This window comes from Variovorax sp. ISS6 (genome assembly GCF_056523145.1).
Map to the genome: position 1 here is coordinate 217501 of NZ_JAWRZC010000001.1, position 225371 is coordinate 442871.

Annotated in this window: 196 protein-coding genes (2 of these 196 only partly in view); 97 read left to right on the plus strand and 99 right to left on the minus strand. The window is 70.8% G+C overall.

Annotated elements, in window-relative coordinates:
• Both AC1HIL_RS01025 and AC1HIL_RS01030 read left to right on the plus strand, forming a co-directional pair.
• Nucleotides 1-111, plus strand: the end of a protein-coding gene (locus AC1HIL_RS01025; RefSeq protein ID WP_057597884.1) for an ATP-binding cassette domain-containing protein. The gene continues 1788 nt to the left of window position 1, outside the view; only the last 111 of its 1899 coding nucleotides appear in the window; its start codon lies off the left edge, out of view; the stop codon is at nt 109-111.
• Nucleotides 112-209: 98 nt separating this feature from the next.
• Nucleotides 210-1985, plus strand: coding sequence for a phospholipase D family protein (locus AC1HIL_RS01030; protein WP_261210145.1), 1776 nt, complete (start codon nt 210-212; stop codon nt 1983-1985).
• A gap of 25 nt (nt 1986-2010) precedes the next feature.
• Here the strand turns inward: AC1HIL_RS01030 and AC1HIL_RS01035 are convergent, their stop codons facing one another.
• The 4 genes from AC1HIL_RS01035 to AC1HIL_RS01050 all read right to left on the minus strand — a co-directional run bounded on the left by AC1HIL_RS01035 (nt 2011) and on the right by AC1HIL_RS01050 (nt 6952).
• On the minus strand, nt 2011-2913 hold the full coding sequence (locus AC1HIL_RS01035; RefSeq protein ID WP_479670944.1) for a copper chaperone PCu(A)C domain-containing protein: 903 nt from the start codon (nt 2911-2913) through the stop codon (nt 2011-2013).
• 44 nt (nt 2914-2957) lie between these two features.
• A complete protein-coding gene (locus AC1HIL_RS01040) occupies nt 2958-5255 on the minus strand; it encodes a TonB-dependent receptor (protein WP_479672459.1) in 2298 nt (765 codons plus the stop codon).
• Between the two features lie 117 nt (nt 5256-5372).
• Nucleotides 5373-5744 carry a DUF2946 family protein gene (locus AC1HIL_RS01045; protein ID WP_057597421.1) on the minus strand — a complete coding sequence of 124 codons (372 nt, stop codon included), beginning with the start codon at nt 5742-5744 and terminating at the stop codon, nt 5373-5375.
• Nucleotides 5745-5755: 11 nt separating this feature from the next.
• Nucleotides 5756-6952 (minus strand): TraB/GumN family protein, encoded by a 1197-nt coding sequence (locus AC1HIL_RS01050; protein WP_479672742.1) that lies wholly within the window; start codon nt 6950-6952, stop codon nt 5756-5758.
• A gap of 201 nt (nt 6953-7153) precedes the next feature.
• Here AC1HIL_RS01050 and AC1HIL_RS01055 point away from each other — a divergent pair, with 201 nt between their 5' ends.
• Both AC1HIL_RS01055 and AC1HIL_RS01060 read left to right on the plus strand, forming a co-directional pair.
• Nucleotides 7154-7567: a VOC family protein gene (locus tag AC1HIL_RS01055; RefSeq protein WP_057597423.1), complete on the plus strand. Its 414-nt coding sequence runs from the start codon at nt 7154-7156 to the stop codon at nt 7565-7567.
• Nucleotides 7564-8769 (plus strand): toxin-antitoxin system YwqK family antitoxin, encoded by a 1206-nt coding sequence (locus AC1HIL_RS01060; protein WP_479670946.1) that lies wholly within the window; start codon nt 7564-7566, stop codon nt 8767-8769. Before AC1HIL_RS01055 ends, AC1HIL_RS01060 begins: the two co-directional genes overlap by 4 nt.
• 19 nt (nt 8770-8788) lie before the next feature.
• Here the strand turns inward: AC1HIL_RS01060 and AC1HIL_RS01065 are convergent, their stop codons facing one another.
• The 3 genes from AC1HIL_RS01065 to AC1HIL_RS01075 are packed head-to-tail and all read right to left on the minus strand — an operon-like array spanning nt 8789 to nt 11791.
• Nucleotides 8789-9763: a Bug family tripartite tricarboxylate transporter substrate binding protein gene (locus tag AC1HIL_RS01065; protein ID WP_057597429.1), complete on the minus strand. Its 975-nt coding sequence runs from the start codon at nt 9761-9763 to the stop codon at nt 8789-8791.
• 19 nt (nt 9764-9782) lie between these two features.
• A complete protein-coding gene (locus AC1HIL_RS01070; RefSeq protein WP_057597424.1) occupies nt 9783-10004 on the minus strand; it encodes a hypothetical protein in 222 nt (73 codons plus the stop codon).
• On the minus strand, nt 10001-11791 hold the full coding sequence (locus AC1HIL_RS01075; protein WP_479670947.1) for an FAD-dependent monooxygenase: 1791 nt from the start codon (nt 11789-11791) through the stop codon (nt 10001-10003). Before AC1HIL_RS01075 ends, AC1HIL_RS01070 begins: the two co-directional genes overlap by 4 nt.
• Before the next feature lie 88 nt (nt 11792-11879).
• Between AC1HIL_RS01075 and AC1HIL_RS01080 the strand changes: the two genes are divergently transcribed.
• Nucleotides 11880-12665: a response regulator transcription factor gene (locus AC1HIL_RS01080; RefSeq protein WP_093356030.1), complete on the plus strand. Its 786-nt coding sequence runs from the start codon at nt 11880-11882 to the stop codon at nt 12663-12665.
• A gap of 10 nt (nt 12666-12675) precedes the next feature.
• Here AC1HIL_RS01080 and AC1HIL_RS01085 read toward each other — a convergent pair whose 3' ends face one another.
• Nucleotides 12676-13773: a fumarylacetoacetate hydrolase family protein gene (locus AC1HIL_RS01085; protein WP_296740766.1), complete on the minus strand. Its 1098-nt coding sequence runs from the start codon at nt 13771-13773 to the stop codon at nt 12676-12678.
• A 132-nt stretch (nt 13774-13905) separates the two neighbouring features.
• Here AC1HIL_RS01085 and AC1HIL_RS01090 point away from each other — a divergent pair, with 132 nt between their 5' ends.
• Entirely contained in the window at nt 13906-15087 is a 1182-nt protein-coding gene (locus tag AC1HIL_RS01090) for a DUF3108 domain-containing protein (RefSeq protein ID WP_479670948.1), read from the plus strand.
• Between the two features lie 117 nt (nt 15088-15204).
• Entirely contained in the window at nt 15205-15483 is a 279-nt protein-coding gene (locus tag AC1HIL_RS01095) for a BTH_I0359 family protein (protein WP_057597632.1), read from the plus strand.
• 149 nt (nt 15484-15632) lie between these two features.
• Here AC1HIL_RS01095 and AC1HIL_RS01100 read toward each other — a convergent pair whose 3' ends face one another.
• Nucleotides 15633-16688 carry an AbrB family transcriptional regulator gene (locus AC1HIL_RS01100; RefSeq protein WP_479670949.1) on the minus strand — a complete coding sequence of 352 codons (1056 nt, stop codon included), beginning with the start codon at nt 16686-16688 and terminating at the stop codon, nt 15633-15635.
• A gap of 71 nt (nt 16689-16759) precedes the next feature.
• Between AC1HIL_RS01100 and AC1HIL_RS01105 the strand changes: the two genes are divergently transcribed.
• Nucleotides 16760-17611: a ChaN family lipoprotein gene (locus AC1HIL_RS01105; protein WP_413762205.1), complete on the plus strand. Its 852-nt coding sequence runs from the start codon at nt 16760-16762 to the stop codon at nt 17609-17611.
• A gap of 93 nt (nt 17612-17704) precedes the next feature.
• On the opposite strand, the gene AC1HIL_RS01110 is transcribed toward AC1HIL_RS01105, so the two are convergent.
• The 4 genes from AC1HIL_RS01110 to aptA all read right to left on the minus strand — a co-directional run bounded on the left by AC1HIL_RS01110 (nt 17705) and on the right by aptA (nt 27019).
• A complete protein-coding gene (locus AC1HIL_RS01110) occupies nt 17705-23083 on the minus strand; it encodes a beta strand repeat-containing protein (protein ID WP_479670950.1) in 5379 nt (1792 codons plus the stop codon).
• A 159-nt stretch (nt 23084-23242) separates the two neighbouring features.
• Complete coding sequence (locus AC1HIL_RS01115; RefSeq protein WP_479670951.1) at nt 23243-24826, minus strand: CsgG/HfaB family protein; 1584 nt, start codon at nt 24824-24826, stop codon at nt 23243-23245.
• Between the two features lie 11 nt (nt 24827-24837).
• The gene (locus AC1HIL_RS01120; protein WP_479670952.1) at nt 24838-25425 is read right to left on the minus strand and encodes a hypothetical protein; all 588 of its coding nucleotides are present in this window, start codon (nt 25423-25425) and stop codon (nt 24838-24840) included.
• A gap of 259 nt (nt 25426-25684) precedes the next feature.
• Nucleotides 25685-27019 carry an omega-aminotransferase AptA gene (gene aptA / locus AC1HIL_RS01125; RefSeq protein WP_479670953.1) on the minus strand — a complete coding sequence of 445 codons (1335 nt, stop codon included), beginning with the start codon at nt 27017-27019 and terminating at the stop codon, nt 25685-25687.
• A 132-nt stretch (nt 27020-27151) separates the two neighbouring features.
• Between aptA and purU the strand changes: the two genes are divergently transcribed.
• A complete protein-coding gene (gene purU / locus AC1HIL_RS01130; RefSeq protein WP_479670954.1) occupies nt 27152-28006 on the plus strand; it encodes a formyltetrahydrofolate deformylase in 855 nt (284 codons plus the stop codon).
• A gap of 78 nt (nt 28007-28084) precedes the next feature.
• Here the strand turns inward: purU and AC1HIL_RS01135 are convergent, their stop codons facing one another.
• The 4 genes from AC1HIL_RS01135 to AC1HIL_RS01150 all read right to left on the minus strand — a co-directional run bounded on the left by AC1HIL_RS01135 (nt 28085) and on the right by AC1HIL_RS01150 (nt 34977).
• The gene (locus AC1HIL_RS01135; protein ID WP_057594447.1) at nt 28085-28462 is read right to left on the minus strand and encodes a YXWGXW repeat-containing protein; all 378 of its coding nucleotides are present in this window, start codon (nt 28460-28462) and stop codon (nt 28085-28087) included.
• 143 nt (nt 28463-28605) lie between these two features.
• On the minus strand, nt 28606-29949 hold the full coding sequence (locus AC1HIL_RS01140; RefSeq protein WP_479670955.1) for an SGNH/GDSL hydrolase family protein: 1344 nt from the start codon (nt 29947-29949) through the stop codon (nt 28606-28608).
• A gap of 71 nt (nt 29950-30020) precedes the next feature.
• The gene (locus tag AC1HIL_RS01145; RefSeq protein WP_479670956.1) at nt 30021-33320 is read right to left on the minus strand and encodes a carboxyl transferase domain-containing protein; all 3300 of its coding nucleotides are present in this window, start codon (nt 33318-33320) and stop codon (nt 30021-30023) included.
• A 10-nt stretch (nt 33321-33330) separates the two neighbouring features.
• A complete protein-coding gene (locus AC1HIL_RS01150; RefSeq protein WP_479670957.1) occupies nt 33331-34977 on the minus strand; it encodes an AMP-binding protein in 1647 nt (548 codons plus the stop codon).
• A gap of 178 nt (nt 34978-35155) precedes the next feature.
• Between AC1HIL_RS01150 and AC1HIL_RS01155 the strand changes: the two genes are divergently transcribed.
• Together AC1HIL_RS01155 and AC1HIL_RS01160 are read left to right on the plus strand one after the other, a co-directional pair.
• On the plus strand, nt 35156-35827 hold the full coding sequence (locus tag AC1HIL_RS01155) for a TetR/AcrR family transcriptional regulator (RefSeq protein WP_409976512.1): 672 nt from the start codon (nt 35156-35158) through the stop codon (nt 35825-35827).
• A 23-nt stretch (nt 35828-35850) separates the two neighbouring features.
• Nucleotides 35851-37110 (plus strand): branched-chain amino acid ABC transporter substrate-binding protein, encoded by a 1260-nt coding sequence (locus AC1HIL_RS01160; protein WP_057594443.1) that lies wholly within the window; start codon nt 35851-35853, stop codon nt 37108-37110.
• Between the two features lie 4 nt (nt 37111-37114).
• Here AC1HIL_RS01160 and AC1HIL_RS01165 read toward each other — a convergent pair whose 3' ends face one another.
• Genes AC1HIL_RS01165 through AC1HIL_RS01175 form a run of 3 tightly spaced genes read right to left on the minus strand, consistent with a single transcriptional unit; the run spans nt 37115 to nt 41261 of the window.
• A complete protein-coding gene (locus AC1HIL_RS01165) occupies nt 37115-38842 on the minus strand; it encodes an acetyl/propionyl/methylcrotonyl-CoA carboxylase subunit alpha (RefSeq protein ID WP_479670958.1) in 1728 nt (575 codons plus the stop codon).
• A complete protein-coding gene (locus AC1HIL_RS01170; RefSeq protein ID WP_479672460.1) occupies nt 38839-40443 on the minus strand; it encodes a 5-oxoprolinase subunit B/C family protein in 1605 nt (534 codons plus the stop codon). The genes AC1HIL_RS01165 and AC1HIL_RS01170 overlap by 4 nt, the downstream gene beginning before the upstream one ends.
• Nucleotides 40443-41261, minus strand: coding sequence for a LamB/YcsF family protein (locus tag AC1HIL_RS01175; RefSeq protein WP_479670959.1), 819 nt, complete (start codon nt 41259-41261; stop codon nt 40443-40445). The genes AC1HIL_RS01170 and AC1HIL_RS01175 overlap by 1 nt, the downstream gene beginning before the upstream one ends.
• A gap of 232 nt (nt 41262-41493) precedes the next feature.
• On the opposite strand from AC1HIL_RS01175, the gene AC1HIL_RS01180 reads away from it, so the two are divergent.
• A complete protein-coding gene (locus AC1HIL_RS01180) occupies nt 41494-42186 on the plus strand; it encodes a GntR family transcriptional regulator (RefSeq protein ID WP_057594441.1) in 693 nt (230 codons plus the stop codon).
• Between the two features lie 43 nt (nt 42187-42229).
• Here AC1HIL_RS01180 and AC1HIL_RS01185 read toward each other — a convergent pair whose 3' ends face one another.
• The 5 genes from AC1HIL_RS01185 to AC1HIL_RS01205 all read right to left on the minus strand — a co-directional run bounded on the left by AC1HIL_RS01185 (nt 42230) and on the right by AC1HIL_RS01205 (nt 47329).
• Nucleotides 42230-42427: a hypothetical protein gene (locus AC1HIL_RS01185; RefSeq protein ID WP_057594440.1), complete on the minus strand. Its 198-nt coding sequence runs from the start codon at nt 42425-42427 to the stop codon at nt 42230-42232.
• A 47-nt stretch (nt 42428-42474) separates the two neighbouring features.
• Nucleotides 42475-43992, minus strand: a complete 1518-nt coding sequence (locus AC1HIL_RS01190) for a hypothetical protein (RefSeq protein WP_479670960.1) — start codon at nt 43990-43992, stop codon at nt 42475-42477.
• 498 nt (nt 43993-44490) lie between these two features.
• Nucleotides 44491-45792 carry a TRAP transporter large permease gene (locus tag AC1HIL_RS01195; RefSeq protein ID WP_413762194.1) on the minus strand — a complete coding sequence of 434 codons (1302 nt, stop codon included), beginning with the start codon at nt 45790-45792 and terminating at the stop codon, nt 44491-44493.
• Entirely contained in the window at nt 45785-46291 is a 507-nt protein-coding gene (locus AC1HIL_RS01200) for a TRAP transporter small permease (RefSeq protein ID WP_479670961.1), read from the minus strand. The genes AC1HIL_RS01195 and AC1HIL_RS01200 overlap by 8 nt, the downstream gene beginning before the upstream one ends.
• Before the next feature lie 69 nt (nt 46292-46360).
• On the minus strand, nt 46361-47329 hold the full coding sequence (locus AC1HIL_RS01205) for a TRAP transporter substrate-binding protein (protein ID WP_057594033.1): 969 nt from the start codon (nt 47327-47329) through the stop codon (nt 46361-46363).
• 367 nt (nt 47330-47696) lie between these two features.
• On the opposite strand from AC1HIL_RS01205, the gene AC1HIL_RS01210 reads away from it, so the two are divergent.
• Both AC1HIL_RS01210 and AC1HIL_RS01215 read left to right on the plus strand, forming a co-directional pair.
• Nucleotides 47697-50912: a bifunctional cytochrome P450/NADPH--P450 reductase gene (locus AC1HIL_RS01210; RefSeq protein ID WP_479670962.1), complete on the plus strand. Its 3216-nt coding sequence runs from the start codon at nt 47697-47699 to the stop codon at nt 50910-50912.
• Between the two features lie 150 nt (nt 50913-51062).
• Nucleotides 51063-51827, plus strand: coding sequence for a winged helix-turn-helix domain-containing protein (locus AC1HIL_RS01215; RefSeq protein WP_479670963.1), 765 nt, complete (start codon nt 51063-51065; stop codon nt 51825-51827).
• 18 nt (nt 51828-51845) lie between these two features.
• Here the strand turns inward: AC1HIL_RS01215 and AC1HIL_RS01220 are convergent, their stop codons facing one another.
• The 5 genes from AC1HIL_RS01220 to AC1HIL_RS01240 form a co-directional block, all read right to left on the minus strand.
• Complete coding sequence (locus AC1HIL_RS01220; protein ID WP_057594030.1) at nt 51846-52619, minus strand: esterase/lipase family protein; 774 nt, start codon at nt 52617-52619, stop codon at nt 51846-51848.
• Between the two features lie 96 nt (nt 52620-52715).
• Complete coding sequence (locus AC1HIL_RS01225; RefSeq protein ID WP_057594029.1) at nt 52716-53351, minus strand: TetR/AcrR family transcriptional regulator; 636 nt, start codon at nt 53349-53351, stop codon at nt 52716-52718.
• A gap of 26 nt (nt 53352-53377) precedes the next feature.
• On the minus strand, nt 53378-53866 hold the full coding sequence (locus AC1HIL_RS01230) for a phasin family protein (RefSeq protein WP_479670964.1): 489 nt from the start codon (nt 53864-53866) through the stop codon (nt 53378-53380).
• 74 nt (nt 53867-53940) lie between these two features.
• Complete coding sequence (locus AC1HIL_RS01235; RefSeq protein WP_057594027.1) at nt 53941-54498, minus strand: hypothetical protein; 558 nt, start codon at nt 54496-54498, stop codon at nt 53941-53943.
• Between the two features lie 133 nt (nt 54499-54631).
• Complete coding sequence (locus AC1HIL_RS01240; protein WP_479670965.1) at nt 54632-56308, minus strand: WS/DGAT/MGAT family O-acyltransferase; 1677 nt, start codon at nt 56306-56308, stop codon at nt 54632-54634.
• A 208-nt stretch (nt 56309-56516) separates the two neighbouring features.
• Between AC1HIL_RS01240 and AC1HIL_RS01245 the strand changes: the two genes are divergently transcribed.
• Complete coding sequence (locus tag AC1HIL_RS01245; protein WP_479670966.1) at nt 56517-58574, plus strand: prolyl oligopeptidase family serine peptidase; 2058 nt, start codon at nt 56517-56519, stop codon at nt 58572-58574.
• Nucleotides 58575-58587: 13 nt separating this feature from the next.
• Here the strand turns inward: AC1HIL_RS01245 and AC1HIL_RS01250 are convergent, their stop codons facing one another.
• Nucleotides 58588-58974, minus strand: a complete 387-nt coding sequence (locus tag AC1HIL_RS01250; RefSeq protein WP_479670967.1) for a hypothetical protein — start codon at nt 58972-58974, stop codon at nt 58588-58590.
• A gap of 172 nt (nt 58975-59146) precedes the next feature.
• On the opposite strand from AC1HIL_RS01250, the gene AC1HIL_RS01255 reads away from it, so the two are divergent.
• Genes AC1HIL_RS01255 through rocF form a run of 4 tightly spaced genes read left to right on the plus strand, consistent with a single transcriptional unit; the run spans nt 59147 to nt 63069 of the window.
• The gene (locus tag AC1HIL_RS01255) at nt 59147-59821 is read left to right on the plus strand and encodes a response regulator transcription factor (protein WP_479670968.1); all 675 of its coding nucleotides are present in this window, start codon (nt 59147-59149) and stop codon (nt 59819-59821) included.
• Nucleotides 59818-61200 carry a sensor histidine kinase gene (locus AC1HIL_RS01260; protein ID WP_479670969.1) on the plus strand — a complete coding sequence of 461 codons (1383 nt, stop codon included), beginning with the start codon at nt 59818-59820 and terminating at the stop codon, nt 61198-61200. Before AC1HIL_RS01255 ends, AC1HIL_RS01260 begins: the two co-directional genes overlap by 4 nt.
• Complete coding sequence (locus AC1HIL_RS01265; protein ID WP_479670970.1) at nt 61197-62147, plus strand: sterol desaturase family protein; 951 nt, start codon at nt 61197-61199, stop codon at nt 62145-62147. The genes AC1HIL_RS01260 and AC1HIL_RS01265 overlap by 4 nt, the downstream gene beginning before the upstream one ends.
• Nucleotides 62148-62157: 10 nt before the next feature.
• A complete protein-coding gene (rocF, locus tag AC1HIL_RS01270; RefSeq protein ID WP_057594021.1) occupies nt 62158-63069 on the plus strand; it encodes an arginase in 912 nt (303 codons plus the stop codon).
• On the opposite strand, the gene AC1HIL_RS01275 is transcribed toward rocF, so the two are convergent.
• The 4 genes from AC1HIL_RS01275 to AC1HIL_RS01290 all read right to left on the minus strand — a co-directional run bounded on the left by AC1HIL_RS01275 (nt 63066) and on the right by AC1HIL_RS01290 (nt 66812).
• Complete coding sequence (locus AC1HIL_RS01275) at nt 63066-64073, minus strand: FUSC family protein (protein ID WP_479670971.1); 1008 nt, start codon at nt 64071-64073, stop codon at nt 63066-63068. The genes rocF and AC1HIL_RS01275 overlap by 4 nt on opposite strands.
• A 3-nt stretch (nt 64074-64076) precedes the next feature.
• On the minus strand, nt 64077-64763 hold the full coding sequence (locus tag AC1HIL_RS01280) for a DUF2242 domain-containing protein (RefSeq protein WP_479670972.1): 687 nt from the start codon (nt 64761-64763) through the stop codon (nt 64077-64079).
• Nucleotides 64764-64847: 84 nt separating this feature from the next.
• A complete protein-coding gene (locus AC1HIL_RS01285) occupies nt 64848-65501 on the minus strand; it encodes a nucleoside/nucleotide kinase family protein (protein WP_057594018.1) in 654 nt (217 codons plus the stop codon).
• 36 nt (nt 65502-65537) lie between these two features.
• On the minus strand, nt 65538-66812 hold the full coding sequence (locus AC1HIL_RS01290) for a Glu/Leu/Phe/Val family dehydrogenase (RefSeq protein ID WP_057594017.1): 1275 nt from the start codon (nt 66810-66812) through the stop codon (nt 65538-65540).
• A gap of 290 nt (nt 66813-67102) precedes the next feature.
• On the opposite strand from AC1HIL_RS01290, the gene AC1HIL_RS01295 reads away from it, so the two are divergent.
• Nucleotides 67103-67573, plus strand: a complete 471-nt coding sequence (locus AC1HIL_RS01295; RefSeq protein WP_296730804.1) for a hypothetical protein — start codon at nt 67103-67105, stop codon at nt 67571-67573.
• 28 nt (nt 67574-67601) lie between these two features.
• On the opposite strand, the gene AC1HIL_RS01300 is transcribed toward AC1HIL_RS01295, so the two are convergent.
• On the minus strand, nt 67602-70577 hold the full coding sequence (locus AC1HIL_RS01300; RefSeq protein WP_479670973.1) for an L-glutamate gamma-semialdehyde dehydrogenase: 2976 nt from the start codon (nt 70575-70577) through the stop codon (nt 67602-67604).
• 111 nt (nt 70578-70688) lie between these two features.
• On the opposite strand from AC1HIL_RS01300, the gene AC1HIL_RS01305 reads away from it, so the two are divergent.
• Complete coding sequence (locus AC1HIL_RS01305) at nt 70689-71156, plus strand: Lrp/AsnC ligand binding domain-containing protein (protein ID WP_057594014.1); 468 nt, start codon at nt 70689-70691, stop codon at nt 71154-71156.
• Between the two features lie 10 nt (nt 71157-71166).
• Here AC1HIL_RS01305 and AC1HIL_RS01310 read toward each other — a convergent pair whose 3' ends face one another.
• The gene (locus tag AC1HIL_RS01310) at nt 71167-71868 is read right to left on the minus strand and encodes a YggS family pyridoxal phosphate-dependent enzyme (protein ID WP_479670974.1); all 702 of its coding nucleotides are present in this window, start codon (nt 71866-71868) and stop codon (nt 71167-71169) included.
• 51 nt (nt 71869-71919) lie between these two features.
• Here AC1HIL_RS01310 and AC1HIL_RS01315 point away from each other — a divergent pair, with 51 nt between their 5' ends.
• Together AC1HIL_RS01315 and AC1HIL_RS01320 are read left to right on the plus strand one after the other, a co-directional pair.
• Nucleotides 71920-72963: a type IV pilus twitching motility protein PilT gene (locus AC1HIL_RS01315; RefSeq protein WP_057594012.1), complete on the plus strand. Its 1044-nt coding sequence runs from the start codon at nt 71920-71922 to the stop codon at nt 72961-72963.
• Between the two features lie 26 nt (nt 72964-72989).
• A complete protein-coding gene (locus AC1HIL_RS01320) occupies nt 72990-74126 on the plus strand; it encodes a PilT/PilU family type 4a pilus ATPase (RefSeq protein WP_057594011.1) in 1137 nt (378 codons plus the stop codon).
• Nucleotides 74127-74269: 143 nt separating this feature from the next.
• On the opposite strand, the gene AC1HIL_RS01325 is transcribed toward AC1HIL_RS01320, so the two are convergent.
• Both AC1HIL_RS01325 and AC1HIL_RS01330 read right to left on the minus strand, forming a co-directional pair.
• The gene (locus AC1HIL_RS01325) at nt 74270-75820 is read right to left on the minus strand and encodes an MFS transporter (protein WP_479670975.1); all 1551 of its coding nucleotides are present in this window, start codon (nt 75818-75820) and stop codon (nt 74270-74272) included.
• On the minus strand, nt 75817-76302 hold the full coding sequence (locus AC1HIL_RS01330) for a MerR family transcriptional regulator (RefSeq protein WP_296796227.1): 486 nt from the start codon (nt 76300-76302) through the stop codon (nt 75817-75819). Before AC1HIL_RS01330 ends, AC1HIL_RS01325 begins: the two co-directional genes overlap by 4 nt.
• A 103-nt stretch (nt 76303-76405) precedes the next feature.
• Between AC1HIL_RS01330 and AC1HIL_RS01335 the strand changes: the two genes are divergently transcribed.
• The gene (locus AC1HIL_RS01335; protein ID WP_479670976.1) at nt 76406-77314 is read left to right on the plus strand and encodes an NAD(P)-dependent oxidoreductase; all 909 of its coding nucleotides are present in this window, start codon (nt 76406-76408) and stop codon (nt 77312-77314) included.
• A 72-nt stretch (nt 77315-77386) separates the two neighbouring features.
• On the opposite strand, the gene AC1HIL_RS01340 is transcribed toward AC1HIL_RS01335, so the two are convergent.
• The 4 genes from AC1HIL_RS01340 to AC1HIL_RS01355 form a co-directional block, all read right to left on the minus strand.
• The gene (locus AC1HIL_RS01340; protein WP_057594035.1) at nt 77387-78142 is read right to left on the minus strand and encodes a BON domain-containing protein; all 756 of its coding nucleotides are present in this window, start codon (nt 78140-78142) and stop codon (nt 77387-77389) included.
• 229 nt (nt 78143-78371) lie between these two features.
• Nucleotides 78372-81194 carry a CehA/McbA family metallohydrolase gene (locus AC1HIL_RS01345; RefSeq protein ID WP_479670977.1) on the minus strand — a complete coding sequence of 941 codons (2823 nt, stop codon included), beginning with the start codon at nt 81192-81194 and terminating at the stop codon, nt 78372-78374.
• 180 nt (nt 81195-81374) lie between these two features.
• Nucleotides 81375-82019 (minus strand): SIS domain-containing protein, encoded by a 645-nt coding sequence (locus tag AC1HIL_RS01350; RefSeq protein ID WP_057594006.1) that lies wholly within the window; start codon nt 82017-82019, stop codon nt 81375-81377.
• Nucleotides 82020-82063: 44 nt separating this feature from the next.
• Nucleotides 82064-82447, minus strand: coding sequence for a YraN family protein (locus tag AC1HIL_RS01355; RefSeq protein ID WP_057594005.1), 384 nt, complete (start codon nt 82445-82447; stop codon nt 82064-82066).
• 54 nt (nt 82448-82501) lie between these two features.
• Between AC1HIL_RS01355 and rsmI the strand changes: the two genes are divergently transcribed.
• Nucleotides 82502-83455: a 16S rRNA (cytidine(1402)-2'-O)-methyltransferase gene (rsmI, locus tag AC1HIL_RS01360; RefSeq protein WP_479670978.1), complete on the plus strand. Its 954-nt coding sequence runs from the start codon at nt 82502-82504 to the stop codon at nt 83453-83455.
• On the opposite strand, the gene AC1HIL_RS01365 is transcribed toward rsmI, so the two are convergent.
• Entirely contained in the window at nt 83452-84234 is a 783-nt protein-coding gene (locus AC1HIL_RS01365) for an IclR family transcriptional regulator (protein WP_057594003.1), read from the minus strand. The genes rsmI and AC1HIL_RS01365 overlap by 4 nt on opposite strands.
• A 157-nt stretch (nt 84235-84391) precedes the next feature.
• On the opposite strand from AC1HIL_RS01365, the gene AC1HIL_RS01370 reads away from it, so the two are divergent.
• Genes AC1HIL_RS01370 through AC1HIL_RS01390 form a run of 5 tightly spaced genes read left to right on the plus strand, consistent with a single transcriptional unit; the run spans nt 84392 to nt 89200 of the window.
• Nucleotides 84392-85399 carry a TRAP transporter substrate-binding protein gene (locus AC1HIL_RS01370; protein ID WP_413762177.1) on the plus strand — a complete coding sequence of 336 codons (1008 nt, stop codon included), beginning with the start codon at nt 84392-84394 and terminating at the stop codon, nt 85397-85399.
• Between the two features lie 26 nt (nt 85400-85425).
• A complete protein-coding gene (locus AC1HIL_RS01375) occupies nt 85426-85869 on the plus strand; it encodes a type II 3-dehydroquinate dehydratase (protein ID WP_057594001.1) in 444 nt (147 codons plus the stop codon).
• A 57-nt stretch (nt 85870-85926) separates the two neighbouring features.
• Nucleotides 85927-86481 carry a TRAP transporter small permease gene (locus AC1HIL_RS01380; protein ID WP_261212404.1) on the plus strand — a complete coding sequence of 185 codons (555 nt, stop codon included), beginning with the start codon at nt 85927-85929 and terminating at the stop codon, nt 86479-86481.
• A complete protein-coding gene (locus AC1HIL_RS01385) occupies nt 86478-87758 on the plus strand; it encodes a TRAP transporter large permease (RefSeq protein WP_261212403.1) in 1281 nt (426 codons plus the stop codon). Before AC1HIL_RS01380 ends, AC1HIL_RS01385 begins: the two co-directional genes overlap by 4 nt.
• Nucleotides 87758-89200, plus strand: coding sequence for an ELWxxDGT repeat protein (locus AC1HIL_RS01390; RefSeq protein ID WP_479670979.1), 1443 nt, complete (start codon nt 87758-87760; stop codon nt 89198-89200). The genes AC1HIL_RS01385 and AC1HIL_RS01390 overlap by 1 nt, the downstream gene beginning before the upstream one ends.
• An 85-nt stretch (nt 89201-89285) precedes the next feature.
• Here the strand turns inward: AC1HIL_RS01390 and AC1HIL_RS01395 are convergent, their stop codons facing one another.
• Together AC1HIL_RS01395 and AC1HIL_RS01400 are read right to left on the minus strand one after the other, a co-directional pair.
• Nucleotides 89286-91502: an outer membrane protein assembly factor BamB family protein gene (locus AC1HIL_RS01395; RefSeq protein WP_479670980.1), complete on the minus strand. Its 2217-nt coding sequence runs from the start codon at nt 91500-91502 to the stop codon at nt 89286-89288.
• Nucleotides 91503-91620: 118 nt separating this feature from the next.
• The gene (locus AC1HIL_RS01400; protein WP_261212399.1) at nt 91621-92679 is read right to left on the minus strand and encodes a ThuA domain-containing protein; all 1059 of its coding nucleotides are present in this window, start codon (nt 92677-92679) and stop codon (nt 91621-91623) included.
• 750 nt (nt 92680-93429) lie between these two features.
• Between AC1HIL_RS01400 and AC1HIL_RS01405 the strand changes: the two genes are divergently transcribed.
• Nucleotides 93430-95346: a sialate O-acetylesterase gene (locus tag AC1HIL_RS01405; protein WP_479670981.1), complete on the plus strand. Its 1917-nt coding sequence runs from the start codon at nt 93430-93432 to the stop codon at nt 95344-95346.
• Nucleotides 95347-95421: 75 nt separating this feature from the next.
• Here the strand turns inward: AC1HIL_RS01405 and ssb are convergent, their stop codons facing one another.
• Entirely contained in the window at nt 95422-95955 is a 534-nt protein-coding gene (gene ssb / locus AC1HIL_RS01410; protein ID WP_057594677.1) for a single-stranded DNA-binding protein, read from the minus strand.
• Between the two features lie 138 nt (nt 95956-96093).
• On the opposite strand from ssb, the gene AC1HIL_RS01415 reads away from it, so the two are divergent.
• The 9 genes from AC1HIL_RS01415 to AC1HIL_RS01455 all read left to right on the plus strand — a co-directional run bounded on the left by AC1HIL_RS01415 (nt 96094) and on the right by AC1HIL_RS01455 (nt 106812).
• Nucleotides 96094-97461 carry a chloride channel protein gene (locus tag AC1HIL_RS01415; protein WP_479670982.1) on the plus strand — a complete coding sequence of 456 codons (1368 nt, stop codon included), beginning with the start codon at nt 96094-96096 and terminating at the stop codon, nt 97459-97461.
• Nucleotides 97462-97508: 47 nt separating this feature from the next.
• Nucleotides 97509-100604 (plus strand): excinuclease ABC subunit UvrA, encoded by a 3096-nt coding sequence (gene uvrA, locus AC1HIL_RS01420; protein WP_479670983.1) that lies wholly within the window; start codon nt 97509-97511, stop codon nt 100602-100604.
• Between the two features lie 62 nt (nt 100605-100666).
• Complete coding sequence (locus tag AC1HIL_RS01425; RefSeq protein WP_057594680.1) at nt 100667-101554, plus strand: DMT family transporter; 888 nt, start codon at nt 100667-100669, stop codon at nt 101552-101554.
• A gap of 94 nt (nt 101555-101648) precedes the next feature.
• Entirely contained in the window at nt 101649-101888 is a 240-nt protein-coding gene (atpE, locus tag AC1HIL_RS01430; RefSeq protein ID WP_057594681.1) for a F0F1 ATP synthase subunit C, read from the plus strand.
• A 231-nt stretch (nt 101889-102119) separates the two neighbouring features.
• Entirely contained in the window at nt 102120-103313 is a 1194-nt protein-coding gene (locus tag AC1HIL_RS01435; protein WP_057594682.1) for an ABC transporter substrate-binding protein, read from the plus strand.
• Nucleotides 103314-103479: 166 nt separating this feature from the next.
• On the plus strand, nt 103480-104400 hold the full coding sequence (locus AC1HIL_RS01440) for a branched-chain amino acid ABC transporter permease (RefSeq protein ID WP_057594683.1): 921 nt from the start codon (nt 103480-103482) through the stop codon (nt 104398-104400).
• Entirely contained in the window at nt 104397-105347 is a 951-nt protein-coding gene (locus AC1HIL_RS01445) for a branched-chain amino acid ABC transporter permease (protein WP_261212388.1), read from the plus strand. The genes AC1HIL_RS01440 and AC1HIL_RS01445 overlap by 4 nt, the downstream gene beginning before the upstream one ends.
• Nucleotides 105344-106099: an ABC transporter ATP-binding protein gene (locus AC1HIL_RS01450; RefSeq protein ID WP_057594685.1), complete on the plus strand. Its 756-nt coding sequence runs from the start codon at nt 105344-105346 to the stop codon at nt 106097-106099. The genes AC1HIL_RS01445 and AC1HIL_RS01450 overlap by 4 nt, the downstream gene beginning before the upstream one ends.
• Nucleotides 106096-106812 carry an ABC transporter ATP-binding protein gene (locus AC1HIL_RS01455; RefSeq protein WP_203203123.1) on the plus strand — a complete coding sequence of 239 codons (717 nt, stop codon included), beginning with the start codon at nt 106096-106098 and terminating at the stop codon, nt 106810-106812. The genes AC1HIL_RS01450 and AC1HIL_RS01455 overlap by 4 nt, the downstream gene beginning before the upstream one ends.
• 7 nt (nt 106813-106819) lie before the next feature.
• On the opposite strand, the gene AC1HIL_RS01460 is transcribed toward AC1HIL_RS01455, so the two are convergent.
• Entirely contained in the window at nt 106820-107431 is a 612-nt protein-coding gene (locus tag AC1HIL_RS01460; RefSeq protein ID WP_479670984.1) for a class I SAM-dependent DNA methyltransferase, read from the minus strand.
• Nucleotides 107432-107513: 82 nt separating this feature from the next.
• A complete protein-coding gene (locus tag AC1HIL_RS01465) occupies nt 107514-108731 on the minus strand; it encodes a multidrug effflux MFS transporter (RefSeq protein ID WP_479670985.1) in 1218 nt (405 codons plus the stop codon).
• 75 nt (nt 108732-108806) lie between these two features.
• On the opposite strand from AC1HIL_RS01465, the gene AC1HIL_RS01470 reads away from it, so the two are divergent.
• Nucleotides 108807-109757, plus strand: coding sequence for a cupin domain-containing protein (locus AC1HIL_RS01470; RefSeq protein WP_479670986.1), 951 nt, complete (start codon nt 108807-108809; stop codon nt 109755-109757).
• 6 nt (nt 109758-109763) lie between these two features.
• On the opposite strand, the gene AC1HIL_RS01475 is transcribed toward AC1HIL_RS01470, so the two are convergent.
• From AC1HIL_RS01475 to AC1HIL_RS01530, 12 genes are all read right to left on the minus strand, one after another.
• Complete coding sequence (locus AC1HIL_RS01475) at nt 109764-111221, minus strand: SulP family inorganic anion transporter (RefSeq protein ID WP_479670987.1); 1458 nt, start codon at nt 111219-111221, stop codon at nt 109764-109766.
• 319 nt (nt 111222-111540) lie between these two features.
• Nucleotides 111541-112251, minus strand: a complete 711-nt coding sequence (locus AC1HIL_RS01480; RefSeq protein ID WP_057594690.1) for an SDR family oxidoreductase — start codon at nt 112249-112251, stop codon at nt 111541-111543.
• Between the two features lie 341 nt (nt 112252-112592).
• Complete coding sequence (locus tag AC1HIL_RS01485) at nt 112593-113201, minus strand: glutathione S-transferase (protein WP_479672461.1); 609 nt, start codon at nt 113199-113201, stop codon at nt 112593-112595.
• Between the two features lie 22 nt (nt 113202-113223).
• Nucleotides 113224-114939: an FAD-dependent oxidoreductase gene (locus AC1HIL_RS01490; protein WP_479670988.1), complete on the minus strand. Its 1716-nt coding sequence runs from the start codon at nt 114937-114939 to the stop codon at nt 113224-113226.
• Nucleotides 114939-115685, minus strand: a complete 747-nt coding sequence (locus AC1HIL_RS01495; RefSeq protein ID WP_479670989.1) for an SDR family NAD(P)-dependent oxidoreductase — start codon at nt 115683-115685, stop codon at nt 114939-114941. Before AC1HIL_RS01495 ends, AC1HIL_RS01490 begins: the two co-directional genes overlap by 1 nt.
• A 22-nt stretch (nt 115686-115707) precedes the next feature.
• Complete coding sequence (locus AC1HIL_RS01500; RefSeq protein WP_479670990.1) at nt 115708-116457, minus strand: SDR family NAD(P)-dependent oxidoreductase; 750 nt, start codon at nt 116455-116457, stop codon at nt 115708-115710.
• A gap of 28 nt (nt 116458-116485) precedes the next feature.
• Nucleotides 116486-117205 carry an ABC transporter ATP-binding protein gene (locus AC1HIL_RS01505; RefSeq protein ID WP_057594693.1) on the minus strand — a complete coding sequence of 240 codons (720 nt, stop codon included), beginning with the start codon at nt 117203-117205 and terminating at the stop codon, nt 116486-116488.
• Entirely contained in the window at nt 117198-117974 is a 777-nt protein-coding gene (locus AC1HIL_RS01510) for an ABC transporter ATP-binding protein (protein ID WP_057594694.1), read from the minus strand. The genes AC1HIL_RS01505 and AC1HIL_RS01510 overlap by 8 nt, the downstream gene beginning before the upstream one ends.
• Entirely contained in the window at nt 117971-118936 is a 966-nt protein-coding gene (locus AC1HIL_RS01515; RefSeq protein ID WP_057594711.1) for a branched-chain amino acid ABC transporter permease, read from the minus strand. Before AC1HIL_RS01515 ends, AC1HIL_RS01510 begins: the two co-directional genes overlap by 4 nt.
• A gap of 2 nt (nt 118937-118938) precedes the next feature.
• Nucleotides 118939-119841: a branched-chain amino acid ABC transporter permease gene (locus tag AC1HIL_RS01520; protein WP_057594695.1), complete on the minus strand. Its 903-nt coding sequence runs from the start codon at nt 119839-119841 to the stop codon at nt 118939-118941.
• Between the two features lie 16 nt (nt 119842-119857).
• Nucleotides 119858-121069 carry an ABC transporter substrate-binding protein gene (locus tag AC1HIL_RS01525; protein ID WP_296739608.1) on the minus strand — a complete coding sequence of 404 codons (1212 nt, stop codon included), beginning with the start codon at nt 121067-121069 and terminating at the stop codon, nt 119858-119860.
• A 59-nt stretch (nt 121070-121128) separates the two neighbouring features.
• The gene (locus tag AC1HIL_RS01530) at nt 121129-121908 is read right to left on the minus strand and encodes an SDR family NAD(P)-dependent oxidoreductase (protein ID WP_479670991.1); all 780 of its coding nucleotides are present in this window, start codon (nt 121906-121908) and stop codon (nt 121129-121131) included.
• 148 nt (nt 121909-122056) lie between these two features.
• Between AC1HIL_RS01530 and AC1HIL_RS01535 the strand changes: the two genes are divergently transcribed.
• Nucleotides 122057-122797 (plus strand): GntR family transcriptional regulator, encoded by a 741-nt coding sequence (locus AC1HIL_RS01535; RefSeq protein ID WP_064262323.1) that lies wholly within the window; start codon nt 122057-122059, stop codon nt 122795-122797.
• On the opposite strand, the gene AC1HIL_RS01540 is transcribed toward AC1HIL_RS01535, so the two are convergent.
• From AC1HIL_RS01540 to gtdA, 7 genes are all read right to left on the minus strand, one after another.
• On the minus strand, nt 122775-123668 hold the full coding sequence (locus AC1HIL_RS01540; RefSeq protein WP_479670992.1) for an acyl-CoA thioesterase: 894 nt from the start codon (nt 123666-123668) through the stop codon (nt 122775-122777). The two genes, AC1HIL_RS01535 and AC1HIL_RS01540, sit on opposite strands and share 23 nt — an antisense overlap.
• Before the next feature lie 103 nt (nt 123669-123771).
• A complete protein-coding gene (locus tag AC1HIL_RS01545) occupies nt 123772-125124 on the minus strand; it encodes an FAD-dependent oxidoreductase (protein ID WP_422098321.1) in 1353 nt (450 codons plus the stop codon).
• Nucleotides 125121-126095 carry a Bug family tripartite tricarboxylate transporter substrate binding protein gene (locus tag AC1HIL_RS01550; protein ID WP_479670994.1) on the minus strand — a complete coding sequence of 325 codons (975 nt, stop codon included), beginning with the start codon at nt 126093-126095 and terminating at the stop codon, nt 125121-125123. The genes AC1HIL_RS01545 and AC1HIL_RS01550 overlap by 4 nt, the downstream gene beginning before the upstream one ends.
• Before the next feature lie 69 nt (nt 126096-126164).
• The gene (locus AC1HIL_RS01555) at nt 126165-127151 is read right to left on the minus strand and encodes a Bug family tripartite tricarboxylate transporter substrate binding protein (protein ID WP_057594701.1); all 987 of its coding nucleotides are present in this window, start codon (nt 127149-127151) and stop codon (nt 126165-126167) included.
• A 61-nt stretch (nt 127152-127212) separates the two neighbouring features.
• The gene (locus AC1HIL_RS01560; RefSeq protein WP_479670995.1) at nt 127213-128466 is read right to left on the minus strand and encodes a 3-hydroxybenzoate 6-monooxygenase; all 1254 of its coding nucleotides are present in this window, start codon (nt 128464-128466) and stop codon (nt 127213-127215) included.
• An 11-nt stretch (nt 128467-128477) separates the two neighbouring features.
• A complete protein-coding gene (locus AC1HIL_RS01565; RefSeq protein WP_261212353.1) occupies nt 128478-129182 on the minus strand; it encodes a fumarylacetoacetate hydrolase family protein in 705 nt (234 codons plus the stop codon).
• Between the two features lie 65 nt (nt 129183-129247).
• Nucleotides 129248-130324: a gentisate 1,2-dioxygenase gene (gene gtdA / locus AC1HIL_RS01570; RefSeq protein ID WP_479670996.1), complete on the minus strand. Its 1077-nt coding sequence runs from the start codon at nt 130322-130324 to the stop codon at nt 129248-129250.
• 183 nt (nt 130325-130507) lie between these two features.
• Here gtdA and AC1HIL_RS01575 point away from each other — a divergent pair, with 183 nt between their 5' ends.
• The 8 genes from AC1HIL_RS01575 to AC1HIL_RS01610 all read left to right on the plus strand — a co-directional run bounded on the left by AC1HIL_RS01575 (nt 130508) and on the right by AC1HIL_RS01610 (nt 136695).
• On the plus strand, nt 130508-131422 hold the full coding sequence (locus AC1HIL_RS01575; RefSeq protein ID WP_479670997.1) for a LysR family transcriptional regulator: 915 nt from the start codon (nt 130508-130510) through the stop codon (nt 131420-131422).
• A 136-nt stretch (nt 131423-131558) separates the two neighbouring features.
• Nucleotides 131559-132008, plus strand: a complete 450-nt coding sequence (locus AC1HIL_RS01580) for an acyl-CoA thioesterase (RefSeq protein WP_057594705.1) — start codon at nt 131559-131561, stop codon at nt 132006-132008.
• Nucleotides 132009-132127: 119 nt separating this feature from the next.
• Nucleotides 132128-132640 carry a phasin family protein gene (locus tag AC1HIL_RS01585; RefSeq protein WP_479670998.1) on the plus strand — a complete coding sequence of 171 codons (513 nt, stop codon included), beginning with the start codon at nt 132128-132130 and terminating at the stop codon, nt 132638-132640.
• Between the two features lie 181 nt (nt 132641-132821).
• On the plus strand, nt 132822-133526 hold the full coding sequence (locus AC1HIL_RS01590) for a TetR/AcrR family transcriptional regulator (RefSeq protein WP_057598999.1): 705 nt from the start codon (nt 132822-132824) through the stop codon (nt 133524-133526).
• 3 nt (nt 133527-133529) lie between these two features.
• A complete protein-coding gene (locus tag AC1HIL_RS01595) occupies nt 133530-134375 on the plus strand; it encodes a hypothetical protein (protein ID WP_479670999.1) in 846 nt (281 codons plus the stop codon).
• A 52-nt stretch (nt 134376-134427) separates the two neighbouring features.
• Complete coding sequence (locus tag AC1HIL_RS01600; RefSeq protein ID WP_296739645.1) at nt 134428-135012, plus strand: lipocalin family protein; 585 nt, start codon at nt 134428-134430, stop codon at nt 135010-135012.
• A 50-nt stretch (nt 135013-135062) separates the two neighbouring features.
• Complete coding sequence (locus tag AC1HIL_RS01605; protein ID WP_413762149.1) at nt 135063-135737, plus strand: helix-turn-helix domain-containing protein; 675 nt, start codon at nt 135063-135065, stop codon at nt 135735-135737.
• Between the two features lie 55 nt (nt 135738-135792).
• Nucleotides 135793-136695: a DMT family transporter gene (locus AC1HIL_RS01610; RefSeq protein ID WP_261212343.1), complete on the plus strand. Its 903-nt coding sequence runs from the start codon at nt 135793-135795 to the stop codon at nt 136693-136695.
• 30 nt (nt 136696-136725) lie between these two features.
• Here the strand turns inward: AC1HIL_RS01610 and AC1HIL_RS01615 are convergent, their stop codons facing one another.
• From AC1HIL_RS01615 to AC1HIL_RS01640, 6 genes are all read right to left on the minus strand, one after another.
• Nucleotides 136726-141441, minus strand: coding sequence for an Ig-like domain-containing protein (locus AC1HIL_RS01615; protein WP_479671000.1), 4716 nt, complete (start codon nt 141439-141441; stop codon nt 136726-136728).
• A 175-nt stretch (nt 141442-141616) separates the two neighbouring features.
• A complete protein-coding gene (locus tag AC1HIL_RS01620) occupies nt 141617-142480 on the minus strand; it encodes a class I fructose-bisphosphate aldolase (RefSeq protein WP_057592538.1) in 864 nt (287 codons plus the stop codon).
• 51 nt (nt 142481-142531) lie between these two features.
• On the minus strand, nt 142532-143512 hold the full coding sequence (locus tag AC1HIL_RS01625; protein WP_093354243.1) for an aldo/keto reductase: 981 nt from the start codon (nt 143510-143512) through the stop codon (nt 142532-142534).
• The gene (locus AC1HIL_RS01630; protein WP_208509805.1) at nt 143509-144438 is read right to left on the minus strand and encodes an ABC transporter permease; all 930 of its coding nucleotides are present in this window, start codon (nt 144436-144438) and stop codon (nt 143509-143511) included. The genes AC1HIL_RS01625 and AC1HIL_RS01630 overlap by 4 nt, the downstream gene beginning before the upstream one ends.
• Nucleotides 144439-144545: 107 nt before the next feature.
• A complete protein-coding gene (locus AC1HIL_RS01635) occupies nt 144546-146069 on the minus strand; it encodes a sugar ABC transporter ATP-binding protein (RefSeq protein ID WP_296742324.1) in 1524 nt (507 codons plus the stop codon).
• A complete protein-coding gene (locus tag AC1HIL_RS01640) occupies nt 146066-147118 on the minus strand; it encodes a substrate-binding domain-containing protein (RefSeq protein WP_057592540.1) in 1053 nt (350 codons plus the stop codon). Before AC1HIL_RS01640 ends, AC1HIL_RS01635 begins: the two co-directional genes overlap by 4 nt.
• 177 nt (nt 147119-147295) lie before the next feature.
• Between AC1HIL_RS01640 and AC1HIL_RS01645 the strand changes: the two genes are divergently transcribed.
• From AC1HIL_RS01645 to AC1HIL_RS01660, 4 genes are all read left to right on the plus strand, one after another.
• The gene (locus tag AC1HIL_RS01645) at nt 147296-148822 is read left to right on the plus strand and encodes an FGGY family carbohydrate kinase (protein WP_479671001.1); all 1527 of its coding nucleotides are present in this window, start codon (nt 147296-147298) and stop codon (nt 148820-148822) included.
• Nucleotides 148819-150576, plus strand: coding sequence for a glycerol-3-phosphate dehydrogenase/oxidase (locus tag AC1HIL_RS01650; protein ID WP_261212337.1), 1758 nt, complete (start codon nt 148819-148821; stop codon nt 150574-150576). Before AC1HIL_RS01645 ends, AC1HIL_RS01650 begins: the two co-directional genes overlap by 4 nt.
• Complete coding sequence (locus tag AC1HIL_RS01655) at nt 150573-151328, plus strand: GntR family transcriptional regulator (protein WP_093354236.1); 756 nt, start codon at nt 150573-150575, stop codon at nt 151326-151328. Before AC1HIL_RS01650 ends, AC1HIL_RS01655 begins: the two co-directional genes overlap by 4 nt.
• An 89-nt stretch (nt 151329-151417) precedes the next feature.
• On the plus strand, nt 151418-151675 hold the full coding sequence (locus AC1HIL_RS01660) for an acyl-CoA-binding protein (protein WP_057592544.1): 258 nt from the start codon (nt 151418-151420) through the stop codon (nt 151673-151675).
• A 13-nt stretch (nt 151676-151688) separates the two neighbouring features.
• On the opposite strand, the gene AC1HIL_RS01665 is transcribed toward AC1HIL_RS01660, so the two are convergent.
• Nucleotides 151689-152939, minus strand: coding sequence for a CaiB/BaiF CoA transferase family protein (locus AC1HIL_RS01665; protein WP_413762144.1), 1251 nt, complete (start codon nt 152937-152939; stop codon nt 151689-151691).
• A 322-nt stretch (nt 152940-153261) separates the two neighbouring features.
• On the opposite strand from AC1HIL_RS01665, the gene AC1HIL_RS01670 reads away from it, so the two are divergent.
• The 7 genes from AC1HIL_RS01670 to AC1HIL_RS01700 all read left to right on the plus strand — a co-directional run bounded on the left by AC1HIL_RS01670 (nt 153262) and on the right by AC1HIL_RS01700 (nt 161280).
• Nucleotides 153262-154161, plus strand: coding sequence for an AraC family transcriptional regulator (locus AC1HIL_RS01670; protein ID WP_261212332.1), 900 nt, complete (start codon nt 153262-153264; stop codon nt 154159-154161).
• A 111-nt stretch (nt 154162-154272) separates the two neighbouring features.
• On the plus strand, nt 154273-155196 hold the full coding sequence (locus AC1HIL_RS01675; protein ID WP_479671002.1) for an ABC transporter substrate-binding protein: 924 nt from the start codon (nt 154273-154275) through the stop codon (nt 155194-155196).
• 26 nt (nt 155197-155222) lie between these two features.
• A complete protein-coding gene (locus AC1HIL_RS01680; protein ID WP_479671003.1) occupies nt 155223-156740 on the plus strand; it encodes a sugar ABC transporter ATP-binding protein in 1518 nt (505 codons plus the stop codon).
• Complete coding sequence (locus AC1HIL_RS01685; protein ID WP_479671004.1) at nt 156737-157717, plus strand: ABC transporter permease; 981 nt, start codon at nt 156737-156739, stop codon at nt 157715-157717. The genes AC1HIL_RS01680 and AC1HIL_RS01685 overlap by 4 nt, the downstream gene beginning before the upstream one ends.
• A 154-nt stretch (nt 157718-157871) precedes the next feature.
• A complete protein-coding gene (locus tag AC1HIL_RS01690) occupies nt 157872-159005 on the plus strand; it encodes an alcohol dehydrogenase catalytic domain-containing protein (RefSeq protein ID WP_479671005.1) in 1134 nt (377 codons plus the stop codon).
• Complete coding sequence (locus tag AC1HIL_RS01695; RefSeq protein ID WP_479671006.1) at nt 159002-160528, plus strand: FGGY-family carbohydrate kinase; 1527 nt, start codon at nt 159002-159004, stop codon at nt 160526-160528. Before AC1HIL_RS01690 ends, AC1HIL_RS01695 begins: the two co-directional genes overlap by 4 nt.
• 14 nt (nt 160529-160542) lie before the next feature.
• Nucleotides 160543-161280: an SDR family oxidoreductase gene (locus AC1HIL_RS01700; RefSeq protein ID WP_479672462.1), complete on the plus strand. Its 738-nt coding sequence runs from the start codon at nt 160543-160545 to the stop codon at nt 161278-161280.
• Between the two features lie 12 nt (nt 161281-161292).
• Here AC1HIL_RS01700 and AC1HIL_RS01705 read toward each other — a convergent pair whose 3' ends face one another.
• From AC1HIL_RS01705 to AC1HIL_RS01715, 3 genes are read right to left on the minus strand one after another with little or no spacing between them, the layout of a single operon-like run.
• On the minus strand, nt 161293-161607 hold the full coding sequence (locus AC1HIL_RS01705) for a polyhydroxyalkanoic acid system family protein (protein WP_057592553.1): 315 nt from the start codon (nt 161605-161607) through the stop codon (nt 161293-161295).
• On the minus strand, nt 161600-162730 hold the full coding sequence (locus AC1HIL_RS01710; RefSeq protein WP_479671007.1) for an aminopeptidase: 1131 nt from the start codon (nt 162728-162730) through the stop codon (nt 161600-161602). The genes AC1HIL_RS01705 and AC1HIL_RS01710 overlap by 8 nt, the downstream gene beginning before the upstream one ends.
• A complete protein-coding gene (locus AC1HIL_RS01715; RefSeq protein WP_479671008.1) occupies nt 162727-164811 on the minus strand; it encodes a molybdopterin-containing oxidoreductase family protein in 2085 nt (694 codons plus the stop codon). The genes AC1HIL_RS01710 and AC1HIL_RS01715 overlap by 4 nt, the downstream gene beginning before the upstream one ends.
• Before the next feature lie 81 nt (nt 164812-164892).
• On the opposite strand from AC1HIL_RS01715, the gene AC1HIL_RS01720 reads away from it, so the two are divergent.
• A complete protein-coding gene (locus AC1HIL_RS01720; RefSeq protein WP_261212315.1) occupies nt 164893-166020 on the plus strand; it encodes an ABC transporter substrate-binding protein in 1128 nt (375 codons plus the stop codon).
• A 24-nt stretch (nt 166021-166044) separates the two neighbouring features.
• Here the strand turns inward: AC1HIL_RS01720 and AC1HIL_RS01725 are convergent, their stop codons facing one another.
• From AC1HIL_RS01725 to AC1HIL_RS01740, 4 genes are all read right to left on the minus strand, one after another.
• Nucleotides 166045-167157, minus strand: a complete 1113-nt coding sequence (locus AC1HIL_RS01725; protein ID WP_413762137.1) for a M14 family metallopeptidase — start codon at nt 167155-167157, stop codon at nt 166045-166047.
• On the minus strand, nt 167154-168356 hold the full coding sequence (locus tag AC1HIL_RS01730; RefSeq protein ID WP_479671009.1) for a M20 aminoacylase family protein: 1203 nt from the start codon (nt 168354-168356) through the stop codon (nt 167154-167156). Before AC1HIL_RS01730 ends, AC1HIL_RS01725 begins: the two co-directional genes overlap by 4 nt.
• A gap of 75 nt (nt 168357-168431) precedes the next feature.
• Nucleotides 168432-168935, minus strand: coding sequence for a deaminase (locus AC1HIL_RS01735; RefSeq protein WP_412179375.1), 504 nt, complete (start codon nt 168933-168935; stop codon nt 168432-168434).
• A 30-nt stretch (nt 168936-168965) separates the two neighbouring features.
• Nucleotides 168966-170297, minus strand: coding sequence for a nucleobase:cation symporter-2 family protein (locus AC1HIL_RS01740; RefSeq protein WP_479671010.1), 1332 nt, complete (start codon nt 170295-170297; stop codon nt 168966-168968).
• A 109-nt stretch (nt 170298-170406) separates the two neighbouring features.
• Here AC1HIL_RS01740 and AC1HIL_RS01745 point away from each other — a divergent pair, with 109 nt between their 5' ends.
• Genes AC1HIL_RS01745 through AC1HIL_RS01755 form a run of 3 tightly spaced genes read left to right on the plus strand, consistent with a single transcriptional unit; the run spans nt 170407 to nt 173800 of the window.
• On the plus strand, nt 170407-171321 hold the full coding sequence (locus tag AC1HIL_RS01745) for a LysR family transcriptional regulator (protein ID WP_057592561.1): 915 nt from the start codon (nt 170407-170409) through the stop codon (nt 171319-171321).
• Nucleotides 171322-171356: 35 nt separating this feature from the next.
• On the plus strand, nt 171357-172523 hold the full coding sequence (argE, locus tag AC1HIL_RS01750; RefSeq protein ID WP_261212308.1) for an acetylornithine deacetylase: 1167 nt from the start codon (nt 171357-171359) through the stop codon (nt 172521-172523).
• An 11-nt stretch (nt 172524-172534) separates the two neighbouring features.
• Nucleotides 172535-173800, plus strand: coding sequence for a DUF445 domain-containing protein (locus AC1HIL_RS01755; RefSeq protein WP_479671011.1), 1266 nt, complete (start codon nt 172535-172537; stop codon nt 173798-173800).
• 134 nt (nt 173801-173934) lie between these two features.
• Here AC1HIL_RS01755 and AC1HIL_RS01760 read toward each other — a convergent pair whose 3' ends face one another.
• On the minus strand, nt 173935-174717 hold the full coding sequence (locus tag AC1HIL_RS01760) for a type III pantothenate kinase (protein ID WP_057592596.1): 783 nt from the start codon (nt 174715-174717) through the stop codon (nt 173935-173937).
• A 135-nt stretch (nt 174718-174852) separates the two neighbouring features.
• Here AC1HIL_RS01760 and lysM point away from each other — a divergent pair, with 135 nt between their 5' ends.
• From lysM to AC1HIL_RS01775, 3 genes are all read left to right on the plus strand, one after another.
• Entirely contained in the window at nt 174853-175317 is a 465-nt protein-coding gene (lysM, locus tag AC1HIL_RS01765; RefSeq protein ID WP_057592562.1) for a peptidoglycan-binding protein LysM, read from the plus strand.
• 106 nt (nt 175318-175423) lie between these two features.
• Entirely contained in the window at nt 175424-176053 is a 630-nt protein-coding gene (locus AC1HIL_RS01770; protein WP_261212305.1) for a nucleotidyltransferase domain-containing protein, read from the plus strand.
• The gene (locus AC1HIL_RS01775) at nt 176001-176447 is read left to right on the plus strand and encodes a DNA-binding protein (protein WP_479671012.1); all 447 of its coding nucleotides are present in this window, start codon (nt 176001-176003) and stop codon (nt 176445-176447) included. The genes AC1HIL_RS01770 and AC1HIL_RS01775 overlap by 53 nt, the downstream gene beginning before the upstream one ends.
• Before the next feature lie 4 nt (nt 176448-176451).
• Here AC1HIL_RS01775 and AC1HIL_RS01780 read toward each other — a convergent pair whose 3' ends face one another.
• Complete coding sequence (locus tag AC1HIL_RS01780; RefSeq protein ID WP_479672463.1) at nt 176452-176862, minus strand: rhodanese-like domain-containing protein; 411 nt, start codon at nt 176860-176862, stop codon at nt 176452-176454.
• A gap of 226 nt (nt 176863-177088) precedes the next feature.
• Here AC1HIL_RS01780 and AC1HIL_RS01785 point away from each other — a divergent pair, with 226 nt between their 5' ends.
• The 3 genes from AC1HIL_RS01785 (at nt 177089) to AC1HIL_RS01795 (ending at nt 180902) form a co-directional block, all read left to right on the plus strand.
• Complete coding sequence (locus AC1HIL_RS01785; RefSeq protein WP_479671013.1) at nt 177089-178204, plus strand: TRAP transporter substrate-binding protein; 1116 nt, start codon at nt 177089-177091, stop codon at nt 178202-178204.
• 125 nt (nt 178205-178329) lie between these two features.
• The gene (locus AC1HIL_RS01790) at nt 178330-178959 is read left to right on the plus strand and encodes a TRAP transporter small permease subunit (RefSeq protein WP_479671014.1); all 630 of its coding nucleotides are present in this window, start codon (nt 178330-178332) and stop codon (nt 178957-178959) included.
• The gene (locus AC1HIL_RS01795) at nt 178956-180902 is read left to right on the plus strand and encodes a TRAP transporter large permease (protein ID WP_479671015.1); all 1947 of its coding nucleotides are present in this window, start codon (nt 178956-178958) and stop codon (nt 180900-180902) included. Before AC1HIL_RS01790 ends, AC1HIL_RS01795 begins: the two co-directional genes overlap by 4 nt.
• Before the next feature lie 64 nt (nt 180903-180966).
• Here AC1HIL_RS01795 and AC1HIL_RS01800 read toward each other — a convergent pair whose 3' ends face one another.
• The 6 genes from AC1HIL_RS01800 to AC1HIL_RS01825 form a co-directional block, all read right to left on the minus strand.
• Nucleotides 180967-181935, minus strand: a complete 969-nt coding sequence (locus AC1HIL_RS01800; protein WP_479671016.1) for a Bug family tripartite tricarboxylate transporter substrate binding protein — start codon at nt 181933-181935, stop codon at nt 180967-180969.
• Nucleotides 181936-181985: 50 nt separating this feature from the next.
• Entirely contained in the window at nt 181986-182993 is a 1008-nt protein-coding gene (locus tag AC1HIL_RS01805) for a hydroxymethylglutaryl-CoA lyase (RefSeq protein ID WP_479671017.1), read from the minus strand.
• Complete coding sequence (locus AC1HIL_RS01810) at nt 182990-184195, minus strand: CaiB/BaiF CoA transferase family protein (protein ID WP_479671018.1); 1206 nt, start codon at nt 184193-184195, stop codon at nt 182990-182992. Before AC1HIL_RS01810 ends, AC1HIL_RS01805 begins: the two co-directional genes overlap by 4 nt.
• Nucleotides 184192-185577, minus strand: a complete 1386-nt coding sequence (locus AC1HIL_RS01815; RefSeq protein WP_479671019.1) for an MFS transporter — start codon at nt 185575-185577, stop codon at nt 184192-184194. Before AC1HIL_RS01815 ends, AC1HIL_RS01810 begins: the two co-directional genes overlap by 4 nt.
• A gap of 130 nt (nt 185578-185707) precedes the next feature.
• Entirely contained in the window at nt 185708-186601 is an 894-nt protein-coding gene (locus AC1HIL_RS01820) for a LysR family transcriptional regulator (RefSeq protein ID WP_261212297.1), read from the minus strand.
• 16 nt (nt 186602-186617) lie between these two features.
• Nucleotides 186618-188654 (minus strand): PEP/pyruvate-binding domain-containing protein, encoded by a 2037-nt coding sequence (locus AC1HIL_RS01825; protein WP_479671020.1) that lies wholly within the window; start codon nt 188652-188654, stop codon nt 186618-186620.
• A gap of 153 nt (nt 188655-188807) precedes the next feature.
• On the opposite strand from AC1HIL_RS01825, the gene gorA reads away from it, so the two are divergent.
• Entirely contained in the window at nt 188808-190169 is a 1362-nt protein-coding gene (gene gorA / locus AC1HIL_RS01830) for a glutathione-disulfide reductase (RefSeq protein WP_479671021.1), read from the plus strand.
• A gap of 8 nt (nt 190170-190177) precedes the next feature.
• On the opposite strand, the gene AC1HIL_RS01835 is transcribed toward gorA, so the two are convergent.
• Nucleotides 190178-191080 (minus strand): ketopantoate reductase family protein, encoded by a 903-nt coding sequence (locus AC1HIL_RS01835; protein ID WP_479671022.1) that lies wholly within the window; start codon nt 191078-191080, stop codon nt 190178-190180.
• Nucleotides 191081-191135: 55 nt separating this feature from the next.
• Entirely contained in the window at nt 191136-192050 is a 915-nt protein-coding gene (locus AC1HIL_RS01840) for a LysR substrate-binding domain-containing protein (RefSeq protein WP_479671023.1), read from the minus strand.
• Nucleotides 192051-192235: 185 nt separating this feature from the next.
• Between AC1HIL_RS01840 and AC1HIL_RS01845 the strand changes: the two genes are divergently transcribed.
• The 7 genes from AC1HIL_RS01845 to AC1HIL_RS01875 all read left to right on the plus strand — a co-directional run bounded on the left by AC1HIL_RS01845 (nt 192236) and on the right by AC1HIL_RS01875 (nt 199176).
• Nucleotides 192236-193012, plus strand: a complete 777-nt coding sequence (locus AC1HIL_RS01845; RefSeq protein WP_057592577.1) for an ABC transporter permease — start codon at nt 192236-192238, stop codon at nt 193010-193012.
• On the plus strand, nt 193009-194037 hold the full coding sequence (locus tag AC1HIL_RS01850) for an ABC transporter ATP-binding protein (protein WP_057592578.1): 1029 nt from the start codon (nt 193009-193011) through the stop codon (nt 194035-194037). The genes AC1HIL_RS01845 and AC1HIL_RS01850 overlap by 4 nt, the downstream gene beginning before the upstream one ends.
• Before the next feature lie 28 nt (nt 194038-194065).
• Nucleotides 194066-195142, plus strand: a complete 1077-nt coding sequence (locus tag AC1HIL_RS01855) for an extracellular solute-binding protein (RefSeq protein WP_064262350.1) — start codon at nt 194066-194068, stop codon at nt 195140-195142.
• Nucleotides 195143-195152: 10 nt separating this feature from the next.
• A complete protein-coding gene (locus AC1HIL_RS01860) occupies nt 195153-195974 on the plus strand; it encodes an ABC transporter permease (protein WP_057592579.1) in 822 nt (273 codons plus the stop codon).
• Nucleotides 195925-196473, plus strand: coding sequence for a TIGR00725 family protein (locus tag AC1HIL_RS01865; protein ID WP_479671024.1), 549 nt, complete (start codon nt 195925-195927; stop codon nt 196471-196473). The genes AC1HIL_RS01860 and AC1HIL_RS01865 overlap by 50 nt, the downstream gene beginning before the upstream one ends.
• Nucleotides 196474-196518: 45 nt before the next feature.
• Nucleotides 196519-198036: an AMP nucleosidase gene (locus AC1HIL_RS01870; protein WP_057592580.1), complete on the plus strand. Its 1518-nt coding sequence runs from the start codon at nt 196519-196521 to the stop codon at nt 198034-198036.
• Between the two features lie 147 nt (nt 198037-198183).
• Nucleotides 198184-199176, plus strand: a complete 993-nt coding sequence (locus AC1HIL_RS01875; protein ID WP_479671025.1) for a Bug family tripartite tricarboxylate transporter substrate binding protein — start codon at nt 198184-198186, stop codon at nt 199174-199176.
• Between the two features lie 11 nt (nt 199177-199187).
• Here AC1HIL_RS01875 and AC1HIL_RS01880 read toward each other — a convergent pair whose 3' ends face one another.
• Nucleotides 199188-199889 (minus strand): ArsR/SmtB family transcription factor, encoded by a 702-nt coding sequence (locus AC1HIL_RS01880; RefSeq protein WP_057592581.1) that lies wholly within the window; start codon nt 199887-199889, stop codon nt 199188-199190.
• 82 nt (nt 199890-199971) lie between these two features.
• Between AC1HIL_RS01880 and AC1HIL_RS01885 the strand changes: the two genes are divergently transcribed.
• Nucleotides 199972-201141, plus strand: a complete 1170-nt coding sequence (locus AC1HIL_RS01885) for a cytochrome P450 (RefSeq protein WP_479671026.1) — start codon at nt 199972-199974, stop codon at nt 201139-201141.
• 16 nt (nt 201142-201157) lie between these two features.
• Here the strand turns inward: AC1HIL_RS01885 and AC1HIL_RS01890 are convergent, their stop codons facing one another.
• The gene (locus AC1HIL_RS01890; RefSeq protein WP_479671027.1) at nt 201158-202138 is read right to left on the minus strand and encodes a flavin-nucleotide-binding protein; all 981 of its coding nucleotides are present in this window, start codon (nt 202136-202138) and stop codon (nt 201158-201160) included.
• 11 nt (nt 202139-202149) lie between these two features.
• Nucleotides 202150-202797 carry a glutathione S-transferase family protein gene (locus AC1HIL_RS01895; protein WP_261212282.1) on the minus strand — a complete coding sequence of 216 codons (648 nt, stop codon included), beginning with the start codon at nt 202795-202797 and terminating at the stop codon, nt 202150-202152.
• Nucleotides 202798-202917: 120 nt separating this feature from the next.
• Here AC1HIL_RS01895 and AC1HIL_RS01900 point away from each other — a divergent pair, with 120 nt between their 5' ends.
• Nucleotides 202918-203808 carry a LysR family transcriptional regulator gene (locus tag AC1HIL_RS01900; RefSeq protein WP_422098290.1) on the plus strand — a complete coding sequence of 297 codons (891 nt, stop codon included), beginning with the start codon at nt 202918-202920 and terminating at the stop codon, nt 203806-203808.
• Between the two features lie 9 nt (nt 203809-203817).
• On the opposite strand, the gene AC1HIL_RS01905 is transcribed toward AC1HIL_RS01900, so the two are convergent.
• Together AC1HIL_RS01905 and AC1HIL_RS01910 are read right to left on the minus strand one after the other, a co-directional pair.
• Nucleotides 203818-204492 carry a hypothetical protein gene (locus AC1HIL_RS01905; protein WP_057592586.1) on the minus strand — a complete coding sequence of 225 codons (675 nt, stop codon included), beginning with the start codon at nt 204490-204492 and terminating at the stop codon, nt 203818-203820.
• Nucleotides 204489-205364: a hypothetical protein gene (locus AC1HIL_RS01910; protein ID WP_057592587.1), complete on the minus strand. Its 876-nt coding sequence runs from the start codon at nt 205362-205364 to the stop codon at nt 204489-204491. Before AC1HIL_RS01910 ends, AC1HIL_RS01905 begins: the two co-directional genes overlap by 4 nt.
• Nucleotides 205365-205605: 241 nt before the next feature.
• On the opposite strand from AC1HIL_RS01910, the gene AC1HIL_RS01915 reads away from it, so the two are divergent.
• From AC1HIL_RS01915 to AC1HIL_RS01940, 6 genes are all read left to right on the plus strand, one after another.
• Nucleotides 205606-206580 carry an ATP-binding cassette domain-containing protein gene (locus tag AC1HIL_RS01915; protein WP_057592588.1) on the plus strand — a complete coding sequence of 325 codons (975 nt, stop codon included), beginning with the start codon at nt 205606-205608 and terminating at the stop codon, nt 206578-206580.
• Between the two features lie 55 nt (nt 206581-206635).
• Nucleotides 206636-207478, plus strand: a complete 843-nt coding sequence (locus AC1HIL_RS01920; protein WP_479671028.1) for an ABC transporter permease — start codon at nt 206636-206638, stop codon at nt 207476-207478.
• 1136 nt (nt 207479-208614) lie between these two features.
• Complete coding sequence (locus AC1HIL_RS01925; RefSeq protein ID WP_412179640.1) at nt 208615-209958, plus strand: hypothetical protein; 1344 nt, start codon at nt 208615-208617, stop codon at nt 209956-209958.
• A 144-nt stretch (nt 209959-210102) separates the two neighbouring features.
• Nucleotides 210103-210909, plus strand: coding sequence for an MHYT domain-containing protein (locus tag AC1HIL_RS01930; protein ID WP_057597690.1), 807 nt, complete (start codon nt 210103-210105; stop codon nt 210907-210909).
• Between the two features lie 78 nt (nt 210910-210987).
• Nucleotides 210988-212148 (plus strand): acyl-CoA dehydrogenase family protein, encoded by a 1161-nt coding sequence (locus AC1HIL_RS01935; RefSeq protein WP_296740067.1) that lies wholly within the window; start codon nt 210988-210990, stop codon nt 212146-212148.
• Nucleotides 212149-212301: 153 nt separating this feature from the next.
• Nucleotides 212302-212610: a Dabb family protein gene (locus AC1HIL_RS01940; RefSeq protein WP_261218053.1), complete on the plus strand. Its 309-nt coding sequence runs from the start codon at nt 212302-212304 to the stop codon at nt 212608-212610.
• 3 nt (nt 212611-212613) lie between these two features.
• On the opposite strand, the gene AC1HIL_RS01945 is transcribed toward AC1HIL_RS01940, so the two are convergent.
• Nucleotides 212614-213546: a LysR family transcriptional regulator gene (locus AC1HIL_RS01945; protein WP_479671029.1), complete on the minus strand. Its 933-nt coding sequence runs from the start codon at nt 213544-213546 to the stop codon at nt 212614-212616.
• Nucleotides 213547-213660: 114 nt separating this feature from the next.
• Between AC1HIL_RS01945 and AC1HIL_RS01950 the strand changes: the two genes are divergently transcribed.
• From AC1HIL_RS01950 to AC1HIL_RS01970, 5 genes are all read left to right on the plus strand, one after another.
• Nucleotides 213661-214704, plus strand: a complete 1044-nt coding sequence (locus AC1HIL_RS01950; protein WP_479671030.1) for a Bug family tripartite tricarboxylate transporter substrate binding protein — start codon at nt 213661-213663, stop codon at nt 214702-214704.
• Nucleotides 214705-214768: 64 nt separating this feature from the next.
• Nucleotides 214769-216475, plus strand: a complete 1707-nt coding sequence (locus AC1HIL_RS01955; RefSeq protein ID WP_479671031.1) for a carboxylesterase/lipase family protein — start codon at nt 214769-214771, stop codon at nt 216473-216475.
• Nucleotides 216476-216486: 11 nt separating this feature from the next.
• Nucleotides 216487-217914, plus strand: coding sequence for a dipeptidase (locus tag AC1HIL_RS01960; RefSeq protein WP_479671032.1), 1428 nt, complete (start codon nt 216487-216489; stop codon nt 217912-217914).
• A gap of 139 nt (nt 217915-218053) precedes the next feature.
• Complete coding sequence (locus tag AC1HIL_RS01965; protein WP_057597646.1) at nt 218054-219535, plus strand: SEL1-like repeat protein; 1482 nt, start codon at nt 218054-218056, stop codon at nt 219533-219535.
• 22 nt (nt 219536-219557) lie between these two features.
• Nucleotides 219558-220739 carry a S41 family peptidase gene (locus tag AC1HIL_RS01970; protein WP_479671033.1) on the plus strand — a complete coding sequence of 394 codons (1182 nt, stop codon included), beginning with the start codon at nt 219558-219560 and terminating at the stop codon, nt 220737-220739.
• Here the strand turns inward: AC1HIL_RS01970 and AC1HIL_RS01975 are convergent.
• On the minus strand, nt 220733-222031 hold the full coding sequence (locus AC1HIL_RS01975) for a DEAD/DEAH box helicase (RefSeq protein WP_082321744.1): 1299 nt from the start codon (nt 222029-222031) through the stop codon (nt 220733-220735). The two genes, AC1HIL_RS01970 and AC1HIL_RS01975, sit on opposite strands and share 7 nt — an antisense overlap.
• A gap of 99 nt (nt 222032-222130) precedes the next feature.
• Here AC1HIL_RS01975 and AC1HIL_RS01980 point away from each other — a divergent pair, with 99 nt between their 5' ends.
• From AC1HIL_RS01980 to AC1HIL_RS02000, 5 genes are all read left to right on the plus strand, one after another.
• A complete protein-coding gene (locus tag AC1HIL_RS01980) occupies nt 222131-222517 on the plus strand; it encodes a translation initiation factor Sui1 (RefSeq protein WP_057597644.1) in 387 nt (128 codons plus the stop codon).
• Entirely contained in the window at nt 222517-222753 is a 237-nt protein-coding gene (locus AC1HIL_RS01985) for a DUF3820 family protein (protein ID WP_057597643.1), read from the plus strand. The genes AC1HIL_RS01980 and AC1HIL_RS01985 overlap by 1 nt, the downstream gene beginning before the upstream one ends.
• A gap of 191 nt (nt 222754-222944) precedes the next feature.
• Nucleotides 222945-223385: an RNA recognition motif domain-containing protein gene (locus AC1HIL_RS01990; RefSeq protein WP_261218032.1), complete on the plus strand. Its 441-nt coding sequence runs from the start codon at nt 222945-222947 to the stop codon at nt 223383-223385.
• Nucleotides 223386-223593: 208 nt separating this feature from the next.
• Nucleotides 223594-224082 carry a tripartite tricarboxylate transporter TctB family protein gene (locus AC1HIL_RS01995; protein WP_057597256.1) on the plus strand — a complete coding sequence of 163 codons (489 nt, stop codon included), beginning with the start codon at nt 223594-223596 and terminating at the stop codon, nt 224080-224082.
• Between the two features lie 13 nt (nt 224083-224095).
• Nucleotides 224096-225371: the 5' portion of a tripartite tricarboxylate transporter permease gene (locus tag AC1HIL_RS02000; protein ID WP_057597257.1), read on the plus strand. 236 nt of this gene lie beyond the right edge of the window; only the first 1276 of its 1512 coding nucleotides appear in the window; its start codon is at nt 224096-224098; its stop codon lies beyond the right edge, outside the window.

The following is a 225371-nucleotide window of genomic DNA, read 5'->3' on the forward strand; positions in this document are numbered from 1 at the left end:
TACGCCACCGACGCCTCGCGCGCCACCGAGCTGGCGGCCCGCCATACGCAGATCGACGACGAACTGCTGAGCGCGATGGAACGGCAGGAGGAATTGGGCGCGAGCCGCTGAGTCCGCCTGCCGTCCGACGCCGGACGACCGCGACCTCGGCTATACATGCGGCTCCCACCCAATCCAGACCACAGACAGCGCCCGGGGGAGTCCACCGCATGCCGTTCATTCCAGCGTTCCTCGGCCGATCGATGGCGGCGACCGTGCTGCTCGTCCTCGGCGCCTGCGCCCAACTGCCCCAGGACGTGGACCGCCCGGTGTCCAATGCCCTGGCCTCCCCGGCCGGCACGGCGCTGGCCACGCTGGTCCAGGAACGCCGCCGGGCCGACGCGGCGCGCTACGAATCGGGCTTCCTCCTGCTGGCGGGCCCGCAGGCGGCCTACGGCAGCCGGCTGGCGCTGATCGATGGCGCCCAGAAGACGCTGGACCTCCAGTACTACGCCATCCACGTCGATGCCAGCACGGGCCGCCTGGTGCGCGGCCTGCGCGCCGCGGCCGAGCGCGGCGTGCGGGTGCGCATCCTGCTCGACGACTTCCACAGCACCGGCCGCGACGCGCTGGTGCTGGGCCTGGCCTTCGTGCCGAACATCGAGCTGCGGCTGTTCAACCCGCTCGCGGGCGCGCGCGGCTCGACCTTCAGCCGGCTGCTGAACTCGGCCGGCGACGCCTCGCGCATCCAGCAGCGCATGCACAACAAGCTGTTCCTGGCCGACAACGTGCTGGGCGTGACCGGCGGGCGCAACCTCGGCGACGCCTACTTCGGCAACTCGCTCAACGGCAACTTCATCGACGTCGACGTGCTCGCGGCCGGCCCGATCGTGCAGGACCTCTCGCGCAGCTTCGACAGCTACTGGAACAACGAGCGCGCCTACCCGGCGCAGTCGCTGGTCTCGCGCGAGGAGTTGCAGGCGATCCGCGAGCGCGCGCGCCAGACCGACAAGGAGCTGGCCGAGGAATCGGCCCGCGCGCGCGACCCCGCCACCGCCAACTCCGGCGACCAGCCCAAGCCGCCCGACGGCGAGCCCCGCCCCGACGGCCCGCCCACCGCCGAGCAGCGCGCGCGCGCCTGGGACGAGAAGCCGCTCGACCTGCGCAGCGCGCGTTTCGTCTGGGCGCCGGCCGCGATGCTGGCCGACCAGCCCGGCAAGATCCCGGCCGACGTCCCCGGCGGCCCGGACGGCGCCCGCGCGCCCGGGCTGGTGGTGAGCCAGCCCGAGGACAAGGCCAGGGTCTCGCGCAGCGCGGCCGCGCTCACGGCCGACTCCGACCTCGCGGCCGGCAGCGAGACGGTGGTCGAAGGACTGCTGCAGCTCATCGGCCAGGCCCGCTCCGACCTGCTGATCATCTCGCCCTACTTCGTGCCCGGCGCCGACATGAAGCAGGCCTTCGCCGCCGCCCGCGCGCGCGGCGTGCGCATCCGGGTGCTGACCAATTCGCTGGCCTCGAACGACGCGCCGGTGGCCCACGTGGGCTATGCGCGCCACCGCGAGGAACTGCTCAAGATGGGCATCGGCCTGTACGAACTGCGCAGCGAGCAGGCCGGCCTGGGCAGCGCCTTCGGCGGTTCCACCGGCTCGACCGGCGGCAGCAGCGTGACCGGCGAGTCGCGCGCGATGCTGCATTCGAAGGTGCTGGTGATGGACGGCCGGCTGCTGGTGGTCGGTTCGATGAACCTCGACCTGCGCTCGCAGTTGCAGAACACCGAGATCGCGCTGCTGATCCGCAGCACCGAGCTGTCGCGCCTGGCCGCCGATCAGATCGAGCGCGGGTTGCGCGAGCGCGCGTGGCACGTCGAGCTGGTCGACGGTTCGCTGGTCTGGCATGCGCCCGAGGGCAGCGGCCTGCCCGACAGCCGGACCGAGCCCGATGCCAGCCTGAGCCTGCGCCTGCTGCTCAAGCTCTTCGGGCCGCTGGCGCCGGACCAGTTGCTCTAGTCAGCCCGGCGCCGCGGAAGCGGCCTCAATGCTTGTGCTGATGCGCGGCCCCGCCCGCGTCGGCACCGGCCGGCGCGCCCACGGGCAGCGTGACGTCGAGCGCGGTCTTCACGCCCTTCGCGTCCTCGAACTTCAGGGTCAGCGGCACGTTCGTGCCCTTGGCGACCGCGCCCTTCAGGTCCATCAGCATGACGTGGAAGCCGCCCGGCTTGAGCTCCACCGTCTGGCCGGCCGGCAGGTCGAGGCCGGCGCTCAGTTCGCGCATCTTCATGGTGTCGCCGTCCATCTTCATCTCGTGCACCTCGGCCACGCCGGCCGCGGGCGTGGAGATGCCCACGAGCTTGGTGCCCGTGGGCGAAGTCAGCTTCATGAAGGCGCCGGTGCCGCTCTGGCCCGGCACCGACTGGCGCACCCAGCCGTCGCGCACGTCGACGGTGGCGACACCTTGCGCCACCACGTCCAGCTTGGCGGCCGGGCGCTTGAGGCCCGCGGTGGAATTGCCCGAGGCCGGCACCTCGGCCCAGTCGGCGCTGCCCACGTCGCAGGTCTGCAGCACCTTGAACCACAGCGTGCCCGGCGTGGCCGGCGCCTTGCCGCGCACCACGAACTCGGCCTTCTCGGTGGCGGGCAGCGCGGCCTGCGCGTTCTCGGCGGTCCAGCGCACCTCGCCGCCGGCGCCCTTCTGCACATCGAGCTTCCAGCCCTTGCGCGCCTGCGCCTCGCTCAGCACGAAGCCCGCGGGCAGCTTCACCGCCAGGCCGGTGGTGGACTTGGCGCCTTCGCAGGCATGGCCGACGCGGAAGGCGGCGTCGTAGTCGCTGCCCACGGTGACGCCGCCGGGCGGCAAGGTGACGTGGGCCAGCACGGCGGCGGCGCTGCCGGTCAGCAGGACGGCGGCGACGCTGCGCAGGGTGAGGTGACGGTTCATGAGAGTTACTCCTTGAGGAAAGACGGTGGAAGACAGGGCAGGCGTCAGAGGTCGAACTTGAGTTCGCCCACGTAGGTCCGCTGCGGATAGGGATGGAAGGCCCAGTACTTGTTGTTGTTCAGGTTGTCGATGCCGAAGGATGCGCTCCACTGGCGGTCGATGCGATAGCGCACGCGCAGGTCGGCCACGAAGAACTTCGAGAAGCCCATGTAGGCGAAGCCGTTCGGATCGCTGTTGTCGAGCGTGCCGTACTGCTTGCCGCTGTAGCGCATGCCCAGGGTGTAGCTCCAGTTGGCGTCGGGCCGGTAGGTGGCCAGCAGGGTGGCGCGCACCTTGGGCACGCGCGGCTGCTGCTGGCCGACGCTGGCCGGAAAGCCGCGGTTGGCCGTGATCTTCGAGTTCGCGAGCGTGAGGCTGCCGCCGAGGTCGAGCCCGCGGAGGCCGACGTCGGTGGCGTTCAGCGCCACCTCGAGCCCGCGGGTGCGGATGGCATCGACGTTCTGCACCGTGCTCACGAGGTTGGTCAGCGCCTGGCTGTAGAGCGCGTCCTTCGTGCGCTCGAAGAACAGCGTGGTGCGCAGCACGCCGTCGAGCCCCCAGCCATCGAGGCCGCGTTCGGCGCTGAGCTCGGTGGTCCACGAGCGCTCGGGCCGCAGGTTGGGGTCGGTGTTGACGATGCGGTTGCCGTCGATCGAGCCCTGGTAGAGCTCGCTCACGGTCGGCATGCGCACCGCGCGGCCGGTCGAGGCCTTGAACAGCCAGTCGGACGTGGCCTGCCAGGCAATCGCGGCCTTGGGCGAGTCGTAGCTGTTCTTCCGCGGCGCGAAGTCGAGCAGCCGGGTCGCGTTGCCGAGTTGACCGCCCCAGGCCTCCCAGCGCTCGTGGCGCAGGCCCAGGGTGGTCTTCCAGTCGCGCGCGAAGCGCCAGGTGTCCTGCAGGTAGAGCGACTGCAGCCGGGTGTTGCCGTTGAAGGCCGAGAACGGCGTGACCGGCGGGCCGCCGATCCAGTCGAGGGTGTTGCCGACGCTGGTGCGCAGCTTGGCCGTGTCCTGCTGGAAGCCGAAGTCGACCACGTGCGCGCCCACGCCCTCGGCCGAGCCGGTGGGCCGCCAGGTGCCCGCGGCCTTGAAGGTGCGCCAGCCGCTGCCGCCCATGTCGGTGGTGCGGCCCGGCCCGCCGAGGAAAGCGCCGGGCAGCGGCGTGGTCGGCGTGCGCGAAGTGTCGCTCGCGTAGTCGAACAGGCTGGCCGCCACCTCCCAGTCGAACACGCCGCCGCTGTGGCTCTTGACCGAGAGGCCGTGCATGTAGTGGGTGAGCCGGGTCTCGGTCGGCACCAGCGCGCCGCTGGGCGCGTCGAGGTTGTAGCTGCGCCCGGCGATGTTGACCCGCCCGCCATAGACCGGCTGGCCCAGCGGATCGCGCAGCCAGGTGTCGACGCTGCCGTGCGTGGTGTTGTTCCAGGCGCCCAGCGTGTAGGTGGCGCGCACCGTGGGCGAGAAGTCGTAGGCCAGCTTGAGCTTGGCCTGTTCCTGCGTGGTGTCGTAGATCGTCGCGCCACCGACCAGCCACCAGGGCTGGTTCGAGGGGTTGAGCCCCAGCACCGCGCCGGCGACCGGGGTGCCGGCATTGCCGAGCGTGCCCGCGCTCAGCAGCCGGTTGCCGAACACCAGCGCCTGGCCCTTGCTCTGCGTGCGCGAGGCGCTGAGCCACCACGACCAGTCGCCGCTGCGGCTGCCCAGCGACAGGTCGAGCTGCTGGCCGGCCGGCGAGGAATGGCTGTTGTAGAGATCGAAGTTCGAGACGAAGCCGCTGAGCTTGACATGGGCCTCGAACTTCTCGGGCATGCGCGTCACGTAGTCGACCACCGCGCCCACCGAGTTGCCGGGGTAGGCGGCCGAGAACGGTCCGTACAGCACGTCGACGCGTTCGATCTCCTCGGGCGAGACCATGCCCCAGCGCGGCGCGTAGGTGGCGCCGTTGCCCAGCGGGTTCGACAGCATGATGCCGTCGGCATAGACCATCGAGCGCGCGCTGTTGCCGGTGCCCGAGGCGCGCGTGGCCAGCACCGCGTGGTTGAAGTCGCCGATGTAGCGCTTGCGCACGACCAGGCTCGGCAGGTACTTGAGCGCGTCCTCGCTGTCGGTGGCGTTCACCGTCTCGACGATCTGCGCGTGCGTCGTGCCTTCGATGGTGGTCGGGATCTGCGCCGGCAGCGAGGTCGGCCGGCCGCCGGTGACGGTGATGGCGCCGAGTGCGCGCTCGGCGCCGGCCGTATCAGCCGCCGCCGGCGCGGGTTGCGCCCAGGCGGGCGCGCCGAGCGAGGCGCCCAGCGGGAATGCCATGGCGATCGCCACGGCGCGGGAATGCTTGTTCACAGGGAGGCTGCTCCACGAAACGCTGGCCAGGAAGGACCGGAGACGCCCGTCGAACGGGCGCATCCAGCCATGGACTCGAGGGTTTCAGGAGCGCGAAGGCGGTCCGCGCGCGGGCAGCGGCGCCGCGGTGGCCGCGGCCAGGCGCGCGGCGGGAATCGGCTGGAGCACGCGCCCCAGCGGCAGGGGAAGGTCGAGGGTCGCGACCGGCGGCACCGGCGGCGGCGCGCCGGTCAGCACGCACAGCGGGCAGTCCATGTGCGAGACGCCCATTTCCTGCACGCCGTCCTCGGTGTGGACCACCGCCTTGACGGCACCGGCGCTCGAGCAGACCAGCTCGATCGCCTGCGGATGCACCAGCGGCGAGGCGATCGCCGCGCCCAGCGAGAGCGCGAACCACAGCAGCACCCAGCGGCCGGCGAGGCCGAGGAAGCGGGTGTGGCGGCGCATCAGGTGCATGGCGGGCGCGATTATCGGCGCGTTTTGGACGCGGCGGGCTTGGCCGGTGCCTTCGCGGCCGGCTTGGCCGCCGATTTGGCCGGTGCCTTGGCTGCCGGTTTGGCGCCCTTCGGCGCCGCCTTGCCGCCCTTGGCCGGCGCCGCCGCACGCGCGCCCGCCTTGCCACGAACCGGCGCGGCCTTGGCCGAGCGGCTGCCGCGCGCCGATCGCACGGGCGGTGCCGCCGCCGCTTCGGCCTCGGGCTCCTCGGCCGCGGCGGGCAGCGTGCCGCGCTCGCCCGGCAGCACCTCGGTCACCGTGAAGCCCTGCGCCGCCAGCAGGGTCGGCAGACCCTGCGCGCCGATCATGTGCAGCGCGCCCACGGCCGCGAACACCCGCTGGCCGCCGTCGTGCATGCGCGCGATGCCGGCCGCCAGGATCGGGTTGCGGTCGTCGAGCAGCCGCGTCATCAGCCGCTGTTCGGCCGGCGTGCGCATGCAGTCGCACCACTCGGGATAGCGCGCGAGCCGCGCGAGGTCGCTGCGCCCCCAGGCGTCGGCCAGCTCCTTGAGCTGGGCGCGCAACTGGCCCGATTCGAGTTCGTCGAGCGCCGAGTCGATCTGCGCCGCCTCCTCCTCCTCGGAGCCGCCGGTCAGCATCTCGAGCTGGGCGGCCGGGTTCTCGAGCGCGAACACCGGCTTGTTGGCGTTGCGCGCCCACACGGCCAGCATCTCGTCGATGCCGAAATCGGGATAGAGGCCGTCGGCCCGCCCGGCCAGGCCGGTCAGCGCCGTCACCTGCAGGATCGGCTGCAGCGCCGCGTTGGCGCCCGGCGTCACGCAGGCGATTTCGTTCTGCCGCGCGAGCCGGCGCGCGCGCTCGCCGCTGAGCAGCCGCGCGACCAGCGCCGGGTCGGCCGGCTGGGTCAGCGGCTTCATCGCGGCGGGATCGCGCACGTCGATCTCGAGCGCCAGCGCGTCGCTCTGTCCGAGCGCGCGCTGCACGGTCGGGCCGGGGCGCAGCCAGGGCGCGCGCCCGAGGTGGATGGTGCCGTACAGCCACGAGGTGCGGCCGTCCTTCTCGATGCGCCACAGCAGGCCGCGGTCGGCGCCGCTGCGCTGGTCGCTCGAACTGCGCGAGCGCTCGAGGCTGCCGATGGCCGAGGGCGGGCAGGCTGCCTGCGCCGCCACGCCGGCCAGCGCGCAGCAGGCACCGACCAGGGCCGGCAACGCGCCGCGCGCCCAGGAGAAGGAGAAACGAAAGGAAGAGAGGAAAGATGAGGAGACCAGGCGCATGCGCCGTGCCGACCGATCGGACGGCTTGTCGATTTCGCGCCTCGGTGCAACCAGTGCCCGGAGTATCCGCAAGGCTCGCTCCATGAAGAAAGAAAGTCCGGCATTACAACAGCACCGCTGCCCATAATCCGGAACATGCAGAGCATCTTCCATCTCGCCTTCCACGTGCGCGACCTCGACGTCGCGCGCCGCTTCTATGGCGAGGCCCTCGGCTGCGCCGAAGGCCGCAGCACCGACACCTGGGTCGATTTCGACTTTTTCGGCCACCAGATCTCGCTCCACCTGGGCGAACCCTTCGCCACCACGCGCACCGGCCGGGTCGGCGATGCGATGGTGCCGATGCCGCACTTCGGCATCGTGCTGGCCCTGCCCGACTGGCAGGCGCTGGCCGCGCGGCTCGAGGCCGCCGGCACCGACTTCGTGCTCAAGCCCCAGGTGCGCTTCGAAGGCCAGCCGGGCGAGCAGTGGACCATGTTCTTCTGCGACCCCTTCGGCAACCCGATCGAGGCCAAGGGCTTCCGCTCGCTCGACGCGCTTTACGACAAGTGACCCACGCTCCGGTCCGGCCGGTCGATGTTCCGCGGCTCGCGGCGCGGCTGGCCCTGGCCACATCGCTGGCGCTGCTGTTCGCCGGCGCGACCGCCGCGCGCGCGGCGCAGGACTGCGAGCTCAACGGCCAGCCGGTCAACCCCGCCAACGGCGGCGAGACCGCGCGCAAGACCGGCGTGCTGCGCTGCAAGGACCGCGGCAGCGGCCAGCTGCTGCGCGAGGAGCAGATCCAGAACGGTGTCTTCATGGGCCTGGTGCGCGTCTACGAGAACGGCCGGCTCGCGAAGGAGCACACGCTCAACGCCAAGGGCAACATGCACGGCCTGGCGCGCGAGTTCGCGCCCGGCGGCCAGGTGCTGCGCGAAGCCACCTACGACGACGGCCAGGAACGCGGCCTGGTGCGAAGCTTCCATGCCAGCGGCAAGCTGCGCCGCGCCAGCTTCTATCCCGAGCAGGGCGGCGACCGGGCCTCGGCCGAGTTCACCGAGCGCGGCCAGCTCTCGGCGCTGCGCTGCGGCAACGCGCCGATGCTGGCGCCCGCGGCCGACGACGCGCGGCTGTGCGGCTTCGGCGGCGCGCCCTCGCAGGTCGAGCTGTTCGACGCGCGCGGCATCCTGCGCTCGCGCCAGTCCTACCTGGCCGGCAAGCGCGTGCGCACGCAGGATTTCTACGACAACGGCAAGCCCTCGCAGCTCGACGAGATCAATGGCAACCAGCGCACCGAGCGCCAGTTCTCTTCCGAGGGCGTGAAGCGCCGCGAGACCGTCTCGCTGCTGGGGGCGTCGCGCTCGGCGATCCGCCTGCGCGACCAGGAGTTCTCCGAGCGCGGCACGCTGGTGCGCGACCAGCGCTGGAACAGCGCCGGCGAGCCGATCGGCGACGACAGCTACTACCTCAACGGCCAGCCGCACACCAGGTCGGTCTACAGCGGCACGGGCAATGCGCGCACGGTGCTGGTCACCGAGTTCCACGACAACGGCCAGCGCGCCGCGCTGGGCCGCTACCTCGTGGGCGCGCGCGGCGCGCGGCAGTTGCCGCAGGGCACGCACCAGCGCTTCGACGAGAAGGGCACGCTGGTCGCCGAATCGAGCTTCGACGCGCGCGGCCGCGTCACGCGCGAGCGCGGCTGGGACGAGAACGGCGAACTGGTGCGCGACGACGAGGTGTTCGAGGACGGCTCGCGCAAGGCCTACGCGCGCTGACGGCCTCCCTCGGGGGCGATCAGTCGAGCTTGATGCCTGCCTGCTTGATGATCGGGCCCCAGCGCTTCGACTCGGCGCGCGACAGCGCCGCGAACTGCGCCGGCGTGCCGGGCATGGCTTCCATGCCGAAGTCCTCGAAGCGCTTCTGCACCTGCGGATTGCCGAAGGCGCGGTTGAGGTCGCCGTTGAGCTTGTTCACCACCGGCGCTGGCAGGCCGGCCGGGCCGAGCACGCCCTGGAACGCGAACACCTCGGAGTTCGACACGCCCACCTCGGCCAGCGTCGGCACCTCGGGCAGCAGCTTGCTGCGCGCGCCCGAGCCGATGGCCAGCACGCGCACCTTGTTGCCCTTCATGATCGACAGGCCCGAGGCCAGGTCGAGGAACATGCACGGCACCTGGCCGCCCATCACGTCGGCCATGGCCGGCGCGGCGCCGCGGTAGGGGATGTGGGTGATGAAGGTGCCGGTGCGCACCTTGAACATCTCCATCGCCAGGTGATGCGGCGAGCCGTTGCCCGGCGAGGCGTAGTTGACCTTGCCGGGGTTGGCCTTCACGTAGGCCAGGAACTCCTTGAAGTTCTTGGCCGGGAAGTCCGGATGCACCACCAGCGCCAGCGGGAACTTGCCGATCGCGCCGATGTAGCTGAAGTCCTTCTCGGGGTTGAAGGGCAGCTTGCCGAACAGGTGTTCGTTGAAGGCCAGCACGGCGTTGTCGGCCGACAGCACGGTGTAGCCGTCGGGCTTGCTCTTGGCGACCATGTCGGCGCCGATGTTGGTCGAGGCGCCGGGACGGTTGTCGATCACGATCTGCTGGCCCAGCGTCTGGCGCATGGCCTCGGCCAGCGCGCGCGCGATCACGTCGGTGCCGCCGCCCGCGGGATAGGGCACCACCCAGCGGATCAGTTGCGAGGGATAGTCCTGCGCGCGGGCGAAGGGCGCGGCGGCCACGGCGGCGCCCGAGGCGAGCGTGGCAAGAAGGGTACGGCGGTCCATGAGGGTCATCTCCAGGTTGTCATTCGGTTGCGGACAGCGATGGTACGGGCAGCGCGTGCAGCGCGTCGGCCAGCGCGGCGCGGCAGCGCGCCTCGTCGCCGACCTGCTCGAACAGCAGCAGCGCGAGCCGCGCGAGGAACAGCGATTCGCGCTCGGCGCCGGCCTCGCTGATGGCGTTCGCGCAGTCGGCGTAGAGGCGGTCGCGGGCCTCGGGGGCCAGGGTGGGAAGTGCGGTGGTCATGCGGCGAGGGTCTCCAGTTGCACGGCGGCGGCCGCGCGTTCGAGCGCGCGCGGCAGCACGCCCGCGCCCAGGCGGCGCCAGCGCGCGGCCACGTGGCCGTCGGGGCGCAGCAGGTAGACGGCGCCCTCGCGCGCGCCGAGGGCCTCGAACACCCGCGCGTCGGCATGGGCATCGGCGGGGCCGTCGGCCGCGACGGTGCACAGCGCGAACGGCAGGGCACCGGCGCGCGCCGCGGCGATGTCGCCGGCTGGCAGTTCGAAATCCGCGCCCGCGGGCCGCAGCACGAGCAACGTGAAGCACGCGCCGATCCGGTCGGTGAGATGGCCCTGCGCGAGCTGCTGCTCGGGCATCGCCTCGCCGGGCAGCGGGCCCGCGGGCAGCGCGTCGCCATCTTCGCTCGACAGCGGCGAATCCTCGTAGCGCACCGCCTGCGTCTGGCGCGGATTGATCAGTTGCGCGATGCCGCGGTGCGCGCCCGACAGCGACAGCGCGGCCTCGCGCAGCAGGTCGAAGCCGCGCGAGGGCGGCGACATGAACTCGGTGCTGCGCATCGCGTTCTCGGCATTGACGTGGAAGGCGGCGATGCGCTCGGCCGAGTAGCTGTCGAGCAGCGCGGCCTCCGACAGGCCGCGCGCCACGAAGGCCAGCTTCCAGGCCAGGTTGTCGGCATCGTCGAAGCCCGAGTTGAGGCCGCGCACGCCGAAGATCGGCATCGCATGCGCCGCGTTGCCCGCGAACAGCACGCGGCCGTGGCGGTAGCTCGAGAGCGTCATCGCGCCGGCGCGGTAGACCGAGGTCCAGACCGTCTTCCACGGCAGGCGGCCCTCGCCGATGGCGTCGAGATGGCGCTGCACGAACTCGGCCACGGCCTGCGGCTGCAGCGCCTCCTCCGTGCTCTGGCCGGCGCGCAGCTGGTAGTCGATGCGCCAGATGTCGTCGGGCTGCCGGTGCATCAGCACGGTCGAGCCCGGGTTCCACGGCGGGTCGAACCAGGCGCGGCGCTCGGTCGGGTGGCCGCTCTTGAGTTCGATGTCGATGATCACGTAGCGGCCTTCGTAGCCCGTGCCCTCGAGCGCCAGGCCCAGCGCCTTGCGCACGAAGCTCTGGCCGCCGTCGCAGGCCGCGAGCCACCGGCCGCGCAGCCTGTACTCGCCCTGCGCGTTGCGCGCCTCGAGCAGCACGCCCGCGTCGTCCTGCGAAAGGCCGGTGAGCTCGGTGCCCCAGCGGATGTCGATCAGCCCCGGCGCCGCGGCGTTGCGGCGCTCGATCTCCTCGAGCAGGTAGTGCTCGGCGTAGTACTGCTCGAGGTTGATCATCGGCGGCAGCTTCTGCCGCGCGTCGTGCGGCATCTCGAAGCGGAACACCTCCTCGGTCTTGTAGAAGCTGCGCCCGCCGGTCCACGGCAGGCCCTTGGCCAGGAAGGCCGGCAGCACGCCCAGGCGCGCCATGATCTCCAGGCTGCGGCGCGAGATGCAGGCCGCGCGGCTGCCCACGCAGACCGTGTCGTCGGCCTCGAGGATCACGCTGCGCACGCCGTGGTTGGCGAGCCCCAGGGCGAGCGCCATGCCGACCGGGCCGCCGCCCGCGATCACCACCGGATGGCTGCCGCCCGCCACGGCCTCGAGGCCGTCGGCCGCGAGCGCCGGCAGGCGCACCGGGTAGCGCGTGTAGTCGAAGGCGCCGACCGAGGGCGGCAGGCCGGCCGCTGCCGGCGGCAGCGGTCCGCCGGCGGCATCGCCGGGGCGCGCGGCCGGCGAGGGATTCGAGGGAGCAACGGGGCGGTTCATGCCCGGGATTGTCCCGACGCGCCCGCCGCCGCATTGTCATAACTTCGTACGAAGTGTTTACCCGAATCCCCTGCCCTCTCCCCGCCCCATGAAACGCTGGCGCCTTCCCGCCGCGCCCGAGGCCACGCTGTCGGCCAGCGTGGTCGGCGACGTGCTCGCCGGCGTCGGCACGCCGCACCTCGCGGCCAGCTACCTCGCCGCGATGCAGCGCGTGATGCCCGTCACCTTCTGCACCGTGTTCGCGGTCGGCGCCAGCGGCCGCATCGAGACCGTGTCGGCGGCCAGCAGCTACGGCAGCACGGCCGAGCGCACGGCCGAGCGCTACGTGGCGCAGCGCTTCGACCTGCTCGATCCCAACATGGCCTGGCTGGCCGCGCGCAAGCTGCCGCGGCGCGCGCAGCTGTGGCTGGGCCACCAGCTCGGCGACGAGGTGGCCGATCCGGCCTACCGCGCCGCCTGCTATGGCGACGTCGGCATCCGCGAGCGCGCCTCGGTGCTGTTGCTGCTGCCCACGGGCCAGCGCGTGGCCGTGAGCTTCTACCGCAGCCTGGCGCAGCCCGAGTTCGGCGCCGCCGACTTCGCCGTCATCGAGCGCCACGCCACCCTGCTGGCCGATGCCACCACCGCCCACGGCCGCAGCGCCGTGGCCGCGCGCGAGGCCACGGCACCGGCGCTGGCCTCGCGGCTGCTCACGCTGAGCCTGCGCGAGCGCGAGGTCATCGGCCACCTGATGGCCGGGCGCACCGCGAAGGAGGCGGCGCGCGAGATCGGGGTCGAGCTCACGACCGTGCGCACCCACCAGTACCGGGCGTTCCGGCGGCTGGGGATACGGTCGCAGAAGGAATTGCTGCGCGGCTGGCCCGCGGCGCAGTGAGCGGGCGCGCTCAGTCCTCGGAAGCCTGCGGCTCGGCCGCGTCGTCGGGCACGGCCACCGGCGCGGGCTTCGCGGCCTCGTCCGCCGCCGCCTTCGCGCGCCCGCCCGGCGCCACGATCTCCTGGTCGATCGCGCCGAACATCGAGCGGCCGTCGAGCCCCTTCATCTCGATGCGGATGGTGTCGCCGTAGCGCATGAACTCGGTCGAGGGCGCGCCGTCCTGGATGGTCTCGATGCAGCGCTTCTCGGCGATGCACGAATAGCCGCGCGGCCATTCCATGCGGCCGTTCTTCTCCACGCCCTGGTTGCTCACAGTGCCGCTGCCGACGATGCTGCCGGCGCGCACGTTGCGCGTCTTGGCGACATGCGCGATGAGCTGGCCGAAATGGAAGGTCATCTCGGGGCCGGCCTCGCACAGGCCGACCTTGCGGCCGTTCCAGCTGCTCTGCAGCGCGAGGTGCACGCGGCCGCCGATCCAGGCCTCGCCGAGCTCGTCGAGGGTCACGGCCACGGGGCTGAAGGCGGTGGCGGGCTTGCTCTGGAAGAATCCGAAGCCCTTGGCGAGCTCGGCCGGGATCAGGTTGCGCAGGCTGACGTCGTTGGCCAGCATCACGAGGCGGATGCCGTCGAGCGCCTGCTCGGGCGTGGCGCCCATCTTCACGTCGCCGGTGACGACCGCGATCTCGGCCTCGAAGTCGATGCCCATGGCCTCGCTGGGCACGACCACGTCGTCGGTCGGGCCGATGAAGTCGTCGCTGCCGCCCTGGTACATCAGCGGGTCCTGGTAGAAGCTCTCGGGCACCTCGGCATTGCGCGCCTTGCGCACCAGCTCGACGTGATTGAGGTAGGCCGAGCCGTCGGCCCACTGGTAGGCGCGCGGCAGCGGCGCCATGCACTGGGCGGGATCGAAGGGAAAGGCGTGGCGCGCGCGGCCGGCGTTGAGCGCGGCGTACAGGTCCTGCAACTGCGGCGCCATGAAACCCCAGTCGTCGAGCACCTGCTGCAGGCGGTGGGCGATGCCGGTGGCGTAGTGGGCGAGCGTGAGGTCGCGCGACACGACGACGAGCTGGCCGTCGCGCGAGCCGTCCTTGAGGGTGGCGAGTTTCATGGTGCGGTGCTGGGAAAAAGGCGACGGGGCGCCGCGCCGGGCCGCGCGCCGCTCCCCTAAACTGGTTGGACGGGCGGCAGTGTACCGAGGTGGCCCCGATGAACCTCGGTGGCGGCGCCCACTCCACCTTCCATGCCGACGACCGTCGCTCCCCCACCCTCCTCCCCGGCGCCCTGGCGGCCCTCGTGGCGGGCGCTGGCGCTGCTGACGCTGCTGGTGGCGCTCGCGCACATGGCGCTGCTGGGCCTCGCGCCGGCCGGGCTCGGGGCCGAGCCCGCGTCGCCGATCACCAAGTTCAGCACGCGCACCATCGTGATCGCGCCGCCGGTGGCCGAAACGCCCGCGGCGGCGCCGCCGCCCGCCGCGACGGCCCCGCCCGCGCCGACCCGGCCGCTGCGGCCGCGCGCGGTGCACGCGCCGCGTCCGAAGCCCGATCCGGTCCCTGCGGCGGCCGCGCCCTCGCCCGATCCCGCGCCCGAGGCCAGTGCGCCCAAGGATCCCGAAACACCCGACCTGGTGGCGCAGGCTGCTCCCGATTCAGGAGCAGCACCCGCGCCCGAGCCGCCCGCCAGCGCGGCCGCCACCCCACCCGCCACACCGGGCAGCGCGCCCGCTACCGGCGCCGGCGAAGCGCCCGCCACGATGGCCGGCACCCAGTCGCTGCGCATCCCGGGCTCGGTCACGCTCGATTTCGAGGCCACGGGCCAGATCGGCGCCTCGCCGCAGCGCGGCGTGTTCGGCGAGCTGGTGTGGCTGCAGGACGGCACCCGCTACGACGGCCGGCTGACGCTCAAGGCCGTCTTCTTCACCTTGCTGAACTGGCGCAGCACCGGAGTGATCGGCCCCTCGGGGCTGGAGCCCGAGCGCTATTCCGAGAGCCGCAAGGCCGAAGTGGCCTCGCATTTCGCGCGCGACCGCGGCAAGGTGGTGTTCAGCAACAACGCGCCGCCCGTGCCGCTCCAGCCCGGCGCGCAGGACCGCATGAGCGTCATGATGCAGCTCGGCGGCCTGCTGGCGGCCAGCCCCGAGCGCTACCCGGCCGGCACGCGGATCGCGATCCAGACCGTGGGCGCGCGCGATGCCGACGTCTGGGTGTTCGTGGTCGGCGACGAAGAGAAACTGAACCTGCCGGCCGGCGAGTACCTGGCGCGCAAGCTCACGCGCGATCCACGCAAGCCTTTCGACCGGAAAGTCGAGCTCTGGCTGGCCCCGGCCTATGGCTACCTGCCGGTGCGGATTCGCCAGACCGAGCCGAACGGCGACTTCGCCGACGCCCAATTGCGCAAACCCCTACCCGCCACGCCCCCCGGTTGATGCGAAAAACCAGGCATCCAAACGTTTTAATGGCAACACGACAACCCATCTTGAAACTGGCGCGTTGATTGCTATGTAACCCTCATGAACGCCCTCGACATCCTCACAGGCCCCGCCATGAACATGCTTTACGACTCGGATTCCTTCGTCGTCGTGCACGTGCAGCCGAACGAAGGCGAGGTTCCTGCCGAACCCAACGTGCCGGTGCTCGAGCGCCACGGCTTCGAGATCGTCGACAAGCGTTCCGGCAAGGAGCTCTACCTCGACGGTTCCTGGGCCGAGCTGTTCCGCCAGCAGATCGCGGCCTGGCAGCTCAACACGCCGACCCAGGAAGAGGTCGAGGACACGCTCGAGGGCTATGCCGAACTGGCACAGACGCCGCTGCTGGTGCACTGAGCCGAGCCCCGTGCCAATAACGAAACGCCCCGCGGGGCGCTTTTTCTTTGGGGCGCGACGAACGGCCGCCGCCGGGCCGCCCCAAGGCGGCCGCGCCTCCCCCTCGGGGGGTGGAGTTACAGGAGCGAAGCGAGTGAAAAGCCGGGGGGCTAACGATAGATCCACCGGAACATCGGCCCCACAAGCAGCAAAACGGCCACCAGCCGGCAGACCTGGAACGCCGTCACCACCGGCACCCCGAGCTGCAGCACCTTGGCCGTGATCGACATCTCGGCGATGCCGCCCGGCGAGCTGCCGAGGATCATGGTGGCAGGATGCAGCCCGGTGGCCCAGGCCAGCAGCCAGGCCACGCCGGCGCACACCACGAGCATGGCCAGCGTGCCCACCGTGACCGAGCCCAGCCAGCGCGGCGCGGTGTGCAGGAACTCGCGGCTGAAGCGCACGCCCAGGCTGACGGCGATCACCAGCTGCGCGGCATTCGACATCCATCCCGGCACCGCCGACAGCGACAGCCCGGCGACGGTGAAAGCCATCGCGACCAGCAGCGCGCCCATGAACCACGGGTTGGTGCGGCCCAGCGCGCGCATCGCCAAGCCGCCCGCGCCCGTGGCCACCGCCAGCAGCGCGAGGCCGCCGGGGTTCACCTCGCGCGCGCTCGGCGGGTTGATCTCCAGGCCGTGCAGCCCGCTCCACTGCATCGCGAACGGGATCGTCACCGTCACGATCAGCACGCGCAGGCTGTGGGCCGCGGCGACGAGGTCGGTGCGCGCGCCCTGGGCCTCGGCCAGCAGCGTCATCTCCGAGGCACCGCCGATCGCGCCCGCGAAGTAAGTCGTGGCTCTCATGGAGCGCTCCGGCACCTGGGGCATGCGCGACGCATGCAGGCCGTAGAGCCAGCGCCCGAAGCCCCAGCCCAGCAACAGCGCCCAGGCGATCGCGAGCACGATCGCCCACCAGACGCTGGCCACCAGCGCGACCACGTGCGGCGTGAAGTACAGGCCCAGCGCGGTGCCGATGGTCCACTGCCCGGCATTGCGCAGCGGCACGTGGCTGGCCGTGGGCGCGCCCGCGATCGAGGCCAGCGACACCGCGAGCAGCGGGCCGATCATCCAGGGCAGCGGGGTATGGAGCGCGAGGCAGATCTGGGCCGCCACGAAGGCGAGCAGCAGCGTGGCCAGCACGCGGACCGGGAAGGTAAGGGACACGCGGAACGGACGGACAGGCGGTAGGGGCAAAGGACGGCAGCGCGCGCGGCGCCGTTGCGTAGTATGGCGCGATGTCTTTCGCGCACCGGCCCGTCTCCGCCCTCCTGCTTGCTCTTCTGGGCAGCACCCTCATCGCCGGCTGCGCGGGCTGGCCCGGCGGTGCCGAGGCGCCCGACGCCCCCATCGCCCGCCGCGTCGAGGCCCTGCTGCCCACCGACGCCCTGCTGCTCGGCGAGCAGCACGATGCCCCCGAGCACCATGCGATCGAGCGCGAGACGGTCGAGGCGCTGGCCGCGCGCGGCCGGCTCGCGGCGCTGGCGCTCGAGATGGCCGAGGAAGGCAACGGCACCGCGCACCTGCCGGCCGCGGCCACCGAGGCCCAGGTGCGCACCGCGCTGAGCTGGAACGACAAGGCCTGGCCCTGGGCCGACTACGGTCCGGCCGTGATGGCCGCGGTGCGCGCCGGCGTGCCGGTGCTCGGCGCCAACCTGCCGCGCGCGCGCATGAAGGACGCGATGGCCGACGTCTCGCTCGACGTGCAGCTCAACGGCGAGGCCTACACCGCACAGCAGGACGCCGTGCGCGAGGGCCACTGCAAGCTGCTGCCCGAATCGCAGATCGTGCCCATGACCCGGATCCAGGTCGGCCGCGACCGCGCCATGGCCCAGGCCATCGTCAAGGCGCGCCAGCCGGGCCGCACCGTGCTGCTGATCGCGGGCGCGGGCCATGTCGACCGCCAGCTCGGCGTGGCGCAGCACCTGCCCGACGAGGTCTCGTTCAAGACCGTGCGCCTGCTCGCCGCGCCCGCCGATGCCGCGGCGACGTCGGTCGGCTACGACCGCACCTGGCGCACGGCGCCGCTGCCCGAGAAGGACTACTGCGCGGAGCTCCGCAAGTCGATGGGCCCGGCGAAGAAGTCCTGAGCGGTCCGGACGTGCGAAGGCCGCGGCGGGACGTGCGTCCGGCCGCGGCCTTCGTCTTTCTTCGCGCGACGGGCCCGCGGGCCCGCCCCCGCTTCAGCGCGCCAGGATCGACGAGGTCGCCGAGTTGCCGGTGGCCGAGGCCGTGACCTGGTTGCCCGTGGTGCGCAGCGTGCTGCTGCCCACCGCGCCCGTCGAAGTCACGCCGGCGCCGAAGTTCACGGCGGTCACCGTGGCCGTCACCGCGCCGGTGTTGACCTGGTAGCTGCCCACCGCCGCGCTCGGCGTGCCGGTGTTCAGCGCGGTCTGCGTCACGCGGTTGGTGGCGCTGTTGCCGTAGGCCTGCGCCGCCAGCGAGTTGCCGGTGACGCCGATGCTGCCGTTGAGCGTGCCCGGGCCGGTCGCGTTCAGTGCCACCTGGTAGCTCACGCCGCTGCTCGTCGCGCTGACCGCGCCCGTGTTCACCTGGCTGTTGAGCACACCCGCGCTGGCGCCGACGTTGAGCGCCAGCGGCGAGGCCGTCAGCGTCGCGCTGCCGGTCGAGGCCGCGCCCCCGTAGCCGCTGCCCGCGCTCGAGTCGACCACGTTGGTGGCCGCGTTGCCGCGCGCCAGCGCCGAGGTGGTGTTGCCGTTGAGCGCGATGCTGCCCGCGTTCAGCGGCACCGCGCCCGCGAGCGTGATGCCCGCGGCGGTGGTGGCGCTCGCGCTCACTGTCGCGCTGCTGGTCTGCACGTTCGACACGCCCACGCTCGCGCCCTGGGTGGCATCGCCGGTCACGGTCGCGCTGTTGGCGGCGCGGTTTGCCGAGGCCTCGGCCAGGGTGCTGTTGTTCGACACCGTCGCCGCCCCGCTCGACAGCCCGGCGGTGCCGGCCACCGCGCGGTCGTCGTTGTAGATCGCGGTGCTCGCGGTGCTGGTCACGCTGGTCGCCGCGGTCTGGCGGTTCGACACCAGCTGGTCGCCGGTCGCCACCACGTTGGCCGGTCCGCCGGTCTCGGCAAGCGAGACGCTGCCGGTGGCGGCCGCGGGCTTGATGTTGGCCGCGGACACCTCGAGCGTGTTGGTGGCGTCGTTCATCACGCCCAGCGCGGTGTTGGTGTTGCCCGAGAAGCGCACCGACGAATCCGTGGACGCGACCGGCGCGAACAGTTCGGCGCTCGAGCTGGCCGACACCGACGCCTGCGCGGACTGCGTGGACTGGATCGCGCCGCGCGCATCGACGGCCGCGCCTTCGAGGCTGAGCGAATTGGTCGCGGTGTTGGTGACCGCGCGCGCGCTCTGGCGGTTGTCGGACACGCTGATCGTCGAGGCCTGCACCGTGGCCGTGCCCGTGCTGTCGACGCCGATGCTGCCGGTCGCGACCGCCGACACCGGGCCCACGCCAAGTTGCGCGTTGCCCAGCCCATGGTCGGCCGTGATCGCCACGCCCAGGCCCGGCCCGCCCGCGGCCTGCGCCGTGGCCGGGTCGCCGGTGGCGACGCTGCCGCCCTTGACCGCGATGCTGTTGGTCGCCGAGTTGCCGGTGGCCGCGCTGCCGGTGGCGTTGCCCTCGAGCGTGGCGGCGCTGCGGGTCAGGGCATTGGTGCCGGTCAGCGTGAGCTGCGTGACGTTGGCGGCCGTCGCGGCCACCGCGCCGATGCTGTCCTGCGCGTTCAGCAGGCCGGTCTTCGCGCCCTGCGCCGTGCCGCCGGCCAGCGAGACGGCATTGCCCGCGCGGTTGCCCGCGGCCTCGGCCTGGGTCTGGTTGCCGGTCATCGCGATCGCGCTGTCGGTCACGCCCGCCGCGGCGGGCACGGCGCGATCGGCGTTGTAGATCGCGGTGTCGGCGCGCGCGCTGGCGCCGCCCACGGCCGACTGGCGGTTCATCAGCGCATGGTCGGAGACCACGCCGCCGTCGCCCGGCAGCGCGGCCTGCAGCACGATGGTCGGCAGTGGCGCGCCGGCGGGGGTGGTGTCGGCCGCGATCGCAATGCGGCTGGTGGCGTCGTTGGACACGGCCAGCGCGGTGTTCGCGTTGCCCGCGATGCGCACCGAGGAGTCGCTCACCGAGCCGGGCGCGTAGGCCTGCGCGAAGGAGCGCGCCTCCACCGGCGCGATGCTGGCCTGGCCCGACTGCAGCGCGCTGCGTCCCGAGACGTTCGCGGCCTGCAGCGAGAGGTCGTTGGCCGCGGTGTTGGCCACCGCCTTCGCGCTCTGGTCGTTGTTCGAGACGCTGAGCGTGGTGTCCGCCACCAGCATGCCCGCCGCGGTCGAGATGCCGAAGGCGCCCGCGGCCTTGGAGGAGATCGGCGCCGTGCCGATCGCGAGCTGCGCGTTCGACAGCGAGTGGTCGGCGATCGCGCCGCTCAGGATCGTGGTGTTGGCCGCTCCGGCCACCGGCAGCAGGCTGGCCGCGGCGATGTCGTTGCCCTTGACCGCGATGCTGTTGGCCGCGGCATTGCCGGTGGCCGAGCCGTGCAGCGTGTTGCCGTCGACCGAGAGCTGGGAGTCGGTCACGCCCTTGCCGCCCAGCTGCACCTGCACGCCGCCCTGCAGGGCCAGCGGGGCGCCTTCCTGGCCGATGACCGAGGCGACCTTGGCGCTGCTGAACTGCAGGTTCTGCACCGCGGTGGTGGTGGCGATGCCGAGCGCGTCCACGCTCACGCCGTTGGCCGCGCTGTTGCTCGTGGCCGCGGCGACGGTGGCGTTGTTGTCGGCGTCGATCTTCGAGCCGCCGACCGAGCCCGCGACCTGCGCCACCTGCACCAGCACCTCGGGGCCGCCGCTGCGCGTGGCCAGCACCGAGCCCTGGCCCGACTGGCCGTTCTGCACGCTGAACGAGGCCTCGGTGGTCATCGCGCCGCCGGCGACCGTGGCGCCCGGGATCACGGGGCCCGCGGTGTCGATGCCGGTCGCGCTCACCTGCACGGTGTTGCCGGTGGCCCGGCTGCCGTAGGCCAGCGCCTCGGTCAGGTTGCCGCTGCTCGACACCGATGCATCCGACAAGCCGCCGCTGACGATGGTGCGCACCGCGTTGCCGCCGACCGCGCTGGCCTCGATCTTGGTCGAGGCGCCCGCCACCGACTGCAGGTTGGTCACGTTGGCCACGGCCGCGTAGCCGCCGCCAGCGTCGATGTTGTTGGCGCCGAGCTTGAGCGCGTTGGCGCCGTCGTTGCCGTAGGCGGCCGCCACGAAGACGTTGCGGTCGTTCGCCACGCTGCCCGCGTCGACGCCGTTCGCACCGGCGACCGTGACCGCGAAGGCGTTCACGCCGACCGCGGTGGCGCCGACGGTGGACTGCACCGACTGGCTGCTGAGGATGCCGTAGGAGGCGTTCACGGCCGGCTGCGTCGCCAGCGTGTTGTCGAACGGCAGGTTGTTCGCGACGTTCACGTTGACGACCGAGGCCGGGTCCTTGCCGGCCGTGACCGCGAGGTCGCCGCCCGCGACGCCCAGCGTGTTGGTCACGGAGTTGCCGTAGGCGATGCCGCGCTGCAGGTTGTCGGTCAGCGCGGCCGAGCCGCGCACGAGGTCGGAGCCGACCGCGATGCGCGCTTCGGCGACGTTGAGCAGCGCGCCGGTCGAGGAGCTGCCGTCGTTCATCTGCACGCTGGCGATGCCGGCGCCAGTGCCGACCGCGTTGCCCTTGAGCGAGAGGTCGCTGGTCGCGCCGCTGCCCACCGCCACCGCCTCCTGGCGATTGCCGGTCAGCGAGAGCGCGCTGTCGGTCACGCCGCCGAGCGAGTTCGCGGTGAGCCAGATCTTCGAGCCCTGGTTCAGCGCGGTGGTCGTGCTGTTGTTGTAGTTGCCCTGCAGGTTGGTGAGGGTGGCCGGGCCGCTTGCCGACACGCGCCCGTCGGCGCTGGTGCCGCCGGTGAGCGCGACGTTGTCGCTGCCGCCGCCCAGCGTCATGGTGTTGGCCTCGAGCGCGAGGCGCTGGTCGGCCTGGTTGCCGCGCGCGGTGGCGGCCGCGGTATTGCCCGAGACCGCGACCGTGCTGGCATTGGTCAGGCCGGTCACGCCGTCGCCGGTCTGGGCCGCGATCACCGCGCCGTCCGCTGGCGTGGTGCCGATCCGGGCCGTCACCGCCGATTCCGAGTTGGACTGCTGGTTCGAAATGCCCGCGGTGCCCGCGAACGAGGCCGCGCCCGCGCCGGGCACGATCGCGCTCGAGGCGATGTTGCCGGTCGCCGCCGCGCCGACCGCGTTGTCCTTGAGCGCGAGGCCGCCCTTGTCGAGCGATTGCACCCCGGCGAGCACCTGGCCGCTCACCGTCTGCGCGACCAGCTCGGTGCGCAGGTTGCCCTGGCTGTTGAGCACCGCGAGATCGGCGTCGAGCTTGCTCGTGACGGCCACGCCGCCGTGCACGCTGTTGTTGATGCCCGCGGTGCCCGTGCCCGCGACCGACACGCCGGCGCCGACCACCACGCGGTTGCCGGCCGTGCCGGCGGTGGCCGAGAGCGCCTCGTTACCGGTGGCCGCGCTCGAGATCGCGTTGCCCTGCACCGACAGCGAGCCCTGCAGCGTGTTGACCGCGCCGCCGCCCAGGCCGTTGACCAGGCCCAGCACGGTGGAGCCGCTGTTGTCGGCCACGTGCTTGACCGCGGCGAGGATGCCGTCGCCGTTGACCTGCAGGTTCGACACCACGGCCGCGCCCGCGAAGCTCGGCGCGCCGCCGGCCTGGACCTCGGCCGCGCTGCTGGCGCTGTTGCCCTTGAGCGTGGCCGACAGCGTGTTGCGGTCGAGCGCTGCCGCCGCGGTCACGGTGTTCGCGCCGCTGGAGGTCAGCATCAGGTCGATCATGTTGCCGGCCAGCGTCGCGCCCGAGGGGCCGCCGACGCCGCGCTGCAGCGAGGTCACGACCAGGTTGCCCTGGGCGTCGAACAGCGGGGTGCCACCGGGGAAGGTCAGCGCCGCGCTGCCCGTGATGCCGGTCGCGCCGGCCATCGCGCTGCCGGTCACGAGCGAGCTGCCCTGGTTGATGGTGCTGGAGGCCGAGATCGTGTTGTCGGTGGCGCTCGCGCTGCCGCTCTGGAAGTTGTTGAGCTCGACCGCGAGCTTGCTGCTGGCGACGCCGCTGGTGATCGCGCCGCTGTTGTTCGCCACGCCCAGCGAGGCCGCGTTGTCCACCGGCGTGGCCGGCGGCGTGCTCGACAGCGGCTGGATCGCGTTGGCGAAGGCGTTGCCGGTGGCGCTCGCGCCGATCAGGTTGCCGCTGGTGGCGGCCGCGACCGGGTTGGGATTCGAGGGCGTGCCCGTGACGATGGTGCCGCCGGTGGCGCCGGTGATGCCCGCGCTCACCGCGCCGCTGTTGGTGGGCTGCGAATTGACCATCGGCGTGCCGGCCACCGAGCCGTTGAGGGCCGCATCGACCGAGGTGTCGGCAGCCTGCGCGGCACCGGCGGCGAGCAGGGCCGCCGCGACGGCGGAACCAATGCGGTTGAGGCGGATGGCGGGCTGGCGTGCGCCCCGGCTGCGGATCTTGCGTGCTTTCATGGAGTGACTCCTCGGGTGGGATGGCGATGTGGACGACGGAAAACGGATGAACGAACGGACGGAAAGGAAGAAGAACGAAGGCCAGGAAGAAAACGGCGGGCGCGAGCGCCCCCGCGCGGGCCCGCTGCACGGGACGCGCCGGGACGGTTCGCGGATGGATCAGCTGCCGCGGCCCGGGCCGGCGGCGGGGTCGGGGTTGGCCGCGGCCGTGGCCGCGCGGCTCTCGACGGTTTCGGAGGCCGCGGCGGGCTCGGCCTGCGCGGCCGGCGGTGCGGCGGCGCGGTCGCCGCCGGTGGCGGGTGCCGGCGCGCCGGTCGCGCTGGTCGCCGGTGCGGAGGAAGCGGCCGCCGGCGCCGGCGCCTGCAAACCGCCCACCACCGCGGCGCCCACGCGCAGCTTCGCGACCTCCTGCAGTCCAGGCCCGTCGCGGTGGATCGAGGTATCGGCCGCGTCGGGCCGCCACAGCACCGTGATCGCGCCCGGCGCGATGCCGCGGTTGGCCAGTGCCGAGGTCACGGCGGCGATGCGCTGGTCGGTGAGCTCGTCGCGCTTGCGCGCGTCCCAGTTCTCGGTGTCGCGCGCCACCAGCACGATGTCGGTGGCGCCCTTCTTCGCGGCCGCCGCCACCTGGTCGATCTGCGCCAGCGCGCTGCCGCCGAGCGTGGTGGCGCCGAAGTCGAAGGCCACCTGCAGCGCGGCGCCGGTCAGCCGCGCGCCGCCCGATCCCGCGGCATTGACGGCCACGCCGGGGCTCGCCTGCACCACCGGCGGCGCGGCGCCGGCACCGGTGCTCGCGTCGGCCGGATTCTGCACCTTGCGCAGCTGCTCGGCCGGCACCAGCGGGATCTGCTCGCCGCCACCGGGGCGCAGGGTCATGCAGGGCCGGTGGTCGACCTGCGTGACCGCGGCCATGAGCCGCACCACGCCTTCCTCGAGCGCGGCGCGCACGCCCATCTGCACCGGCTCCTGGCCCTTGGCGCCGATGTCGACGTCGTAGAGCCGGCTGCCGAAGAAGCGGAACACGTTGAGCCCGACCTCGTAGCCGTTGAACTGCTTGGTGAGGCTCACGGTGCGCACCACCATCAGCGAGCGCGTGTCGACGATGCGCAGGTCCACGCCCACCGACTGGGTGAAGGTGCGCGCCTTCACGCCGACCTGGTTCACCGCCACCTCGGCGCCGCCCGAGTTGATGTTGTAGTTGAGCTCGGTGATGCCGCCCACGATGAAGTAATCGGACTTGTTGATCGTGCCGCCGAAGTACGGCATCCACGGCACCACCTGCGCGCCGCCGCCCGGCCCGCCGCCGAGCTGGTGCGTGCGGCCGTCGCCGAGCTGGCGCCGGTCGGCGTAGGCCAGTTCTCGCTCGGCGATCACCGGGTCGAAGCGCTCGGCGATGCGCACCGCGCCGCCGAGCTTGCCGAGGGCCGAATAGACCATCAGCGCGCCGCCCTGCGTGATCGCGTTGCCTTCGTTGATGCTGTACTTGCCGGTGTAGTCCTTCACGTCGCCCACGCCGATCACCACCTCGGGCCGGCGCGTGGCCGCGATGTGGTCGGCGAAGCAGGCCAGCACCGGCTCCATCGGCGTGACGTTGTCGCGCACCGAGGGGCCGAGCACCACCGGCGCCTCGTTGGGCGCGAAGCGCTGCTGCGGCGCCGAGACGCAGCCGGCCAGCACCAGCACGCCGGCGAGAGGGCCCGCGAGAAAGACCGCCCGGCGGGCGTGGGGCGAGATGTGCTGCATGGCGCCCCCGTTCAGTTGAGCACGCCGAAGGCGCAGGCGGCGCTGCCGCTCACGCCCGCCGTCTGCGCACCGGTGTTGCCCTGGGCCGAGTTCAGCGCCTGCCAGGCCGCGCCCTGCACCTGCGTGCTGGTGCCGCCGACGACCGCCGAGCCCACCGTGCCCGCATTGGCCTGGTTGGTGCCCACCACCGCGGCGCCGAGCGTGCCGACCGCGCTGTTGCTGTCGTTGCCCGTGGCGCCCGAGCGCGCACCGGCATTCGCGGGCGAGTTGGCGACCGTGCTGTTGTTGCCGTCGTTGCCGGTCGAGGTCGCCGAGACGTTGCAGTTGTACTGGCGGCCGACCGTGGTGTTGTAGACCGGCGCCGCGTAGTAGCCGCTCTTCTGCTTGCGGATCATGTCCTGCACCGCGGCCTGGTTGACCTTGTCGGTGCTGGTCTGGAACTGCCAGGCGGCGTTCTCGCCGACGTTGTTGGCCTGCGCGCGCGGCGCCGCCACCAGCAGCAGCGCCACCATCAGGCCCACGTGCACCGTGGCGGCCCAGCGCGCACCACGGCGGAGATCGGGACACCGGGACACGGCGGCACGGATTGCACGAGGCATGGCAGCTCTCCTTTCAGGAGGAAGAACACTTAAACGAAAAGTGCTACTTCTTTGTAAAGAGAATGCTATGGATCGGGCCACCAAGCTGGCTATTCCGGAAATCAGTAGTACCTATGAGTACAAACCAGTGGTGAGCACTGGATGGCCGGACAGTGCGGTCGCCCCGATCTTGTGCACCTCGCAGGGTGCCGATCGGGGGGCGCGCCCCCGTGGCGGGGGTGCGTCCGCGGCCCGTTGCGGGCCGCGGGAAAGACCAGGATCAGGCGTGCGCCTTGATCGAATCCGCCAGCGTGTTCACCAGCGTGTCGATGTGCGACTTCTCGACGATGTACGGGGGCGCGATCACCAGCACGTCGCCCGCGGGCCGCACCAGCGAACCCTTGTGGAAGCAGTCGAGGAACACGTCGTAGGCGCGCTTGCCGGGCGCGCCCGCGATCGGCGCCAGCTCGACCGCCGCGGCCAGGCCGAGGCTGCGAATGCCGATCACGTTGGGCAGGCCCTTGAAGGTGCCGTGGAAGGCGTCGCCCAGGAGCTTGCCCATCTCGCCGGCGCGCGGGAACAGGCTTTCCTTCTCGAACAGCTCGAGCGTGGCGATCGCCGCCGCGCAGGCCACCGGGTGGCCCGAGTAGGTGTAGCCGTGGAAGAACTCGACCACGTGCTCGGGCGCGTCGGTCTTCATCATCGCGTCGTAGAGCTTGTCGCGGCAGATCACGCCGCCCAGCGGGATCACGCCGTTGGTCACGCACTTGGCGAAGTTCAGCATGTCGGGCACCACGCCGAAGTAGTCCGACGCGAAGTTGGTGCCCATGCGGCCGAAGCCCGTGATGACCTCGTCGAAGATCAGGAGGATGCCGTGCTTGTCGCAGATCTCGCGCAGGCGCTTGAGGTAGCCCTGCGGCGGCAGGTACCAGCCGGCCGAGCCGGCCACCGGCTCGACGATGATCGCGGCCACGTTGCTCGGGTCGTGCAGCGGCAGGATGCGGGTCTCGAGCTCGACCAGCGGGTCCTCGGCCCACACCGGTTCCTGGTTGTGGATGTAGGCGTTGTTGACCGGGTCGTGGATGAAGCGCATGTGGTCCACGCGCGGCAGGAAGGCCGAGCCGAACACCTTGCGGTTGCCCGGGATGCCGCCCACCGACATGCCGCCGAAGCCCACGCCGTGGTAGCCGCGCTCGCGGCCGATGAAGACGTTGCGGTGGCCCTCGCCGCGTGCGCGGTGGTAGGCCAGCGCCACCTTCATCGAGGTGTCGGCGGCCTCGCTGCCGGAGTTGCAGAACAGCACCTTGTTGAGGTCGCCGGGGGCCAGCGCGGCGATCATCTCGGCCGCGCGGAAGGCCTTGTCGTTGCTGATCTGGAAGGCGGTGGCGTAGTCGAGCGTGTCGAGCTGCTGCTTGATCGCCTCGTTGATCGGCTTGCGGTTGTGGCCCGCGCCCACGCACCACAGCGAGGAGATGCCGTCGATCACCTTGCGGCCGTCGTGGGTGGTGAACTCCATCCCGTCGGCCGCCACGAAGACCCGCGGGTCCTTCCTGAAATGACGGTTCGGGGTGAAGGGCAACCACTGGTTGTCCATGTTGAAGTCCTGGTAGGCCATGCGCGTGCTCCTGTGTGTCTCGTCGGGATGTGGAAGGCCCCGTCGCCGAACGGCAGGCGCCCCGGGAAAAAGGGGCGTGGCGGACGGGGAGAACGGCATTCTGGCACCCCTGCGACAATCACGCCCCTGACCATGACCACCACCCCTGCCTACATCCTCACCCTCTCCTGCCCCGACCGTACGGGCATCGTGCATGCCGTCTCGGGCTTCCTGCTGGAGCGCGGCGGCAATATCGAAGAGGCCGCCCAGTACAACGACCACGACACGGGCCTGTTCTTCATGCGCGTGCGCTTCGCCTGCGCCGAGCTCGGCGAGGCCGCGCTGCGCGAGCAGCTCGCCGCCTTCGCCCAGGGCTTCGGCATGACCCTGCAGCTGCAGGCGGCCGCCCAGCCGATGAAGACGGTGATCCTGGTCAGCAAGGAAGGCCACTGCCTCAACGACCTGCTGTTCCGCTGGAAGAGCGGCCTGCTGGCCATCGACGTGCGCGCGATCGTCTCGAACCACCGCGACTTCTACCAGCTGGCCGCCAGCTACAACGTGCCCTTCCACCACATCCCGGTGACGGCCGCGACCAAGGCGCAGGCCGAGGCGAAGCAGCTCGAGATCATCGAGGCCGAGGGCGCCGAGCTCGTGGTGCTGGCGCGCTACATGCAGATCCTCAGCAACGACCTGTGCCAGAGCCTGGCCGGCCGCGCGATCAACATCCACCACTCGTTCCTGCCGAGCTTCAAGGGCGCCAAGCCCTACTACCAGGCGCACGACCGCGGTGTGAAGCTGATCGGCGCCACCGCCCACTACGTGACGGCCGACCTCGACGAGGGCCCGATCATCGAGCAGGACGTGGCGCGCGCCGACCACACCGACACCGTCGAGGACCTCACGGCCCGCGGCCGCGACACCGAGAGCCAGGTGCTGGCGCGCGCGGTGAAGTGGCACAGCGAGCACCGCGTGCTGCTCAACGGGCATCGCACCGTCGTGTTCCGCTGAGCGGGCGCAGACCCGAAAGCAAAAGCCCCCGGCGCGGCCCATGCAGGCCGCCCCGGGGGCTTTTTCGTGCCGGCCGCGTCAGTTGCGATTCGGATTGTTCGGCCGGCGGTCGTAGCGGTTCGGCACGCCGTCGCCGTCGCGGTCCCAGCGGCCCGAGCTGTAGACCCAGCGGCCGCCGTCCTGGCGCCATTCGGGCGCGCGGTAGGCATAGCCCGGGCGGGCGCGCACCCAGACGCCGCCGATCCACACATGGCGGCCGCCACGCCACTCGTAGTGGCCCGGGGCCCAGACATAGCCGCGGCGCGGCGGCGGCACGCGCTCGTAGCGCGGCGGCGGCGGCGGCACCTGGATGGTCACCACCGGCTGCGCCTGGGCGGCCGTCGGCAGCGTGAGCGCGCCCACCGAGAACAGCGAGGTGGCGGCAACGGAAAAAGCGATGGCTGCGAGTTTCTTCATGGCTAGGCTCCATGAGTTGTTGGAGGAGCCTTCATGCTGCCGGTGCCTTGTGAACCGCCTGTAAGCGCCACGCGAAATCTTGTGTAGAGCTGTGACGCGCCGCCCGGCGCGCCGCCTGCAGGCGGCGGCCGACGCGCGTAGGCCTATTCCCGCAATTCCTGCAGATCGACCGCGCCCGCCATGGCCGTGAAGCCCGCGGCGTTGGGATGCAGGTGGTCGCCGCTGTCGTAGGCCGGCAGCAGCGCCAGCGGCTGCGCGGGATCGCGCAGCGCGGCATCGAAGTCGGCCACCGCGTCCACGTCCTGGCGGCCACGGATCCAGCGATTGACCGCGCCGCGCAGCGCCTCGGTGTGTTCGTTCCAGTACGACGAACCCTTGAACGGCGGGATGGTGCCCAGCAGCACCTTGAGCCCGCGCTCGCGCGCCTGCCGCACGAGCTGCTGCAGCCCGGCCTCGAGCTGCTCGGGCGTGGGGATCTCGCCGGCCGGCACGGCCTGCCCCGGCAGCCCGATGAAGGCGGTGCGGCCGATGTCGTTGGTGCCCATCAGCACGATCACGTGCGTGACGCCGCTCTGGCCCAGCACGTCGTCGCCGAAGCGCGCGAGGCCGCTGCGACCCGCGCCGCCGTAGAGCAGCCGGTTGCCGCCGATGCCGACGTTGAGCACCGCCACCTCGCGCGCCGAACCCGGTCCCTTGCGCAGCAGCGTCGCGAGCTGCTGCGGGTACGAATTGCCGCCGCCCTCGCCGTCGAGCCCGCCCGCGGTGATCGAATCGCCGAAGGCCACCACGGTGCGGATCGCGCGCGGGGCCCAGACGTCCACGCCCGTCACGAAGGCGTTGACCGGCACCCGCTGCACCTCGGGCAGCCGCGCCGCAGCCACCGCGTTGCCGTTCGACATCCAGGTGGCGTTGCTCGGCTGCAGATGCACCGTCGACAGCGGCGTGGAGCGCTCGTAGTAGCTGCTGACCACCAGCGTCTGCCCGGCCTCGACCGCGAAGTCGACGCCGTCGCTCCAGGCCTCGGCGCCGGGCGCGATGACGATGCCCGGCCGGCCGTCGAAGCGCAGCGCGCGCAGCGAGGACGGCGAGATCGCGCCGCCGCCGGTGCCGCGCGCCACGCTCGCGGCCGTCACGCCCAGCGGCGCCGTGCCGAAGCGGTTGGAGAAACGCACGCGCAGCCGCTCGCCGCCCACGCTGGGCTGCAGCTGCTGGCGCAAGGTGAGGCCGGGGAAGGCGCGGTCGTCGGGCGCGACCGGCGGCGGCCTGCCCAGCGGCGAGATCTGGCGGAAGTCCAGCGGCGCCGAGGCCCAGCTGCCGACCCAGTGGTCGGCCGCCACCGGCGAATGCGAGGCCGGCGCGGAGGCGGAAGATGCCGGGGCATCCCCCGACGGCGCCGCGCAGGCGGCGGTGGCGAGCAGCGCCAGGCACAGCGTGCCCGCCGCAAGCCTGGCGCCGATCCCGGCGAATCCATGTGAAACCAGCGTCATGCTCCTCGGGCGAAAGCGCCAGAGTGTACGGAGCCGCCTTGTCACTGCGCGTGACAAGGTCTGCGCGCGGGTTACCAGGTGTCGACGTAGGGCGCGACCGCCTCCTCGCGCCGCCCGGCGGCCGAGGCCAGCCCGCGCACCAGCCAGTCGCGCGTCTGCGCGGGATCGATCACGGCGTCGATCTCCAGCGTCTGCGCCATGTGGATCGCCTCGCCGTTCTCGTACTGCTGCGCCACCAGCTGCTTGAACAGCGCGTCGCGCTCGGCCCCTTCGGCGGCCGCGGCCAGCTCCTTGCGGAAGCCCAGCCGCACCGCGCCCTCGAGCCCCATCGCGCCGAACTCGCCCGTGGGCCAGGCCACGGTGAACACCGGCGCGTCGAAGCCGCCGGCCGTCATCGCCTGCGCGCCCAGGCCGTAGCCCTTGCGCAGCACCACCGCGAAGAAGGGCACGCGCAGGTGCGAGGCCACCATGAACATGCGGCAGACATGGCGCACCTGCGCCTGCGCCTCGATCTCGGGGCCGACCATGAAGCCCGGCGTGTCGCACAGCGAGACGATCGGCAGGCCATGCGCATTGCACAGCTGCATGAAGCGCGCCGACTTGTCGGCCGCCTCCACGTCGATCGCGCCGCCCAGGTGGTGCGGGTTGTTGGCCATCAGCCCGACGGGCCTGCCTTCGATGCGCGCGAGCGCCGTCACGATGCCCGCGCCGAAGCCCGCGCGCAGCTCGAGCAGCGAGCCGGTGTCGGCCACGCCGCGCATCGCGGCGCGCACGTCGTACACGCGCAGCCGGTTCTCGGGCACCACGTGGCGCAAGGCGCGCGGGTCGGCGCACTGCCAGTCGGCGACCGGCCCCTGGAAGTACGACAGGTACTGCTTCGCGGCCGCGACCGCCGCGGCCTCGTCCTCCACAAGGATGTCGATCACGCCGTTGCGCGACTGCACGCTGCTCGGCCCGATCTGCTCGGGCGCGAAGCTGCCGAGGCCGCCGCCCTCGATCATCGCGGGGCCGCTCATGCCGATGTTGCTGCCCTTCGTGGCGATGATCACGTCGGCACAGCCCAGCAGCGCCGCGTTGCCCGCGAAGCAGCGGCCATGCACGATGCCGACCACCGGCACCTTGCCCGAGAGCGCGGCGAACTGGCTGAAGGTGTGGTTGTTGAGGCCCGCCACGATCGGCATGTCGGTATCGCCGGGCCGGCCGCCGCCGCCCTCGGCGAACAGCACCACCGGCAGCCGCAGCTGGTGCGCCACCGCGAGCAGCCGGTCGGTCTTGTGGTGGTTGCGCATGCCCTGCGTGCCGGCCAGCACCGTGTAGTCGTAGGCCAGCACGGCGCAGCGCGACTTCTCGGGGCCGAACTGCCTCGCGTTGATGCTGCCGATGCCGGTCACCATGCCGTCGGCCGGCGTGTTGGCGACCAGATCCTCGAGCGTGCGGCGGCGCGTCTGCGCCGCGATGGCGAGCGCGCCGTACTCGATGAAGTTGCCGGGATCGGACGCGCTGTCGCAGAGGTCGGCGATGTTCTCGCGCGCGGTGCGCCCGCCCTGCGCATGGCGCTTGTCGACGGCGGCCCGGCGGTTCTCGTCGAGCGTGAACGCATGGCGGTCGATGACCTTCTTCAGGTCGGGCCGGATCGCGTCGAGGTCGTGCGCGGCGCGCGCCTCGTTGTGCACGGCCTGCGCGTCGACCGCCTCCAGCCGCAGCAGCGACTGGCCCTCGACCAGGTAGTCGCCGGGCGCGGCCAGCAGCGCCACCACGCGGCCCGCGGTGGGCGCGTGCAGCAGGTGTTCCATCTTCATGGCCTCGAGCACGCCGAGCTGCGCGCCCGCGGGCAGCACGTCGCCGACCGCGACCTCGAACTGCACCAGCTTCGCGGGCATCGGGGCCTTGACCGTGAGGCCGTCGTCCACGTCATCGATCTCGGGAGTTGCGACCTGCGCGACGACCGGCGCGATCTCCTTCGCGCGTTTCTCGAACGCCGTTGCGGCCGCCAGCAGGTCGCCCAGGTGCGCCTCGACGAAGCGCGTGTGCACCGCCTGCGTCGAGAACTCGGGCCGCGCGGCGATCGCGCGCAGCAGCGGCAGGTTGGTGGCGATGCCCTCGATGCGGCACTCGTCGAGCGCGCGCAGCGAGCGGCGCAGTGCATCGGCGAAGCGCGCCGAAGGCGCATGCACGATCAGCTTGGCCAGCAGCGTGTCGTAGTGCGGCGAGGGCGCCAGGCCCGCATAGCCGTGCGTGTCGACGCGCACGCCGGGCCCGGCGGGCAGCTCGAAGCGCGCGAGCGTGCCGCCCGAGGGCCGCGCCTGGCCCTGCGCATCGAGGGTCTCGGCATTGATGCGCCACTGCAGCGCGAAGCCGCGCTGCGCCGCGGTGCGGTCGGCCTCGATGCCGAGCGTGGCCAGCGACTCACCGGCCGCCACCGCGATCTGCAGCTGCACCAGGTCGAGCCCGGTCACGGCCTCGGTCACCGTGTGCTCGACCTGCAGCCGCGGATTGGCCTCGATGAAGACGAAGGGCAGCGTGGCCGAGGCCGCGTCGACCAGGAACTCGAAGGTGCCGAGCCCGCGATAGCCCACGGCCCGGGCCATGCGCAGCGCGGCCTGCGTGAGCTGCGCGCGCAGCGCCTCGGGCAGCGAGGGACTGGGCGCGATCTCCACCAGCTTCTGGAAGCGCCGCTGCAGGGTGCACTCGCGCTCGCCGAGACTGGCCACGGCCTTGCCGTCGCCGAGCACCTGCACCTCGATGTGGCGCGCATCGCGCATCAGCCGCTCGACGTACACGCCCTCGATGCCGAAGGCCGCGCGCGCTTCCGACATGCAGCGCGCATGCGCCTCGGCCAGCTCGCCGGCCTCGAGCACCGCGCGCATGCCGCGCCCGCCGCCGCCGCCGATGGCCTTGACCATCACGCCCGCGCCCTGCGCCTGCTGCTCGGCGAAGAAGGCCTGCGCCTGCGCGAGCGTCACCGCGCCCGCGCTGCCGGGCATCACGGGCACCTCGCAGCGCGTGGCCAGTTCGCGCGCGCGCGCCTTGTCGCCGAACAGGGCGAGCTGCTCGGGCGTGGGCCCGATGAAGACCAGGCCCGCATCGGCGCAGGCCTGCGCGAAGTCGGCGCGCTCGCTGAGGAAGCCGTAGCCCGGATGCACCGCGTCGCAGCCCTGCGCCTTCGCGGCCGCGATCAGCGCGCCGATGTCGAGGTAGGCCGCGGGCCCGGTCGCGTCGAGCGCGAGCGCCACGTCGGCCAGCTGCACGTGGAGGGCCGAGGCGTCGTCGCGCGCATGCACGGCCACGCTGGCGATGCCGAGGTCGCGCAGGGCGCGCACCAGGCGCACGGCGATCTCGCCGCGGTTGGCAATCAGGACTTTGGAAAACACGCGGGGTCTTTCAGTTCTTGTCTTTGAGCAGCCGGCGCAGCACCTTGCCGGCGCCGGTGGTGGGCAATGCATCGATGAAGCTCACGAAGCGCGGCGCCTTGTAGCTCGCCATGTTCTCGCGCGACCAGGCGATCAGTGCCTCGGCCGCGATCTCGGCGCCGGGCTTGCGCACCACGAAGGCCTTGACCACCTCGCCCTTCTCGGGATCGGGCTGCGCGATCACGGCGGCCTGCGCCACGGCCGGATGCTTGATGAGGATGGTTTCCACCTCCTCGGGGAACACGCTGTAGCCCGAGACCTTGATCATCTCCTTGAAGCGGCCGATGAAGCTGAGGTAGCCGTCGGCGTCGAGCTTGCCCATGTCGCCCGTGTGCACCCAGCCGTCGCGCAGCGTGGCGGCCGTGGCCTCGGGCTTGTTCCAGTAGCCCTTGAACGAGCCCGGGCTGGTCAGCACGATCTCGCCGACCTCGCCGGTGGGCATGTCGGCCTGCGTTTCCGTGTCGACGATGCGGATCGTCACGCCCGGCACCGCCACGCCCTGCGTGCCCCAGCGCGGCGCATGGCGCGGCGTGTAGGTGTCGCAGGTGTGGGTTTCGCTCAGGCCGTAGGCGGCCTCGAAGGAGGTGCAGTTCGGCGCATGCGAACGCCACTGCGCGGCCAGCGGCTCGGTGAAGGCGATGCCGAAGCTGGTGACCGGGTTCATGCGCAGGCTCGCGAGGTCGAAGCCCGCGATGTCGGGCAGCTGCATGCAGGCCACGTTCATCGGCGCGATGCTGTACCACCAGCTCACGCGGTGGCGCGCGATGGCCTGCAGCGCCGCGCGCGGATCGAAGCGGTGCAGCAGCACCGAGGCCGCGCCCGTGAGCACCGGCACGTTGACGCCCATCAGCATGCCGGCGATGTGATACAGCGGCGCGATCGACAGCAGCACGTCGTCGGGCCCGACACCGTTGCAGTCTGCCGCGGCGCGGGTCTTGAACAGCGCATTGCCGTAGCTGAGCATCGCGCCCTTGGGCAAGCCGGTGGTGCCCGAGGTGTAGGTCATGAGCGCGACGTCGTCCATGGCGATCGCCACCGGCTGCGGCTTCGCATCGGCGTTCATGACGGCGAGGAAGTCCTCGCAGCCCGCGGGCACCGTGCGTTCGGCGCTACGCTCGGCCGCGAGTTCGGCCGGCAGGTCGAGCGCGGGCGTCTCAGGCGTCTTGGGCAAGAGGTCGGCGTAGTGCACGACGAACACGTGTTCGAGCGCGCTGCCGGGCTTCACCTTCTCGACCACCGGCAGCAGCGGCGCGGCCGCGACGATCACGCGCGCCTTCAGGTCGTTGACCTGGTAGGCGAGCTCGTGCTCCTTGTTGAGCGGCCCGCTGGGGCAGACGATGGCGCCGATCTTCTGGATGCCGAAGTGCGCCGCCAGGTACTGCGGGCAGTTGTTGAGGAACAGCACCACCGGCTCGCCCTTGCGCACGCCCAGGGCCTGCAGCCGCGCGGCGAAGGCATCGCTCGCGCGGTCCAGTTCGCGCCAGCTCATCGCATGGCCGTACCAGTGGCAGGCCGGATGCTCGCCGCGCTCGCGCGCATGGGCGCGCAGGTAGTCGTGCAGCGGTTGCTGCGCGCGCGGCGGGAGCGCGCGCAGCAAGGGTTCGTCGGTTGTCTCCATGGCGTCACTTTCTCAGGGTTATCGATAGCCGCTCGCGCCTGGCGGGCGCTTGCCATCGCCGGATGGTGCACGAACAATCCTACCCATGGGTATAACTTCCGCGACACGGCACAAACCCTCTGGGCGCAAGGCGCGCGCGGAGCAGGACGATCCTCCACGCGCGCCAGGCATGCAGGGCATGCACGAGGCGCATGCGACGGAGGCCGCGGCCCTCACGGCGCGCCCCGACCTGCCGCAGGGCACCGGCCGCCAGCGCGCCGCCACGCAGGGCACCGACCTGCAGCGCGAGCGCATCCTGCAGGCCGCCACGCAGCTGTTCGCGGCACAGGGCTACGCCAACACCACCATGGCGCAGATCGTGCGCGCGCTCGGCGTCACGAAGCCCTTCGTCTATTACTACTTCCGCGACAAGCAGGAGATCTTCGAGACCATCTCCTGGCGCCCCGCGGTCGACTGCTTCACCGCGCTCGACTTCGCGGCCGACGATCCGCGCCGCGCGAGCGAGAAGGTGCTCGAGGGCATCGAGCGGCTGATCCGCGCCACCGTCGCGCATCACCCCGCCGCCTTCTTCCCGTACCGCGAACCGCAGGTCTACCGGCCCGAATACCTGGCCGCGCAGAAGAAGCTCGCGCACCACTTCTACGACCTGCTGTGCCCGCTGCTCGAACAGGCGCGGCGCGACGGCGACCTCGATTTCGACGAGACCAAGATCACCGCGCTCGCGGCCTGCAGCCTGCCGGGCTTCCTCTACAGCTGGTACCGCCCGGGCGGACGGCTCTCGCCCGACGAGGTGGTGGCCGAGCTCACGAAGCTCGCGAGCCGCGTGATCGGGCTGCGCACCGGCCACTGACCACCCATCCCAGGAGACACACCATGAAGTTCCACCCGGCGCCCCTGGCGCGGATCGCGCTCGCCTGCCTGATCGCCACCGGTGCCGCAGGCACCGCGCAGGCCCAGCAGACCTACAAGCTCGCCTACATCGACCCGCTCTCGGGTCCCTTCGCCAACGTCGGCGAGCTGATGCTGATGCACACGCAGTACGCGATCGAGGAGATCAACGCGAAGGGCGGCGTGCTCGGCGGCACGAAGCTGCAGCTGCTGCAGTTCGACAGCAAGCTCTCGGCGCAGGAGAGCCAGAGCGCGCTGCAGGCCGCGATCGACCAGGGCGCGAAGGCCATCGTGACCGGCGGCTCGGGCTCCTCGGTGGTGACGGCGCTGGTGCAGGCGGTGGCGCGCTGGAACCAGCGCAACCCGGGCAAGGAACTGCTGGTGCTCAACCACTCGTCGATCGATCCCGAGATGACCGGCAAGGCCTGCAGCTTCTGGCACTTCCAGACCGAGGCCAACACGGCGATGAAGATGAAGGCACTGGCCAACTACATCAAGAAGACGCCCGAGGTGAAGAAGGTCTACCTGCTGAACCAGGACTACGCGCACGGCAAGCAGTGGGCCAGCTACGGGCGCCAGCTCGTGGGCCTGGCGCGGCCCGACATCCAGTTCGTGGGCGAGGCGCTGCATCCGATCGGCCGGGTCAAGGACTTCTCGCCCTACATCGCCAACATCAAGCAGAGCGGAGCCGACTCGGTCATCACCGGCAACTGGGGCCAGGACATGACGCTGCTGCTCAAGGCCGCGGGCGATGCCGGCTACGACCTGCGCTACTTCAACCACAGCGCGGGTTCGGTGCCGGGCACGGTCACGGCGGTGTCGCAGGCGAAGCTGGGCCAGCTCACCTGGGTCGCCGAATGGCATCCGGGCCAGGCCGGCACGCCGAAGGTCGATGCGCTGGCCAAGGCCTACAAGGCCAAGACCGGCAAGGACTTCCTCGCGCCGCGCATCGACATGACGCCGCGCCTGCTCGCGGCCGCGATCGAGAAGGCCGCGAGCACCGACACGGTGAAGGTGGCGCGCGCGCTCGAGGACCTGAGCTACGACTCGGTGGTGGGCCCGGTTCGCATGCGCGGCGAGGACCACCAGCTGCTGCTGCCGCAGGTGGTCAACACCATCGCGCCGGTCGACGGCAAGACGGTGAAGCTGGGCTGGGAAGGCACGAACTACGGCTTCCGCACCGACGCGGTCTACAGCGGCAACGAACTGGCGCAGGGTACCGACTGCAAGATGGTCCGCCCTTGAACGCTCAGCCGATGCGCGCGATGGGCGTGCCCGCCACCACCGGCGCCGCGCCCGCGGCCAGCCGCGCGAGCCGGCCCGCGCGGTGGGCCACGACCTGCACCTCCATCTTCATCGCCTCCATCACCGCGATCGGGTCGCCCTGCGCGACCAGCGAGCCTTCGTCCACGGTCCACGCCTGAAGCGTGCCCGTGATGGGCGCGGCCACGGCGGCGGGGTCTGCGGCCTCCTCGGGCTGCGGCGATGACGACGGTGCGGCGGGCGCATCGCCGATGCCGCGCAGCAGCGCCGGCGGCAGGCCCAGCGTCACGCGCCGGCCGTCGATCTCCACCGCCGTGCGCAGCAGCGCGGCATCGCGCACGGGCTCGGCGCGCACGGCCGCGGCCAGCGGCTGCGCGAAGTCGGTCTCGATCCAGCGCGTGTGGACCTTGAAGCCGTCCTCGGCCACGAAGTCGGGCGCCTCCACCACGGCGCGGTGGAACGGCAGCACCGAGGCCACGCCCTCGATGCGGAACTCGCGCAGCGCGCGGCGCGCGCGTGCCATCGCCTGCGCGCGCGTGGCGCCGGTGACGACCAGCTTGGCCATCAGCGAGTCGAAGCTGCCCGGCACGCTCGAGCCCGAGACCACGCCGGTGTCGACGCGCACGCCGGGGCCCGAGGGCGGCTCGAACAGGCGCACCGGTCCGGGCGTGGGCAGGAAGCCGCGGCCCGGGTCCTCGGCGTTGATGCGGAACTCGAAGGCATGGCCGCGCGGCGCGGGCGTCTCGCTGACCGACAGCGGCAGCCCGTCGGCGATGCGCAGCTGCTCGACCACGAGGTCGATGCCGGTCGTTTCCTCGGTCACCGGATGCTCGACCTGCAGCCGCGTGTTGACCTCGAGGAAGGAGATCGCGCCCGTCGGCCCGAGCAGGAACTCGACCGTGCCGGCGCCGACATAGCCGGCGCGCGCGCAGATGTCGTGCGCGGCGCGGTGGATGCGCTCGCGCTGCGCATCGCTCAGGAAGGGCGCGGGTGCCTCCTCCACCAGCTTCTGGTTGCGCCGCTGCAGCGAGCAGTCGCGCGTGCCGAGCACCACCACGCGGCCGTGCGTATCGGCGATCACCTGCGCCTCGACATGGCGCGGCCGGTCGAGGAACTGCTCGACGAAGCACTCGCCGCGGCCGAAGGCGGTGACGGCCTCGCGCACCGCCGACTCGTAGAGCTCGGCCACCTCGTCGAGCCGCCAGGCGACCTTGAGGCCGCGGCCACCGCCGCCGAAGGCCGCCTTGATCGCGATCGGCAAGCCGTGCGCCTCGGCGAAGGCCAGCACCTCCTGCGCATCGCGCACCGGCGCCGGCGTGCCGGCCACCAGCGGCGCGCCGACCTCGAGCGCGATGCGGCGTGCCTGCACCTTGTCGCCCAGGGCCTCGATGGCCGACGGCGGCGGGCCGATCCAGCACAGGCCGGCCTCGATCACGGCGCGCGCGAAGGCCGCGCTCTCCGAGAGGAAGCCGTAGCCCGGATGCACCGCGTCCGCGCCGCTGCGCGCGGCCGCGGCCAGCAGCTTGTCGATGGCCAGGTAGGTGTCGGCCGGGCGCGTGCCCTCGAGCGCATGGGCCTCGTCGGCCACGCGCGTGTGCAGCGCGTCGAAATCGGCGTCGGCATAGACGGCCACCGAGCGCACGCCGTAGTCGGCGCAGGCGCGCGCGATGCGCACGGCGATCTCGCCGCGGTTGGCGATCAGGACTTTCTTCATGGCGTGTCGGAGGAAGGAGCGGGAAGGCAGTGCGCGTCGAAGGCGCGCACCGGGTTGAAACGCAGGCGCGCGCCGACCGGGATCTGGCCGGCGCGATCGAGGTGGTGGGTGGCGACGGCGCCGATCACCGGGTAGCCGCCGGTCAGCGGATGGTCGGCGAGGAACAGCACGGGCTGGCCGCTCGGCGGCACCTGGATCGCGCCGAGCGCGGTGCCCTCGCTGGGCAGCTCGGCGGTGTCGAGGCGCGCCAGCGGTGTCTCGCCCGCGAGCCGCAGGCCGACGCGGTTGGATTGCGGCGTGACGGTCCAGCGCTGGCTCGCGAGCAGCGCGACCGCCTCGGGCGTGAACCAGTCGGTGCGCGGGCCCAGCACCACGTCGAGCACCACCTCCTCGTGCACGGTCGGCAGCGCGGGCGGCGCGGCGTCGGGCAGGCCGACGATGGCGCCGCGCGCCACGGAACGCAGCGCGAGACGGTCGCCCGCGACGATCGGCGGCGGGCCGATGTGCGCCAGGGTATCGGTGGCGGCGCTGCCGAGCACGGGCGCCACCTCGAAGCCGCCGCGCACCGCGAGGTAGCTGCGCAGGCCCGCGCGCGGTTCGCCGACCGTGAGGCTGTCGCCGTCGGCCAGCGCGATCGCCTCGTGCGTGGGCACCGTCCAGCGCATGCCACCGGCGCTGCGCAGTTGCAGCGGCACGTCGGCACCCGCGAAGGCCACCACCGCATCGCCGCGGCAGCTGAAGCGAAAGCCCGCGCCGACGATCTCGATGCAGGCCGCGTCGCTGGCATTGCCCACGAGGCGGTTGGCCACGCGCAGCGCGCCGCGGTCCATCGCGCCCGAGGCCGAGACGCCCTGGCCCGCGAGCCCGTGGCGGCCCAGGTCCTGGAACAGCGCCTGCAGGCCGATGGCATGGATCTCGAGGGCCGGCCCTTCGCGCGCGGCCGATGGCGCCGGGGCCGGAACGGGTGGCGCGATGGCTGGCGCGGCCTGTCCCGAGACATCGACGAAGCGCACCGTGCAGCCCGGCTGCAGCAACGCCGGCTGCGCGCGGCCCAGGTCCCACATCGGCGTGGCGGTCACGCCGATGATCTGCCAGCCGCCGGGGCTGGCTTGCGGATAGACACCGCTGAAGCGCCCCGCGAGCGCGACCGCGCCGGCAGGGATGCGGGTGCGCGGCGTGGTGCGGCGCGGCACGTCGAGGCTGGGGTGGCCGCCGCTCAGGTAGGCGAAGCCCGGCGCGAAGCCGGTGAAGGCCACGGTGTAGTCGTGGCCGGTGTGGCGGCGGATCACCTCCTCGCGCGAGATCCCCAGGCGCCGCGCGACCTCGCCGAGGTCCTCGCCGTCGTAGTCGACCGGGATCTCGATGCGCCGGCCCGCGCGTTCGATGCTGCCGTCGAGGCGGCGCCCGCCGATGCGCCGCGCGAGCGCATCGTGCGTGACCGCGCCGGGACGGAAGCGGACCAGGATCGTGCGCGCGGCCGGCACCAGTTCCTCGATGCCCGCTATCGGCTCGGCCTGCAGCGAGGCCAGCAGCGCGAGCGTCTGCGCGAGGTCGTCGAGTTCGACCAGCAGCGCGTCGAGGTTGACCGGCAGGAAACGCATCATCGCGGCGCTCCCGCCAGCTCTTCTTCGTCGCGCGCGAAGGCCCGCACCGCGACGCCCGCGCGCTCGAAGGTGGCGCGCACCTCGCGTGCCATCTCCACCGCGCCGGGGCTGTCGCCATGCACGCAGACCGAATCGGTCTGCAGTCGCAGCGTGCTGCCGTCGATCGCCTCGACCTCGCCGTGCGTGGCCAGCCGCAGCATGCGCCGCGCCACCGCCTGCGCGTCGTGCAGCACCGCGCCCGGCTCGCTGCGCGGCACCAGCGTGCCGTCGGCGCGGTAGGCGCGGTCCGCATAGGCCTCGGAGACCGTGCGCAGCCCGCTCGCGCGCGCCCAGCCGAGCAGCGGCGAGCCGGCGAGGCCGACCAGCCAGAGCCGGTCGTCGATCGCGCGGATGGCGGCGATCACGTCGCGCGCCTGCCGCTCGTCGTGCGCGATGGCGTTGTAGAGCGCGCCGTGCGGCTTGACGTAGCGCACCGAGGTGCCCGCGGCGCGGGCCAGACCCTGCAGCGCGCCGATCTGGTAGATCACGTCGGCCACGAGTTCGGCGCTGCCCATCGCCATCGCGCGGCGGCCGAAGCCCGCGAGGTCGGGATAGGACACATGGGCCCCGACCGCCACGCCATGGGCCTTGGCATGGCGCAGCGTGTCGAGGATGCCGGCCGCGTCGCCGGCATGGAAGCCGCAGGCCACGTTGGCGCTGCTCACGATGCCGAGCATCGCCGCGTCGTCGCCCATGCGCCAGGCGCCGAAGCTCTCGCCCAGGTCGCTGTTGAGGTCGAGCGTGCTCACGTCGCTGTACCCGGACGAAGCGGACACCGGGCCGGGCGCGGGAGGGAGGGCTTCGGAAGGCGCATGAAGAACATGGGATCGACTCGAATCTGGCCGTTTTGTTGGAACGAAGTTTATTTGATTGTTGAACAATTCAATCAATCAGTTGAGCAATATGTATGCTGACTCTCAGGGGCAAACCCTGGTTCCGTGCCCGAGGCACCACGGCGCGAGGAACGGAATCTGCTACAACCCCTCACCCCTGGAATCCCCCATCCGCATGACCTCCCCAGCTTCCGAACCGCTGACTCCCCCCGCCCAGGCCCTGAGCGAGCGCATGGCCGAAGCGCTGCGGCAGAAGATCACGCAGGGCGAGTTCATGCCCGGCGAGCGCCTGTCCGAGCAGTCGTTGAGCGAGAGCCTCGGCATCTCGCGCAACACGCTGCGCGAGGTGTTCCGCATGCTCGCCAAGGACGGCCTCGTGAAGCACGCGCCGAACCGCGGCGTGTTCGTGGTCATCCCGAGCATCGCGTCGATCATCGACATCTATCGCGTGCGCCGCCTGATCGAATGCCAGGCGCTCGCGCAGGCCTACCCGCGGCATCCCGCGAAGAAGAAGATGCGCGAGGCGGTCGATACCGCGAAGGCCTGCCGCGACGCGGGCGAGTGGCTCGGCGTCGGCACGGCGAACATGGCCTTCCACATGGCCGTGGTCGAGCTCGCCGACAGCGAGCGGCTCAACCTGCTGTTCGGCTCGGTGCTGGCCGAACTGCGGCTGGCCTTCGGCCTGCTGCGCGACGCCGAGTTCCTGCACGCGCCCTATGTCGAGATGAACGAAAACATCCTCGCGCTCGCGGAGGCCGGCGAATTCGCCCGCGCCGCCGCGGCGCTCAACGACTACCTGGTCCATTCCGAACGCATCGTGCTCGCGGTCTACGCGCGGCACATCAACGATTCGGGCTGGAGCGTCTGAGCCGCGCAGCGGCCCCGCGGCGCGGGGCCGTCGCGCAGCGACCTCAGCCCGGCAGGCGGATCTTGCAGTTCGGGTCCTCGTAAGGGCCCGACTGCTTGGTCCACTTGTCCGCGGGCATGTCGGGCTCGCAGACGGTCTTGCCCGTGCTGTTGTTCTTCCAGAGGTAGTACTCGCTGGGCTGTGCCATGGCGAGACCGGCCAGCAGCAGCGAGGCGGCGGCGAGGGTGAGCTTGAGTTTCATGGTGATGCTTTCGTGTGTTCGTGAAGATAAGCGAATGCCGTGCCCCGTCACTTGAGGTTGTTGCCGATCACCACCAGCAACTTCTTCGTCTGCGCGACGATCGCCGTGCGGTAGGCCTCGAAGCGGGCGTCGGTCATGGCGTTGTCGTCGGGCACCCCGCCGGTGGCGGCGGTGAAGAAGTTCGTCATCACCGGCACATGGATGTGGCCGGCAGGGATGTCGAGCTTGAAGGTATCGCGCAGCAGCGTGTTGCGGTAGGCGCTCTCGTTCGACAGGTAGTTGCCGCCGCCGCCGGACTGCGCGCAGGCGGTGGCTGGCGGGGCCTTCACCAGCGAGGGATCGGGCATGGCGTTCATCACGCCGTTCGAAGCCACAGTCGTACCCGCCTCGTTCTCGCAGTCCGCGAAGTACGAGTAGTTGGTGTGCCAGGTCACGTCGAAGCCCTCGGCGCCCTCGCTCGTGGCGCCCGGCGGACGCGGGATGCCGGCATTCGTCTTGCCGGTCACCATCGCGGCGATCGGCAGCGACGAGGTGGTGAACTGCGGCGGTGCTTCCTTCAGCCAGGCGCTGATGGCGTCGTAGCCCAGCCAGCGGGACTGCGGGTTGGTGTCGCAGCCCGAGCCCGGCATCGAGATCGGCGCGGTGTTCGGCACGGTGATGGTGCCGATTGGCAGCACATATTTCGGCAGCCTGTTGCCAACCGGGCAATAGATGATGCCGTCGTTGCCCGCCGAGGGACCGTGGTAGCGGGCGTTCCATTGCTCGAGATTGAAGACGTTGGCACTGCCCTGGCTCATGGTGATCGAGGCGTCGACGCGCTTCGGACCGGCCTTGAACCACGGGCCCAGCGTGTCCTCCTGCATGCCCGCGTGGAACGGGTCGTAGCTCACCGGCAGGATGTAGCTCTCCACGTGCAGCACGCTGCCGTCGTCGAGCGTGATCTCGCGGCCGTCCATCTCGAGCGCGGTCGCGCCCGAGGGGTTGCCGTTGCGCAGACCGGTGTTGGGCGTGCCCAGCGCGCCGAGCGTGAAGGTGTCGAAGCCGCTCACAATCATGCGACGGTACTTGCCGCCGCCCGGCGCATTGCCTTCAGGCAGTTCGATGTCGTACTGGCCGCGCGAGGCACGCTCGAACTCCCACTGGAGCGACGCCTTCTGTGCCTCCGAGAGCGCGAACTCGGGGGCCCACTGGCGCAGCACCTTGGTCATCTGCACGCGCGCCCAGTACAGCATGCGGTCGTCGCTGTTGGGCAACTGGCTGCCAACGGGCGAGGCACGGCGGCCCTGCACCCGGTCGACGGCCGCGCGCCACAGGGCCGCGCCCTCCGACTTGACGAGCGTCACCGCCGCGTCGTAGCCGGCCACGGTGGTCGTGCCATCGCTGGCGCACAGCTTGGCCGAGAAGTTCGGCGCGAACTGGTCGAAGCCGGTGTCCTTCACGATGCGCTCGGCGAGCGGCCTCTCGTCGATGCCCACCACGGAGGCGGTGCTGTAGGGCAGCGGCGTCGCGAGCCGGCGCTCCTCGTAGGCCAGCTTGGCACTGGCATCCCAGCTGCATTTGGTCATGGAAGACGGTGGTGGATTGCCCGTGGCGGGCGGAACGATGGAGACGACGCTGTCCCCTCCTCCACCGCCGCCGCAGGCCGCGACCACGGCCGCAACGAGGACCGAAACGGCCGAAAGCTTCACTCTGTGTCGTGTCAACATGATTCGATTTCCTTCTGAAAACTGTCCGGGCATGGCGCACTGCGGCGCCTTCTCATTCCCTGGTCGTTCTGCGATGGGTCGTCGATGGCTTTCTCGATGGCAATCCCTCCGGCCTGGCCGCACCGCGCGGCGGTGCGTGAAACAGACTCCCTTTTGCTTTGCACTTTTTTCGGTGGCGCGGGACGAGCGCGTCCCGCACGCCGCCCCGGGGGCGGGTGCTCGTCGTGGAGCGCGAGGATTCAGGACGCGGCGAACGCGGGCGGCGCGCGCTCCGCCGCATGCAGCTGCGCGACACGCAGGCGCCTGCGACCGGCGGTGCGAAGGAACGGGCAGCGGCGCATGGCGTGCGTCAGCGGGTCAGGGCGTCATCTGCTGCGGCAGCCAGGTCACGAGCTGCGGCACGAAGTAGACGAGCAGCACCGCGGCCACCATCAGGAAGAACATCGGCAGCGTCACGCGCGCGATGTACAGCAGGTCCTTGCCGGTCATGCCCTGCAGCACGAACAGGTTGAAGCCCACCGGTGGCGTGATCTGCGCCATCTCGACCACCAGCACGATGAAGATGCCGAACCAGATCGGGTCGATGCCCGCCGAGATCACCGTGGGCATGATCACGCCCATGGTCAGCACCACCATCGAGATGCCGTCGAGGAAGCAGCCCAGCACGATGTAGAACAGCGCGAGCATCACCACCAGCTGGAACTTCGACAGGCCCAGCGAGCCGATCCATTCGGCCAGGTGGCGCGGCAGGCCGATGTAGCCCATGGCCAGCGTGAGGAAGGCCGCGCCCGCGAGGATCAGCGCCATCATGCAATAGAGGCGCGTCGCGCCCAGCAGCGCTTCCTTGAAGGTCGTCCAGCTCAGCGCCCCCTGCGAGGCCGAGATGATCAGCGCGCCCACCACGCCCACGGCCGCGGCCTCGGTGGCCGTGGCGATGCCCGCGTAGATCGAGCCCAGCACGCCGAGGATCAGCAGCGCCACCGGGATCAGCGACATCGAGGCCTTGAGCTTCTCGGCGAAGGGCAGCCTGGCGTCCGCGGGCGGCACGCGCTCGGGATGGCGCAGGGCCCAGAACGCGATGTAGCCCGAGAACAGCAGCGCCAGCAGGATGCCCGGCACGATGCCCGCGATGAACAGCCGCGCGATCGACACGTCGGCGCTGACGCCGTAGACGATCATGATGATCGACGGCGGGATCAGCAGGCCCAGCGTGCCGGCGCCGGCCAGCGTGCCGATCACCATGTCGTCGGGATAGCCGCGGCGCTTGAGCTCGGGCAGGCTCATCTTGCCGATGGTGGCGCAGGTCGCAGCGCTCGAGCCCGAGACGGCCGCGAAGATCGCGCAGCCCACCACGTTGGTGTGCAGCAGCCGGCCCGGCAGGGCCTGCATCCAGGGCGCGAGGCCCCTGAACATGTCCTGCGACAGCCGCGTGCGGAACAGGATCTCGCCCATCCACACGAACAGCGGCAGCGCGGTGAGCGTCCAGCCCGAGGCCGAGCCCCAGATGGTGACCGCCATCGCGTCGCCCGCGGGGCGCGAGGAGAACAGCTGCATCGCGATCCACGCGACGCCCGAGAGCGTGAGGCCGATCCACACGCCGCTGCCCAGGATCAGGAACAGCGAGAGGATCAGGAGGCCGGCGATGGCGATGTCACTCATGGCGCAAGGCCTCCCCGTCGGCGCGCTGCGGGCGGCCGTTCCATTCGATGAAGAACTCGTCCACCGCCGCGACGGCGAACACCAGCGCGCCGAGCGCCATCGACAGCTGCGGAACCCACAGCGGCGTGGCGTCGTTGCTGGTCGACACGTCGTGGAAGGCCCAGGACTGCCACACCAGCCGCACGCAGTAGAAGGCGAACAGCGCCGCCAGCAGCGCACCGGCGCCCATGGCCCAGCGCTCGAGCCAGCGGCGCGCGCCGGCGCCGAGGCTGGAGAGCACCAGCGTCACGCGGATGTGCTCGCCGCGCTTGAGCGTGTGCGCCAGCGCGAGGAAGCCGCTGGCCGCCATCATGTAGCCCGCGTAGGCATCGATGCCGGGCACGTTGAAGCTCAGTTGCCGCCCGAGGATGGACAGCAGCACCATCACCAGCAAGGCGAACAGGAAGAACGCGGCCAGGGCGGCGGCGCTGTCGTAGAGGAAGTCCAGGGACCTGCGCATCGAGGCCGCCCCGGAGGCCGGCGCACTGGCCCGCATGGTGTTCGCATTCATCGGTGCAGCCCCGCGCGCTCACATCTTCCGGTAGGCGTCGACCACGGCCTGGCCCTCGGGGCCGGCCTTCTCGACCCATTCCTTGAGCATCGTGTCGCCGACCTTCTTGAGGTCGTTCTTGAGCTGTTCGGAAGGCGCGAGCACGGTCATGCCGTTCTTCTTGAGCAGGTCGAGGTACTCGACGTTCTTCTTCTTCGACAGCTCCCAGCCGCGCTTCTCGGCCTCGGCCGCCGCCTTCAGCAGGCCGTCCTGCACGGGCTTGTCCAGGGCCTCGAAGGCCTTCTTGTTCACCAGCACCGCGTTCTTCGGCAGCCAGGCCTGGGTGTCGTAGAAGTTCTTGATGTACTCGTAGGTCTTGGTGTCGTAGCCGGTGGAGCCCGAGGACATGTACGACTCGATCACGCCGGTGGCCATGGCCTGCGAGAGCTCGGCCTGCTGCACGGTGACGGCCTGCGCGCCGACCAGTTCGCCGATGCGCGCGGTGGCGGGGCTGTAGGCGCGCCACTTCACGCCCTTGAGGTCGGCGGCCGAGGCGATCGGCTTCTTCACGAAGATGCCCTGCGGCGGCCAGGCCACCGTGTAGAGCAGCTGGATGCCCTGCTCGGCGAGCTTCTTGTCGAGCACGGGCTTCTGCGCCTGGTAGAGCTTCCAGGCCGCGTCGTAGCTGTCGGCCAGGAAGGGAATGCCGTCGGTGCCGAACACCTGCCATTCGTTCTGGAAGTTCACCAGCAGGATCTCGCCGAGCTGCGCCTGGCCGCCCTGCACCGCGCGCTTGATCTCGGGCGCCTTGAACAGCGAGGCGTTCGAATGCACCGTGATCTTGAGCTTGCCGCCGGTCGCCGTGTCGACGTCCTTGGCGAACTGCGCGATGTTCTCGGTGTGGAAGTTGTTGGACGGATAGGCGGTGGGCAGGTCCCACTTGGTCTGCGCGAGCGCGGAAGCGGCCAGGCAGGAAAGCGCGACGGCGGCAAGAGACGTTCGGAACATGGAAAAAGATCCTCCAGGAAGTGGCATGGCCGGGTTGATGGAAAACGGTGCGACGTGATCCAGGCGCGGTCCCCCGGCCTGCCCACCCCGATGCAAGCCTCGTGCCAAATAGATGAACAATTTCAAACTATGGAGGCATGCCGTTCACACGAATTGTTGAACAATGCTAGTGCGCATGCCCAACAATGATGCATGCTGAAAACCCGAATACGTGCGGACGGACCGCGGCGGCGCCTCGGCCGCGGCCCTGACATTTGCTAAGGGAAACCCCGTCCTGCCGCCGGGGGAGCCGCTTCGATACTCCAGTGGTCGTTCCCCCTCGGCGCGCCCCGCGGCCGCCTCCCGCAGCAGCACAACATCCAGACCCATGGCAGGCAAGAACTCGCTCCACCCGATCCCCCATCCCGCCAAGAAGCCCTTCGTGGGCAACCTGCTGTCGATCGGCTCCGACTCCCCGGTGCTGGACATGTGGAAGATCGCCCAGGAGCTCGGCGGCATCTACTGGCTGGACATGCCGGGCATGCCGGTGATCGTGGTGTCGTCGCCCGCGCTGGTCGACGAACTCTGCGAGGAGGCGCGCTTCGACAAGAGCACGCGCGGCGCGCTGCGCCGGCTGCGCGCCGCCTCGCACGGCCTGTTCACCTCCGACACCCACGAGGAGACCTGGTCGAAGCCGCACAACATCCTCTTGGCCAACTTCAGCCAGCGCGCCATGCAGGCCTACCACCCCATGATGCTGGACATCGCGGGGCAGCTCGTGACCAAGTGGGAGCGGCTGAACTTCGACGAGGAGGTCGACGTGGTGCGCGACATGACCGCGCTCACGCTCGACACCATCGGCCTGTGCGGCTTCGGCTACCGCTTCAACTCCTTCTACCGCGAGGGCTTCCATCCCTTCGTCGACGCGATGGTGCGCACGCTCGAGACGGTGCAGAACCGGCGCGGCCTGCCGCTCGAGGAGCTGATGCTCAAGAAGGAGCTGGCGCAGCAGCGCAAGGACATCCGCTACATGCACAAGATGGTGGAGGACATCATCGAGGAGCGGCGCGCGAGCGGCGCCGACATCGCGACCAAGCCCGACCTGCTGAGCTACATGATCGCGGGCGTGGACAAGAAGAGCGGCGAGCAGCTCACCGACAAGATGATCCGCGACGAGTGCATCGAATTCCTCATCGCGGGCCACGAAACCACCAGCGGCCTGCTCTCGTTCGCCATCTACTTCCTGCTGAAGAACCCCGAGGCGCTGGCCAAGGCGCAGGCCGAGGTCGACAACGTGTTCGGGCCCGACACCTCGCTCAAGCCCACCTACGCGCAGGTCAACCGGCTGCAGTACGTGATGCAGGTGCTCAAGGAGTCGCTGCGCATGTTCCCGACCGCGCCCGCGATCTCGATGCGCGCGAAGGAGGACACCAAGATCGGTGGCCAGTACACGATCAAGAAGAACAACATGGTCATCATGCATGCGCTGGCGCTGCATCGGGACAAGGGCATCTGGGGCGAGAACGCCGACCAGTTCGATCCCGACAACTTCAGCCGCGAGGCCGAGCGCGAGCGCCCGGTCAATGCCTTCAAGCCCTTCGGCAACGGCCAGCGCGCCTGCATCGGGCGCCAGTTCGCGCTGCAGGAGGCGGTGCTGACGCTGGGCATGATCCTGCAGCGCTTCAACCTGGTCGACCATACCGGCTACAAGCTCAAGATCAAGGAAGCGCTGACCATCAAGCCCGAGGGCTTCAGGATCAAGGCGCTGCTGCGCGACCCGGCGACGCGCCCGCGCGGCAACATCAACGACGCGGCCGCCGCGCCGGTGCAGCCCGTGCAGCCGGCGGCGCGCAAGCCGCAGGCCGCGCGCCACGGCACCTCGCTGCTGGTGCTGCAGGGCTCCAACCTCGGCACCGCCGAGGACCTGGCGCGCCAGCTCGCCGAGGCCGGCGAGGCGCGCGGCTTCTCGACCCAGCTGGCCTCGCTCGACGACTACGCCGAGCGGCTGCCGGCCAACGGCGCGGTGGCCATCGTCTGCGCCTCGTACAACGGCGTGGCGCCCGACAACGCGGCCGAGTTCCACCGCTGGCTCGACAAGGCCGACGACGCGCTCAACGGCGTGCGCTTCAGCGTGTTCGGCTGCGGCAACACCGACTGGGCCGCCACCTACCAGGCGGTGCCGCGGCGCATCGACGAGCGGCTCGAGGCGCTGGGCGCCACGCGCGTGCATCCGCGCGGCGAGGGCGATGCGCGCGAGGACATGGACGGCGCCTTCCAGGACTGGAGCGACGCGCTGTGGCCCGAGCTGGTGAAGGCCTTCGACATCAAGACCGGCGCCGACACGCCCGCGCAGAGCGAACCGCTCTACACGCTCGAGGAGCTGCCGCCGCCGCAGAACAACGCCATCGTCGACGCGCTGGGCGCGGTGGCGCTGCGCGTGATCGAGAACCGCGAGCTGCAGCACGCCGGCGGCGAGGCCGGCCGCTCCACGCGCCACGTCGAGCTGATGCTGCCCGAGGGCCTGGTCTACCGCGCCGGCGACCACCTGAGCGTGGTGCCGCGCAACAGCCCGAAGCAGGTCGAGCGCGCGATGGCGCGCTTCGGCTTCGACCGCACGGCCCACGTGCGGCTGCATGCGATCGCGGGCCGCAAGCCGGCGCTGCCGGTCGAGCAGGTGATCGCGGTCGACCGCCTGCTGGGCGACTACGTCGAGCTGCAGGACGTGGCCACGCGCAAGCAGATCGCCACGCTCGCGGCCTACACCGAATGCCCGTTCACCAGGCCGAAGCTGGTGGCGCTGTCGGGCAGCGACGAGGCCTCGCAGGCGGCCTACAAGGCCGAGGTGCTGCACAAGCGCAAGTCGCTGCTCGACCTGCTCGAGGAGCACCGCGCCTGCCAGGTGCCGTTCGCGGTGTTCCTCGAGATGCTGTCGCCGCTGTCGCCGCGCTACTACTCGATCTCCTCCTCGCCCACGATGACGCCCGGCAAGTGCAGCGTGACGGTGGGCGTGGTCAGCGGCCCGGCCAGGTCGGGCCTCGGCACCTTCGAGGGCGTGTGCTCCAACTTCCTGGCGCGCGCCGAGGCCGGCGACACGGTGCACGGCGTGGTGCGCGAGACCACGGCCGAGGGCTTCCGGCTGCCCGAGGACGCGCAGCGCCCGCTGATCATGATCGGCCCGGGCACCGGGCTGGCTCCGTTCCGCGGCTTCCTGCAGGAGCGCGCGGCGCAGGCCGAGGCCGGCACCGCGCTCGGCGAGGCGCTGCTGTTCTTCGGCTGCCGCCATCCCGAGCAGGACTTCATCTACGCCGAGGAGCTGAAGGCCTGGTCGCACCGCGGCCTGATGAAGCTGCACACCGCCTTCTCGCGCGCGGGCGAGCGCAAGGTCTACGTGCAGGACCTGATCCGCGAACAGGCGGCGCAGGTGTGGGCGCTGCTCGAAGCCGGCGCCGTGGTCTACGTCTGCGGCGACGGCTCGCGCATGGAGCCCGACGTGCGGCGCGCGCTGTCCGACATCGCGCGCGAGCACGGCCAGGACAGCGCCGCGTGGATGGACCGGATGATCGCGGACCAGCGCTATGTGCTCGACGTCTGGGCCGGCAGCTGAGGCACCCCTCGCCGCGCGAAAAAAGTTGGAGCAGTTGGACTAACTTTCCGCCGGTTCTGGTTTTTCACGCCTAGACCCTCCCGCTGAAGATCGAAGGCTCGCGAGATCCACGGGATCCGCGATCCGATCAACAACCGGGAGGCATGGGGCATGCTCAGGGCAGACGAACCGCCGCGCGCGGCGGTGGTGGACGGCGATGCCGTCCGGGGTGCGGCGCTCGCGCAGCGCATGGCGCGGCGCGGCTACGGCGCGATGCCGTTCCATGGCGCCACCGGCCTGCTCAAGGCATTGCAGGGTGGCTGGCGCTTCGACCTGCTGCTGCTCCATCCCGAACACGAAACCGCCTGGGCCGACCTCTCGGCCGCCTGCCGGTTGCGGCGCATGCCGATGCTGCTGCTCGCGGAAGATTCGGCCTGGCGTACGCCGCCCGCGGTCGAGGCGCTGTGCCATGGCCACGGCCTGGTCGACTTCGCGCCGCTGCCGCTGGCCGGCCACGAACTCGAATGGCGCCTGCGCGCGCTGCTGTCGCGCTCGCGCACCCCGGCGCGGCCGGGCGCCGAAGCGCGGGAGCTGGTCTGCGGCGACTACCGCTTTCTCGAGGACGAACGGCTGGTGCTGCGGCGCGGGCGCGAGGTGCGCCTCGATCCGCGCGAATTCGACCTTGCGCTGATGCTGTTCCGCCACCTCGGCCAGCTGCTGACGCGCGAGTTCCTCTGGATCGCGCTGTGGAAGCGGCCGCCGCACGAGGGCGCCCGCGCGCTCAACATCGCGGCGGCCAGCGTGCGCAAGAAGCTCGCGCTGCAGGAGGATGGCGCTCTGGTGCTGCGCGCCGCCTACGGGCGCGGCTACATGCTGCAGGAAGTGCGCTCGCAGGCCGAGTTCGCCTGCGAGCCGGCCGGCTACGCCGAGGCCTGAAGGCTCCGGCGGCGGACCTCAGTTCTGGCGATCGGGATCGGGATAGACCAGCGGCCCCAGCAGGCCGCGGTTGAAGGGCTTCCAGCCGCCCTCGGGCTGCGACAGCCGGTCGGCCAGCGCATAGAGCACCGCGGGATGCGCGCCCAGGCCCAGGTGGCTCGCGATGACCTCGATGTTCTCGGACTTCGGTCCGGTCTTCTCGATGCTGCAGCGCCAGGCCACGACGCCGTCGGTGCGGCTGAAGATCGAGGTGGTGGGCACCGAGGGCGTGGGCTGCACGAACTTCATGCGGCGCGGGTCGTGCGAGCTCTGGCCGCTCACGCCTTCGTAGACGCGCCAGGCATTGGTGGCACGCGGGCTGCCCGAGAACGGGCTGCCCAGCGTGACCACGCTGCGCACCACACCGGGATGCGCCGACGCCAGCAACCGCGCATACACGCCGCCCAGGCTCCAGCCGACCAGGCTGACCTTCTGCCCGCTGTCGTCGTGCAGCTTGTGCAGCAGCTCGACCATGCCGTCCTCCACGCCTTCGCGCGGACCGAAGTTGCGGCCCAGGCCCCAGCCGTGCGCGTCGTAGCCGCGGCTCGCGAGGTAGCGGCGCAGCACCAGCGTGGAGGCATCGCCGGCCACCAGGCCCGGCAGCACCAGCACCGGATGGCCGTCGCCGCGCGGCGTGAGCTGCAGCAGCGGCCACATGGCGAGGCCCGCGCCGGTTTCCCAGAGCGCGCGGCCTTCGGCCAGCAGCAGCAGGCGCGAAGGCGGCGAGATGTGTTCACGGGTGGCGGTGGTCATGAGCGGGTCCTTTCTTGCGTGTCTCTGCGCTTCTGTTGGTTCTTCGTTGCAGTCTGGGGTTCCGCCACGCGGCCCCCCGTCGGACGGTGTCGTCTGTTATCCGAGGTATTTGGCCCTCAGGTAATCGAGGTAAGCCCTCGATTCGCCCGAAACATACGGGGAAACCAGGGTCAGCGTGTAGAAGGCCGCCAGTCCCGGATCGGCCTGCGCCAGCGCGTCGCGGCCCGGCACCAGCCGTTCGAACGACAGCCAGCAGGTGGTGGTGAACACCATCTGCAGCGCGAGGATGCGCGCCTGCTCGGCGCTGGTCTCGATCACGCCCGAGGCCACCAGCCCTTCGCACAGCGACTGGGCCGCCAGCAGGTTCTGCGCGGTCAGGGCCTGCGCGCGCTGGCCCAGCACCGGGTACTCGCTCGCGAGGAAGGCCATGTCGCGGTAGATGAAGCGGTACTCGTTGATCGCCTCGAAGCGCAGGTGCAGCGCGAGCCACAGGTCGTCGATGGCCGCGATGCCGGCCGAGGAGCCGTTGAGCGATTCGAGCCGCTGCTCGAAGCGCCGGAACAGCCACTCCACGATCAGCTGCTTGGCCTTGAAGTGGTAGTGCAGGTTGCCCGGGCTCATGCCGAGCTCGGCCGCGATCTTGTGGGTGGACACCGCCGCGAGCCCCTGCGCGTTGAACAGCGCGAGGCTGGTCAGCAGGATGCGGTCGCGCGTGGTGTTGGAGCCGGCCACTGGCGGTTCTGCGGGTCGTGCGGGGATCAGCGCTTGCCGCCGCGCGCGGCCTTCTCGAGCCGATCGAGCCGCTCGGCGAGCGCCGCGATCTGCGACTGCAGCGCCTGCACCTCCTCGGCCGTGGGCATGCCCAGGCGCTGCAGCGCGGTGGCCACGCGCTGGTCGAACACGTCCTCGAACTTGCGGATGCCGAAGCTGTCGAGACCCGGGAAGCCGCGCGTCAGCACGGCCTTGGCGCCGCTCGCTTCCTCGCCGCCCTTGCCGCCGATGCCCAAGAGGCCTTCGATCACGTTGGTGACGCTGGCCTGCCGCTTGGCGACGTCGTTGCGCACGGTGTCGAGCGCCTTGAGGCCGGCGCGCAGCAGGCCTTCGCCGGAGGATGCGGGCTTGGCCTTGGCGGCGGTGCGCTTGCGCGGCGCCGCCGTTTTTCTCGCCGCGGTATTGGCGCCGGCGGTCTTCTTCGCGGGCGTCGCCTTCTTCTTCAGTTCTGCGGGTTCATCGCGGCGGGTCGCCATGCATCGCTCCAGGGGAACTCGGTACCTTCGACGGTACCGCAAAAGAAAAAGGCGCCCGAAGGCGCCCGTGGAACTCAGGCCGCCTTGCGGGCGGCAGCGCGGCGAACCGGCTTCTTGACCGCGGCGGCCTTGGCCTTCACGGTGCGCACGGGCTTGGCTTCCTCGCTGCCCGCGACGCGGACTTCGATCTGCCTGGCACCGGCGGCGATGCGGTCGGCGATCTGCACCGACACGGTCGCGAAGGGCTGGTTCACGGCCGACAGCGCGTTGATCACCGAGGTGGCGACCGGCGACTCGACCTGGGCCACGCGGTTGGCAACCGATTCGATGCCGCTGGTGGTGCCGGTGGCGACACGGTCCATCACCGAGACGATGCGGCCGGTGTCGATCTCGAGGCGGTTGGCCAGGAAGCCGTTGACCTTGGCTTGCGCGCCGATCAGGTTGGCCTTGATCTTGTCGTTCACCAGCGGCAGCTCGCGCTGGCCGAGGAAGTCGCTGTAGCGCGAAGCGGCGCCGTCGAGCAGGCGCTGCACGCCGGTGCGGTAGGCACCGACCAGGGTCTTGCCGGCGTCGTTGTACTGGCCGATGACGTGGACGGCGGCGGAAGCGATGGAGGTTTGCGAGGTGGACATGGTTTGTTCCTGGAAGTTGATCGGTCGCGGGATTCGCGATGGGGTGATCTTCTTCCCGAGGGCCTAGGCCTGGAAAACTAGAAGCGTCGGAAAACTAGTCCAACTGCCCCAATTTTCCGGACCCGGGCGGTCCTCAAGCGGCGGCGGCCGCGGCGCGTGGCGCGCTCTTGCGCGCGGGAGCCTTGCGGGCGGGGGTCTTGGCGGCGGGCTTCGGAGCGGCCTTGGCAGCCGCCTTCTTCGCGGGCGCCTTCTTCGCCACCGGTGCCGGCGTCTTCTTCGCCGCGGCCTTGCGCGCCGGGGCCTTCTTCGCGGCAACCTTGGCCGCGGGCTCCGCGTCGGCGGGCGCCTCGACGACGGCCGCGGGCTTCGGCGCCGGCGCACCGGCCACCGACGGATGCTTCTGCGTCAGCTCCATCAGCAGCTTGTGCTCGGCCAGCAGGTAGTCGCCGATCTCGGTGATGTCGGGCACGGCGCGGCGGCAGGCGATCAGGCCGTAGTCCATGCGGCCGTTGTAGCTCTGCACCGTGACGTTGAGCGCGGTGCCGTGGCTCGCGATCGACACCGGGTAGTAGCAGGTGACCAGCGCGCCCGCGAAGTACATCGGGAACGGCGCGCCCGCCACGTTGGAGATCGCCACGTTGGCCGCCGGCGGCAGCATGTTGACCAGGCCCGAGCGGCCCACCATCGAAGCGATGCCCGACACCAGCCAGGGCGCGGCGAAGGTCGGGAAGTCGTCGAGGATCACGGCCTTGAAGCGGTTCATGGTCGACTTCGAGGCGGTCGACGAGGCATTGATGGCCTTGAGCCGCTGCAGCGGATCGGTGATGTCGGTGGCCAGGCTCACGAGGATCATGCTGGCCTGGTTGTTGGCCGTGTCGTCGCCGGCCTCGCGCAGGCTCACGGGCACGCCCGCCACCAGCGGCTTGGCCGGCAGCTCGTTGTTGTCGGCCAGGTAGTGGCGCAGCGCGCCGGCCACGGTGGCCATCACCACGTCGTTGAGCGACACGCCGAAGTGCTTGGCGATGTACTTGGTCTCGGCCAGCGAGATGGTGCGGCCCGCGAAGGTGCGCTGGTTGGTGATCGAGACGTTGAGCGAGGTGCGCGGCGCGAACAGATTGAACTTCTTCGGCGCCGTGGTCGTGAGCTTCTCGGCCGCCTTCTCGTCGGGCTTGGCCAGCCCGCTGATGGCGCGCACGATGGCCGGCGCCATCTTGAACAGCTTGACGTACTGCTGCGCCGTGTTGCGCAGCGCGGCGCTCGCGAGCTCGGCCATGCCGAGCTGGTAGCCGCTGCCGCGCGGACGCGAGCGCGGCGGCTTCACCACGCGGCCCGTGGCCTCGAGGTCGAAGATGGCCTTGCCCACTTCCACGCCGGCCTGCCCGTCGATGCCCGCGTGGTGCACCTTGGTGTAGAGCGCGACCTGGCCGCTCTTCAGGCCATCGATGATGTAGAACTCCCACATCGGCCGGCTGCGGTCGATCAGCGAGGAATGCAGCCGTGCGACGTACTGCTGCAGCTGCCGGTTGGTGCCGGGCCGCGGCAGCGAGATGTGGCGCACGTGGTAGTCGAGGTCGATGTCGTCGTCCTCCACCCACACCGGGTTGGTCATGTCGAAGGGCATCAGCGCGAGCTTGCGCGTGAACACGTCGGCCAGGTGGATGCGGCTGGCCATGAACTGCTTGGCGTCCTCGTAGAAGTCGCCCTTGTAGCCCTTGGGCAGGTCGAGCACGTTGAGCGAGCCCACGTGCATCGGCATCTCCGGTGTTTCCAGATGCAGGAAGGTGGCATCGAGACCGCTCAGGTGTTTCATGTGTTGTGTCTCCTAGGTCGTGGAATGCCGTCGCATTCGGCTTCGGCAGGATACCGTGCGGCCGCTGCGCCGGGGGGCCGCGCCCTTCAGTGTTTCCACCGGGGAGCGCACCCGGGTTTGCACCGAGCGATGTTCTGGGACCGGCCACGGGTAATGCGAAAGGTCCATCCGACCCGGGGCCTTCACGGTGCGTTCGTACACTGTGCCCATGACCTCTTCCCCCCGCCCGCAAGCGCAAGACCAAGACCCCTTCCTCTGGCTCGAGGACATCGACGGCACGCAGTCCCTCGACTGGGCCAAGGCCCGCAACGCCGAGACGGTGCAGCGCCACGCGCAGTCGGCGCGCTTCAAGCAGATCGAGCAGGGCCTGCTCGAGGTGCTCGACTCCGACGACCGCATCCCGATGGTCTACAAGGTCGACTCCCTTTACTACAACTTCTGGCGCGACAAGGCCCATCCCAAGGGCCTGTGGCGCCGCACCACGCTCGCCGAATACCGCAAGCCGCAGCCGGCCTGGGAGACGGTGCTCGACCTCGACGCACTGGCCGCGGCCGAGGGCGAGAACTGGGTCTGGCACGGCGCCGACTGGCTCTACCCCGGCTATGGCCGCTGCCTGGTCTCGCTCTCGCGCGGCGGCGCCGATGCCGACGTGGTGCGCGAGTTCGACCCGGTGCGCAAGGCCTTCGTCGAGGGCGGCTTCGCGCTGCCCGAGGCCAAGAACACGGTGGCCTGGAAGGACATCGACCACCTCTACGTGGCAACCGACTTCGGCCCGGGCTCGATGACCACCTCGAGCTATCCGCGCATCGTGAAGGAATGGAAGCGCGGCACGCCGCTGGCCGAGGCCGTCACGGTCTACGAGGCCGACACCGAGGACCTCTCGGCCTCGGGCTGGCGCGATGCCACGCCGGGCTTCGAGCGCGACTTCGTCTCGCGCGCCATCGACTTCTACGACAGCGAGACCTGGGTACGCGCGGCCGACGGCACGCTCGCCAGGATCGAGGTGCCCGACGACGCGGTGGTCGACGTCACGCGCGAATGGCTGCTGATCGAGCCGCGCAGCGACTGGGAGGTGGGCGGCGCCAGCTACAAGGCCGGCTCGCTGCTGGCCGCGAACTTCGACGCCTACATGGCCGGCGCGCGCGAACTCACGCTGCTGTTCGAGCCCACCGACACCAGCGCGCTCGACAGCCATTCGTGGACGCGCCATCACCTGATCGTGAACGCGATGCACGATGTGGTGAACCGCATCGAGGTGCTCACGCCGCCAGCGGACGGCAAGGGCCCGTGGCAACGCGAGAGCCTGGGCGGCGCGCCCGCGCTGTCGACCATCGCGGCCGGCGCCATCGACGAGGACGAGAACGACGACTACTTCCTCACCGTGAGCGGCTTCCTGCAGCCGACCACGCTCTACATCGGCACCCTGGGCCAGGGCGAGGCCGAGCCGCTCAAGCACAGCCCGGGCTTCTTCGATGCCTCGCGCTACACGGTCAGCCAGCACTTCGCGCGCTCGCTGGACGGCACGCGCGTGCCCTACTTCGAGATCGCGCCCAGGGACCTGGTGGCCAACGGCCGCAACCCCACCCTGCAGTACGCCTACGGCGGCTTCGAGATCTCGCTCACGCCCAGCTACAGCGGCGGCATCGGCCGCGCCTGGCTCGAGCAGGGCGGCGTGTACGTGGTGGCCAACATCCGCGGCGGCGGCGAGTACGGCCCGCGCTGGCACCAGGCCGCGCTGCAGCAGAACCGCCTGCGCAGCAGCGAGGACTTCGCCGCGGTATCGCAGGACCTGATCGCGCGCGGCATCACCTCGCCCGCGCACCTGGGCGCCATGGGCGGCAGCAACGGCGGCCTGCTGATGGGCAACATGCTCACGCGCCATCCGGAGCTCTATGGCGCGATCGTGAGCGAGGTGGCGCTGCTCGACATGCGCCGCTACACGCAGCTGTCGGCCGGCGCCTCGTGGATCGCCGAATACGGCGACCCCGAAGTGCCCGAGGAGTGGGAATGGATCCGCCACTTCTCGCCCTACGAGAACGCGAAGCCCGACGCCAAGTACCCGCCCTCGCTGTTTACCACCTCGACGCGCGACGACCGCGTGGGCCCGGTGCATGCGCGCAAGATGCATGCGAAGCTGGCCGCGCAAGGCCACGACACGGCCTTCTACGAGAACCTCGAGGGCGGCCACAGCGCGGCCTCGGACAACAAGCAGTCCGCCTTCATGGACGCGCTGGGCTACGCCTACCTCTGGGACCACATCGCCTGAGCGGCGACGCGCGTCAGCCGCTGTCGCGCGGCGACTCGCCCAGGCCGTAGGGCCGTTCGTCGCGCCACGGGGGCAGGCGCCGCTCGCGGCGGTCCAGCCGCTCGCGCAGCTCGGCGCAGGTCATCGGCCGGCCCGTGCTGTAGCGGCCATCCCGGCAGGGATCGCTGCGCCAGCGCTCGGAGCGGCGCAACGCCTCCTCGCGGTCGAGCTGGCGCAACAGCTCGCCGCAGCTCATCGCGCGGCCCTGGCTGTAGCGGCCATCGTGGCAGGGGTCGTGGACCGGCGGCGGCGCGTCGAAACCCGACACCACCTCGGCCGCCGCGACCGACGCGAGCATCAGCGACAGCGCCAGGACGATCGCCTCCGGCAGCAGGGTGGTCTGGACATGAAGGACATGCATGCGGTGCTCCTTGGCAGATGACCCGCGATCGCGGGCCTGACGCCAGCATCGGCCGCCAACATGGAGCCAGCATTGCGTCGCGCGGGGTGCGCGCACGCAACACTCGCGCAATCCAGCCTCCCTACAGTGCGGCACGCCGGAGCTCCGGCGCCGCCCTGAAAGGAACACGCGCGTGCGCATCCTGCTGCTGGAAGACGAACCCGAAATGGCCTCGGTGCTGCTCACCGCGCTGCACCGGCGCGGCATCCTGGTCGACCATGCCGCGACGCTGGCCGACGGCGCGCGCCATGTCGAGGCCACGCCCTACGACGCGCTGGTGCTCGACCGCCGGCTGCCCGACGGCGACGGCCTCGCGCTGGTGGCGCGGCTGCGCGCCGCCGGCGATCCCGTGCCGGTGCTGATGCTCACGGCACGCGATGCGCTCGACGAGCGCGTGCGCGGCCTCGACGCGGGCGCCGACGACTACCTGGGCAAGCCCTTCGCGGTCGAGGAACTGCTGGCGCGGCTGCGCGCGCTGCTGCGGCGCCCGGCCGAGACCCGGCAGGAGCTGCTGCAGGTCGCGCGCCTGCGCTTCGACCTCGCGCACCGCGAAGCCAGCGTGGCGGGGCATCGCATGGAGCTGCCGCGACGCGAGCTGCTGGCGCTGGAGCTGCTGATGCGCCGCGGCGGCCGCACCGTGCTGCGCGAGGCGCTGGAACGCGCGGTGTTCGGCTTCGACGTCGAGATCCAGTCGAACGCGCTGGACACCCACGTCTCGCGGCTGCGCCGGAAGCTCGCGGACACCGGCGCCGGCGTCGAGATCTGCGGCATCCGCGGCGTGGGCTACCTGCTGCGGGCCGTGCCATGAGCACGGCGGCGAACGCGGCGCCTTCCTCACTCAAGCGCCGCCTGGTCCGCCGGCTGGTGCTGCTGCAGGCGGCGATCCAGCTGCTGGTGATCGGCGCCCTGGTGGCCACGGGGCACCTGATCAACTTCAGCTCGCCCGAGAACACCGTCGAGATATTGCAGGAGGCGGTGATGCGCGGGGCCGACGGCCGCCTCGCGGTGCGCGCGACGCCGCGGCTCGCCGCGCTGCGCGAGGCGCAGCCGCCGCTGTGGTTCTCGGTGCGAGATCGCCAGGGCGGCCGGCTGGTCGAGGGCCGCATCCCGGACGAATTCGCCCACATCGACGCCACGCTCGACGGCGTGGGGCAGGCCCGGCTGGGCTGGAACATGGGCGATCCGCCGCGGCAGTCGGCGCGCATGCGCTGGGTCGACTCCGCCGCCGGCCCGGTGCAGATCCTCACCGGCGCCGACAGCCCGATCACCTGGCGCAACCTCGGCCTGTCGCTGCTGCTGGTGCTGCTCGAGGTGGTGCTGCCGATCCTGGCGATCACCGTGGCGGCCACGCTGCTGGCCAGCCACGTGGTGGTGCGGCGCACGCTCTCGGGCCTGCACGCCATCGTGGCGCGCGCCGGCCAGATCGACGCCGAGCAGCGCGGCGTGCGATTGCCGCTGGCCGAGGTGCCGGCCGAGGTGGCGACGCTGGTGGGTGCCTTCAACGATGCCCTGCAGCGGCTGGACGACGGCCATGCGCGGCAGGAGCGCTTCCTGGCCGACGCGGCGCACGAGCTGCGCACGCCGATCGCGATCCTTCACACGCGCATCGAGAACCTGGCCGAGGGCGCCGAACGCACGCGGCTGCTGGCCGATGCCGCGCGGCTGTCGGTGCTGGCGGGACAGCTGCTCGACCTGCAGCGCATGAAGGTCCATGGCGCGGGGCGCCAGCGCATCGACCTGGTGGCGCTGGCGCGCGAGGTGGTGGCCGAGATGGCGCCGCTGGCGCTCGCCGCGGGCTACGAGGTCTCGTTCGAGCCGCTGGCCGCGCGCGTGGAGATCGAAGGCGACCGCGACGCGATCGCGCGCGCGCTGGCCAACCTGGTGCGCAACGCGATCGAGCACGCGGGCGGCATGGGAGCCGTGACGGTGCGGGTGATGCCGCCGGGCGACATCGAGGTCATCGACGACGGCCCCGGCATCCCGGCCGCGCTGCGCGAACAGATCTTCAAGCCCTTCCACCGCGGGCATGCGACCGGGCCCGGCGCCGGGCTCGGCCTGAGCCTGGTGCAGGAGATCGCGCGCCTGCATGGCGGCGAGGTCACGGTGCACGACGCGCCGGGCGGCGGCGCGCTGTTCCGGCTGCGGCTGCGGCTGCGGCCCGGGCGAAGCGGCGAGGCGCCGGCATGAAGGCCGCGCGCCGCTGGCTGCCGTGGCTGCTGTGGCCGGCGCTCTACGCCGCGGGCCTGCTGGCCGCGGCGGCGGCCTTCGCGAGCGCGGCGCCGCTGGTGTGGTTCAACGCGGCCTACCTCTCGCTCGCGCTGGCCATCGCGCTGCTCGAACGCTGGCTGCCGCACGAGCCGCGCTGGCTCGCGGACGACGGCCAGACGCCCTGCGACCTGGCCCACACGCTGCTGACCAAGGGCGCGGCCCAGGTCGTGGCCGCGCTCGCGGCGAGCCTGCCGCTGGCCGGTGCGATGGCGCTGCGGCCCTCGGCGCACGGCACGGCCTGGCCCCTGCACTGGCCGCTGGCCGCGCAGGTGGTGCTCGCGCTCGCGGTGGTGGAACTGGGCCTCTACATCGCGCACCGCGGCGCGCACGAATGGCCGCCGCTGTGGCGCTTCCATGCGCTGCATCACGGCGTGCGGCGGCTGTGGGTGGCGAACACCGGCCGCTTCCACGTGGTCGACAGCGCCTTCAAGGCCCTGCTCGGGCAACTGCCGCTGTACCTGCTGGGCGCGCCGCTCGCGGTGTTCCTGTGGGTGGGCGCGGTGACGGCCGTCACCGGCCTGCTGACCCACTGCAACATCGAGCTGCGCACCGGCTGGCTCGACCGCGTCTTCGGCACGCCGGCGCTGCACCGCTGGCACCATTCGCGCTCGCCGGCCGAGGGCAACCGCAACTACGGCGAGAACCTGGTGCTGTGGGACCTGCTGTTCGGCACCTGGTACCGCCCGGCGCGGCGGCCGCCGGCGGACATCGGCATCGACGGCGAGATCGCGGCCGGCTTCCTGGCGCAACTGGCGCAGCCCTTCACCGCGTCGGGCACGCGGCGGATCATGGGCCTGTCACCGGTTCCTCGGCACAATGGTCCGCCGAGCCCCCCGGATGCCGGGGACCGGATCGGCAGGACATGAAGGCCCACGCATGAACCTCACCCTCGAACTGATCGGCGCTCCCACCGACGTCGGCGCCAGCGTGCGCGGCGCGGGCATGGGCCCCGACGCACTGCGCGTGGCGGGGCTGGCGGAGGCGCTGGTGCGCCAGGGCTTCGCGCTGGTCGACCGCGGCAACCTCGCGGGCCCGGCCACGCCCTGGGCGCCGCCGGCCAACGGGCTGCGCCATCTCGACGAAGTGATCGCCTGGAACCGCGCCGTGTACGCGGCGGTCGACGAGGTGCTGGGCGCGGGCCACGTGCCGCTGATGCTGGGCGGCGACCACTGCCTGGCGATCGGCTCGATCAGCGCGGTGGCCTGGCATGCGCGCAAGCGCGGCCGCAAGCTGCGCGTGCTGTGGCTCGACGCGCACTCCGACGTCAACACCGAGACCACCAGCCCCAGCGGCAACCTGCACGGCATGCCGGTGTCGTGCCTGCTGGGCCACGGGCCCGCTGTGCTGACCGGCTGGAGCGGCGAACGCGCGGCGCTGCCGCCCGAGGCGATCCGCTTCATCGGCATCCGCAGCGTCGATGCCGACGAGAAGGAGGCCATCCGCACGCTGGGCCTCAACGTGTTCGACATGCGCCACATCGACGAGCACGGCATGCGCACCACCATGACCGAGGCGCTGCAGGACGTGGACGAGGACACGCACCTGCACGTGAGCTTCGACCTCGACTGCCTCGACCCGAACATCGCGCCCGGCGTGGGCACCGGCGTGCGCGGCGGGCCGACCTACCGCGAGATGCAGCTGTGCATGGAGATGATCGCCGACACCGGCCGGCTCGGCTCGGTCGACGTGGTCGAACTCAATCCCGCGCTCGACGTGCGCAACCAGACGGCCGAGATCGCGGTGGAACTGATCGAGAGCCTGTTCGGCAAATCCACGCTGGTGCGTTAGGCCGCGGCGCGCGTGGCCTGCAGCGCGCGCAGATCTTCCAGCAGCAGCGCGAGCGGTGCCGCCAGCAGCGGCCGGGCCGCGTCGTCGCGCGACGCATGGCGCGCGGCGAGCCGCTCGAGCACCGACAGGTCGGGCGCCATGGCCTTGCCTTCGAGCGCGTCCGCCAGCGCGGCGAGCGCGCCGGCCGAGGCGCGCGCGGCCTTCGCGGTCTCGTCGTGAGAGGCCGGCTGCTGCTGCCCGATGGCACGGCCGAGCAGCGCCACGTCCTGCATCAGCCGCGCCATGGTGCGCGCGCGCTGCCGGTGCGCGTCCTTCGGCGCACCGACCGTGCGGTGGCGCCAGGGCCAGCGCGATTCGAGGTCGGCGCCGCCCGCGAGCACCGTGAGTCGCGCCAGCGCGGCGCGGGCACGTTCGCCGTCGCTCTCGGGCGCATCGCCGGCGGCCAGCGCCAGCAACCGCTTCGCCATGCCGCGCAGCAGGGCCGCGCAGCCCGCGTCGAAGCGCGCGCCGGCCCGGTACTCGGCCGTCACCAGCGCCATCGCGAGCGCCACGCCCACGCCGATGCCCATCTGCGCCATGCGCAGCAGCGCCACCTGCAACGCCGAATGGCCGGGCAGGCTGCCGGCCGAGAGAATGATCAGCGCCGCCACCGGCGCGCTGCGCAGCCCCGGCACGGCGGCGCCGACGAAGGCCAGCAGCAGCACGATCGCGAGCGCGTCGGCCTGCATCGGCACGCCATGGTGCGCGAGCCACACGCCCGAGAGCCCGGCCAGCGCGCCCGCGAAGGTGCCGCGCACGCGGTCCCAGCCGGCCTCGAGCGTGGAACCGGCGCTCGGCCGCATCACGATCAGCACGCTCATCACGGCCCAGAAGCTCTCGGGCAGTCCCACCAGGCGCGACACGCCCCAGGCGATGGCGACCGCCGCCGCGAGCTGCGCGCCCGCGCGCCAGCGGCCAGGCTCGCGCAGGAAGGCGAGGCGGTCCGTGAACGAGAGGCTGGCCATGGGTCAGCCGCGGTTGGGCGACGAGGGCACCGGAAAGGTGGTGGCCGGGCCCGGCGTAGCGGCGGGTGCCGGCGGCGCGGGCTCGGGCAGGTCCTCGGGCTCTTCCGCACCCGGCTCCTGGCCTTCGAGGAAGCGGTCGAGCAGCGCGAAGAAGCGGTCGTAGAAGCGCTCGTCGGTCAGCGTCTGGCTGGCCACCTTGACCATCGCGTCGTCGCTGCCCGTCAGCGGCAGCGACAGCGAGCCGAAGGCGCCCACGCCCAGGCTCGCCGAGTTGTTGACCTTCTTGAGGCCGTAGCGGTCCTGCAGTGCGGTCGCGAAGGCCACCGTGCTCTTCGGCCTGGCGCCCTTGCCGCCCCGGCCGCCCTCGGCCGCGCAGACCACGCGGAACTCGACCTCCACATGCACCTCGGCCGCGGGCTGGAAGCTCTTGCGGGCCGTCACCAGGTCGGCATTGGCGGCCGTGACCATGTAGCCCTGGCTCAGCAGCGCGCGGCGCGCGGCCTCGCAGGTCTGGGCCTCGGTGGCCTCGTAGCTGCGCGTGTGGGTGGTGGTGGAGTCGAACTCCTCGGTTTCGTAGGAGACGCGGCGCGAGCCGCCGCTGCCGCAGCCCGCGAGCACCAGCGCCGACAGCAGCGCCAGGACGAGGACGGAAGGACGGGGGCGAAGGGAGATCGAAGGCAGGGTCGGCATGGCGTGGCGGATGCTAACCGGCGGGCTGCCGGCCCGGCTTCGAGCGCGATGAGCAGCCGCGCGTTCCCGGGGATCAGCCAGCGGTCAGGAAAGCACGACGACGTGGTGCGCCCGCGCGCGCGTGGCCGCGATCAGCCGCGCGTTCGGCGCATCGGTCTGCGCCACCCACGCGCGCGCCGCCTCGGCGCTGCGGCCGAACTGCTCGTGCCGGCGCACCAGCCGCGCCTCGCGCAACGCGTCGTCGATGTCCACGTACCAGACCTCGTCGAGCAGCGCCGCCGCGCCGGCCCAGGGCCCGCCGTCGTGCAGCAGGTAGTTGCCCTCGGTGATCACGAGCTGCGTCTCGGGCAGCACCGCGATCGCGCCCGCCACCGGCTCCTCGATCTCGCGCCGGAACTCGGGCGCATAGACGATGTCGCCGCCGGGCCGCTGTTCGCGCAGCCGCCGCAGCAGCGCCACGTAGCCGGCGCTGTCGAAGGTGTCGGGTGCGCCCTTGCGGTCGGCGCGGCCGAGCCGGCGCAGCTCGACGTTGGCGAGGTGGAAACCGTCCATCGGCACCACCTGCGCGCGCTCGGCGCCGAGCGCGTCGCGCAGCAGCGCCGCGAGCGTGGACTTGCCGGCGCCGGGGGCGCCGACGAGGCCGAGCAGCTTGCGCTGGCCGCCGGCCGTGAGGGACCGCAGACGCGCGAGGCTGTCGGCGGGGAGCGAGAGAGGAGGCTGCGAAGGGGAAATGCTCATCCCCCGAGCGTAGCCGCGCGCGCCGTCAAAAAAACATCAGGGATACAGGCCGCGCTCCTGCCGCGCCATCAGGATCCGCTCGCAGGCCACCGCGTAGGTCGCGGTGCGCAAGGTGATCTTGTGCTTGTCGGCCGTGTCCCAGATCTGGTTGAGGGCGTTCATCATGATGCGATCGAGGCGCACGTTGATCTCGTCCTCGTCCCAGAAGAAGGACGAGAAGTCCTGCACCCACTCGAAGTAGCTGACGGTCACGCCGCCGGCATTGCAGATCACGTCGGGCACCACCAGCACGCCGCGCTCGGCGAGGATGTCGTCGGCCTGCGGCACGGTGGGGCCGTTGGCGCCCTCGAGCACCAGCTTGGCGGTGGTCTTCTTCGCGCGCTCGGCCGTGATCTGGCCTTCGAGCGCGGCGGGGATCAGGATGTCGCAGCCGACGCTCCAGAAGTCCTCGTTCGGCACGATGTCGCCGCCGGCCTTGAAGCCGACCACGCCGTCGGTGCGCGAGATCGGCACCAGCTTCGCGAGGTCGAGACCCTTGTCGTTGACGATGGTGCCGGTGTGGTCCTGCACCGCGACGATCTTCGCGCCGGCCTCGGCGAACAGTTCGGCCGCGACCGAGCCCACGTTGCCGAAGCCCTGCACCGCGATGCGCGCGCCGCGCAGGTCGAGGCCGAGGCGGCGCGCGGCTTCGCGGCCGGTGACGAACACGCCGCGGCCGGTGGCCTTGACGCGGCCCAGCGAACCGCCCAGGTGCAGCGGCTTGCCGGTGACCACGCCGGTGGCGGTGCCGCCGACGTTCATCGAGTACGTGTCCATCATCCACGCCATGATCTGGCCGTTGGTGTTGACGTCGGGCGCGGGGATGTCGGTGTGCGGGCCGATGATGATGCCGATCTCGCTGGTGTAGCGGCGCGTGATCTTCTCGAGCTCGTTCTGCGACAGCTTCTTCGGGTCGACGCGGATGCCGCCCTTGGCGCCGCCGTACGGCAGGTTGACGGCGGCCGTCTTGATGGTCATCCAGGCCGACAGGGCCATCACTTCCTCGAGCGTGACGTCGGGGTGGAAGCGCACGCCGCCCTTGCCCGGGCCGCGGCTCATGTTGTGCTGCACGCGGTAGCCCTCGAAGTGGGCGATGGTGCCGTCGTCCATCTCGATCGGCACGTCGACGATCAGCGCGCGCTTGGGGCGCTTGAGGGTTTCGACCCAGCGGGCGAGCGGGCCCAGGTAGGGCACCACGCGATCGACCTGCGACAGGTAGGTGCCCCAGGGGCTGTTGGCCGTCGGCGCGACGAAGGAGAGTTTTTCGCTCATGAGAGTCCCTTGGTTGGAATGATGGCCGAACGATAGTCCCGTCCCGCGCGCCGCGCCATGGCTTATGCATGCCGCGACGGGCGGTTATGCAAGAGTCGCTTGACGCCCCCGCGCGGGGCTTTCCTGCTGCGGTGCGGCAGATGACGAAATCGTCATCAACGGGTTATCGATCGCCGGTTTGCGTTCCCTAGAGTCGGTGGCAAGGAAAGACGAAGACCACGCGGCCCACCGGCCCGCTTCGCTCCCACCGGGTTCAACCACCACGTCCCACCACTGAAAGGAACGACGACATGAAGACCTCGCAACACCGCACCGCCCGCACCACCCGCCTGCTGGGCACCGCCGCCTTCGCCGCGCTGCTGGCCGCCACCGCCGCGCCGAGCTTCGCGGGCAACTACGCCGAGGGCGATCCGCGCCCCGCATCGTTCAGCTCGTCGACGACGCGCGAAGCCGTGACGGCCGAGGCGCGCCAATGGCTCAAGACCGCGCCCACGCAGGGCTACACCGACGGCACGCCGCAGCAGCCGGTGGCCACGGTGTCGGCCAACAGCCGCGCCGCGGTGGCCGCCGACACGCGGCTGTGGATGCAGTCGGGCCTGGCCGCGAAGCAGTCGGGCGAAGCGGGTGCCGACCCGACCCGCGCGGGCTATCGCCAGGCACAGGCCGAGTACACGCGGCTGCGCGCCAGCCCGGCCTACGGCGCGCTGATCGAGCAGCTCGATCGCCAGGCCGCCGCGCACGGCCAGAGCACGGTGCGCTGAGGTCGCGCGGTGGCGTGGCGCGACGGCGCTACGCCACCGTGCTCAGCAGGGCCGCATTGCCGCCCGCGGCCGCCGTGTTGACCGTCACGGTCTGCTCGGCGCAGAAGCGCGGCAGGTAGTTCGGCCCGCCCGCCTTGGGCCCGGTGCCGCTGAGCCCTTCGCCGCCGAAGGGCTGCACGCCGACCACCGCGCCGATGATGTTGCGGTTGACGTAGACATTGCCCACGTGGGCACGCACGGCCAGCGCCTGGGCGCGCGAATCGATGCGCGTCTGGATGCCGAGCGTGAGGCCATAGCCGAGCGCGTTGATGCGCTCGATCACCTCGGCCGGATCGCTCAGCGCGCCCGAGCCCCAGCGCACGATCTGCAGCACGGGGCCGAAGATCTCGCTGCGCACGTCCTCGATGGCACCCACTTCATAGGCCGCCGGCGCGATCAGGGTGGACGATGCATCGTCAGTCGCAGCGGGCGCCAGCACGCGCTTCGCTTCGCGGTCCAGCCGCGCCAGATGGCGGCGGATGTTGTCGGCCGCCTCGCGGTCGATCACCGGGCCGATATCGGTCGCGAGCAGCGCGGGGTCGCCGGCCGACAGCTCGGCCGCCGCGCCGCGGATCATCTCGATCGTGCCGTCGGCGATGCCCTCGTGCAGCACCAGGAGCCGCAGCGCCGAGCAGCGCTGGCCGGCCGAGCGGAAGGCGCTCTGCACGACGGCATCGGCCACCTGCTCGGGCAGCGCGCTCGAGTCGACCAGCATCGCGTTGACGCCGCCGGTCTCGGCGATCAGGGGGACGATCGGACCGTCCTTGCCCGCCAGCGCGCGATGGATGATCTTCGCCACCTGCGTCGAGCCGGTGAACACCACGCCGGCCACGCCGGGCGCGGCCACCAGCGCGGCGCCCACGGTCTCGCCGGGGCCATGCAGCAGCTGCAGCGCGTCGGCCGGAATGCCCGCCGCATGCAGCAGCGCGACCGCTTCGCGCGCGATGGCCGGCGTCTGCTCGGCGGGCTTGGCGAGCACGGTGTTGCCGGTGGCGAGCGCGGCCGCGACCTGGCCCGTGAAGATGGCCAGCGGGAAGTTCCACGGGCTGATGCAGACCCAGGGTCCGCGCGCGGTGAGCCGCAGCTCGTTGCGCTCGCCGGTCGGGCCGGGCAGCAGCACCGGCTGCATCAGGCGCTCGGCCTCGTCGGCGTAGTAGCGCAGGAAGTCGATCGCCTCGCGCACCTCCGACACCGCGTCGCCCCAGGTCTTGAAGGCTTCCTTGACGAGCAGCGCGCACAGGCGCGGCAGTTGCGCCTGGAAGGCATCGGCCGCGCGGCGCAGCGCGGCGGCGCGCGTTGCCACCGGCGTGTTGCGCCAGGCGCGGAAGGCCGTCGCGCTCGCGGCCACGGCGCGCGCGGCGCTCGCGGGATCGGCCTCGGGCACGACCGGCACCGCGGTCGCGGCCAGCGCCGCGAACAGCGGCGCGCGCATGGCGTCGACCGTGAGGTCGAGCCCGTCGCTGTTGCGCCGCGCGGGCGCCGGGCCGTAGAGCAGCGGCGGCAGCGGCAGTTGCGGGCTCTCGCGCTCCAGCCACAGCGGCGAGACCAGCAGCGTGGCGATGGGCACGCCGGGGTCGCCGAGCTGGTTGACGAAGGAGGAGTTGGCGCCGTTCTCGAGCAGGCGGCGCACCAGGTAGGCCAGCAGGTCCTTGTGGCGGCCGACCGGCGCATACACGCGCACCGAGGCGCCGGTGTGCTTCATGACCTCGCGGTAGACGCCCTCGCCCATGCCGTGCAGCCGCTGCAGCTCGAACGGCGCGCCCTGGCGCTGCGCCATCTGCAGGATGGCCGCGATGGTGCCCGCGTTGTGGGTGGCGAACTGCGGATAGATCGCGTCGGGCGCGGCCAGCAGCGCCCGGGCGCAGGCCAGGTAGCTGACGTCGCTGTGGTGCTTGTGGGTGAACACGGGGTAGTGCGGCAGGCCGAGTTCCTGCGCGCGCTTGATCTCGGCGTCCCAGTAGGCGCCCTTGACCAGCCGGCACATCAGCCGCAGGCCGTAGCGGCGCGCGATCGCGGTCACGTGCTCGATCAACTCGAGCGCGCGCGTCTGGTAGGCCTGCAGCGCGAGGCCGAAGCCACGCCATTGCGGATGCTCGGCGGCGACACGGGCCGCGAGCGCGTCGAACACGTCGAGCGAGAGCTCGAGCCGGTCGACCTCCTCGGCATCGATGGTGAGGTTGAGGTTGGCCGCGGCCGCGCGCTCGCACAGCAGCCACACGCGCGGCACCAGCTCGCGCAGCACGCGCTCGCGCTGCGCGTCCTCGTAGCGCGGATGCAGCGCGCTGAGCTTGATCGAGATGCCGTCGTTGCGCTCGGGCGCGGCGGTGGGATCGGCGCCCTGGGCGATCGCGGCGATGGCGCAGGTGTAGCTCTCGAGGTAGCGCAGGGCGTCCTCGTCGGTGCGCGCGCCCTCGCCGAGCATGTCGTAGCTGAAGCACAGGGCGGACTGCTTGCGGTGCGCGGCACGGGCCTCGTCCATCGCCTCGGCGATGGTCTGGCCCAGCACGAACTGCCGGCCCAGCAATTGCACCGCGCGCAGCGTGGCGGCGACCACGGTGCGCGCGCCGAGCCGGGCCATCAGGCCCGGCGGATGGTCGGCCTCGGGCAGGAAGCGCTTGGACATCGCGATCGCGGCCGACGACAGGCGCGACAGCGTGGAATCGGCCGCGCCCTCGAAATCGGCGCGGCCGAGCTGGTCGGCCGTGAGCGCGATGGCGGTCTCGGCATCGGGCACGCGCAGCAGCGCCTCGGCCAGCCGCATCAGCGCGAGGCCTTCGGCGCTCGAGATCGGGTATTCGCGCAGCAGGCTCTCCATGGCCCAGAACGGCGGCGGATGGTCGCGCACCGCCTGCACCCAGGGCGTGGCGACGGTCGAGGCCGCGGTCCAGTCGAGCGCACCCTCGAGCAGGGCGAGTCGATGGGCGACGACCTCGGTCTCGGGTCGGTAGGGGTCGGGCAGGCGCATGTCTTCTCCTTGGTTGGATTGGCTATGGTCCATGCCTTGATGGCGAATCTTTCACCAAAATTCGACGTCAATTCCGGATAATTCACCAGAACCCTTGCCATCCCACATTCCATGACCGACCTGGACCGCGTCGATCTCCGGCTGCTGAAGATTCTTCAGGAAGACGGCCGCATCACCAACCTCAAGCTGGCCGAGGCGGTGGCGCTGTCGCCGACGGCGGTGCTCGCGCGCGTGCAGCGGCTCACGCGCGAGGGTTTCATCCAGGGCTACGAGGCGCGGCTCGACGCCGAGCGGCTGGGCCGCGGCTTCACGGTCTTCGTCGAGGTGCTGCTGGACCGCACCACGCCCAACGTGTTCGACCAGTTCAAGGCCGCGGTGCAGGTGCGCGAGGAGATCGTCGAATGCCACATGGTGGCCGGCGGCTTCGACTACCTGCTGAAGACGCGCATGGCCGACATGGCGGCCTACCGCGACTTCGCGGGCACGGTGCTGTGGCAGCTGCCGGGCGTGCGCGAAACGCGCACCTACGCGGTGATGGAGGAAGTGAAGAGCAGCGCGCGGATCCCGCTCGGGATCTGAGCGCGGCCGCTCAGGCCGCCTTCTTCGGCCGGCCGCCGAAGATCGCCGTGCCGATGCGCACCATCGTGCTGCCCGCGCTGACCGCCGCCTCGAGGTCGGCGCTCATGCCCAGCGACAGGGTGTCGAGCGCGATGCCCGCGTCGCGGATCTGGTCGAACAGCGCCGTCGCGCGCAGGAACAGCGCGCGCTGGGCCTCGAAATCGGGCGCCGGCTCGGGGATCGCCATGATCCCGCGCAGCACCAGCTGTGGCAACGCCGCCACAGCGCGCGCCAGCGGCAGCGCCTCCTCGGGCGTCACGCCGGACTTGTTGGCGCCGCCGTCCACGTTGACCTGCAGGCAGACCTGCAGCGGCGGCAGGTGGGCCGGGCGCTGGGCCGAGAGACGCTCGGCGATCTTGAGCCGGTCGACGCTGTGCACCCAGTCGAACTGCTCGGCCACGGGCCGCGTCTTGTTGCTCTGCAGGGGGCCGATGCAGTGCCACTCGAGGTCCGCGCGCAGGTCGGCCAGCGCGGCGATCTTGTCCAGGCCTTCCTGCACGTAGTTCTCGCCGAAGGCCGCCTGGCCGGCGGCATGCGCCTCGCGCACCGCCTCGGGCCCGAAGGTCTTCGATACCGCCAGCAGCCGCACCGCGCCGGGCGCGCGGCCGGCGTCGGCGCAGGCCGTCGCGATCCGCTGCCGCACATGCTGGAGGTCGTCGCCAATCATCGTCATAATCGTCCAAATTCGTATCAAAACGTCACCGAAACCCGTTCGAGGAGCCCCGTGGACATCACCCAACTGCTCGCGTTCAGCGTCAAGAACAAGGCCTCCGACCTGCACCTGTCGGCCGGCCTGCCGCCGATGATCCGCGTTCACGGCGATGTGCGCCGCATCAATGTCGATGCGCTGGACCACAAGGCGGTGCACGCCATGGTCTACGACATCATGAGCGACACCCACCGCAAGCACTACGAGGAGTTCCTGGAAGTCGACTTCTCGTTCGAGATCGACGGCCTGGCGCGCTTCCGCGTCAACGCCTTCAACCAGGCGCGCGGGGCGGCCGCGGTGTTCCGGACCATCCCCTCGAAGATCCTCACGCTCGAGCAGCTGAATGCGCCGAAGATTTTCGGCGAACTCGCGCTCAAGCCGCGCGGCCTGGTGCTGGTGACCGGCCCCACGGGCTCGGGCAAGTCGACCACGCTGGCCGCGATGATCAACTACCTCAACGAGAACGAGTACGGCCACATCCTCACGGTGGAAGACCCGATCGAGTTCGTGCACGAGTCGAAGAAGTGCCTGATCAACCAGCGCGAGGTCGGGCCGATGACGCTGTCGTTCTCGAACGCGCTGCGCTCGGCGCTGCGCGAGGACCCCGACGCCATCCTGGTCGGCGAAATGCGCGACCTCGAGACCATCCGCCTCGCGATGACCGCGGCCGAGACCGGCCACCTGGTGTTCGGCACGCTGCACACCTCGTCGGCCGCCAAGACCATCGACCGGATCATCGACGTGTTCCCGGGCGAGGAGAAGGAGATGGTCCGCGCGATGCTGTCGGAGTCGCTGCAGGCGGTGATCTCGCAGACCCTGTGCAAGACCAAGGACGGGATGGGCCGCGTGGCGGCGCACGAGATCATGTTGGGCACGCCGGCCATCCGCAACCTGATCCGCGAGGCCAAGGTGGCGCAGATGTACTCCACCATCCAGACCGGCCAGGGCCAGGGCATGCAGACGCTGGACCAGAACCTCACGGACCTGGTGCGGCGCAATACGATCTCCGCCGCGGAAGCCCGCAGCAAGGCCAAGATCCCCGAAAACTTCCCCGGCTGAACCCCCAGCCCTCCGGAGCCCCCATCATGGAACGCGATCAAGCCAGCCAGTTCATCAACGACCTGCTCAAGCTCATGGTGAGCCGCAACGGCAGCGACCTGTTCATCACGGCCGACTTCCCGCCCGCGATCAAGGTCGACGGCAAGGTCACCAAGGTCTCGCAGCAGGCGCTGGGCGCGCAGCACACGCTGGCGCTCACGCGCTCGGTGATGAACGACCGCCAGACGGCCGAGTTCGAGCGCACCAAGGAGTGCAACTTCGCGATCTCGCCGACCGGCATCGGCCGCTTCCGCGTCAACGCCTTCGTGCAGCAGGGCAAGGTCGGCATGGTGCTGCGGACCATCCCGGCCAAGCTGCCGACCATCGACGACCTGGGCATGCCGCAGGTGCTCAAGGACGTGTCCATGACCAAGCGCGGCCTGTGCATCCTGGTGGGCGCCACCGGCTCGGGCAAGTCGACCACGCTGGCCGCGATGATCGACTGGCGCAACGAGAACTCCTTCGGCCACATCGTCACGGTGGAGGACCCGGTGGAGTTCGTGCACCCGCACAAGAACTGCGTGGTGACGCAGCGCGAGGTGGGCATCGACACCGACAGCTGGGAGGCGGCGCTCAAGAACACGCTGCGCCAGGCGCCCGACGTCATCCTGATGGGCGAGATTCGCGACCGCGAGACCATGGAGCACGCGGTGGCCTTCGCCGAGACCGGCCACCTCTGCATGGCCACGCTGCACGCCAACAGCGCCAACCAGGCACTCGACCGGATCATCAACTTCTTCCCCGAGGAACGCCGCGCCCAGCTCCTGATGGACCTGTCGCTGAACCTGCGCTCGCTGGTCTCGCAACGCCTGGTGCCGACCGAGGACGGCCTGGGCCGCGTGGCGGCGGTCGAGATCCTGCTGAACACGCCGCTGATCTCCGACCTGATCTTCAAGGGCGAGGTCGGCGAGATCAAGGAGATCATGAAGAAGAGCCGCAACCTCGGCATGCAGACCTTCGACCAGGCGCTGTTCGACCTGTTCGAGGGCCACGCGATCAGCTTCGAGGATGCGCTGCGCAACGCCGACTCGGCCAACGACCTGCGGCTGCAGATCAAGCTCAACAGCCAGCGCGCGCGCAGCACCGACCTGGCCGCGGGCACGGAGCACTTCGCGATCGTCTGAATTCGGGATCGGACAGCCGAACGCACGAGAAGGACAAAGCGCGCAGAAGTCGCAAAAGGAGAACCAAGAATTCTGGCTGTTCCTTCTGCGACTTCTGCGTAACCTTCGCGCCCTCTGCGTCCGGCTCTCCGCTTTCGCTTCGGTCAGTCGATCTGCCGCTGCCAGGCCGCGAACACGCCCGCCGCGAGCGCGACCACCGCGATCGCCGTGAAGCCGTCGAGCGAGGCCATGAAGGTGGCCTGCTGCTCGAGCGTGCGCCACAGGGTGCCGAGCGCCATCGCATGCGCCTCGCCGGCCGCATGGCCGAGCGCCGCGAAATTCCGCGTCAGCCCCTCGAGCGCCTGCATGAAGCCCGCGTTGCCGGCGTTGGCCGATTCGGCGAGCCGGGTCTCGTGCAGCGCGAGCCGGTGCTGCTGCAGCGCGATCACGCTCGAGGTGGCGAAGGAGATCGCGAGCTGCCGCACCAGGTTCTTGAGCCGGTAGCCGTGCGCGAAGTCCTCGGCCGCGAAGGGCCGGAAGGTGAGGTTCGCGACCGGCAGCACCACGAACAGCATCAGCAGGCCGCGCAGCAGCAGCGGGCCGACCAGTGCCTCGCGCCCCGACTGCGGCGTGACGCGCGCGAGCCAGGCGGACGCCAGCGCGGCGATCGCGAAGCCCGCGACGATCAGCCACTTCTTGCGCGCGAGGCGCGCCGAGTAGCGCAGGTAGACGAACACCAGCAGCCCGGTGGCGAGCGACATCGCGCCCGTGAAGTAACCGGTGTTGCCCACGCTGAAGCCGAGCCCGCCCTCCATCAGCCGCGGCAGCAGGTAGCTGAAGCCGGTCGACAGGTAGTAATAGACGACGTAGAGCGCCAGCCCGACGCGAAAGCCCGGCTGCCGCAGCGCATGCAGCCGCACCAGCGGCGCGGGATGGTGCCACTGGTGCCAGCCGAACCAGGCGAGCCCAGCGAGGCCGGCCAGCGCCAGCCCCACGAGCGCGGGCGAACCGGTGAACAGCTCGAAGTGGGTGCGCGTGAGCACCACCTGCAGCGCCGCCTGCGCCAGCGCGAACACCAGGTAGGGCGCATGGTGCGGCGCGGTGCGCTCGTGCGGCTCCACGTCGCCGAGGTCGGGCAGCGCCCACAGCACCAGCAGGCCGATCAGCACCGCCGCCGGCACGGTGCAGCCGAACAGCCAGCGCCAGTCGAAGTTCGAGACCATGAAGGCACCCGCCACCGGCGCCAGCGCGCCGCCGAAAACGATCAGCACCATGAAGGCCTTGAGCGCCCTGGCGCGGCGCTCGGCCGGCATGCCGATCTGGATCAGGATGCGGCAGGCGCCGAGCATAGGCCCGACGAAGTAGCCCTGCGCGCCACGCGCCAGCGCGAGCTGGGTGGAACTGTCGGACCAGGCGGCGCCGAGGCCGCCCGCGGCGAAGGCAAACATGCACAGCGCGAGGTAGCGGCGGTAGCCGAGCCGCTCGATCCACGCATGCTGCTGCAGGATGCCGAGCACCGCGCCCAGCGCGTAGGCGCTCGAGGCCCACACCAGTTCGTCGGGCGAGGCGTTGACGCCGCCCGCGATGTAGCTGGCGAAGAACGCGAACAGCGCGTTGTCGAAGTAGTCGACCGCCGTGACCAGCCCGATCGCCCAGGGCATCCACGCCACGGCCGAGAGGCCGCGCGGATGCCGGGCGAGGGCCGGTGCGTTCATGACGCCGGGCGCTCCGCGCGCCGCTGCGCGAGGGCCTCCTCCACCGGTTCGCCGGCCAGCCGGCGTTCGACGTAGTCGAGGTCGCGGCGCAGCTGGGCCTGGAGGGCCGCGGCTTCCTTGAGCTCGCGGCGCACCTGGGCCACACGCGCATCGAGCGTGGCGAGCTGCGCGCCCAGCGTCTCGCGCAGCGACTTGAGCGAGGCATTCGACAGCCGCGGCCGGCCGCCCTCGGCCGGCGCCTCCATCGGCTGGCGCAGCATCTCGGTGATGGTGGTGAGCGAGAAGCCCAGCGAGCGCATGCGCAGCACGCGCGCCAGCCGCTCGAGGTCGGCCGGTTCGTAGAGCCGGTAGCGGCCCTCGCTGCGCACCGGCACCACGATGCCCAGTTCCTCGTAGTACTTGAGCGTGCGCGGCGTCACGCCGAGCTGCGCCGCGGCATCGCGAACGGTGAGGGACTTGGGCGGGGGGGCCGGGGAGCTCATGGGGCGATTCTACTCCAACGTGTACGTTTACGTACATGTTTGGGCCGGCACGGCCATGTCCCCCGAGTACAGGCTGTCGCCGAATGGCTTTAAGCTCGGGCCCATGAGCAGCATCAACCCCCGCACCTACGAATCCGTTCCCGCGCAGACCGTCGCCTTCCTGGGCCTCGGCGTCATGGGCGGGCCGATGGCCGGCCACCTGGCCAAGGCCGGCCACGGCGTCACGGTCTACAACCGCACCGAGGCCAAGGCCCGGGCCTGGGTCGACGAGTTCGGCGCCCCCGGCCGCCATGCCGCCACGCCGCGCGAAGCGGTGGCCGGCGCCACCATCGTGTTCTGCTGCGTCGGCAACGACGACGACCTGCGCTCGGTGGTGCTCGGCGACGACGGCGCCTTCGCCGGCATGACGAAGGGCGCGGTCTTCGTCGACCACACGACCGCCTCGGCCGACGTGGCGCGCGAGCTCTCCAGGGCCGCGCTCGAACGCGGCCTGCAGTTCATCGACGCGCCGGTGTCGGGCGGCCAGGCCGGCGCCCAGAACGGCGCGCTCACCGTGATGTGCGGCGGCGACGCGGCCGCCTTCGATCGCATCAAGCCGGTGGCCGCGGCCTTCGCGCGCGCGGTCACGCTGCTCGGCGAGAGCGGCGCGGGCCAGCTCGCGAAGATGGTCAACCAGATCGCGATCGCGGGCCTGGTGCAGGGCCTGTCGGAGGCCATTGCCTTCGGCCAGCGCGCGGGGCTCGACATGCGGGCGGTGCTCGAGGTCATCGGCAAGGGTGCCGCCCAGAGCTGGCAGATGGACAACCGCGGCAAGACCATGATCGAGGGCAAGTTCGACTTCGGCTTCGCGGTCGACTGGATGCGCAAGGACCTCGGCCTGGTGCTCGACGAGGCCAAGCGCAATGGCGCGCGCGTGCCCGTGACCGCGCTGGTCGACCAGTTCTATGCCGACGTGCAGCAGTCGGGCGGCACGCGCTGGGACACCTCGAGCCTGATCACGCGGCTGAAGTAGCAAGCCCCTGGCTCACCCGGAAACGAACAAGGCCCCGTCGAGGGGCCTTGTTCGTTGGCGGGCGGAAAGACTTCAGCGGATCGGGCTGGTCGTCACGCCACCGGCCGGCGCGGGCGCCGGTGCCGGCAGCGGCTCCATCGGCGGCAGCGGCACGCGCGACGAGGTGCCGGGCTGCGGCTGCGAAGCCGGCGCCACGGGCGCGGGCGCGGACACGCCGGTGCCGCCGCGCTGCGCGCCGCTCAGGTCGGCCTCGCTCACCACCTCGACCACGCGCACCACCTTCTGCACGCCGGTCACGCTGCGCACCACCTCGGTCGCGCGGTCGGTCTCGCGGCGCGTGGCGATGCCCATCAGGTAGACCGTGCCGCGCTCGGTCACGACCTTGAAGGAGTTGGCGAAGATGTCCTTGGCATCGAGCAGCGAGGCCTTGACCTTGCCGGTGATGTAGAGGTCGTTGGAGCGGTCCTGGAAGGTGCTGGGCGCGCCCAGCGTGATTTCGTTGACCACCGAGCGCACGTTGTCGGCGCCGCGCACCACCTCCTCGACGCGGCGGCGGTCGGCCTCGTTGCCCACCGCGCCGGTCAGCAGCACCTGGCGGTTGTAGCTGGTCACGCTGACGTACATCTGGTCGTTGGCGATGTCGCGCACGCGGGCCGCGGCGCGCAGTTCGATGCCCTGATCGTCGAGCTGCGCGCCCGAGCTGCGGCGGTCGGTCGCCACCATGCCCACGCCCACCGCCGCCGCGCCGCCGACCACCAGCGGCACGCAGGCCGAGAGGCCCGCGACCAATGCCGCACCCGAGGCGAGTGCGAATACGAGGCGGTGCATGGCGCGAGGCGTCGAGGCGGTCTTCTGCATGTGTGATTTCCCTGGAATGGAGGTGCGAGACGGGCGCTGCCGCGAGGCCCTGGCCCGGGTTCGCGGCGAGTTTAGCCCAGCGGATTTGCCGCTCCGTTACGGCTTGTTGGTAGAAATGAAGACGGCCGCGGAGTTCCCGAGGGAACGGCGCGGCCCGCGCCGGATGCGGCCGCCGCCGCTTCTTCAGTTCGTCTTCAGCTCACGGCTTTGCGAGCGACAGCAGGAACACCTGCTGCGTCGGATCGCGCTGCAGCCGCTGCGCGTTGCGCGTGCTGGCGAACGCCACCTGCCCGCCCGCGGTCACGGGCCAGGTGTTGTTGCCGCGGGCCATCAGCAGGGTGCCGGGCTCCCAGCCGCTGTCGGGGCGGAACACCGCGGTCATCACGCGCCAGCGCCAGTCGGCCGAGCGCGAGTCGTACCAGACCGCGCGCACCGCACCGTCGGCATCGACGCCCAGGCGCGGCCGCTCGCTCATGGTCTTGTCGTCGGCGCCGACCACCACCGGCGCCGCGAAGGACCTGCCGCCGTCGCCCGAGACCGCGGCGCGCACCGAGAGGTTGCGCCCGCTCGCGGCGAGCTCCTTGCTCTCCCAGACCGCGACCAGCTCGCCCTTGGCGCCGAACGCGATCTGCGGATGGCGGTCGGCGCGGTCCGAGGTGCCGATCTCGGCCGGCTTCGCGGCCCAGGCGCCACCGGCTTCGCGCACCAGCACCTGCACCTGCCAGTCGTCGGGCGTGGTGCCCTCGCCGTAGCTCGCGGCGCCGGTCCACAGCGGATCCTTGTCGCTGCGGTCGTCCTGCCAGGCCACGGCGACGCGGCCGTCGGCCGCCACCGCCACCGAGGGCAGCACCGAGGCCGGATAGCGCGGGGTGCGCGTGTCGCTGGCGATGCCCGGATCGGTCACCTTGCCGGCGGCCGACAGGTTGCGCGGCTGGACATCGGTGCCGATCTCCTGCGCCATGATGTCGAAGGCCTGATGGGCCGCGATCTCCTGCCATGCGAGCACGGGCTTGCCGCCGGCCGACAGCGCGATCGCCGGATGCTCGGCGCGTCCCTCGACCGCGCGCACGGTCACGGTGGCGTCCCAGTTGGCGCCGCCGTCGGCCGAATGCCGCAGCTTGATCTCGGGCCGGTGCGGCACCTGCACCGCGTCCTCCTCCCAGGCCACCCAGACCTCGTTGCCGCGCGCGGCCACGCGCGGAAAGCGCGCCTGGCCCTGGCCGCTGAGCGTGCGGCCCGCGTCGCGCCACACGCCCTTGGCATCGCGCTGGCGATAGACCACGGTGCTGCTCGAGGCGCCATGCAGCTCGGCCACGAAGTGCAGCGCGCCGTCGGCGACCGCGATGTCGGGGAAGCCCGCGAAGCCGCCGCGCGCACCCGCCACGCGCAGCGCGCCGTCCTCGGTGCCGGCATCGGCGGGAATCGGCGTCGCGGGCTTGGCCTCGACCGGCGCGGGCGAGACGAAGATCGGCGACACGGTGGCCTTGACCTCGTCGACCGACACCGGCGCCCAGGGCTGCGGCGTGCTCATGCCGCGCACCTCGGCGCGGTACCAGTCGGGCTTGTCGCCGGCAGCGATGTCGACGATGAAGCTCTCGGCATCGGTCTTCGGCTTGAAGCTCTTGAGCGGGCCGGCGCTCTTGCCGGGCGCGCGGTAGACGAACACGTCCAGGCCCGCGGCGCGGCGCACGTCGATGCGCAGGTGGCCGGCGGTGCCGGCCGGCACGAACACCTCGTCGCCGCCGATCGCGGTGTAGCCGCCGCCGCGCAGGTCGGTGGCGATCGAGACGAAGGGACCGTTCGGGTCGTACGAGAGGCTGGTGTGGCCGCGCTGCAGCGCCTGCACGATGGCGCGCTCGTTGTAGGCCCTGGACAGCAGCTGCGTGGCCGGCATGCCGGGGTTCGAGATCGGATAGACCGTGCCCTCGCCGTCCCACAGCTCGCGCATGTGGCTGTCGCTCGCGCCCGCGATGCCGAAGCGGAAGCCCGCGTTCCACAGCTTCTCGGCATAGGCGTCGGCCAGCACGGTCTCGGGGCTCGGCGTGCCGTTCCAGGTCTCGACCAGGTCCACGCCCTGCACGTTGGCATAGGCATTGAACGAGCCGTCGGCATTGGTCTCGCCGTCGTTGGGATGCGCCACGGTCCAGTTCGCGCCCTGGCTGTGCGCGTCCCAGATCGACTGCTGCAGGTGCGTGAAGGGCTGGCGGTCGGCGCGCGCGGCGCCCTGCACGATCGAATCGACGCCGCCCTGCACCGTGGCGTGCGGGCTGCCGTTGGCTTCCTCGCCGCGCACCAGCAGCAGCGAGGGCGACTCCCAGTTCCAGTCGTAGTGCTGGTCGTAGGTGCGGTGGTCGGTCAGCGGCATGAACTCCAGGCCCATGCGCGTGCCCTGCCCGATCTGGTCGGCGATGCCGGTGTTGCCCGGACCCTTGTCGTCGTTGAGCTGGCGCGCCGCGCTGCCGTCGGACGAGTGGTCGTCGTGCACGTGCGTGTCGCCCTTGAGCCAGGTGCCGGCGGGGATCGACGGCGCGGCTTGCGTGAACTTCGCGGCGATGCGCTGCGCGGCCTTCACGGTCACGACGCAGCGCGTGTCGCCGCCCTCGCACGAGGTGCCCTGCCAGCCCGCGAACACGAAGCCGTGCGCGGGCGTGGCGTTGAGCGTGACGGTGCTGCCTTCGGCGTAGTCGGCGCTGGCGCCGGTGCAGCTGCCGGGGCCGCAGGCCAGCCTGGCGTCGAGCGATTCGACGTCGCCGCTGCCCTCGACCGCGAGCGACAACGCGAAGCTCGCGGGCTGCGTGCCGCCGTCCTGGCCGTTGTCGCCTTGCGCGGGACCGCCGCCCGAGGGCGGCGCGAAGCCGAAGAAGCCGCCGCCACCACCGCTGCCGCCGCCGCAGGCACTCAGTGCCAGCACGCAGACGGCGCTCAGGGTGGCCAGCGCGGCGCGTGGCGTGCGGCGCGTGGAAGGGGCCGATGACAGCCTGCCGCGGACCGCGGGCAGGGAGGGAAAGTTCGGGAGTTTCATGGGGGGCGGCGCGCCGGAGAGTTGAGGAGCGAGCGCGCTCGGCCGCGATGCTAGGAAGCCGTCATGTCAAACACATGAACTTTGCTCAACACATTTATGAAATCATTCTGAGAAAAACTCAGGCCCCGGCGCAGCAAAACGCATACCCCCGCGCGCCGGGGAGCGTCATGCGTGAAGGGTTCAGCTCGACGGCGACAGCACGTCGCTGTCGGGATCGCCGAGCAGCTGCGCGTCCACGCCGTCGCACAGGCAATGCAGCGCGAGCAGGTGGATCTCGTGGATGCGCGCGCCGCGCTCGTGCGGCACGCTGATCTGCACGTCGGTCTCGCGCAGCGCGCGGCCGATCACGCCGCCGGTGCCCGGCGCGGCCGAGGCGCCCGCGTTGGCATTGCCGAGCAGCGCCACCACGGTCATGTCGCGCTCGTGCGCCGCGTGCACCGCCGCGAGCACCGGGGCCGACTGGCCGCTGACGCTGAGCGCGAGCAGCACGTCGCCGGCCTGGCCGAGCGCGCGCACCTGGCGCGCGAAGCGGTCGCCGTCGACGGCATTCGCGCCGTCGGCCGCGGGATCGGTGCTGTCGCCGGGCAGCGCGATGGCCGCGAGCTCGGGCCGCTCGCGCTCGAAGCGGCCGACGAACTGCGAGGCGAACTGCGTGGCCAGCAGGCCCGACACGCCCGACCCGCAGGCCAGCACCTTGCCGCCGCTGGTCACGCACGCCAGGATCGCCTGCATCGCCTGCGAAATGGGTTTGCTCAGAATCGGGCCGGCCTGGTACTTGAGGTCGGCGCTGTCGATGAAGTGCTGCTGAATCCGTTGCTCGAGCATGGGGCGGGATGATAACTGCGGGCATCGCGGCCGAGCCGCGCCGCTCAGTCCGCGTCGAAGGCCGCGCGCAGCCAGGTGATGCGTTCCTCGACCAGCACCACGTCGAAACGGCACGGCGGCGGCTCGCGCAGACGCGCGAGATAGTGGCGTGCCGCGAACACGATGCGCCGCTGCTTGGCCGCGGTGATGCTGCCGGCCGCGCCGCCATGGCCGCCCGAGCTGCGCTGGCGCACCTCGACGAACACCAGCGTGCGGTCGCGCGGATCGCGCATGATCAGGTCGATCTCGCCGCCGCCGCGGCCCGGCGTCCGATAATTGCGCGCGACCAGCCGCAGCCCCGCGCGTTCCAGGTGCGCCAATGCGGCGTCCTCGGCCGCGTCGCCGCGGCCCTTGGTCGTGACGGCCGATGCCGTCGTCGTGGTCTTCATGACCGCTCCCTGTTCCCGTTTGTTCTTGTGTCGACGTCCCTCGGAGAAAAGCGCTTGGCCTCACTCGCACCCGCCTCTTTCGGTGCCGCCCTCGGGGCCGCGCGCGACGCCGCCGGTGCGCAGCATTATCCGCAGGGCACCCTCTACGTGGTCGCCACGCCGATCGGCAACCTGGCCGACATCACGCTGCGCGCGCTGCACGTGCTGCAACTGGTCGACGCCATCGCCTGCGAGGACACGCGCCACACGCAGAGCCTGCTGCGTGCCTACGGCATCGACCGCCCCGGCGCGCAATTGCTCGCGCTGCACCAGCACAACGAGGCCGAGGCCGCGCAGGCCGTGGTCGCGCGGCTCGCGCAGGGCGAGCGCATCGCCTACGTCAGCGACGCCGGCACGCCGGGCGTGAGCGACCCCGGCGCGCGGCTGGTGGCCGCGGTGCATGCCGCCGGCCTGCGCGCGCTGCCGCTGCCGGGCGCGAGCAGCGTCACCACGCTGGTCGGCGCGGCCGGGCTGGTCTCCGATGGCAGTGGCGACAGCGCGAGCAGCGCCTTCGTGTTCGCGGGCTTCCTGCCTAGCAAGGCCGGCGAGCGCGACAGCGCCGTGCAGACGCTCGCGCACGAGCCGCGCGCCGTGGTGCTGCTCGAGGCCCCGCACCGCATCGAGCCGCTGGCGCGCGCGCTGGCCGTGCTCGGCGAGCGCCGCGTCACCGTGGGCCGCGAGCTCACCAAGCAGTTCGAGGAGATCGCGACGCTGGCGGCCAGCGCCCTGCCCGGCTGGTTCGCGGCCGAGCGCGACCGCACGCGCGGCGAGTTCGCGCTGGTGCTGCATCCGGTGGCGGTGGCGGCCGACGACGGCGCCGAGGGCGAGCGCGTGCTACGCCTCCTGCTGGCCGAGCTGCCGGTGAAGACCGCCGTGAAGCTCGCGGCCGAGATCACGGGCGCGCCGCGCAACACGCTCTACGACATGGCGCTGCGCATCCGCAACGCGTCGGACGAAGACGCCAACTAAGCGCGCTTCTTGAACAGCGCCGAGGCCCCGCTCGCCGTAGCCACCTCGGCGGCCGCCTGCATCAGCGTGGGCCCGAGCGTCTCCATGCGCTGCGCCGTCAGCCGCACCGCGGGGCCGGCGATGGTGATGACGCCGATCGCCGGGCCGGACGGACCGAAGACCGGTGCCGCCATCGCGGTCATGCCCGGTGCGAACACCTCGTTGATCAGGCTGAAGCCGCGCTGGCGCGCCGCCTTCACGTAGACCATCACGGCCTTGAGCGTGGTCGGCGCCTTGGGACCGAAGTCCTCGGGCTTGCCCAGGCCCTTCTTCGCGACCAGCGCCATCGCGTCGTCCTCGGGCAGGGTCGAGAGCCAGGCATGGCCGGCCGCGCTGCACGACAGCGCCACCGACAGGCCCATGTCCGGGTCGTAGCGCAGGCCGTGGGTCGCGCCCTGGGCCTTGGCCACGAAGGTGAGTTCGTCGCCGTCGACCACCGCGAGGCGCACCAGTTCGCCGGTGGCCTTGGCGAGCTGGTCGAGCAGCGGCTGCGCGACGTCGACCACGCCCGAGTTGCTGAGGAACGAGAGGCCGATCGACACCAGCTTGATGGTCAGCACGTAGTGGCCGTCGCGCTGCTCCTGCCGCACGTAGCCGTAGCGGATCAGTTCCGTCAGCAGGCGGTGCGAGGCGCTCAGCGGGATCTGCAGATCGCCCGCCAGCAGGGACAGGGGCACGCCCTCGGGATGGGACGCCAGATATTCCAGCACCCTGAAGCTGCGTCCCAGCATTTCGCTCATGTCAGTACTCCCGGTTCATGTCGCGGACCGATGCGACAGGCGAACTCTAGCAGAACAAGGGAAGGGATTTCCATAGTGGAAAGATTTTCCGATTCAACACAGAATCCGCTCCATCGCTTCGGCCCTGCCGACTTCCGTCCCTCCCTGGAGCCCTTCCGTGAAACTTCTCCGCACCTTCGCCCTCGCCAGCCTCTGCATCGGCCTCGCCGCGCCCGCCCTGGCGCAGCAGGAACGCACCATCCGCTTCGGCCACCTCAACAACACCGACCATCCGGTGAGCCTGGGCGTGAAGCGCTTCGCCGAGCTGCTCGCGGCCAAGAGCGGCGGCAAGATGAAGGTGCAGGAGTACCCGGCCAACCAGCTCGGCAACGAGATGCAGCAGCAGTCGGCGCTGCAGGGCGGCGTTCAGCAGATGTCGGCGCCCGCGACCACCTCGCTCGCGGGCATCGTCAAGGAGTTCGGCCTGGTCGACTTCCCGTTCGCGGTCGCCAGCTTCGAGCAGGCCGACCAGCTGCTCGACGGGCCGCTGGGCCAGGCGCTGATCGCCAAGCTGCCCGAGAAGGGCCTGGTGGCGCTCGGCTACTGGGACCTGGGCTTTCGCAACGTGACCAACAGCAAGCACCCGATCGCCAGGGCCGAGGACCTGCAGGGCCTGAAGATCCGCGTGATCCCGAACCCGGTGTTCCTCGACACCTTCAAGGCCTTCAAGGCCAACCCGGTGCCGATGCCCTTCGCCGAGCTCTACGGCGCGCTCGAGTCGAAGGCGGTCGACGGCCAGGAGAACCCGTTCGCCGTGATCCTGTCGAACAAGTTCTACGAGGTGCAGAAGTTCGTGAGCGCGACCAACCACGTGTACGCGGCCAACATCGTGCTCGTGAGCAGGAAGTTCTGGGACCAGCTCTCGCCGACCGAGCAGAAGTGGATGCGCGAGGCCGCCGACGAGGCGCGCGGCTACCAGCGCCAGGCCAGCCGCGCCGCGGCGCAGAAGGCCGTGGGCGAGCTGCAGGCCAAGGGCGCGCAGTTCAACGAGGTGGCGCCGAAGGAGCAGGTGCGCATGCGCGAGATCGCGCAGCCGGTGATCGACAAGTTCGCGGCCCAGTACGACCCCTCCATCGTCAAGCTCTACAACGACGAGCTCGCGCGCATCCGCGGCGGCAAGCAGTGAGTGCAAGGGAACCGCGAGCATCCATCATGAAGTTCCTCGTCCTGCACGGCCCCAACCTCAATCTCTTCGGCCGCCGCGAGCCGCACATCTACGGCCGCACCACCCTGGCGGAGATCGACGCGCGCATCGACAAGCTCGCGCGCGAGCTCGACATCACGGTGGCGACGATCCAGTCCAACCACGAAGGCGCGCTGGTCGACTTCCTGCACCAGCACATCGACGAGGCGCAGGGCGCGCTGGTCAATCCCGCGGGCCTCACGCAGCACGGCGTGCCGCTGCACGACGCGATCAAGGCCATGCCGTTCCCGACCATCGAGGTCCACATGTCGAACATCGCGGCGCGCGAGGCCTGGCGCGCGCACTCGATCATCTCGCCGGCCGTGCGCGGCACGGTGCAGGGGCTCGGTCCGCAGTCCTATCTCGCGGCGCTGCGCGCGCTGGTCGAGATCGTGCGCGACGCCAGGCAGTGAGCCCGCGCGTGCGCCCGTGCACGGCGCACGCCCCCCGACCGGATTGAAGAGGACGACATGAATCGATGGATCGATCGCGCCTGCCGCGTGGTGGAGGCGCTGATCGCGACCTTCCTGGCCGCGATGGTGGTGCTGGTGTTCGGCAACGTGGTGCTGCGCTACGGCCTCAACTCGGGCATCACCGTGTCCGAGGAGGTCTCGCGCTGGCTGTTCATCTGGATCACCTTCCTGGGTGCGCTGGTGGCGCTGCGCGAGCATGCCCACCTCGGCGTGGACATGGTGGTCGGCAAGCTGCCGCCGCTGGGCCGCAAGCTGTGCCTGGGCGCCAGCCACCTGCTGATGCTCTACATCCTGTGGCTGCTGTTCCAGGGCAGCCTGGCGCAGACGCGGATCAACTGGGACGTGGAGGCGCCGGTCACCGGCGCCTCGATGGCCGTGGTCTACGCCTCGGGCCTGGTGTTCTCGGTGCTGGCCGCGGCGCTGCTGCTGATCGAGCTGCTGCGCCTGGTCACGGGCCGGCTCGCCGACGACCAGCTGGTGGCGATCCAGGAATCGGAAGAAGCCGCCGCGCTCGCGCAGGTGCTCGACCACGAACGGGAGCGCCGCGCATGACGATCGCCGTCTTCCTCGGATCGCTGCTGCTGGCCATGGCGCTGGGCATGCCGATCGCCTTCGCGCTGCTGGCCAGCGGCGTGGCGCTGATGTGGCAGCTCGACCTGTTCGATGCCCAGATCCTGGCGCAGAACCTGATCGGCGGCGCCGACAGCTTCCCGCTGCTGGCCGTGCCCTTCTTCATGCTCGCGGGCGAGATCATGAACGCGGGCGGCCTGTCGCGCCGCATCGTCGCGCTGGCGCTCGCGCTGGTGGGCCACGTGCGCGGCGGCCTGGGCTACGTGACGATCATGGCGGGCTGCCTGCTGTCGGCGCTGTCGGGCTCGGCCGTGGCCGACGCCGCGGCGCTGACCGCGCTGCTGCTGCCGATGATGGTCTCGGCCGGCCACGACCGCGCCCGCGCGGGCGGCCTGATCGCGGCCACCGGCATCATCGGCCCGGTGATCCCGCCGAGCATCGGGCTCGTGATCTTCGGCGTGGCGGCCAATGTCTCGATCTCCAAGCTCTTCCTCGCGGCCATCGTGCCCGGCCTGCTGATCGGCGGCGCGCTGTGGATCACCTGGGCCTGGCTGGTGCGGCACGAGAGGATCGAGCCGCCGCCGCGCCAGTCCGGCCGCCAGATCGCCAGCGCCGCGCGCGAGGCCGGCTGGGCGCTGATGCTGCCGGTGATCATCCTGGTGGGCCTGCGCATGGGCGTGTTCACGCCCACCGAGGCGGCCGTGGTGGCCGCCGTCTACGCGCTCTTCGTGGCCACGGTCATCTACCGCGAGCTGCGCTTTCCCGATCTCTACAAGATCTTCGTGAGCGCCGCCAAGACCAGCGCGGTCGTGATGTTCCTGATCGCCGCCGCGATGGTCAGCGCCTGGCTGATCACGGTGGCCGACCTGCCCGCCAAGGTGGTCGCGCTGCTCGAGCCCTTCATGGGCAACAAGATCTTGCTGATGATCGCGATCATGCTGCTGGTGATGGCGGTGGGCACCGCGATGGACATGACGCCGACCATCCTGATCCTCACGCCGGTGCTGATGCCGGTGGTGGCGGCGGCCGGCATCGACCCGGTCTATTTCGGCGTGATGTTCATCATCAACAACTCGATCGGGCTGATCACGCCGCCGGTGGGCGTGGTGCTCAACGTGGTGGCGGGCGTGGGCCGCATGCGCATGGACGAGGTCACGCGCGGCGTGCTGCCCTTCATGGCGGCGGAGTTCGCGATCATGTTCCTCATGGTGCTGTTCCCCCAGCTGGTGACGGTGCCCGCCAGATGGTTCGGCGGCTGATGCGCGCGCCCGCCCTTCGGCCCGCGCGCTGCCGGCTGCGCGCGCTGTGCGCGGCGCTCGCGCTCTTCGTTCCGCTGGCGGCATCGGCGCAGGACCCGGCGCGCGACGTGCTGCCCGAACAGCTGCAGCCGCGCGCCTTCGTCGGGCCGACCGGCCTGGTGCGGCTGGGCCCGCGCGTGCTGTTCTCGGCCTTCCACGTGACCACCGGGCAGGAGCTCTGGAGCAGCGACGGCACCACCGCCGGCACCGTGCTGCTGAAGGACATCCGCCCCGGCTTTCGCGGCGCCTTCCCGAGCTGGCAGACGCGCTTCGGCGCGCACGTCTACTTCACCGCCACCGACGGCGAGCACGGCCTCGAGCTGTGGCGCAGCGACGGCACCGCGCGCGGCACGCAGCGCGTGACCGACCTCAACCCCGGCGAGGCCGACGCCATGCCGGCCGAGCTGACGGCCTGGCGCGATGCGCTGTACTTCGTCGCCAACGACGGCCGCCACGGCTTCCAGCTCTGGAAGACCGGCGGCGATGCGCGCAGCACGCGGCGCGTGTCCTCGGTCGACGCGGGGCCGGGCGCGGTGGTGCGCCAGCTCACCCCGGCCGGTCGGCGGCTGTTCTTCACCGCCACCAGCCGCGCCCATGGGCACGAGCTGTGGGTCAGCGAGGGCACGCCCGAGACCACGCGGCTGGTGAAGGACATCCGGCCCGGCGCGGAGGACGGCAACCTCGAGAACCTCGTGGCGATCGGCGAGCGGCTCTGGTTCACCGCGAGCGACGGCCGGCATGGCATCGAGCTCTGGACCAGCGACGGCAGCGAAGCCGGCACGCGCATGGTCAAGGACATCCGCCCCGGCGAGGCCGCGTCGCGGCCCGCGCATCTCACGGCCGTGGGCGCCACGCTCTACTTCGCGGCCGAGGACGGCACGCACGGCATCGAGCTCTGGCGCAGCGACGGCACCGAGGCCGGCACGCAACTGGTGAAGGACATCCGCCCCGGCGCCGCGAGTTCGGTGCCCGGCCCGCTCGCGGCCTTCGGCGGCCGGCTCTACTTCGCCGCCACCGACGGCGAGACGGGCGCCGAGCTCTGGACCAGCGACGGCAGCGCGGCCGGCACCCGGCTCGTGAAGGACCTGGGGCCGGGAGCCGGCAGCGGCTCGCCCGCGCGCTTCGCGCAGGCCGGCGGCCGGCTGTGGTTCTCGGCGAACGACGGCGTGCACGGCGTGGAGCCCTGGTCCACCGACGGCAGCGCGGCCGGCACGCGCCTCGCGGCCGATGTCGCGCCCGGACCGCGCCATGCGATGCCGCTGGGCTTCGTCGCGCTCGGCGGCGCGGTGCTGTTCGTGGCCGACGACGGCCTCGGCAACGAGCGCCTGTGGTCGCGCAGCACGAAGGGCGGCGCGCGCCGCGCCACATTGATCGGCGATCCGCTGCGCGAGCGGCTGCGCTGAGCCGCGCCGGCTCGCCGGCTCCTTTCCCGCGCCAACGAAAAAAGGCCCCGGTTCGCACCGGGGCCTTCTTGCATCGCGCGCGGGCTCAGTACACGACGATCTTGCCGGTCGGTCGCGCGCTGTGGCAGTCGTTGTAGAAGTACTCGCCGGGCGTGTCGAAGCGGTGCTGCGCCGACTGGCCCGGTGCGAGCTTGAAGTCGAAGCGGCCCTCGAAGAACTGCGTGGCGCAGTGCAGGTTGGCGTTGCCGGCGGGGTTGGTGAAGGTCACGGTGGTGTTCGCGGGCACGCGCATCCAGGTCGGCGTCATCGCGTTGACCGCGGTGCTCTCGCTGGTGCCGGGCGCGTTGGCCGCGGTCTGCACGCGCGCGAGGAACACGGTGTTGGGCGTGGGCAGCGCCGCGCCTTCCACCGCCTGGCCCGACACCGGCCGGCGCACCTCGGGCGGCTTCGGCGTGGCCGCCGGCGCCACCGTGCCGCCGACCTTGAAGGCCCAGAGGTAGTCGCCGCGCGGCGCCGAGTCGCCGTAGGGGATGCTGGTGCCGCCCGCATACACCGCGATGTACTGCTCGCCGTCGACCTCGTAGGCCACCGGGCTCGCGGCGATGGCCGCGCCGGTCTGGAAGCGCCACAGCTCGCTGCCGTCGCCCGCGTCGAGCGCGAGCAGGTTGCCGTCGGGCTGGCCGATGAACAGCAGGTCGGCGGCGGTGCTCAGGATGCCGTTGCCGTGCGCCAGCGAATAGGGCATGGGCTTCTTCCACTTGACCAGGTTGGTGCTCGGGTCGACCGCCACCACCGCGCCCGTCATGTAGGTGCCCGGCGGGCGCAGGCCGTTGCTCGACTCGGTCAGCGAGTGCGCGGCCGAGACGTAGCCCATGCCGGTGTAGACCAGGCCGGTGCGCGGGCTGAAGGACTGGTGGTTCCAGTTGGCGCCGCCGCCATGGCCCGGGATCGACAGCAGCGGCACGTCCCAGTGCGCGTCGTAGAGGCAGCCCTTGAGGTAGTTGGGCACGGCGCGATTCGGGTCGCCCGGGATCGCGGTGCCCAGCGGCTGGTCGACGATGCAGGTCTCGGTCCAGGCACCCTGGCGCGGGAAGGGCTGGGTCGGCCAGCTCGCCTGGCGGGCATCCTGCTTGACCGGCATCTCGTCGATGCCCAGCGGCGCGCTGCCGTCCTTGCGATCGAGGATGTAGTACATGCCGGTCTTGCTGCCGTAGATCACGACCTTGCGCTCCTGGCCCGCGATCCTCACGTTGGCCAGCACGGGCGACATCACGTTGTCCATGTCCCAGATGTCGTGGTGCACCGACTGGAAGTGCCACTTGTACTCGCCGGTCTTGAGGCCGAGCGCGACGATCGAGTTGGCGAACAGGTTCAGGCCCGGCCGCGTGGAGCCGTTCTGCGACGAACCGCCGCGCACGTTGCCGAAGGTCCAGTACACCAGCCCCAGCTCGGGATCGACCGCCGGGTGGATCCACGGCGTGGCGCCGGTGCGGTCCGACTCGGGCGCGCCGCCCCAGGTGTCGTAGCCGCGCTCGCCCACGCGCGGCACGCCCCAGAAGGTGGAGAGCACCTTGCCGGTGGCCGCGTCCGCCGAGAAGGCGGCGCCGCGGTTGCCGTCGTTGGTGCCCACGTACAGGCGCTTGTCGTGATAGACCAGCGCCACCTTCTGCACGGCACCCTGGTAGTCGGCGTCGGTGCTGCTGCTCGGGTACTGCTTGATCCAGACCGGCTTGCCGGTGTTCGTGTCGAGCGCCACCAGCCGGTTGCCCGTGGCCACGGTGTAGACCAGGCCCAGGTCCTTCGCGACCGCCGCGCCGCGGCGCGTGATCGCGCCGTAGGGCGTGGTCCATTTCCACTTGGTGACGCCGGTCTTGCCGTCGACCGCGATCAGGTTGCCGAGCGCCGACTCGATGTAGATCACGCCGTCGACCACCACCGTGGTGCTCTGGCTGTTGCCGGTGTTGGTGCCGCCCTCGATGCGGTTGAGCCAGGCGCCGCCGAGCTGGCCGACGCGCGCCTTGTCGATCTTCGCGAGGCTCGAGTAGTTCTGGTTGCCGAGGTTGCCGCCCACCTTGGGGAAGTCGCGGTCGCCCGCGGTGCAGCAGTCGGCGAGCGCGGCGGCCGAGGGACCGGCCGCGGGCGGTGCCGGCGGCGGGGCCGGCGGGTTGGATGCCGGCGGGGGCGCCGAGAACCAGGGGAAGGCGCCGCCGCCCGAGTCGCCGCCGCCGCAGCCGGCCAGCAGCAGGGGTGCGCCGATGGCGCCGCAGGCGAGCAGCGTCGCTGCCAGTGATGTGAGTCGCATGGTGAAGATCTCCGCTCCGAAGAAAAGGTTGTCCGCGATGGGAAGGAGGAACGCGGCGCGCAGGGCTGCGCGCACGGCGCCAAGGCACCGTGCGGGCCGCGAGGCCGGTCGGGTCAGCTCAGGGCGTGGTGCAGAAGGGCGTCAGGCCCATGGCCGACTTCACGCCCTGCACCACCAGCTTCTGGAACTGGTCGGCGCCGGGTCCGGTCGAGCTGGCGCTGAACGAGTGGTCGTTGTGGCCCAGCGTGCTGAGCCAGGCGCGGCCGCCGTCGTAGTACTGGCACCAGGCCACGGGATGGAAGTCCGCATGGCCCGGATGCGGCGGCGAGGTCAGCGGCTTGAGCGTGGAGGTGTCGACCTTGGCGAGGAATTTCACGTTGGTCGGGAAGGGCGCGAGGTTGTACCACTCGTCCTGGAAGGTGAAGCGCCTGGGCAGGTCCACGGTGGAGGGGTCGTCGGCAATGATCTCGACGTCGCCCGAGCGGTTGGGCCCGTGGTTGTAGAAGTTGGCGTTGCCCAGCAGGCCTTCGTAGTAGGGCCAGTTGTATTCGGCGCCGAAGGCGTTGTGCAGCCCGACGAAGCCGCCGCCGCGGCGCATGTAGTTGCGCAGCGCGGTGCGCGCGGCATCGTTGCTGGTCGTGACCGCGCCGTTCCACAGCGTGTCGCGGTTCGAGCTCGCGAAGATCACGGCCTTGTAGTTGTTGATGCGGCTGCCGAGCACGGCCACGTCCTCGGTCCAGTCGGCCGCGATGGCCGCGTCCTTGAGCATGCGCACCAGGCCCGCCTGCATCACGTTATCGGGATTCATGACGGGGTTGAGGCCCGGGCCCATCGGCGTGCCGAGGTTGGCGTGGCGCGGCCCGGCGGTGCGCGAGTAGATCAGCACGCGGTCGGGCGTGGTGGCGAAGGCGCCCCAGTCGTTGTAGCACTTGGGGTCGGTGCCGCGGCAGACGTTGTAGTAGGTGTCGAAGCTGTTGTCGGGCGCCTCGGCCACGGGATCGGTGGGCCGGTCGTCCACCGGTTCCTCGGGCGCCGCGGCCGGCGGCGGCGGTGGCGGCGCCACCGCGATCGGCACGAAGCCACCACCGCCGCCGCTGCCGCCGCCACAGGCGGTCAGGACCAGGGCGAGCGCCGCGCTCGACACGAGGCCGAGGGTCAGGGAATGAGCTGGTTTCAACGAAGTCTCCTACTTGTAGTCGTGGCCGGGACCGCGCGGGCGCGCCCTGCCGGGATGGCTCGACTGCTTCCGATGGCCGGGGAAGCAGCCGACGAAGCACCAAGGAATGCCGGCCTCAGACGGGAAGGAAAGCGACGCCCTGCTTCGGTCGGGTGCGGCAGGCCGCCCTCCCTCGGCGAGCGAAGGAAGCTGCGGTTGCGACGACGGAAGCAGGCGCGAAGGACGCGCGGGGCGCGGGCGAACGCTCAGGACGGCGCGTTCGGCACGCGCCGCAGATCGGACACGGACAACGGACGAGGCAGTGGCACGGATCGTCTCCAGGACTGGGAGTCGGGGCCGAAGGCCCCGCTGGGAGGAATCACAAGCAGAACTGGAAAATATTTCCAGTATAGAAATTCATTCCTTTCTCAAGACTTACCCTCCTCCGCCGGGAGGCGGCGGGCGGGAGCACCTCGGGCCGCGGCCGCCTCGCCTCCTCGGTGTCGCGGTTCGCCCGTTCGAGGCCGCGGGCCGGCACGCGAGATTTCTTTCTGGAATGAATTCATCGGCGAGGCCGATTGATCAGCCGCCGGCCATTTCGCCCACTCAGGCAATTCGGGATTCTTGAAATTCAATCCTCCAGGAATTGAATCGATTGCGTAAGAAGACCGTCAGCCGATCGCCAAAGACTCCCGGCTTCCAAAGGCCGCATCTTTCAAAAAATCAAAAAAACGGCCCGCCGTATTGATCGGTAGCAAAAGGAGGCAAATCGTGAAATCACTGCGAAATATTCTGGCCTGCGCGGCCGCGTGCCTGGTCCTCGCGGGATGTGGAGGCGGCGATACGAACACGCGCTTCGTCCCCGTGCCCGTTGCCGTGGCGCCCAATGGCGGCGACACCCGGGGGCCCGGGCCGGGAGGCGGCACGACGACCGATCCGGCGGTGCCGGAGACTTCCGCCGAAACCGGGTTCGACGTATTCCTGCTCGCCGGCCAATCGAACATGGTCGGCTGGGACAAGAACTTCGATCCGGTTCTGGACGCACCGGACCCGCGCATCCTGCAATTGGGCTTCTGGAACGATCACCGCAATTTCGTCATTCCCGCAATCGATCCGCTCGACCATCCTCAGCGCGACAACGGGGTGGGTCTGGCCATGCAGTTTTCCAGGGCCTATCTCAATGACCTCCCCAAGGGGCGAGGCATCCTGCTGGTGCCCTCGGCTTTCGGCGGCACCGGCTTCTATCAACAGCGCTGGAATCCCGGAAACGACCTGTTCGAACAAGCCGTGGAACGAGCCAATGCGGCCATGGCCACGCATCCGAGCAACAGGTTCGCGGGCATCCTCTGGCACCAGGGCGAGGACGATGTCCGCTTCTGGGGCTCGCAGCCGGCGCGCTACGCGGCGGCGCTGGATGCGGCGATCTACGGGTTCCGGGCTCGCATCGCCGGGGCGGCTTCGGCACCGATGATCCTGGGGAAGTTCACCGACAGCTGGGGACTGGTCGACACGACGTTCAACGCGGCCGGCGAAACGACGGCGGCCAAGGCGAACATCATGCAGGCCATCGACGAGACGACCCAGCGCGTTCCATTCACCGCCGTGGCCTCGTCCACCGGTTTGCCGTCTCCTCCCGGCGACCCGATTCACTTCAGCGCGGCGGGCCAACGGGAACACGGGCTGCGCTATTTCGCGCAACTGCCCCATGCCCTGGCCAATGCACCGACGGCCTTCGCACCGCCTTCGGCACCGACGGCCTTGAGCGCCACCTCGGGAGCCAGCTGGATCGAGCTGCGCTGGACTGCGCCGGCCCTCTCGGGCCGCAACGCCATCACGGGCTACCGGATCGCCTACCGCCTGTCCGGCGAGGCCGCCTGGACCGACACGGGATTCGCCACCAGCCTGGCAACCTCCATCATGCTGAGCGGCTTGAAACCCGACGCGAGCTATTCGGTGCGCATCGCCGCCGTGGGCCAGGCCGGCCTGGGCACCGCGGCTCAGCTGGATGCCATCGCCACCTTGCCGGCGCAGACGGTCCGCGTGCCGCCGGCGGCTTTCGAATACGCCTTCGAGGCCGGCGACCTGGCAAACACCGGTTCGCTGGGCACCGCGATGAATGGCACGGCCGCCGGCAAGGGGGTCGGCTTCGTGGACGATGCCGTGCGCGGCAAGGTCATGCGGCTGTCGCAGGACACCGGCGCGCCGGGCTGGGTCACGGTGCCACGGGCGATCAATGCCACGGCCTACACCAAGTCGGTGTGGGTGAAGCTCGGCACCTACACGGGCGCCCAGAACCTCGTGTCGAGCGACAACCAGGGGCGAACGGCCGGGCAGCACACCTTCTTCCTGCCGCAGGGCAAGCCCGTGTCCGCCGGAGGACATGGCCAGGGCTTCGAACTGGTCGCGGACCCCTCCGGCCCCCCCGAGCTCGACACATGGCACCACTTCGCGGTCACCTATGACGCAGCGGTATCCGGTGGCGTGCTGAAGCTCTACAGGAACGGCGTGAAAGTCTCGGAGAGGGCCGGGGTCCCGGCCCTGCGCGACCAGGCCAGCTTCTTCACGATCGGCGCCTTCATGGGCGGCAATGGCTTGAACAACGGATTCCTCGACAACGTGCGCATCTACGACAGCGCCCTCGACGCCGGCACCATCGGCGATGTCCACGCAAAGGAACGCCGGCCCTGAGCCGCGGCGCGCGGCAAGAAAAAAGGCCGGCTCTCTGGAGAGCCGGCCCTTGCTTGCAAAGGAAGTCCCGTCGGATCAGAACGGAATGTCGTCGTCCATGTCGTCGAAGCCCGACGAGGACTTGGCCGGTGCCTGGCGCGGCGCGGGCGCCGGTGCGCGTGGCGCGGCGGCCGGCGCGCGCGCCGGCGCGGGGGCGTAGCCGCCACCGCCGCCACCACCACCTTGCGAGTAGCCGCCGTCGTCGTAGCCGCCGCCCGCCGGGGCGCCCTGGCCCTGGCGGCTGCCGAGCATCTGCATCTGGTCGACGCGAATGTCGGTCGCGTACTTCTCGACGCCGTCCTTGTCGGTGTACTTGCGCGTGCGGATCTGGCCTTCGACGTAGATCTGCGAGCCCTTGCGCAGGTACTGAGCGGCGATTTCGGCCAGGCGGCCGTTGAACACGAGACGGTGCCACTCGGTGGCTTCGCGCATCTCGCCGCTTTGCTTGTCCTTCCACTTGTCGGTGGTCGCGAGGGTCGCGTTGCAGACCTGGTCGCCGCTCGGGAAGGTACGGGTTTCGGGATCGCGGCCGAGGTTGCCGACGAGGATGACTTTGTTGACCGATGCCATGTGCGCTGCCCCTGATGAATGAGTAAGAGGAGGTTTGAAGGAAAAAGAAGGACACGCATTGTGCCCGATGGACCGCGCGACGCGGCCTCCGCTGGCAAGGCATCCCGCTACCGCGCGGCAGAATGGCGGGCTGGACCGATGAATCACGAGCCCGACTTCCTGCAGAACCTGCGCGCCGAGTTTTCGGGCTGGCGCCTGTGGATCGACCGCGCCATCGTGCTCGGCTACGCGGTGCTCGCGGGCCTGTTCGTGGTCGGCTTCACGCACGCGGCCGAATGGGCCTTCGCGCTGTTCGAGGGCCTGTTCCACCGCCATCCCTGGGCCGTGTTGCTGTGGACGCCGGCGCTCACCGCCGCCATCGTCTGGGCCACGCGGCGCTGGTTCCCGGGCGCGGCGGGTTCGGGCATCCCGCAGATCAAGGCCGCGCTCGACCCCGAGTTGCCCTCGGAGCGGCGTGGCCTGTTCGCCTCGCTGCGGCTGACGCTGGCCAAGATCGGGCTCGGCGCCGCGGGCTTCGCGGCCGGCCTGTCGGTGGGGCGCGAAGGGCCTTCGGTGCAGGTGGCGGCCGGCGTGATGCAGCACGCGAAGCGCTGGCTGTCGCCCGGCAGCACGATCGACATGCGCGCGCTGCTGGTGGCCGGCGGCGCGGCCGGCATCGCGGCCGCGTTCAACGCGCCGCTCGCGGGCGTGGTGTTCGCCATCGAGGAGCTGTCGGGCCGGCTCGAGGCGCGCGCCAGCGGCGTGATCATCACCGGCATCGTGCTCGCGGGCCTGGTGGCGGTGTCGGCCTTCGGCAACCTCAGCTATTTCGGCGTGATCCGCGTGCCGCACCTGGACTGGAGCCTGCTCGGCCCGGGCCTGGCCGTGGCGCTGCTCAGCGGCGTGGCGGGCGGGCTGTTCGCGCGCCTGCTGATCGCCTCGCTGACCGGCGCGCCGCAGCGCCTGAACCACTGGCGCCGGCGCTACCCGGTGCGCTTCGCGGCGGCTTGCGGGCTGGCCGTGGCCGTGATCGGGCTGGCCACGGGCGGCGTCACCTACGGCGCGGGCTCGGAGGCGGTCAAGCAGATGCTGCATGGCGAGGCCCCGCTCTCGCCGCTCTACACGCTGCTGAAGTTCGTCGCCACCTGGCTCACGGCCTGGAGCGGCGCGCCAGGCGGCATCTTCGCGCCCTCGCTGTCGATCGGCGCCGGCATCGGCGATGCCATCGCCCGGCTCGCGAGCCCCGAGTTCGGGCCGGCACTGATCGCGCTCGGCATGGCGGGCTTCCTGGCCGCGGTGACGCAGGCCCCGCTGACGGCCTTCATCATCGTGATGGAGATGGTCGACGGACACGCCATGGTGCTGAGCCTGATGGCCTCGGCCATGCTCGCGAGCCTGGTCTCGCGCATGATCAGCCGGCCGCTGTACGAGACGCTGGCCGAGCACATGGTGGGCGTGGCCACCGGGCGGCTCGCGGCGCAGCCGCAGGAGCCCGTCCCGCGCGAGGAACCGCCCCGCTCGCAATGAATTCCCCGGCGGTCTATCATGTCCGGTTGCCCTCGGACGATCGCCCCTTGAATTCAAAAGCCACCGAAGACACTGCGAACGCAGAAGCCGAACGCGAAAGCGAGCGCGACGCCCAACGCGAAGCCTACCTGGGCGCCGTGCTGGCCCAGCAGCGCATCAGCATCCGCGGCGCGCGCACCCACAACCTCAAGAACGTCGACCTCGACATCCCGCGCAACAAGCTGGTGGTGATCACCGGCCTGTCGGGCTCGGGCAAGTCGAGCCTGGCCTTCGACACGCTCTATGCCGAGGGCCAGCGGCGCTACGTCGAGAGCCTGTCGGCCTATGCGCGGCAGTTCCTGCAGCTGATGGACAAGCCCGACGTCGACGTGATCGAGGGCCTGTCGCCCGCGATCAGCATCGAGCAGAAGGCCACCAGCCACAACCCGCGCTCCACCGTGGGCACGGTGACCGAGATCCACGACTACCTGCGCCTGCTCTATGCGCGCGCGGGCACGCCCTTCTGCCCCGACCACCACCTGCCGCTGCAGGCGCAGACCGTCTCGCAGATGGTCGACGCGACCCTGGGCCTGGGCGAGGAGCCGCGATTGATGATCCTCGCGCCGGTGGCGCGCGAGAAGAAGGGCGAGTTCGTCGAGCTGTTCGCCGAGATGCAGGCCGCGGGCTACATCCGCTTTCGCGTCGACGGCCAGACCTACGAATACAACGACCTGCCCAAGCTCAAGAAGACCGAGAAGCACGACATCGACGTGGTGATCGACCGGCTGCGCGCGCGCCCCGACATGCAGCAGCGCCTGGCCGAGAGCTTCGAGGCCGCGCTGCGCCTGGCCGAGGGCCGCGCGCTGGTGCTCGAGCTCGGCGCCGAGGGCCAGCCCGACCGCGAGCACCTGTTCAACGCCAAGTTCTCCTGCCCGATCTGCCACTACTCGCTGGCCGAGCTCGAGCCGCGGCTGTTCTCGTTCAACTCGCCCGTGGGCGCCTGCCCGAGCTGCGACGGCCTGGGCCACAGCGAGGTGTTCGACGCGGCGCGCGTGGTGGCCTTCCCCTCGCTGTCGCTGGCCAGCGGCGCGATCAAGGGCTGGGACCGCCGCAACGGCTACTACTTCAGCATGATCGAGAGCGTCGCGAAGCACTACAAGTTCGACGTCGACGCGCCCTTCGAATCGCTGCCGGCCTCGGTGCAGCAGGTGCTGCTGCACGGCTCGGCGGGCGAGGAGATCAAGTTCAACTACACCATGGAGTCGGGCAACTTCGCGGGCAAGAAGCTCACGAAGAAGCATCCCTTCGAGGGGATCATCCCGAACATGGCGCGGCGCTACCGCGAGACCGACTCGGTGATGGTGCGCGAGGACCTCGCGCGCTACCGCAGCTTCCAGCCCTGCCCCGAATGCGGCGGCTCGCGGCTGCGGCGCGAGGCGCGCAATGTATTCCTGGTCGACGAGTCGGCACGCCCGGCCGATGGCGGCGAGCCGCCGCGCATGGCGATCTTCGAACTGAGCCGCCTCACCCTGCGCGACAGCCTCTCTTGGTTCCAGCGCCTGCAGCTGCGCGGCGCCAAGGCCGAGATCGCCGACAAGGTGGTGCGCGAGATCGGCCTGCGCCTCAAGTTCCTCAACGACGTGGGCCTCAACTACCTGAGCCTGGACCGCAGCGCCGAGACGCTGTCGGGCGGCGAGGCGCAGCGCATCCGCCTCGCCTCGCAGATCGGCTCGGGCCTGACCGGCGTGATGTACGTGCTCGACGAGCCCAGCATCGGCCTGCACCAGCGCGACAACGACCGCCTGATCGGCACGCTCAAGCATCTGCGCGACATCGGCAACAGCGTGATCGTGGTCGAGCACGACGAGGACATGATCCACGCCGCCGACCACGTGATCGACATGGGCCCGGGCGCCGGCGTGCACGGCGGCCGCGTGATGGCGCAGGGCAGCTTCGCGCAGGTGGCGGCCAACCCCGAATCGCTGACCGGCCAGTACCTCTCGGGCGCGAAGAAGATCGAGGTGCCGAAGCGCCGCACGCCCTGGCTGCCGGTGGTGAAGAAGGAAGTGCCCGCCGAGCCGCGCAAGGCCTCGCGCTTTCCGCAGAGCCCCGCGGCCGAGCGCCGCGCCGCGCGCGAGGCCGCGCACCTCGCCTCGCAGACCGCGCTGCAGGAGATCCGCGTGGTCGGCGCCAGCGGCAACAACCTCAAGAACGTGAGCGTGGCCTTCCCGGTCGGCCTGCTGACCTGCGTCACCGGCGTCTCGGGCTCGGGCAAGTCCACGCTGGTCAACGACACGCTCTACAGCGCGGTCGCGCGCACCCTCTACCGCGCCCACGAGGAGCCCGCGCCGCACGAGGCGGTCGAAGGCATCGAGTACTTCGACAAGGTCATCAACGTCGACCAGAGCCCGATCGGCCGCACGCCGCGCAGCAACCCGGCCACCTACACGGGTCTGTTCACGCCGATCCGCGAGCTGATGGCCGAGACCAACACCGCGCGCGAGCGCGGCTACGGGCCGGGCCGCTTCAGCTTCAACGTGGCGGGCGGACGCTGCGAGGCCTGCCAGGGCGACGGCGTGGTGAAGGTCGAGATGCACTTCCTGCCCGACGTCTACGTGCCCTGCGAGGTCTGCCACGGCCAGCGCTACAACCGCGAGACGCTCGAGGTCCAGTACAAGGGCCGCAACATCGCGCAGATCCTCGACATGACGGTCGAGGTCGCGCACGAGTTCCTGAAGGCCGTGCCGACCATCGAGCGCAAGCTGCGCACCCTGCTCGACGTGGGCCTCAGCTACATCAAGCTCGGCCAGTCGGCCACCACGCTGTCGGGCGGCGAGGCGCAGCGCGTGAAGCTCGCGCTCGAGCTCAGCAAGCGCGACACCGGGCGCACGCTCTACATCCTCGACGAGCCGACCACCGGCCTGCACTTCGCCGACATCGAGCTGCTGCTCAAGGTGCTGCACCAGCTGCGCGACGCGGGCAACACCATCGTCGTGATCGAGCACAACCTCGACGTCATCAAGACCGCCGACTGGCTGATCGACATGGGCCCCGAGGGCGGCGCCGGCGGCGGCACGGTGGTGGGCGCGGGCACGCCGGAGGATCTGGCGGCGAACGAGGCGAGCCATACGGGGCATTACCTCAAGCGGCTGCTGCCGGCCTGAAGGCGGGACGCGCGGGCCCCTCCGCCTGCACGAAGCGCCGTGGCGCGCCACAATCGCGCCCCATGCCTTCCTTCACCCCGCGCCAGTTCGTCATCCTCGTCCTGCTGACCCTCGCCTGGGGCCTCAACTGGCCGGTGATGAAGCTCGGCGTGGCGGACTATCCGCCGCTGGCCTTCCGCGCGATCTCGATCTGGCTCGGGCTGCCGGTGCTGGGCCTGGCGCTGGCGTGGATGAAGGTGCCGTTCCGCGTGCCGCGCACCGCCTGGCCCGAGCTGCTGTGGCTGGGCGCCACCAACATGTTCGTCTGGCACGCCTGCATCATCCTCGCGGTGAAGGCGCTGTCGGGCGGGCGCGCGGCCATCCTCGGCTACACCATGCCGGTGTTCTCGGCGGTGATCGGCGCGCTGCTGTTCTCGGCCGCGCTCTCGCGCCGTGCCTGGACCGGCGTGGGCGCCTGCGCGATCGGCGTGGGCCTGCTGCTGTGGCACGAGCTCACCGACTTCGCGGGCCGGCCCGGCTACGTCGCGCTCGCGCTGGTGGCGGCCGCCACCTGGGCGCTGGGCACGCAGTTGCTGCGCCACACGCGCATCGGGCTGCCGACGCTCACGCTCTCGTTCTGGATGACGGCGCTCACCGCGGTGGTGATGACGGTGCTGTCGGCGCTGTTCGAACGCGACCAGTGGCGCTGGCCCGGCAGCGTGACCTGGGGTTCGATCCTCTACAACGCGGTGCTGATCTTCGGCTTCGCGCACGCGGCGTGGTTCTATCTCGCGCGCGGGCTGCCGCCCGTGGCCTCCACGCTCAGCGTGATGTTCATCCCGGTGCTCGGCGTGTTCAGCGGCGCCGTGTGGCTCGGCGAGGCGGTGCACTGGCAGGACTGGGTGGCGGTGGCGCTGATGATGGTGGCGATCGCCTCGGTGCTGTGGCCCTCGCGCGCCGCGCGGACCTGAGCGATCGCCGCGCGCGCATGACCCGCGAGGTCATGGACCCGGTGCAGTCGATGCGAGACAGTACGTCCAGGCATCAAACACTGGAGAAAGCACCATGAACGGCTTCAACATCCTCCCCCTCGCGGTCGCCCTGCTGATCGGCATCGCGGCACTGGGTTCGTGCATCGGCATCGCGCTGGTGGGACAGAAGTTCCTCGAAGGCACGACGCGCCAGCCCGAGATGGTCGACACGCTGCAGACCAAGTTCTTCCTGGTCGCGGGCGTAACCGACGGGGCCTTCATCATCGCCACCGGCATCGGCCTGTGGTTCGCGACGGCCAGCCCCTTCGGCTGATCGGCGCGAGGAAAGCGGCGCACCACGCGGGCGCCGCGCCCTCTTCGAGGGCATCAGAAGCGGCATCGACCCGGGTCGATGCCGCTTCTTTTTTGGGGACATCGGGGCCGCGCACGAGGCGGCCACTGGCACCATTCGTGCTAGCACCGTTGACACCGAATTGTTTATGGCTAAAGTATTTAGCTATCAACGGTTCGACGCCGTTTCACCCCATCCCTGCCGGAGAACCCGATGAGCCAACCGTCCCCGAAGTCGTCCGCGCTGCCGCGCACCCTGCTTTCGCTGCTGCTGTGCGGCGCCGCGGCCTCCGCCCTGGCCGCGCCCGTCAAGGTCGGCCTGGCGCTCGACATCTCGGGCCCGTTCGCGGCGCTGGGCGCCGAGGCGCGCGACGGCTTCGCGCTCGGCATCAAGCAGCTGGGCGGCAAGCTCGGCGGGCAGGAGGTGGAGTTCGTGCAGGCCGACATGGCCGGCAGCCCCGACCAGGCCAAGCAGCTGGTCGACCGCATGATCCAGCGCGACAAGATCGACCTGTTCAGCGGCCCGATCGGCTCCAACGTGGCGCTGGCCGTCGGCCCGACGCTGTTCAACGCCAAGGTGCCCTACCTCTCGGCCAACGCCGGCCCGAGCCAGTTCGCAGGCGCGCAGTGCAATGCCTACTTCTTCGGCACCGCCTACCAGAACGACCAGTTCCACGAGGCCGCCGGCAAGTTCGCGCAGGACCGCGCCTTCAAGAAGATCGTGCTGATCGCGCCCAACTATCCCGCGGGCAAGGACGCGCTCGGCGGCTTCAAGCGCCAGTTCAAGGGCCAGGTGGCCGACGAGCTCTACACCAAGCTCGGCCAGATCGACTACGCGGCCGAGCTCGCGCAGCTGCGCGCCTCCAAGCCCGACTCGATCTACTTCTTCCTGCCCGGCGCGATGGGCATCAACTTCATCAAGCAGTTCGTGGGCGCGGGCCTGTCGAAGGACATCACGCTGGTCACCAGCGGCTTCTCGGCCGACGAGGACGTGATCGGCGCCGTGGGCGAGCCGATGCTGGGCCTGTTCAACACCTCGCACTGGGCGCACGACCTCGACAACGCCGCCAACAAGGCCTTCGTGGCCGCGTTCCGCAAGGAATACAACGGCCGCTACCCGTCGGTCTACGCCGCGCAGGCCTACGACGCCATCCTCGCGATGGACGCCGCCGTGAAGCAGGCCGGCGGCAACGCGCAGAACCGCGAGGCCGTGATCGCGGCGCTCAAGAAGGCCAACTACGCCTCGACGCGCGGCACCTTCAAGTACGCGAACAATCACTACCCCATCGAGAACTTCTACCTGCGCGTGATCGGCAAGGATGCGCAGGGCAAGGTCACGAACAAGCTGATCAACACGGTGCTGACGAACTACGGCGACAGCTACGCCGACAAGTGCCCGATGAAGTAAGCGGCGCCCGCGCCATTCGGATTCCCGAACTTCCGGACGCAGAGGACGCGAAGAATCCGCGAAGGACGCGAAAGAGACAGGGGAAAACTTTCGAGGTTTTCTTTCGCGTCCTTCGCGAAACCTTCGCGCCCTTCGCGTACGGCTGCCCGCATTCCACTCTCATCCAATGACCCCCATCCTCGTTCTCGAGCAGCTGCTCAACGGCCTCGGCTACGGCCTGATGCTGTTCCTGCTGGCCGCGGGCCTCACGCTGGTGTTCGGCATCATGGACGTGCTGAACCTCGCGCACGGTTCGCTGTTCATGGCCGGCGCCTATGTCGCGGCCGAGGCGCACACGCGCACCGGCTCGTTCGCCGCGGCCATCGTCATCGCGGTGGCGGTCACCGTGGTGGTGGCGCTGCTGCTCGAGGTGCTGCTGATGCGCCGCCTCTACACGCGCGACCACCTCGCGCAGGTGCTCGCGACCTTCGGCGTGATCCTGGTGGCCGACGACCTCGTCAAGATGATCTGGGGCCCGTCGCCGGTGATGGCGCCGACGCCCGCCGCGCTCTCGGGCCCGGTCGAGCTGATGGACGGCCTGCCCTATCCCTCGTACCGGCTGGTGATCCTGGTCGGCGGCATGCTGGTCGCGCTGGCGCTCTACCTGCTGGTGAACCACACGCGCATCGGCATGCGGGTGCGCGCGGGCGCCTCGGACCGGCCGATGGCCGAGCTGATGGGCGTGCGCGTGGGCCGCATCTTCAACGGCGTGTTCCTGCTCGGCGCGGCACTCGCCGCGCTGGCCGGCGCGCTGATGGGCCCGATCGTCGCGGTGCAGGTCGGCATGGGCGAACAGATCCTGATCCCGGCGCTGGTGGTGCTGGTGATCGGCGGCATCGGCTCGGTGCGCGGCGCCTTCGTGGCCGCGCTGCTGGTGGGCATCGTCGACACCATCGGCCGCGCCTTCGTGCCGATGCTGCTGCGCGCCACGCTGCCGCCGGCCACCGCGGCCGACCTCGGTCCGCTGGTGGCCGAGGTCGCGATGTACGCGCTGATGGTGGCGGTCCTTCTCTTCAGGCCCTCGGGCCTCTTCTCGGCACGCGCATGAAAACCCGTCACATCGGCCTCGGGCTGCTCCTGCTGCTGCTCGCGGCCTTTCCCCTGATCGCACCGCTGTTCGGCCTCGAGTTCTACATCGGCTTCGTGCGCCGCGTGCTGATCGTCGCGCTGGCCGCGGCCAGCCTCAACTTCATCCTCGGCTTCGGCGGCATGGTCGCGCTCGGCCATGCGGGCTTCATCGGCGTGGGTGCCTACACGGTGGTGGCGCTCAGCGACGCCGGCACGACCTCGGCCTGGGTGCTGTGGCCCGCGGCCGTGGTGGCGGCCGGCCTGGCGGCCGCACTGATCGGCACGGTGGCGCTGCGCACGCGCGGCGTCTACTTCATCATGACCACGCTGGCCTTCGCCCAGATGCTGTACTTCGTCGCGGTCTCGCTGCGCAAGTACGGCGGCGACGACGGCTACACGCTGATGAGCCGCCCCACCCTGCTGCCGGGCCTCGACCTCGGCAACGAGAGCAACTTCTACTGGGTGGTGCTGGCGCTGGTGGCGCTTGCGCTGTGGTGGCTGCAGCGCGCCACGCAATCGCGCTTCGGCCATGCGCTGATGGGCATCCGCGACAACGAGACGCGCATGCGCGCGCTCGGCTACCCGGTGTTCCGGCTGCAGCTCGCGGCCTTCGCGATCGCGGGCGCCATCGCCGGCCTGGCCGGCGCGCTGCTCGCGGGCGGCAACGGCTTCGTGAGCCCGGCCACCATGCACTGGACGCAGTCGGCCACGCTGCTGGTGATGGTCGTGATCGGCGGCCTCGGCCGCAGCTGGGGCGGGCCGGTGGGTGCCGCCGTGTGGCTGCTGCTCGAGGAGGCGCTCAAGCAGCACACCGAACACTGGCACATGCCGCTGGGCCTGCTGCTGATCGCCGTCGCCCTGTGGGCGCCCCAGGGACTGGCCGCGCTGTCGCGCCGCCGCGCACCGCTTGCAAAGGCCGCGCCATGAGCCTGTTCAGGATCGAAGGACTGGTCAAGCGCTTCGGCGGCCTGCTGGCGACCGACCATGTGAGCCTCACGGTGGAGCGCGGCGAAGTGCATGCGCTGATCGGCCCCAACGGCGCGGGCAAGACCACGCTGGTGAACCTCATCACCGGCCTGCTCAAGGCCGATGCGGGCCGCATCCTGCTCGACGAGAAGGACATCACCGGCTTCAAGGACCACCAGCGCGTGGCCGCGGGCATGTCGCGCTGCTTCCAGGTCACGCGCGTGTTCGCCAAGGACACGGTGCACGACAACCTGATGCTGGCCGCGCAGGCGCACGCGGGCAGCAGCCTGCGCTTCCTCGCGCCGCGCTCGCGCGAGAAGGACCTGGCCGACCGCGCCGCCGCGCTGGCCGAGCGCGTGGGCCTGGCGCGCGAGCGCGACCGCATCGCCGGCACGCTGCCGCACGGCGCGCAGCGCGCGCTCGACGTGGCGCTGGCGCTCGCGGCCGAACCCAAGCTGCTCTTGCTCGACGAGCCGATGGCCGGCATGGGCCCCGACGAGTCGGCTCGCATGGTGGACCTGATCGAGTCGCTGCGCGCCTCGATGGCGATCCTCCTGATCGAGCACGACATGGACGCCGTGTTCCGCCTCGCCAGTCGGCTCACGGTGCTGGTGCAAGGCCGCGTGCTGATGAGCGGCACGGCCGACGAGGTGCGCGGGCATCCCGACGTGCAGGCGGTCTACCTGGGCACCGAAGCGGAAGGTCACGCATGAGCTCGACGACATTGTTGGAAGCCAGCGCCATCGAGGCCGGTTATGGCGCGAGCCAGGTGCTGTTCGGCATCGACCTGCGCATCGGCGCGGGCGAGGTGCTCGCGCTGCTGGGCCGCAACGGCATGGGCAAGAGCACCCTGCTCAAGGTCATCACCGGCATGCTCGCGCCGATGCGCGGCGAGCTGCGCTTCGGCGGCGCGGCCATCGGTGGTCACAAGCCCGATGCCATCGCGCGCCGCGGCGTGGCCATCGTGCCCGAGGGCCGGCACGTGTTCCCCAATCTCAGCGTCGACGAGCACCTGCGCGCCTTCGCGCGCCCGCGCCCCGGCAGCGCGCCGCGCTGGACCGTCGAGGCGCTCTACGGCCTGTTCCCGCGCCTCGCGGAGCGCAAGGCCAACGCGGGCAACCAGCTCTCGGGCGGCGAGCAGCAGATGCTGGCGATCGCGCGCGCGCTGTCCACGCATCCGCGCCTCCTGATCCTCGACGAGGCCACCGAAGGCCTGGCGCCCGTGATCCGCGAGGAGATCTGGCACTGCATCGCCACGCTCAAGTCCGAGGGCGAGGCGATCCTGGTGGTCGACAAGTACGTGCAGCGCCTGCTGCCGCTGGCCGACCGGCACGTGATCCTCGAGCGCGGGCGCGTGGTGTGGCAGGGCGACTCGGCCGCGCTCGATGCCGACCGTTCGCTGTGGACGCGCTACCTGGGCGTGTAGGCGGCGTTCATCCGCGCGGACGGCAGGCCAGGAAGCTGGCCCAGCGCACGTCCTCGCGGCCGATCCACTGCCGCTCCCAATCCAGTCGCAGCCCGGTCGCCGCGAGCTGCGCGGCGAACCGGTCGCGGTCCCAGTACACGGTCTGGTAATCGCCGTTGGTCTCGCCCTCGCCGATGCGCATGCCCGCGAGGAAGACGCCGCCGGGCGCGAGCGCGTCGAACACCTTGCGCAGCACCGGCGCGATCTGCGCGCGATCGACATGGATCAGCACGGCCATCGCGAGAATGGCGTCGTAGGGCCCGCCCAGCGGGTCGGTGACCACGTTGAGCAGCGCGCCCTGCTTGCCGCGCTCGGCCTGCAGGTCGAGAAAGGCCTGCGTGGCATCGGTGCGCCGCACGCTCACGCCCAGGGACTCGACGAAGTCGGCATCGCGCCCCGTGCCCGAGCCGACCTCGAGCACGCTGCCGCCCGCGGGCATGCACGCCACCATGCGGCGCAGCGCGTCCTCGATCTCGGGCGGCGGATGGTCCGCCACGATCGCGTCGTAGTCGCGCGCGGACGCCTCGTAGGACTGGAGGGTGCGCTGCATGCTGTCGAGCACCGGGGCGGGGATGTCCATGGGAGCCTTTCCGGTCCATCGGGCGCCGACGGAACGCGCAAAGGCTAGGCCCAAGGCCGCACCTTGCTCACGGGGCAATCACTTAGAACCCCTGCATGACACCGGGCACGCGCCGCACCGGCGGCAGGGTGCGCAAGGCCAGCGTCAGCACGACCGCCGCGCAGCCCGCGATGCCCGCCACCATCGGCAGCGGCGTGCCGTCGGCGAACGGCGCGACCAGCGCCACCATCACCGCGCCGCCCGCGAAGTTCATCGTGCCGATCAATGCCGAGGCCGTGCCCGCGAGCGCGGCATGGCCTTCCATCGCGAGCACGAAGGCCCCGGGCACGATCAGGCCGTTGAGACCGAAGCCGATCATCAGCAGCGCCACCAGCACGGCGAGCCGTCCCACGCCCGCGAGCGTGAGCGCCAGCAGCAGCCCGATGGTGGCGGCCTGCGCGATCACCGCGGTGCGCAGCACGCGCCGGATGCCGAAGCGCGCCACCAGCCGGCCGTTGGCCTGCGACAGCGCGAGCAGCGACACCGCATTGAGCGCGAACAGCACCGCGTACATGCGCGGCGAGACGCCGAAGTGCGTGCTCATCACGAAGGGCGAGTTGGCCACGTAGACGAAGAAGCTCGAGACGGTGAACGAGGCCATGAAGGCCAGCGCCATGAAGTGGCGGTCGCGCAGCAGCACGCCGTAGCCGGCCATGGCGCTGCGGAAGTTGCTCGACAGCCGCGCGGTGGCGGGCCGGGTCTCGGGCAGCAGGCCCAGCAGCATCGCGAGGCCCGCGAGTCCGACGGCGGCAACGGCGACGAACACGGCGCGCCAGCCCAGGCTCTCGGCCACGAGGCTGCCGGCCAGCGGCGCAAGGATCGGCGACACGCTGTAGACCATGAGAAGCAGCGACATCATCCGCGCCGCCTCGGGCCCGGTGTACAGGTCGCGCACCACGGCGCGCGGCGTGACCATGCAGGCGCAGGCGCCGAGCCCCTGCACGAAGCGCAACGCGACCAGCACGCCCACGTTGGGCGCGAAGGCGCAGCCGATGCTGGCGAGCATGAACAGCACGAGGCCCGCGACCATCGGCCGGCGGCGGCCGAACATGTCCGACAGCGGGCCCGCGACCAGCTGGCCGGCGCCGACCGCGATGAAGAAGGCCATCAGGCTGGCCTGCATCGCATGCGGATCGGCGCCCAGCGCGCGCCCGATGGCGGGCAGCGCGGGCAGGTACATGTCGATGGCGAAGGGGCCGATGGTGGTGAGCAGGCCCAGCACGACGGCGTGACGGAAAACTGGAGCGTTCGAGGAGGACATGCCCCGATGGTCGCGCGTCGGGCTGAATGATTGAATAATCATCAGCACGCATTTCCTATTCATTCGTACAGAATCATGGATCCCTTGTCCGATGTGCTCGCCATGCTCACGGTGAGCAGCACGCTCTCGTCGCGCTTCGAGGCGCGCGGCCGCTGGGCCTTCCGCTACGGGCACTACGCCTCGCACATCAAGCTGGGCTGCGTGCTCGAGGGGCGCTTTCGCATCGAGGTCGAGGGCGCGGCCGCGCCGGTGATGCTGGAGGCCGGCGACTTCTTCCTGCTGACCAACGGCCTGCCCTTCTCGGCCGCGAGCGATCCGCCCGGGCCGCTGCAGGACGGCACGCGCCTGAGCCGCGAGCAGCGCGGCCCCGACGGGGTGCTGCGCCACGACGGGCTGGATGCGAGCGACGCGACGCGCGTGGTGCTCGCGAGCGGGCGCTTCGCGCTCTCGGGCGAGGCCGGCGAACTGCTGCTGCGCCACCTGCCGCCGCTGATCCACCTGCGCGCGAGCGATCCGGGCGCGCGGCCGCTCGAGGGCCTGCTCGACCTGATGGGCTGGGAAACGGCCGAGCTGCGCCCGGGCTCGACCCTGGCGCGCACCAACCTCGCGGCGCTGGTGCTGGTGCAGGCGCTGCGCGTGCATCTCGCGAACGCGCCGCAGCCCGAGGGCTGGCTCGGCGCGATGACCGATGCGCGCATCGGCACCGCGCTGTCGCGCATGCATGCAGACATCGCGCAGCCCTGGACGGTGGAGCGGCTGGCGCAGACGGCCAGCATGTCGCGCACGGCCTTCGCGCTGCGCTTCAAGGCGCTGACGGGCTCGACGCCGCTCGACTATCTCGGCGGCTGGCGCATGGCGGTGGCGCGCCATGCGCTGCGGCACGGCGACGAGGGCATCGCGCGCATCGCCGAGCGCGTGGGCTACCAGTCGGAGACGGCCTTCAGCGCGGCCTTCCGGCGCGCGGTGGGCGAGAGCCCGGGGCGCTTTCGCAGCCAGGTGCGCGCCGAGGCGGCCGCCGAAGTCTGAGCCGGCTCACTCGGGCGCCGCGTCGAGGCGCAGCACGAGGTCGCGGCTGGCCTGGTTCATGCCGCTCACGTCGACCGCGCTGCCGTGCTTGCGCAGCCGCTCGACCACCTTGCGCAGCGCCGCCACGGCGGTCACGTCCCAGAAGTGGGCCTGCGAGACGTCGACACTCACCGGCGCGCCGTCGATCTCGCGCACGTCGAAGGCATCGACCAGCATGTCGGCCGAGGCGAAGAAGACCTGGCCGCTCACGGCGAAGCGCCAGGCGCCCTCTTCGTCCTGCCGCCCCTGCACCCGCAGCAGCCGCGCCACCTTGAAGGTGAAGAAGACGCCGCTGAGCAGCACGCCGATGCCCACGCCCGCGGCCAGGTTGTCGGTGGCGACGGTGACGGCCACGGTGGCGAGCATCACGACGCTCGACAGGCGCGGATGGCGCACCAGCGTGCGCAGCGAGCCCCAGTCGAAGGTCGAGGCCGAGACCATCACCATGATCGCGACCAGCGCCGCCACCGGCACCTGCGACACCCAGGGCTTGAGCAGCACCATGAGGATCAGCAGGAAGGCCCCGGCGAACAGGGTCGAGAGCCGGCCGCGGCCGCCGTAGCGCACGTTGCTCACGGTCTGGCCGATCATTCCGCAGCCCGCGATGCCGCCGAAGCAGCTGGCCGCCACGTTCGCGAGGCCGAGGCCGCCGCACTCGCGGTTCTTCGAGCTCGGGGTGTCGGTGAGTTCGTCGACCACGCTCGCGGTCATCATCGATTCGAGCAGGCCGACCATCGCGATGGCGAAGGCGGGCAAGGCGATGATGCGCAGGGTCTCGAGGGTCAGCGGCACGGCGGGCAGCGCGAACATGGGCAAGGCATCGGGCAGCTGGCCGAGGTCGGCCACGGTCTTGAGCGGCAGGCCCAGCCACTGGCCCGCGAGCGTGACCACCACGATGCACACCAGCGGCGAGGGCACCGCGGTGGTGAGGCGCGGCAGCAGGTAGATGACCGCGAGCCCGAGGCCGACCATCGCCCAGGTGGCGGCGTTGGCGCCGATGAAGTGGGGCATCTGCGCCGCGAAGATCAGGATCGCGAGGGCGTTGACGAAGCCGGTGCGCACCGACGACGACACGAAGCGCATCAGCACGCCCAGGCGCAGCAGCCCGAAGGCGATCTGCATCGCGCCCGCGAGCAGGCCGGCCGCGAGCAGATAGGCCAGGCCGTGCGCATGCACCAGCGGCGCGGCCACCAGCGCCACCGATCCGGCCGCGGCCGAGACCATGGCGGGGCGCCCGCCGGTGAAGGCGATGACGATGCCGATGACGAAGGAGGCGAACAGGCCCACCGCGGGGTCGACGCCGGCAACGAAGGAAAAGGCGATGACCTCGGGAATGAGCGCGAAGGTGGCGACGGCGCCGGCCATCAGTTCGCGCGGAATGCTCGGGCACCACTCGGTGCGCAGGCGGCTGTAGCGGGAAGACATGGAAAAAACGGAAAGCAGCCCGCGTGCCGGCAAGGCATCGCGGGACGTTGGAAGGCATCGCGCCGGCTGGCGGCGCAAGGGAGAAAGCGGCGGGCGCTGCCGCCGCGCTTCATTCAATGCGCCAGGCTCAAGGGGGAGTCAGCCGCGAGCAGCCCGATTGCCGGGACTGGCTGTCGCGCGCGATGCGAGCGAGCGCATAGCAGGAGGCGCGCAGGCGGGCATGCCGGCTGAAGAGAAGGACGTCCGCGCGAAGCTTGTTGGGATGGCGGGACGTCCTCGGGCACATGGGCGCCGATTGTAGGCAGCGCCCATGACGGCCTCAGACGGAGCGCGTGATGCCCCCGTCGACGCGCAGGTTCTGGCCGGTGATGTAGCCCGCGCCATCGGAAGCGAGAAAGCCGATGGTGGCGGCGATCTCGTCGCTGCGGCCATAACGTCCCATGGGGATGCGTTCGCGGAACACTTCCTTCTCGGGCAGGCTGTCGATGAAGCCGGGCAGCACGTTGTTCATGCGCACGTTGTGCTCCGCATACTGGTCGGCGAAGAGCTTGGTGAAGGCGGCGAGGCCGGCGCGGAACACGCCCGAGGTGGGAAACACGGGATCGGGTTCGAAGGCGGCGAAGGTCGAGATGTTGATGATGGCGCCGCCCCCCTGCTTGACCATGTGCGGCGTGACGAGGCGGCTGGGGCGCACGGCGCTCAGCAGGTAGACGTCCATGCCGCGGTGCCAGTCGTCGTCGGTGATTTCCAGAATGGGCGCGCGCGGGCCGTGGCCGGCGCTGTTGACGAGCACGTCGATGCGGCCCCACTCGGCGATGACGCGGTCGACGAGTGTCTTGAGGTCGTCGTTCGACTGGTTGGAGCCGGTCACGCCAATGCCGCCCAGCTCCTTCGCGAGGGCCTCGCCCTTGCCCGAGGAGGAGAGGATGGCGACACGAAAACCGTCCTGCGCGAGCTTGCGGGCCGCGGCGGCGCCCATGCCGCTGCCGCCTGCGGTGACGATGGCTACCTTTTTTTGCTCAGAAGACATTCGGGGTCCTTGGTTTCTTGCGGAGGGTCGCATTTAGCCAAGGAATCTTCGGCTTTGCCAAGTTGGGCTTTTTTTGTTCAGGGCGCGTGCACAGGACATCGGGTACTTCCCTCCGCGAATGTCCCCCGCCCTTCGGGCTCCTCCTTTATTTCGCTGCGGGAAGCACCCGATGCCCTATGCACGAGAAGCGCAGCGGTGGTGCCGGCGGCACAACAACTGTCGCGTCCAGGCTCACGCCGATGGGGTACTCCCCGCAGCGAAATAAAGGAGGAGCCGAAGGCGGGGGACATTCGCGGAGGGGAGTACCCCATCGGCGTGAGCCCGCCCCACCCGCAAAAGACTCAAGCCGCAGGCAACGTAGCCTGCATCGAAGCCCGCCGATTGAACGCCTCGAACCACTCAGCGCTGCGAGGCGCCTGAGCACGCCAATCCACATCCGGAAACCGGAAGTCCATGTACCCCATCGCACAGCCGAAGGCGATGGTCCCGATGTCCACACGTTCGCCGAATCCGGCCGCTTCCTTCTCGAGCCATTCGAGCCCCGTGCGCACCTTCGCGAGCTGGCCGTCGGTCCAGTCGGCCCAGCGGAATTCCTGCGGGCGCAGCACGTTCTCGTAGCGCGCGAGCAGCGCGGCGGCGGTCATGCCGTCGGCCAGCGAGAGTTCGGTGAGACGGGCCCAGCGCGCCTTGCCCGAGGCGGGGAACAGCGTGCCGCCCTGCTGGTCGTTGAGGTACTCGCAGATCACGCGGCTGTCGAACAGCGCCTGGCCATCGTCGGTGAGGAAGGTCGGCACCTGGCCCAGCGGGTTGGTCGGCAGGATGGTCGCGTCGCGCTTCACCGGGCCGGCAGCGCTCGGCAGGCGCTCGATGCGCTCCGCGATGCCGAGCTCGTGCGCGACGACCATGCATTTGCGCACGAAGGGGGAAGCGGGGGAATAGAAGATCTTCATGATGGGTGTGAAGTGGGTGGGGTCAGGCGTGTTCGTCATGGCCATGGGCCAGGTGCATGCCGGCCGCCCAGCCGAAGGTCAGGGCCGGTCCCAGCGTGATGCCGGGCGCAGGATACTCGCCCCCCATCACCGAGTGCATGTCGTTGCCGGCCACGTACAGGCCCACGATCGGCGTGCCGCGCGCATCGAGCACGCGCGCATGGCCATCGGCGCGCACGCCCAGTGCCGTGCCGATGTCACCGGGATAGACCTTGACCGCGTAGAACGGCGCCTTCGCGACCGGCGCCACGCAGGCATTGGGCTGGTGCTCGGGGTCGCCGAGGTAGCGGTTGTAGGCCGTGCTGCCCTTGCCGAAGGCCGGGTCCTCGCCGCGCGCGGCCGGTGGGTTGAACGCGGCCACGGTGCGCGCGAAGCCGTCGGAGTCGACGCCGGCCTGGCGTGCCAGTGCCTCGAGCGTGTCGGCGCGGTACAGGTAGCCGGCGCGCACCAGGTGCTCGCGCGAGCGCCCGCCCGGCAGCGCGAGGCCCAGGCCCCACTTTTCCATGAAGTCGCTGTCGCACACCAGCAGCGCCGGAATGCTCGTGCCGGCCTCGTTGGCCTGGTACATGCCGCGCACGAACTCGTGGTACGAGGTCGATTCGTTGACGAAGCGCTCGCCGCGCGCATCGACCGCGATCAGCCCGGGCTTGGCGCGGTCCCACACCAGGTGCGGATAGCGCAGCATGCTGCCGTCGGGGCGCTTCATCATCGACACCGGTGCCCACAGCGCCGGGCCCGTGTGGCCGGTGCCGAGCACGCCGCCGGCCTGCCGCGCCATCGCGATGCCCTCGCCGACATTGCCCTGCGGCGACATCGAGTAGGGCCCGGTCGGCGCGGGATAGTGCTCCGCGCGCATCTGCGCATTCCACGGAAAGCCGCCGGTCGCGACCACCACGCCGCGCCGCGCCTGCAGCACGATCTCGCGGCCATCGCGCTTCACGCGCACGCCGGTCACCGCACCGCCCGCATCCTGTTCGAGCGCCAGCGCGGGCGTCTCGAGCCAGAACGGGATCTTCTGCTTCAGCAGCCCGTGGAACAGCCGCCCCGCGAGCGCATTGCCCAGCAGCAGCCGCGTGCCGCGGTGGTGGCCACTCAAGCGGTCGGCGAAGTAGCGCAGCACCAGCTTCATGCCGTGCTTCCACGACGCGAACGAGCGCGTGACCGCGAGCAGGTGCTTCACGTCGGTCATGTTGACCATCATCCCGCCGAGCACGCAGAACTCGGGCAGCGGATCGCGCAGGGTGCGGAAGTGCGGGCCGAGCAGCCGGCCGTCGAACTCGATGGGGTCGAGCGAGCGGCCGCCCATCGCGGCGCCCTCGCGGTCGGGGTGGTAGTCGGGCGAGTAGGTGCGCGCGGCCAGTTGCACGTCGGTGCGCTCGCGCAAATAGCGCAGCGCGCGCGGCCCGGCCTCGAGGAAGGCATGGCGCAGCGCCTCGTCGCCGGCCGCGCCCACCGTGTTGCGCAGGTAGGTCAGCGCCTTCTCGGGCGTGTCGGGATGGCCCGCGGCCTTGGCCTGGTCGTTGAGCGGCACCCACACCGCGCCGCCCGAGATCGCGGTCGAGCCGCCGATGCGGTCGGTCTTCTCGATCACCAGCACGTCGAGGCCCTCGAGCTTCACCGTCAGCGCGGCCGCGAGCCCGCCCGCGCCGCTGCCGATCACGACCACGTCGTAGCCGGTCTTCTCCTGGGGCTGCGCCATCACGCCCCCGAGCCGCCGAGCGACTTGCCGCCGTCGACGAACAGCACCTGGCCCGTGACGAAGCCGGTGGCCGGCGAGGCGAAGAAGGCCACGGCCTGCGCGATGTCCTCGGGCCGGCCGGCCGCGCCCGTGGGCTGCAGCGCGAGCTGCGCGGCGCGGCGCTCGGGCGTGAGCGCGCGCAGCAGCGGCGTGTCGATCAGGCCCGGCGCGATCGCGTTGACGAGGATGCCGCGCGGCGCGAGCTCCATCGCGCTGGCGCGCGTGTAGCCCACCAGCGCGGCCTTCGAGGCCACGTAGTGCGGATGGTTCTTCGCGCCCAGGTAGGCGCGCGAGGCGATGTTGACGATGCGCGCGCCATCGGCCATCTTGCGCGCGGCCTCCTGCGTGAGCGTGGCCACCGCGAGCAGGTTCACCTCGTACATGCGGCGGAAGTCGGCCGAGCTCACGTCCATGAAGGCGCGCTCGTCGAAGATGCCGGCGTTGTTCACCAGCGCGGCGAGCGGCGGCAGCGACTGCACCATCGCGCGCACCGCGGCTTCGTCGGTCAGGTCGATGGCGCGGTAGTCGACATCGAGGCCGACGGCGCGCAGCACCTGGGTCTCGCGCTCGGCCAGCGCGCCGTTGTAGTCGGCCATCACCACGCGCCAGCCGTCGCGCGCCAGGCGCTCGACGATGGCGCGGCCCATGCCGCTGGCGCCGCCGGTCACCAGGACCAGCGGCTTGTCTTCTTCACTGCTGTTGTTCATCGTTGTTCCGTCGAAGCGGCGCTCAGGCCGCGAGGTAGCCGCCGTCGACCGGCAGCACCACGCCATTGACGTAGCTGGCCATCGAGGAGGCGAGGAAGACCACCGGCCCGGCGATCTCGTCGGCCTCGCCGTGGCGCTTGGTGAGCACGCGACTCATGTACCAGTCGGTGCCGTGCTCGGTCTCGCGCTGGCCGGCCGTCATGTCGGTCACCATGAGCCCGGGCGCCACCGCGTTCACGCGCACGCCCCAGGGCGCGAGATCGCGCGCCAGCACCTGCGTGAGCGAACGCACGCCGCCCTTGGCCACCACGTAGCCGGCCGAGGAGATGCCCGCGCCGAAGGCCACGATCGACGACAGGTTGACGATGCTGCCGTGCGTGCGCTTGAGCGCGGGCACGAAGGCCTGCGTGACGTTGAACACGCCCTGCAGGTTGACCGACAGCACGCGGTCCCAGGCCTCGCGCGCGCCGGGCTCGTCGAACTTCGAGCGCGCGGAGATGCCGGCGTTGTTCACCAGCACGTCGATGTCGCCATGCGCCGCGGCGATGCGCGCGGCGAGCGCGTCGACCGCCGCCGCGTCGCCGACGTCGACGCTGTCGGCATCGGCGCGCCCGCCCGCGGCGCGGATCGAGGCGGCCACCTGCTGCGCGGGCTCGAGGTCGCGGTCGACCACCAGCACGTGCGCGCCTTCGGCCGCCATGCGGCGCGCGATGGCCTCGCCGAGGCCGCGCGCGGCGCCCGTGACGAGCGAGAGCTTGTCCTTCAGAAGCATGGGAATTCCTTTGCGAAAGCGGCGCCGTTCAGACGCCGAGGTAGGCGCGGCGCACGGCCTCGTCGTTGGCCAGCTGCGCGGCGGGGCCGTGCAGCGAGATCTCGCCGTTCTCGAGGATGTAGCCGTAGCTCGACACCGCGAGCGCGAGCTGCACGTTCTGCTCGACCAGCAGGATGGTGATCTTCTGTTCGCGGTGCAGCCGCTCGATGATCTCGAACATCTGCTCCACCAGCAGCGGCGACAGGCCCATCGAGGGCTCGTCGAACAGCATCACGCGTGGGCGCGCCATCACGGCGCGGCCGATCGCGAGCATCTGCTGCTCGCCGCCCGAGAGCGTGGCCGCCATCTGGCCCTGGCGCTCCTTCAGGCGCGGGAACATCGCATACACGGCCTCGAGGTCGTTGCGGATGCCCGCGCGGTCGCGCCGCAGGTAGGCGCCGAGGTCGAGGTTCTCGCGCACGCTCATGTCGCGAAACACCTGCCGGCCCTCGGGCACCTGCACGATGCCGCGCTGGACCAGCGCGTCGGAGCCCAGCCGGTCGATGCGCTCGCCGGCCAGCCGCACCTCGCCCTCGGTGCAGTCGACGATGTTCGAGATGCAGTTGAGCGTGGTGGTCTTGCCCGCGCCGTTGCTGCCGAGCAGCGCGACGATCTCGCCCTCGGGCACGTCGACCGAGACATGGCTCAGCGCCTGGATGCGGCCGTAGGCGGCCGAGATGGCGCGCAACGACAACAGCGATTCAGCCATGCGCGGCCCCCTTTGCACTTCCCTTGCCCAGATAGGCCTCGATCACGCGCGCGTCGCTGCCGATCTGCGCGGGCGTGCCCTCGGCGATCTTCTCGCCGAAGGCCATGACGGTGATGCGATCCGAGATCGACATCACGAGCTGCATCACGTGCTCGACCAGCAGCACCGTGATGCCGTCGCGCGCCACCAGCTCCTTGAGCAGCCGGTCCAGGCTCTCGATCTCGCGGTTGCGCAGGCCGGCCGCGGGCTCGTCGAGCAGCAGCAGCTTGGGGCGGATGGCCAGCGCGCGCGCCAGCTCGAGCAGCTTCTGGCGGCCGAAGTCGAGGTCGCGCGCGGGCTGGTGGCGCTCGTCGGCCAGGCCCACGCGCTCGAGCAGGTGCAGCGCGAAGTCCTCGGTCTCGCGGTCGGGGCGGCGCAGCAGCCGGCCCAGCGTACCGGTGCCGCGCGCATGGGTGCCGAGCAGCACGTTCTCGAGCACCGAGAGTTCGGCGAACAGTTCCAGGTTCTGGAAGGTGCGCGCGATGCCCAGCGAGGCCATGCGGTAGGGCGACACGCGCGTGAGCTCGCGGCCCTCGAAGACGACGCTGCCGCTGCTGGGCGTGTAGAAGCGCGAGATGCAGTTGAAGGTGGTCGACTTGCCGGCGCCGTTGGGCCCGATCAGCGCATGGATGCGGCCCTGCTCGACCTGGAACGACAGGCCGTTGACCGCCTTGAGGCCGCCGAACACGACGCTGATGTCGCGCACGTCGAGGAAGGCACTCGTGCTCATCGCGCGCCTCCCGCCGGGGCCGCGCGGCGCGTGGCCTTGCGCGCCGCGAACAGCGAGGCCATGCCCTTGGGCAGGAACATCATGAACAGCATCAGGATGCCGCCGTAGATGATCTCCTGGTAGGACGGTGCCTGGCGCAGCAGCTCCGAGGCCAGGCCGAACACGATGGCGCCCGCCACCGCGCCGCGCACCGAGCCCAGCCCGCCGACCACCACCATGGTGAGGATCAGGATGGTGGTCTGGAAGCCCAGGCTCTCGGGATGGATGAAGGAGGTGAACAGCGTGTACATGCCGCCGGCCACGCCCGCGAAGGCCGCCGACAGCACGAAGGCCGTGACCTTGACGGCGCGCGTGTTCACGCCCATAGCGATCGCCGCCACGTCGCTCTCGCGCACCGCGCGGAACGACGAGCCCAGCCGCGAGCGCGACAGCGCCACCGTGAGCCACAGCATCAGCGCCGCGATCGCGACCACGAAGGGATAGGCCTGCAGGTCGTTCATCAGCCGCAGGCCGCCGAGCGCGGCCGGCTTCATCTGCAGGCCGTTCGAGCCGTTGGTCACTTGCTCCCAGTTGAGGAACACCCACTGCATCGCCTCGCCGAAGGCGAAGGTGGCGAGCGCCAGGTAGATGTCGCGCATGCGCAGCGCCAAGAGGCCGATGACCCAGCCCAGCGCGGCCGCGAGCAGCGCGCCCGCGAGGATCGACACCACGAACGGCGGCTGCCACTGGTTGTTGATGAGCCCGGCCGTGTAGATGCCGATGCCGAAGAAGGCCGCGTGCGAGAGCGCGAACTGGCCGGTCTCGCCGATCACCAGGTGCATGCCGAGCGCGAGCACGCTGAACACCATCAGCAGGTTGACCACGTACAGCACGTAGCCGCTGGCCGCGAAGGGCAGCACCGCGAGCACCACGGCCATGGCGATCAGCACGCCGCGATCCCACCAGGGAGAAGTCGTCTGCATGCTCATACCTTCTTCACCTGCGGCTTGCCGCCGAACAGGCCCTGCGGCCGCACCAGCAGCACCACCATGATCGCGACGAAGGGTGCGACCACGATGGCGTTGGACGAGATGAACAGCCCCACCAGGTTCTCGACGATGCCGATGACGAAGCCGCCGACCACCGCGCCCGGCAGGCTGGTGAAGCCGCCGACGATGGCGGCCGCGTAGGCCAGGATCGCGATGTGGCCGATGTCGGGCGTGATCAGGATCTTGGGCGTGATCAGCAGCGCCGCGATGGCCGAGAGCAGCCCGGTCAGGGCCCAGATCTTCATGCGGATGGTGCCCAGCTTCACGCCCACGATCTGCGCGCCGCGCGGGTTCATGCCGACCGCGCGCATGGCCTGGCCGGTGCGGGTGCGCGTGAACATCAGGTACAGCAGCACCATCACCACCACGGCGGTGCCGAAGATCGCGAGATCGAGCAGCGTGAGCGAGGCCTGGCCGATGGTGATCGGGTCCTGCGGCACCAGCGAAGGCAGCGAGCGCGGCGTGTCGCCCAGCCCGGTCTTGCGCACCAGGCCCTTGAGCAGGTAGGCGAAGCCCAGCGTGGCGATCACCAGCTGCACGCCGACGCCGCGCGAGGCGGTCACGCGCTGCATCACCACGCGCTGGAACAGCGCGGCCACGAGCGCCGTGACCGCGAGGCTCGCGAGCACCGCGCCCCAGTAGGGCCAGCCCCACACCACCAGCGGGAACAGCGCGAGGTAGCCGCCGGCCATGAAGATCTCGCCCTGCGAGAAGTTCGGCACGTCGGTGGTCTTGAAGACCATGACGATCGCCACCGCGAGCAGCGCGTAGACGCTGCCGGTGACGATGCCGGACAGCACGCCCTGCTGCACGAACAGCCAGATGTCGGAAAGGCTCATGGGATCGCAGCCGGCCTCAGGGCTTGTACTTCCACACGCTCTTGTAGCTGCCGGGCACGAGCGTCATGTTGGTTGCGTCGAACTTGATGTAGATGGCCGCCTCCTGCGCCGCGCGGTCGTCGGGGCCGAACTCGATCGGGCCGGCCATCACGCCGGAGTCGAACTTCATGGTCGACAGCGCCGTGAGCACCTTCTCGCGCGTGGGGCTGGGGCCGGCCGCCTTCAGCGCGTTGACCACCGCCATGGCCGAGGGAATGCCGTAGGGCATGTAGGTCTGCGGATAGCCGGGCTTGGCGGCCAGCTCGGGGTAGGCCGCCTTGTACATGTCGTAGACCCACTTGAGCTTGGGACCGCCGGGCACGTCGGCCAGCACTTCCTGGATGTAGACGTTCTTGAAGGCGTCCTTGTTGCCCACGTTCTCCACCAGCTGCTTGAGGTCGGCGGTGGAGTTCACGGCCAGCACGATCGGCTTGTTGAAGCCGAGCTCGAAGGCGCGCTTGACGATCAGGCTCACGGGCCGCGCGTAGGTGGTGAGCAGCAGCACGTCGGGGTTGGCGGCCTTGATCTTGAGCATCGGCGCCGTGACGTCGGTGATGTTCGGGTTGACCGACTGCACCTGCAGGTCGACGCCGCCGAGCGCCTTGGCCTGCGCCTGGGCCGACTCGAGGTTCCAGCCGCCGTAGGCGTCGTCGTGGTTGATGTAGCCGATCTTCTTCGCCTTCAGGTGCTCGCTCGCGAACTGCACCATCGAGCCGCCGACCGCATGCTGCGAGATCGAGAACGCGCCGTAGATGTACTTGGAAGGCGGATACAGCGCGCCGTCGCCCGAGGCGTTGAGCATCACCAGCGGGATCTTCGCGCGCTCGACGTATTCGCGCGCGCCGACCACGGCGGCCGAGCAGGAGCCGCCGTTGAGCAGGAACACCTGGTCCTGCTCGGTGAGCTTCTTGACCGCGGCCAGCAGGTCGTTGGCGTTGCAGCGGTCGTCCTCCACCACGAGCTCGATCTTGCGGCCGTTCACGCCGCCTTCCTTGTTGATCTTGTCGTAGTACATCTTCGCGGCGTTGATGACATCGAAGCCGTAGTTCATCGACGCACCCGACATCGGCGAGAACATGCCGATCCTGATGGTCTTGTCGGTCAGGCCGGGCTCGGCCTGCGCGGCGGCGGTGCCCGCCAGGGCGCACAGCGCGGCGCCGAATGCCAGGGCGAGGAAGTTCTTCTTCATGACGTGTCTCCGTTGGTATGGGTGAGTGAAAGGCGCCGCCCGGTCGCTGGCGCCGGGCGTTACTGCATGCGGTAGCCGCCGTTGACGTCGATCACGTTGCCCGTGATGTACGCCGCCTGCTCCGACACCAGGTAGTCGACCGCGCCGGCCACGTCGTCCACCGTGCCGATGCGCCCGAGCGGGATGCTGGCAGCCGCGGCCGTCAGCGCGCCGCTGCTCTGCACGGTGCCGCGCAGCATCTCGGTGTCGATCAGGCCCGGCGCGACCGAGTTGACGGTCACGCCCAGGTGCGCCGACTCGCGCGCCATGGCCTTGGTCAGGCCCAGCACCGCGGCCTTGGCGCCGATGTAGGTCGCGCTCGAGCGGTAGCCGCCGAGCTGCGCGGCCACCGAGCCGAAGGTGACGATGCGCCCGTGCGCCACCGGCTTCGCCTCGCGCCGGCGCAGGTAGGCGCGGCCGCAGAGGAACACGCCGCGCGCGTTCACGGCGAAGGTGCGCTCCCAGTCCTCGAGCGAGGTGTCCTTGATCGGCGAGCGTTCGCCGCCGGGCATCAGCAGCAGGCCGGCCACGCAGACCACCACGCCGACCGGCCCGATGCCGGCCTCGATGTCCTCGAAGGCAGCCTCGACCGCGGCCTCGTCGCTCACGTCGAATTGACGCGCATGGTGGCCCGCGCCGAGCGAGGCGGCCACGGCGCGCGCGTTGTCGCCGTCGATGTCGGCCACGACGACGCGCAGGCCGCTGGCCGCGAGGCGCCGGCACACGGCCTCGCCGATGCCGCGGCCGCCGCCGGTCACGAGGGCCAGCCGGCCGGGGGCTTGTGCATGATGTTCCGCCATGGGATGCGAGGTCTCCGAAGCCGCGTCGGATGCGGCGTGAAAGTGAATCGAGGACCGCATTGTGTATACATGCCCATCTTTGCACGCCCTCGTTTTCCCTTATTCGACGACTATTGAACCAGTTTCCACGGCATCATGTATACCTGACATGGACACACTCTCTCAACAAGTCACCGAGACGCTGCGCACCTGGATCCTGCACGGACGGCTCACGCCGGGCACGCGGGTGGAGGAGGTGCCGATCGCCGAGACCCTCAAGGTGTCGCGCACGCCGGTGCGCGCCGCGCTCGCCGCGCTGGCGATGGAAGGGCTGATCGATCATCAGCCGAAGAAGGGCTACTTGGTGCGCGCCTTCGCGCTCGAGGACATCCTGGCCGCCTACGAGGTGCGCTCGGTGCTCGAGGGCCTGGCCTGCCGGCGCTTCGCGGCGCTCGGCGTGGACGACGCGACCGCCGCGCTGCTGCGCGACTGCCTGCGCACCGGCGACGAGATCCTGGCCAAGGGACAACTGCTGCTCGACGACCTCGCGCCCTACCAGCAGATGAACGTGACGCTGCACAACGCGCTGATGCAGGGCGCGCGCAACCCGTGGGTGGTGCGCTTCGGCGCGCAGGCACAGGCCGTGCCCTTCGCCTCCGACCGCATCATGCTGTGGCACGACCACGGCGTGATCCTGCGTTCGCACGACGACCACCACCGCATCGTGCAGGCCGTGATCGACGGCGACGCGGCGCGCGCCGAGCAGCTGATGCGCGAGCACGTCTACTACGCGGGGATCCTGCTGCGCGACAACTACCAGCGGCTGCTCGACGAGCGCAGCCGCGACGGCGCGTCCGGCGCGCTCATGGCGACATCGCCGCCCGCGGCTACTTCTTCCTCAGCGCCCTGATGCGCAGCATGCCTTCCTGCGCCGTCGAGGCCACGAGCCGGCCGTCGCGCGCGTAGATGCTGCCGCGGCACAGGCCGCGCGCGCCACTCGCGCTCGGCGAGTCGAGCACGTAGAGCAGCCAGTCGTCGAAACGGAAGTCGCGGTGGAACCACATCGCGTGATCGAGGCTCGCGGGCCGCACCTGGCCGGTCATGAAGCTCAGGCCGTGCGGAAGCATCGCGGCGCGCAGCAGGCCGTGGTCGGAGGCATAGGCCAGCAGCGCGCGGTGCACCATCGGGTCGTCGGGCAGCGGCGCGATCGCGCGCATCCAGATCGCGCTGTCGGACGCGGGCCGCGGCACCGGCGCGAGCAGGTCGTCGGGCTGGACCCGGCGGTACTCGATGCCGTGCGGCTCGATCGCCTTGCTGCGCCAGGGCTCGGGCAGCCGATCGCCGAGCGCGATGCGCTGGTCGAGCTCGCTGACCAGGCCCTCGGGGCCGGCCACCTCGGGCATGTCGATCTGGTGCTCGACGCCCTCGTCCACGGTCTGGAACGAGGCCGACATCTCGAAGATGATGCGCTCCTGCTGGCGCGCCACCACGTGGCGGGTGGTGAAGCTGCGGCCGTCGCGCACGCGGTCCACGCTGTACTCGATGGGCGCATGCTCGCCCGGCAGCAGGAAATAGGCGTGCATCGAATGCACGGGCCGGTCGGCGCCCACCGTGAGGTTGGCCGCCATCAGCGACTGACCCAGCACCTGCCCGCCGAACACGGCCGGCGTGCCGATGTCCTCGCTCTGCGCCAGGAAGCGGTCGCCGCCCTGGGGTTCGAGCTGCATGAGGGCGACGAGTTCGTCGACGAGGCGGGCGGCAGTGGCGGGATCGGGGGTCATCGGGAGCGGCTGGACGAAAAGAGAGAGCCGCAAACGATAGCAAACATGGGGCCAGGGGGCTGTCGCGCGCGCTTCGGGCGCCCCTGGCGCCCCCTGCCGCCCCTCAGCGGTCCAGGTCGACCCCGTCCGCCGCCAGCTTCGCCTGCAGCGCCGCCACGTCCACGTCGGCGAACGCGCCGCTGCCGAGCGTGGCCGCCGCCGTGCCCGCGGCCTGTCCCATCACGAAGCAGCCGCCGCTGGCGCGCGCGGCCGACTGGCCCTCGTGCGTCATCGAGGCGCAGCGGCCCGCCACCAGCAGGTTGGCGACGGTGCGCGGCACCAGCATGCGCCAGGGCAGGTGGTTGTAGGCGTTGTCGGCATCGCGCGGGAAGGCCCACTCGATGCGGCCATCGGCATGCATCTCCATCGGCCAGGCATTGAGGCCGATGGTGTCGTCGAACTTCGCCGACGACAGGATGTCCTCGCGCTCGAGCGCGTACAGGCCCTGGATGCGCCGCGTCTCGCGCAGGCCGACCTGCGGCGCGATCTCGACGATGGCCGACTGCGCGAAGCCCGGCACCTCGGCCTTGAGAAAGCGGAAGTACTCGGCGATCTGGCGCCGGCCCTCGAGCTCGCCCTCGGTGAGCTCGCGCGCATCGACGCCGTTCATCGCGCGGCCCTCGGCATTGCGGATCTGCGTGACGTTGGCGCGCCATTCGCGCGGGTCCTTGTTGGGCCGCAGGATCGCGCCCTCGCGCGGGAAGCGGTAGGCGCCGGGCTTGCTCGCCTCGGCGCGCGCCATGAAATCGTTGATGGCCTTGAACTCGCCCACCGCCTCGAGCGCGGCCGGCGCGTCGACCTGGCCGATGCGGAACATGGTGGTCGGGAACAGGCCGCTGCCGTGGCCGTCGCCGACCTCGAAGGGCACGCCCGCGAAGGCCGCCACGTCGGCGTCGCCGCTGGCGTCGACGAAGGCATTGGCACGGATCGCCTGCCGGCCCGACTTGGTCTCGACCACCAGCGCCGCGATGCGCTCGCCCTCGAGGATCACCGAGGCCGCGAAGGCATGGAACAGCAGCTTCACGCCGGCCGCCTCGAGCAGTTGGTCGGCCGCGAGCTTGTAGGCCGAGGTGTCGTACGAGCGCACGCGGATGCGCCCGCCCATGCCGTCCTGCGGATCGTTCATGCCGTTGAGCGCGGCGATGCGCTCGACCAGCTCGTCGACCACGCCGCGCACCAGCTGCGTCATCTGGCCGCGCCGCTTGCCGTACAGGCCCGCGAAGTTGGTGACGCCGCCCGCCGTGCCCATGCCGCCGAGGAAGCCGTAGCGCTCCACCAGCAGGGTGCTCGCGCCGTGGCGCGCGGCGCTCACGGCGGCGGCGATGCCGGCGGGACCGCCGCCGACCACCACCACGTCGTAGCTGCCGAACACCGGCAGCGAACGCGACGGTTCGGCCATCGTCATTGCAGCCGTCATTGGAGGGTGATGCCCTTGGTCGAGATGATCTTGGTCATGATCGCGGCCTCGTCGTTGACGCGCGCGCGCATGCCGTCGGGCGAGGTGCCCACGGCCTGCCAGCCCTGCTCGAACAGCTTCTGGCGCACCTCGGGCTGCTTCATCACGGCCTCGAGCTCGCGCCCGATGCGCGCCTGCGCGGTCTTCGAGAGGTTGGCCGGGCCCAGGAGCGCCACCCACACCTCGAGGTTGAAGTCGCGCACGCCGGCGTTGGCCAGCGGCGGCACCTCGGGCACCAGCGCGCTGCGGCCGGCGGTCAGGCCGATGGCCTTGAGCTTGCCGGCCTTGACCTGCGGCATGGCCACGCCGGGCGGGATCAGGCCCATCTGGATCTGGTCGCCGAGCATGCCGGTGATGACCTGCGGATTGCCCTGGTAGGGCACGTGCTCGGGGTTGAAGCCCGGCACGCGGCTCTTGAGCAGCTCCATGCCCAGGTGGCCGACCGAGCCGATGCCCACCGAGCCGTAGTTCCACTTGTTGCCCGCCTTGCGGCCGGCATCGAAGAAGGCCTCGCCCGAGGGCAGGTTGTTCTGCGCCACCAGCACCAGCGGCGCGGTCGCGAGCAGCGAGAGGTAGGTGAAGTCCTTGGCCGGGTCGTAGGGCAGCTTCGGGTAGAGCAGCTTCGACGAGGTCAGGTTGCCGTTGATGACGACGCCCAGCGTGTGGTCGTCGCTGGCCTTGGCCACCGTGTCGGCCGCGATGTTGCCCGAGGCCCCGGGCTTGTTGTCGACCACGATCGGCTGGCCCAGCGCCTTCGACAGCGGCTCGGCGATGGTGCGCGCGGCGATGTCGGGCGTGGAGCCCCCGGGGAAGCCCACGAGCAGGCGGATGGGCTTGGTGGGCCAGGCGGGCGTCTGCGCGCTCGCGGCCAGCGGCAGCGAGGCGGCAGCCAGGCCGCAGGCGATCAGAAGGGCTCTCTTGGTGGCTTGCATGGAGGAAGAAATGTCAAAAAGTGTCAAAACAGGCGGGCAGCTTAACTGCCCCAAGCAAGGCACGGGCCGCTATTCGAGGCTGATGTTGCCCCTGCGCACCAGCTCGCCGTAGACCTTGGACTTGGCCTCGGCCTGGCGCTCGATCTCCTCGGGCGACCAGGCCAGCGGCTCGAAGGCGAAGGTGTCGAAGCGGGCGCGGATCTCGGGATCGGCGATGACCTTCGCCACGTCGGCGTTGATCTTCGCCTTGATGGCCGCCGGCACGCCCTTGGGCGCGAGCAGCGAGACGAAGGAATTGACCTCCAGCCCGGCCGGGCCGCCGGCCTCCGCCATGGTCGGCACATCGGGCATCTGCGGAATGCGCTTCGGCGCGGCCACCGCGATGTAGCGCAGCTTGCCGGCCTTGTAGATGCCCTGGCTCGAGGGAATGCTCGCGAAGGCCCACGGCACTTCGCCGGTGCCCACGTTCGAATACAGCTGCGAGACCTCGCGGTAGGGCGCGTGGCGCATGCGGATGCCGCTCAGCGCCTCGAGCTGCTGCGCGCCCAGGTGGCCCGGGCTGCCCACGCCCCAGGAGCCGTAGACGATGGCGTCGGGGTCGGCCTTGGCGGCGGCGATCAGGTCGGCCATGGTCTTCCACTTGGAATCGCTGCCCACGGCCACGAAGAAGGGCGTGCGGAACAGCGAGGCCACCGGATCGAAGTGCTGCAAGGTCACGAAGTTGCGCGACTTGTACAGGTGCGGCAGCGCGGCCACGTGCTCGCTGTCGAGCTGCAGCAGGGTGTAGCCGTCGGGCGCGGCGCGCCGGGCCTGGTCGATGGCGATGAAGCCGCCGCCGCCGGGCCGGTTGTCGATCAGCACGCGCTGGTTCCACAGCCGCGAGAGCTTGTCCGAGACCAGCCGCAGCACCGCGTCGGGGCCGCTGCCGGCCGCGAAGGGCGTGACCAGGGTCACGGGCTTGTTCGGATAGTCGCCGGCCTGGGCCGCCGCGCCGCCGGCCATGGCCAGCGAGGTCAGGGCGAGAAGGCCGGTCAGCAGTGCGCGCGGGAAGTTCATGGTCGTTTGTCTCCGGTGGGCCTGGGGCCTCGATGGTTGTGGATCTTGAAGGCGTCGGGTGTCAGTGTGGCGAAAGCGCGGTGGCCTCGGTGCGTGCCGATCGGCGCAGCGCCTCGGGCGCGTCGTCCAGGCAGCGCTCGGGCCGCCAGGCATAGAGCCACTCGACCGCATCGTAGAAGCGCTCGGGCGTGCGGCCCGGCCAGAGGCTGTTGCGCACCAGGCGCTCCACGCCCTTGGCATGGTAGAGCCGGCCCATCTCGCGCACCGACAGCACCACGCGGGCCGTGCGCGCCACGCGCGCCGCCTCGTAGAGCCGGAAGGCGGCCGGCAGGTCGAAGTCGCAGGCCTTCACGGCCTCGCCGAGCGTCACCGCGTCCTCGAGCGCCATGCAGGCGCCCTGCGCGAGGTACTGCATCATCGGATGCGCGGCATCGCCCAGCAGCGTGGCCGCGCCCTCGCTCCAGCGCTCGACCGGGTCGCGGTCGGCGGTGCTCCAGCGGCGCCACGAGGTCGGGCGATCGAGCAGCTGGCGCGGGCGCGCATGGACGCCCTCGAAGTACGACAGCACCTCTTCCTTGCTGCCGTCGGTCACGCCCCATTCCTCGCGCTCGCGGCTGTGGAAGGTGACGACCAGGTTGTATTGCTCGCCATGGCGCAGCGGGTAGTGCACCAGGTGGCAGTTCGGGCCGGCCCAGACCACGGGCGCGTTCCAGCGCAGGTCCGCCGGCATGTCGGCCGCCGGCACCACCGCGCGGTAGACCACGTGGCCCGAGACGCGCGGCGCGTCGCCGATCAGCGCGGCGCGCACCACCGACTTCACGCCGTCGCAGCCGACGATGGCATCGGCCTGGAAGCGCCGGCCGTCGCGCGTGACCGCGACCACGCCCTGCCCCCGGGTGTCGAGGCTCTCGACCTGCGCCGAGGTGTGGAAGCGGATCAGCGGATGCTGCTTCACGGCCTCGTGGATCGCGCCGTGCAGGTCGGCGCGGTGGCTCACGGCATAGGGGTTGCGAAAGCGCGTGCGGAAGGCCTCGCCGACCGGCACCGAGGCCACCTCCGAGCAGTCGACCGCGTCCATCATCACCAGCCGGTCGGTGAACACCGAGCCCCGGCGCACCGCCTCGCCCACGCCCAGCGCGTCGAGCGCGGCGAAGGCATTGGGGCCGAGCTGCAGGCCGGCGCCGATCTCGCCGATGACGGCGCTCTGCTCGAGCAGGTCGATCGACACGCCCAGGCGTGCCAGCGCCAGCGCGGCGGCCATGCCGCCGATGCCGCCGCCGACCAGCAGCACGGTGGGGGAAGGGGTCGGGCTCATGCGCGGCTCGCTCAGTCGATGCGAACGCGGAGCGACGGCAGCCGCTCGATGCTGACCTTGATCGTCTGGCCGGCCTTCACGGCGCCCACGCCCTCGGGCGTGCCGGTGAAGATCAGGTCGCCGGGCTGCAGCGCGAACAGGGTCGACAGGTTGGCGATCACTTCGTTGACCGACCAGATCAGGTGCGTGATGTCGCTCTTCTGGCGCACCTCGCCGTCGACCTCGAGGCGGATCTCGCCGGCATCGATCTCGCCCACCTCGGCCAGCGTGCGCAGCGGCGCGATCGGCGCCGAGAAGTCGAAGGCCTTGCCGATCTCCCAGGGCCGGCCCTGCTCGCGCATCTTCATCTGCAGGTCGCGGCGCGTCATGTCGAGGCCGACGGCATAGCCGTGGATGTGGCTCGCGGCCTGCTCCACCGGGATGTCGCGCCCGCCCTTGCCGATGGCCACCACCAGCTCGGCCTCGTAGTGGTAGTTGGCGGTCAGCGCCGGATAGGGAATGGCGCCGGTCGCGCCCTCGGCCACCGGCACCACCGAGGCGTCGTCGTTGGGCTTGCAGAAGAAGAACGGCGGCTCGCGGTCGGGATCGAAGCCCATCTCGCGCGCATGGGCCGCGTAGTTGCGGCCCACGCAGTAGACGCGGCGCACGGGGAACTGCTTGTCGCTGCCGACGATGGGCAGGCCGACGATGGAAGGGGGCGTGAAGACGAAGGACATGAGGGCTCCTGCCGCGTGGGGCGGCAACGGTCGAGGGAAAGGAAAAAAACGAAAAGGGCCGGGACTCAGGCGTTCTCGAGGAAGGCTTCGCGCAGGATCCCCATGGCCTGCTGCACCGGCCGGTCCGAGAAGCTGAAGAGCACGCAGTCGCCGTTGGGCGCGTGCAGCCGCAGCGGCGCCCACGAGGGCACGACGAAGGTGTCGCGCGGCCCGAACTCGAAGCGCTGGCCCGCGATCTCGGCGCTGCCATGGCCCTCGACCACGCTGTAGACCGTGCCGTCGGTGGCACGGTGCGTCTTGCCCGCGAAGCCCTTGGGCAGAAGCTGCAGGTTGGTGGAAATGGTCGGCATCGGCGAGCCGCCGGTCAGCGGATTGATGTAGCGCAGCTTGTGGCCCAGCCAGGCATCGGGCGCTTCCTGCTTCTGCAGTTGCGCCAGCGCCTCGCGGCTGCGCGCATAGGGGTAGTTGAAGATCGGCGAGGTCTGCGACGCATGGTCGTGCCGCACCGGCACCATGTTGTGGCCGAAGCGCGCGAGGCTGTGGCCCTCGGGCCGCGCCACGTGCTGCACCCTGGCGTCGTCGTTCTCGGCGAAGCCGGCGTCGAAGAAGCGCAGCATCGGGATGTCGAGGCCGTCGAGCCAGACCACCGGCTCCACCACGCCCTCGATGCCCTCGTTGCCATGGTCGTGCCAGGCCCACGAGGGCGTGATGATGAAGTCGCCCGGGTACATGGTGGTGCGCTCGCCGCCCACGGTGGTGTAGGCCCCCTGGCCGTCGACGATGAAGCGCAGCGCCGACTGCACGTGGCGGTGCGAGGGCGCCACCTCGCCCGGCATGATCAGTTGCAGCCCGGCATAGATCGACTGCGTGATCGAGGAGTTGCCGGGCAGCGCCGGGTTCTCGAGCACCAGCACGCGGCGCACGGCCTCCTCGGCGGTGATGAGGTCGGCCGACTCCATCAGCAGCGGGCGGATCTCGTCGTAGCGCCACAGCGCGGGCACGCAGGGCGTCTGCGGCTCGCGCGGCACCAGCGCGTGCAGCGATTCCCACAGCGGCGTGAGGTGCAGCGGGCGGATGCGGTCGTAGTAGTCGCGGCGCTCATCCGCATTGGAGGGCGCTGCGCGGGCGGTGGAGGGGTTCATGGCGTGTCTCTCGCGGTGCATGGCGCGGCGACGACATGGGGCGCCGGCCTTCTGGTTAGAACTTCCGAATCAACGGGATCATCCGCCCGCACTACTATTGGCGCAATGGGGGACCGGCGATAGCTCCGATCCTGTTTTTCGATAATGGTGGCCCGCGGGCCGCACACCGCGAGGGCCGCGCCCATGGCACAACTCGATCTGGAATGGCTGCTGGTGTTCGACGAGGTCTACAAGACCGCCAACGTCTCGAGCGCCGCCGAGCGGCTCGGCATCTCGCAGTCGGCCGCGAGCACGGCGCTCGCCAGGCTGCGCGCCCACTTCGGCGACAAGCTGTTCGTGCGCACCTCGCGCGGCATGGAGCCCACGCCCTATGCGCGCCAGATCCAGCCGCTGGTGCTCGACATCCTCGACCGCCTCAACCGCGCCAAGGGCGGCCGCGCGGTGTTCGACCCCGCCACGGCCGAGCGCAGCTTCCGCATCTGCATGACCGACATCAGCGAGGTGGTGCTGCTGCCGGGCCTGCTCGGCCACCTGCGGCAGGTGGCGCCGGGCGTGCGCATCGAGACCGAGATCATCTCGACCGAGAGCGGCCGCCGGCTCGAGGATGGCGCGGTCGACCTCGCGGTGGGCTTCATGCCGCAGCTCGAGGCCGGCTTCTACCAGCAGACGCTGTTCATGCAGAACTTCGTCTGCCTGGCGGCGCGCAACCATCCGCGCGTGGGCGCCCGGCTGACGCGCAAGCGCTTCGAGGCCGAGGCGCACGCGGTGGTGGCCTCCTCGGGCACCGGCCATGCGATCGTCGACAAGACCATCGCGCGGCTCGGGCTGCGGCGCCACGTGGTGACGCGGCTGTCGAGCTTCCTCAGCGTGGCGCGGATCGTGGCCCACACCGAGCTGCTGGTGGTGGTGCCGCGCATCCTCGGCCAGGTGCTGGCCACGCAGGAACCGGTGCAGCTGCTCGAGCCGCCGTTCGAACTGCCCTCGTACGCGGTCAAGCAGCACTGGCACGAGCGCTTCCATGCCGACGCCGGCAATGCCTGGCTGCGGCGCACGCTGGCGCAGTTGTTCAACGAGGGCGAGGCGGCGGGCCCGGCCTGAGCCGATGGCATGGCGCTTGCAGCCCGGCGGGCATGCCGGGACGACGGGCGGCGGTCGAACCGTCATGCGCGCCCTCGCATAATCGCCTCCCCCCGTTCCGGCCCCCACGGCCCCTTCCGAAAGCAAAAGGCACAGCATGTCTTCCATCACCCTGCGATTCCTCGCCGAGCCCAACACCGTCAACTTCGGCGGCAAGGTCCACGGCGGCACGGTCATGAAGTGGATCGACGAGGCCGGCTACGCCTGCGCCACGAGCTGGGCCAAGCGCTACTGCGTCACCGCCTTCATCGGCAGCATCCGCTTCCACCGCCCGATCATGATCGGCGACCTGGTCGAGGTCGAGGCGCGCATGGCCTACACCGGCAAGACCAGCATGAACATCTCGGTCGAGGTGCGCAGCGGCGACATGAAGGGCGGCGCGATGGAGAAGACCACCGAGTGCCTGATCGTCTTCGTCTCGGTCGACTCGCACGGCCGGCCGCTGCCGGTCGAGGCCTACGTGCCGGGTACGCCGGGCGAGATGGCGCTGGCCGAGCGCGCGCGGGCGCACCTCGACGCGAGCCGCGCGGCCTCGGGCACGCCCTGAGCTGTCCGCCAAAGACCTGAATAGGCAAAAGGCTCTAACCGCGCGCGGCCCCGCGCGGCTAGAGTTCGGCGGTTTCCGGCAGACCGCCCCTCCCCCTCCCTCCTCCATTCGGACCGCACATGGCCACCCAGGACGACGACCGCTTCGACAAGACCTCCGACCGCATCAAGGATTCCGCGCAGCAGATCTGGCTGGCCGGCCTCGGCGCCTTCGCCAAGATGCAGCAGGAGGGCAGCAAGGCCTTCGAGTCGCTGGTCAAGGACGGCGCCGGCATGCAGAAGCGCACCCAGCAGGCGGCCGAGGAAACCCTGTCGCAGGCCCAGGCCCGCATGGCCGGCTTCGCGAACGAGTTCGGCACCAAGGCCGCGGGCCAGTGGGGCAAGCTCGAGAACATCTTCGAGGAACGCGTGGCGCGCGCGCTCGACAAGCTCGGCATGCCGCCGCCGGCCGAGGTGGCCGCGCTGCAGGCACGCGTGACGGCGCTCGAGGCCGAGCTGGCCGCCCTGCGCGGCGCCGCGAAACCCGCCGCCAGTCCGGCGCGCGGTGCCCGCGCCGCGCGCCACGCCAAGTCGGCCGAGACCCCGGCACGCAAGACCACGGTGCGGCGCAGCAAATCGAGCGGCACCGAATAAAGCCGCTTTCCGGCCTCGAAGCGGCCGATTCCGGCGCCGAATGCGCGAAGAGGCGTAGCACGACGTCATGCGCATGCGGCACTGCACAAACGCAGTGCCCCGCAAATCAATGTCCCCCCGCGCGCTTCGCGCGGCGTTCCTGCGCTAGAGTGTTTCCAAGAGACAACCCGGGAGCACCGACATGGCCAGGAAAGCGCCACGCCGCACTGCACAACGCATTCTCGAAGCCGCGCTGGACCTGTTCAACCGCTTCGGGGAGCCGAACGTCTCCACCACGCTCGTGGCCGGCGAGCTCAACATCAGTCCCGGCAACCTCTACTACCACTACCCGGCCAAGGAAGAGCTGATCAACAAGCTGTACGAGGGCTACGAGACCGAGCTCGGCGAGCTGCTCCATGCGAGCGAGGGCATCCACGACGTGGAGGATGCCTGGTTCTTCATGCACAGCCTGTTCGAGCTGATCTGGCGCCACCGCTTCCTCTACCGCGACCTCAACGACCTGCTGAGCAAGAACCGGCACCTCGAGACCCAGTTCCAGCTCGTGCTCAAGCACAAGGTGCGCGCCATGCGCCAGCTGATCGCGGGCCTGGGCCGCGCCGGCCACCTCGAGATCGACGCCCACGAGGTCGACACGCTGGCGCAGAGCATGGTGGTGGTGCTGACCTACTGGCTCAGCTACGAGTACGTGCGCAACCCGCGCCAGGCGCTCGAGCCGGCCCATGCGCAGGCCGCGCTGCTGCGCGGCGCCCGCCACACCCTGCACCAGCTCGCGCCCTACCTGGGCGCCGAGCAACGGCGCCATTTGCTGACACTGGGCCGGGCCTACGGCGGCGAAGATGCCGCCAGCAGCCCGCCCACCGCGACCCCCGCCGATCTGGCTGCCTGAACCATGTCCCCCCACGATTTCAAACCGCTCCCGCCGACGTCCGCCGCGCCCGCCGGCGGCACCTCCGGCCACGCCGGCCCGTGGGCGCCCCTGCCCTACGCCGACGTGCCGCGCTTCGATGCCAGCAGCCTGATCGCGCACTGGAGCCGGCTGCATGCCGGCCACGCGATGCCGGCCCCAGAGCACAACGCGGCACTGGCCGAAGGCTGGGCGCTCTATCACAGCGGCGAATTCGAACGCGCCGCGGCCATCGGCCTGCTGCACGGCGCCGAAGGCCTCGCGCTGGCCAACCAGGCGACCGCGATCTACGCCAACTACCTCGAGCCGCGCGAGGCGGTGCGGCTCTCGATGTTCCGCCAGGTGGTGGAGCGCGCGGGCGCGCGGGCCGCGGCCGAGCCCGACGACTGCCAGGCCCTGTACTGGCAGGCCTATGCGATGGGCCGCTACAGCCAGGGCATCAGCGTGGCGCGCGCGCTCGCGCAGGGCCTGGGCACGCGGCTCAAGGAGGCGCTCGAACGCGTGATCGCGCTCGAGCCGCGCCATGCCGACGCCCACGTCGCGCTGGGCGCCTTCCATGCCGAGGTGATCGACAAGGTCGGCGCGCTGGTCGGCCGCATGACCTATGGCGTGCGCGCCGAGACCGCGGTCGAGCTGTTCGAGCACGGCATCGCGCTGCATCCGCATTCGGCCAGCGCGCTGATGGAATACGCGCGCGCGCTGCTGATGCTGCATGGCGACGCGCGCATGGGCGAGGCCACGCGGCTCTACGAGAAGGCCGCGGCGCTCCAGCCGGCAGACGCCAAGGAGCGGCTGGACGTGGAGCTCGCGCGCGCCGGGCTCTCCGAATAGGTTGCGGCCACGGGCAGGGGATCCAGTCGGCTCGCTGCCGCGTACTGCCCGGATGACCCGCCTTCCACACCCCCACCCCGAACGCGCCCCCGCGGCGCGCCCCAGGCACCCGCTCGGCTGGCTCGCCCTGTGCGCGTGCGCCGCGCTCACGGCCTGCGCCACGCCGGCACCGACGATCGCGCCGCTGCCGGCGGTCGACATCGCGCGCTTCATGGGCGACTGGTACGTGATCGCGAACATCCCGACCTTTCCGGAGAAGAACGCGTTCAACGCCGTCGAGTCCTACGCACTGCGGCCCGACGGCCGCATCCAGACCGACTTCCGCTACCGCGACGGCAGCTTCGACGCGCCGGTCAAGACCCTGCATCCGGTGGCCACCGTGCGGCCCGGCACCGGCAACGCGGTCTGGGGCATGCAGTTCATCTGGCCGATCCAGGCCGAGTACCTGATCGCCGACGTCTCGCCCGACTACCAGAGCACCATCGTCGCGCGCAGCAAGCGCGACCACGTCTGGCTGATGGCACGCACGCCCGAGCTCGCGCCCGAGGCCTACGCGCAGGCGCTGCGCAAGATCGAGGCCCTGGGCTACGACCTCGCGAAGCTGCGCCGGGTGCCGCAGCGCTGGCCGGAACGCTGACCCGGCCGTCGGCGCGCCGGGGTTCGCGAGGCCTGGGCACAATCGCGGGCATGCACAGTCCGCTCGTCCCCGGGATCGCCTACAGCGTGCGCAGCTACGCGGGCGAATACGCCGGCCACGACCATGCGCACGCGCAGATCATGTTCGCGCTCGACGGCCGCATGGAGCTGGAGATCGGCGGCCGCGCCGCCTTCACCGACACCTCCTGCGGAATGATCATTCCGGCGGGCGTGGCCCACACCTTCATGTCGCCGCGCGGCGTGCGCATGGTGGTCATCGACACGCCCCCCGCCACGGGCGTCGACCGCATCCGGCGCTTCGCGGTCACGGCCGCCTGCAGGAACGACGTCGACCCGGCTCGGGCCGCGCAGCACCTGGCGCACGTGCTCGAGGCGCCCTCCATCCTCGCGCGCCGCAGCATCGACCTGGCACGGCTCGACACCGCCCTCGGCGGCGCGCTGCACGAGCCCTGGAACACCGCGCGCATGGCGGCCCTGTTCTTCCTGAGCCCGCAGCGCTTCCATGCGCGGCTGCTCGAACTGACAGGGCTGTCGCCGCAGGCCTACCTGCGCGCGCGCCGGCTCGACGCCGCCCAGCGCCTGCTGCGCGGCGGCCTGCCGCTCGAAGCGACCGCCCTGCGCACGGGCTACCGCTCGGCCAGCGCCCTCGGCTTCGCACTGCGACGCGACCGCCAGTCGGGCGCCCGGCACGCGCGCGCGGGCTGACGAGGTCGAGAGTCTCTCGACAGTTGCCGCGGTCGCGGCGCTGGAGGATGCGCGCATGACAAAGCACGCTTCCCTCACCGGCGCCGCCATGGTGCTTGCCGCCGCCGCGCTCTGGGGCACGACCGGCACCGCCCAGAGCTTCGCGCCCCTGGACACGTCGCCCTTCTGGATCGGCACGCTGCGCATGGCGATCGCCACGCTGTTCTTCGCGGCCTTCATCGGCTGGCGACGGCAGCGCGGCGAGCGCGTCGCGCTGTCGATGGCGCGGCCGACGTGGCGCTGGGTGCTGCTCGCGGGCCTGTGCATGGCCGGCTACAACCTGAGCTTCTTCGCGGGCGTCAGGGCCACGGGCGTGGCCATCGGCACCGCGATCGCCGTGGGCAGCGGGCCGGCCTGGGCCGGATTGCTGCAGGCGCTCGTGTCTCGCACACCGCCCGCGCCGGCCTGGTGGGCCGGCACGCTGCTCGCGATCGGCGGTGGCGGCCTGATGGTGATGTCGGGATCGGGCGATGGCTCGCGCGTCGACCTCGGCGGCCTGGCGCTGTGCCTGGGCTCGGGGCTCTGCTATGCGACCTACACGCTGGTCAGCCAGCGCCTTGTGCGCCGGTCGCCGCCGGCGACGGTCACGCTGTGGCTCTTCGCGACGGCCTCCGTGGCGGCGATGCCGGCCGCGCTGCTGATCTCCGGCCCCTTCTCGGCCACGCCCGCGGGCTGGGTCCTCGTGGCCTACCTGGGCCTCGTGTCGACCGGCATCGCCTACCTGCTGTTCAGCCATGCGCTGCGGCACATCTCCGGCGCCTCGGGGGTCACGCTGGCACTGGCCGAGCCCGTCACGGCCTTCGGGCTCGCCCTGGTCGTCCTGCACGAGCGCCCGGGCCCCTGGGCCTTCGCGGGGCTCGCGATGGTGCTGGCCGGCCTGCTGATCGTGGTGTGGACCGAAGCGCGCAGGGTGCGGTGACACCGCCCCCGCGCGCTACCGGCCGCCCGCTCAGGGCAGCTGGGTCCAGTTCTGGTTGTTGCCCCCGTTGCAGGTCCAGGTGATCAGCGCCGTGTCCTGCGTGGTGGATCCGTTCGGGACGTCGAGGCAGGATCCGGAGGCGCGGTTGCGCAGGGTCGAGCCGACCACCGTCCACTGCGTCGCGTTGCCGGCCGTGCAGGCCAGCTGCACCACCGCCGCGTTGGTGGTCGCGTTGCCGCTCTGCGCCAGGCACAGGCCGCTGTGCTGCGCCACGAACTGCACGTAGCCGCCGCTGCTGGTCACGGTGAACTTCTCGTTGGCGTCGTTGCCGCAGGGCCACTGCACCGCGGTGGCGCCGCTGGCGGTCGACACGCCCTTGATGTTCACGCACAGGTTGCTGCTGTCCGAGCGGATGCGCGCGACCAGCGGCGGCGCGGTGTCGAGCGAACGCACGTACTCGCGCAGCGCCACCACGTCGGCCGGCGGCAGGCCGTTGGCGTTGCCGTGGCCGCTGTCGAGCACCGCCTGCAGCGAGGCGGCCTGGCCGTTGTGGAAGAACGAGGTCACGCTCCAGGTGCCCGACAGCGTCGGCGTGTCGAAGCCCACGCCCGCCAGCGGCTGGTTGCTTCCCTTGCCCGACGAGAGCTGGATCGTGCCCACGTCGTGCCGCTGGCCGTCGCGGAAGGTGCCGCCGGTGTGGCAGGTCGCGCACTGCGCGGTGTTGAACACCGTCTGGCCGCGCGCGGCCTCCACGCTGAGGTTGCCGTCGGCCGTGCGGGCCGGGCTGCGCATGAACTTGTCGAGCGACGACAGGTAGGCCGCGAGGTCGTCGAGCTGCGCGTTGCGTCCGGCCTTGGGCGTGCCCAGCGGATTGGAGGTGGCCGCGTAGTCGGCATTGCTCAGGAAGCCGGTGCCGCCGAACTCGTTGCGGATGTCGTTCTCGAAGTCCTGCACCTCGTCGAAGTTGGCCGTCCAGTGCAGCTTGCCGTGGCTCGTGCCGCGCCGCCCCTGCAGGCTGATGGTGCGACGCAGGCCCTCGCCGCGCTGGGTGAAGTCCCACACCATGCCGTCGTCGCCGCCATCGGCATGGCAGCTCGCGCACGAGATGTAGTTGTCCTTGCTCATGCGCCGGTCGGCCGCGTTGTAGAACACCTGCTTGCCGCGCAGCGCGGCCGCGGCCAGCGGCTCGGTCGCCACGGTCTGCACATTGCGCAGAAAGGTCGCCGCGTTGCTCTCCGAGGCCAGCACCGCCGCCACGTCGTGCACCGACACCGAGCGCGCGAGGAAGTTGTTGACGTAGAGGCGCTTGCGCGCGGCATCGAGGAACAGCCCGTGCGGCGCGCTGCTGGTGTCGATCTCGCCGCGCACCGAGCGCGTGTAGGAATCGACGATCGCGACCCGGTTGCCTTCCATCTGCGCCACGAAGATGTAGTCGCCCGCGGGCGAGAACAGCGCGGCGCGCGCCGGCGCGCGGTCGTCGAAGTCGATCTGCTCGCCGGCCACGTGGGCCGCCGACTGCAGGTCGACCTGCGACAGGATCGAGCGCACGGTCTGGTCGTGCACCAGGTCCTTCCCGTCGCGGAAGCGGCCGCGCACGATGTTGTCCTTCTTCGAGGGCAGGATGGCGCGCTTGCCGTCGGGCGAGATCACGACCTGGCTCAGGTAGTTGGCCACGCCGCGCGCGCCGGCCTCGGTGTCGATGGTGGTGGTGTCCACCGGCAGCGCGATGGTCGGCAGCGTGCTCATCGAGGCCAGGTTGACCTTGTAGAGCTCGCCGCCGGTCATCTTCGACTTGAAGCGCGTGACGTAGGCGATCTGCGCATCGCCCGTGACCGCGATGCCGCGCACCGTGCCGTCGAGCGGCAGGGTGGCCGTGACCGCGCCGGTGGAGGGATTGAAGCTCACGAGGCGCGACTTGCTCTCCAGCGTCAGCAGGCCCTTGGTGCCGTCGGGCGTGAAGACCACGCCGTAGGGACCGCTGCCGTAGTCGAAGGGCACGGTGACCGAGACGCTGCCGTCGGCGGCGTTGAGCGCCACCAGCTTGTCCTCGCCCTGCACCGCGACCCAGACCCGGCCGTCGGGACCGAGCGCCAGCGTCTTGGCCTCGCTGCCCACCGACACCTCCCACAGCTTGGCCAGGCTCTGGGCGTCGATCGCCGCCACCGTGCCGCTGTCGGGATTGACCGCGTAGACCCGGTTCGCGTCGCCCGCGATGTTGCCGGTGTGCCGCGGCGCGCTCGCGGTGACGGGCGCAATGATGGTCACGTTGTAGGTGTAGTAGGTCTCGCGGCCCGCGCTGTCCTTCACCGTCAGGGTCACGGTGTAGTGGCCGGGCGTGGTGTAGGTGTAGCTGTAGCCGGCCTGGCTCGAGAAGGCCGTGACGGTGCCGTTGCCGAAGTTCCAGCGGAACTGCGCGCCGCCGCTGCCCAGCGTGGCCGGGTTGAAGTTCAGCGCGCCGTTGACCACCTTGGGCCCGCTGCCGATGCCGGGGTCGCCGATGACCGCCTGGCCGCGCAGGGTCGCGACCTCGGCGTCGCCGAGCACGCGGCTGAACACCCGCACGTCGGCCAGCGTGCCCTTGAAGAAGTCGGCATTGCCCTGGATCTGGCCCAGCCACTGGAACTTGTTCGCGAGGCCCTTCACGCCGGTGAGGCCGGTCGAGCTGGTCTTGGCGCCGTCGATGTACATGGTCTGCGCGCCCGAGCCCGCGTCGCGCGTGAGCACCACGTGGTGCCAGTTGCCGTCGTTGACCGGCGAGGTCGAGCGCGTGCCCGGGTTGTTGGTGGCCGCGTTGGCCACCGACAGGTTGAGCCGGCCGGTGTTGTCGAGCCAGCCCCAGAACACGTCGTCGGCGCCGCCCGACTGGTCGCGCCCGAAGATGCCGGGCGCGGTCCAGGCATTGGCGCTGCCGTTCTGCGTGGTCTTCATGTAGAAGCTCAGCGAGGCGGTGCCGCCCAGCACGGTGGCCACGCCGTCGTTCTTGAGCTGCACGCCGCCCGCGCGGTTCGCGAAGTTCAGGCCGATGCTCTCGAAGGCGTCGCCGGACGCCGGCGTGCCGTCGTTGTTCGAGATCGGGTCGCTGAGCTTGCCGTTGAGCGCCCAGTGATAGCTCAGGCCCACCTCGGCCGCGTTGCCGGTGTTGAAGGTGGACTTGAAGTCGGCGCCGATGGCGTTGCCCGCATAGTCCTTCACGCCGTTGGCCGGCAGGAACACCTCGTAGCTGGTGCCCGGCTGCAGCGGCTGCGTCGGATGGAAGTTGACGATGCCGAGCTGCACGCTGTAGGTGCCGGCCAGCGTGTTGCCGCCCACGGGCCGCACGATGAAGGTGTTGGCGTTGACACTCTCGGGCCGGATGTTGTCGGTCATGCCCAGGCCGATGCGCGAGGTCAGCGCCTGCTGCTTCGCGCCGTTGGCGGGGGAGACCTGCTTGACCTCGGGCCGGGTGGTGTCGGGGTCGACCTGGTGCACGACGAATCCGCTGCCCGAGCCGTGGTCGTTGCCCACGAACACGAGGTTGCCGAACATCGCGACCTGGCCGTTGTCCGAATGCGAGAAGTTCGGATCGTCCTCGCGCAGGATGCTGCCGCGGCCCACCTCCACGTGATTGAGCGGATTGCTCACGTCGACCTTGTGGATGCGCGTCTGCGCGCCCTGGATCACGTAGTGGTCCTGCGTGGCGCAGTACAGCTGCTCGTCGATGACCAGGCGGTTGTCCTCGGCCACGAATTTCGAGCGGTCGCTGAGGTCGTAGCTGTACATCTTCGCGCCGCTGTTGCGGGTGGAGACATGCAGGTTCCGGCCGTCGAAGCAGGTCGCGTAGTAGAACGGCGTGCTGCCCACGATGGAGTCGAGCACCTTGGGATTGAGCGGATCGGAGATGTCGAGGCTCGCGAAGCCGCCGTTGCTCTCCATCGCGGTCAGCACCATGTGGTTGCCCATCGTGAAGATCGGGCCGATGCGAAAGCCGCCGAGTTCGCCGGTGGACACCGGGTTGGACTTGCCGGCGCCGCGGTTGGCGAGCACGGCGTTCGCGGGGTCGGCGGCATCGACGATGAAGATGCCCCGGCCCGCCGAAGCCACGTACAGATAGGGCGCCTGCCACCAGAGCTGCCAGGCGACGTTCTCGTAGTCGCCGCCATTCACGCCGGGCAGCGCCAGCTTCTTCACCTGCTTGATGTCGTTGACGTCGGTGAAGTCCCAGAACTCCACGCCGTTGATGCTGGGCAGTACCACGTAGGTCTTGTCGCCGATCTTCGCGGTGCCGAAGGAGTGGGTTTCGCGGAACTCCTTGGTGCGGGCCTCGGGCTCGTAGATCTTCTTGACGAGCTTGATCTGGCGCGGGTTCGACACGTCGTACAGCAGGAAGCCGCCCGGGCCGAGGCCGCTGTCGGGAGCGAAGGACGTGAGGAAATAGCCGTTGACCATGATGCCGGCGTTCATGCCGTAGTCCTTGCGGCCCGGATAGGTGGCGGGCACCTCGCGCGACTCGTAGGCGTTGCTGTGCGCGGGGTCGAGCGGATGCGCGGGGCTGGTGATCATCGACACCGGCTTGAACAGTTCCTCCGAGGTGTAGGTGAGGTTGCCCAGCCCCGGCCCCTGCAGCGGGAGGGGATCGGCGACGGCCTCGGACACCGCGGTCGCCATGTTGCCGAGGGTCGTCATCGGACTGACCCCGGTGATCGCCGCGTGCGTCAACAGGGTGACGAACGGCACCATCAATGCCATCAGGTAATACCGGATCTTCATCGTTTGCCTCCAAGTGTTGTTGGAAGTTCGCAGGGGAATCTGCTGGCTCGTTCTTCTCTGGCTCGAATCACGACATGCGCGCGCAGCGCGCACCCCGGCGGGCGACGGGCATCGCCTGCCGTGGCAAAAAAAACCTGTTCGCCGGAAGCCGCGCGAAAGCCGCGCAGCCTTTGCGCTATGGGCTTCGCGCCGCGCCGCCCGATTCGTACAGGGCCCAGGCCGCTTCCGCGCTGGCGCCCTCGTGGATCATCGCCATCAGCGCGCTCACCACCGCGGACGGATTGGCGTGCTGGTAGACGTTGCGGCCGTAGACCATGCCCACCGCGCCCTGGTCGAGCAGCACGCGCGAGCGCGCGAACACCTGCTGCAGGTCCTCGCGGCCGCCGCCGCGCACCAGCACCGGGCAGCGCGCGGCCTGCACCACGCGGTGGAAGTCCCTGGGGTCGCTGGTCGGGTCGGCCTTGACGATGTCGGCGCCCATCTCGCGCGCGAGCCGCACCAGGGTCACGATCTTCTCGGCATCGCCGTCGACCATGTAGCCGCCGCGGCCCGCGCCGTGCGCCTGCATCACCAGCGGCTCGATCATCAGCGGCATGCCGTAGCGGTCGCAGTCGGCGCGCACGCGCGCGATGTTCTGCACGCACTGGCGGAACAGCTCGGGCTCGTCGGGCAGCATGAACAGGTTGACGACCACGCAGGCCGCGTCCATCTGCACCGCGGGCAGCACCGGGTCGTGCTCGTTCTGCAGCACGGCCCACATCGAGCGGTGGCGCGTGGCGTTGTAGGGATTGCCCATGTCCAGCCGCATCACGAGCGCCGGCCGCTCGCGGCCCGGGCGCAGCTGCAGCAGGTCGGCCTGGCCGTAGTTGAGCTGGATCGCATCGGGCGCCGCGGCCACCAGGCGGTCGATGACGCCCGGCATGTCCTCGAGCCCGTCGAGGAAGCTGGGCTCGTTGCACACGCCGTGATCGAGCGCGATGTCCAGGCCGCGGCCGGCCTTCAGCAGGCGGGCGATGCGGACCTCTTTGCCTTTCGACATACGAAAGAACTCCTTGAAGGTGGAAGATGGTTCGAGGGGGCGGGACGCGTCTCAGCCGAGCGCGCCCAGGTGCCGCTTCGCGGCGGTGTCGATCTGCAGCAGCGCGTCGGCGCCGAGCGCGACCGAGCCGGCCGCGGCGTTCTGGATCGCCTGCTGCCGGTTGCGCGCGCCGCACAGCGACAGCGAGACGGCGCCGTGCTCGAGCGTCCAGGCGATCATCATTTCGGAGAACGAGCAGCCCAGCGCGGCGCGCAGCGGTTCGAGGTCGGCGAAGAAGGCCGCGAGCCGCGCGCGGTTGTCGGCGCTGAAGCGCGGATTGCTCGCGCGCTGGTCGTCGCCCGTGAAGGCGCGCGCGGGATCGATCGGCCCCGCGAGCAGGCCCAGCGCGAGCGAGGAATAGCCCATCACCGCCACGCCGTGCTCCTTGCACAGCGGCACCAGCGTGGCCTCGATCTCGCGGTCGATCAGGCTGTAGCGCTCCTGCGCCGCGTCGACCGGGCCGTGGCGCAGATACTCGGCGAGCGTGGCAGCATCGACGTTGCTCACGCCGATCGCGCGGATCTTGCCCTGCTTCTTCAGGTCGAGCAGCGCGCCCATGGTCTCGGCCACCGGCGTGGTGGCGTCCTGCCAGTGCGTGATGTAGAGGTCGATGTAGTCGGTCTGCAGGTTCGCGAGGCTCTGCTCCACCTCGTACGCGATCGCATCGCGGCCGAGGTAGCGGTAGACGGGATGGCCGTCCTCCTCGAAGAAGTGCGTGCCCTTCTGCGTGTGCCACACCAGGCCGCACTTGGTGGCGATCACGGCCTCGTGGCGCCGGCCCTTGAGAGCGGTGCCCACCAGCCGCTCGGAGCGGCCCAGGCCGTAGGCCGGCGCGGTGTCGATCAGCGTCACGCCCGCGTCGAGCGAGGCCTGGATCGCCAGCGTCGCGCCCGCGTTGTCGCCGCCGCCCCACATCCATCCGCCCATGGCCCAGGTTCCCAGGCCGATCGCCGAGCAGCGTATGCCCGACGGTCCCAGCGTCGTCGTCTTCATCTCTTGGTCTTCCTCACGTTGAGCAGGTGGTCGATGGTCACGGCCACGAGCAGGATCAGTCCCTTGATCACGTCCTGCCAGTAGGGCGAGACGTCGAGCAGGATCAGCGAGCTCGTCACCACCGACAGCAGCGCCAGGCCGAGCACCGCGCCGAGCACGGTGCCCGAGCCGCCCTTGAGGCTGGCGCCGCCGATCACGGCGGCGGCGATCACGTTGAGTTCCATGCCCATGCCGAAGGTGGGCGTGGCGGCGCCGAAGCGCGCGGTGTAGATCACGCCGGCCAGGCCGGCCGAGGCCGAGCACAGCACCGTGACCCAGAACTTCACGCGGCCCACGCGGATGCCCGAATAGAGCGCGGCCTTCTCGTTGCTGCCGACGTAGAACACCTTGCGCAGCAGGGTGGCGCGGCGCAGCACGAAGTCGCTGATGGCGACGATCGCGACGAAGATCAGGATCACGGCCGGGATACCGAACAGCGTGCCCTGGCCGATGAACTTGAACTCGGCCGGCAGCGAGAACAGCGACTGCGGCGTGCCCTGCGTGAAGGCCAGGCACAGCCCGCGCACGATCACCATGAAGGCCAGCGAGGCGATGAAGTGGTTCAGCCCGATGCGCGTGACGCAGCCGCCGATCATGGCGCCGATCATCGCGCTGGCGCCGATCGCCATCGCGCTCGCGAGCCAGGGGTCGACGCCCATGAGGAACAGCTTGCCGGTGATCACCATCGCGAGGCACACCACCGAGCCCACCGAGAGGTCGATGCCGCCCACGATCAGCAGGATGGTCATGCCGACCACCACGATGCCCTCGATCGAGAACGACAGCAGCATCGCGCGGATGTTCTCCCAGGTGAGGAAGTACGGCGACGCGAAGCTCATGCCCACGCACAGCACCGCGATGATCAGCAGCAGGCCGGCCTCGCGCATGCTGCCGAGTCGAAAGGGTAGGTTCACGGCGTCTCCTTTGGCCCCCGCCGCCGTGCCGGTGCCGGCGGTGCTCGCGGGGTTGGTGCCGTCCATTCTGAATTGGTAGCTCACTGCATCTCCTGTTCGCCCAGTCCCGAGGCCAGCCGCAGCAGGCCCTCTTCCGTCATCTCGGCCGTGCCGAGCTCGCCGGCCAGCCGGCCTTCGCGGATCACCAGCGCGCGGTCGCACAGGCCGATGATTTCCGGCAGTTCCGACGAGATCACGATCACCCCCACGCCCTGGTTCGCGAGCGCGCGCAGGATGTGGTGGATCTCGGATTTCGCGCCCACGTCGACGCCGCGCGTGGGTTCGTCCATCAGCAGCACCGATGGCTTCGTGGCCAGCAGCTTGGCGATCGCCACCTTCTGCTGGTTGCCGCCCGACAGGCTCGCGACCTCGATCGCCACGCCGTCGGACTTGAGGTTGAGCTGCGCGCCGAGGTCCTGCGCCAGCTTGCGCTCGGCCGCGCGTTCCATCAGGCCGAAGCGCGAGCTCACGCGCCGCAGCGCCATCGCGCAGACGTTCTGCGCGATCGGCAGGTCGAGGAACACGCCCGCGGCCTTGCGGTCCTCGCTGAGGTAGGCGATGCCGTGGCGCAGCGCGTCGGCGTACTTGCGGATCGCGAGCGTCTTGCCGCGCAGGCGCACGCTGCCGCGCCGCGCGGGCCGCAGCCCGCACACCGCTTCGGCCAGCTCGCTGCGCCCGGCGCCCATGAGGCCCGCGATGCCGAGGATCTCGCCGCGCCTGAGCGCGAAGGAGATGCCCTGCACGCGCTCGCCGTCGGCGATGTCGTCGACCTGCAGCAGCGTCTCGGGCGCCTCGGGCAGCGTGGCGCGCGGCGGGTAGTAGTTGCCGAGGTCGCGGCCCACCATGCGGCGCACCAGCTCGTCGGGCGTGGTGCCAGCGAGCGGTCCGCAATGCACGTTGCGCCCGTCGCGCAGCACGGTGGCGCGGTCGCAGTTGGCGAAGATCTCGGCCATGCGGTGGCTGATGTAGATGATGCCGATGCCCTGCGCCTTGAGGTCGTGCAGCACGCGGAACAGCGCGGCCGACTCGAGCTCGGTGAGCGCGGCCGTGGGCTCGTCGAGGATCAGCACCTTGCAGTCGAGCGTGAGCGCCTTCGCGATCTCCACCAGCTGCTGGCTCGAGATGCCGAGCTCGTCGACGCGCGCGGCCGGGTCGATGTCCTGGCCGAGCCGGCGCAGCACCTTGGCGGCGCGCGCGTTGAGGCCGCCGTAGTCCATGAAGGCGCGGCCGCCCGCGTTGATCTCGGGCATGAAGATGTTCTCGGCGACGGTGGCGTCGCCGCACAGCGCGATCTCCTGGTGCACCAGGCCGATGCCCAGCCGCATGGCATGGGCCGGGCCGTCGATGCGCACATCCAGGCCGTCGAGCGCGATCGTGCCCTCGTCGGGCTGGTGGATGCCGTCGATGATGTTCATCAGCGTCGACTTGCCGGCGCCGTTCTCGCCGCACAGGGCGTGGATCTCGCCGGCACGCAGCGAGAAGTCCACGCCCGCGAGCGCGCGCGAAGCGCCGAAGCGCTTGCTGATGCCGCGCAGCGAGAGCAGCGGCTTCGGGTCGTCGCTCACTCGCCGATTCCCTTGGTGCCGCGGCGCGCCAGGTACTTGTCCCAGTAGAAGTCGTCGGCGTTGGCCTTGCTCACCACCGACAGGCCGTTGTCGAGGAAGGGCACCGACATCGGGTTGGTGCCGTTGCGCTTGGCGTCGTTCATCGGGTCGATGAGCTGCGGGTTCTTGGCCAGGAACAGCATCATCATCCCCATGTAGCCCTGCATGCCCTGGTTGGGATTGATGGCGCCGAACACGTCGCCGGCCTTGATCATGTCGAGGATCTTGGCGTTGACGTCGCAGCACATCACGCGGATGTTCTTCTTCGACTCGATCTTGGCCTGCGCCGCGCCGAGCGCCGAGTTGGCCTCGGGCATGAACAGCGCGCCCAGGTTCGGGTTGGCCTGCGCCAGGCTCAGCACCGCCTGGTAGGCCTTGCTCGGGTCCTGGTTGCTGGCCGCGCGGCCCGCGAGCTTCATGCCCGGGTGCTTGGTCTTCATGCGGTTGACGAAAGCGGCGATGCGGCGGTCGTGGTTGTCCTGGCCCGGGTTCTCGAGCACCGCGTACTCGCCCTTGCCGCCGAGCGCGGCGGCGATCGCGTCGGCCGCCTGCGTGCCCTCGCGGTCGTTGTCGGAGGTGATGAACGAGGCGCGCTTGGAGTTCGGCGAGTCGGCCGCGAAGGTCACGACCGGGATGCCCGCCGCCACCGCGCGGTTGATCGGCTCGATGAACGGATCGGGGTTCATCGGGTGCAGCAGGATGCCCGCGGGCTTGCGCGCGAGTTCCTGCTCGAAGGACGCGAGCTGCTTGTTCACGTCGTACTCGGGCGTGCCGGTGTAGCGGGTGCGCACGCCCAGCGTGCGGCCCAGCTGTTTCATCATTTCGTAGACCGGAAACCAGTACTCGACGCCCGAGACCATCACGTTCATCACGTAGACGTCGTTCGGGTTGCCGCGCAGGCCGGTGGCGGCCGGTGCGGCGGGCTGCTGGGCGAAGGCGCTGGAGCCGGCCAGGCCCAGGCCGGTGGTGGCTGCGGCGGCCGCCGCGGACTTCAGGAAATCTCTTCTCACTTCTGTCTCCTCGTGTTGCTCTGACCTGGCAGATGGGCCGCCTTGGCGGGTGGCTTTGGATCTCTAGTCGTCATGCACGTTGTCATGACAGGTGAGAATGTATGCGGCTCGTTTTGCCCGGAATACTAGGGGAAACGCTACTGCGATCTGAACCAAATTGCCCGAAGCTGTTATGACATGACAACGAACATCTACCTGGGTATAGACATGGGGTCGAGCAGCCTGAAGGCGCTCGCGCTCGATGCCGACAGCGGCCGCACGGTGGCGCTGGCGCGCGCCGCGCTGCCGCACGACCGGCGCCCCGGCGGCGGTTGCGAGGTGGCCGAGGCGGCGATCCATGCGGCGCTGGGCCGCGTGCTCGGCGCCATCGCGGGCCAGCTCGGCCCGCTGGCCGCCGCGGTGCGCGCCATCGGCTGCACCGGCCACGGCGCCGGCCTCTATGCGCTCGACGCGGCCGGCCGGCTGGTCGGCGGCAGCGCGGTCGCCTCCACCGACCAGCGCGCCACCGCGCGTGCGCTGAAGCTCGCACGCAGCCACGGCGCGGCGCTGTTCGACGACGTGGGCTGCGGCCCCTGGCCCGGACAGCCGACGCTGATCGCGGCCGAGCTGTTCGGCCACGACGCGGTGCAGCGCGGCGAGCTGCAGCGCCTGCTGTTCGCCAAGGACTACCTGGGCTTCCTGCTGACCGGCGAGGCCGCCACCGACCTCAGCGACGCGAGCACCGCCGGGCTGGTCTCGCTGGCCAGCGGCCGCTGGTCGCAGCAGGCCTTCGACGCAGCGGGCCTGTCGGACCTGTCGCCGCGCACGCTCGGGCGCATCGTGCCCAGCGGCGAGGTGTACGGCCGGCTGCTGCCCGCGCAGGCCGCGGCCTGCGGCCTGCCCGCGGGCGTGCCGGTGGCCATGGGCGCGATCGACCTGCTGGCCTCGATGACCGCGATCCGCGCCGAGGCGCGCGGCCATGCGGTGGCGGTGTTCGGCACCTGGAGCGTGAACGCCGCGATCGGCCCGGCCACGCCCGCGGGCGTGGCCAAGCCGCCGGTGGCCGCGGTGGTGAACTTCGGGCCGGCCGAGCGCCGGCTCTACATGGAGAACAGCCCCTCGTCGATGGCCAACATCGCCTGGGCCGCCGAGGCGCTGGGCTTCGGCAGCGAGCAGGCCGTGATCGATGTCGCCATGGGCTCGCCGCTGGGCGCGCATGGCGTGCGCTTCCTGCCCTTCGTCAACGGCGGCAGCGCGCCGCCCGGCGCGAGCGCGGGCTTCGTCGGCCTGCGCAGCCACCATGGCCGCGCCGACATGGCGCGCGCGGTGGTCGACGCGGTGGTGGCGCTGCATGCGCGCCACCTGGGCCGGCTCGCGGCCCATGGCCTGCTGCCCGAAGCGCTCACCATGCTCGGCGGCGGCGCGCGCGACGCGCGGCTGGCACGGCTGCTGGCCGGCTTTCTCGGCCGGCCGGTCGCGCGCTGCGGCGACGACGAGACCGGCGCGCGCGGCGCGGCGCTCTATGCCGCCATCTCGCAGGGCCTCGACCTCGACGCGAGCGCCAATGCCCACCTGCTCGCGCCCTGCGAGACCCTCGCGCCCGAAGCGGGCGACATCCCGGCCTGCGCCGATTTCCTGGCCGGCTTCGATGCGCTGCTCGACAGCCTCGCACCGGCCTTCACCCTGACCACCGGCACCACCCGCATGCCGGATTCCGCACGATGAGCGCCTGGCAACTGCCCTTCACCCGTCCCGCCTCGCTCGCCGGACGCCATTTCTCCACCGTCATCGTCGGCGCCGGCATCAACGGCGTGGGCGTGTTCCGCGACCTCTCGCTGCAGCGCGTGGACTGCCTGATCGTCGACAAGGGCGACTTCGGCGCCGGCGCCAGCAGCGCGCCCTCGCGCATGATCCACGGCGGCCTGCGCTACCTCGAGAACGGCAGCTTCTCGCTGGTGGCCGAGGCCACGCGCGAGCGCAACCTGCTGCTGCGCAACGCGCCGCACCTGGTGAAGCCGCTGAAGACGGTGGTGCCGCTCGCGAGCCTGTTCGGCGGCATGCTCGGCAGCGCGCTGCGCTTCCTCGGCCGGCCGGCCTCGCCGCGCACGCGCGGCCTGCTGGCGGTGGCGCTGGGGCTGCGGCTGTACGACCTGCTGGGCCGGCGCCAGCGCGTGATGCCGGGCCACCGCATCGACCGCGTGCCGCCGCGCGACCGCCAGCTGTTCCGCGCGGCGATCCGCTGGACCGCGACCTTCTTCGACGCCTGGATCAGCCATCCCGAATGGCTGATCCTCGAGCTGATCGCCGACGCCTGCCGCGACCAGCCGCGCTCCACCGCGGTCAACCACTGCCGCGTGATGGGCTGCGCCGGCAACATCCTCACCCTGCGCGACGAGATCACGGGCGAGCTGGTGCGCGTGACGGCCGACACGGTGGTCAATGCCAGCGGCGCCTGGCTCGACCGCAGCACCGCGGTGCTCGGCGGCAGCGGCCCGCGCGTGATGGGCACCAAGGGCTCGCACCTGGTGCTCGACCATCCCGCGCTGCGCGACGCGCTCGACGGCCGCATGGCCTACTTCGAGGCGATGGACGGACGCGTGTGCATCGTCTATCCCTTCCTCGACCGCGTGCTGGTCGGCTCGACCGACATCCCGGTGGAAGATCCCGACCAGATCGCCACCGAGCCGGAGGAGGTCGACTACCTGCTCGAGGTGCTGCGCGAGGTGTTCCCCAACCTCGCCTTCGACCCGGCCGACGTGGTCTACACCTATGTCGGCGTGCGGCCGCTGGCGCGCTCCGATGCCGACAAGCCGGGCCAGATCTCGCGCGACCACTCGGTGGCCGTCGATCCGCCGAACGCCACGCGCGACATCCCGATCGTCTGCCTGGTGGGCGGCAAGTGGACCACCTTCCGCGCGCTGGCCGAGGAGGCCACCGACGCGGTGCTGCGCCACCTCGGCCGCGCGCGCACCGCCTCCACCGACATGCTGCCGATCGGCGGCGGCGCCGAGTTCCCGGCCGACGCGGCCGCCACCGAGCGCCTGCTCGAGCGCCTGATGGCCACCGGCGCGAGCCGCCGCCGCGCCCAGGCGCTGTTCGCGCGCTACGGCGCCAAGGCGCTGCCGCTGGCGCAGCGGCTCGCGGCCTCGGGCGACGTGCCGCTGCGGCATGCGCCCGACTACTCGGTGGCCGAGCTCGGCTACCTGTGCCTCGAGACCGGCGTGATCCACCTGTCGGACCTGGTGGTGCGCCGCACCCTGCTGGCGATCCGCGGCCAGGTCACCGACGCCGCGCTGGCCGAGATCGCCGGCATCGCGGCCGAGGCCCTGGGCTGGGACGCGCAGCGCCAGCGCGAGGAGCTCCATGCCTGCGCCACCGCGCTGCGCGAACGCCACGGCGTGCGCCTGCAGACCGCCGCCCCGGCAGCGGATTCCCCTTTGGATGCATCATTGATGGCCTCGAAGCCCGTCCTCACGTGAACAGCCCGACCTTGACCGCGCCCGCCCTCGACCGGAATTCCGAATCGCCCCTGTGGGCCCAGTTCCGCGACGCCGTCCGCCTGCAGATCCTGCAGGGCGAACTGCCGATCGGCGCCAAGCTGCCGTCCGAGGCCGAACTCGGCGACCAGTACGGCATCTCGCGCATCGTGGTGCGCGAGGCGCTGGCCGACCTGGTGCGCAACGGCCTCATCTACAAGATCAAGGGCCGCGGCGCCTTCGTCGCGGCGCGCGAGCGCGACGAGGACTTTGTCTCCACCGTGCTGGGCTTCTCCGACGAGATGGAGCGCAAGGGCCGCTCGGTGCGCACCCAGATCCTGACCCAGGAGCTGCGCCTGCCCACCGCCCTCGAGGCCGGCGCGCTCGGCCTCACCGAAGACACGCAGGTGGTCGCGCTCAAGCGCCTGCGCAGCGTGGACGGCGAGCTGCGCCTCTTGGTCGAGACCGTGGTGCCGGCCGACATGGCGCCGGGCCTGCACCGCATCCGGCTGGAAGACCGCTCGCTCTACGACGTGCTGCGCCGCCAGTACGGCCTGCGCCTGGTGCGCGCCGAGCGCTGGATCGACGCCGTGCTGCCCGACGCCCAGACCTGCGAGCTGCTGAACCTGCCCGCGCCCGAGCCGCTGCTGCGCATCGAGTCGATCGCCTACGGGCTCAATGGCCGGCCGCTCGAGCACTACCGCGCGCTGCACCGCTGCAAGTCGAGCCGGCTGCACGTGCAGACCACGACCTGAGGCCCTTCACGCGGCGCGGGCTCGAACGCGGGTGACTGTCGGGTCAGTAAGATGCCCGACTCCTTCCACCCACCTACGTATCCCCCGCCATGTCCGACCTCGACGAACGCTTCCAGACCGCCCAGGCCAATTCCAAGCTGCTGGCCGAGCGCCCCGACAACCCCACGCTGCTGAAGATCTACGGCCTGTTCAAGCAGGCGACCGAGGGCGACAACACGGCCAAGAAGCCCAGCTTCAGCGACATCGTCGCGCGCGCCAAGTGGGACGCCTGGACCTCGCGCAAGGGCCTGAGCGGCGACGAGGCCAAGGAACAGTACATCGCGCTGATCGAGTCGCTGCGCGGCTGAGCGCCGGCTTCCCTCATGCCCCGCCGATGATCCCGCGCTCGCGCAGCGCCGCGATCTGGCCGGCGGTCAATCCGATCTCCTCGAGCACCGCGTCGGTGTCCGCGCCCAGCGCGGGCGCGTTCAGCCGGTGCGCGGCCGGCGTGCGCGAGAGCTTGGGCACGAAGCCCGGCACCGACAGCTCGCTGCCGTCGTCCATGCGCAGCCGCTGCAGCATGCCGCGCGCCGCGTAGTGCGGGTCGGCCGCGATGTCGGCGATGGTGTAGATGCGCCCGGCCGGCACGTGCGCGGCATCGAGCGCGGCCAGCACCTCGTCGACGGTGCGGCTGGCGGCCCAGTCGCCGATGGCGGCGTCGAGCAGTTCCACCTGCGCGACGCGGCCGGTGTTGTTCGCCAGCGCGGGATCGGCCGCCAGATCGGGCCGGCCGATGCAGCCCATGAGCCGGCGAAAGATGCTGTCGCCATTGCCCGCGACGATCGCGTAGCCGCCGTCGGCGCAGCGGTAGGCATTGGTCGGCGCGATGCCCGGCAGCGCGCTGCCCGCGGCCTCGCGCACCGCGCCGAAGGCGCCGTACTCGGGCAGCAGGCTCTCCATGCAGTTGAAGACGGCCTCGTAGAGCGCCACGTCGACCACCTGGCCCAGGCCCTTCGGATGCTCGGCGCTCACGGTGGCATGGCGATGCTGCAGCGCCATCAGCACGCCGACGACGCCATGCAGCGAGGCCAGCGTATCGCCGATCGACACGCCCACGCGCACCGGCACGCGGCCCGGCTCGCCCGTGAGGTGGCGCAGCCCGCCCATGGCCTCGGCCACCACGCCGAAGCCGGGCCGGTCGCGGTAGGGACCGGTCTGTCCATAGCCGCTGATGCGCAGCATCACGAGCGCGGGATTGGCCGCCAGCAGCGCCTCGGGGCCCAGGCCCCAGCCCTCCATCGCACCAGGGCGGAAGTTCTCGATCAGCACGTCGGCCTCGGCCGCGAGCTGGCGCACGATGGCCTGCGCCTCGGCCTCGCGCAGGTCGAGCGCCAGCGAGCGCTTGTTGCGCGACTGCACCTGCCACCAGACCGAGGTGCCGTCCTTCATCAGCCGCCAGCTGCGCAGCGGATCGCCCGCGCCCGGCGGCTCGATCTTGACCACCTCGGCGCCGAAGTCGGCCAGCGTGCGGGCCGCGAAGGGGCCGGCGATCAGCTGGCCGAGCTCGATGACCTTGAGGCCGGCGAGCGGGCCGGCGGCGGGAGCAGAGGAGGAAGCAGTGGATGTCGTCATGGCCTGCGAGTGTGCCGCGCGCCGCGCCGGGGCTTGCGGGGCGGGAAAACACCTATGAATTCTTGACGCCCGCACGGCCTCGAGACGCCCGGCTTTCCGCAGCGCAGCAATCCGGGCCGTCGCGGGCCGTTTCCCTCGGGGAGAAAGCTTCTTGCTGCGCCGCAGCGCGGATCGCGGTGCGCCCCGCGCGCCCGACACCGCGCATCAAAAAAGTATCGATTCGGGCCGCCATCTCTGGTTGTTGGCGTCGGGAGCGGTTCGTACAGTCCGCCCCACGCTGTCACGCACCCATCCGAACACTGCCCGAGGAACAACGAGCGCCATGCAACCCGATCTGGAAATCGTCGAAGTCCGCGGTGACGAATCCTTCGCCTGCTGGGCCCACGGCTACCCCTACCGCACCGTGCGCTGGCACTTCCATCCGGAGTACGAGATCCAGCTCATCGTCGAGACCCAGGGCGTGTACTTCGTGGGCGACCACGTCGGCCACTTCGAGCCCGGCAACCTCGTGATGATGGGCCCCGACCTGCCGCACAACTGGATCAGCGACGTGCCCGCGGGCCAGAGCGTGGAGCGGCGCGGCATCGTGATCCAGTTCCCGGCCGGCCTGGTGCGCAACATGGCCGCGAGCTTCCCCGAGTTCGCGCGCATCGCGCCGCTGATCGCCGAGTCGGGCGCGGGCCTGCTGTTCTCGGCCGAGACCGCGGCCGCCGCCAAGCCGCTGATGGAGGCGCTGCTCGAGGCGCGGGGGCTGCGCCGCGTGATCCTGCTGCTGTCGCTGCTCGAGCTGCTGGCCGCGAGCCAGGACCGCCAGCGGCTCGCGAGCCCGGCCTTCAAGCCCGATCCCAAGGCCTTCATGTCGCACGCCATCAACAACGTGCTGGCCCACATCGCGGCCAACCTCGGCGACGAGCTGCGCGAGCCGATGCTGGCCGAGCTGGTGGGCCAGAGCCCGAGCGCCTTCTCGCGCGCCTTCCGCAAGCACACGGGCCAGTCCTTCGTGCGCTACGTGAACCGGCTGCGCATCAGCCGCGCCTGCGAGCTGCTGACCAGCAGCGAGAAGCCGGTGCTCGACGTCTGCATGGACGTGGGCTTCAACAACGTGTCGAACTTCAACCGGCAGTTCCTGCTGCACAAGCGCATGCCGCCGACCAAGTTCCGCAACTTCCACCGCATGCAGGCGGCGCAGGCCGCGCACCTGCGCGGCGCCAGCCCGCCGTAGGCGGCCCGCCCCCGTTTCCCGCATCGCCATCGGCGCGGGCCCGTTCGGGCACCGCGCGGGGCGAAGCCTTGCCCGCGTCCTTTCCACCGTCATCACCCAAGGAGACATGCCATGAAGAAGAACACCCTCGCCACCGCCACCCTCGCCGCGCTGCTGTGCGCCGCCTCCGCCGCCGCGCAGGCCCAGGCGCCGAAGCAGCCGCTGCGCATCGGCATGAGCTTCCAGGAGCTCAACAACCCCTACTTCGTGACCATGAAGCAGGCGCTCGAGGAGGCGGCCGCGAGCATCGGCGCCAGCGTGGTCGCGACCGACGCGCGCCACGACGTGGCCAAGCAGATCGGCGACGTGGAGGACATGATCCAGAAGAAGGTCGACATCCTGCTCTTGAACCCGACCGACTCCACCGGCGTGCAGTCGGCGGTGCGCTCGGCCAAGAAGGCCGGGCTGGTGGTGGTGGCGGTCGATGCCAACGCGCAGGGCCCGGTCGATTCCTTCGTCGGCTCGAAGAACACCGACGCGGGCCGGCTGGCCTGCGAGCACCTGGCCAAGGCCATCGGCGAGAAGGGCGACGTGGCGATCCTCGACGGCATTCCGGTGGTGCCGATCCTCGAGCGCGTGAAGGGCTGCCGCGAGGCGCTCGCCAAGTACCCGGGCATCAAGGTGGTGAGCACGCAGAACGGCAAGCAGGAACGCGCCACCGCGCTCACCGTGACCGAGAACATCCTGCAGGCCAACAAGGACCTGAAGGGCATGTTCAGCGTCAACGACGGCGGCGCGATGGGCGCGCTCGCGGCCATCGAGGCCAGCGGCAAGGACGTGAAGCTCACCAGCGTCGATGGCGCGCCCGAGGCCATCAAGGCGATGCAGAAGCCGGGCTCGAAGTTCATCGCCACCACCGCGCAGTACCCGCGCGACCAGATCCGGCTGGCCATCGGCATCGCGCTCGCGAAGAAGTGGGGCGCCAACGTGCCGGCGGCGGTGCCGGTCGACGTGAAGCTGATCGACGCCGAAGGCGCGAAGAGCTTCAGCTGGTAAGGCGCGGACGGACCCTGGCCGTGACCATGAACGACACCGCCGAGATGCTGCGGCTGGAGGGCGTCTCGAAGCGCTTTCCCGGCGTGCAGGCGCTCTCGGGCATCGACCTCTCGATCCGCAAGGGAGAGGTGCATGCGCTGCTCGGCGAGAACGGCGCGGGCAAGTCGACGCTGATGAAGATCCTCTGCGGCATCCACCAGGCCGACGAGGGCCGCATCTACATCGACGGCAGCGAGCGCCGCTTCGCGGGCTACGCCGACGCCATCGCGGCGGGCGTGGGGATCATCTTCCAGGAGTTCAGCCTGATCCCGCACCTCGACGCGGCCGAGAACATCTTCCTGGGCCGCTACCCCACGCGGCGCTTCGGCCTGATCGACCGGGCCGCGATGCGGCGCGCGGCGCGGCAGCTGTTCGACGAGCTCGGCGTGCGCATCGACCTGCGCGTGCCGGTGTGCCGGCTCTCGGTGGCGCAGCAGCAGTTCGTGGAGATCGGCAAGGCGCTGTCGCTGAAGGCGCGCCTGCTGGTGCTCGACGAGCCGACCGCCACGCTGACGCCGAACGAGGCGGACCACCTGTTCCGCATCATGCGTTCGCTGCGCGAGCGCGGCGTGGCGATGATCTTCATCTCGCACCACCTCGACGAGATCTTCGAGGTCTGCGACCGCATCAGCGTGCTGCGCGACGGCGCCAACGCGGGCCATGCGGAGGTCGGCGCGACCGACATCGACGCGCTGGTCGAGATGATGGTGGGCCGGCGCATCGAACAGAGCTTTCCGCCCAAGCCGCAGCCGGCACCGCATGCGGCCGGCGCGCGCAAGCTGCTCGAGGTGCCCGAGATCCAGCTCGCGAAGGGCGGGCCGGTCAACGCCTTCGAGCTGCATGCGGGCGAGATCCTCGGCTTCGCGGGACTGGTCGGCTCGGGCCGCACCGAGCTCGCGCTCGGCATGATGGGCGCCGACCGCGCGCACCGCAAGACGGTGCTGCGCAACGGCACGCCCGTGCGGCTTGACGACCCGACGCAGGCGCTCTCGCACGGCATCGGCCTCTTGCCCGAGAGCCGCAAGGTGCAGGGGCTGATCACCGACTTCACGATCCGCTTCAACATCACGCTCAACAACCTGGGCCGGCACCGCCGCGCGGGCCTGGTGCGCGAGGGCGCCGAGAAGCGCGAGGCCGCCGAGCTCGCGCACCGCGTGGGCGTGAAGGCGCCGGACCTCGAGACCCGCGTGGCCACGCTCTCGGGCGGCAACCAGCAGAAGGTGGTGATCGCGCGCTGGCTCGGCCACGACTGCGAGGTGCTGATCTTCGACGAGCCCACGCGCGGCATCGACGTCGGCGCCAAGGCCGAGATCTACGCCCTGATGCGCGAGCTCACGCGCCAGGGCAAGGCGGTGCTGATGATCTCGAGCGAGCTGCCCGAGATCGTCGGCATGTGCGACCGCGTCGCGGTGTTCTCGGGCGGGTCCATCGTGGCCACGCTCGAGGGCGACTCCATCCACTCCGGCGACATCATGCGCCACGCAACCACAGGGGGTTCGCCATGAACGCCACCGCCAGCCATCCCGCGCCGCCCGCTCCCGCCGGCGGATTCCTCACCGAGCTGCGCCGCTCCACGGCCTTCCTGCCGCTGGTCGGGCTGGTCGCGATCTCGGTCTTCATGATCGTCGCGACCGACAACTTCCTGTCCTGGGGCAACCTGCAGAACATCGCGCTGCAGTCCTCGATCAACGCCATCATCGCGGTCGGCATGACCGCGGCCATCCTCACCGGCGGCATCGACCTCTCGGTGGGCGCGGTGGTGGCGCTGTCGGGCACATTGGCCTCGGGGCTGATGGTGCAGTTCGGGCTGCCGCCGCTGCTCGCGGTGCCGCTGGGCCTGGCCGTGGGCGCGGTCATCGGCCTGTTCAACGGCTACTGCGTGGCCTACCTGCGCATGCCGCCGATCATCGTGACGCTGGCCACCATGGGCATCGCGCGCGGCATCGCGCTGATCTACACCGGCGGCTACCCGATCGACGGCCTGCCCGAGTCCTTCGCCTTCCTCGGCGGCGGCACGCTCGCGGGCATCAAGGTGCCGATCCTGATCATGCTCGCCACCTACCTCGCGGCCTACGTGCTGCTGAACATGGCGCCCTTCGGCCGCTACGTCTACGCCATCGGCGGCAACGAGGAAGCGACGCGGCTGTCGGGCGTGCGGGTGGCGCGCTACAAGCTGCTGGTGTATGCGCTCAGCGGCTTCACGGCCGCGGTCGCCGGCATCGTGCAGGCCTCGCGCGTGACCAGCGGCCAGCCCGGCGTGGGCGTGGGCTTCGAGCTCGACGCCATCGCCGCCGTGGTGATGGGCGGCACCTCGATCGCCGGCGGCCGCGGCGCGATCGTCGGCACCCTCGTCGGCGCGCTGCTGCTGGGCGTGCTCAACAACGGGCTCAACATGATCGGCGTGTCGCCGTACCTGCAACTGATCATCAAGGGCGGCATCGTGCTGCTCGCGATCTTCATCAGCCGGGAAGCAAAGCGCTAGCCCCCTCCCTCTTCTGCTTTGCTCCTTCCCCCTCTGGGGGAAGGCCGGGATGGGGGCACGCGGCGCTCGTTCGGGAGGCTGCGTGCCCCCACCCCGGCCCTCCCCCAGCGGGGGAGGGAGAAACACCCAACCCCTCTCTCTTCACAAGGAAACCATGTCTTATCAAAAGCTCCAGTCCGGCAGCACGGGCGCCATCGCCCGGCTCGCCATGCAGGCCGTCGTCTGCCACGGCCCCAAGGACTACCGCCTCGAGACCGTCGACGTACCCGCCATCGGCGCCAACGAACTGCTGATCTCGATCGCGGCCTGCGGCATCTGCGCCTCCGACTGCAAGTGCCACTCGGGCGCGAAGATGTTCTGGGGCGGCGACGGCCAGCCCTCGTGGGTCAAGGCGCCGGTGATCCCGGGCCACGAGTTCTTCGGCTACGTCGAGGCGCTCGGCGAAGGCGCGGCCGAGCACTTCGGCGTGAGCAAGGGCGACCGCGTGATCGCCGAGCAGATCGTGCCCTGCGGCAAGTGCCGCTTCTGCACCTCGGGCAAGTACTGGATGTGCGAGGTGCACAACATCTTCGGCTTCCAGCGCATCGTGGCCGACGGCGGCATGGCCGACTACATGCGGCTGCCGCCGACCGCGCGCGTGCACAGGATCCCCGACGGCATCGCGCTCGAGGACGCGGCCATCATCGAGCCGCTGTCGTGCGCGATCCATACCGTGAACCGCGGCGACATCCAGCTCGACGACGTGGTGGTGATCGCGGGCGCCGGCCCGCTCGGCCTGATGATGACGCAGGTGGCGGCGCTCAAGACGCCCAGGCAGTTGATCGTGATCGACCTCGTGCCCGAACGCCTCGCGCTCGCGAAGCAGTACGGCGCCGACGTCGTGATCAATCCGAAGACGGAGAACGCCGACGCCATCGTCAAGGGCCTGACCGAGGGCTATGGCTGCGACGTCTACATCGAGACCACGGGCGCGCCGATCGGCGTGACGCAGGGCCTGGAGATGATCCGCAAGCTCGGCCGCTTCGTCGAGTTCAGCGTCTTCGGCGCGGAGACCAGCGCCGACTGGTCGATCATCGGCGACCGCAAGGAGCTCGACGTGCGCGGCGCCCACCTCGGGCCCTACTGCTACCCGATCGCCATCGACCTGCTGGCGCGCGGGCTCGTGACCTCCAAGGGCATCGTCACGCACGACTTCCCGCTGACCGAATGGGAGCGCGCCTTCGCGCTCGCCAACTCGCTCGACTCGATCAAGGTGCTGCTCAAGCCGCAGCCGCGGACCGAGCCATGAAGTACGTGATCGGCGTCGACATCGGCACGCAGAGCACCAAGTGCCTGCTGGTCGGCGTCGACGGGCGCGTACGCGCCCAGGCCGGCGTGGCCTACCAGCCCGAGACGCCGAAGCCGCTGTGGGCGCAGCAGGACTGTGCCGTGTGGTTCGACGCCGTGTGCGAGAGCGTGCGCGCCTGCGTCGCGAAGAGCGGCGTCGCGCCCGCCGACATCGCCGCGATGTGCGTGAGCAGCCTCTATGGCGGCGCCGGCATCCCGGTCGACGAGGCCCTGCAGCCGCTGCATCCCTGCCTGATCTGGATGGACCGCCGCGCCACCGCGCAGGTCGATGCGGTGAACGCGACGGTCGACGTCCAGAAACTGCAGGCGATCACGGGCAACGGCGTGGACAGCTACTACGGCTACACCAAGATGCTGTGGATCCGCGAGCACCGGCCCGAGGTGTGGGCGAAGACGCGCTGGTTCCTGCCGCCCAACAGCTACGTCAACTGGCGGCTGACCGGCGAACTCGCGGTCGACCACAGCTCGGCCGGCAACATCGGCGGCGTGTACGACGCGGCGCGGCGCGGCTGGTCCCACGAGGCGCTCCGCATGCTGGGCATTCCGGCGCGCATGATGCCGCCGCGGCTGGTCGAATCGAGCGACGTGGTCGGCGGCCTGAAGGCCGAATGGGCCGCGCGGCTCGGCCTCGCCGAAGGCATGCCCCTGATGGGCGGCGGCGTGGATGCCGCGGTGGCCACCTTCTGCGCGGGCGTGACCGGCAGCGGCGACCATGTCGCGATGATCGGCACCAGCATGTGCTGGGGCTTCGTGAGCCCGGGCGTGGATGCGCGCCACCGGCTCATCGGCATGCCGCATGTGTACCGCGGCGCGGACCGCAGCTACGTGTTCGGCGGCGCGATCGCCGCGGGCGCGGCCGTCACCTGGTTTCGCGACACCTTCTGCCAGGCCGAGCTGGCCGAGGCCGCGCGCACCGGCGAGGACGCGCATGCGCTGATCGAGCGCCAGGCCGTCGACGTGCCGCCCGGCGCGCAGGGCCTGGTGTTCCTGCCCTACCTGATGGGCGAGCGCAGCCCGATCTGGGACGCGCAGGCCAAGGGCGCCTTCATCGGCCTCTCGCTCGCGCACGGCCGTGCCCACCTCTACCGTGCCGTGCTCGAGGGCGTGAGCTTCGCGCTGCAGCACAACATCGAAGCCGGACGCCGCAGCGGCCAGCCGCTGGACCCGCGCCTGATCGTGGTCGGCGGCGCGGCCCACTCCGACCTCTGGATGCAGATCGTGGCCGACATCACCGGCTACCCCGTGTTCACCATCGAGGAAGAGGTCGAGGCCGCCCTCGGCGCGGCGATGCTCGCGGCGCTGGGCGCGGGCCTGGTCGACGCGGCGACGGCCGAACGCGGCTGGGTCACGCTGGTGGAACGCGCAAGGCCCGAGCCCGAGGCGCAGGCGATCTACAGCGAGCGCTTCGAGATCTACAAATCCCTCTACCCGGCCTTGCGCGATGCGATGCACCGCCTCCAATGAACGCTCGCTCCCACATGACCATCACCTTCGATTTCAGCAACCGCAAGGCCCTGGTCACCGGCGCCAGCAGCGGCATCGGCCACGCCGTGGCCACGCAGCTCGCACGATCGGGCGCCACGGTCACCGCCGTGGGACGCAACGCCGAAGCCCTTCGCGAGCTGGCAGCGGAGACCGGCTGCACCCCGCTCGTGCTCGACGTGTCCGATCCGCAAGCCCTCGACCGGGCATTCGCGGAACTGCCCGCCTTCGACCTCGTCGTGAACTGCGCGGGCATCGCGCTGCTCGAACCGGCGCTCGAACTGCAGGCCCACAGCTTCGATGCCGTCATGGCCGTCAATGCGCGTGCCGCCGCGCTGGTCGCCGCGCGCTGCGGCAAGGCGATGGCCGCGGCCGGCGTGCGCGGCAGCATCGTCAATGTCTCGAGCCAGGCCGCGCTGGTCGCGCTCGATGCGCACCTCTGCTACTGCGCCTCGAAGGCCGCGCTCGATGCGATCACGCGCTCGCTGTGCCTCGAGCTCGGGCCGCACGGCATCCGCGTCAACAGCGTCAATCCCACGGTCACGCTCACGCCCATGGCCGAGCAGGCCTGGGCCGATCCGGCCAAGAGCGCGGCCGCCATCGCGGGCATCCCGCTCGGGCGCTTCGCGCGCGTGGAGGAAGTGGTCGCGCCAATCCTCTTTCTATTGAGCGAGGGCGCGTCGATGATCAGCGGCGCATCGCTGCCGGTGGACGGCGGCTACACCATCGCCTGAAACGGCGGCGCTTCAGGCGAAGCGGTTGCCGCCCTCGGCCGGCCCCAGCAGCGCATCGAGGTTGCGGCTGATCTTCTGCTCGATCATTTCGCTGAAGCTGCTGAAGAGGAAGCCCAGCGTGGCATCGAAGGTGAGCGTCTGGGCCGTCACCTCGACCGTGCCGTCGATGCCGGCGCGCGTGAAGGTCGCCACGTCGCGCTCCTCGCCCTCGGTGTAGACGCAATCGAGCCCGAACTCCTGCTCGGCCTGCCGCACCCACTTGCGTGCCACCTGGCGTGCGCGGGCGATGCCCAGGGTGTGTTGGCGTTCGATATGGATGTCAGGCACCGTCGTGTTCTCCGTTGTTGTCGTGGCCGCGGCCGCGCCGCATCTGCAGGATGCCGCTGGCCGTGGCGAGCGCCTGGCGGCGCTCCTCCATGGTCGGCAACCGGCCGATGCGGCGGACCTCAGTGTAAAAGCGCGGCCAGCTCCTGCCCTCGCGTTCGAACAGCGCCTCGAAACTCGGCACCAGGTCGTCGTAGGCGCCCTGCGCGCCGAAGGCCGCGTTGTTGGCGCGCGCCACCCAGCCGTCGTAGGCATGCTGGCGCGGGCCGGCCCAGCCCTCGCGCAGCGCCGCGTAGCGGGCGCGGAAGTCGTCCATCGCGGCCTGCTTCATCGCGGCCACGGCCTTCCAGTCCTGGGCCTTGGCCTCGGGCGATTCGTAGACCCGCGTGAGCGCGCGCCGGGTGTCGAGCGCGAGCGCGCGGAACTGCTGGCGCTGGGCATCGAACTGCGCGTACTCGCGGCGCGCCGGCTCGCCGGCCTCGCGCTGCAGCCACAGCGCGCCGCCGATGCGCTCGACCGCCGTCGCATAGGACTCGTTGAACACCGTGTCGCCCGCCACGTAGAGCACCTGGTGCGCGAGCTCATGGAACACCAGCCGCGCGAGCTCGCCCTCGGGGTAGCCGATGAAGGTCGACAGCAGGGGGTCGCCGCCGGCCCAGTTCATCCAGCCCAGCGTGGAGTAGGCGGGCACCGGGTAGACCGAGACCTCGAGGTCCTGCCGCTTCTGCGCCTCGGCCTCGGCCTTGGCCGCCTCCTCGCTGTAGTAGCCGCGGTAGCCCACGCAGCCCGCCACGGGGAAGCACCAGCTCTTGAGCGTGAGCGAATACGGCGGCGCCGCCACCACGTTCCACACCGCGGCCGCGCGGTGCAGGTCGGCGTAGGCGGTGTAGCTGGGGTTGTCGGGCAGCCCCAGCTCGTCGCTCGCGAAGCGGCGGATGCGCTGCGTGAGCTCGAGCTTGGCCTTGAGCGCCGCGGGCACCGCGGGATCGGCCAGCCAGTCGGGCACCGGCTTGGCGGCGCGCATGATGCCGATGTGGCCGCTGGCCGACTGCCAGTAGTAGCGCAGGTCGGCGCAGCCGCCGAGCAGCAGCGCGCCGGCCAGCGCCACGATGGAGGCGGCCTTCACGCGGCCGCCGCCTGCGCGCCGGCCACGCGCTCGACCTCGACCAGGCAGTCGTAGAAGGTCGGGCCGCGGCCGATGTCGGTCAGGCGCTGGCTCGTGAGCTGGTTGACGTTGGTGCCGTCCATGCCGAGCTTGCGCCACCAGATGCCCATGCCGTTGACCACGCCGGGGCGCGCGCGGCGCGAGACCTCGGCCCGGCAGCGGTGCTCGCCGCGGCCGTTGAACACGCGCACCAGCGCGCCGTCCTCGATGCCGCGCACGGCCGCGTCGTCGGCATGGATCTCGAGCAGCGGCTCGACCTCGATCGCGCGCAGGCTGGTCACGTTGACGAAGGTGGAGTTGAGGAAGTTGCGCGCCGGCGGCGAGATCATCGCGAGCGGGAATTCGGTGGAACTACCCGCCGGCTCCCAGTTGGGCACGTGGTCGGGCAGGCCGTCCATGCCCATGGCCGCCAGGCGCGCGCTGAAGAACTCGCAGCGGCCCGAGGGCGTGGGGAAGCGGCCCTCGGCGAACGGCGCCTCGGCCAGCTTCACGCTGGTGAAGCCCTGCGCCAGCAGCTGCGCGAAGTCGATGCTCCCCTCGGCGAAGGCGGTGCGGCACAGCGACTCGTCGCTCTCGGCGAAGCAGGGCTCGTCGAAGCCCAGGCGGCGCGCCAGCTCGCGGAACACCCAGGCATTGCTGCGCGCCTCGCCGCGCGGCGCCAGGGCCGGGCGGTTCAGCAGCACGTCGGTGTGGCCGTAGCTGCAGTGGATGTCCCAGTGCTCGAGCTGCGTGGTGGCCGGCAGCAGGTAGTCGGCGTAGTCGGCGGTGTCGGTGCGGAACTGCTCGAGCACCACGGTGAACAGGTCCTCGCGCGCGAAGCCCGCCGCCACCTTGGCCGATTCGGGCGCCACCGCCACCGGGTTGCTGTTGTAGACCACGATCGCCTGGATCGGCTTCGCGGTGTCGAGCAGCGCGTCGCCGATGGTGCTCATGTTGATGGTGCGCGGCCGGCGGCCGGCCAGCAGGTCGGGCCGCTGCAGCGCGGCGCGGTCGACCGGGTAGTGGCCCGAGCTGCTCAGCAGCAGCCCGCCCGCGCGGTCGCGCCAGGCGCCCACCAGCGCCGGCAGGCAGGCGACCGCGCGCGCCGCGTTGCCGCCGCCGCGCACGCGCTGCATGCCGTAGTTCAGGCGGATCGCGGCCGGCTTCGTGGTGCCATAGGCCCGGGCCAGCGCCACGATCTGTTCCTCGGGCACGCCGCACACGCGTGCCGCGCGCGCGGGCGGCCATTGCAGCGCGCGTTCGCGCAACTGCTCCCAGCCCAGCGTGTGGTTCGCGATGTAGTCGTGGTCGAGCCAGTCGTGCACGATCAGCTCGTGCATCAGCGCCAATGCCAGCGCGGCATCGGTGCCCGGCAGCAGCGCGATGTGCTCGTCGCACTTGTCGGCGGTCTCGGTGCGCCGCGGGTCGATGCACACCAGCCGCGCACCGGCGCGCCGGGCCGCCTGGGCGTGGCGCCAGAAGTGCAGGTTGCTCGCGATCGAGTTGCTGCCCCAGATCACGATCAGCTTCGCCTCGGCGAAGAACTCGATGCGCATGCCGACCTTGCCGCCCAGCGTGTGGACCATGGCCTCGCCGCCGGCCATCGAGCAGATGGTGCGGTCGAGCAGGCTGGCGCCGAGCTTGTGGAAGAAGCGCCGGTCCATCGATTCGCCCTGCACCAGGCCCATCGTTCCCGCATAGCTGTAGGGGAGAATGCTCTCGGGATCGGCCCGCAATGACCGAAGATGCGCGGCGATGCCGTCGAGCGCGGCCTCCCAGCTCACCGGCTCGAAGCGGCCGCTGCCCTTGGGGCCGACCCGCTTGAGCGGCTGGACCAGCCGTTCGGCATGGTCGTTGCGTTCGATGTAGCGGGACACCTTGGTGCACAGCACGCCGCCCGTGTGCGAATGGGCCGGATTTCCCTGCAGCTTGACCGCCACCCCGTCCTTGACGGTGGTGACGAGCGCGCAGGTGTCCGGGCAGTCGTGGGGGCAGGCGCCGAGCACCGTGGCGGCAGTGGCGGGCGAGGAGTCGTGGGGGGTGTCGTTCGAGGCGTGGGCCATCGGGCGAGTCTAAAGTTTTTAAGGTTTTCGGGGCATGCACGGGGTCCGTCGCATGACGCATGACAGGAGGGGGTTTTCGCCATGATCAATCGCAGGCATTTCTCGCTGGCGGCCGGTGCCGCCACGCTCGGCGGTTTCGCCGCCGTCGCCCGGGCCCAGGGCGATGGCCCGATCGTGCTCGGCCAGTCGGCGCCGTTCACCGGCCCGGCGGCGCAGCTGGGCATCCAGTTCCACCAGGGTGCCAAGGTCTTCCTCGACGCCTACAACGCCCAGTCCGGCCGCCGCCCGGTGCAGATCAAGACGCTCGACGACGGCTACGAGCCCGAGCGCTGCGCCGCCAACACGCAGAAGCTGATCGACGAGGACGTGTTCGCGCTGTTCGGCTACATCGGCACGCCCACCAGCCTGGCGGCGCTGCCGCTGGCGGTGAAGGACAAGGTGCCGTTCGTGGCGCCCTTCACCGGCGCGATGGCGCTGCGCGAGCCCTTCCACAAGAACGTGTTCCACCTGCGCGCCTCGTACAACGACGAGACCGCGCTGATGGTCAGGCAGCTCACCCACCTGGGCCTGAAGAAGATCGCGGTGTTCCACCAGAACGACGCCTACGGCAAGGCCGGCCTCGACGGCGTGACGCTGGCGCTCGCCGAGCAGCAGCTCAAGCCGATCGCGCAGGCCACGGTGGAGCGCAACTCGGCCGAGGTGGCGCCGGCCGTGAAGACGCTGCTGGCGGCGCGGCCCGACGCGGTGGTCCAGGTCGGCGCCTACAAGGCCTGCGCGGCCTTCATCCGCGAGGCGCGCAAGGCCGGCTTCGGCGGCACCTTCTTCAACCTCTCGTTCGTCGGCACCCAGGCGCTGTCGGACGAGCTCGGCAAGGAGGCCGCGGGCGTGCTCGTGACCCAGGTCGTGCCCTCGCCCTACAGCCAGGCCAACGCGATCGCGCGCGAGTTCACCGAGGCGGTGCGCAAGGCCGGCAACGGCGCCAGCGCCAATTTCTCGAGCCTCGAGGGCTATCTCGCGGCCAAGGTGCTGGTCGAGGGCCTGCGCAAGGCGCCCGGCAAGCTGTCGCGCGAGGGGCTGATCACCGGCCTCGAGAGCATCGACCGGCTGCAGCTCGGCGGCTTCGAGGTCTCGTTCTCGGCGAAGAACCACGTGGGCTCGAAGTTCGTCGAGCTCTCGATGCTCACGGGCGACGGCAAGGTGCGGACCTGAAGCGGTCCGCCCGCCTCGAGCGGCTCAGCGCCCGCTGAGCCCGTCGGCGGCCTGGAACATGGCCTGCCGCGCCTGGCTCACGATCTGGCCGCGCCAGGCATCGGTGTCGGTGTAGAAGGCCTCGAGCGTGCGCCGGCGGATCGCGTCCGACAGGTCGGCCGGCGCCTCGGGATGGCGGTGCAGCCAGTGGTCGCCGCGCAGCGCGGTCAGCACGTCGAGCACCGGCACCGTGCCGTACTCCATCGCGATGCCCGTGTACTCGGCCTGCGGGCATTCGTCGTAGACGGCATCCCACATCAGGCCGCGCAGCAGCGCCGAGGTCGAGGAGCCGTCGTAGATCGAGGTGACGGGCGCCGCGTCGGCCTGGCCGGCGCCGTTGCCCCACCAGGCGTTGGCGCGCTCGTAGGCGATCTTGTCGTCGCGGCAGGCGAAGATGCGCTCGCCGATGCCGTTCGGGCCCAGGCCGGTGTGCAGGTCGATCCAGGCCAGCCGGCGCGTGCGCCGCGTATGGCGGCGCAGCACGGCGCGGATCATCCGGTGGCTCCAGGTCGGGGCCTTGCCGCCGAAGAACAGGCCGTCCTCGAACTGGTACTGGCCGCCGCTCACCGCGGTCTGGTAGGCACCGATGCCGTTCTTCTCGATCCAGGCCTGGACCGCGGCCTGGTTCTCGGCCGTGGGCGGCCAGGTGTCGGGCACCAGCAGCGCATGCAGCTCGGCATAGGCGGCATTGACCGGCAGCGGCTGCGTGAAGTCGACGAAGTTGCGGTTCAGGTCGACGTTCTCCTGCGTCACGCGGCGGCCGAACGAGAAGCCGTGCGGATTGAGCGCATGCACGTAGAGCACCGCCACGCCGGCCGAGCGCGCCTTCTCGCGCCACTCGGCGTCGTGCAGCGCGAACACCTGCACGCCGCTGCCGCAGTGGCCTTCCACGCCGTGGCAGCCGCTGCTGAGGATCAGCAGCCGGTCGGCGTCGGGCGCGCCGTCGAAGGCCACGTCGCACGAGAGTTCCTCGCCGTCGCGCCCGCGCATCGGCAGCAGGTGGGGTTCCACGGTCAGGCCCGCGCTCAGGCAGGCCTGCAGGAATTTCTGGCGCGCCTGCGCATAGCGCGGCGCGAATGCCTCGCCGATGCCGATCATTTCCGAGCGGCGCCGGTGGCGAGGAACTGCTCGGCGATCTGCACCCAGCAGGTGGCGCCCAGCGGGATCAGGTCGTCGTTGAAGTCGTAGCTGGCGTTGTGCAGCGTGCACGGGCCCTCGCCGTGGTGCACGTCGCGGTGCGCGCCGTCGCCGTTGCCGATGAAGGCATAGGCGCCGGGCTTGGCCTGCAGCATGAAGGCGAAGTCTTCCGAGGTCATGGCGGCTTCCTGCTTGAGCACGTTCTCGGGGCCGACGATGCCGCCCATCACGCGGCGCGCGAAGTCGGCCTCGGCCTCGGTGTTGATGGTGGGCGGGTAGTAGCGCTCGAAGCGGAACTCGCAGGTGGCGTCGTGCGCCGCGCAGATGTGGTCGCAGATCTGCTTCATGCGCGCCTCGATCATGTCGAGCACCTCGAGCGAGAAGGTGCGCACCGTGCCCGACAGCTCGCAGTTGTCGGGGATCACGTTGTTGGTTTCGCCGGCATGGATGGTGGTGACCGAGATCACGGCCGAGTCGGTCGGCTTCATCTTGCGCGTGAGGATGGTCTGGAAGGCCTGAACGATCTCGCAGGCGATCGGCACCGGGTCGATGCCGGTCTGCGGCAGCGCCGCATGGCCGCCCTTGCCCACCACGTTGACGTAGAACTTGTTGCCCGAGGCCATCACCGGGCCCGGGCTCACCGCGAACTGGCCGGCCTTCATGCCGGGCCAGTTGTGCATGCCGAACACGGCGTCCATCGGGAACTGTTCGAACAGCCCCTCCTTGATCATCTCGCGCGCGCCGCCGCCGCCCTCCTCGGCCGGCTGGAAGATCAGGTAGACGGTGCCGTCGAAGTTGCGGTGCTTCGCCAGATGCTGCGCCGCGGCAAGCAGCATCGCCGTGTGCCCGTCGTGGCCGCAGGCGTGCATCTTGCCGTGGTGCTTGCTCGCATGCGCGAAGGTGTTGAGCTCGGTGACCGGCAGCGCATCCATGTCGGCACGCAGGCCGACCGCGCGGTTGCTGGTGCCGTTCTTGACGATGCCCACCACGCCGGTCGTGCCGAGGCCGCGGTGGATCGGGATGCCCCATTCGGTGAGCTTGCCCGCGACCACGTCGGCGGTGCGGACTTCTTCGAAGCAGAGTTCGGGGTGGGCGTGGAGGTCACGTCGGACGGCGGCGATGCCGGCCGCCTGCGTGACGAGCGAATCGATGAGTTTCATGGCTTGCTCTCAAAACGCCAGTCTATCCACTAAGGCATTTCCGGGCACGTCGGAAAACACCCGATCCCCGGGGCTTCAGTGGCCGTTCTGCCAGAAGCCATGGTGCGGCGCGGCGGCCTCGTCCTCGAGCAGCGGTCCGATCACTTCGATGGGCCGCTGGCCGCGCACGAAAACCTCGCGGCAGGGCAGCGAAAAGGTCGGGTTTTCCGGATGGTCGCCCGTGAGGCCGAGCAGTGCGTGCTCCGACAGCGCATAGACCACGCGGCCGATGTTGGTCCAGTAGATCGCGCCGGCGCACATGCAGCAGGGCTCGGCGCTGGTGTAGAGCGTGCAGCGCGCGAGCGCTTCGGGCGCGAGCAGCCGCGCCGCCTGCGCGGCCGCGACCAGCTCGGCATGCTGCGTGGGATCGCCCTCGGGCGGCATCGAGTTGTTGCCGGCCGTGACGACGACCTCGCCATGCTCGTTCGCCACCAGCGCGGCGAAGGGATGGCGGCCGCGGGCCTTTGATTCCTCGGACAGCGCGATCGTCATGCGCAGCAGTTCGAGGTCGCGCGCAGAGAGGGAGGGAGGTGTGTTCATGTCGGTCGAATTCATTGTGAAGGTCTGGGATCAGTGCGTCGCGGCCGCCGGCGCTTCCTGCTCGGCGGCACCGCGGTTGAGCAGCAGGTTCAGCAGCACCGCCGTGATCGCGGCCAGGAAGATGCCGCTCTCGAGCACCAGCTTGAGCGGCCCGGCGGCCTGCGCGAACAGCGCCGGGAACGACATCGGCAGCACGCCCACGCTGACCGACACCGCCACCACGATCGCATTGCGCGTGCCTTCGAAGCGCACGCGCGAGAGTTCCTGGATGCCCGCCACCGTGGTCATGCCGAACATCACGATCGCGCAGCCGCCGAGCACCGGCCGCGGCACCGAGGCGATCAGGGCACCGAGCTTGGGAAACAGCCCCATGAGCACCATGATCGCGCCGGCCGAGGCCACCACGTAGCGGCTCCTGATGCCCGACAGCGCGATCAGCCCGGTGTTCTGCGTGAAGGCGTTGTACGGAAAGCTGTTGAAGACGCCGCCGATCATGGTCGACAGCCCGTCGGCGCGGAAGGCGTTGCCGAGCGTGGCCGGCGTCGCGGGGCGGCCGACGATCTGGCCGATGGCCAGGCAGTTGCCGGTGGTCTCGGCCATGATGACCATCATCGCGAGCGTCATGATCAGGATCGGTGCCAGCCCGAACGCGGGCAGGCCGAAGGCGAAGGGCGCGCTGAATTCGAACCATGCCGCGTGGCCCACCTGCGCGAAATCGGTGAGCCCGAAGACCGCAGCAATCGCCGTGCCCGCCACCAGCCCGAGCAGCACCGCGAGGTTGCCGACGAAGCCGCCGAAGCGCGCATAGATGCCCAGCGTGATGGCGACGGTGGCGAGGCCCAGCAGCAGGTTCGGCGCGCTGCCGAAGTCCGGTGCGTCGGGGTTGCCGCCGCCGAGCCAGATCGCGGCGGCCGGCATCAGCGAAATGCCGATCACGGTGATCAGGCTGCCGATCACCACCGGCGGGAAGAAGCGCAGCAGCCGGCTGATGGCCGGTGCCAGCAGCACCGTGATCGCGCCGCCCGCGATGACGGCGCCGAACACGTGCGGCAGCCCGTATTCCTTGCCGATCATGATCATCGGCGCCAGCGCGATGAACGAGCAGGCCTGCACCAGCGGCAGCCGCGCGCCGAACCTCCAGAAGCCCAGGGTCTGGATCAGGGTGGCGATGCCCGAGGTCAGCAGGTTGGCGTTGATCAGGGTCACGACCTGCGCGGGCGTGAGGCCGAGCGCGCCGCCCAGGATCAGCGGCACCGCCACCGCGCCCGCGTAGAGCACCAGCACGTGCTGCAGGCCGTAGCTGGCCATCTGCTGCGGGGGCAGCACTTCGTCCACGGGGTGGACGCCGGAAGAAGGGGTCATCGAAAAGTCTCCGCGTTGGTGTTGTGGGTCGGGTCGCGGCCGGATGATCGATTTCCTCCGTCATGGGTCAAAGTTAATATCAATCGTTTTTTTCGATGGAAGACGGACCGTGCGCTATTCGCTGGACCAACTCGAGACCTTGGCGGCCGTGGCGCGCGCCGGTTCCTTCTCGGCGGCGGCGCGCCAGCTCGGCAAGACGCAGTCGACCGTGAGCGCGGCCATCGGCAACCTCGAGGTCGACCTCGGCGTGGCGCTGTTCGACCGCGCGACCAAGATCCCCGCGCTGACCGAGGCCGGCCGCCGCCTGCTGCGCGAGGCCCATGGCGTGCTCGACCGCTGCCTCGCGCTCGAGGGCCATGCGCAAAGCCTCGCCGACGCGGTCGAGCCCAGCCTCACGCTGGCGATCGAGATTCCCTACAACGTGCTGATGCCGGTGTTCTCGGCCTTCGCCGAGCGCTTCCCGCACGTCGACCTCGAGGTGCGGCATCCGCTGCACGGCGACGTCAGCGTGCTGGTGCGCCAGGGCGAGGCGCAGCTGGGCATCGGCTTCGCGCAGCCCGGCTATGCGCGCGAGCTGGCGTTCGTGCAGATGGGCAAGCTGGTGATGGCGCACGTCGCGGCGCGCACGCATCCGCTCGCGGCCCTGCCCACGGTGAGCTTCGGCGAGCTGCACCGGCACCGCCGGCTCGCCTTCAGCGCGCACAGCGAGCGGCTGCCCACCACCGAGTACCTCGACGCCACGCGCTGCTGGCGCGCCGAGAGCTACCTCGCGCTGCTCGAGATGACGCACGCGGGCCTGGGCTGGGCCACGCTGCCGCGCCTGCTGGTGCGGCGCGAACTGGCCGCGGGCGAGCTGGTCGAGCTGCAGCTCGAGGCCTACCCGCACACCGACTGGCTGCTGGGCGTCGACCTGCTGTGGAACAAGGCGCGCCCGCTGGGCCGGGCGGGCGGCTGGCTGCGCGACGAGCTCGCGCGCCTCAAGGTGTCGGAGACCGACAGCGGCGGCCATCCGACCGCTTTCTGAAGCCTCCGGCGCCGAGTTCCGGGACAATGCGCCGCATGTCCCTCACGCTTTCCCCCCGCAGCCTGGAACTGGCCCAGGCCCTGGTGCGCATGAACACCATCAGCGCCAACAGCAACCTCCAGCTGATCGAGCTGGCCCAGTCGCATCTCGCGGCCCTGGGCGTCAAGAGCCGCATCACCTACAACGCCGAACGCACCAAGGCGAACCTGTTCGCCACGCTGGGCGAAGGCAAGCCGGCCGGCGTGATCGTCTCGGGCCACACCGACACGGTGCCCTGGGACGGGCAGGACTGGAGCGTCGATCCGCTCTCGGCCACGGTGCGCGACGGGCGCCTGTACGGCCGCGGCTCGGCCGACATGAAGAGCTTCATCGCGGTGGCACTGGCCAACGCCGAGCGCTTCCTCGCGAGCGAGGCGCCTTTCGCGGTGCACTTCGCCTTCAGCTACGAGGAGGAGATCGGCTGCTTCGGCGTGAAGGAGCTGATCGCCGACATGCGCGACGCGGGCATCAAGCCGCTGGCCTGCATCGTGGGCGAACCCACGAGCATGGTGCCGGCCATCGCGCACAAGGGCGTGTACCGCTACCGGTGCTGCGTGCGCGGCAAGGAGGCGCACTCCTCGCTCACGCCGAAGTCGGTCAACGCCATCGAGATGGCCGCGCGCGTGATCGGCAAGGTGCGCGACATGGCCGAGGGCTTCGAGCGCGAAGAGCCGCGCTACGAGGGCTTCGACGTGCCCTTCAGCACCGCCAGCGTGGGCCAGTTCCACGGCGGCATCGCCGACAACGTGGTGCCGCGCGACGCCGAGTTCCGCTACGAGTTCCGCGACCTGCCGACCGCCGACGCGAAGCGCATGCAGCAGGAGGTGCTGGCCTATGCGGGCTCGCTCGAGCCGGCGATGAAGAAGGTCGCGCCCGAGGCAGGCTTCAGCTTCGACACCATCTGCGAGATCCCGAGCTTCCTCGGCAGCGCGAACGACGCGATCACCAAGCTGGCCCAGCGGCTCTCGGGCGAGGAGCGCACCACGCTGGTGGCCTTCGGCACCGAGGCGGGCCTGTTCAAGAACGCCGGCATCCCCACCGTGGTGTGCGGCCCCGGCAGCATCGAGCAGGCGCACCAGCCCGACGAGTACGTGAGCCTCGAGCAGCTCGCACGCTGCGAACTCTTCATGCACCGCCTGGCGTCCTCGCCGGCCATCGGCTGAACAGGCGCTCGTTGACGACCCCGGCGGCCGAGAGCGACGACGCGCTGCGGCGCATGAAGCGCGTGGCGCTGGGCCTGCTGTGCGCAGCCGCGGCGCTCTATGCGGTCGCCACGGTGCTGCACGACCGGCATCCGGTGTTCGGCTACCTCGCGGCCTTCGCCGAGGCCGCGATGGTCGGCGCCATCGCCGACTGGTTCGCGGTGGTGGCGCTGTTCCGCCATCCGCTGGGGCTGCCGATCCCGCACACCGCGATCATCCCGAGCAACAAGGACCGCATCGGCGCCAAGCTCGCGGGCTTCATCTGCAACAACTTCCTGAGCACCGCGCAGGTGCTCGCGAAGCTGCGCGAGTTCGATCCGGCCGGCCGCATGGCCGAATGGCTCGCGCGGCCGGCCAGTGGCGAGCGGCTCGGCGAATGGGGCGTGGCGGCCACGCGCTACGGGCTCTCGGCCTTCGACGACGCGCGCGTGCGCGACTTCATCGGCAAGGCCGCGGCCGCCGGGCTCGAGAAGATCGACCTGTCGCAGCTCATGGGCCAGACGCTGGGCGCGCTGACCGCGGGCGGGCGCCACCAGGCGCTGCTCGACGGGGTGCTCGAACAGATCGCGGGCGTGCTCGACGGCGAGGAGGTGCAGGCGCACATCACGGAGGCGATCGCGCGCGAGATCAAGACGCTGCGCTTCGTGGGCCTCGACCAGGTGGCGGCGCGCCTGGCCACGCGCAAGATCGTGGCGGCCGTGGCCCACACCATCGCCGAGCTCGCGGCCGAGCCCGAACACCCCATGCGGCGGCGCTTCGATCATTTCGTCGACGACTTCATCGTGCGGCTGCAGCACGACCCCGAGTTCCATGCGCGCGGCGAGCGCATCCGCGCCGAGCTGATCGCGCACCCGGCGCTGGGCGACTACCTGCACGGGCTGTGGGGCGAGCTGCTGGCCTGGCTGCACGAGGACCTCGGCCGCGGCGATTCGACGATCCGCCGGCGCATCGCGTCGATGGCCGCCGCGCTCGGCCAGCGGCTGCAAGGCGACGAGGCGATCCGGCGCTGGATCAACGAGCAGATCGAGGCCGCGGCGCCGCTCGCGATCGAGCGCTACCGCGAGGACATCCGGCGCTACATCGTGGAACGCGTGGCGCAGTGGAACACCGAGGAGATGACGGCCGAGCTCGAGCGCAACATCGGGCGCGACCTGCAGTTCATCCGCGTCAACGGCACGCTGGTGGGCGGGCTCGTGGGGCTGCTCATCCACGCGGCGACGCAGCTGCTGCGCGCCTGAGCGGCGAGCCTCAGAAGGTGTGAAGGAACCGTCGCGAGCGCCCCGAGGTCGCGTCGAGGACCGGAGCCGTACTGACGTACGGCGAGGACCGCAGATACGAGATCGGGGCGCGCAGCAGGTTCATTCACACCTTCTCAGCCGGCGCGCTGCTGCGCGATCACCAGCAGCCCGTCCATGATCAGGCTCTCGACCAGCTCGAAGTGGCCGTTCATCACGGGCGCCATCTTCCAGCCCGCGCCGCCGGTCATGTAGCAGGCCGGCTCGGCGCCGCAGTGCGAGCGCACGTGCTGCACCATGCGCTCGACCGCGCCGGCGATGGCGTAGGTGCCGCCGCTGGTCAGCGCGTCGCTGGTGTTGGTGGGGAATTCGCGCACCTCGCCGGTGGGCACGTGCAGGCCCGCGGTGCCCGACTCGAGCGCGCGCAGCATGATGCCGTGGCCCGGCAGGATCAGGCCGCCGAGGAACTTGCCGTCGGCATCGACGGCCTCGACGGTGACGGCGGTGCCGATCAGCACCACCACCATCGGCCGCGGCGCGCCTTCGCCCAGCATGCGGTGGCGCGCGCCGATCATGGCGACCCAGCGGTCGGCGCCGAGGCGCGTGGGATGGTCGTAGCCGTTGACGATGCCGGCCTCGGCGAGGCTGGGCATGACCCAGCGTGGCGTGCAGTCGAAGCGCTCGACCACCTGCTCCTCGGCACGGCGGCGCAGTGCGTCGCCGGCCACGACGCAGCCGAGCATGCTCGACGGCGATGGAAGATCGGCCCAGGGGCCGTCGGCGAGCCGCTCGATGTGATCGAGGAACTCGGCACCCTGCGCCAGCAGGGCGGCGCCGGGGCGAGCCGCATCGTAGAGCGCCCACTTGAGGCGCGTGTTGCCGATGTCGATCGCGAGGAAGGGAGCGGTGGCTGCGGACATGCGCGGCATTATTGCGACTTTGTGACTATTCCTGCTGTCGCGGTGTTGTCGATCGCGGTCGGGGACTACGCGGGGCGCCCATGGCGCGCCGCTACATTCGCGGATTCCATCGACCACCCGATCAAGGAGAGAACCATGGGATTGCTGAGTTTCATCAAGGAAGCGGGCGAGAAGCTGTTCGGCGGCTCGTCGGCCCAGGCGGCCGAACCCGATGCCAACGACAAGGCCGCGGCCGCCATCAAGACCTACATCGAGACGCAGAACCTCGGCCTCACGAACCTCGTCGTGACCTATGTCGCGAGCACCGGCATCGTGACGCTCGCGGGCAATGCGCCCTCGCAGGAAGCCAGCGAGAAAGCCTCGCTCGCGGCCGGCAACGTGGCCAACGTGACGAGCGTGGAGAACAACCTGGTCGCCCCCGCCGCACCACCCGCGCAGTACCACGACGTGGTCAAGGGCGACACGCTGTCGGCCATCTCCAAGAAGTACTACGGCGACGCCAACAAGTACAACGCGATCTTCGAGGCCAACAAGCCGATGCTGTCGCATCCGGACAAGATCTATCCGGGGCAGAAGCTGCGGATTCCGCCGTTGAACTGATCTTTCGCGACTCGTACAGGAAAAGGCCTGCGGCTTGCCCGCGGGCCTTTTTACTTGGGCTCGACGACTTGCCGAATGTCGCCTCAATAGCAACAATCGTCGCCCAATGAGCAACGATTCTTCCTTGATGGACCTGCTGTTCCCCGCCGCGCGGCAGCGCGTGCTGGCGGTGCTGCTGCTGCAGCCGCAGTCCGCATTCCATCTGCGCGAACTGGCGCGCCTGACCGACAGCCATGCGGGCACGCTCGCGCGCGAGGTGGACAAGCTGGCGCGCACCGGCCTGCTCAAGCGCAGCGAACAAGGCAACCAGGTGCGCTACAACGCCGACACCCGCCATCCCCTGTTCGAGGACCTCGCGGCGATGTTTCGCAAGACACATGGCGTGGTGCCTGCCGTGCGCGAAGCGCTGGCACCGCTGGATGCGCAGATCCGGTTCGCGCTGGTGTTCGGCTCGATCGCGCGCGGCACGCCGTCTCCGGGCAGCGACGTGGACCTGCTCGTGCTGGGCAGCGTCGACTTCATGACGCTCGCGCAGGCGGTGTTCCCCCTGCACGCGACGCTGGGCCGCGAAGTGAACACGGTGCTCTACACAACCGAGGAATTTGCACGGCGCGCACGCGCCGGCGATGCCTTCGCACGCGACATACTCGCCAAACCCAAACTGCTCGTGAAGGGAGGAGCGGATGAGCTTGCAGAACTTGCAGGCGATCGGGCGGCTGCAGGTCCATCAGTCTGACGCCGCGGGCATCGCCAAGCTGCTTCAGGCGGCGCGTCGCAACCTGGCCGACGCGCATGTCGCACAGGTCAGCACCGACAACCGCTTCGATGCGGCCTACAAGTGCATCATGCAATGCGCGATCCTGGGCCTGTGGGCCAATGGCTACCGCACGGCCACCAGCCAACCGGGCCATCACCAGACGGCCATCCAGAGCCTGGGGCTGACGATCGGCGTGGCGCAACCGGACATCATCGTGCTCGATGCGCTGCGCCGGCAACGCAACGTGAGCGACTACGAGGGCGATCCGATCTCCAGCGCCGCGCTGCAGGCCTGCATCGAACAGGCCGCGCGATTGCTGGCCGGTGCCGAGGGTTGGCTACGCGCCCATCGGCCCGATCTGCTGTCCCCTTAGCAGCTCAGTTCTGCTTCCAGGACAGCCCCCGCTTGCGCCACCCACCGACCTGCCCCCGGTGCCCGCTCTCATCGGGATTCCCCTCGAACCCCTCGAGGATGTTGTAAGCCTCCACCCCCAATTCAGTCGCCCGCTTCGCCGCCGCGATCGAACGCACGCCGCTGCGGCACAGCAGCACCAGCTTCTTCCCACCCTCGGCCGCGGTTCGCACGCCTTCGTCGAAGCCCGGGTTCAGCGCCATCCCCGGCCACTGCTTCCACGCCAGCGGCACCGCGCCCGGCACGAAGCCGACCCACTCGCGCTCGGCGTCGGTGCGCACGTCGACCAGCACGGCCTCGCCGCTGGCCATCCATTGCGCCGCCTGTTCGGGCGTCACGTCGCCGGCATAGCCTTTTTCACCCACGGGTTCGGTCATCTTCTGCATTCCTTCCAATTCGTTCGATGGCAAGAGGGTTCCCACGAAGCGGCGGCCATCTTTACCGGTCCCGGTGGCCGCCGGATGGTGGAATTTTTCACCGGTTCGTGAAAACCCTGTTTGTCGTGTTTTGCTGCGCGCCAAAGATGGCGGCTTGGGCCTGTCAACCATAACTCCAAGACGGCGGCCTGGGATTTCCCCAGTCAGACCTATGGAGAGAGACAACATGACAGACAGCAAACCGACCCGCCGTCGCAGCCTGCTCAAGGGCGCCGCGGTGGCCGCAGGCGCCATGTCGGCGCCGATGGTCGCCATGGCCCAGACCACCACCCTGCGCTTCCAGAGCACCTGGCCGGCCAAGGACATCTTCCACGAGTACGCGCAGGACTACGCCAAGAAGGTCAACGACATGGCCGGCAGCCGCCTCAAGATCGAGGTGCTGCCCGCGGGCTCGGTGGTGCCGGCCTTCCAGCTGCTCGACGCCGTCGCCAAGGGCACGCTCGACGGCGGCCATGGCGTGGTCGCCTACTGGTACGGCAAGAACTCCGCGCTCGCGCTCTGGGGTTCGGGCCCGGGCTACGGCATGGACGCCAACATGATCCTGGCCTGGCACACCTACGGCGGCGGCAAGGCGCTGATGGACGAGATCTACAAGAGCCTCAACCTCGACGTGGCCTCGTACCTCTACGGCCCGATGCCGACGCAGCCGCTGGGCTGGTTCAAGAAGCCGGTGGCCAAGGCCGAGGACATGAAGGGCCTGAAGTTCCGCACCGTGGGCCTCGCGGTCGACGTGTTCACCGACATGGGCGCGGCCGTGAACCCGCTGCCCGGCGGCGAGATCGTGCCCGCGCTCGACCGCGGCCTGATCGACGCGGCCGAGTTCAACAACGCCTCGAGCGACCGCGTGCTGGGCTTCCCCGACGTGGCCAAGAACTGCATGCTGCAGAGCTTCCACCAGTGCGGCGAGCAGTTCGAGGTGCTGTGGAACGGCCCCAAGCTGCGCGCGCTGCCGCCCGAGCTCAAGGCCGTGATCGAGTACGCGACCCAGGCCGCGAGCGCCGACATGAGCTGGAAGGCGATCGACCGCAATTCCAAGGACTACGAGGAACTCAAGAAGAGCGGCATCAAGTTCTACAAGACGCCCGACTCGGTGCTGCGCGCGCAGCTCGCCTCGTGGGACAAGACCATCGCGAAGAAATCGGCCGAGAACCCGCTGTTCAAGAAGGTGCTCGACTCGCAGCGCGCCTTCGCCGAGCGCGCCGGCCAGTGGCAGAACGACTACTCGGTCGATTTCAAGATGGCCTACAACCACTACTTCGGACGGCAGGCGAAGAAGACCTGAGCGGGTCTTCCGGCCAGAGAAAGAACGCGAGGGCACCCCGAGGCGGGTGCCCTCTTCTCATTCCCGATTTCGCCCGGCGCGGGCCGCGCACGACGCGCGCCGCGCCCGGCGAGGAGTTCGTCCCGATGCAATCCTTCCTGTTGGCGGTCGACCGGTTCTCGACGTGGATCGGCAAGACTTTCGCCTGGTGTGCCCTGCTGCTCACGCTGCTGATCAGCTGGGAGGTGTTCTCGCGCTACGTGCTCAACCGGCCGCATGCCTGGGTGCTCGACGCGCAGATCATGCTCTACGGCGCCATGTTCATGACCGCCGGGGCCTACACGCTCTCGAAGAACGGCCACGTGCGCGGCGACGTGCTCTACGGCTTCTTCATGCCGCGCACGCAGGCGCTGGTCGACCTGGTGCTCTACATCGTCTTCTTCCTGCCCGGCATCGTCGCGCTGACCTGGGCCGGCTGGATCTACGCGAGCGAGGCGCTCGCGATCCGCGAGCAGACCTTCTCGGCCGAGCCGCTGCCGCTGTACCCGTTCAAGTTCATCATCCCGCTCGCGGGCTTCACGCTGCTCCTGCAGGGCATCGTCGAGATCATCCGCTGCGTGCAGTGCATCCGCGACGGCGCCTGGCCCTCGCGCGAGCAGGACGTCGAGGAGGTCAACGTCGAGAAGCTCAAGGAGATGGTGCACGTGAAGGACGCCGACATCGCCGCGCTCGACCGCGTGGTGGTCGCCAACGAGGCACGGGAGGGCGCGCGATGAAGATCCGCCGCGAACTCTGGTTCGGCCTCACCTTCATGGCGCTGATCGTGATCGCCGGCGCCGCCATGCTGCTGAGCGCCGAGACCATCACCAACGGCCACCTGGGCCTCTTGATGCTGTCGCTCGTGGTGGTGGCGATCATGCTGGGCTTCCCCACCGCCTTCACGCTGATGGGCATGGGCATGCTCTTCACCTTCCTGGCCTACGAGCGCGACTGGCACCGCACGCTCGACCTGATGGTGCAGTCGGCCTACAAGACCATGGCCAACGACGTGCTGATCGCCGTGCCGCTGTTCGTCTTCATGGGCTACCTGGTCGAGCGCGCCAACCTGATCGAGTCGCTGTTCAAGAGCCTGCACCTCGCGCTCGCGCGGCTGCCGGGCGCGCTCGCGGTCGCCACGCTCGTGACCTGCACCATCTTCGCGACCGCCACCGGCATCGTCGGCGCGGTGGTCACGCTGATGGGCCTCTTGGCGCTGCCCGCGATGCTGCGCGGCGGCTACAGCGTGCCGCTGGCCGCGGGCGCGATCACGGCGGGCGGCTGCCTCGGCATCCTGATACCGCCCTCGGTGCTGCTGATCGTCTATGGCGCCACCGCCGGCGTGTCGGTGGTGCAGCTCTACGCGGGCGCCTTCTTCCCGGGCCTGATGCTGGCCGGCCTCTACGTGCTCTACGTGATCCTGATCGCGAAGCTCAAGCCGCAGTGGGCACCGCCGCTGTCGGCCGCCGAGCGCGTGGTGCCGCTGCCGCCGCTGACGCAGCGGATCGCCGCCAGCCCGTCGGCGCATGCGCTGCTGGGCCTGCTCAAGGGCAAGCGCAATGCCGAGGTGCCGCTCTCGCACGTGCTCAGGCAGCTCGGCATCGTGGCGCTGCCCGCCGTCGTCTACGCGCTGCTGGCGCTGGGCAGTTACAAGGCCGTGACCACGGTCGAGGCCGAGGCGCGCTACGAGATCGAAGAGATCGGTGCATCTCGAAGCAGCAGCAGCGGCGCCAGCTCGAGCGGCTTGCAGGAACCTCCCGCCGAAGGTGGCCTGCAGGAGCCGCCGAGCGAAGGCGGACTGCAGGAACCGCCGGGCGAGGAGCCCGCGGCCGGCGCCGTCGCCGAACCGCCGGGCGCCGAAGCACCACCGGCAGCGCCCGCGCCCGCCGCCGAGACCGCGCAGACCGCGCCGGCCGGTGCCACCACCAAGCCGCCGCCCACCTGGTGGGTCGCGACCTTCTCGGTGCTGGGCGCGCTCACGGCGCTGTTCTACCTGTTCCTGAGCTTCGCGCGGCTCGAGATCTTCAAGATGCTGCTGGCCTCCTTCTTCCCGCTGGTGCTGCTGATCCTCTCGGTGCTGGGCTCGATCGTGCTGGGCCTGGCCACGCCCACCGAGGCCGCGGCCATGGGCGCGCTCGGCGGCATGCTGCTGGCGGCCGCCTACCGGCGGCTCAACCTCGCGGTGCTCAAGGAGTCGGTGTTCCTCACCGCCAAGACCTCGGCGATGGTGTGCTGGCTGTTCGTGGGCTCGGCCATCTTCTCGGCCGCCTTCGCGCTGCTCGGCGGCCAGGCGCTGGTCGAGGAATGGGTGCTGAGCATGAACCTCACGAAGGTGCAGTTCCTGCTGCTGAGCCAGGTGATCATCTTCCTGCTCGGCTGGCCGCTCGAGTGGACCGAGATCATCGTGATCTTCATGCCGATCTTCATCCCGCTGCTCGACAACTTCGGCGTCGATCCGCTGTTCTTCGGCCTGCTGGTGGCGCTGAACCTGCAGACCGCCTTCCTGTCGCCGCCAGTGGCGATGGCGGCCTTCTACCTCAAGGGCGTGAGCCCGCCGCATGTCACGCTGAACCAGATCTTCCTCGGCATGCTGCCCTTCATGGGCATCCAGATCCTCGCGATCTTCCTGCTCTACATGTGGCCGCAGATCGGCCTGTGGCTGCCGCAGCTGCTCTACAAGTGAAAACGACGGCGGAGGGGAAACGCATGGCGGCGGCCGACCACCGGCCGCCGCCATGCGCGCGGTCTCACTCGCCTTCGATCTTCGCGGACTCGACCACCTTGCCCCAGCGCAGGTACTCGGCCTTGCTGTAGTCGGCGAGCTTCTGCGGATTCATGTAGTCGGCCGTGGCGCCGAGCTCGGCGGCCTTCTGCTGGAAGGCCGGCGTGGCCACCACCTTGGCGATCTCGGCGCTGAGCTTGTCGATCACGGGCTGCGGCGTCTTCGCGGGCGCGAACACCGCGAACCACGAGGTCGCGTCGAGGTTCGGCAGCCCGACCTCGGCCGCGGTCGGCACGTTGGGCAGCGAGGCCACGCGCGCCTTGCCGGTGACGGCCACCGCGCGCAGCTTGCCCGACTGGATGAAGGGCATGAACGGCGGCGGCGTGCCGAAGGTCATGTCGACCTGCGCGCCCAGCAGGTCCTGCAGCGCCGGGCCGGTGCCCTTGTAGGGGATGTGCGTGAGCTGGATGCCGGCCTGCTGCTCGAGCATGGCGCCGGTCACGTGCTGCAGCGAACCCGGGCCCGAGGAGGCATAGGTCAGCTTGCCCGGGTTGGCCTTGGCATAGGCGATCAGCTCGGCCATGGTCTTCACCGGCAGGCCCTCGCGCACCACCACCACCTGCGGCGCGCTCAGCACGTTGGCCACGGCGCGGAAGTCCTCGGGCACCCACTGCGCCTTCTGCTTCGTGACGTGGGGCGAGATCACGTGGTAGCCCGAGTACTGCATCAGCAGCGTGTGGCCGTCGGCCTCGGCGCGCTTGACCGCCACCGCCGCGATCACGCCGCTGGCGCCGCCGCGGTTGTCGACCACCACCGGCTGGCCCAGCGCCTTGCCCAGCGGGTCGGCGAGCATGCGCCCCGCGATGTCGGTGGTGCCGCCGGCGGCCGTGGGCACCAGCATCGTGATCGGCTTGGAGGGATAGGTCTGGGCCATGGCCGGGCCGGCGAGCAGCGCGGCCGCGGCCAGCGCGGCGATGAAGCGAAGGGGTTGCATGCGAATGTCTCCTGGTCTTGTGGATGAAAGGGAAGGGAAGCGAAGCGGTCTCAGTGCGCGCGCGCGGCCTCGCGCGCCAGCGCGCGTTCGCGCGTGGCCTCGAAGTCCGCGGGCGGCGCATGCAGGTCGAGCCGGCGGCCGGCCTTGACGATCTGGCTCGGGATGTCGTGGCCGATCAGCGCCGGCAGCCGGCGCGCGGCATCGATCACGCGCGCGAGGTCGACGCCGGTCTCCCAGCCCGAGAGCTCGAGCGCATGCACGATCTCCTCGCTGCAGACGTTGCCGGTGGCGCCCGGCGCATAGGGGCAGCCGCCGATGCCGCCGATCGAGGCATCGAAGCGGCGCGCGCCGGCGTCGATGCCGGCCAGCACGTTGGCCAGCCCCATGCCGCGCGTGTTGTGGAAGTGCAGCGTGAGCTCGGTGCCGGGCCAGCGCTGCAGGAAGGCGCGCGCGAGCCCGTGCACCTGGCCGGGCCAGGCCATGCCCGTGGTGTCGCACAGCGTGACGCCGCCGGCGCCGAGCTCCTCGACGAAGCGCTCGCACCAGCCGAGCACGCCGGCCTCGGGCACGTCGCCCTCGATCGGACAGCCGAAGCTGCACGACAGCGAGACATTGACCGCCACGCCGGCCTGGCGCGCGAGCGCCGCCACCTCGGCCAGCGCGCGGAACGACTGCTCGCGCATCATGCGCAGGTTGGCGAGGTTGTGGCTCTCGCTGGCCGACATCACGAGGTTCATCTCGTCCACGCGCGCATCGATCGCGCGCTCGGCGCCGCGCACGTTGGGCACCAGTGCGGTGTAGGCCACGCCGTCCACGCGCTCGATCTCGCGCAGCACCACCTCGGCGTCGCGCAGCGCGGGAATGGCCTGCGGCGAGACGAAGGCCGAGACCTCGATCTTCGCCATGCCGGCGCGCGAGAGCGCGTTGCACAGCGCGATCTTGTCCTCGGTCGGCACGAAGGCCGCCTCGACCTGCAGGCCGTCGCGCAGGCCCACCTCGCACATCCGCACGCGGCGATCGCCATCGAATGTTCTTCCGTTCCAGACCGCGTCGTTCATGCAACCACCTTCCTGCCGCGCAGCGCGGCGATGTCTTCCAATGTGAATCCGATCTCGCCGAGCACCGCGTCGGTGTCGTCGCCCAGCCGCGGCGCCGAGGAGCGCACCGTGCCCGGCGTGCCCATGAGCTTGGGCACCACGCCGGGCACCTCGATCTCGTGGCCGTCGCGCGTGGACTGGCGCAGCAGCATCTCGCGCGCGCGGTAGTGCGGGTCCCCGGCGATGTCCTTCGCGGTGTAGACCTTGCCCGCGGGCACGCGCGCCGCGCCGAGGACCTCGAGCACCGTCGCCACCGACTGCGGCAGCGTCCAGGCCTCGATCGCCTGGTCGATCTCGGCCACGCGCGCCACGCGGCCCGCGTTGTTCGCGAGCGCGGAATCGGCGCCGAGGTCGTCGCGGCCGATGCTCTGCATGAGCCGGCGGAAGATGCTGTCGCCGTTGCCCGCGATCAGCACGTAGCCGTCGGCGCAGCGGTAGGCGTTCGAGGGCGCGATGCCCGGCAGCGCGCTGCCCGCGGCCTCGCGCACCGCGCCGAAGGCGCTGTACTCGGGCACCAGGCTCTCCATCACGTTGAACACCGCCTCGTTGAGCGCCACGTCGATGACCTGGCCCTGGCCGCCGTTGACCTTGCGGTGGTAGAGCGCGGTCAGCACGCCGATGGTGCCGTGCAGCGCGGCCAGCGTGTCGCCGATCGAGATGCCGCAGCGCACCGGCACCCGGCCCGGTTCGCCCGTGAGGTGGCGCAGCCCGCCCATGGCCTCGCCGATGGCGCCGAAGCCCGGCAGGTCGCGGTAGGGGCCGGTCTGGCCGTAGCCCGAGATGCGCAGCATCACCAGGCCCGGGTTGCGCTCGCGCAGCACCTCGTAGCCCATGCCCCAGCCCTCGAGCGTGCCGGGGCGGAAGTTCTCGATCAGCACGTCGGCCTCGGCGATCAGCCGGCGCGCGATCTGCTGGCCCTCCTCGCTGCGCAGGTCGAGCGCCAGCGAGCGCTTGTTGCGCGACTGCACCTGCCACCAGACCGAAGTGCCGTCCTGCAGCAAGCGCCAGTTGCGCAGCGGGTCGCCGCTGCCGGGCGGCTCGATCTTGATCACGTCGGCGCCGAATTCGCCGAGCGTCTTGCCGGCGAAGGGGCCGGCGATCAGCTGGCCCATCTCGATGACGCGCAGGCCTTGCAGCGCGCCGGGACTCAGGGGAAGGTTCATGGCTTGGAGGCTTTCTCGGCGAAGGCGACGGCGGACGCATGCAGCGCGCCGCTCGCGGGGGAACGTGAAGCGGCCGATGGACGCGGCTCGCGCCGGCGCAGCGATTCGGGCAGCGCGAAGGCCAGCAGCGCCGCGCACAGCAGCGCCAGCGCGCCGATGACGTAGAGCGCGGGCGTGGTGCTGCCGCTCAGGTCCTTGATGCGGCCCACCATCACCGGGCTCACGATGCCGCCGAGCTGGCCCAGCGTGTTGATCAGCGCGATGCCGCCGGCCGCGGCGGCGCCGCTCACCAGCTTGGGCGGCAGCGCCCAGAAGGCCGGGATCGAGGCGATCACGCCCGCGCCCATCACGGCCAGCGCGAGCACCAGCAGGTCGGTGTGGTGGTCGAACAGGCCGGCCGCGAAGAAGCCGATGGCCGCGAGCAGCAGCAGCGCGATCACGAAGCGGCGGCGCTCGCCGCTGCGGTCCGACAGCCGCCCGACCACCACCATCGCGATCGCGCCGCACAGGTAGGGCACGGCCGTCAGCAGGCCGATCGCCGTGGGATCGGTGCTGCCCGAGGCGCGGATCAGGTGCGGAGCCCAGAAGTTGAGGCCATAGGACGCGACCTGGATCAGGAAATAGATCAGCCCGAGCATGAGGAAGCCCGGCGTCTTCAGCGCGTCGAGCAGCGAGCCGTGGGCGCCGGCCGCGCCGCCCTGCTCGGCGATGCGCTGCGACAGGCGCGTGCGCTCGCCGGGCGTGAGCCAGCGCGCGTCTTCGATGCGGTCGTCGAGCCGCACGAACACCAGCAGGCCGAGCACGATGCACGGCAGCCCGCCGACCAGGAACAGCCAGTGCCAGCCCGCCATGCCGAGCAGGCCGTCGAAGTGCGCGAGCACCAGGCCCGCGGCCGGCGCGCCGAACAGGCCCGCGAAGGCCGAGGCCAGGAACAGCATCGAGGTGATGCGGCCGCGATGCGCGGCGGGGAACCACAGCGTGAGGTAGAACAGCACGCCGGGCGCGAAGCCCGCTTCCATCGCGCCGATCACGAAGCGCAGCGCATAGAACTGCCACTCGGTCTGCACGAACATCATGAGCGCGGTGGCCACCCCCCACGAGACCATGATGCGCGCGATCCAGCGCCGCGCGCCGACCTTGTAGAGCATCAGGTTGCTCGGCACCTCGAACAGCACGTAGCCGACCACGAACAGCCCGGCGCCGAAGCCGTAGGCGGTGTCGCTCAGGCCCAGGTCGCTCTGCAGCGCGAACTTGGCGAAGCTGATGTTGATGCGGTCGAAGAAGGCGAAGAGATAGCACACCATGATGAGCGGCATGATTCGCCACGCGACCTTGCGCACGATGGCGCCGTCGTCGTCGAGGAGGGAGGTGGGGGTAGCCATGGGAGCCTTTGTCTGCGCGGCTCGCCAGCACGACGCCGCATTCGTTGCCCGGATTCTGGGCAGCGCGGCCGCGCGGGAGAACGACAAAGGCGAGCACGCAGCTTTCGCGGAACGCGAAAGCGCCCGAGGGTTAACCCTGGCAGAGGTGGTCGATCAGGGTGCGCACGTGGCGCGGCACCACGCCGGCGTCGCGCAGGCCGATCAGCAGCCGGCGCTCGGCCCAGGCGTCGTCGAGCGCGATCTCGCGCAGGCCCATCGAGCGCAGGTGCGGCTGGATCGCCGCGTGCGGCAGCACGGCCACGCCCATGCCGGCCGCCACCATCTGGCACACGGCATCGAAGCTGCGCACCTGGATGCGCAGCCGCAGCCGCCGGCCCAGCGCCTCGGCCGCGGCCTGCAGCCGCTGCGCGAGCGAGGTCTCGGCCGGCAGGCTCACGAAGTCGTACTCGGTCGCCTCCTCGAGCCGCACGCTGCGCCGGCGCGCCAGCGGATGGCCGCGCGGCACCACCATCACCAGCCGGTCGACGCGGTAGTTGACGATGTGCAGCCCGAGGCTCGGCGTGCCCTCCGCGAAGATGCCCGCGTCGGCGCGGCCGTCGAGCACCGCGAGCACGATCTCGCTGCTGTTGCGTTCCTCGAGCTCGATGCGGATGCCGGGATTGGCCGCCACGAAGCCCGACAGCCCGCGCGGCAGGAACTGCGTGACGGCCGAGGTGTTGACCCACAGCCGCACCACGCCGAGCACGCCCGAGGCGTAGTCGGACAGGTCGGCCGCGAGCTGGTCGACGTCGTCGAGGATGCGCTGCGCATGGCGGTGCAGCGCATCGCCCGCGACCGTGAGCGTGACGCCGCGCGAATGGCGCTCGAGCAGCGGCGTGCCCACGGCCGCCTCGAGGTCGGAGATGCGCTTGCTGGCCGCGCCCACCGCGAGGTGCGCGAGCTCGGCGCCCTTGCTGATGCTGCCGGTGCGCACCACCAGGTTGAACAGCGACAGCGAGACCAGGTCGAGGCGGTGCAGGTTCATGGCGCCGGTCCCTGCTTCAGCGGCGGCGCTCGACGTAGGGCCGCGCCTGCAGCAGCACGATGCGCTCGCCCACGGTGGCCCATTCGATGTCCTGGTCGACGCCGCCGAAGCCGCGCTTGACCGCCGCGCCGACGTTCGCGAGCCGCACCACGAGTTCGTCGGTCAGCACGCTGCGGCCGGCCTCCAGCGGCACCTCCTTCACGCCACCGTCCTTGTCGAGCTGCAGCGCGCTGTCCTCGGCCGAACGGCTCAGCACCTGGATCGCCTTCGACCAGCTCGAGTACATGAGCTGCTCGGCCACGCGCCGGCCCTCGACCACGCGGATGCCGATGCCGCGCTTGGCCGAGATGTAGGTGACGTGCGGATGGCCCGCGTCGAAGGGGTCGCGCGTGATCATCACGCCCGCGCTGGTGGCATCGATCGCGGTCTGCACGAACACGCCCATCAGCACCGACTCGGCGCCGAAGCCCGCGGCGCCGCGCGCCTCCCAGGCCTCGGCATTGAAGACCGAGGCCCAGACCTTCTTCACCGCGAGCTCGAGCGCGTCGCCGCTCTTCACGTTGGGCACGGTGGTGTAGAGGCCTGCGCCGCTGAAGCCCGGCAGGTCCTCGGAGTTGGACGAACTGCGCACGAACACGCCGCCGCCGCCGAGCTGCGACTGCCAGGCCGCGCGCCACGCGGCCGCGGTGGCGGGATCGACCGGCCACTGCACGATCTCGGCGCGCAGCGCCTCGAGCGCGCGCTGGCGCACCAGCGGGTCGGCCGCGAAGCCCGGCGCCTGCTGCATGCGCGCGATGCGCTCGGCGAGGCCGTTGGCGCGCATGAAGCGGTCGTAGTGCGCGAACGGAATGCAGAAGCCGTCGGGCACGCTGGTCGACGGTATGCGCGCGGCCTGCAGCGCGCCGAGGTTGGCCGCCTTCACGCCGCACTGCGCGCTGTTGCGGGCGCGCAGCGAAGCCAGCGGCAGCAGCCGCGCTTCGCGCAGGTCGGGCCGCACGGCAGCGGCGCCACCCGGCGCGGCGCTGCCGCGGCCCATGGCGGCCGTGCGCGCGGCGCGCGTGGGCAGCGCCGCGATCTCCTCGGGCGTGAGCGGGCGCACCTGGTAGCCCGAGGCCGCGACCTTGAGCGCCACCCACTGGCCCGCATGCGCGCGCAGCGCCTCGGCCGCGTCGCGCACGTAGGCGTTGGGAATGCCCCAGCCCTTGGCCAGCAGGTTGACGTGCGACAGCGCCGTGGACGGCCGCTCGGTCAGCACGCCCGCCACCGGCGGCAGCGCGATCGGCACCTGGCGCAGCACCGCGATGTCCTCGGGCAGAAGCGCGTTGACGGCGCCCTCGTCCTCGACGATGCGCACCCGGCCGCTGGCGGTGCCGAGGTTCATCGGCAGGTAGGGCTGCTCGCGGATCAGCGCCTCCTGCGTCACGAAGTCGACGCCGGCCTCGCGTGCCACGCGCTCGTGCAGCGTGGAGTTGGTCTTGAACTTCACGGGCGCGAAGAAGCTGGCCTTCACCGCGCGGTCGGCCTCGCGCAGCAGCGGCGCGGTGAGGCGGTCGCCTTCCCAGAATTCATAGCCGAAGCCCGAGACGTTCTGCTGCCAGCTCAGCGTGCCGAACAGGAAGCGGCGGTCGGGCACGAGGTAGTTGCGATCGATCTCGCGCTTGCCCGCGTGGGGCGCCAGGCCGGTGTCGCGCACGAAGCGCACGTGCAGCTGCCAGCGCGGCGTGTCGAGGTAGTACACGCGCGGCGCCGGCTTCGCGCGCCGGTCGATCACGAACAGCACATGCGGCAGCGCCATCGGCGTGCCGGCGTCGTAGGTGCGCGCGAGCGCGTCGAAGTCGGCGCGGCTGGCGAGCGCGGGCAGCGACGAGGCGCCGCCGGCGGAGCGCACGGGCGAGGCCGGTTCCTCCACGCGCTTCTGCGCGTCATAGAACGAGGGCTTGCGCGCGAGCTGCGCATCGGCGGGCAGGGGCGCGAGAACGGACAGGCACGACACGAGCAGCGCAAGCCGGCGCGCAACCGCGCCGCGTGGAAGGTGCCTGGGGTCGTTCTTCATGCGCTTGTCTCTGTGCTTCGTTGCCGACGAGCGCGGATTCTCGCTCCACCGCCGCCGGCGCGCGCGACGCCTCGCAGAGTGTTCCAAGCCCCGTACCCGGCAGCGGTCATCGACGCGGGCTACAGTGCGCTCGCAAAGGAGCGCCTTTCTTCCATGTCCACCCCTTACGACTTCGATCTCTTCGTCATCGGCGGCGGCAGCGGCGGCGTGCGCGCCGCGCGCATGGCCGCGCAGACCGGTGCCCGCGTCGGCCTGGCCGAGGCCGCCGAACTCGGCGGCACCTGCGTCAACGTCGGCTGCATTCCCAAGAAGCTCTACAGCTACGCGGCCGGCTATGCCGAGTCCTTCGAGGAAGCCGCGGGCTACGGCTGGCAGCTGCCGGGCGAACCGGTGTTCGACTGGTCGCACCTGAAGTCGCAGCGCGCCAAAGAGATCTCGCGGCTCAACGGCATCTACGGCTCGCTGCTCAAGAACGCGGGCGTCACGCTGGTCACGGGCTGGGCCCAGCTCGCCGACGCCCACACGGTGGAGGTCGACGGCAAGCGCTACACCGCGCGCCACCTGCTGGTGGCCACCGGCGGCACGCCCTTCGTGCCCGACATCCCGGGCCGCGAGCACATCGTGACCTCCGATGCGATGTTCGACCTCGATCCGTTCCCGCGCCGCCTGCTGGTGGTGGGCGGCGGCTACATCGCCTGCGAGTTCGCCTCGATCTTCAACGGGCTCGACGCGAAGGTCACGCTGCTGCACCGCCGCGCGCACCTGCTGACCGGCTTCGACGACGACGTGCGGCAGTTCCTCGCCAACGAGATGGGCAAGGCCGGCGTCGACGTGCGCCTGAACTGCGAGGTGGCCTCGGTCACCCGCACCGCCGACGGCCTGGTGGCCACGCTCGCGCGCGGCCAGCAGATCGAGGCCGACACGGTGCTGTTCGCCACCGGCCGCGTGCCCAACACGCAGGGCCTGGGCCTCGAGGCCGCCGGCGTGGCGCTCGACGAGCGCGGCGCGATCGCAGTCGATGCGCACTACCGCAGCTCGGTGCCTTCGATCTACGCCGTGGGCGACGTCTCCACGCGCGTGCAGCTCACGCCGGTGGCGCTGGCCGAGGCGATGGTGGTGGTCGACGAACTGTTCGGCAAGGGCAAGCGCCGGCTCGACTACGAGTTCATCCCCACCGCCGTGTTCACGCACCCGAACATCGGCACCTGCGGCTACGGCGAGCTCGACGCACGCGCGAAGTTCGGCCAGGTCACGGTGTTCTCGAGCGAGTTCAAGTCGCTGCGCCACACACTGTCGGGCCGCAGCGAGCGCACCTTCATGAAGCTGGTGGTCGACACCAAGAGCGACCGCGTGGTGGGCCTGCACATGGTGGGCGCCGACGCGGGCGAGGTGGTGCAGGGCTTCGCGGTCGCGATGCGCGCGGGCGCCACCAAGGCGATGTTCGACAGCACGGTGGGCATCCACCCGACCGCGGCCGAGGAGTTCGTGACGATGCGCGAGCCGATGCCGGGCTGAGGCCCGGTTCAGGCCCGCGCCGGCTTGTCCTCGAGCAGCCGCACCAGCGTCCACAGCAGCCGGTTGGCCGGCACCGGCACGCCCAGCGCCTCGCCACGGCGCAGCACGAAGCCGTTGAGATGGTCGATCTCGCTGCGCTTGCCGCGCGCGAGGTCCTGCGCGGTCGAGGAGAACTGCGCGGGCATGGTGCGCGCGATGCCCGCCACCGCGGCATCGATGTCGCCCGGGATCGTCACGCCCTCGGCCCGCGCGACCGCGAGGCATTCGGCCACCACGTCGCGCAGCACGCCGGGCACGCCCTCGTTCCTCACCAGCACGCCGTAGGGCAGCTGCGTGATCGCCGACAGCGCGTTGTAGGCGCAGTTGAGCACCAGCTTGGCCCACAGCGCGCCGCGCACGTTGTCGGAGATCTCGGTCGGCACGCCGGCCGCGCGCAGCGCCTGCGCCACTTCCTCGCCGCGGGCCGAGGGCGCGATCACGAGTTCGCCGCGGCCGTTGTGCTTGACATGGCCCGGCCCCGCCATGCCGGTCGCGACATAAACCACGGCCGCGGCCACCTCGTGGGACCGCAGCACGGAACGCGCGCGCTCGTCGTTGTCCACGCCGTTCTGCAGGGTGAGCACCAGCGCGCCGGGCGCGAGATGCGGCGCGATCTGCGCGGCCGCGGCCTCGGTGTCGGTTGACTTGACGCAGAACAGCACGAGGTCGGCGCCTCGCACGGCATCGGGCTCGGTGCTCGCGGCCATGGGCACATGCTCGTCGAAGGTCTGAGCCTCGAGGCGCAGGCCGCGCGCCCGCACGGCCTCCACGTGCGCGGGCCGGCCGATCAGCACCACCTCGTGGCCCGCGCGCGCCAGCATGGCGCCGTAATAGCAGCCGACCGCGCCGGCGCCCATGACTGCGACTTTCATCGATGCATCGTCCTTGTCGTGAGAAGGGATGGCGAGCGTAACCACTCGCGCGTTTTCATGCCTCGGCCTCCACGCCGCGCGACTTCTGGCCCTCGTCGAGCAGCCAGGCGCGAAAGGCCGCGAAGGCCGGCAGGTCGAGCCGGTCGGGCCGGTAGCAGAGGTAGTGGCCCTGGCTCACGCCGACCGGCGTGCCGCAGGGACTCAGCAGCGAGCCCTCGGCGAACTCCTCCTGCACCAGCAGCTTCGGCACCAGGCCGATGCCAAGCCCGTTGAGCGCGGCCTGGATCAGCGCCGAGTACTGCGCGAAGCGCGGGCCGGCCACGGTCTGCACCTCGGGCACGCCGTGCTGCGCGGCCCACTGGCGCCACGCGGTGGGCGCGCCCTCGTGGTGCAGCAGCGTGTGGCCGAGGATGTCGGCCGGCTGCGCGATGCGGTGTCGCCCCTCGACCAGCGAGCGCGCGACGATCAGCACGAACTCGCGGCCCGCGATGTATTCGGACACCACGCCGGGCCAGCCGTCGGGGCCGTAGCGGATCGCCGCGTCGACCCCGGCCGGGATGCCGTCGCTGGGCTCGAGATGGCGGCTGAAGCTCAGCATGACGTGGCGGCTCTTCTGGCTGAAGGCCGGCAGCCGCGGGATCAGCCACTTGGTGAGGAAGGTGGGCACGCTCGCGAGCGTGAGCAGGCCGGCGCCGGCATCGCCCGAGCGCGCCTCGAAGGTGGCGGTCTCGATCGCGCGCAGGCCGCCAGCGATCTTCTGCCAGTAGACGCGGCCCTGCGGCGTGAGCTGCACGCCGCGCCCGTTCTTCTGCAGCAGGGCGCGGCCGAGGAAGGCCTCGAGACCCGCGATCTGCTTGCTGACCGCGCTCACGGTGATGCACAGGGCGCCGGCCGCGAGCGTCAGGCTCTCGTGGCGCGCCACCGCGTCGAAGGCCAGCAGCTCCTGGATGGTGGGGCAGTCGCGCTTCATGCATGGCTCCGGTTGATGAAAGTTCGGTGAAAAACAGTTGCCAACAGCTCAAGTGTCGTCATCCAACTTTCACCCATGAATACCAAGGCGCTTCCTAGAATTCAGGCCGATGCGGCGGAGGACCCGACGCAGACAGTAGCGCATCCGGAAAGTATGCCGGCCGCGCGTGACACGGAGACATACCCTTGGTTCGCGGCATCTCGCTCCTCTACGGCCTGTACCTGCTGCTGCCCATCGCCCTGCTGCTGGTCGGCAGCGTGGGCGGCAACTGGACCAACACGCTGCTGCCCACCGGTCTCACCGGGCAGTGGTATGTCGACCTCTGGCTCGACACCTCGTTTCGCAAGGCCTTCGTGAGCAGCCTGGTGGTGGCGCTCTCGGCCTGCGCGATCAACACCGTGCTGGCGCTGCCGCTGGCCTATGCGCTGTATCACGGCGCGCGGCGCGGCGGCAGCCTGGCGGCGCGCATCGTGAGCGCCACGCCGGTGGCGGTGCCGGCGATCACGCTGGCCTTCGGCTACATGATCGTGTTCAACACCGACCTCGCGCCCTGGCTGGGCTCGATGCCGCTGTTGATCGCGGCGCACGCGATCCTCACGCTGCCCTACCTCACGAACACGCTGCTGACCGACCTGCGCCACCTCGACCTGGACCGGCTCGAGCAGGCCGCGGCCACGCTCGGCGCCACGGGCTGGCAGCAGTTCAGCGGCATCGTGCTGCCGAGCCTGCGCCAGAGCCTGATCAGCGGGCTGGTGATGGTGGCGGCGATCTCGGTCGGCGAGTTCGGCGTGTCGAACCTGCTCACCAGCTTCCAGAACCGCACCTACCCGGTGGTGCTGCTGCAGGCCTTCTACGGCGCCACGGGCTTCGCCTGCGCGGCCACCGTCATCCTCCTGGTGCTGGCGAGCGCGTCGGCGCTTCTTTCCTCCTCCCTGGTGAAGCAACGCGCCGTCACGCCATGAGCCTCCTCCTCGACACGGTCAGCTACAACTACCCCGGCAGCACGCACGGGCTGCACGAGGTCTCGCTCGACGTGCGCACCGGCGAGCTGGTCGCGGTGATCGGGCCCAGCGGCTCGGGCAAGTCCACGCTGCTCAAGCTGGTGTCGGGCCTCGAGACCGGCCACACGGGCCGCATCGCGCTCGACGGCGAGGACATGTCGCGCACGCCGGTGCACCGGCGCCACATCGGCATGGTGTTCCAGAGCTATGCGCTGTTCCCGCACCTGAGCGTGCTCGACAACGTGGCCTACGGCCTCAAGCTGCGCAAGGTGGCGACCGCCGAGCGCCGCCAGCGCGCGCAGGCGCTGCTCGACACCGTGGGCCTGGGCGAGTACGCGCGGCGCGCCGTCGCGCAGCTCTCGGGCGGGCAGCAGCAGCGCGTGGCGCTGGCGCGCGCGCTCGCGATCGACCCGCGCGCGCTGCTGCTCGACGAGCCGCTGTCGGCGCTCGATGCCAGCGTGCGCGGCCACCTGCGCGACCAGATCCGCGCGATCCAGCAGCGCTTCGGCGCCACCACCTTGCTGGTCACGCACGACCAGGAAGAGGCGCTCGCCATGGCCGACCGCGTGGCGATGCTCAAGGACGGCCGGCTGCTGCAGATCGCCACGCCGCGCGAGATCTACGAAGAGCCCGCGAGCCGCGCGGTGGCCGAGTTCGTCGGGCTCTCGACGATCCTGCCGGCCAAGGTGGCGGGCCTCAACAAGCTCGACCTGGGCTTCGCCCAGCTCGCCGCGCCCACCGGCATGCGCGCGCCCGGCACCGCGCTGCACGTGCTGGTGCGGCCCGAGCACATCGCGGCCGATCCCGCGCCCGGCACGCCGAACCGCATCGCGGGCCGCTGCGGCGCGCAGCGCTACCTGGGCTCGCTGACGCGCTACGACTTCGAGGTGCCGGGCGCGCCCAGGCCCTTTCTCGCCGAATCGGCGCGGCCGGCCACCGAGGCCATCGCGATCGCGCCCGAACACCTTCGCCTGCTCGACCACTGACATCCCTTCCTCCCAAGGAGCCACTTCCATGCAACGCAGACATCTGATCCAGGCCGCCGGCGCCCTGCCCGTGCTGGCGCTCGCGCGCACCGCCTTCGCCTTCGACGGCCCCGAGCTCTACGCGGGCGAGAAGGCGCTCTACGCCGAGGCGCAGAAGGAAGGCCTGTGCGTCTCCTTCGACACCGGCCCCGAATGGGCCAACTGGAAGTCGCTGTTCCGCGACTTCAAGAAGCGCTATCCCGAGATCGAGCTGACCTACAACGACATCGGCTCGGCCGCCACCGTGGTCGCGCTGGAAAAAACGAAACGCCGCCCGCAGGCCGACACCGCCTACTACTTCGCGGCCTCGGCCGTCGATGCCGCGAAGAAGGACGTGGTCGCGCCGTTCAAGCCCGTCAACTTCGACAAGCTGCCGGCCGTGTTCCGCGAGGCCGAGGGTCGCTGGTTCACCATCCACACGCTCAACATCGCGTTCCTCGTGAACAGGAAGCTGGTGAAGAACGTGCCCACCGGCTGGGCCGACCTGCTCAAGCCCGAGTTCAAGAGCACGGTGGTCTACCTCGACCCGCGCTCCACCGGCATCGGCCAGGTGCTGACCTTCGCCGCGGCCTATGCCAACGGCGGCGGCGTCGACAACGTGCAGCCCGGCACCGACTACCTCGGCAAGCTGCATGCGGCCGGCAACGTGCTGCGCGTGGAAGGCACCACGCCTTACGCCAAGTTCCTCAAGGGCGAGATCCCGGTCTGGATCAGCTACGAGAACGACGGCCTCAAGGCCAAGCATGTCGACGGCATGGGCGACGCGGTCGAGGTCGTGATCCCGAAGGAGGCCAGCGTGGCCGCGCCCTATGCGATCAGCCTGGTGAAGAACGGCCCGAACCCGAACGCCGGCAAGCTGTGGCTCAACTTCATCATGAGCGAGGCCGGCCAGTCGCTGTTCGCGCAGGGCTTCGTGCGGCCCGCGGTGCCGGGCACGCCGCTGTCCGCCGACGTCGCCGCGAAGATGCCGGCCGCGCCGCAGATCCGCCCGCTCGACGTGGTGAAGGCCTCGGAGCGCAAGGCCGAGCTCGACAAGCTCTGGGCCCAGGCCGCGCTGGGGAAGTAGGCGCTTCGTGATGAGACGCTTCGGTGCCTGGCCCGCCTGGGCCTTCATGGCGCTGTTCTTCGCGGTGCCGCTGGCTGCGCTGCTGCCCGAGGCCTTCGCCGAGCGCGGCAGCGCCTTCGGCCGGCTGGTCGGCAACCCGCTGTTCTTCGGCGCGCTGCGCAACACGCTGGCGCTCGGGCTGGCGGCGGGCGCGGTGTCGGCGCTGGTCGGCACCTGCATCGCGATCGAGCTCGCGCGCCAGCCGGCCGCGCGGCGCCAGTGGCTGATGACCCTGCTGGGCCTGCCGCTGGCCTTCTCGGGGCTGGTGATCGCCTACGGCTTCATCCTGGCCTTCGGCCGCGCGGGCTTCGTGACCCAGCTCATGGCCGGGCTCGGCGCCGATCCCGCCGTGCTCGGCAGCTGGATCTACAGCGTGTCGGGCCTGGGCTTCGCCTATGCCTACTACCTGATCCCGCGCGTGGCGCTGTCGCTGTACCCGGTGTTCGCCAACCTCGACCCGCGCCCGGCGCAGGCCGCGCGCACGCTCGGCGCCTCGCGCGCGCGGGCCTTCTGGGACACGGTGCTGCCCGAGGTCGCGCCCTCGGTGCTGTCGAACGCCTGCATGGTGGCCGCGATCGCGATGGGCACCTACGGCACGGCGCTGGCGCTGGTGGGCACGCAGCTCAACATCCTGCCGCTGATGCTCTTGGCGCAGGTGGGCGACGGCGGTTCCGATTTCGCGGTGGCGGCGGCCCTGTCGCTGGTGTTGATGGTGGTGTGCGTGATCGTGATGGGAGTGGGCGATGTGCTTGCGCGAAGGCGTGAACGCGGTGCGGTCGGCGCCGGTCATTGAGGCGCTCGCGCGCCTCGCGCAGCGGCAGCGCGGGCCCGAACGCCATCGCCAGCCGGTGGCGATCATCGGCCCCGGCGATGGCGGGCCCGCCGAGTGCGAGGCCGCCCATGCGGTCGCGCATGCACTGGCCGGCGCCGGCATGGCGGTGGTGTGCGGCGGGCGCGGCGGCGTGATGGCCGCGGCCTCGCGCGGCGCCGCCGAGGCCGGCGGCATCGCCGTGGGCATCCTGCCCGAGGACGACGACCGCAACGCCAACGAATGGCTCGGCGTCGCCATCCCCACCGGCATGGGCGAGCTGCGCAACGGCATCGTCGCGCGCAGCGGCCTGTGCCTGGTCGCCATCGGCGGCAACATGGGCACGCTGTCGGAGATGGCGATGGGCCTGAAGTGGGGCAAGCCGGTGTTCGTGATGCACGGCGACATCGCGCTGCCGGGCGCGGTGCCCGCGGCGGATGTGGACGACATGCTCGCGAAGGTGCTGGGCTGCCTGCTGGCCTGAGGCTCCAGCCCGCGAGCGGTCATGACGGCATTGCACAATGCCGCCATGCCCTACATGCCCCCCTTCGTCGCACCCGCCCGCTTCACCGACGCCGCCGCCGCGCTCGACCAGGTGAAGGCCATCTACCAGGGCGGACTCGCCCATCTGCGCGAATCGATGCTGCGCTTCGTGGACGGCGACGAGCTGCCGGGCCGCGTGCGCGCCTGCTATCCCTTCGTGCGGGTCCACACCCACACGGTGGCGCGCCACACGCCGCCGGCCAATGCCGGCCTGAGCTACGGCTTCGTGGCCGGGCCCGGGCGCTACGAGACCACGCTGACGCGGCCCGACCTCTATGCGCGCTACTACCTCGACCAGTTCCGGCTGCTGCTCGAGAACCACCAGGTCGAGCTCGAGGTGGGCACCAGCACGCAGCCGATCCCGATCCATTTCTCGTTCGCCGAGAACGACCACATCGAGGGCACGATGAGCCCCGAGCGGCGCGCGCTGATGCGCGACGTGTTCGACCTGCCCGACCTCGGCGCGATGGACGACGGCATCGCCAACGGCACCTTCGAGGCGCTGCCCGGCGAGGCGCAACCGCTGGCGCTGTTCACGGGCGCGCGCGTCGACTACTCGCTGCACCGGCTGCGCCACTACACGGGCACCCTGCCCGACTGGTTCCAGAACTTCGTGCTGTTCACCAACTACCAGTTCTACATCGACGAGTTCGTGCGCCTGGGCCACGAGGCGATGGCCGACGAGCACAGCGAGTACATCGCCTTCATCGAGCCCGGCAACGTGGTGACGCGCCGGCGCGGGCTCTCGGCCGGCGCCAGCGCCACCTTCGGCCACCTGCTCGACGGCAGCCAGGGCACGGCGCCGCCGCGGCTGCCGCAGATGCCGGCCTACCACCTGGTGCGCGAGGACTGCAGCGGCATCACCATGGTCAACATCGGCGTCGGCCCGGCCAATGCCAAGACCATCACCGACCACATCGCGGTGCTGCGCCCGCATGCCTGGATGATGCTGGGCCACTGCGCGGGCCTGCGCAACACGCAGCAGCTCGGCGACTACGTGCTGGCCCACGCCTACGTGCGCGAGGACCACGTGCTCGACGAGGAGCTGCCGCTGTGGGTGCCGATCCCCGCGCTGTCGGAGATCCAGCTCGCGCTCGAGCAGGCGGTGGCCGACGTCACCAAGTGCGAGGGGCCCGAGCTCAAGAAGATCATGCGCACCGGCACGGTGGCGAGCACCGACAACCGCAACTGGGAGCTGCTGCCCGGCAACCAGCCGCAGCGCCGCTTCAGCCAGAGCCGCGCGGTGGCGCTCGACATGGAGAGCGCGACCATCGCGGCCAACGGCTTCCGTTTCCGCGTGCCCTACGGCACCCTGCTGTGCGTCAGCGACAAGCCGCTGCACGGCGAGATCAAGCTGCCCGGCATGGCCAACCACTTCTACCGCGAGCGCGTGGAGCAGCACCTGCGCATCGGCATGCGCGCGATCGAGATCCTGCGCCAGGAAGGCTCGACCCGGCTGCACAGCCGCAAGCTGCGCAGCTTCGCGGAAGTGGCGTTCCAGTGAGGCCGCGTCGACCCAAAGCGTGACTTAGTTCCGCATTTGGCAGGGCCGAGGGCCCATTCCCCGGGTTTTCCCCTGGATGCCTGTCACCGACACGACAGGCGCCTTGCGCCATCATTTGTTTACCTTTTTAGACAATCGGAAACAAACATGCCGCACCCGACCGCCCTGCCGCCTTCGCCCGGACGCCGGCGCTTCCATGCCTGGCTGGGCGCGATGGCCGTGCTGGGAACGGGGGCCGCGCGCGCGGCCGAGCCGCAGCTGACCGCGAAGCTGCGCATCGTGATCCCCGCCAACGAGGGCGGCGGCTGGGACCAGACCGGCCGCGCGCTCGGCGCCGCGATGCTGGCCTCGGGCGCGGTGGGCGACGTGGTCTACGAGAACATCGGCGGCAAGGGCGGCACCATCGGCCTCGCGAAGTACGTCGAGAAGTACGACGCCGACCCCGACGCGATCCTGATGAGCGGCATGGTGATGGTCGGCGCGGTGGCGCTGCAGAAGCCGGCCGTGACGCTGGCCCAGGTGGCGCCGGTGGCGCGCCTCACGAGCGACTACGAGGTGGTGGCGGTGCGCGCCGATTCGCCGATCAAGACGCCCAAGGACCTGATCGCCCAGTTGCGCGCCGACGCCGCCAGGACGGTGATCGCCGGCGGTTCGGCCGGCGGCGTGGACCACATGTACGCCGGCATGCTGGCGCGCGTGGCGGGCAACACCGCGGCGCTGATCTACCAGCCGCACCCGGGCGGCGCGCAGGTGGTGGAGTCGCTCGAGTCGGGCAAGTCGGCGGCCGGCATCTCGGGCTACAGCGAATTCAGCGAGGCCCTCGCGAGCGGCAAGCTGCGCGCCATCGGCGTGTCGGCCAGGCGCCCCTTCCTCGGCATCCCCTCGGTGCGCGAGCAGGGCGTGGACGCCGACCTCGCCAACTGGCGCGGCGTGCTCACCGGCAAGAAGGTGACGCCCGAGCGGCGCGCGGTGCTGCTCGAGGCGGTGCGTCGCGCGACCGTGGCCGACCTCTGGCAGAAGACCATCCGGAAGAACAACTGGGACGCCTACTGGATGGCGGGCAAGGACTTCGAGGGCTTCCTCGAGCTCGACACCGCGATGGCGGGCCCGCTGATCTACCTGCTCAAGCTCAAGGCCTGATTCGAGCCCGATCAGGCACCCGCGAACAGCTCGGGCATCTCGCGCACGGCCTTGGGCGTGAGCGCCAGCGCGCGGCCGTCGAGCTCCTGGCGCACCCAGCCGCGCTTCAGCGAGAGCTGCAGCCACGCGGCGCCGAGCGCGCCGCCCAGGTGCGGGCGGCGCTCGCTCCAGTCGAGGCAGGCGCAGGCGAAGCGGCGGCGCGAACGCCGCACCGCGTCGACCTCCACGCCCAGGCTCTCGAGCGCGACCGCGCCCTCGGTCGTGAGTTCGTAGGAGCCGCTCGCGAGGCCGCTGAGCCAGCCCTGCGCATGCAGCCGGTCGTGCAGCGCGACGCCCGCCGTGCCGGCCATGTGGTCGTAGCAAGTGCGCGCGCTGCGCAGCCGGCTCGGCGTGCTGGGCTTGAACCCGGCCACGCGCGGCGCGCCGGCCACCACCATCAGGCCTTCGAGCGCGGCCGCCACGTCGTCGTCGGCGAGCCGGAAGTAGCGGTGCTTGCCCTGCACCAGCAGCGCGACCAGCCGTTCCTCCTTGAGCCGCGCGAGGTGCGCGCTCGCGGTCGAGGGCGCGACCTCGGCCACGGTCGCGAGCTCGGTGGCGGTGCGCGCATGGCCGTCCATCAGGCAGCTGAGCATGCGGGCGCGCGCGGGCTCGGCGATGGCGCCGGCGAGGCGGGCAAGCTGGAGGTCCGGGTTCGCGGAGGCGGCGGTGTTCATGCGGCGATCCTAAGGCGCCATGCCATCCCACACTTCGGCCGCGAGCGAAGTGTGGCGGACACGGGCGGCGCAGACTTCGGCCATGAGCACGCCGCACCCCACCCTCGAGACGATGCCCCCGGCCGACCCCGTCAAGGCCGTCGTGCATCCCGATCCCTATCCCTACTACACCACCCTGCGCGACGGCCCGCCGCTGGCCTGGAACGCCACGCTGCGCCTGTGGGTCGCGAGCCGCGCCGAGGTCATCGAGACGCTGCTGCAGGTCCACGGCGCGCTGCGCGTGCGCCCGGCCGCCGAGCCGGTGCCGCGCGCCATCGTCGGCCAGCCCGCGGGCGAGGTCTTCGGCCACCTGGTGCGCATGAACGAAGGCGCGGCGCACCGGCCCGCGCTGCAGCGCGCGCTCGCGGGCCTCGACCTGCAGGGCGCGCATGCCACCGCGCTCGAAACGGCCGCGCTCACGCGCGCGCTGCCGCTGTCGGACGCGCTGTTCTCGATCCCGCTGCGCGCGGTGGCGCGGCTGCTGGGCTTCGGCGATGCGGCGCTGCCGCGGGTCGATGGCTGGATGCGCGACTTCGTGGCCTGCCTGTCGCCGCTGTCGAGCGAAGCGCAGCTGCGTGCGGCGAGCGTTGCGGCGGCCGCGCTGATGACGCGCTTCGAAGCCCTGGTGGCCGACGCACCGGCCGCGCGCGGCACGCTGCTCGCGGCGGTGCGCGAGGCCGAACCCGCGGGCACGCCGCCCTCGCGTGCGCTGCTCGCGAACCTCGTCGGCCTGCTGTCGCAGACCTGCGATGCCACGGCCGGCCTGCTCGGCAACGGCCTGATCGCCTGGCGGCGCGAACCGGCCGCGCGCGAGGCCGCGGCCACGCGCGACGGGCTGCAGATGGTGGTGCAGGAGACCGCGCGCCACGACCCTTCCGTGCACAACACGCGGCGCTTCGTGGCCGAGCCGGTGGACATCGCGGGTACGACGCTGGCCGCGGGCGATGCGGTGCTGCTGGTGCTGGCGGCGGCGAATCGCGACCCGGCCTTCAATCCCGAGCCCGATCGCTTCCAGCCGCTGCGCGCGCGGCGCCGCATGCTGGGCTTCGGGCATGGCCTGCATGCGTGCCCGGGACAGGCGCTGGCCTGCACGCTCGCGGCGGCCGGGCTCGAGGCCCTGCTGCGCGAGCGCCGCGCCGAGGTCGAGCGGCTGCTCGAGCGCGGCTGGCGCTATCGGCCCTCGGTCAACGGGCGCATTCCGCAGTTCGACTGAACACGGCGCCCGGTACTCAGGCCGTTGCCTCGGCCCACTGCCCCATGCGTTCCAGGAACGGCGACAGCTGCGCCGCGCCCCAGCGCAGCGGCAGCGCGCCGGGCCGGCGCAGCACCTGCTGCACGCGCAGCCGCAGCAGCCGCTCGGCGCCTTCGAAGGACGCGAGCTCGGGCCCGTCGATCACGATCTCGGCCGTGGCCGCGACATGCAGCATCTCGCCGCTGTCGAAGTCGACGAACAACAGGCCCGCGCGCGGATAGGCCAGCAGGTTGCCCAGGGTGTTGAAGAAGCGGTTGCCCGTGAAGTCGGGCACCGTCAGCACGCCGCCGCCGATGTCGTCCACGCGCACGAAGCCGGGCCGGCCGCCGCGGTGCGAGACGTCGACGCCGCGCGCGCTGGCATCGACCTCGTCGCCGGCGATGGCCGCGCTCGCGGGATGGGCACTCGCGATGAACAACGTGTCGGCGCGCCGGATCAAGGCGCGTGCCGCGTCGTCGAGCCCATCGAGCCGCTGCACCGCCGCGGGCGCCGAGGCCGGCGGCCGGTAGGCGGGCTCGCGCGCCTGGATGTACTTCGGGCAGTTGCCGAAGCTCTGCTGCACCTCGAGCGTGAAGCCCGCCGCGTCGAGCGCCTCGACCGTGCCGTTCATGCGGTTGCGCCGCCGCGTGTGCGGCTGGATGCCGAGCAGCCCGAGCGTCGCGCCGTCGCGCAGCGAGGCCGCGAGCGGATCGCCGGCATCGGGCAGCGCATCGATGCGCAGGTGCGCCGGGTCGGGCGAATGCGCGAAGCCCGCCGGCGCGGCCAGCATGCTGGCCCAGGGCTGGCCCTGTGCGTCGATGCTGCCGGTGACGAGGAAGGGCAGCAGCGCGAAGAAATCGCGGTGCTGGTCGGGCATGAAGTCGCGGATCACGCGCGGCCCCGCCATGGCCATGACCTCGCGCGAGCCGGCCTGCAGCTGCATCGCGCGCTCGCCGGCGTGGAAGGGGATGTCGATCATGGCGAAAGCTCTCAGGCGGCCCGCGCGACCGGCGAGCGCACCATCGGCACGAAGCCCGGCAGCGCCTCGACGCGCGCGAGCCACCGCCGCACGTTCGCATAGGCATCGAGCGGCACGCCGCCCTCGGGCGCATGGGCCACATAGGCGTAGTTCGCGATGTCGGCCAGCGTGACCGATTCGCCGGCCAGGAAGGGCTGGGCCGCGAGATGCTGCTCCATCACCTCGAACAGCGCATGGGCGCGCTTGCGCACCTCGCTCGGATCGTCGGGCCGGCCGAACAGCGCGTAAACGCGCGCGGCCGCCGGCCCGAAGGCGAGCTGGCCCGCGGCCACCGAGAACCAGCGCTGCACCTGCGCCGCGCCGTAGGCATCGCGCGGCATCCAGCGGCCGGGGTCGGGGGCATAGCGCTCGTTGAGGTAGACCAGGATCGCGTTCGAGTCGGCGAGCGTGAGCTCGCCATCCTCGATCACCGGCACCTGGCCGAAGGCATTGCGCGCGAGGAAATCGGGCGCGCGGTTGGCGCGGGCGCGCATGTCGATGTCGATGGCCTCGAAGGGCAGGTCGAGCAGCGTCAGGAACAGGCGCACGCGATGCACGTGGCCCGAGACCGGCGTGCCGTAGAGCTTGATGGGCCGGGCCGGTTGGCGGGGAGCGGTCATGGGCGAAATCCTCGAAGTGATGGCGTCGGCATCGATTCTTCGCTCTTGCGTCGATCGAATAAATACGCATCCCCGGATTTGACTGCTGCGTTTTTCGGATGAATCCGATCTAATCGCCCGATGGATCGCTTCAAGGCCATGCAGACCTTCGTGCAGATTGCCGACCAGGGCAGCCTGACCCGCGCCGCCGAGGCGCTCGGCAGCTCGCTGCCCGCGGTGGTGCGCGCGCTCGCGGCGCTCGAGGCGCACCTGGGCGTGCGGCTGTTCCATCGCACCACGCGGCGGCTGTCGCTGACCGAGGAAGGCCGCCACTACCTGCCCGCCGCGCGCGAGGTGCTGCTGGCGGCCGATGCCGCCGACCTCGCGCTGCAGGCCGAGGCGCGCGAGCCCGAGGGCCGGCTCGCGATCACCGCGCCAGTGCTGTTCGGCCACATGTACGTGGCGCCCGCGATCACGCGCTTCATGCAGCGCCATGCGCGCGTGCGCTGCAGCGTGCTGCTGTACGACCGCACGGTGAACCTGCTCGAGGAAGGCATCGACGTCGGCATCCGCATCGGCAGCCTCGAAGATTCCTCGCTGGTCGCGCAGACCCTCGGCAGCATCCGCCGCGTGGTGGCCGCGAGCCCCGATTACCTGAAGCGCCACGGCACGCCACGCCATCCGCGCGACCTGGCCGGCGCGCCCGCGGTGCGCGGCCGGATCGACGCGCCCGCGCAATGGAGCTTTCACGAAGGCAGCCGCACCATCCATGTGGCGACCGTCACGCGGCTCGAGTTCAACCACCTCGCACCCGCCGTCGAGGCCTGCGCCGCCGGCATGGGCTTCGGCACCTTCTTCTCCTACCAGGTGCTGCCGCTGGTGGCGCAGGGCCGGCTCGCGCTGGTGCTCGAGGACTTCGAACCGCCGCCGCGCCCGGTCAGCGTGGTCTATCCGAACGCGCGGCTGCTGCCGGCGCGCACGCGTGCCTTCATCGACTGGATGAAGGACGAGTTCACCGGGCTGCGGATGTAGCCCTGTCGCTCAGGGTGCCTCGGGCGGCAGCGGCCGGCCGTCGCACAGCCGCTCGGCGTCGTTGACCATGCCGCGCACGGCTTCCTCGAGGCCGAGGTTCAGCACCGTCATGAACTCGCCGTTGGCGCTGGCCCAGTTGGCGCGCGTGCCCATGCCGTGGTACTGGCGCGAGACGGTGGCGCCGCCCGGCAGCCGATAGTCGACCTTGATCGCCACGTGCGACACCAGGTTGAGGTCGACCGACCAGGCATGCGCGAGCCGCAGCGAGACCTCGGCGCCGAGCTGGCGGCGCGCCAGGCCCGCGGCCGGCGGCGCGGCCGCGAGCGTGTCGAAGCCGTAGCGGCGCGTGGCCAGCAGCGCGTCGCGCACCCAGGGCACGGCATCTCCGCCGCGCAGCGACTCCACGCGGCGCGGCGTGGCATGCACCGTCGGCATCATGCGCGTGAGGTTGCCCATGTGGCTCTTGTTGCGGCGGATGTCGTCGACGCGCGCGACGAACAGCGTGCAGCGCTGCGCGATGCGGAACGCCAGCACCGGGGCCTCGTCGGGCCGCTGCCCGGGCTCGGGCGAGGACTCGAAGACCATGCTCAGCGGCTCGTTCTCGTCGACCGCGTGCGCCCACGGCGTCAGCGCGCAGGCCAGCAGCACGAGCGCCGCGGTGCGATGGAAGCGAAGGCGCGTCATGGCACGGTGCTCCGGATCGAATAGAGCGCCTTGTCCTCGTCGCGGAACAGCACGCGCGGCGCGCCGGCCTGCGTGTCCTCGATGCCCTGGCCGCCGATCACGACCCAGGTGCCGTTGACGTTGAAGCGCGCGGTCTTCACCGGCCCCGCGCGCGCGCCCGCGATGTCGAGCGCGAACAGGCGCAGGGTCTGCATCACCGAGTCGCGCATCACGGCGCGCAGCGCCTGCCCATCGTTGGCGACCAGACGCCGCACCACCGTGGGCCGCGTGCCGCCGCCGATCGGCGACTGGTAGATCGCGCCCGCGCGGTAGACCGGCTCGCTGCCGCCACCCTGCCACAGCAGCGCGGTGGTGCGCGTGGTGAAGGCGCCGAGCCCCGGCTCGAGCGCGTACTGCAGCAGCAGCACGAGGTAGGCGGGCCCGTTGCGCGTGGCCGCGATGCGCGCCTCGTGCTGCGCCTTGGGCGGCATCGCGGGCAGCACCTGCGCCGAGGCGATGCGCAGCGGCGGATAGAGGCCGGTGGCACCGATCTCGCCGAGCGCGATGCCGGCCTCGGTGCGGTAGTCGTAGTCGAGCAGCGGCCCGACCGTGGCGCCGACCTCGGCGCTCATCTCCTTCTGCCGCGCCTGCTGCACCGAGGAGTCGATCAGCGCGCCGATCATGCCGCCGCCGAGCGCCGCGGCCGCGCCGGGCGGCTGGGCCGAGAACATGAAGCTCTCCTGCGCGACCACCACGCGCACGTCGACCTCGGGCAGCTTCGCGCGCTCCGCCGCGCCGATCGAGCGATGGAAGGGCGCGCAGGCCGCGAGCAGCGCGCTGCACAGCACGAGCAGCAGCGCACGCCAGGGCCGCGACGCGGTCGACGCCGTCATCGGCCGCGGCCCCGGAGGAAGAAAGTGCACGGCCTGTGGCGGGTCTGCATGGAAGTTCGGACGAAAGGATGCGTGGACGGAACGCGGCCGGGGCCGGCGAAGCCGCGATTGTGTATCGCTCGCGCGCGCCGTGGACTCGCGATGAACCCTGGTCCTCCGACGGACGGCGCCGCGCGCCGGCCTGCGTCAGAATCGTCGCGTTCCGCGGCCCTCCTCGTCTTTCTCCTTCCAGGTCCAGCCCGTGTACTCCTCCTCCCAAGCTGCCGTTCCCCCCTCGCCGGCCGCCGCGCCCGCCGCGCCGCTCTTTCGCGTGGCGAACCTGCGCAAGCGCTACGGCGACACCACGGTGGTCGACGATCTCTCGTTCGACATCGCGCCCGGCGAATGCCTGGGCGTGATCGGCCCGAACGGCGCCGGCAAGACCACCACCATCCGCATGTGCCTGGGCCTCACCGCGCCCGACGGCGGCAGCATCGAGGCGCTGGGCCTGCAGATGCCGCGCGACGCGCTCGCGATCAAGGCGCAGCTCGGCGTGGTGTCGCAGTTCGACACCCTCGACCCCGACTTCAGCTGCGCCGAGAACCTCGTGGTCTACGGCCGCTACTTCGGCTTCGCGAAGAAGCAGGTGCGCGAGCGCGTGCCGCAGCTGCTCGAGTTCGCGGCGCTCTCGCACAAGGCCGATGCCAAGCCCGGCGAGCTCTCGGGCGGCATGCGGCGCCGGCTCTCGCTGGCGCGCGCGCTGGTCAACGACCCCAAGCTGCTGCTGCTCGACGAGCCCACCACCGGCCTCGACCCGCAGGCGCGCCACCTGATGTGGGAGCGCCTGCAGGTGCTGCTGCAGCAGGGCAAGTCGATCCTGCTGACCACCCACTTCATGGACGAGGCCGAGCGCCTGTGCTCGCGCCTGCTGGTGCTCGACCACGGCCGCAAGATCGCCGAGGGCCGCCCGCGCGACCTGATCGCCGAGCACCTCGAGCCCGACGTGGTCGAGGTCTACGGCAACGGCGCGCTCGCGCTGGCGAACGTCGACGCTCTGCGCGCCCTGGCCGCGCGCGTGGAGGTCAGCGGCGAGACGGTGTTCTTCTACACGCAGGACGCGCGCCGCCTGCTCGAGGCGCTGTCGCAGCACCCGGGCCTGCGCACCTTCCACCGGCCCGCGAACCTCGAGGACCTGTTCCTCAAGCTCACGGGGCGGCAGATTCGCGAGGACGGCTGACGCCTGTGACGCGCCACGCCACGAGAACATCAGAGACACCCACCGATCGCATCGCATGACCACCCCGACCCTCGCCACCGAGCCCTCCTCTTCTTCGCCACCCTCGCCTTCCGCGTGGCGGCCGCCCCAGCTGTCGATGCGCTGGTGGCCCGTGTTCCTGCGCAACCTGCTGGTGTGGCGCAAGCTCGCGATCCCGAGCCTGATCGGCAACATCGCCGAGCCGCTGATCTGGCTCGTGGCCTTCGGCTACGGCATGGGGGCGCTGGTGGGGCAGGTGAGCGTGGGCGAGACGAAGGTGCCCTACATCCTGTTCCTGGCGAGCGGCTCGATCTGCATGAGCGCGATGAACGCGGCCTCGTTCGAGGCGCTGTATTCGGCGTTCTCGCGCATGCACGTGCAGAAGACGTGGGACGGGATCATGAACGCGCCGGTGGGGCTCGACGACATCGTGCTGGCGGAGATGCTGTGGGCGGCGTTCAAGTCGATCTTCACGGTGACGGCGATCCTGTTCGTGATGCTGGGGCTGGGGATCAGCCACAGTCCGAAGCTGTTCGTGGCGTGGCTGGTGCTGGCGGGGGCGGGGGTCACGTTTTCATCGATCGCGCTGATCTTCAATGCGATGGCGAAGGGGTATGACTTCTTCACCTACTACTTCACCTTGTTCATGACGCCGATGATGTTCTTGAGTGGGGTGTTCTTTCCGCTCGAGCAACTGCCTGGGGCTGTGCAGGTGGTGGCGGGGTGGTTGCCGTTGGCGAATGCCGTGGCGTTGGTTCGGCCGTTGTTCATGGATCAGTGGCCTGTGGGGTGGGGTCGGCATGTTGCTGTGCTGGTGGTTTATGCGGGGGTGGCGTTTTGGGTGGCGTTGGCTTTGACTCGGAAGAGGTTCAGGGCTTGATTGGCGTTGCTCTTGTGCCGAGGGCGTGCTTTTTTTTGTTTAGGCAGTAGGCCGGGTCTCGCCCCGGCGGGCGACTCCCTTTCTTTGTCTCGCCAAAGAAAGGAAGCAAAGAAAGGCGACCCCACTGTCTGCGACCCTCCGCTTCGCTACGGGCAACCTGCGGTGCTCGCGTTTCGCGGGGTCTCGCAGAACTCGCTTCGCTCAAACAGCTGCGAGCCCTGATCCGCGAAACGCTGCGCTCCTCGGCGCAGCCAGAGGGGTGGTTCGGGCCGTCGCTGCGCTCGGCCGCAGATACCCGACAGGCCTTCGCTTCGCTCGGCCTCAGCGAAAGATCCAGGGCCTACGCATGCGCACTCACCACACAAGGACGCGCCACGGCGCGTTGACCCTGATCCCCTCTGGCTGTGCCGAGGAGCGCAGGGGAAAGCGGGATAAGGGCCGCAGCTGTCTGAGCGGAACGAAGTGCAGCGAGTTCTGCGGACCCCCGCTTTCCCCGAGCACCGCAGGTTGCCCGTAGCGAAGCGAAGGGACACAGACAGCGGGGTCGCCTTCTCTTTGGTTACTTTCTCTTGGCGAGACAAGAGAAAGTGACTCGCCCGCCGGGGCGAGACCCGGCCAACGGCCCAACCAAGAGGCAGCACCTGAAGAAAACCCGAACCCCTGTCTCACCAGCGACCAATTCCCCCTCCACATTCCCTAGACTCCCCCGCGCGCCTCAAACAACGCCGAACAAAGAGAAGAGAGAAGGAGACCCCGTGCCCACCTGCCCCCTGTTCCGTCGCTTCGCGATCGCCACCACAGCCATCTGGCTCACAGCCTGCAGCACGACAACAACGACAACGAGCCAACCGTCAACGACCCCAGCAGTCGCACAGACACCAGAGCCCACACCCGCACCGGCCACCCCTCTCGTCACCACAAGACCCACAGCCTGGCACCCCCCAGAGCCCCTTGTCCCCCCCTCCTCCTTCTCCGGCGTCCACGGCCTGGCCATCGACCAAAAGGGCCGTCTGCTAGCAGGCTCGGTCCTGGGCAACACCCTCTGGGAAGTCGACAGAAAAACAGGTGCGGCCAAGATCCTGATCGACGCCCCCGAAGGCCAGTCCGACGACATCGCCATCGGCCCTCAAGGCGAGATGGCCTGGACCAACTACCTCATGGGCATGCTGCGCTACCGCGAGAACGACAGCGCCCCCATGCGCGTCCTCGCCAAGGACCTGCCCGGCCTCAACTCGCTGGCCTTCGACCCGCGCAACGGCAAGCTCTACGCCTCGCAGGTGTTCCTCGGCGACGCGCTGTGGGAAATCGACCGCGCGGGCCAGAAGCCGCCGCGGCTGATCCGCAAGGACATGGGCGGCTTCAACGGCTTCGAGGTCGGGCCCGACGGCATGCTCTACGGACCGCTGTGGTTCAAGAACCAGGTGGTGAAGATCGATCCGGCCGACGGGCGCATCACGCCGATCGCCGACGGCTTCCAGATCCCGGCCGCGGCCAACCTCGACGGCAAGGGCAACCTCTGGGTGGTCGACGCGCGCAGCGGCGAACTCGTGAAGGTCGAGCTCGCCACCGGCCGCAAGACGGTCGCGAAGCAGCTCAAGCCCTCGCTCGACAACCTCGCGATCGCGCCCGAGGGCACGATCTACATCTCGAACATGGCCGACAACGAGGTCATGGCCTTCGAGCCCGCCACCGGCGAACTGCGCACGCTCACCGGCGGCAAGCTCGCGGTGCCGGCCGGCATGAAGCTCGACGGCAACGACCTCTGGGTCGCCGACGTGTTCGGCTTCCGGCGGGTGGACGTGCGCAACGGCGAGGTGCGCGACGTGTTCCGCATGCAGCGCGAGCCCGAGCTCGAGTACCCGTTCGCGGTCGGGCTCTCGGCGCGGCTGTTCGCGCTGAGCTCGTGGTTCACGGGCACGGTGCAGCTGGTCGACCGCCAGACGCTGAAGACGGTGGAGACGATCCACGGCCTGAAGGCCCCGTTCGACGCGATCCCGATGCCCGATGGCAGCGTGATCTACGCCGAGATTGCCACCGGCAGCATCACGCGCGCGAGCGGCGCGAAGTTCGCCGAGCGGCAGGTGATCGCGAGCGGGCTCAACGGGCCGGTGCAGATGGTGATCGGCCGCGACGGCGCGCTCTACGTGACCGAGGCGGCCGGCAAGCTGCTGCGCATTCCGCTCGATGCCAGCGCGCCGCTGCGCACCATCGCCGACAAGCTCGCGCTGCCCGAGGGCCTGGCGCAGACGCCCTGGGGCAGCTTCGTGGTGGCCGAGAGCGCGGCGCGGCGGCTGGTGGAGATCGACCCGGCCGATGGCTCGCGCCGCACCATCGCCGAGAACCTGCCGATCGGCCTGGCGCCCGGGCCCGGACTGCCGCCGCCCTATGTGGTGACCGGCGTGGCGATCGGGCCCGACGGCACGGTCTACATGGCGGCGGACCGGAACAACGCGATATACCGGATCCGGCCTCAGCGCTGAAAAATTAAGAAAAAAGTAATCTAAACGGAATTGTAAAAAACCAGTTTACTTTTAAAAACAAACATTACAAACTCGCCCGGAACGGTCCGGTACCACCGATTTCCGGAGGCGAGCGGTGCCGTTTTTGCTGTCGAAAGGACAACCATGACACCGCTCGTCGCAGGCCAGCTGCTGTCGCCCGAGTACTCGCTGGGGCTGGTGGCACTGTCGTACTTCATCTCCTTCGCCGGCTCGCTGACCGCGCTGATCTGCGCCGGCCGCATGGTCGGCGCCGACGGCCGCCCGAACTTGGCGGCCGTGGCCTGCGCCGCGGTGGCGCTCGGCGGCATCGGCATCTGGTCGATGCACTTCATCGGCATGCTGGCGTACCGGCTGCCGATCTCGATCGCCTACAACATGCCGCTGACCGTGGTGTCGCTGGTGGCGGCGATCCTGATCTCGGGCATCGCGCTCTACCTCGCGGGCGGACGCCGCAAGTTCAGCCGCGCGGGCTGGCTCGCGGGCAGCCTGCTGGCCGGCCTGGGCGTGTGCGTGATGCACTACATGGGCATGTTCGCGATGAACATGCGCGCCTCGATGCAGTTCGACCCGATGGCGGTCGGGCTGTCGGTGCTGATCGCGATCAGCGCCGCGGCCGCAGCGCTGTGGCTGGCCTTCAACGTGCGCAAGCTGAGCCTGCAGATCGGCGCCGCGGCCGTGATGGGCCTGGCGGTCTGCACCATGCACTACGTGGGCATGAGCGCGGCCACCATGGTCTGCACCGCCGCCGCCCCGCTCGACGCGCTCGCCATCGGCGGCAGCTACATGGGCCTCACGGTGTTCGGCACGGCCGGCGCGGTGCTGATCTTCATCTACTGGGTGCTCACCGGCAACAGCATCGAGTCGCCGATCTCGGCCGCCTCGAACGCGCGGCCGGCACCGGCCACGGCGCGCCGCGCGCGCACCAGCTAGTTGGCGCAAGCCCCGCGGCCGGGGCGCGCCTAGAGTTCCTGCGATCGGGGCCGGGAGCGCCCCGCCCGTATGGACACCATGCACTACACGCACGAACACCTCGAGATCCAGAAGACCCTGCGCCGCTTCATCGACGAGGAGATCAATCCGCACGTCGACGAGTGGGAGGCGGCCGAGACCTTTCCCGCGCACGAGGTCTTCAAGAAGCTCGGCAACCTGGGCCTGCTGGGCCTCAACAAGCCCGAGGCCTACGGCGGCGGCGGCCTCGACTACTCGTACGCGATGGCGCTGGCCGAGGCGCTGGGCCACGTGAGCTGCGGCGGCGTGCCGATGGCGATCGGCGTGCAGACCGACATGTGCACCCCCGCGCTCGCGCGCTTCGGCAGCGACGAACTGCGCCGCGAGTTCCTCGCGCCGGCGATCGCGGGCGACACCGTGGGCTGCATCGGCGTGTCCGAGCCGGGCGCGGGCAGCGACGTGGCCGGGCTCAAGAGCCACGCGCGCAAGGATGGGGACGACTACCTCATCAGCGGCCAGAAGATGTGGATCACCAACAGCCTGCAGGCCGACTGGATGTGCATGCTGGTCAACACTGGCGACGGTCCGGTGCACCGCAACAAGTCGCTGGTGATCGTGCCGATGGACAGCCCCGGCATCGAGAAGGCGAAGAAGATCCGCAAGATCGGCATGCACTCGAGCGACACCGGCCTGATCTATTTCGACAACGTGCGCGTGCCGCAGCGCTACCGCATCGGCGAGGAAGGCCAGGGCTTCGTCTACCAGATGCAGCAGTTCCAGGAAGAGCGGCTGTGGTGCGCGGCCAGCTCGCTCGAGCCGATGGACGACTGCATCGCGCAGACCATCGAATGGGCCCAGCAGCGCAAGCTGTTCGGCGGCACGCTGGCCGACCAGCAGTGGGTGCAGTTCAAGCTGGCCGAGCTCAAGACCGAGGTCGAGGCGCTGCGCGCGCTGACCTACCGCGCCTGCGACCTGCACGTGCAGGGCCAGGACGTGACCGAACTGGCCTCGATGGCCAAGCTCAAGACCGGCCGGCTCACGCGCGAGGTGGCCGACACCTGCCTGCAGTTCTGGGGCGGCATGGGCTTCACGCTCGAGAACCGCGTCTCGCGGCTGTACCGCGACGGCCGCCTGGCCTCGATCGGCGGCGGCGCCGACGAGGTGATGCTCGGCATCCTCGCGAAGACCATGGGCATCGCGAAGCGGCCGCCGCGCGGCTGAGCCCGGAGCGCCGCCAGCGGAAAACTGTTCTCCAGCCGCGAGGCGGTCTTTCGCGCCGCGCCTGCATACCATCGTCCGCACGCCGCGGGCTCCTTTCCTGCCCCGCGGCAGCTGGAGCCCTCGCGTGATCTTCGTCCTTCATTCCCCCGCGCCATGTTCAAGCACATCGTGATGTGGGACCTGCGCGCCGACACGCCCGAGGAGAAGGCGCGCGCCACCCGGTTCGTGAAGCAACAGTTCGAATCGCTGCGCGGCCAGGTCCCGGGCCTGCTGCGCATCGAGGTCGGCATCGATTCGAGCCGCGTCGCCTATGCCTGCGACGTGGTGCTGTATTCGGAGTTCGACAGCCAGGCCGCGCTCGACGGCTATGCCACGCATCCGGCGCACCTGCGCGTGCGCGAGGCGCTGGGCGATCTGCGGATCGCGCGGCACCAGGTGGATTTCGCGGCCGACCCCGGCTGACGGCTACCCCTGCTCGGCCGCCGACTCCGCGCGCGCCAGCGCCATGCAGAAGCCGCGCACGATCTGCAGCGCGGGCGCCTCGGTGCGGCCCTCGAGCGTGACGAAGGCGAACTGCGCATCGAGCCCGGCCTGCGGCGCCACGGCCAGCTCGATCAGTTCGCCGCCGTCGCGCAGCGCGCGCGTGACGGCGAGCACGCCGAGGAAGATCGCGTCGGTGTTGCGCACGGCTTCCACCAGCACGCCGATCTCTTCCGAGGACACCTGCAGCCAGCGCTGCGGACTGGCCTCGCTGCCGTAGCGCTCGACCAGGCGGCGCGCGACGTCGTCGCTCACGCGCGTGGAGATCAGCGGAAAGCGCGCGAGCTCGGCGAAGGCCAGCGCGCCCGCCTCGCGCAGGCGCTGTGCCAGCGGATGGCCGCGCCGGCAGACGAAACCCGAACGCAGGGTGGGCAGCACCTCGATGCGCAGGTCCTCGCTCGGCGAGAGCGCGCGGTAGGTGATCAGCAGTGCATCGATGGCACGCGCGCGCAGCGCCGCGAGCTGCTGCTCGGGCCCGCCGCCGTGCAGCTCGAGGCCGACGCGCGGGTAGTCGCGCAGCATGTGGATCAGGAGCGGCGCCGAGAACAGCGCGCCCGGCGCGGCGCCCAGGCCCAGCCGCAGCTGGCCCGCCTGCCCGTCGCTCAGCAGCGCCGCGGCCCGGCGCAGCTCCTGCGCCTCGCTCGAGATGCGCCGCGCACGCGCCAGCACCATCGCGCCGAAGGGCGTGAGCTCGTTGCGCTTGCCGATGCGGTCGACGAGCGGCATGCCGAGCTCCTGCTCGAGCATCTGGATGCTGCGGCTGAGCGCGGGCTGCGTGAGGTGCACCTTCTCGGAGGCGCGGCTGAAGGAGCCGGTTTCGGCGAGCGCGAGCAGGTGCTCGAGTTGCTGCAGGTTCATGGCGTGCCGATCATGAGTCCAGATCATGATAAGCAGAAAAACAATGCATTGGACAGATAGATGGGCGATTTCTAGCATCCGTCGCGTACTGCTTTCGACCCAAGGAATCGCCCCATGCACGGCTTCTCGCAACGCTTCTCCCGGCTGTCGTCCGGGCTGTCCCGCCGCCGCGGCGCCCTGGCGCTCGCCGTGGCCTTCGCCGGTCTTGCGGCCGTGGGCACCGGCGCCTGGGCGCAGCCCGCGGCCTTTCCCTCCAAGCTGGTCACATTGATGGTGCCGTACCCGGCCGGCGCGGCCAGCGACTTCACGGCGCGCGCGCTCGCCGAGCCCGTGGCCAAGGCGCTGGGTGGGCAGGTGATCGTCGAGAACCTGGGCGGCGCGGCCGGCGCCATCGCCGCCAACAAGGTGCTCGCGGCGCCGGCCGACGGCCACTACCTGTTCCAGGGCTCACCCAGCGAGCTGATCCTCTCGGGCATGGTCAACAAGAGCGTGCGCTACCGCCCCGAGGACTTCCAACTGGTGGCGCCGGTGGCGATCTCGCCGCTGGTGGTGGTGGTCAACGACAAGCTGCCCGCGCGCACGCTCGACGAGCTGGTGGCGCTGGCGCGCGCCCGCGGCAAGGACGCGCCGCTGAGCTACGGCTCGACCGGCCCGGGCACGCTCTACCACCTGCTGGGCGAGCTGTTCGCCAGGCGCGCCGGCGCGAACGCCACGCACGTGCCCTACAAGGGCGGCGCGCCGCTGCTGCAGGACCTGCTCGGCGGCCAGATCGACTTCGCCTTCATGCCCTACCAGGCCTTCTATGCCGACTACGCGCGCCAGGGCAAGCTGCGCGTGATCGGCGCACTCTCGGGCGGCCGCCTGCCGGCGCCCTTCGAGGACGTGCCCTCGAGCGCGGACTCGGTGTCGATGAAGGGCTTCGACTTCAGCATCTGGACCGCCTACGCGGTGAAGAAGGGCACGCCGCAACCGGTGGCCGAGCGGCTCAACGCCGCGATCGAGAGCGGGCTGACCAATGCCCATGCGCGCGCCCAGCTCGAGGCGCAGGCCAAGACGATCTTCCAGCCGATGAGCCTGGAGGCGGCCGAGAAGTTCTACCGCGCGGAGATCGCGCGCTACCGCGAGCTGGTGCGCACCGTGGGCTACGAGTCGCCCTGACCGCGCCGCTTTTTCTTTCCCCCACCGACTGAAGAGAGGCCGCTCGCCGGCCCGAAGGAGACTTATGACCCCCCTCGATCGAAGGGCGCCTCGTCGCGCCCTGCCGCTGGCCCTGGCCGCGATCCTGTGCACCGCCCTCGCGGCCTGCGGCGGCGGAGGCGGCGGTGCCGCGAACTTCGCGCTGCCGCCGATCGCCACGCCCGCGCCGCCACCGCCGGCCGCGCCCGATCCCGCGCTCGCCAGCACCACCGAAGGCCCGGTCGCGGGCCAGCGCCAGGACGGCCTGGTCGCCTTCCTCGGCATTCCCTATGCACGGCCGCCGGTCGGCGACCTGCGCTGGGCGCCGCCGCGGCCGCCCGCTGCGCACGACGCGACGCTGCAGGCCCAGGCCTTCGGCACCGCCTGCCTGCAGGCGCCCGAGACCAATGTCGACGGCCGCTCGGCCGAGGACTGCCTCTACCTCAATGTCTGGAGGCCCGCGGACGCGAAGCCCGGCGACCGGCTGCCGGTGCTGGTCTACATCCACGGCGGCGCCTTCGTGCTCGGCTCGGGCTCGCAGGCCTCGGGCACGCTCGCGGCGCGCGGCGGCGTCGTGGTGGTGAGCTTCAACTACCGGCTCGGCGCGCTCGGCTACCTCGCCAACCGCTCGCTGCGCGCGCTCAACCGCGACGGCAGCCTCGGCAACTTCGCGCTGATGGACCAGATCGCCGCGCTCGAATGGGTGCAGCGCAACATCGCTTCGTTCGGCGGCGACGCGGGCAAGGTCACGATCTGGGGCACCTCGGCCGGCGCCACGCAGAGCTTCTCGCTGCTGCAGTCGCCGAAGGCCCGGGGCCTGTTCCACCGCGCCGTGATGCAGAGCGGCGGTGGCGGCGAATATTCGAACCAGGGCATGGACACGGCGCTGGGCATCGGCGATGCCGCGGTCGCCAGGCTGGGCTGCGCCGGCCAGGCCGACGACGCCGCCACCGTCGCCTGCCTGCGCGGCCTGCCGGCCTCGGCGCTGCTGGCCGTGGGCGGCAGCAAGTGGCGGCCCACGGTCGACGCACAGGTGCTCACGCAGGTGCCGGCGCGCGCCTTCGAGAGCGGCAACTTCAACCAGGTGCCGGTGATGATCGGCGGCGTGTACGACGAGGGCACCCTGTTCGTCGACAGCAAGCTCGGCGCCGACGTCTACCCGTTCTACCTGCGCGGCCTCGCGCCCGCGGGCTTCGACACCACGGCCATCGAGGCGGCCTACCCGCTCTCGCGCTTCGCGGTGCCGGCGCAGGGCGTCGCGCGCGCCATCGGCGACGGCATGTACGCCTGCGGCAACAGCGCGCGGCGCGGCGCGCTCTCGGCCTGGGTGCCGGTCTACGGCTGGGAGTTCACCGACCCGGTGCTGTCCTTCCCCGCCAGGCCCTCGGCCTTCTACTACGGCAGCGCGCACGGCATGGACAGCTTCTATTTCGGCGACATGGCCGACCAGCTCGCGGGCTATCCGTACCTCGATGCCGCCGACACCACGGCCGCGGGCGGCGATGCCGCCGTGGCCACGCAGCGCCGGGCGCTCGCCGCGCAGATGAGCAGCTACCTGCTCAACTTCGTGCGCAGCGGCGATCCGAACCAGGGCACGCCGGTCGCCACGCCCTGGCCGCGCTTCGCGTCCCCGGCCGACCCCGCGCTGATCGCCTTCGGCTATCCCGCGATCGGCGTCACGCGCGGCGACTTCGAGCGCACGCACCGCTGCGACACGCTGTGGGGACCGGGCGTGTTCCCGCCGATCTACTGATGAACACCACCATGCATTCCACAGACACCCCTTCCGCGGACGCCGGCACGCAGGCCGTCATCGACCACCTCGCGGCGCGCCAGCAGCCGATCGTGGCCTGGCTCGAGGACTTCCTGCGCATTCCCAGCGTGAGTGCCGACCCGGCCTTCGCGCCCGGCATGGACACGGCGCGCCGCTTCCTGCTCGAGCGGCTGCGCGCCATCGGCCTGCACGAGGTGCAGCTGCTCGACGGCGGCGGCGAGCCCGCGGTCTACGGCGAATGGAACGGCGCGCCCGGCCGGCCCACCGTGATGGTCTATGGTCACTACGACGTGCAGCCCGCCGACCCGCTCGCGCTGTGGCGCACGCCGCCGTTCGAGCCGGCCACGGTCGACGGCCGGCTCTATGCGCGCGGCAGTTCCGACGTGAAGGGCTCGACCACCATCGCGCTCGAAACCATCGCCGCCTTCCTCGCGGTGCGCGGCGGCTGCCCGGTCAACATCAAGGTCTTCCTCGAGGGCGAGGAGGAGACCGGCAGCCCCTCGCTGCGCCGCCTGGTCGAGCGCCATCGCGCGCTGCTGCGGGCCGACGCGGTGCTGTCGGCCGACGGCGGCCGCGCGAGCGCCGAGGTGCCGACGATCAACACCGGCGCGCGCGGCAATGCGCAGCTCGAGGTGCGCCTGCGCAGCGCGCACAAGGACCTGCACTCGGGCCGCTACGGCGGCGGCGTGCGCAATGCGCTGCACGAGATGGCGCGGCTCATCGCCTCGCTGCACCATGCCGACGGCGGCGTGGCGGTCGAGGGCTTCCATGCCGGCGCGCAGCCGCCGACGCCGCAACAGCGCGCCGACACGGCGGCCTTTCCCTACGACGAGGCCGCCTTCTTCGCGGACGTGGGCGGCAGCGACCACGGCGAGCCCGGCTACAGCGCGCGCGAGCGCATCACGCTGCGCCCCGCGCTCGACGTCAACGGCCTGTGGGGCGGCTACACCGGCGAGGGCGGCAAGACCATCGTGCCCTGCGAGGCCGGCGCCAAGCTGACCGCGCGCGTGGTCGCGGGCCAGGATCCGGGCGCCGTCATCCGCGCCGTGCTGCGCCACCTGCAGGCGCACTGCCCGCCGGGCTGCACGCTCGAGACCGTCGCGCTGCACGAGGGCTCGCCGGCCTCCACCCTCGCGCCCGCGCATCCGCTGGTACGCGCGGCCGAGGCCGTGCTCGAGCGCGAGAGCGGCCGGCGGCCGATCCACGTGCGGCTGGGCGCAAGCGTGCCGGTCACCGCGCTGTTCAAGGAGAAGCTGGGCATCGACACGCTGATGTTCGGCTTCAACCTGCCCGACGAGGACGTGCACGCGCCGAACGAGTTCTTCCGGCTGGCGTCGATCCAGCAGGGCGCGCGCGCGTGGACGCTGCTGCTGGCGGAACTGGCGTCGTACCCGCCGGAGCAGTTCCACGGGCACTGAGCGCGAGGCTCGGCATTCCGCCGGCGGCTTGCCCGCGCGGTGAGCGGCACGGCACCCGCGGCCCCGTTCGAACGCATCGTGATGGCGGCTACCATCGCGCAGCGTCTGCCCGACCCGCCGTCTCCGCCCCTCCTTGCCCATGAAGCTGCTTGCCGCCCGCGTCTGCGCATTCGTCCTCGGAGCCGCCGCGTCCCTCGGCGTCGCCGCCGCCGATCTCGATGCCGGCGTGCGCGCCTACCGGGCCCGGGACTTCGATGCCGCCATGGCCCAACTGCAGCCGCTGGCCGAACTCGGCGACCCGGATGCGGCCTTCTACCTGGGCAGCATCCATGCCCGCGACGACAGCCGCCATCAGGACGACTACATGGCCTACAAGCTGCTGTCGCGCGCGGCACGCGCCGGCCGGGTCGATGCCAGCGACGCACTGATCCTGATGCGCGCCAAGGGCAAGGTCAGCCTCGTGTTCGAAGGCTATGCGCTACGCCCCGAGGACAAGGCCGGGCTGGAGCCGCTTCGGCAGGCCGCGCTCGAAGGTCGCTTCGACACGCTCGGCACGGAGAACCTGACGCGGCTCGCGGTCGCCTACTGCGAGCACATGGGATTGGCCGAGGGAAGCGGTCCCCAAAGAACCGTCGATCGCAACGAGAACGTGCACGACTGGCTGCTGCGGGCGGCGGAGGCCGGGGAGCCGCGTGCGCAGTTCCTGCTCGGCATGCTGTATGCCGGTGGCCAGCCTTGCCATGGCGTGTCGGTGAAGATCGATCGTGCCCTCGGCCTGTCGTGGTGGCGCAAGGCTGCCGCCCAAGGCCTGCTGCAGGCTCAGCGAACGATCGCCGCCTTCGTCGTGCGCGCACGGGATGGCATCCCGGCCGACCCGAAGGAAGGCATGGAATGGCTGCGCCAGGCGGCGGCTCGCGACGACGCGCCCGCCATGGCGTGGCTGGGCATCTATCACGACAAGGGCTACGGAGTGCCCAGGGATGCGGCGCAAGCCATGCGCTGGTTCCGCAAGGCGGCCGATCTCGACGACGTCACCGCGCTCGACAACCTGGGCGACATGCTGTCGGCGGGCCAGGATGTCCCGGCGGATCCGGTCGAGGCGCATGCCCTGTACCGACGCGCCGCGGACCTGGGGGACCCTTATGCGCAGCGCCGTCTGGCCGAGATCTACACCCAGGGCGCCGGCGTGGAAAAGAACGCGGAACGCGCGCTGCAGTGGCGCATCGCCTCCGCGCGCGGCGGCGACCCGGTGTCGCAGACGATCCTGGGCCAGATGTACCTGTTCGGACGCGATGCGCCGCGCGATCCCAAGGCGGCACTGGACTGGCTGCGCGAAGGAGCGAGCCGCGGCCAGCCGCAAGGCCTGCTTCTGCTGGGCAGCGTGCTGGAGACGGCGCCGGGCGGCCTGGCGAAAGCCTGGGCCCTCTACACGCTGTCGGACCGCGCGGGCGAGCCCCGGGCAGCCCCGCGGCGAAACACCATCCAGGCCCGGATGTCGGCCGACGAACTGGCGCGCGGCAAGCGCCTGGCGGCCGACTGGCGCCTGGACGCACGCCAGCCTGGCGACTGGAATTGGCGGGCTCTCTCCCTCACGGCGACATCGCCGGAGGACAGTTTCTAGACCTCGACAGCGACCCCGCTTCATGGACCTCCGACCGCACTGCATCGCCGCGCTGGCCGCCGCCCTGCTTCCCATCGCCACCCTCGCTCAAGACCGGCCCGCGCGAGAGCCGTTGCCACGGGACGACCTGCAATCGCTGGCGGCCACCTACCAGCTGCTGCGCGATTCCTACGTGAGGCCGCTCTCCGGCGAGGAGATCCTGCAGGCGGCCTTGCGCGGCATGGTCCGCGAGATCGACCCGGAGGGCGGGCAATTCCTGATGAAAGAGGACCTGGCCGACATGTCGCCACCGCCGAACTACACGGGCGGCGCGGTGGGCCTGGAGATGATCAACCGCAACGGCGAGGTCGCGGTGATCTCGCCCATCGCGGACAGCCCGGCGGAGAAAGCCGGCATCCGCCCCAATGACGTGCTCAGCGCGATCGACGGCACGCCCATCAAGGGCAATCTCAGCCTGGCGTTCAAGATGCTGCGCGGCCCGCTCGGCAGCAGCGTGACGCTCACGATGCGCCGCCCGGGATCGAACACGCCCAGGGATTTCAAGGTCGAGCGGCAGAACGTGCAGGGGGCGGTCGTGCGCCTGTCGATGGCATCGCCGGACATCGCGGTGCTGCGCATCGCCGAGTTCAGGGAAAACACGCTGAACCTGGCGGCCCGGGAGCTCGACGCGCAGTGGCGCAAGCGACCGTTCAAGGGGCTGGTGCTCGACCTGCGGCGCAATCCGGGCGGGCTTTTCGATGTGGCCGTCGGCGTCTCCTCGCTGTTCCTGCCGGCCAGGAGCAAGGTGGTGGAAACGCAGGGCCAGCGCACCGAAGCGAATGCAGTCTATTTCGCCGAACCCGCGTACTACACGCGCGGCGGCGCAGATCCGTTCGCCGGGGTCGCCCGGGAGGTCCGCGAGCTTCCGATGGCCGTGCTTGTGGACGAGGGCACGGCCTCGGGCGCGGAGATCGTGACCGCGGCCCTGCGCGATCACAAGCGGGCGCGCATCGTGGGCCGCAGGACCTTCGGCCGCACGAGCATCCAGACCGTGACACCGCTGGGTGTCGACCGTGCGGTGCGCTTCACCTCCGCCTACTGGTTTCCACCCTCGAACGAAAAGCTCGAAAAGACCGGCATCACGCCGGACCGGGTGGTGGAAGCGGTCGATTTCCAGCGCGAGATCGAGGAGGCTGTCGCCGAGCTTCGCGCAAGGCTTCAGTGATCCTTCCCGGGTGACGGCGAAGCCTTTGCCGCTTCCGCGGCCTGCGCCGCGCGCAGCTTGTCCTTCTTGCTCGGCCGCTTGCCCTTGATGCCGCCCGTGCCGCTGGTGTCGACCAGGGGCGGCGCGACCTCGGTGGGCTCGAAGCCCTCGATGCGCTCGCGCGGCACGCGCCGGTCCTGGCGCTTCTCGATCAGGCGGAAGTGCGCCTCGGAAGCCGGCGTCACGAAGCTGATCGCGAGGCCGCTCTCGCCCGCGCGGCCGGTGCGGCCGATGCGGTGCACGTAGTCGGTGGGCGAGCGCGGCAGGTCGTAGTTGACGACCACCGGCAGCCGCGCGATGTCGAGGCCGCGCGCGGCCAGGTCGGTGGCCACCACCACGTCCCAGCGGCTCTGCTTGAACTGGTCGAGGATGTCGGTGCGCGCGCCCTGCGAGATGTCGCCGTGGAAGGGCACGGCATAGATGCCGTGGCGGTAGAGCTTCTCGGCCACGGTCTGCGCGGCATGCTGGGTGGCAACGAAGACCAGCACGCGGCCCCAGGCCTCGCCGTGCTGCTCGAGCAGGTGGCGCAAAAGCTGGGTGCGGCGGGTGCTGTCGACCTCGATCGCGCGCTGCACGATGTCGGGCGCGGTGCCGGGCTCGCCCTGCACGTCGATCGTTTCGGGGTCGCGCAGCATGCGGTCGGCCAGCGCCTGGATCGCCTGCGGGAAGGTGGCCGAGAACAGCAGGTTCTGCCGCTTCGCCGGCAGCTGCGCGAGGATGCGGCCCAGTTCCTCGGCGAAGCCCAGGTCGAACAGGCGGTCGGCCTCGTCGAGCACCAGCGTGGCGATCGCGTCGAGCCGCAGCGCGTTGTGCTCGACCAGGTCGAGCAGCCGGCCCGGCGTGGCGACGATCAGGTCGGCACCGCCGCGCAGGCCCATGAGCTGCGGATTGATCGACACGCCGCCGAAGACCACCGCGATGCGCAACCGGTCGGGCAGTGCGCGCGCGAGGTCGCGCAGGGTCTCGCCGACCTGGGCCGCGAGCTCGCGCGTGGGCACCAGCACCAACGCGCGAAGCCGGCGCTCACCCCCGGCCGAGTCGGCGGCCAGCCGGTGCAGCAGCGGCAGCGAGAATGCCGCGGTCTTGCCCGAGCCGGTCTGGGCCGAGCCGCGCAGGTCGCGTCCCTGCAGAATCGCGGGAATGGCCGCGGCCTGGATCGCGGTCGGCTCGGCGTAGCCGCGTTCGGCGGCGGCGCGCACGAGCGCCGGGGCCAGCCCCAGCGATGCGAAGGACGGGGTGGGCGCAGCGGTCAAGCGGCGGACTCCCCACGGAAGAAGGCGGGCGGCAGGTGCATCGGAAAGGCTCGTCTGGGCTGGAAGAAAAGAGATCGGGAACGAAGAGAACGCAGGAACATGGCAACCCACAAGGACAACCCGGCGGCCACCCGGCTGGTGTATTCGACCGAGGCCGGCGGCCGCATGTGCCCCGATTGCGGCGAACCGCTGGCGCAATGCCGCTGCAAGGACCTCGCCGAGCAGGCGCGGCTGCGCGCCGCCGATGGCATTGTGCGTGTGTCGCACGAGACTGCGGGCAGAAAAGGCAAGGGCGTGACCGTGGTGAAGGGCGTGGCGCTCGACGCGGCCGCCCTGCTTTCGCTCGGCAAGCAGCTCAAGGCGGCCTGCGGCACCGGCGGCACGGTGAAGGACGGCACGATCGAGATCCAGGGCGACCACCGCGAGCAGGTGATCGCCACGCTCACCAAGCTGGGCCACACGGTCAAGCGCGCGGGAGGTCGCTGATGAAGCCCGAGGACCTCGAGCGCCTGGTCACGCTGGCGATGCCCTTCGGCAAATACAAGGGCACGCTGATCGCCGACCTGCCGGGCAACTACCTGACCTGGTTCGCGCGGGAGGGTTTTCCCCCGGGAGAGATCGGGCGGCTGCTCGCCTTGATGCATGAAATAGACCACAACGGCCTCTCGGGCCTGCTCAAACCGTTGCGAAACCGCCCGTCGGGATCAGAGGTTTCCCGATGAATGTGCAATTAAAAGCTTGATTTCCCGGCCAAACCGGGATAATCGCCGCTACGTGTCAGTGAGCCACCAGGCTCCCGTGCACGTTATCCGGTGATCGGTCAGTTTCGCGCACAGCGCCTTCGTTTGTTGTGATTCTGGGACTCCATCGCTTTTTCTGTTATTTGGTTTTTTTGAGTTGAGGAGTCCCTTTCATGGGCAAGAAACTTTACGTGGGCAATCTCGCCTACTCGATCCGTGACAACGATCTGGAGCAAGCTTTCGGCGCCTACGGTGCCATCGTCAGCGCCAAGGTCATGATGGAACGTGACACCGGCCGCTCCAAGGGCTTCGGCTTCGTGGAAATGGGTACCGACGCCGAGGCGCAAGCCGCGATCGCCGGCCTGAACGGCCAGCCGGTCCAGGGCCGCGCCCTGACCGTGAACGAAGCCCGCCCGATGGAAGCCCGCCCGCCCCGTAGCGGTGGCGGCGGCTACGGTGGTGGTGGCGGCGGTTACGGCGGTGGTGGCGGCGGCGGCGGTTACGGCGGCGGTGGCCGCAGCGGCGGTGGCGGCGGCTACGGCGGCGGTGGCCGCAGCGGTGGCGGCTACGGCGGTGGCGGCAACGACGACGGCTACGGCCGCGGCGGTTACTAAGCCCTCTCACACCATCGAATGGCGGCCCTGCCGCCTTTCGCTGAAAAAAGCTCCTTCGGGAGCTTTTTTCGTTTCCGGATGTCGCTCGGCCGAGACGGCGCGGGCTTACCCGTAGTAAGCGCTACGCATTAGTCCCTACCGGCCGGGTCAGCCAGCGGTCAGGCGCCGGAAACGACCCTCCTCCCTCCAAAACAGAGGGTCGAGAGACATGAAAATCAAGAGCCAGGCCGACTTCTTTTCAGGAGTCATGTTCACGGCCGTGGGCGGCGCCTTCGCCATCGGCGCCACCGCATACAACATAGGCGACGGGGCCCGCATGGGTCCCGGTTACTTCCCGCTCATGCTGGGCATCCTGCTCGCGCTGCTCGGGCTGGGGATCATGTTCCAGGCCATGGTGGTCGAGACCACCGACGGCGATCCGATCGGCAAATGGGCCTGGAAGCCGCTGGCCTACGTGCTGGGCGCCAACCTGGCCTTCGGCGTGCTGCTCGGCGGCCTGCCGAGCATCGGCCTGCCGGCGATGGGAATGATCATCGCGATCTACGCGCTCACCATCATCTCGAGCCTCGCGGGCGAACACTTCAACCTGCGCGACGTGCTGGTGCTCGCCACCATCCTCGCGGCGGGCAGCTACGTGGCCTTCATCTGGGCGCTCAAGCTCCAGATCCAGGTCTGGCCCACCTTCATCGCAGGCTGAGGAGCACACCACCATGGAACTGTTCCAGAACCTCGCGACCGGCTTCGGCGTCGCCTTCACCTTCACCAACCTGCTGTACTGCCTGATCGGCTGCATCCTGGGCACGCTGATCGGCGTGCTGCCGGGCATCGGACCGGTCGCCACGATCGCGATGCTGCTGCCCGCGACCTACGCGCTGCCGCCCGTCTCGGCCCTGATCATGCTGGCCGGCATCTACTACGGCGCGCAGTACGGCGGCTCGACCACCGCCATCCTGGTCAACCTGCCGGGCGAATCGTCCTCGGTGGTCACCTGCATCGACGGCTACCAGATGGCCAGGCAGGGCCGCGCGGGCCCGGCGCTCGCGGCCGCGGGCCTGGGCTCGTTCTTCGCGGGCTGCGTCGGCACGCTGATCCTGGCCGCCTTCGCGCCGCCGCTGACCGAGCTGGCCTTCAAGTTCGGCCCGGCCGAGTACTTCTCGCTGATGGTGCTGGGCCTGATCGGCGCCGTGGTGCTGGCCTCGGGCTCGCTGCTCAAGGCGGTGGCGATGATCGTGCTGGGCCTGCTGCTGGGCATCGTCGGCACCGACGTGAACTCGGGCGTGGCGCGCTTCAGCTTCGACATTCCCGAACTGACCGACGGCATCGGCTTCGTGGTGATCGCCATGGGCGTGTTCGGCTACGGCGAGATCATCGGCAACCTCTCGCAGCCCGACGACGAGCGCGAGGTCTTCACGCACAAGGTCAAGGGCCTGTGGCCCACCAAGGACGACTTCAAGCGCATGACGCCCGCGGTGCTGCGCGGCACGGCCCTCGGTTCGGCCCTGGGCATCCTGCCCGGCGGCGGTGCGCTGCTGGCGGCCTTCGCGGCCTATGCGCTCGAGAAGAAGATCAAGATGCGCCCGGGCGAAGTGCCCTTCGGCAAGGGCAACATCCGCGGCGTGGCCTCGCCCGAGTCGGCCAACAACGCCGGCGCGCAGACCTCCTTCATTCCGCTCTTGACGCTGGGCATCCCGCCCAACGCCGTGATGGCGCTGATGGTGGGCGCGATGACGATCCACAACATCCAGCCGGGCCCGCAGGTGATGACCAGCAACCCCGAGCTCTTCTGGGGCCTGATCGCCTCGATGTGGATCGGCAACGCGATGCTGATCATCCTGAACCTGCCGCTGATCGGCATGTGGATCAAGCTCTTGACGGTGCCCTACAAGTTCCTGTTCCCGGCGATCGTGCTGTTCTGCGCCATCGGCGTGTACTCGACCAACAACAACACCTTCGACGTCTGGATGGTCGCGATCTTCGGCTTCGTGG

Coding starts and splice junctions, on each gene's coding strand:
- AC1HIL_RS01035 (WP_479670944.1), bottom strand. CDS start 2,913: ATGAACCGTCACCTCACCCTGCGCAGCGTCGCCGCCGTCCTGCTGACC.
- argE (WP_261212308.1), top strand. CDS start 171,357: ATGTCCCTCACGCTTTCCCCCCGCAGCCTGGAACTGGCCCAGGCCCTG.
- AC1HIL_RS01160 (WP_057594443.1), top strand. CDS start 35,851: ATGAAGTTCCACCCGGCGCCCCTGGCGCGGATCGCGCTCGCCTGCCTG.
- AC1HIL_RS01220 (WP_057594030.1), bottom strand. CDS start 52,619: ATGACCACCGCCACCCGTGAACACATCTCGCCGCCTTCGCGCCTGCTG.
- AC1HIL_RS01530 (WP_479670991.1), bottom strand. CDS start 121,908: ATGGCGGAACATCATGCACAAGCCCCCGGCCGGCTGGCCCTCGTGACC.
- AC1HIL_RS01610 (WP_261212343.1), top strand. CDS start 135,793: ATGACAAAGCACGCTTCCCTCACCGGCGCCGCCATGGTGCTTGCCGCC.
- atpE (WP_057594681.1), top strand. CDS start 101,649: ATGAACGGCTTCAACATCCTCCCCCTCGCGGTCGCCCTGCTGATCGGC.
- AC1HIL_RS01395 (WP_479670980.1), bottom strand. CDS start 91,502: ATGCGACTCACATCACTGGCAGCGACGCTGCTCGCCTGCGGCGCCATC.
- AC1HIL_RS01120 (WP_479670952.1), bottom strand. CDS start 25,425: ATGCCTCGTGCAATCCGTGCCGCCGTGTCCCGGTGTCCCGATCTCCGC.
- AC1HIL_RS01205 (WP_057594033.1), bottom strand. CDS start 47,329: ATGTTCCGAACGTCTCTTGCCGCCGTCGCGCTTTCCTGCCTGGCCGCT.
- AC1HIL_RS01475 (WP_479670987.1), bottom strand. CDS start 111,221: ATGTCTTCCCGCTACAGCCGCCTGCGCACCGAGTGGTGCCCGAGCATT.
- AC1HIL_RS01520 (WP_057594695.1), bottom strand. CDS start 119,841: ATGAGCCTTTCCGACATCTGGCTGTTCGTGCAGCAGGGCGTGCTGTCC.
- AC1HIL_RS01040 (WP_479672459.1), bottom strand. CDS start 5,255: ATGGCATTCCCGCTGGGCGCCTCGCTCGGCGCGCCCGCCTGGGCGCAA.
- AC1HIL_RS01345 (WP_479670977.1), bottom strand. CDS start 81,194: ATGAAACTCCCGAACTTTCCCTCCCTGCCCGCGGTCCGCGGCAGGCTG.
- AC1HIL_RS01900 (WP_422098290.1), top strand. CDS start 202,918: ATGGATCGCTTCAAGGCCATGCAGACCTTCGTGCAGATTGCCGACCAG.
- AC1HIL_RS01875 (WP_479671025.1), top strand. CDS start 198,184: ATGCCGCACCCGACCGCCCTGCCGCCTTCGCCCGGACGCCGGCGCTTC.
- AC1HIL_RS01990 (WP_261218032.1), top strand. CDS start 222,945: ATGGGCAAGAAACTTTACGTGGGCAATCTCGCCTACTCGATCCGTGAC.
- AC1HIL_RS01855 (WP_064262350.1), top strand. CDS start 194,066: ATGCAACGCAGACATCTGATCCAGGCCGCCGGCGCCCTGCCCGTGCTG.
- AC1HIL_RS01435 (WP_057594682.1), top strand. CDS start 102,120: ATGAGCCAACCGTCCCCGAAGTCGTCCGCGCTGCCGCGCACCCTGCTT.
- AC1HIL_RS01885 (WP_479671026.1), top strand. CDS start 199,972: ATGAGCACGCCGCACCCCACCCTCGAGACGATGCCCCCGGCCGACCCC.
- rocF (WP_057594021.1), top strand. CDS start 62,158: ATGAACCTCACCCTCGAACTGATCGGCGCTCCCACCGACGTCGGCGCC.
- AC1HIL_RS01575 (WP_479670997.1), top strand. CDS start 130,508: ATGGCACAACTCGATCTGGAATGGCTGCTGGTGTTCGACGAGGTCTAC.
- AC1HIL_RS01335 (WP_479670976.1), top strand. CDS start 76,406: ATGAGCAGCATCAACCCCCGCACCTACGAATCCGTTCCCGCGCAGACC.
- AC1HIL_RS01245 (WP_479670966.1), top strand. CDS start 56,517: ATGACCTCTTCCCCCCGCCCGCAAGCGCAAGACCAAGACCCCTTCCTC.
- AC1HIL_RS01600 (WP_296739645.1), top strand. CDS start 134,428: ATGACCCGCCTTCCACACCCCCACCCCGAACGCGCCCCCGCGGCGCGC.
- AC1HIL_RS01535 (WP_064262323.1), top strand. CDS start 122,057: ATGGACACACTCTCTCAACAAGTCACCGAGACGCTGCGCACCTGGATC.
- AC1HIL_RS01480 (WP_057594690.1), bottom strand. CDS start 112,251: ATGTCTTCTGAGCAAAAAAAGGTAGCCATCGTCACCGCAGGCGGCAGC.
- AC1HIL_RS01230 (WP_479670964.1), bottom strand. CDS start 53,866: ATGGCGACCCGCCGCGATGAACCCGCAGAACTGAAGAAGAAGGCGACG.
- AC1HIL_RS01415 (WP_479670982.1), top strand. CDS start 96,094: ATGAATCACGAGCCCGACTTCCTGCAGAACCTGCGCGCCGAGTTTTCG.
- AC1HIL_RS01445 (WP_261212388.1), top strand. CDS start 104,397: ATGAAAACCCGTCACATCGGCCTCGGGCTGCTCCTGCTGCTGCTCGCG.
- AC1HIL_RS01770 (WP_261212305.1), top strand. CDS start 175,424: ATGAGCAACGATTCTTCCTTGATGGACCTGCTGTTCCCCGCCGCGCGG.
- lysM (WP_057592562.1), top strand. CDS start 174,853: ATGGGATTGCTGAGTTTCATCAAGGAAGCGGGCGAGAAGCTGTTCGGC.
- AC1HIL_RS01920 (WP_479671028.1), top strand. CDS start 206,636: ATGACCACCCCGACCCTCGCCACCGAGCCCTCCTCTTCTTCGCCACCC.
- AC1HIL_RS01455 (WP_203203123.1), top strand. CDS start 106,096: ATGAGCTCGACGACATTGTTGGAAGCCAGCGCCATCGAGGCCGGTTAT.
- ssb (WP_057594677.1), bottom strand. CDS start 95,955: ATGGCATCGGTCAACAAAGTCATCCTCGTCGGCAACCTCGGCCGCGAT.
- AC1HIL_RS01590 (WP_057598999.1), top strand. CDS start 132,822: ATGGCCAGGAAAGCGCCACGCCGCACTGCACAACGCATTCTCGAAGCC.
- AC1HIL_RS01615 (WP_479671000.1), bottom strand. CDS start 141,441: ATGAAGATCCGGTATTACCTGATGGCATTGATGGTGCCGTTCGTCACC.
- purU (WP_479670954.1), top strand. CDS start 27,152: ATGACCACCACCCCTGCCTACATCCTCACCCTCTCCTGCCCCGACCGT.
- AC1HIL_RS01695 (WP_479671006.1), top strand. CDS start 159,002: ATGAAGTACGTGATCGGCGTCGACATCGGCACGCAGAGCACCAAGTGC.
- AC1HIL_RS01645 (WP_479671001.1), top strand. CDS start 147,296: ATGACAACGAACATCTACCTGGGTATAGACATGGGGTCGAGCAGCCTG.
- AC1HIL_RS01580 (WP_057594705.1), top strand. CDS start 131,559: ATGTCTTCCATCACCCTGCGATTCCTCGCCGAGCCCAACACCGTCAAC.
- AC1HIL_RS01385 (WP_261212403.1), top strand. CDS start 86,478: ATGACGATCGCCGTCTTCCTCGGATCGCTGCTGCTGGCCATGGCGCTG.
- AC1HIL_RS01970 (WP_479671033.1), top strand. CDS start 219,558: ATGGACCTCCGACCGCACTGCATCGCCGCGCTGGCCGCCGCCCTGCTT.
- AC1HIL_RS01340 (WP_057594035.1), bottom strand. CDS start 78,142: ATGCACCGCCTCGTATTCGCACTCGCCTCGGGTGCGGCATTGGTCGCG.
- AC1HIL_RS01140 (WP_479670955.1), bottom strand. CDS start 29,949: ATGACGCTGGTTTCACATGGATTCGCCGGGATCGGCGCCAGGCTTGCG.
- AC1HIL_RS01305 (WP_057594014.1), top strand. CDS start 70,689: ATGACCGACCTGGACCGCGTCGATCTCCGGCTGCTGAAGATTCTTCAG.
- AC1HIL_RS01895 (WP_261212282.1), bottom strand. CDS start 202,797: ATGACCGCTCCCCGCCAACCGGCCCGGCCCATCAAGCTCTACGGCACG.
- AC1HIL_RS01285 (WP_057594018.1), bottom strand. CDS start 65,501: ATGAGCATTTCCCCTTCGCAGCCTCCTCTCTCGCTCCCCGCCGACAGC.
- AC1HIL_RS01620 (WP_057592538.1), bottom strand. CDS start 142,480: ATGTCGAAAGGCAAAGAGGTCCGCATCGCCCGCCTGCTGAAGGCCGGC.
- AC1HIL_RS01825 (WP_479671020.1), bottom strand. CDS start 188,654: ATGAAGAACGACCCCAGGCACCTTCCACGCGGCGCGGTTGCGCGCCGG.
- AC1HIL_RS01840 (WP_479671023.1), bottom strand. CDS start 192,050: ATGAAGCGCGACTGCCCCACCATCCAGGAGCTGCTGGCCTTCGACGCG.
- AC1HIL_RS01265 (WP_479670970.1), top strand. CDS start 61,197: ATGAAGGCCGCGCGCCGCTGGCTGCCGTGGCTGCTGTGGCCGGCGCTC.
- AC1HIL_RS01355 (WP_057594005.1), bottom strand. CDS start 82,447: ATGAAGACCACGACGACGGCATCGGCCGTCACGACCAAGGGCCGCGGC.
- AC1HIL_RS01095 (WP_057597632.1), top strand. CDS start 15,205: ATGAACATGCTTTACGACTCGGATTCCTTCGTCGTCGTGCACGTGCAG.
- AC1HIL_RS01490 (WP_479670988.1), bottom strand. CDS start 114,939: ATGGCGCAGCCCCAGGAGAAGACCGGCTACGACGTGGTCGTGATCGGC.
- AC1HIL_RS01105 (WP_413762205.1), top strand. CDS start 16,760: ATGTCTTTCGCGCACCGGCCCGTCTCCGCCCTCCTGCTTGCTCTTCTG.
- AC1HIL_RS01940 (WP_261218053.1), top strand. CDS start 212,302: ATGTTCAAGCACATCGTGATGTGGGACCTGCGCGCCGACACGCCCGAG.
- AC1HIL_RS01930 (WP_057597690.1), top strand. CDS start 210,103: ATGACACCGCTCGTCGCAGGCCAGCTGCTGTCGCCCGAGTACTCGCTG.
- AC1HIL_RS01650 (WP_261212337.1), top strand. CDS start 148,819: ATGAGCGCCTGGCAACTGCCCTTCACCCGTCCCGCCTCGCTCGCCGGA.
- AC1HIL_RS01715 (WP_479671008.1), bottom strand. CDS start 164,811: ATGGCCCACGCCTCGAACGACACCCCCCACGACTCCTCGCCCGCCACT.
- AC1HIL_RS01200 (WP_479670961.1), bottom strand. CDS start 46,291: ATGCGCAGGTCCCTGGACTTCCTCTACGACAGCGCCGCCGCCCTGGCC.
- AC1HIL_RS01545 (WP_422098321.1), bottom strand. CDS start 125,124: ATGACGGCTGCAATGACGATGGCCGAACCGTCGCGTTCGCTGCCGGTG.
- AC1HIL_RS01110 (WP_479670950.1), bottom strand. CDS start 23,083: ATGAAAGCACGCAAGATCCGCAGCCGGGGCGCACGCCAGCCCGCCATC.
- AC1HIL_RS01075 (WP_479670947.1), bottom strand. CDS start 11,791: ATGAACCGCCCCGTTGCTCCCTCGAATCCCTCGCCGGCCGCGCGCCCC.
- AC1HIL_RS01795 (WP_479671015.1), top strand. CDS start 178,956: ATGAAGATCCGCCGCGAACTCTGGTTCGGCCTCACCTTCATGGCGCTG.
- aptA (WP_479670953.1), bottom strand. CDS start 27,019: ATGGCCTACCAGGACTTCAACATGGACAACCAGTGGTTGCCCTTCACC.
- AC1HIL_RS01960 (WP_479671032.1), top strand. CDS start 216,487: ATGCATTCCACAGACACCCCTTCCGCGGACGCCGGCACGCAGGCCGTC.
- AC1HIL_RS01310 (WP_479670974.1), bottom strand. CDS start 71,868: ATGACGATGATTGGCGACGACCTCCAGCATGTGCGGCAGCGGATCGCG.
- AC1HIL_RS01560 (WP_479670995.1), bottom strand. CDS start 128,466: ATGAGCCCGACCCCTTCCCCCACCGTGCTGCTGGTCGGCGGCGGCATC.
- AC1HIL_RS01720 (WP_261212315.1), top strand. CDS start 164,893: ATGATCAATCGCAGGCATTTCTCGCTGGCGGCCGGTGCCGCCACGCTC.
- AC1HIL_RS01820 (WP_261212297.1), bottom strand. CDS start 186,601: ATGAACCTGCACCGCCTCGACCTGGTCTCGCTGTCGCTGTTCAACCTG.
- AC1HIL_RS01630 (WP_208509805.1), bottom strand. CDS start 144,438: ATGCGCGAGGCCGGCCTGCTGCTGATCATCGCGGTGCTGTGCGTGGGC.
- AC1HIL_RS01215 (WP_479670963.1), top strand. CDS start 51,063: ATGCTCAGGGCAGACGAACCGCCGCGCGCGGCGGTGGTGGACGGCGAT.
- AC1HIL_RS01485 (WP_479672461.1), bottom strand. CDS start 113,201: ATGAAGATCTTCTATTCCCCCGCTTCCCCCTTCGTGCGCAAATGCATG.
- AC1HIL_RS01935 (WP_296740067.1), top strand. CDS start 210,988: ATGCACTACACGCACGAACACCTCGAGATCCAGAAGACCCTGCGCCGC.
- AC1HIL_RS01525 (WP_296739608.1), bottom strand. CDS start 121,069: ATGAAGAAGAACTTCCTCGCCCTGGCATTCGGCGCCGCGCTGTGCGCC.
- AC1HIL_RS01275 (WP_479670971.1), bottom strand. CDS start 64,073: ATGGCCAGCCTCTCGTTCACGGACCGCCTCGCCTTCCTGCGCGAGCCT.
- AC1HIL_RS01995 (WP_057597256.1), top strand. CDS start 223,594: ATGAAAATCAAGAGCCAGGCCGACTTCTTTTCAGGAGTCATGTTCACG.
- AC1HIL_RS01515 (WP_057594711.1), bottom strand. CDS start 118,936: ATGCAGACGACTTCTCCCTGGTGGGATCGCGGCGTGCTGATCGCCATG.
- AC1HIL_RS01945 (WP_479671029.1), bottom strand. CDS start 213,546: ATGAACCTGCAGCAACTCGAGCACCTGCTCGCGCTCGCCGAAACCGGC.
- AC1HIL_RS01775 (WP_479671012.1), top strand. CDS start 176,001: ATGAGCTTGCAGAACTTGCAGGCGATCGGGCGGCTGCAGGTCCATCAG.
- AC1HIL_RS01890 (WP_479671027.1), bottom strand. CDS start 202,138: ATGATCGACATCCCCTTCCACGCCGGCGAGCGCGCGATGCAGCTGCAG.
- AC1HIL_RS01815 (WP_479671019.1), bottom strand. CDS start 185,577: ATGGCTACCCCCACCTCCCTCCTCGACGACGACGGCGCCATCGTGCGC.
- AC1HIL_RS01805 (WP_479671017.1), bottom strand. CDS start 182,993: ATGAACGACGCGGTCTGGAACGGAAGAACATTCGATGGCGATCGCCGC.
- AC1HIL_RS01735 (WP_412179375.1), bottom strand. CDS start 168,935: ATGAACACACCTCCCTCCCTCTCTGCGCGCGACCTCGAACTGCTGCGC.
- AC1HIL_RS01780 (WP_479672463.1), bottom strand. CDS start 176,862: ATGACCGAACCCGTGGGTGAAAAAGGCTATGCCGGCGACGTGACGCCC.
- AC1HIL_RS01965 (WP_057597646.1), top strand. CDS start 218,054: ATGAAGCTGCTTGCCGCCCGCGTCTGCGCATTCGTCCTCGGAGCCGCC.
- AC1HIL_RS01290 (WP_057594017.1), bottom strand. CDS start 66,812: ATGAGCGAAAAACTCTCCTTCGTCGCGCCGACGGCCAACAGCCCCTGG.
- AC1HIL_RS01320 (WP_057594011.1), top strand. CDS start 72,990: ATGGAACGCGATCAAGCCAGCCAGTTCATCAACGACCTGCTCAAGCTC.
- AC1HIL_RS01785 (WP_479671013.1), top strand. CDS start 177,089: ATGACAGACAGCAAACCGACCCGCCGTCGCAGCCTGCTCAAGGGCGCC.
- AC1HIL_RS01390 (WP_479670979.1), top strand. CDS start 87,758: ATGCGCGCGCCCGCCCTTCGGCCCGCGCGCTGCCGGCTGCGCGCGCTG.
- AC1HIL_RS01090 (WP_479670948.1), top strand. CDS start 13,906: ATGCCGACGACCGTCGCTCCCCCACCCTCCTCCCCGGCGCCCTGGCGG.
- AC1HIL_RS01665 (WP_413762144.1), bottom strand. CDS start 152,939: ATGACGACATCCACTGCTTCCTCCTCTGCTCCCGCCGCCGGCCCGCTC.
- AC1HIL_RS01450 (WP_057594685.1), top strand. CDS start 105,344: ATGAGCCTGTTCAGGATCGAAGGACTGGTCAAGCGCTTCGGCGGCCTG.
- AC1HIL_RS01470 (WP_479670986.1), top strand. CDS start 108,807: ATGGATCCCTTGTCCGATGTGCTCGCCATGCTCACGGTGAGCAGCACG.
- AC1HIL_RS01955 (WP_479671031.1), top strand. CDS start 214,769: ATGACCCCCCTCGATCGAAGGGCGCCTCGTCGCGCCCTGCCGCTGGCC.
- AC1HIL_RS01860 (WP_057592579.1), top strand. CDS start 195,153: ATGAGACGCTTCGGTGCCTGGCCCGCCTGGGCCTTCATGGCGCTGTTC.
- AC1HIL_RS01295 (WP_296730804.1), top strand. CDS start 67,103: ATGAAGACCTCGCAACACCGCACCGCCCGCACCACCCGCCTGCTGGGC.
- AC1HIL_RS01880 (WP_057592581.1), bottom strand. CDS start 199,889: ATGAACACCGCCGCCTCCGCGAACCCGGACCTCCAGCTTGCCCGCCTC.
- AC1HIL_RS01170 (WP_479672460.1), bottom strand. CDS start 40,443: ATGCGTTTCCTGCCGGTCAACCTCGACGCGCTGCTGGTCGAACTCGAC.
- AC1HIL_RS01460 (WP_479670984.1), bottom strand. CDS start 107,431: ATGGACATCCCCGCCCCGGTGCTCGACAGCATGCAGCGCACCCTCCAG.
- AC1HIL_RS01440 (WP_057594683.1), top strand. CDS start 103,480: ATGACCCCCATCCTCGTTCTCGAGCAGCTGCTCAACGGCCTCGGCTAC.
- AC1HIL_RS01865 (WP_479671024.1), top strand. CDS start 195,925: ATGTGCTTGCGCGAAGGCGTGAACGCGGTGCGGTCGGCGCCGGTCATT.
- AC1HIL_RS01080 (WP_093356030.1), top strand. CDS start 11,880: ATGAAACGCTGGCGCCTTCCCGCCGCGCCCGAGGCCACGCTGTCGGCC.
- AC1HIL_RS01690 (WP_479671005.1), top strand. CDS start 157,872: ATGTCTTATCAAAAGCTCCAGTCCGGCAGCACGGGCGCCATCGCCCGG.
- AC1HIL_RS01070 (WP_057597424.1), bottom strand. CDS start 10,004: ATGACCACCGCACTTCCCACCCTGGCCCCCGAGGCCCGCGACCGCCTC.
- AC1HIL_RS01330 (WP_296796227.1), bottom strand. CDS start 76,302: ATGAGCTCCCCGGCCCCCCCGCCCAAGTCCCTCACCGTTCGCGATGCC.
- AC1HIL_RS01700 (WP_479672462.1), top strand. CDS start 160,543: ATGACCATCACCTTCGATTTCAGCAACCGCAAGGCCCTGGTCACCGGC.
- AC1HIL_RS01725 (WP_413762137.1), bottom strand. CDS start 167,157: ATGATCGGCATCGGCGAGGCATTCGCGCCGCGCTATGCGCAGGCGCGC.
- AC1HIL_RS01550 (WP_479670994.1), bottom strand. CDS start 126,095: ATGCAAGCCACCAAGAGAGCCCTTCTGATCGCCTGCGGCCTGGCTGCC.
- AC1HIL_RS01055 (WP_057597423.1), top strand. CDS start 7,154: ATGCAGAGCATCTTCCATCTCGCCTTCCACGTGCGCGACCTCGACGTC.
- AC1HIL_RS01350 (WP_057594006.1), bottom strand. CDS start 82,019: ATGCTCGAGCAACGGATTCAGCAGCACTTCATCGACAGCGCCGACCTC.
- AC1HIL_RS01555 (WP_057594701.1), bottom strand. CDS start 127,151: ATGAACTTCCCGCGCGCACTGCTGACCGGCCTTCTCGCCCTGACCTCG.
- AC1HIL_RS01195 (WP_413762194.1), bottom strand. CDS start 45,792: ATGAGTGACATCGCCATCGCCGGCCTCCTGATCCTCTCGCTGTTCCTG.
- AC1HIL_RS01240 (WP_479670965.1), bottom strand. CDS start 56,308: ATGAAACACCTGAGCGGTCTCGATGCCACCTTCCTGCATCTGGAAACA.
- AC1HIL_RS01505 (WP_057594693.1), bottom strand. CDS start 117,205: ATGGCTGAATCGCTGTTGTCGTTGCGCGCCATCTCGGCCGCCTACGGC.
- AC1HIL_RS01985 (WP_057597643.1), top strand. CDS start 222,517: ATGAAGCCCGAGGACCTCGAGCGCCTGGTCACGCTGGCGATGCCCTTC.
- AC1HIL_RS01680 (WP_479671003.1), top strand. CDS start 155,223: ATGAACGACACCGCCGAGATGCTGCGGCTGGAGGGCGTCTCGAAGCGC.
- AC1HIL_RS01465 (WP_479670985.1), bottom strand. CDS start 108,731: ATGTCCTCCTCGAACGCTCCAGTTTTCCGTCACGCCGTCGTGCTGGGC.
- AC1HIL_RS01065 (WP_057597429.1), bottom strand. CDS start 9,763: ATGGACCGCCGTACCCTTCTTGCCACGCTCGCCTCGGGCGCCGCCGTG.
- AC1HIL_RS01870 (WP_057592580.1), top strand. CDS start 196,519: ATGCCCTACATGCCCCCCTTCGTCGCACCCGCCCGCTTCACCGACGCC.
- AC1HIL_RS01180 (WP_057594441.1), top strand. CDS start 41,494: ATGACCTCCCCAGCTTCCGAACCGCTGACTCCCCCCGCCCAGGCCCTG.
- AC1HIL_RS01165 (WP_479670958.1), bottom strand. CDS start 38,842: ATGAAGAAAGTCCTGATCGCCAACCGCGGCGAGATCGCCGTGCGCATC.
- AC1HIL_RS01740 (WP_479671010.1), bottom strand. CDS start 170,297: ATGACCCCTTCTTCCGGCGTCCACCCCGTGGACGAAGTGCTGCCCCCG.
- AC1HIL_RS01730 (WP_479671009.1), bottom strand. CDS start 168,356: ATGAAACTCATCGATTCGCTCGTCACGCAGGCGGCCGGCATCGCCGCC.
- AC1HIL_RS01280 (WP_479670972.1), bottom strand. CDS start 64,763: ATGCCGACCCTGCCTTCGATCTCCCTTCGCCCCCGTCCTTCCGTCCTC.
- AC1HIL_RS01925 (WP_412179640.1), top strand. CDS start 208,615: ATGGCCTGGACCAACTACCTCATGGGCATGCTGCGCTACCGCGAGAAC.
- AC1HIL_RS01540 (WP_479670992.1), bottom strand. CDS start 123,668: ATGACCCCCGATCCCGCCACTGCCGCCCGCCTCGTCGACGAACTCGTC.
- AC1HIL_RS01685 (WP_479671004.1), top strand. CDS start 156,737: ATGAACGCCACCGCCAGCCATCCCGCGCCGCCCGCTCCCGCCGGCGGA.
- AC1HIL_RS01235 (WP_057594027.1), bottom strand. CDS start 54,498: ATGTCCACCTCGCAAACCTCCATCGCTTCCGCCGCCGTCCACGTCATC.
- AC1HIL_RS01660 (WP_057592544.1), top strand. CDS start 151,418: ATGTCCGACCTCGACGAACGCTTCCAGACCGCCCAGGCCAATTCCAAG.
- AC1HIL_RS01260 (WP_479670969.1), top strand. CDS start 59,818: ATGAGCACGGCGGCGAACGCGGCGCCTTCCTCACTCAAGCGCCGCCTG.
- AC1HIL_RS01155 (WP_409976512.1), top strand. CDS start 35,156: ATGCACGAGGCGCATGCGACGGAGGCCGCGGCCCTCACGGCGCGCCCC.
- AC1HIL_RS01250 (WP_479670967.1), bottom strand. CDS start 58,974: ATGCATGTCCTTCATGTCCAGACCACCCTGCTGCCGGAGGCGATCGTC.
- AC1HIL_RS01510 (WP_057594694.1), bottom strand. CDS start 117,974: ATGAGCACGAGTGCCTTCCTCGACGTGCGCGACATCAGCGTCGTGTTC.
- AC1HIL_RS01800 (WP_479671016.1), bottom strand. CDS start 181,935: ATGCAACCCCTTCGCTTCATCGCCGCGCTGGCCGCGGCCGCGCTGCTC.
- AC1HIL_RS01150 (WP_479670957.1), bottom strand. CDS start 34,977: ATGGAGACAACCGACGAACCCTTGCTGCGCGCGCTCCCGCCGCGCGCG.
- AC1HIL_RS01980 (WP_057597644.1), top strand. CDS start 222,131: ATGGCAACCCACAAGGACAACCCGGCGGCCACCCGGCTGGTGTATTCG.
- AC1HIL_RS01375 (WP_057594001.1), top strand. CDS start 85,426: ATGAAGTTCCTCGTCCTGCACGGCCCCAACCTCAATCTCTTCGGCCGC.
- AC1HIL_RS01910 (WP_057592587.1), bottom strand. CDS start 205,364: ATGACGGCGTCGACCGCGTCGCGGCCCTGGCGTGCGCTGCTGCTCGTG.
- AC1HIL_RS01790 (WP_479671014.1), top strand. CDS start 178,330: ATGCAATCCTTCCTGTTGGCGGTCGACCGGTTCTCGACGTGGATCGGC.
- AC1HIL_RS01115 (WP_479670951.1), bottom strand. CDS start 24,826: ATGCAGCACATCTCGCCCCACGCCCGCCGGGCGGTCTTTCTCGCGGGC.
- AC1HIL_RS01905 (WP_057592586.1), bottom strand. CDS start 204,492: ATGACGCGCCTTCGCTTCCATCGCACCGCGGCGCTCGTGCTGCTGGCC.
- AC1HIL_RS01850 (WP_057592578.1), top strand. CDS start 193,009: ATGAGCCTCCTCCTCGACACGGTCAGCTACAACTACCCCGGCAGCACG.
- AC1HIL_RS01595 (WP_479670999.1), top strand. CDS start 133,530: ATGTCCCCCCACGATTTCAAACCGCTCCCGCCGACGTCCGCCGCGCCC.
- AC1HIL_RS01625 (WP_093354243.1), bottom strand. CDS start 143,512: ATGAAGACGACGACGCTGGGACCGTCGGGCATACGCTGCTCGGCGATC.
- AC1HIL_RS01380 (WP_261212404.1), top strand. CDS start 85,927: ATGAATCGATGGATCGATCGCGCCTGCCGCGTGGTGGAGGCGCTGATC.
- AC1HIL_RS01605 (WP_413762149.1), top strand. CDS start 135,063: ATGCACAGTCCGCTCGTCCCCGGGATCGCCTACAGCGTGCGCAGCTAC.
- AC1HIL_RS01565 (WP_261212353.1), bottom strand. CDS start 129,182: ATGTCCTTCGTCTTCACGCCCCCTTCCATCGTCGGCCTGCCCATCGTC.
- AC1HIL_RS01500 (WP_479670990.1), bottom strand. CDS start 116,457: ATGCTTCTGAAGGACAAGCTCTCGCTCGTCACGGGCGCCGCGCGCGGC.
- AC1HIL_RS01835 (WP_479671022.1), bottom strand. CDS start 191,080: ATGAAAGTCGCAGTCATGGGCGCCGGCGCGGTCGGCTGCTATTACGGC.
- gtdA (WP_479670996.1), bottom strand. CDS start 130,324: ATGAACCCCTCCACCGCCCGCGCAGCGCCCTCCAATGCGGATGAGCGC.
- AC1HIL_RS01325 (WP_479670975.1), bottom strand. CDS start 75,820: ATGAACGCACCGGCCCTCGCCCGGCATCCGCGCGGCCTCTCGGCCGTG.
- AC1HIL_RS01135 (WP_057594447.1), bottom strand. CDS start 28,462: ATGAAGAAACTCGCAGCCATCGCTTTTTCCGTTGCCGCCACCTCGCTG.
- AC1HIL_RS01670 (WP_261212332.1), top strand. CDS start 153,262: ATGCAACCCGATCTGGAAATCGTCGAAGTCCGCGGTGACGAATCCTTC.
- AC1HIL_RS01030 (WP_261210145.1), top strand. CDS start 210: ATGCCGTTCATTCCAGCGTTCCTCGGCCGATCGATGGCGGCGACCGTG.
- AC1HIL_RS01675 (WP_479671002.1), top strand. CDS start 154,273: ATGAAGAAGAACACCCTCGCCACCGCCACCCTCGCCGCGCTGCTGTGC.
- AC1HIL_RS01495 (WP_479670989.1), bottom strand. CDS start 115,685: ATGAACAACAGCAGTGAAGAAGACAAGCCGCTGGTCCTGGTGACCGGC.
- AC1HIL_RS01585 (WP_479670998.1), top strand. CDS start 132,128: ATGGCCACCCAGGACGACGACCGCTTCGACAAGACCTCCGACCGCATC.
- AC1HIL_RS01210 (WP_479670962.1), top strand. CDS start 47,697: ATGGCAGGCAAGAACTCGCTCCACCCGATCCCCCATCCCGCCAAGAAG.
- AC1HIL_RS01085 (WP_296740766.1), bottom strand. CDS start 13,773: ATGAAACTCGCCACCCTCAAGGACGGCTCGCGCGACGGCCAGCTCGTC.
- AC1HIL_RS01365 (WP_057594003.1), bottom strand. CDS start 84,234: ATGAGCGAAATGCTGGGACGCAGCTTCAGGGTGCTGGAATATCTGGCG.
- AC1HIL_RS01810 (WP_479671018.1), bottom strand. CDS start 184,195: ATGAACCTTCCCCTGAGTCCCGGCGCGCTGCAAGGCCTGCGCGTCATC.
- AC1HIL_RS01300 (WP_479670973.1), bottom strand. CDS start 70,577: ATGCGCCTGCCCGACCCCTACCGACCCGAGACCGAGGTCGTCGCCCAT.
- AC1HIL_RS01950 (WP_479671030.1), top strand. CDS start 213,661: ATGCACGGCTTCTCGCAACGCTTCTCCCGGCTGTCGTCCGGGCTGTCC.
- gorA (WP_479671021.1), top strand. CDS start 188,808: ATGTCCACCCCTTACGACTTCGATCTCTTCGTCATCGGCGGCGGCAGC.
- AC1HIL_RS01185 (WP_057594440.1), bottom strand. CDS start 42,427: ATGAAACTCAAGCTCACCCTCGCCGCCGCCTCGCTGCTGCTGGCCGGT.
- AC1HIL_RS01190 (WP_479670960.1), bottom strand. CDS start 43,992: ATGACCAAATGCAGCTGGGATGCCAGTGCCAAGCTGGCCTACGAGGAG.
- AC1HIL_RS01760 (WP_057592596.1), bottom strand. CDS start 174,717: ATGTCCGCAGCCACCGCTCCCTTCCTCGCGATCGACATCGGCAACACG.
- AC1HIL_RS01425 (WP_057594680.1), top strand. CDS start 100,667: ATGCCTTCCTTCACCCCGCGCCAGTTCGTCATCCTCGTCCTGCTGACC.
- AC1HIL_RS01045 (WP_057597421.1), bottom strand. CDS start 5,744: ATGCACCTGATGCGCCGCCACACCCGCTTCCTCGGCCTCGCCGGCCGC.